This is a genomic window from Janibacter hoylei PVAS-1, from assembly GCF_004025845.1.
Taxonomy (GTDB): Bacteria; Actinomycetota; Actinomycetes; order Actinomycetales; family Dermatophilaceae; genus Janibacter; species Janibacter hoylei.
The window spans coordinates 1-219861 of the sequence record NZ_PIPF01000012.1; the positions used below are offsets into that span (position 1 = coordinate 1).

The 219861-nt window shown below is 71.4% G+C and carries 220 protein-coding genes, 1 tRNA gene, 2 pseudogenes and 1 riboswitch; of the genes and pseudogenes, 78 read left to right on the plus strand and 145 right to left on the minus strand.

What is annotated here, in order from left to right:
• Positions 1-172 precede the first annotated feature (172 nt).
• Positions 173-1087 (plus strand): sulfate adenylyltransferase subunit CysD, encoded by a 915-nt coding sequence (gene cysD / locus CWN80_RS12235; RefSeq protein ID WP_007927989.1) that lies wholly within the window; start codon positions 173-175, stop codon positions 1085-1087.
• Positions 1088-1278: 191 nt separating this feature from the next.
• Positions 1279-2565 carry a sulfate adenylyltransferase subunit 1 gene (locus CWN80_RS12240; RefSeq protein ID WP_007927987.1) on the plus strand — a complete coding sequence of 429 codons (1287 nt, stop codon included), beginning with the start codon at positions 1279-1281 and terminating at the stop codon, positions 2563-2565.
• Here the strand turns inward: CWN80_RS12240 and CWN80_RS12245 are convergent.
• The 3 genes from CWN80_RS12245 to CWN80_RS12255 are packed head-to-tail and all read right to left on the minus strand — an operon-like array spanning position 2562 to position 5046.
• Positions 2562-3950 (minus strand): tyrosine-protein kinase domain-containing protein, encoded by a 1389-nt coding sequence (locus CWN80_RS12245; protein ID WP_007927985.1) that lies wholly within the window; start codon positions 3948-3950, stop codon positions 2562-2564. The two genes, CWN80_RS12240 and CWN80_RS12245, sit on opposite strands and share 4 nt — an antisense overlap.
• A 29-nt stretch (positions 3951-3979) precedes the next feature.
• Positions 3980-4831: a nucleotidyltransferase family protein gene (locus CWN80_RS12250; RefSeq protein ID WP_128277364.1), complete on the minus strand. Its 852-nt coding sequence runs from the start codon at positions 4829-4831 to the stop codon at positions 3980-3982.
• Positions 4828-5046 (minus strand): hypothetical protein, encoded by a 219-nt coding sequence (locus CWN80_RS12255; RefSeq protein ID WP_128277365.1) that lies wholly within the window; start codon positions 5044-5046, stop codon positions 4828-4830. Before CWN80_RS12255 ends, CWN80_RS12250 begins: the two co-directional genes overlap by 4 nt.
• A gap of 249 nt (positions 5047-5295) precedes the next feature.
• Here CWN80_RS12255 and CWN80_RS12260 point away from each other — a divergent pair, with 249 nt between their 5' ends.
• Complete coding sequence (locus tag CWN80_RS12260) at positions 5296-6039, plus strand: hypothetical protein (RefSeq protein ID WP_007927979.1); 744 nt, start codon at positions 5296-5298, stop codon at positions 6037-6039.
• A gap of 51 nt (positions 6040-6090) precedes the next feature.
• Here the strand turns inward: CWN80_RS12260 and CWN80_RS12265 are convergent, their stop codons facing one another.
• The gene (locus tag CWN80_RS12265) at positions 6091-7251 is read right to left on the minus strand and encodes an NAD(P)-dependent malic enzyme (RefSeq protein ID WP_007927973.1); all 1161 of its coding nucleotides are present in this window, start codon (positions 7249-7251) and stop codon (positions 6091-6093) included.
• Positions 7252-7482: 231 nt separating this feature from the next.
• Here CWN80_RS12265 and CWN80_RS12270 point away from each other — a divergent pair, with 231 nt between their 5' ends.
• The 4 genes from CWN80_RS12270 (at position 7483) to CWN80_RS12285 (ending at position 11663) form a co-directional block, all read left to right on the plus strand.
• Positions 7483-8367: a helix-turn-helix domain-containing protein gene (locus CWN80_RS12270; RefSeq protein ID WP_083853729.1), complete on the plus strand. Its 885-nt coding sequence runs from the start codon at positions 7483-7485 to the stop codon at positions 8365-8367.
• A gap of 181 nt (positions 8368-8548) precedes the next feature.
• Complete coding sequence (locus tag CWN80_RS12275) at positions 8549-10543, plus strand: hypothetical protein (RefSeq protein WP_128277366.1); 1995 nt, start codon at positions 8549-8551, stop codon at positions 10541-10543.
• Positions 10544-10701: 158 nt separating this feature from the next.
• Entirely contained in the window at positions 10702-11199 is a 498-nt protein-coding gene (locus CWN80_RS12280) for a hypothetical protein (protein WP_128277367.1), read from the plus strand.
• Positions 11199-11663, plus strand: coding sequence for a hypothetical protein (locus CWN80_RS12285; protein ID WP_007927964.1), 465 nt, complete (start codon positions 11199-11201; stop codon positions 11661-11663). The genes CWN80_RS12280 and CWN80_RS12285 overlap by 1 nt, the downstream gene beginning before the upstream one ends.
• A 3-nt stretch (positions 11664-11666) precedes the next feature.
• On the opposite strand, the gene CWN80_RS12290 is transcribed toward CWN80_RS12285, so the two are convergent.
• The 3 genes from CWN80_RS12290 to CWN80_RS12300 form a co-directional block, all read right to left on the minus strand.
• A complete protein-coding gene (locus CWN80_RS12290) occupies positions 11667-12932 on the minus strand; it encodes an HD-GYP domain-containing protein (RefSeq protein ID WP_128277368.1) in 1266 nt (421 codons plus the stop codon).
• Complete coding sequence (locus CWN80_RS12295; protein WP_007927960.1) at positions 12929-14086, minus strand: HD-GYP domain-containing protein; 1158 nt, start codon at positions 14084-14086, stop codon at positions 12929-12931. Before CWN80_RS12295 ends, CWN80_RS12290 begins: the two co-directional genes overlap by 4 nt.
• Before the next feature lie 71 nt (positions 14087-14157).
• Positions 14158-14379, minus strand: coding sequence for a hypothetical protein (locus CWN80_RS12300; RefSeq protein ID WP_007927958.1), 222 nt, complete (start codon positions 14377-14379; stop codon positions 14158-14160).
• A gap of 124 nt (positions 14380-14503) precedes the next feature.
• Between CWN80_RS12300 and CWN80_RS16115 the strand changes: the two genes are divergently transcribed.
• From CWN80_RS16115 to galE, 4 genes are all read left to right on the plus strand, one after another.
• Positions 14504-14578 carry a 50S ribosomal protein bL37 gene (locus CWN80_RS16115; protein WP_370670776.1) on the plus strand — a complete coding sequence of 25 codons (75 nt, stop codon included), beginning with the start codon at positions 14504-14506 and terminating at the stop codon, positions 14576-14578.
• Positions 14579-14873: 295 nt separating this feature from the next.
• Complete coding sequence (locus CWN80_RS12305) at positions 14874-15524, plus strand: sigma-70 family RNA polymerase sigma factor (protein WP_007927956.1); 651 nt, start codon at positions 14874-14876, stop codon at positions 15522-15524.
• A complete protein-coding gene (rsrA, locus tag CWN80_RS12310) occupies positions 15521-15823 on the plus strand; it encodes a mycothiol system anti-sigma-R factor (RefSeq protein WP_007927954.1) in 303 nt (100 codons plus the stop codon). Before CWN80_RS12305 ends, rsrA begins: the two co-directional genes overlap by 4 nt.
• Before the next feature lie 18 nt (positions 15824-15841).
• Positions 15842-16858 carry a UDP-glucose 4-epimerase GalE gene (galE, locus tag CWN80_RS12315; RefSeq protein ID WP_128277369.1) on the plus strand — a complete coding sequence of 339 codons (1017 nt, stop codon included), beginning with the start codon at positions 15842-15844 and terminating at the stop codon, positions 16856-16858.
• A gap of 132 nt (positions 16859-16990) precedes the next feature.
• On the opposite strand, the gene CWN80_RS12320 is transcribed toward galE, so the two are convergent.
• The 3 genes from CWN80_RS12320 to CWN80_RS12330 all read right to left on the minus strand — a co-directional run bounded on the left by CWN80_RS12320 (position 16991) and on the right by CWN80_RS12330 (position 21134).
• Positions 16991-18574, minus strand: coding sequence for a hypothetical protein (locus CWN80_RS12320; RefSeq protein ID WP_128277370.1), 1584 nt, complete (start codon positions 18572-18574; stop codon positions 16991-16993).
• Between the two features lie 201 nt (positions 18575-18775).
• Complete coding sequence (locus CWN80_RS12325; RefSeq protein ID WP_007927949.1) at positions 18776-20020, minus strand: fatty acid desaturase family protein; 1245 nt, start codon at positions 20018-20020, stop codon at positions 18776-18778.
• 1 nt (position 20021) lies between these two features.
• Positions 20022-21134 (minus strand): ferredoxin reductase, encoded by a 1113-nt coding sequence (locus CWN80_RS12330; protein WP_040881319.1) that lies wholly within the window; start codon positions 21132-21134, stop codon positions 20022-20024.
• A 148-nt stretch (positions 21135-21282) separates the two neighbouring features.
• On the opposite strand from CWN80_RS12330, the gene CWN80_RS12335 reads away from it, so the two are divergent.
• Positions 21283-22494 carry a PucR family transcriptional regulator gene (locus CWN80_RS12335; protein WP_238148226.1) on the plus strand — a complete coding sequence of 404 codons (1212 nt, stop codon included), beginning with the start codon at positions 21283-21285 and terminating at the stop codon, positions 22492-22494.
• A 620-nt stretch (positions 22495-23114) separates the two neighbouring features.
• On the opposite strand, the gene CWN80_RS12340 is transcribed toward CWN80_RS12335, so the two are convergent.
• Both CWN80_RS12340 and CWN80_RS12345 read right to left on the minus strand, forming a co-directional pair.
• Positions 23115-23777: an alpha/beta hydrolase family protein gene (locus tag CWN80_RS12340; RefSeq protein ID WP_128277371.1), complete on the minus strand. Its 663-nt coding sequence runs from the start codon at positions 23775-23777 to the stop codon at positions 23115-23117.
• Positions 23770-24645, minus strand: coding sequence for an SOS response-associated peptidase (locus CWN80_RS12345; RefSeq protein WP_128277372.1), 876 nt, complete (start codon positions 24643-24645; stop codon positions 23770-23772). Before CWN80_RS12345 ends, CWN80_RS12340 begins: the two co-directional genes overlap by 8 nt.
• Before the next feature lie 89 nt (positions 24646-24734).
• Between CWN80_RS12345 and CWN80_RS12350 the strand changes: the two genes are divergently transcribed.
• The 4 genes from CWN80_RS12350 to hisN are packed head-to-tail and all read left to right on the plus strand — an operon-like array spanning position 24735 to position 28521.
• Positions 24735-25250: a DoxX family protein gene (locus CWN80_RS12350; protein ID WP_007927941.1), complete on the plus strand. Its 516-nt coding sequence runs from the start codon at positions 24735-24737 to the stop codon at positions 25248-25250.
• Positions 25251-25256: 6 nt separating this feature from the next.
• Positions 25257-26552 (plus strand): 3-phosphoshikimate 1-carboxyvinyltransferase, encoded by a 1296-nt coding sequence (aroA, locus tag CWN80_RS12355; RefSeq protein ID WP_128277373.1) that lies wholly within the window; start codon positions 25257-25259, stop codon positions 26550-26552.
• The gene (rsgA, locus tag CWN80_RS12360; RefSeq protein ID WP_128277374.1) at positions 26552-27688 is read left to right on the plus strand and encodes a ribosome small subunit-dependent GTPase A; all 1137 of its coding nucleotides are present in this window, start codon (positions 26552-26554) and stop codon (positions 27686-27688) included. The genes aroA and rsgA overlap by 1 nt, the downstream gene beginning before the upstream one ends.
• A 38-nt stretch (positions 27689-27726) precedes the next feature.
• Positions 27727-28521 carry a histidinol-phosphatase gene (hisN, locus tag CWN80_RS12365; RefSeq protein ID WP_007927938.1) on the plus strand — a complete coding sequence of 265 codons (795 nt, stop codon included), beginning with the start codon at positions 27727-27729 and terminating at the stop codon, positions 28519-28521.
• Positions 28522-28631: 110 nt separating this feature from the next.
• Here the strand turns inward: hisN and CWN80_RS12370 are convergent, their stop codons facing one another.
• From CWN80_RS12370 to chrA, 5 genes are all read right to left on the minus strand, one after another.
• Positions 28632-29435 (minus strand): hypothetical protein, encoded by an 804-nt coding sequence (locus tag CWN80_RS12370; RefSeq protein WP_128277375.1) that lies wholly within the window; start codon positions 29433-29435, stop codon positions 28632-28634.
• A 183-nt stretch (positions 29436-29618) separates the two neighbouring features.
• Entirely contained in the window at positions 29619-30992 is a 1374-nt protein-coding gene (locus CWN80_RS12375) for a M16 family metallopeptidase (RefSeq protein ID WP_128277376.1), read from the minus strand.
• On the minus strand, positions 30989-32284 hold the full coding sequence (locus CWN80_RS12380) for a M16 family metallopeptidase (protein ID WP_007929688.1): 1296 nt from the start codon (positions 32282-32284) through the stop codon (positions 30989-30991). Before CWN80_RS12380 ends, CWN80_RS12375 begins: the two co-directional genes overlap by 4 nt.
• 9 nt (positions 32285-32293) lie before the next feature.
• The gene (locus tag CWN80_RS12385) at positions 32294-33673 is read right to left on the minus strand and encodes an NAD(P)/FAD-dependent oxidoreductase (protein WP_040881742.1); all 1380 of its coding nucleotides are present in this window, start codon (positions 33671-33673) and stop codon (positions 32294-32296) included.
• Between the two features lie 66 nt (positions 33674-33739).
• Positions 33740-34936 (minus strand): chromate efflux transporter, encoded by a 1197-nt coding sequence (chrA, locus tag CWN80_RS12390; protein ID WP_337590147.1) that lies wholly within the window; start codon positions 34934-34936, stop codon positions 33740-33742.
• Here chrA and CWN80_RS12395 point away from each other — a divergent pair.
• The gene (locus CWN80_RS12395) at positions 34919-35494 is read left to right on the plus strand and encodes a 4'-phosphopantetheinyl transferase family protein (protein WP_128277377.1); all 576 of its coding nucleotides are present in this window, start codon (positions 34919-34921) and stop codon (positions 35492-35494) included. The genes chrA and CWN80_RS12395 overlap by 18 nt on opposite strands.
• Here the strand turns inward: CWN80_RS12395 and CWN80_RS12400 are convergent.
• The 4 genes from CWN80_RS12400 to CWN80_RS12415 form a co-directional block, all read right to left on the minus strand.
• Complete coding sequence (locus CWN80_RS12400; RefSeq protein WP_192899865.1) at positions 35483-36793, minus strand: M1 family metallopeptidase; 1311 nt, start codon at positions 36791-36793, stop codon at positions 35483-35485. The genes CWN80_RS12395 and CWN80_RS12400 overlap by 12 nt on opposite strands.
• Entirely contained in the window at positions 36790-40665 is a 3876-nt protein-coding gene (locus CWN80_RS12405; RefSeq protein ID WP_128277378.1) for a Pls/PosA family non-ribosomal peptide synthetase, read from the minus strand. Before CWN80_RS12405 ends, CWN80_RS12400 begins: the two co-directional genes overlap by 4 nt.
• A gap of 278 nt (positions 40666-40943) precedes the next feature.
• A tRNA-Met gene (locus tag CWN80_RS12410) sits at positions 40944-41020 on the minus strand.
• A gap of 44 nt (positions 41021-41064) precedes the next feature.
• Positions 41065-44025 (minus strand): UPF0182 family membrane protein, encoded by a 2961-nt coding sequence (locus CWN80_RS12415; RefSeq protein ID WP_128277379.1) that lies wholly within the window; start codon positions 44023-44025, stop codon positions 41065-41067.
• A gap of 45 nt (positions 44026-44070) precedes the next feature.
• On the opposite strand from CWN80_RS12415, the gene CWN80_RS12420 reads away from it, so the two are divergent.
• Positions 44071-44640, plus strand: a complete 570-nt coding sequence (locus CWN80_RS12420; protein ID WP_007929889.1) for a PPA1309 family protein — start codon at positions 44071-44073, stop codon at positions 44638-44640.
• 170 nt (positions 44641-44810) lie between these two features.
• Here CWN80_RS12420 and CWN80_RS12425 read toward each other — a convergent pair whose 3' ends face one another.
• Entirely contained in the window at positions 44811-45914 is a 1104-nt protein-coding gene (locus tag CWN80_RS12425; protein ID WP_007929890.1) for a YlbL family protein, read from the minus strand.
• Positions 45915-46006: 92 nt separating this feature from the next.
• Here CWN80_RS12425 and CWN80_RS12430 point away from each other — a divergent pair, with 92 nt between their 5' ends.
• From CWN80_RS12430 to CWN80_RS12445, 4 genes are all read left to right on the plus strand, one after another.
• Positions 46007-47464, plus strand: coding sequence for a zinc-dependent metalloprotease (locus tag CWN80_RS12430; RefSeq protein ID WP_007929891.1), 1458 nt, complete (start codon positions 46007-46009; stop codon positions 47462-47464).
• Positions 47461-48009, plus strand: coding sequence for an NUDIX hydrolase (locus CWN80_RS12435; RefSeq protein WP_128277380.1), 549 nt, complete (start codon positions 47461-47463; stop codon positions 48007-48009). The genes CWN80_RS12430 and CWN80_RS12435 overlap by 4 nt, the downstream gene beginning before the upstream one ends.
• A 177-nt stretch (positions 48010-48186) precedes the next feature.
• A complete protein-coding gene (locus tag CWN80_RS12440; RefSeq protein WP_128277381.1) occupies positions 48187-49143 on the plus strand; it encodes a TOMM precursor leader peptide-binding protein in 957 nt (318 codons plus the stop codon).
• A complete protein-coding gene (locus CWN80_RS12445; protein ID WP_007929876.1) occupies positions 49140-50450 on the plus strand; it encodes an ABC1 kinase family protein in 1311 nt (436 codons plus the stop codon). The genes CWN80_RS12440 and CWN80_RS12445 overlap by 4 nt, the downstream gene beginning before the upstream one ends.
• Positions 50451-50550: 100 nt before the next feature.
• Here CWN80_RS12445 and CWN80_RS12450 read toward each other — a convergent pair whose 3' ends face one another.
• From CWN80_RS12450 to nudC, 6 genes are all read right to left on the minus strand, one after another.
• Positions 50551-51126: an HhH-GPD-type base excision DNA repair protein gene (locus tag CWN80_RS12450; protein WP_007929878.1), complete on the minus strand. Its 576-nt coding sequence runs from the start codon at positions 51124-51126 to the stop codon at positions 50551-50553.
• 127 nt (positions 51127-51253) lie between these two features.
• Entirely contained in the window at positions 51254-51382 is a 129-nt protein-coding gene (locus CWN80_RS15980) for a hypothetical protein (protein WP_259908690.1), read from the minus strand.
• A 26-nt stretch (positions 51383-51408) separates the two neighbouring features.
• The gene (locus tag CWN80_RS12455) at positions 51409-51687 is read right to left on the minus strand and encodes a WhiB family transcriptional regulator (RefSeq protein ID WP_007929879.1); all 279 of its coding nucleotides are present in this window, start codon (positions 51685-51687) and stop codon (positions 51409-51411) included.
• 113 nt (positions 51688-51800) lie between these two features.
• A complete protein-coding gene (locus CWN80_RS15435; protein ID WP_156811819.1) occupies positions 51801-51968 on the minus strand; it encodes a hypothetical protein in 168 nt (55 codons plus the stop codon).
• 123 nt (positions 51969-52091) lie between these two features.
• The gene (locus CWN80_RS12460) at positions 52092-54242 is read right to left on the minus strand and encodes an ATP-dependent DNA helicase UvrD2 (protein WP_007929880.1); all 2151 of its coding nucleotides are present in this window, start codon (positions 54240-54242) and stop codon (positions 52092-52094) included.
• Complete coding sequence (gene nudC, locus CWN80_RS12465) at positions 54239-55186, minus strand: NAD(+) diphosphatase (RefSeq protein ID WP_007929881.1); 948 nt, start codon at positions 55184-55186, stop codon at positions 54239-54241. The genes CWN80_RS12460 and nudC overlap by 4 nt, the downstream gene beginning before the upstream one ends.
• Before the next feature lie 97 nt (positions 55187-55283).
• On the opposite strand from nudC, the gene CWN80_RS12470 reads away from it, so the two are divergent.
• Entirely contained in the window at positions 55284-56789 is a 1506-nt protein-coding gene (locus CWN80_RS12470; protein ID WP_157986933.1) for a phosphotransferase, read from the plus strand.
• A gap of 57 nt (positions 56790-56846) precedes the next feature.
• On the opposite strand, the gene CWN80_RS12475 is transcribed toward CWN80_RS12470, so the two are convergent.
• Entirely contained in the window at positions 56847-60101 is a 3255-nt protein-coding gene (locus CWN80_RS12475; RefSeq protein ID WP_128277383.1) for an ATP-dependent helicase, read from the minus strand.
• Positions 60098-63253 (minus strand): ATP-dependent helicase, encoded by a 3156-nt coding sequence (locus tag CWN80_RS12480; RefSeq protein WP_238148231.1) that lies wholly within the window; start codon positions 63251-63253, stop codon positions 60098-60100. The genes CWN80_RS12475 and CWN80_RS12480 overlap by 4 nt, the downstream gene beginning before the upstream one ends.
• Positions 63254-63376: 123 nt before the next feature.
• On the opposite strand from CWN80_RS12480, the gene CWN80_RS12485 reads away from it, so the two are divergent.
• From CWN80_RS12485 to CWN80_RS12495, 3 genes are all read left to right on the plus strand, one after another.
• The gene (locus CWN80_RS12485; RefSeq protein WP_007929480.1) at positions 63377-64039 is read left to right on the plus strand and encodes a TetR/AcrR family transcriptional regulator; all 663 of its coding nucleotides are present in this window, start codon (positions 63377-63379) and stop codon (positions 64037-64039) included.
• A gap of 4 nt (positions 64040-64043) precedes the next feature.
• Complete coding sequence (locus CWN80_RS12490; protein ID WP_238148233.1) at positions 64044-64301, plus strand: DUF3107 domain-containing protein; 258 nt, start codon at positions 64044-64046, stop codon at positions 64299-64301.
• A 160-nt stretch (positions 64302-64461) separates the two neighbouring features.
• Positions 64462-64713: a GlsB/YeaQ/YmgE family stress response membrane protein gene (locus CWN80_RS12495; protein ID WP_007929482.1), complete on the plus strand. Its 252-nt coding sequence runs from the start codon at positions 64462-64464 to the stop codon at positions 64711-64713.
• A gap of 64 nt (positions 64714-64777) precedes the next feature.
• Here the strand turns inward: CWN80_RS12495 and CWN80_RS12500 are convergent, their stop codons facing one another.
• On the minus strand, positions 64778-65479 hold the full coding sequence (locus CWN80_RS12500) for a ferritin-like fold-containing protein (RefSeq protein ID WP_007929483.1): 702 nt from the start codon (positions 65477-65479) through the stop codon (positions 64778-64780).
• A 217-nt stretch (positions 65480-65696) separates the two neighbouring features.
• Here CWN80_RS12500 and CWN80_RS12505 point away from each other — a divergent pair, with 217 nt between their 5' ends.
• Positions 65697-67277 (plus strand): DEAD/DEAH box helicase, encoded by a 1581-nt coding sequence (locus tag CWN80_RS12505; protein WP_007929485.1) that lies wholly within the window; start codon positions 65697-65699, stop codon positions 67275-67277.
• Between the two features lie 37 nt (positions 67278-67314).
• Here the strand turns inward: CWN80_RS12505 and CWN80_RS12510 are convergent, their stop codons facing one another.
• The 3 genes from CWN80_RS12510 to CWN80_RS12520 form a co-directional block, all read right to left on the minus strand.
• Positions 67315-68127, minus strand: coding sequence for a ParA family protein (locus CWN80_RS12510; RefSeq protein ID WP_051988090.1), 813 nt, complete (start codon positions 68125-68127; stop codon positions 67315-67317).
• Positions 68128-68161: 34 nt separating this feature from the next.
• Positions 68162-69007, minus strand: coding sequence for a PHP domain-containing protein (locus CWN80_RS12515; RefSeq protein ID WP_128277384.1), 846 nt, complete (start codon positions 69005-69007; stop codon positions 68162-68164).
• Positions 69008-69198: 191 nt separating this feature from the next.
• The gene (locus CWN80_RS12520; protein WP_007929491.1) at positions 69199-69984 is read right to left on the minus strand and encodes an enoyl-CoA hydratase/isomerase family protein; all 786 of its coding nucleotides are present in this window, start codon (positions 69982-69984) and stop codon (positions 69199-69201) included.
• 55 nt (positions 69985-70039) lie between these two features.
• On the opposite strand from CWN80_RS12520, the gene CWN80_RS12525 reads away from it, so the two are divergent.
• Entirely contained in the window at positions 70040-71542 is a 1503-nt protein-coding gene (locus CWN80_RS12525) for an aminopeptidase P family protein (RefSeq protein WP_007929494.1), read from the plus strand.
• Between the two features lie 275 nt (positions 71543-71817).
• Positions 71818-72870 (plus strand): MaoC family dehydratase, encoded by a 1053-nt coding sequence (locus CWN80_RS12530; RefSeq protein WP_007929495.1) that lies wholly within the window; start codon positions 71818-71820, stop codon positions 72868-72870.
• A 118-nt stretch (positions 72871-72988) separates the two neighbouring features.
• Here CWN80_RS12530 and CWN80_RS12535 read toward each other — a convergent pair whose 3' ends face one another.
• From CWN80_RS12535 to CWN80_RS12565, 7 genes are all read right to left on the minus strand, one after another.
• Entirely contained in the window at positions 72989-73912 is a 924-nt protein-coding gene (locus tag CWN80_RS12535) for a type IV toxin-antitoxin system AbiEi family antitoxin domain-containing protein (protein ID WP_007929496.1), read from the minus strand.
• Between the two features lie 163 nt (positions 73913-74075).
• Positions 74076-74816, minus strand: a complete 741-nt coding sequence (locus CWN80_RS12540; protein ID WP_007929497.1) for a PIG-L deacetylase family protein — start codon at positions 74814-74816, stop codon at positions 74076-74078.
• Positions 74817-74834: 18 nt separating this feature from the next.
• A complete protein-coding gene (locus CWN80_RS12545; protein WP_128277385.1) occupies positions 74835-75419 on the minus strand; it encodes a YflT domain-containing protein in 585 nt (194 codons plus the stop codon).
• 109 nt (positions 75420-75528) lie between these two features.
• Positions 75529-76731: an acyl-CoA dehydrogenase family protein gene (locus tag CWN80_RS12550; RefSeq protein ID WP_128277386.1), complete on the minus strand. Its 1203-nt coding sequence runs from the start codon at positions 76729-76731 to the stop codon at positions 75529-75531.
• 155 nt (positions 76732-76886) lie between these two features.
• The gene (locus CWN80_RS12555; RefSeq protein ID WP_202865251.1) at positions 76887-77561 is read right to left on the minus strand and encodes a L,D-transpeptidase family protein; all 675 of its coding nucleotides are present in this window, start codon (positions 77559-77561) and stop codon (positions 76887-76889) included.
• A gap of 179 nt (positions 77562-77740) precedes the next feature.
• Positions 77741-78610, minus strand: coding sequence for an HpcH/HpaI aldolase/citrate lyase family protein (locus CWN80_RS12560; protein WP_007928596.1), 870 nt, complete (start codon positions 78608-78610; stop codon positions 77741-77743).
• A gap of 3 nt (positions 78611-78613) precedes the next feature.
• Positions 78614-79684: an HpcH/HpaI aldolase/citrate lyase family protein gene (locus CWN80_RS12565; protein WP_007928598.1), complete on the minus strand. Its 1071-nt coding sequence runs from the start codon at positions 79682-79684 to the stop codon at positions 78614-78616.
• Between the two features lie 131 nt (positions 79685-79815).
• Between CWN80_RS12565 and CWN80_RS12570 the strand changes: the two genes are divergently transcribed.
• The 4 genes from CWN80_RS12570 to CWN80_RS12585 all read left to right on the plus strand — a co-directional run bounded on the left by CWN80_RS12570 (position 79816) and on the right by CWN80_RS12585 (position 83443).
• Positions 79816-80325, plus strand: coding sequence for a hypothetical protein (locus CWN80_RS12570; RefSeq protein ID WP_007928599.1), 510 nt, complete (start codon positions 79816-79818; stop codon positions 80323-80325).
• Positions 80326-80360: 35 nt separating this feature from the next.
• On the plus strand, positions 80361-81635 hold the full coding sequence (locus CWN80_RS12575) for a magnesium transporter MgtE N-terminal domain-containing protein (protein ID WP_007928600.1): 1275 nt from the start codon (positions 80361-80363) through the stop codon (positions 81633-81635).
• Positions 81628-82191 carry a DUF1003 domain-containing protein gene (locus CWN80_RS12580; RefSeq protein ID WP_128277387.1) on the plus strand — a complete coding sequence of 188 codons (564 nt, stop codon included), beginning with the start codon at positions 81628-81630 and terminating at the stop codon, positions 82189-82191. Before CWN80_RS12575 ends, CWN80_RS12580 begins: the two co-directional genes overlap by 8 nt.
• Positions 82192-82297: 106 nt before the next feature.
• A complete protein-coding gene (locus CWN80_RS12585) occupies positions 82298-83443 on the plus strand; it encodes an Mrp/NBP35 family ATP-binding protein (protein WP_040880410.1) in 1146 nt (381 codons plus the stop codon).
• 96 nt (positions 83444-83539) lie between these two features.
• Here the strand turns inward: CWN80_RS12585 and CWN80_RS12590 are convergent, their stop codons facing one another.
• Genes CWN80_RS12590 through sigE form a run of 3 tightly spaced genes read right to left on the minus strand, consistent with a single transcriptional unit; the run spans position 83540 to position 85919 of the window.
• On the minus strand, positions 83540-83920 hold the full coding sequence (locus tag CWN80_RS12590; RefSeq protein ID WP_007923753.1) for a twin-arginine translocase TatA/TatE family subunit: 381 nt from the start codon (positions 83918-83920) through the stop codon (positions 83540-83542).
• A gap of 3 nt (positions 83921-83923) precedes the next feature.
• On the minus strand, positions 83924-85246 hold the full coding sequence (locus CWN80_RS12595) for a S1C family serine protease (RefSeq protein ID WP_007923754.1): 1323 nt from the start codon (positions 85244-85246) through the stop codon (positions 83924-83926).
• 34 nt (positions 85247-85280) lie between these two features.
• Positions 85281-85919, minus strand: coding sequence for an RNA polymerase sigma factor SigE (sigE, locus tag CWN80_RS12600; protein WP_051987766.1), 639 nt, complete (start codon positions 85917-85919; stop codon positions 85281-85283).
• Positions 85920-85975: 56 nt separating this feature from the next.
• On the opposite strand from sigE, the gene CWN80_RS12605 reads away from it, so the two are divergent.
• Positions 85976-86608, plus strand: a complete 633-nt coding sequence (locus tag CWN80_RS12605; RefSeq protein ID WP_007923756.1) for an O-methyltransferase — start codon at positions 85976-85978, stop codon at positions 86606-86608.
• Position 86609: 1 nt separating this feature from the next.
• Here the strand turns inward: CWN80_RS12605 and CWN80_RS12610 are convergent, their stop codons facing one another.
• From CWN80_RS12610 to dapE, 6 genes are all read right to left on the minus strand, one after another.
• Positions 86610-86966, minus strand: a complete 357-nt coding sequence (locus CWN80_RS12610; RefSeq protein ID WP_128277388.1) for a hypothetical protein — start codon at positions 86964-86966, stop codon at positions 86610-86612.
• Between the two features lie 165 nt (positions 86967-87131).
• Positions 87132-87308 (minus strand): DUF3117 domain-containing protein, encoded by a 177-nt coding sequence (locus CWN80_RS12615; protein WP_007923758.1) that lies wholly within the window; start codon positions 87306-87308, stop codon positions 87132-87134.
• Positions 87309-87446: 138 nt separating this feature from the next.
• Positions 87447-88766, minus strand: coding sequence for a hypothetical protein (locus CWN80_RS12620; RefSeq protein WP_007923759.1), 1320 nt, complete (start codon positions 88764-88766; stop codon positions 87447-87449).
• A complete protein-coding gene (locus CWN80_RS12625) occupies positions 88744-89049 on the minus strand; it encodes a DivIVA domain-containing protein (protein WP_128277389.1) in 306 nt (101 codons plus the stop codon). Before CWN80_RS12625 ends, CWN80_RS12620 begins: the two co-directional genes overlap by 23 nt.
• Before the next feature lie 4 nt (positions 89050-89053).
• Positions 89054-89836: an LOG family protein gene (locus CWN80_RS12630; protein WP_007923761.1), complete on the minus strand. Its 783-nt coding sequence runs from the start codon at positions 89834-89836 to the stop codon at positions 89054-89056.
• Positions 89837-89845: 9 nt separating this feature from the next.
• Positions 89846-90922 (minus strand): succinyl-diaminopimelate desuccinylase, encoded by a 1077-nt coding sequence (gene dapE / locus CWN80_RS12635; RefSeq protein ID WP_007923762.1) that lies wholly within the window; start codon positions 90920-90922, stop codon positions 89846-89848.
• A gap of 206 nt (positions 90923-91128) precedes the next feature.
• On the opposite strand from dapE, the gene dapD reads away from it, so the two are divergent.
• A complete protein-coding gene (gene dapD, locus CWN80_RS12640) occupies positions 91129-92061 on the plus strand; it encodes a 2,3,4,5-tetrahydropyridine-2,6-dicarboxylate N-succinyltransferase (RefSeq protein ID WP_128277390.1) in 933 nt (310 codons plus the stop codon).
• Between the two features lie 2 nt (positions 92062-92063).
• Positions 92064-92936, plus strand: a complete 873-nt coding sequence (locus CWN80_RS15575) for a hypothetical protein (protein WP_192899866.1) — start codon at positions 92064-92066, stop codon at positions 92934-92936.
• 75 nt (positions 92937-93011) lie between these two features.
• On the opposite strand, the gene CWN80_RS12650 is transcribed toward CWN80_RS15575, so the two are convergent.
• The 3 genes from CWN80_RS12650 to fdxA form a co-directional block, all read right to left on the minus strand.
• Positions 93012-94295 carry a citrate synthase gene (locus tag CWN80_RS12650; RefSeq protein ID WP_007923765.1) on the minus strand — a complete coding sequence of 428 codons (1284 nt, stop codon included), beginning with the start codon at positions 94293-94295 and terminating at the stop codon, positions 93012-93014.
• A gap of 141 nt (positions 94296-94436) precedes the next feature.
• Positions 94437-95591: a succinyldiaminopimelate transaminase gene (gene dapC / locus CWN80_RS12655; protein ID WP_128277391.1), complete on the minus strand. Its 1155-nt coding sequence runs from the start codon at positions 95589-95591 to the stop codon at positions 94437-94439.
• A 13-nt stretch (positions 95592-95604) separates the two neighbouring features.
• Entirely contained in the window at positions 95605-95931 is a 327-nt protein-coding gene (gene fdxA, locus CWN80_RS12660; protein WP_007923767.1) for a ferredoxin, read from the minus strand.
• A gap of 22 nt (positions 95932-95953) precedes the next feature.
• Between fdxA and CWN80_RS12665 the strand changes: the two genes are divergently transcribed.
• The gene (locus tag CWN80_RS12665) at positions 95954-96958 is read left to right on the plus strand and encodes a GNAT family N-acetyltransferase (RefSeq protein ID WP_128277392.1); all 1005 of its coding nucleotides are present in this window, start codon (positions 95954-95956) and stop codon (positions 96956-96958) included.
• Between the two features lie 76 nt (positions 96959-97034).
• Here the strand turns inward: CWN80_RS12665 and CWN80_RS12670 are convergent, their stop codons facing one another.
• The 5 genes from CWN80_RS12670 to typA are packed head-to-tail and all read right to left on the minus strand — an operon-like array spanning position 97035 to position 103838.
• Positions 97035-98786, minus strand: coding sequence for a VanW family protein (locus CWN80_RS12670; protein WP_007923769.1), 1752 nt, complete (start codon positions 98784-98786; stop codon positions 97035-97037).
• 4 nt (positions 98787-98790) lie between these two features.
• On the minus strand, positions 98791-99279 hold the full coding sequence (locus CWN80_RS12675; RefSeq protein ID WP_040880411.1) for a flavin reductase family protein: 489 nt from the start codon (positions 99277-99279) through the stop codon (positions 98791-98793).
• Positions 99276-100184 carry an N-acetyl-1-D-myo-inositol-2-amino-2-deoxy-alpha-D-glucopyranoside deacetylase gene (gene mshB / locus CWN80_RS12680; RefSeq protein ID WP_007923771.1) on the minus strand — a complete coding sequence of 303 codons (909 nt, stop codon included), beginning with the start codon at positions 100182-100184 and terminating at the stop codon, positions 99276-99278. Before mshB ends, CWN80_RS12675 begins: the two co-directional genes overlap by 4 nt.
• On the minus strand, positions 100181-101929 hold the full coding sequence (locus CWN80_RS12685; RefSeq protein ID WP_007923772.1) for an ABC transporter substrate-binding protein: 1749 nt from the start codon (positions 101927-101929) through the stop codon (positions 100181-100183). The genes mshB and CWN80_RS12685 overlap by 4 nt, the downstream gene beginning before the upstream one ends.
• Before the next feature lie 13 nt (positions 101930-101942).
• Positions 101943-103838, minus strand: a complete 1896-nt coding sequence (gene typA / locus CWN80_RS12690; RefSeq protein ID WP_007923773.1) for a translational GTPase TypA — start codon at positions 103836-103838, stop codon at positions 101943-101945.
• A 238-nt stretch (positions 103839-104076) separates the two neighbouring features.
• Here typA and CWN80_RS12695 point away from each other — a divergent pair, with 238 nt between their 5' ends.
• The 5 genes from CWN80_RS12695 (at position 104077) to CWN80_RS12715 (ending at position 110030) form a co-directional block, all read left to right on the plus strand.
• Positions 104077-105732, plus strand: a complete 1656-nt coding sequence (locus tag CWN80_RS12695; RefSeq protein ID WP_007923774.1) for an ABC transporter substrate-binding protein — start codon at positions 104077-104079, stop codon at positions 105730-105732.
• A gap of 89 nt (positions 105733-105821) precedes the next feature.
• On the plus strand, positions 105822-106826 hold the full coding sequence (locus tag CWN80_RS12700) for an ABC transporter permease (RefSeq protein ID WP_007923775.1): 1005 nt from the start codon (positions 105822-105824) through the stop codon (positions 106824-106826).
• Entirely contained in the window at positions 106823-107830 is a 1008-nt protein-coding gene (locus tag CWN80_RS12705) for an ABC transporter permease (RefSeq protein ID WP_128277393.1), read from the plus strand. The genes CWN80_RS12700 and CWN80_RS12705 overlap by 4 nt, the downstream gene beginning before the upstream one ends.
• Positions 107831-107835: 5 nt before the next feature.
• Positions 107836-108879 (plus strand): ABC transporter ATP-binding protein, encoded by a 1044-nt coding sequence (locus CWN80_RS12710; protein ID WP_040880420.1) that lies wholly within the window; start codon positions 107836-107838, stop codon positions 108877-108879.
• On the plus strand, positions 108876-110030 hold the full coding sequence (locus CWN80_RS12715; RefSeq protein WP_007923778.1) for an ABC transporter ATP-binding protein: 1155 nt from the start codon (positions 108876-108878) through the stop codon (positions 110028-110030). Before CWN80_RS12710 ends, CWN80_RS12715 begins: the two co-directional genes overlap by 4 nt.
• Before the next feature lie 75 nt (positions 110031-110105).
• On the opposite strand, the gene CWN80_RS12720 is transcribed toward CWN80_RS12715, so the two are convergent.
• The 6 genes from CWN80_RS12720 to malQ all read right to left on the minus strand — a co-directional run bounded on the left by CWN80_RS12720 (position 110106) and on the right by malQ (position 118366).
• Positions 110106-111242 (minus strand): ABC transporter ATP-binding protein, encoded by a 1137-nt coding sequence (locus tag CWN80_RS12720; RefSeq protein ID WP_007923779.1) that lies wholly within the window; start codon positions 111240-111242, stop codon positions 110106-110108.
• Positions 111235-112242: an ABC transporter ATP-binding protein gene (locus CWN80_RS12725; RefSeq protein ID WP_007923780.1), complete on the minus strand. Its 1008-nt coding sequence runs from the start codon at positions 112240-112242 to the stop codon at positions 111235-111237. Before CWN80_RS12725 ends, CWN80_RS12720 begins: the two co-directional genes overlap by 8 nt.
• A gap of 19 nt (positions 112243-112261) precedes the next feature.
• Entirely contained in the window at positions 112262-113251 is a 990-nt protein-coding gene (locus CWN80_RS12730) for an ABC transporter permease (RefSeq protein WP_007923782.1), read from the minus strand.
• A complete protein-coding gene (locus tag CWN80_RS12735) occupies positions 113244-114173 on the minus strand; it encodes an ABC transporter permease (protein ID WP_007923784.1) in 930 nt (309 codons plus the stop codon). Before CWN80_RS12735 ends, CWN80_RS12730 begins: the two co-directional genes overlap by 8 nt.
• A gap of 169 nt (positions 114174-114342) precedes the next feature.
• Entirely contained in the window at positions 114343-115938 is a 1596-nt protein-coding gene (locus tag CWN80_RS12740) for a peptide ABC transporter substrate-binding protein (RefSeq protein WP_238148235.1), read from the minus strand.
• Positions 115939-116242: 304 nt separating this feature from the next.
• Positions 116243-118366: a 4-alpha-glucanotransferase gene (malQ, locus tag CWN80_RS12745; protein ID WP_051987773.1), complete on the minus strand. Its 2124-nt coding sequence runs from the start codon at positions 118364-118366 to the stop codon at positions 116243-116245.
• Positions 118367-118425: 59 nt separating this feature from the next.
• Between malQ and CWN80_RS12750 the strand changes: the two genes are divergently transcribed.
• Complete coding sequence (locus CWN80_RS12750; RefSeq protein ID WP_007923789.1) at positions 118426-119346, plus strand: pirin family protein; 921 nt, start codon at positions 118426-118428, stop codon at positions 119344-119346.
• 1 nt (position 119347) lies between these two features.
• A complete protein-coding gene (locus CWN80_RS12755; protein WP_007923790.1) occupies positions 119348-120046 on the plus strand; it encodes an alpha/beta fold hydrolase in 699 nt (232 codons plus the stop codon).
• Positions 120047-120049: 3 nt separating this feature from the next.
• Here CWN80_RS12755 and CWN80_RS12760 read toward each other — a convergent pair whose 3' ends face one another.
• Positions 120050-120961 carry a universal stress protein gene (locus CWN80_RS12760; RefSeq protein ID WP_007923791.1) on the minus strand — a complete coding sequence of 304 codons (912 nt, stop codon included), beginning with the start codon at positions 120959-120961 and terminating at the stop codon, positions 120050-120052.
• Positions 120962-121002: 41 nt separating this feature from the next.
• Positions 121003-121455, minus strand: a complete 453-nt coding sequence (locus tag CWN80_RS12765) for a deoxycytidylate deaminase (RefSeq protein ID WP_007923792.1) — start codon at positions 121453-121455, stop codon at positions 121003-121005.
• A 44-nt stretch (positions 121456-121499) separates the two neighbouring features.
• On the opposite strand from CWN80_RS12765, the gene CWN80_RS12770 reads away from it, so the two are divergent.
• On the plus strand, positions 121500-122723 hold the full coding sequence (locus CWN80_RS12770) for an MFS transporter (RefSeq protein WP_007923793.1): 1224 nt from the start codon (positions 121500-121502) through the stop codon (positions 122721-122723).
• Here CWN80_RS12770 and CWN80_RS12775 read toward each other — a convergent pair.
• From CWN80_RS12775 to thiC, 4 genes are all read right to left on the minus strand, one after another.
• Positions 122704-123348 carry a thiamine phosphate synthase gene (locus CWN80_RS12775; RefSeq protein ID WP_128277395.1) on the minus strand — a complete coding sequence of 215 codons (645 nt, stop codon included), beginning with the start codon at positions 123346-123348 and terminating at the stop codon, positions 122704-122706. The genes CWN80_RS12770 and CWN80_RS12775 overlap by 20 nt on opposite strands.
• A complete protein-coding gene (thiM, locus tag CWN80_RS12780) occupies positions 123345-124133 on the minus strand; it encodes a hydroxyethylthiazole kinase (protein WP_007923798.1) in 789 nt (262 codons plus the stop codon). The genes CWN80_RS12775 and thiM overlap by 4 nt, the downstream gene beginning before the upstream one ends.
• A complete protein-coding gene (locus CWN80_RS12785) occupies positions 124130-125488 on the minus strand; it encodes an MFS transporter (protein WP_007923799.1) in 1359 nt (452 codons plus the stop codon). Before CWN80_RS12785 ends, thiM begins: the two co-directional genes overlap by 4 nt.
• Positions 125485-127236 (minus strand): phosphomethylpyrimidine synthase ThiC, encoded by a 1752-nt coding sequence (thiC, locus tag CWN80_RS12790; RefSeq protein WP_007923800.1) that lies wholly within the window; start codon positions 127234-127236, stop codon positions 125485-125487. The genes CWN80_RS12785 and thiC overlap by 4 nt, the downstream gene beginning before the upstream one ends.
• Positions 127234-127341, minus strand: a riboswitch (TPP riboswitch). It overlaps the preceding gene by 3 nt.
• A gap of 29 nt (positions 127342-127370) precedes the next feature.
• Between thiC and thiD the strand changes: the two genes are divergently transcribed.
• The 3 genes from thiD (at position 127371) to CWN80_RS12805 (ending at position 128930) form a co-directional block, all read left to right on the plus strand.
• On the plus strand, positions 127371-128207 hold the full coding sequence (gene thiD, locus CWN80_RS12795; RefSeq protein WP_007923801.1) for a bifunctional hydroxymethylpyrimidine kinase/phosphomethylpyrimidine kinase: 837 nt from the start codon (positions 127371-127373) through the stop codon (positions 128205-128207).
• A 61-nt stretch (positions 128208-128268) separates the two neighbouring features.
• Complete coding sequence (locus CWN80_RS12800) at positions 128269-128613, plus strand: DMT family transporter (RefSeq protein ID WP_007923802.1); 345 nt, start codon at positions 128269-128271, stop codon at positions 128611-128613.
• Positions 128610-128930, plus strand: a complete 321-nt coding sequence (locus CWN80_RS12805) for a DMT family transporter (RefSeq protein WP_007923803.1) — start codon at positions 128610-128612, stop codon at positions 128928-128930. Before CWN80_RS12800 ends, CWN80_RS12805 begins: the two co-directional genes overlap by 4 nt.
• A gap of 19 nt (positions 128931-128949) precedes the next feature.
• Here the strand turns inward: CWN80_RS12805 and CWN80_RS12810 are convergent, their stop codons facing one another.
• The 7 genes from CWN80_RS12810 to CWN80_RS12840 are packed head-to-tail and all read right to left on the minus strand — an operon-like array spanning position 128950 to position 133655.
• Complete coding sequence (locus tag CWN80_RS12810) at positions 128950-129390, minus strand: SRPBCC family protein (protein ID WP_007923805.1); 441 nt, start codon at positions 129388-129390, stop codon at positions 128950-128952.
• Positions 129391-129400: 10 nt separating this feature from the next.
• The gene (locus CWN80_RS12815; RefSeq protein WP_007923806.1) at positions 129401-129913 is read right to left on the minus strand and encodes a hypothetical protein; all 513 of its coding nucleotides are present in this window, start codon (positions 129911-129913) and stop codon (positions 129401-129403) included.
• Positions 129906-130280 carry a hypothetical protein gene (locus tag CWN80_RS12820; protein ID WP_007923807.1) on the minus strand — a complete coding sequence of 125 codons (375 nt, stop codon included), beginning with the start codon at positions 130278-130280 and terminating at the stop codon, positions 129906-129908. The genes CWN80_RS12815 and CWN80_RS12820 overlap by 8 nt, the downstream gene beginning before the upstream one ends.
• A 9-nt stretch (positions 130281-130289) precedes the next feature.
• The gene (locus tag CWN80_RS12825; protein ID WP_007923808.1) at positions 130290-131213 is read right to left on the minus strand and encodes an NADP-dependent oxidoreductase; all 924 of its coding nucleotides are present in this window, start codon (positions 131211-131213) and stop codon (positions 130290-130292) included.
• A 49-nt stretch (positions 131214-131262) separates the two neighbouring features.
• Positions 131263-131631, minus strand: coding sequence for a hypothetical protein (locus tag CWN80_RS12830; RefSeq protein WP_007923809.1), 369 nt, complete (start codon positions 131629-131631; stop codon positions 131263-131265).
• A 10-nt stretch (positions 131632-131641) separates the two neighbouring features.
• Complete coding sequence (locus tag CWN80_RS16120) at positions 131642-131854, minus strand: hypothetical protein (protein WP_157986934.1); 213 nt, start codon at positions 131852-131854, stop codon at positions 131642-131644.
• A 34-nt stretch (positions 131855-131888) separates the two neighbouring features.
• Entirely contained in the window at positions 131889-133655 is a 1767-nt protein-coding gene (locus CWN80_RS12840) for a GNAT family N-acetyltransferase (protein ID WP_128277397.1), read from the minus strand.
• A gap of 54 nt (positions 133656-133709) precedes the next feature.
• On the opposite strand from CWN80_RS12840, the gene CWN80_RS12845 reads away from it, so the two are divergent.
• Positions 133710-134492, plus strand: a complete 783-nt coding sequence (locus CWN80_RS12845; RefSeq protein ID WP_128277398.1) for an alpha/beta fold hydrolase — start codon at positions 133710-133712, stop codon at positions 134490-134492.
• Positions 134489-135103, plus strand: a complete 615-nt coding sequence (locus CWN80_RS12850) for a hypothetical protein (protein WP_007923812.1) — start codon at positions 134489-134491, stop codon at positions 135101-135103. The genes CWN80_RS12845 and CWN80_RS12850 overlap by 4 nt, the downstream gene beginning before the upstream one ends.
• A 48-nt stretch (positions 135104-135151) precedes the next feature.
• On the opposite strand, the gene CWN80_RS12855 is transcribed toward CWN80_RS12850, so the two are convergent.
• Entirely contained in the window at positions 135152-136246 is a 1095-nt protein-coding gene (locus CWN80_RS12855; protein ID WP_007923813.1) for a PQQ-dependent sugar dehydrogenase, read from the minus strand.
• Between the two features lie 34 nt (positions 136247-136280).
• Between CWN80_RS12855 and CWN80_RS15990 the strand changes: the two genes are divergently transcribed.
• Together CWN80_RS15990 and CWN80_RS12860 are read left to right on the plus strand one after the other, a co-directional pair.
• On the plus strand, positions 136281-136406 hold the full coding sequence (locus CWN80_RS15990; RefSeq protein WP_272948436.1) for a hypothetical protein: 126 nt from the start codon (positions 136281-136283) through the stop codon (positions 136404-136406).
• Positions 136406-137590 (plus strand): hypothetical protein, encoded by a 1185-nt coding sequence (locus CWN80_RS12860; RefSeq protein ID WP_007923814.1) that lies wholly within the window; start codon positions 136406-136408, stop codon positions 137588-137590. The genes CWN80_RS15990 and CWN80_RS12860 overlap by 1 nt, the downstream gene beginning before the upstream one ends.
• Before the next feature lie 236 nt (positions 137591-137826).
• Here CWN80_RS12860 and CWN80_RS12870 read toward each other — a convergent pair whose 3' ends face one another.
• Both CWN80_RS12870 and CWN80_RS12875 read right to left on the minus strand, forming a co-directional pair.
• Complete coding sequence (locus CWN80_RS12870; protein ID WP_051987769.1) at positions 137827-138579, minus strand: hypothetical protein; 753 nt, start codon at positions 138577-138579, stop codon at positions 137827-137829.
• Positions 138576-139415, minus strand: a complete 840-nt coding sequence (locus tag CWN80_RS12875; RefSeq protein ID WP_007923817.1) for a hypothetical protein — start codon at positions 139413-139415, stop codon at positions 138576-138578. The genes CWN80_RS12870 and CWN80_RS12875 overlap by 4 nt, the downstream gene beginning before the upstream one ends.
• 89 nt (positions 139416-139504) lie before the next feature.
• Between CWN80_RS12875 and CWN80_RS12880 the strand changes: the two genes are divergently transcribed.
• Together CWN80_RS12880 and CWN80_RS12885 are read left to right on the plus strand one after the other, a co-directional pair.
• Positions 139505-140107 (plus strand): hypothetical protein, encoded by a 603-nt coding sequence (locus CWN80_RS12880; RefSeq protein ID WP_007923818.1) that lies wholly within the window; start codon positions 139505-139507, stop codon positions 140105-140107.
• A 228-nt stretch (positions 140108-140335) separates the two neighbouring features.
• A complete protein-coding gene (locus tag CWN80_RS12885; protein WP_007923819.1) occupies positions 140336-140770 on the plus strand; it encodes a hypothetical protein in 435 nt (144 codons plus the stop codon).
• A gap of 23 nt (positions 140771-140793) precedes the next feature.
• On the opposite strand, the gene ychF is transcribed toward CWN80_RS12885, so the two are convergent.
• From ychF to CWN80_RS12900, 3 genes are read right to left on the minus strand one after another with little or no spacing between them, the layout of a single operon-like run.
• Entirely contained in the window at positions 140794-141879 is a 1086-nt protein-coding gene (gene ychF / locus CWN80_RS12890) for a redox-regulated ATPase YchF (RefSeq protein WP_007923820.1), read from the minus strand.
• Positions 141880-141891: 12 nt separating this feature from the next.
• Entirely contained in the window at positions 141892-142203 is a 312-nt protein-coding gene (locus CWN80_RS12895) for a hypothetical protein (RefSeq protein ID WP_007923821.1), read from the minus strand.
• A complete protein-coding gene (locus tag CWN80_RS12900) occupies positions 142200-142754 on the minus strand; it encodes an NUDIX domain-containing protein (RefSeq protein ID WP_051987777.1) in 555 nt (184 codons plus the stop codon). Before CWN80_RS12900 ends, CWN80_RS12895 begins: the two co-directional genes overlap by 4 nt.
• 118 nt (positions 142755-142872) lie before the next feature.
• On the opposite strand from CWN80_RS12900, the pseudogene CWN80_RS16125 reads away from it, so the two are divergent.
• From CWN80_RS16125 to CWN80_RS12910, 4 genes and pseudogenes are all read left to right on the plus strand, one after another.
• Positions 142873-143580, plus strand: a pseudogene (locus CWN80_RS16125) (DUF222 domain-containing protein); the annotation flags it as partial.
• A 463-nt stretch (positions 143581-144043) separates the two neighbouring features.
• On the plus strand, positions 144044-144565 hold the full coding sequence (locus CWN80_RS15880; protein ID WP_238148237.1) for an HNH endonuclease signature motif containing protein: 522 nt from the start codon (positions 144044-144046) through the stop codon (positions 144563-144565).
• A 53-nt stretch (positions 144566-144618) separates the two neighbouring features.
• Complete coding sequence (locus CWN80_RS15885; protein ID WP_007923825.1) at positions 144619-145827, plus strand: DNA recombination protein RmuC; 1209 nt, start codon at positions 144619-144621, stop codon at positions 145825-145827.
• Positions 145787-146020: a hypothetical protein gene (locus CWN80_RS12910; RefSeq protein WP_007923827.1), complete on the plus strand. Its 234-nt coding sequence runs from the start codon at positions 145787-145789 to the stop codon at positions 146018-146020. Before CWN80_RS15885 ends, CWN80_RS12910 begins: the two co-directional genes overlap by 41 nt.
• 77 nt (positions 146021-146097) lie before the next feature.
• Here CWN80_RS12910 and hutI read toward each other — a convergent pair whose 3' ends face one another.
• Genes hutI through hutH form a run of 4 tightly spaced genes read right to left on the minus strand, consistent with a single transcriptional unit; the run spans position 146098 to position 151466 of the window.
• Positions 146098-147258, minus strand: coding sequence for an imidazolonepropionase (gene hutI / locus CWN80_RS12915; RefSeq protein ID WP_128277400.1), 1161 nt, complete (start codon positions 147256-147258; stop codon positions 146098-146100).
• Positions 147255-148202 (minus strand): formimidoylglutamase, encoded by a 948-nt coding sequence (hutG, locus tag CWN80_RS12920; protein ID WP_007923828.1) that lies wholly within the window; start codon positions 148200-148202, stop codon positions 147255-147257. Before hutG ends, hutI begins: the two co-directional genes overlap by 4 nt.
• 2 nt (positions 148203-148204) lie before the next feature.
• Complete coding sequence (gene hutU, locus CWN80_RS12925) at positions 148205-149893, minus strand: urocanate hydratase (protein ID WP_007923829.1); 1689 nt, start codon at positions 149891-149893, stop codon at positions 148205-148207.
• Positions 149894-149909: 16 nt separating this feature from the next.
• The gene (gene hutH / locus CWN80_RS12930) at positions 149910-151466 is read right to left on the minus strand and encodes a histidine ammonia-lyase (protein ID WP_007927997.1); all 1557 of its coding nucleotides are present in this window, start codon (positions 151464-151466) and stop codon (positions 149910-149912) included.
• A 78-nt stretch (positions 151467-151544) separates the two neighbouring features.
• On the opposite strand from hutH, the gene CWN80_RS12935 reads away from it, so the two are divergent.
• The gene (locus CWN80_RS12935) at positions 151545-152285 is read left to right on the plus strand and encodes an IclR family transcriptional regulator (protein ID WP_007927998.1); all 741 of its coding nucleotides are present in this window, start codon (positions 151545-151547) and stop codon (positions 152283-152285) included.
• 138 nt (positions 152286-152423) lie between these two features.
• Here CWN80_RS12935 and CWN80_RS12940 read toward each other — a convergent pair whose 3' ends face one another.
• Positions 152424-153476 carry a 4-hydroxy-3-methylbut-2-enyl diphosphate reductase gene (locus tag CWN80_RS12940; protein WP_007927999.1) on the minus strand — a complete coding sequence of 351 codons (1053 nt, stop codon included), beginning with the start codon at positions 153474-153476 and terminating at the stop codon, positions 152424-152426.
• A gap of 79 nt (positions 153477-153555) precedes the next feature.
• Here CWN80_RS12940 and xseA point away from each other — a divergent pair, with 79 nt between their 5' ends.
• The 3 genes from xseA to CWN80_RS12955 are packed head-to-tail and all read left to right on the plus strand — an operon-like array spanning position 153556 to position 155446.
• Positions 153556-154788 (plus strand): exodeoxyribonuclease VII large subunit, encoded by a 1233-nt coding sequence (gene xseA / locus CWN80_RS12945; RefSeq protein ID WP_007928001.1) that lies wholly within the window; start codon positions 153556-153558, stop codon positions 154786-154788.
• Between the two features lie 26 nt (positions 154789-154814).
• Positions 154815-155045 carry an exodeoxyribonuclease VII small subunit gene (locus CWN80_RS12950; protein WP_007928003.1) on the plus strand — a complete coding sequence of 77 codons (231 nt, stop codon included), beginning with the start codon at positions 154815-154817 and terminating at the stop codon, positions 155043-155045.
• A complete protein-coding gene (locus CWN80_RS12955; RefSeq protein ID WP_238148239.1) occupies positions 155042-155446 on the plus strand; it encodes an NUDIX domain-containing protein in 405 nt (134 codons plus the stop codon). Before CWN80_RS12950 ends, CWN80_RS12955 begins: the two co-directional genes overlap by 4 nt.
• Before the next feature lie 71 nt (positions 155447-155517).
• Here the strand turns inward: CWN80_RS12955 and CWN80_RS12960 are convergent, their stop codons facing one another.
• Positions 155518-156201 carry a DUF4245 domain-containing protein gene (locus CWN80_RS12960; protein WP_007928008.1) on the minus strand — a complete coding sequence of 228 codons (684 nt, stop codon included), beginning with the start codon at positions 156199-156201 and terminating at the stop codon, positions 155518-155520.
• 77 nt (positions 156202-156278) lie between these two features.
• Between CWN80_RS12960 and glpX the strand changes: the two genes are divergently transcribed.
• Positions 156279-157295 (plus strand): class II fructose-bisphosphatase, encoded by a 1017-nt coding sequence (glpX, locus tag CWN80_RS12965; RefSeq protein WP_007928010.1) that lies wholly within the window; start codon positions 156279-156281, stop codon positions 157293-157295.
• Between the two features lie 3 nt (positions 157296-157298).
• Positions 157299-158249, plus strand: a complete 951-nt coding sequence (locus CWN80_RS12970; RefSeq protein ID WP_007928011.1) for a PfkB family carbohydrate kinase — start codon at positions 157299-157301, stop codon at positions 158247-158249.
• Here the strand turns inward: CWN80_RS12970 and CWN80_RS12975 are convergent, their stop codons facing one another.
• Genes CWN80_RS12975 through CWN80_RS12990 form a run of 4 tightly spaced genes read right to left on the minus strand, consistent with a single transcriptional unit; the run spans position 158250 to position 162620 of the window.
• Entirely contained in the window at positions 158250-159503 is a 1254-nt protein-coding gene (locus CWN80_RS12975) for an ABC transporter ATP-binding protein (RefSeq protein ID WP_007928013.1), read from the minus strand.
• 30 nt (positions 159504-159533) lie between these two features.
• Entirely contained in the window at positions 159534-160406 is an 873-nt protein-coding gene (locus CWN80_RS12980) for a carbohydrate ABC transporter permease (RefSeq protein ID WP_007928014.1), read from the minus strand.
• 1 nt (position 160407) lies between these two features.
• Complete coding sequence (locus CWN80_RS12985) at positions 160408-161316, minus strand: carbohydrate ABC transporter permease (protein WP_007928015.1); 909 nt, start codon at positions 161314-161316, stop codon at positions 160408-160410.
• A complete protein-coding gene (locus CWN80_RS12990) occupies positions 161313-162620 on the minus strand; it encodes an extracellular solute-binding protein (protein ID WP_007928016.1) in 1308 nt (435 codons plus the stop codon). The genes CWN80_RS12985 and CWN80_RS12990 overlap by 4 nt, the downstream gene beginning before the upstream one ends.
• A gap of 214 nt (positions 162621-162834) precedes the next feature.
• Here CWN80_RS12990 and CWN80_RS12995 point away from each other — a divergent pair, with 214 nt between their 5' ends.
• The 3 genes from CWN80_RS12995 to CWN80_RS13005 are packed head-to-tail and all read left to right on the plus strand — an operon-like array spanning position 162835 to position 164828.
• Positions 162835-163350, plus strand: coding sequence for a beta-class carbonic anhydrase (locus CWN80_RS12995; protein WP_007928018.1), 516 nt, complete (start codon positions 162835-162837; stop codon positions 163348-163350).
• A gap of 54 nt (positions 163351-163404) precedes the next feature.
• Positions 163405-164478: a Glu/Leu/Phe/Val dehydrogenase dimerization domain-containing protein gene (locus CWN80_RS13000; protein WP_007928020.1), complete on the plus strand. Its 1074-nt coding sequence runs from the start codon at positions 163405-163407 to the stop codon at positions 164476-164478.
• Positions 164475-164828 carry a nuclear transport factor 2 family protein gene (locus CWN80_RS13005; RefSeq protein ID WP_007928021.1) on the plus strand — a complete coding sequence of 118 codons (354 nt, stop codon included), beginning with the start codon at positions 164475-164477 and terminating at the stop codon, positions 164826-164828. Before CWN80_RS13000 ends, CWN80_RS13005 begins: the two co-directional genes overlap by 4 nt.
• A 130-nt stretch (positions 164829-164958) precedes the next feature.
• On the opposite strand, the gene glmM is transcribed toward CWN80_RS13005, so the two are convergent.
• Complete coding sequence (gene glmM, locus CWN80_RS13010; RefSeq protein WP_007928022.1) at positions 164959-166308, minus strand: phosphoglucosamine mutase; 1350 nt, start codon at positions 166306-166308, stop codon at positions 164959-164961.
• 115 nt (positions 166309-166423) lie between these two features.
• Here glmM and CWN80_RS13015 point away from each other — a divergent pair, with 115 nt between their 5' ends.
• Positions 166424-167563 (plus strand): glutamate--cysteine ligase, encoded by a 1140-nt coding sequence (locus tag CWN80_RS13015; protein ID WP_040881330.1) that lies wholly within the window; start codon positions 166424-166426, stop codon positions 167561-167563.
• A gap of 116 nt (positions 167564-167679) precedes the next feature.
• Here CWN80_RS13015 and rpsI read toward each other — a convergent pair whose 3' ends face one another.
• Both rpsI and rplM read right to left on the minus strand, forming a co-directional pair.
• The gene (gene rpsI, locus CWN80_RS13020; protein WP_007928027.1) at positions 167680-168201 is read right to left on the minus strand and encodes a 30S ribosomal protein S9; all 522 of its coding nucleotides are present in this window, start codon (positions 168199-168201) and stop codon (positions 167680-167682) included.
• A 31-nt stretch (positions 168202-168232) separates the two neighbouring features.
• Entirely contained in the window at positions 168233-168676 is a 444-nt protein-coding gene (rplM, locus tag CWN80_RS13025; RefSeq protein ID WP_007928029.1) for a 50S ribosomal protein L13, read from the minus strand.
• Positions 168677-168908: 232 nt separating this feature from the next.
• On the opposite strand from rplM, the gene CWN80_RS13030 reads away from it, so the two are divergent.
• Both CWN80_RS13030 and lepB read left to right on the plus strand, forming a co-directional pair.
• Positions 168909-169478: an ArsR/SmtB family transcription factor gene (locus CWN80_RS13030; RefSeq protein WP_007928032.1), complete on the plus strand. Its 570-nt coding sequence runs from the start codon at positions 168909-168911 to the stop codon at positions 169476-169478.
• Positions 169479-169487: 9 nt separating this feature from the next.
• Positions 169488-170183, plus strand: coding sequence for a signal peptidase I (gene lepB, locus CWN80_RS13035; protein WP_007928033.1), 696 nt, complete (start codon positions 169488-169490; stop codon positions 170181-170183).
• A 25-nt stretch (positions 170184-170208) separates the two neighbouring features.
• Here the strand turns inward: lepB and truA are convergent, their stop codons facing one another.
• From truA to infA, 8 genes are all read right to left on the minus strand, one after another.
• On the minus strand, positions 170209-171036 hold the full coding sequence (gene truA / locus CWN80_RS13040) for a tRNA pseudouridine(38-40) synthase TruA (protein ID WP_007928035.1): 828 nt from the start codon (positions 171034-171036) through the stop codon (positions 170209-170211).
• 91 nt (positions 171037-171127) lie between these two features.
• The gene (gene rplQ, locus CWN80_RS13045; RefSeq protein ID WP_007928036.1) at positions 171128-171664 is read right to left on the minus strand and encodes a 50S ribosomal protein L17; all 537 of its coding nucleotides are present in this window, start codon (positions 171662-171664) and stop codon (positions 171128-171130) included.
• 60 nt (positions 171665-171724) lie between these two features.
• On the minus strand, positions 171725-172759 hold the full coding sequence (locus CWN80_RS13050) for a DNA-directed RNA polymerase subunit alpha (RefSeq protein ID WP_007928037.1): 1035 nt from the start codon (positions 172757-172759) through the stop codon (positions 171725-171727).
• 115 nt (positions 172760-172874) lie between these two features.
• Entirely contained in the window at positions 172875-173483 is a 609-nt protein-coding gene (gene rpsD / locus CWN80_RS13055) for a 30S ribosomal protein S4 (RefSeq protein WP_007928038.1), read from the minus strand.
• 29 nt (positions 173484-173512) lie between these two features.
• Positions 173513-173911 (minus strand): 30S ribosomal protein S11, encoded by a 399-nt coding sequence (rpsK, locus tag CWN80_RS13060; protein ID WP_007928041.1) that lies wholly within the window; start codon positions 173909-173911, stop codon positions 173513-173515.
• A 69-nt stretch (positions 173912-173980) separates the two neighbouring features.
• On the minus strand, positions 173981-174352 hold the full coding sequence (gene rpsM / locus CWN80_RS13065; RefSeq protein ID WP_007928043.1) for a 30S ribosomal protein S13: 372 nt from the start codon (positions 174350-174352) through the stop codon (positions 173981-173983).
• 225 nt (positions 174353-174577) lie between these two features.
• Entirely contained in the window at positions 174578-174691 is a 114-nt protein-coding gene (rpmJ, locus tag CWN80_RS13070; protein ID WP_007928044.1) for a 50S ribosomal protein L36, read from the minus strand.
• Positions 174692-174795: 104 nt separating this feature from the next.
• Positions 174796-175017 carry a translation initiation factor IF-1 gene (gene infA / locus CWN80_RS13075; RefSeq protein WP_007928045.1) on the minus strand — a complete coding sequence of 74 codons (222 nt, stop codon included), beginning with the start codon at positions 175015-175017 and terminating at the stop codon, positions 174796-174798.
• 167 nt (positions 175018-175184) lie between these two features.
• Here infA and CWN80_RS13080 point away from each other — a divergent pair, with 167 nt between their 5' ends.
• Both CWN80_RS13080 and CWN80_RS13085 read left to right on the plus strand, forming a co-directional pair.
• On the plus strand, positions 175185-176642 hold the full coding sequence (locus CWN80_RS13080; protein WP_128277401.1) for a CPBP family intramembrane glutamic endopeptidase: 1458 nt from the start codon (positions 175185-175187) through the stop codon (positions 176640-176642).
• Positions 176643-176756: 114 nt separating this feature from the next.
• Complete coding sequence (locus CWN80_RS13085; RefSeq protein ID WP_128277402.1) at positions 176757-177755, plus strand: hypothetical protein; 999 nt, start codon at positions 176757-176759, stop codon at positions 177753-177755.
• Positions 177756-177785: 30 nt separating this feature from the next.
• On the opposite strand, the gene meaB is transcribed toward CWN80_RS13085, so the two are convergent.
• From meaB to CWN80_RS13225, 28 genes and pseudogenes are all read right to left on the minus strand, one after another.
• Positions 177786-178787 carry a methylmalonyl Co-A mutase-associated GTPase MeaB gene (gene meaB, locus CWN80_RS13090; protein ID WP_007924749.1) on the minus strand — a complete coding sequence of 334 codons (1002 nt, stop codon included), beginning with the start codon at positions 178785-178787 and terminating at the stop codon, positions 177786-177788.
• Positions 178780-180990, minus strand: a complete 2211-nt coding sequence (gene scpA / locus CWN80_RS13095; protein ID WP_007924744.1) for a methylmalonyl-CoA mutase — start codon at positions 180988-180990, stop codon at positions 178780-178782. The genes meaB and scpA overlap by 8 nt, the downstream gene beginning before the upstream one ends.
• Positions 180987-182843, minus strand: a complete 1857-nt coding sequence (locus tag CWN80_RS13100) for a methylmalonyl-CoA mutase subunit beta (RefSeq protein ID WP_040880591.1) — start codon at positions 182841-182843, stop codon at positions 180987-180989. Before CWN80_RS13100 ends, scpA begins: the two co-directional genes overlap by 4 nt.
• Positions 182844-182970: 127 nt before the next feature.
• Positions 182971-183819 carry a type I methionyl aminopeptidase gene (map, locus tag CWN80_RS13105; RefSeq protein WP_007924740.1) on the minus strand — a complete coding sequence of 283 codons (849 nt, stop codon included), beginning with the start codon at positions 183817-183819 and terminating at the stop codon, positions 182971-182973.
• A gap of 4 nt (positions 183820-183823) precedes the next feature.
• A complete protein-coding gene (locus tag CWN80_RS13110) occupies positions 183824-184387 on the minus strand; it encodes an adenylate kinase (protein ID WP_007924738.1) in 564 nt (187 codons plus the stop codon).
• Positions 184387-185709: a preprotein translocase subunit SecY gene (gene secY / locus CWN80_RS13115; RefSeq protein WP_007924727.1), complete on the minus strand. Its 1323-nt coding sequence runs from the start codon at positions 185707-185709 to the stop codon at positions 184387-184389. The genes CWN80_RS13110 and secY overlap by 1 nt, the downstream gene beginning before the upstream one ends.
• 197 nt (positions 185710-185906) lie before the next feature.
• Positions 185907-186392 (minus strand): 50S ribosomal protein L15, encoded by a 486-nt coding sequence (gene rplO / locus CWN80_RS13120; RefSeq protein WP_007924711.1) that lies wholly within the window; start codon positions 186390-186392, stop codon positions 185907-185909.
• A 2-nt stretch (positions 186393-186394) separates the two neighbouring features.
• A complete protein-coding gene (rpmD, locus tag CWN80_RS13125) occupies positions 186395-186577 on the minus strand; it encodes a 50S ribosomal protein L30 (RefSeq protein WP_007924709.1) in 183 nt (60 codons plus the stop codon).
• Positions 186577-187242, minus strand: a complete 666-nt coding sequence (gene rpsE, locus CWN80_RS13130; RefSeq protein WP_007924707.1) for a 30S ribosomal protein S5 — start codon at positions 187240-187242, stop codon at positions 186577-186579. Before rpsE ends, rpmD begins: the two co-directional genes overlap by 1 nt.
• A 34-nt stretch (positions 187243-187276) precedes the next feature.
• Positions 187277-187651 (minus strand): 50S ribosomal protein L18, encoded by a 375-nt coding sequence (rplR, locus tag CWN80_RS13135; RefSeq protein WP_007924705.1) that lies wholly within the window; start codon positions 187649-187651, stop codon positions 187277-187279.
• Between the two features lie 3 nt (positions 187652-187654).
• Positions 187655-188191, minus strand: a complete 537-nt coding sequence (gene rplF / locus CWN80_RS13140; RefSeq protein WP_007924703.1) for a 50S ribosomal protein L6 — start codon at positions 188189-188191, stop codon at positions 187655-187657.
• A 12-nt stretch (positions 188192-188203) separates the two neighbouring features.
• Entirely contained in the window at positions 188204-188602 is a 399-nt protein-coding gene (gene rpsH / locus CWN80_RS13145; protein WP_007924701.1) for a 30S ribosomal protein S8, read from the minus strand.
• 130 nt (positions 188603-188732) lie between these two features.
• Complete coding sequence (locus CWN80_RS13150) at positions 188733-188918, minus strand: type Z 30S ribosomal protein S14 (RefSeq protein ID WP_007924699.1); 186 nt, start codon at positions 188916-188918, stop codon at positions 188733-188735.
• A 1-nt stretch (position 188919) separates the two neighbouring features.
• Entirely contained in the window at positions 188920-189495 is a 576-nt protein-coding gene (gene rplE / locus CWN80_RS13155) for a 50S ribosomal protein L5 (RefSeq protein ID WP_007924697.1), read from the minus strand.
• A gap of 1 nt (position 189496) precedes the next feature.
• On the minus strand, positions 189497-189835 hold the full coding sequence (rplX, locus tag CWN80_RS13160) for a 50S ribosomal protein L24 (RefSeq protein ID WP_007924691.1): 339 nt from the start codon (positions 189833-189835) through the stop codon (positions 189497-189499).
• 3 nt (positions 189836-189838) lie between these two features.
• On the minus strand, positions 189839-190207 hold the full coding sequence (gene rplN / locus CWN80_RS13165; RefSeq protein ID WP_007924689.1) for a 50S ribosomal protein L14: 369 nt from the start codon (positions 190205-190207) through the stop codon (positions 189839-189841).
• A gap of 109 nt (positions 190208-190316) precedes the next feature.
• On the minus strand, positions 190317-190580 hold the full coding sequence (gene rpsQ / locus CWN80_RS13170; RefSeq protein ID WP_040880590.1) for a 30S ribosomal protein S17: 264 nt from the start codon (positions 190578-190580) through the stop codon (positions 190317-190319).
• 38 nt (positions 190581-190618) lie between these two features.
• Positions 190619-190831, minus strand: a pseudogene (gene rpmC, locus CWN80_RS13175) (50S ribosomal protein L29); the annotation flags it as partial.
• A complete protein-coding gene (gene rplP, locus CWN80_RS13180; protein ID WP_007924683.1) occupies positions 190831-191250 on the minus strand; it encodes a 50S ribosomal protein L16 in 420 nt (139 codons plus the stop codon). The gene rplP and the pseudogene rpmC, both read right to left, overlap by 1 nt.
• Position 191251: 1 nt before the next feature.
• Complete coding sequence (gene rpsC / locus CWN80_RS13185) at positions 191252-192067, minus strand: 30S ribosomal protein S3 (protein WP_128277403.1); 816 nt, start codon at positions 192065-192067, stop codon at positions 191252-191254.
• Positions 192067-192444 carry a 50S ribosomal protein L22 gene (gene rplV, locus CWN80_RS13190; RefSeq protein WP_420319494.1) on the minus strand — a complete coding sequence of 126 codons (378 nt, stop codon included), beginning with the start codon at positions 192442-192444 and terminating at the stop codon, positions 192067-192069. Before rplV ends, rpsC begins: the two co-directional genes overlap by 1 nt.
• 32 nt (positions 192445-192476) lie before the next feature.
• On the minus strand, positions 192477-192758 hold the full coding sequence (rpsS, locus tag CWN80_RS13195) for a 30S ribosomal protein S19 (RefSeq protein ID WP_007924678.1): 282 nt from the start codon (positions 192756-192758) through the stop codon (positions 192477-192479).
• Positions 192759-192773: 15 nt separating this feature from the next.
• The gene (rplB, locus tag CWN80_RS13200) at positions 192774-193610 is read right to left on the minus strand and encodes a 50S ribosomal protein L2 (protein ID WP_007924676.1); all 837 of its coding nucleotides are present in this window, start codon (positions 193608-193610) and stop codon (positions 192774-192776) included.
• Between the two features lie 22 nt (positions 193611-193632).
• Entirely contained in the window at positions 193633-193950 is a 318-nt protein-coding gene (gene rplW, locus CWN80_RS13205) for a 50S ribosomal protein L23 (RefSeq protein ID WP_007924667.1), read from the minus strand.
• The gene (gene rplD / locus CWN80_RS13210; RefSeq protein ID WP_007924665.1) at positions 193947-194600 is read right to left on the minus strand and encodes a 50S ribosomal protein L4; all 654 of its coding nucleotides are present in this window, start codon (positions 194598-194600) and stop codon (positions 193947-193949) included. The genes rplW and rplD overlap by 4 nt, the downstream gene beginning before the upstream one ends.
• Before the next feature lies 1 nt (position 194601).
• Positions 194602-195258: a 50S ribosomal protein L3 gene (gene rplC, locus CWN80_RS13215; protein ID WP_007924663.1), complete on the minus strand. Its 657-nt coding sequence runs from the start codon at positions 195256-195258 to the stop codon at positions 194602-194604.
• 17 nt (positions 195259-195275) lie between these two features.
• A complete protein-coding gene (gene rpsJ, locus CWN80_RS13220) occupies positions 195276-195584 on the minus strand; it encodes a 30S ribosomal protein S10 (RefSeq protein ID WP_007924661.1) in 309 nt (102 codons plus the stop codon).
• Positions 195585-195918: 334 nt separating this feature from the next.
• Positions 195919-197013, minus strand: coding sequence for a YihY/virulence factor BrkB family protein (locus CWN80_RS13225; protein WP_128277405.1), 1095 nt, complete (start codon positions 197011-197013; stop codon positions 195919-195921).
• Positions 197014-197178: 165 nt separating this feature from the next.
• Between CWN80_RS13225 and CWN80_RS13230 the strand changes: the two genes are divergently transcribed.
• Genes CWN80_RS13230 through CWN80_RS13245 form a run of 4 tightly spaced genes read left to right on the plus strand, consistent with a single transcriptional unit; the run spans position 197179 to position 200658 of the window.
• The gene (locus CWN80_RS13230; protein WP_007924657.1) at positions 197179-198138 is read left to right on the plus strand and encodes an ABC transporter ATP-binding protein; all 960 of its coding nucleotides are present in this window, start codon (positions 197179-197181) and stop codon (positions 198136-198138) included.
• Positions 198135-199037, plus strand: coding sequence for an ABC transporter permease (locus CWN80_RS13235; protein ID WP_007924655.1), 903 nt, complete (start codon positions 198135-198137; stop codon positions 199035-199037). The genes CWN80_RS13230 and CWN80_RS13235 overlap by 4 nt, the downstream gene beginning before the upstream one ends.
• Positions 199034-199948, plus strand: coding sequence for an ABC transporter ATP-binding protein (locus CWN80_RS13240; RefSeq protein WP_128277406.1), 915 nt, complete (start codon positions 199034-199036; stop codon positions 199946-199948). The genes CWN80_RS13235 and CWN80_RS13240 overlap by 4 nt, the downstream gene beginning before the upstream one ends.
• The gene (locus CWN80_RS13245; protein ID WP_007924651.1) at positions 199945-200658 is read left to right on the plus strand and encodes an ABC transporter permease; all 714 of its coding nucleotides are present in this window, start codon (positions 199945-199947) and stop codon (positions 200656-200658) included. The genes CWN80_RS13240 and CWN80_RS13245 overlap by 4 nt, the downstream gene beginning before the upstream one ends.
• Before the next feature lie 60 nt (positions 200659-200718).
• Here CWN80_RS13245 and CWN80_RS13250 read toward each other — a convergent pair whose 3' ends face one another.
• Together CWN80_RS13250 and CWN80_RS13255 are read right to left on the minus strand one after the other, a co-directional pair.
• Positions 200719-201408 (minus strand): hypothetical protein, encoded by a 690-nt coding sequence (locus CWN80_RS13250; RefSeq protein WP_007924649.1) that lies wholly within the window; start codon positions 201406-201408, stop codon positions 200719-200721.
• Positions 201409-201560: 152 nt separating this feature from the next.
• A complete protein-coding gene (locus tag CWN80_RS13255) occupies positions 201561-202073 on the minus strand; it encodes a LuxR C-terminal-related transcriptional regulator (RefSeq protein WP_157986935.1) in 513 nt (170 codons plus the stop codon).
• A gap of 82 nt (positions 202074-202155) precedes the next feature.
• Here CWN80_RS13255 and CWN80_RS13260 point away from each other — a divergent pair, with 82 nt between their 5' ends.
• The gene (locus CWN80_RS13260; RefSeq protein ID WP_128277408.1) at positions 202156-202818 is read left to right on the plus strand and encodes a helix-turn-helix transcriptional regulator; all 663 of its coding nucleotides are present in this window, start codon (positions 202156-202158) and stop codon (positions 202816-202818) included.
• Positions 202819-203041: 223 nt separating this feature from the next.
• On the opposite strand, the gene tuf is transcribed toward CWN80_RS13260, so the two are convergent.
• From tuf to rpoB, 9 genes are all read right to left on the minus strand, one after another.
• A complete protein-coding gene (gene tuf, locus CWN80_RS13265; RefSeq protein ID WP_007930020.1) occupies positions 203042-204235 on the minus strand; it encodes an elongation factor Tu in 1194 nt (397 codons plus the stop codon).
• Between the two features lie 111 nt (positions 204236-204346).
• Positions 204347-206473, minus strand: coding sequence for an elongation factor G (gene fusA / locus CWN80_RS13270; RefSeq protein WP_007930018.1), 2127 nt, complete (start codon positions 206471-206473; stop codon positions 204347-204349).
• Positions 206474-206561: 88 nt separating this feature from the next.
• Positions 206562-207032, minus strand: a complete 471-nt coding sequence (rpsG, locus tag CWN80_RS13275) for a 30S ribosomal protein S7 (protein WP_007930016.1) — start codon at positions 207030-207032, stop codon at positions 206562-206564.
• Positions 207032-207406, minus strand: coding sequence for a 30S ribosomal protein S12 (gene rpsL / locus CWN80_RS13280; RefSeq protein WP_007930014.1), 375 nt, complete (start codon positions 207404-207406; stop codon positions 207032-207034). Before rpsL ends, rpsG begins: the two co-directional genes overlap by 1 nt.
• A 298-nt stretch (positions 207407-207704) precedes the next feature.
• Positions 207705-208235 (minus strand): GNAT family N-acetyltransferase, encoded by a 531-nt coding sequence (locus CWN80_RS13285; RefSeq protein ID WP_007930013.1) that lies wholly within the window; start codon positions 208233-208235, stop codon positions 207705-207707.
• On the minus strand, positions 208235-208516 hold the full coding sequence (locus CWN80_RS13290; protein WP_128277409.1) for a hypothetical protein: 282 nt from the start codon (positions 208514-208516) through the stop codon (positions 208235-208237). Before CWN80_RS13290 ends, CWN80_RS13285 begins: the two co-directional genes overlap by 1 nt.
• Positions 208517-208598: 82 nt before the next feature.
• Entirely contained in the window at positions 208599-208874 is a 276-nt protein-coding gene (locus CWN80_RS13295; RefSeq protein ID WP_128277410.1) for an HU family DNA-binding protein, read from the minus strand.
• A 225-nt stretch (positions 208875-209099) separates the two neighbouring features.
• Entirely contained in the window at positions 209100-212981 is a 3882-nt protein-coding gene (locus CWN80_RS13300; RefSeq protein WP_128277411.1) for a DNA-directed RNA polymerase subunit beta', read from the minus strand.
• Positions 212982-213111: 130 nt separating this feature from the next.
• Complete coding sequence (gene rpoB, locus CWN80_RS13305; protein WP_007929160.1) at positions 213112-216594, minus strand: DNA-directed RNA polymerase subunit beta; 3483 nt, start codon at positions 216592-216594, stop codon at positions 213112-213114.
• 381 nt (positions 216595-216975) lie between these two features.
• Between rpoB and CWN80_RS13310 the strand changes: the two genes are divergently transcribed.
• On the plus strand, positions 216976-218232 hold the full coding sequence (locus CWN80_RS13310; RefSeq protein WP_007929162.1) for a phospholipase D-like domain-containing protein: 1257 nt from the start codon (positions 216976-216978) through the stop codon (positions 218230-218232).
• 86 nt (positions 218233-218318) lie between these two features.
• Here CWN80_RS13310 and rplL read toward each other — a convergent pair whose 3' ends face one another.
• A complete protein-coding gene (rplL, locus tag CWN80_RS13315; RefSeq protein ID WP_007929164.1) occupies positions 218319-218711 on the minus strand; it encodes a 50S ribosomal protein L7/L12 in 393 nt (130 codons plus the stop codon).
• A gap of 73 nt (positions 218712-218784) precedes the next feature.
• The gene (gene rplJ, locus CWN80_RS13320) at positions 218785-219375 is read right to left on the minus strand and encodes a 50S ribosomal protein L10 (RefSeq protein ID WP_007929166.1); all 591 of its coding nucleotides are present in this window, start codon (positions 219373-219375) and stop codon (positions 218785-218787) included.
• Positions 219376-219861 lie beyond the last annotated feature (486 nt).

Genomic DNA, 219861 nt, shown 5'->3' on the forward strand with positions numbered 1-219861 from the left:
ATCGCCAACCGCCGCACCCCCGACCTCGACGACGTCGCCGACAAGGTCTACACCCGCGACCTCTTCGGCACCGACGCGTAACGGACCGCTGAATCCAACACATGAACACGAGTTTGGTCATCCATAACATACAGTTATGCTCCGAGGATCCCGTTCGAAGAGAGGTTCCCTCGTGCCCACTGCCGCACCATCGGCTGCCCTGACGCACCTCGACGTCCTCGAGAGCGAGTCGATCCACGTCATCCGTGAGGTCGCTGCGGAGTTCGAGCGACCCGTCCTGATGTTCTCCGGCGGCAAGGACTCGATCGTCATGCTCCGGTTGGCGGAGCGAGCCTTCGCCCCGGCAAAGATCCCCTTCGGCCTGCTCCAGGTCGACACCGGCTTCGACTTCCCCGAGGTGCTCGCCACCCGCGACCGCTGGGTCGACCGCCTAGGCATCGAGCTGCACGTCGCCTCCGTCGAGGAGGCCATCGCCAACGGCACCGTCATCGACGACGGCAAGACCTCACGCAACCGCCTGCAGATCGGCACCCTGCTCCACGCCATCGAGGAGCGCGGCTACACCGCTGCCTTCGGCGGGGGCCGGCGCGACGAGGAGAAGGCCCGCGCCAAGGAGCGCATCTACTCCCACCGCGACGACTTCGGCCAGTGGGACCCCAAGAACCAGCGCCCCGAGCTCTGGTCCCTCTACAACGGGCGCATCCATGAGGGCGAACACATGCGGATCTTCCCGCTGTCTAACTGGACCGAGCTCGACATCTGGCAGTACATCGGCCGCGAGCAGCTCGACATCCCCGAGATCTACTACTCGCACCAACGACGCGTCTTCGAGCGGGACGGGATGCTCCTCACCGCGAGCGAGCACAACCCCCTTCGCCCTGGTGAAATGGCCCAAGAACGGACGGTGCGCTTCCGCACCGTCGGCGACCTGACGCTCACCGGGTGCGTGGAGTCCACCGCCGACACCGTCGAGGCGATCATCGACGAGATCTCTGTTGCCCGACTCACCGAGCGAGGCGCCACCCGTGGTGACGACCGCTTCAGCGAGGCCGCCATGGAGGACCGGAAGAAGGAGGGGTACTTCTGATGGGTATCCAGACTGAGACGTCATTTCGAGGCTCCTCGCAGAGCTCGTCGCACCTCAATGACCGGGAGAGGGACGAGAGCTCGTCGCACCTCAATGAACGTGAGAGGGACGAGACGGCCAACCCTTCGAGGCTCGTCGCTGGCGCTCCTCGCACCTCAGGGACCGTGGCTGGGGAGCGTGGGGAGGCCGCCGTGGGGACAGACCTTGATCTGGGGCTGCTGCGGGTCGCGACGGCGGGGTCGGTTGACGACGGCAAGTCGACCCTGATCGGGAGGCTGCTGCTCGACAGCAAGGCGATCTTCGAGGACCAGCTCGAGGCCGTCGAGGCCACGAGCAAGGCCAAGGGCCACGACCACACGGACCTCGCGTTGCTCACCGACGGACTGCGCAGCGAGCGGGAGCAGGGCATCACCATCGATGTCGCCTACCGCTACTTCGCAACGCCGCGGCGCAAGTTCATCCTCGCCGACACTCCCGGTCACGCGCAGTACACGCGCAACATGGTCACCGGCGCCTCGACCGCCGACCTGGGCCTGGTGCTCGTCGACGCCCGCCACGGGCTGACCGAGCAGTCGCGGCGGCACACCGTCCTTCTGTCGCTGCTGCAGGTCCCCCACATCACGCTTGTGGTCAACAAGATGGACCTCGTTGACTACGACGAGTCCGTCTACACGCAGATCCGTGAGGACTTCCTCGACTTCACCGAGCAGCTGCAGGTGCCGGCGGTCGCGACCTTCCCCATCTCCGCGCTCGTCGGCGACAACGTCGTCGAGACCAGCGACGCGATGCCCTGGTACACCGGCACGAGCCTGCTCGAGCACCTCGAGACCGCCGAGAGCGCCGACCTCTTCGAGACGAAGGGCGACCGCTTCCCCGTCCAATACGTCATCCGTCCGCAGCAGGACGAGCACCGCGACTACCGCGGCTACGCCGGCCGGGTCGAGGCCGGCACCTTCACCGTCGGCCAGGACGTCGTCGTCCTGCCGAGCGGGGTGCGCACGACCATCGCCGGCATCGACACCCTCGACGCCACGCACGACCGGGCCGTCAGCGGCCAGTCGGTAACGCTCCGCCTCGGTGACGAGGTCGACGTCTCACGCGGGGACCTCATCGCCGACGCCGAGCACGCCCCCGAGGTGACGCGCGAGATCACCGCGACGGTCTGCTGGATGACGACCGGCACCCTGCACAGCCGGCAGAAGCTGCTGCTCAAGCACACCACCCGCACTGTCAAGGCCATCGTCGACGGGCTTGGTGCCCGGCTCGACGTCAACACGCTCGAGCGCGATGGCGAGGCCAGCGAACTGGGGCTCAACGAGGTCGGGACGGTCTCCCTTCGCCTGTCGCAGCCGCTGGCCGTCGATGCCTACGCCACCCACCGGGCGACGGGGTCCTTCATACTCATCGACCCGGCGACCGGCAACACCGTGGGCGCCGGCATGATCTCCGGCACCCACTGGGTCGAGTACACGATCTAGTCAGACGACGACGCGCCTGCGCGCCGTACGTAGTACGAGGAGCCTCCGCCGTAATAGGCGGAGGTTTCCTTGCGTGAGGCCTGGTTGAGCACCACGCCGAGGACGCGCCCGTTGACCTCTTCGAGGTGCTCGAGGGTCCGCTCCACGTGGGTGTCGAGGGTCTTGCCCGCCGTGACGACGAGGATGGCCCCGTCGGAGAGCGCCGTGAGGATCGCGCCGTCCGTGACGGGCAGCAGCGGCGGGGCATCGACGATGACCCGACCACGCGAGGCGAGCTCGGCCAGCAGACGGACCATCGCCTGCGAGCCGAGGACCTCACTCGGGTTGGGCGGGATGTTGCCCGCGGCGAGCACCTGCAGGTTGCCCTCCCCCGGCGCCGGCTGCAGCACGTCGTCGAGCGATGCCTCCCCCACCAGCACGTCCGTCAGACCCGCACCCTCGGTGGCCCCGACGCCGTCGGCGATCACCGGGCGACGCAGATCCGCGTCGACCAAGGTCGTCGGGTGGCCCGAAGCCGCCATCGCATAGGCCAGGTTGACCGCGATCGTCGACTTGCCATCGCCCTCGCGTGGACTCGAGATGACGACCACTCGAGGCGGGTTGTCGACGTCCATATAGCGCAGGTTGGTCCGCAGCTTGCGCAGGGCCTCGCTCGCTGCCGGATCGCTCGACCGAGTCATCCCACCAGCAAGTGCAGGGATCCGATCATCCGACTTGCGTCCGAGGGCCTTGCTCTGCGGGATCGTTGCCATGACCGACAGGCCAAATGGCTTGATGTCCTCCGGTGTGCGGATGCGTCGGTCGAGCTGGGAGCGGATGACGGCCACGCCCAGACCCAGCAGCAGGCCGAGCACCAACGCCAGCGACAGGTCCCGTCGGGGGTTGGGCGACGTCGGCGACGTCGGCAGGATCGCCGATTCCTGCGGCACGACGCGCAGGCCGTCGTCGCCCCCTTCGATCTTGGCGACCTCCTCGGCCAGGCCAGCGATCCACGCGTTGGCCAGGTCCGAGGCCTCCTGCGGCGTCGCTCCGTGGGCGACGACCCGGATGAGGACGGTGTCCGGCGGCTGGCTGACCTCGATCCGACCGATGAGCTGAGAGGTCGAGGCGTCGCTCTTGGCGATCCGCTTCGCCGCCTCCGCAGTGCCACGACTCTTGGCGACGTCGACGTACGACGTCGCCCGCGACTTGGCGAGGGTGTCGTTGATCGAGTCCTCGGCAGCGGAGGAGGACTTGGACGCCGCGACGAAGCCGGCCGCGTCGGCGGAGTACACCTTCGGCTGGGTCAGGTCGTATGCCGCCGCGATCAGCAGGCACACGACGACACACACGAGGATCGCGCGCCAATGACGACGCACGATGCGCAGGTAGTCCGCCAGCTCCATGTATCCCCTTCCGTCGGACCCGAGTCAATCTACTTGCCGAGCAACCGCCGGACACGCACGGCCAAGATCTGCCGCGGACTCCGATACTCGACGTCTTGGGCACTCGCCCAAAAGCGTGCGATTTCCTCACTGAGCGTCAGCTGTTGCCACACCACCCGGGGCAGGTGCCTCGGTGCTCGGCGGACCAGGTGCTTGATGAGCCGGCGCGTGTTGTCGGCGCCCGCCTCCGCGCGCCAGCGCTCCGCGGACTCGGGGACAGGTCCCTCGGGCGGATCCACGCCCAGCTGATCGAGCACGGCACCGACCGTCCAGACGGCACCGACCGAGCGCGCGGCAGCCAGGATCTCGTCACCGGCAAAGGGGCTGGCATCAGCCAGTATGCGCTCTGCCGTGACCGGCCACGACTCCTGCGGAGTCACCTTGAGGTGGTTGAGCGCCTCGATGACGAGGGCATGTGGAGCACTCGTCGTCAGCACCGGCTGGTGCGCGATCGTCACCGTGGATCGCTCGACCCACAGCGCGTCAAAGGCACCGGGCGCATCCAAGAAGCCCGAAAAAGTGTGGTGCAGATCCATGGTCGTCGGAAAGTGCTGGTGCCGGAAGGTCGTCGAGTAGACGATGTCGTCGAGCTCCGGAGGGAACCAGTAGGAGACGACCCGCCAGCCCACCTCGGCCAACGCCTGGGTGGCCTTCGGCCGGTCATCGGGGTGGATCATCAGGTCGAAGTCGTTCGATGACTTCGCCGAGCGCACTCCGAGCTGCGCGAAGGCTGGCCCCTTGATCGCCAGGACCCTGATCCCTCTGGCAGACAGGTGCCGCTGGAGCATGACGGTCCCGAGCGGACCGGCCTCGGCCAGCGTCAGCCCCGACGCGGTGCTCATGCTGCCGGGACGATCAGCCGCGCGGCGGCGAAGGCCTCAACGAAGGCCTCGACCAGCGCCGGGGCGTCGCCGCCTCCGACGGTCTCCGTCGCCACTGTGAGCAAATCGTCATAGGTGCATGGGCGCGCGGCGAGCGCGCGCCACAGGCTGGCCGCAGGCTCCGGGCAGAGCTGCGGGAGGGCAGAGACGGACCCACTTAGGTCCACGAGAGCCACGCGCCCCTCCCCCTCGACCCACGCGACATCAGCGCTCGTCCGCCATCGTGCGTGGATCTGTGCTATCGCCATGGCGCCATTATGTCTACCATGTGCCCCAACCGGACACCTTGTGGTGTTGTGCTAATTCTTGGGGGAATCTTGTCCAGCCATGACAGTCTTGCGTCCCAGCGGCCGAGTCGACGGCAGGTGGCGAAGGGAGCAGCCTGGGCTGCACCGGTTCTGACGACCGCCGCACTCGCTCCTCGGGTGGCGGCGTCGACGCTGGAGTGCACGCCGGCGAGCGAGCAGGACATCAACAACGCGGTCACCCTCGCTCGGGCGTCGCAAACGCTTCCACTGACGTTGCGGGTCGAGCAGGACACCGGCGACGCGGGCCACTCCTACGACGGCGGCACGTGGACGGCGGTGGACTTTCGACTCGTCAATCGGGGAGGGACCACCATCGTCGCGAGTGCGGCTAACCCCTTGGTGGTCCTAGTGAGATTCGTGCGCACCACAGTCACAGGCAGCTCCACGCGGACATTCAGGAAGACCGCCGTCACCGCAGGCACTGCCGCGGTGGCCCCTTCCGGAGATGCCATCATCACCGGAAACGACTTCACCCTGACCATCAGAGACAACATCGCCCCAAATGGATCTGCCGGATTCGTCACCTGGATCCGCAACGAGTTCCTCACGCCCACTCACCGCGCGGACGTTCAGATGACGTCATTCGGGGTAAATGACGACGTAACCCACGCGATTCCAGCGATCACGGAGATCCTGACCGATCCGACACAACAGACAGCCTGCGCGACGATCTACCAAAGCGCTGTTCAGCAGCAGTCCGGCAACACCCGGACGACGACTTTGCGTGCGGAAGGTCAGACGACGGGCGGTTCGGCACACACATTGAATTGGCTGGTCGGGCAGTTCATGTCCACGGACACTCTGGGGAACTTCGCCCCGTCACCAGGACTCTTCGGCATCAATTATGACGGGAAGTGGTGACAGTCGTTGGCGCTCAACTGCGGTAGGCCCTGAGCAGCTGCACTCGGCGCCTCACCCAGCGTGCGCAGCCACCGCCGCGGCAACAGCCTCGGCAACACCCTCCTGAAACACCGGCGGGACGATCTTGTCCGCCGTCGGCTCCTCGACGAGGTCGGCGATGGCGCGGGCGGCGGCCAGCTTCATCTCCTCGCTGATCTGCACGCCACCGGCGTCCAGAGCCCCGCGGAAGATGCCAGGGAAGGCGAGCACGTTGTTGATCTGGTTTGGGTAGTCGCTGCGGCCCGTGGCGACGATCGACGCGTACTTGTGCGCGATGTCGGGGTGCACCTCGGGCGTCGGGTTGGCCAGGGCAAAGATCATCGGCCCCTCGGCCATCGCCGCGACCTGCTCCTCCGGCACGTTGCCGCCCGAGACGCCGATGTAGACGTCCGCGCCCTTGAGCGCGTCACCGATCGTGCCGGTCTTGCCCGTGACATTGGTCGTCGCGGCGAGCATCTCCTTGTGCGCCACGAGGTCGTGGCGGTGCTTGCCGATGATGCCGCGCGAGTCGCAGACGACGATGTCGGTGACGCCGGCCAGCTGCAGCAGCTGGGTGACGGCCACACCGGCCGCCCCGGCACCGCTGACGACGACGCTCAGCGAGCCGATGGCCCGGTCGACGACCCGGCAGGCGTTGATGAGCCCGGCGAGCACGACGATCGCCGTGCCGTGCTGGTCGTCGTGGAAAACGGGGATGTCGAGCCGCTCGCGCAGCTTGCGCTCCAGGTCGAAGCACCGCGGCGCCGAGATGTCCTCGAGGTTGATGCCGCCAAAGCTCGGCGCCATCCGCGCGATCGCGTCGACGAGCTCGTCGACCGACCCCGACTCCAGGCACACGGGGATCGCGTCGACCCCACCGAAGTGCTTGAAGAGCACCGCCTTGCCCTCCATGACCGGCATCGCGGCGAGCGGGCCGATGTCACCCAGGCCGAGCACGGCCGTGCCGTCGGTGACGACGGCGACGGTGTTGTTGCGGGCGGTGTAGGCCCGCGACAGCGCGGGGTCCTGCTCGATCGCCAGGCACACGTCCGCGACACCGGGGGTGTAGAGCAGCGACAGGTCTTCCTCGTCGCGCAGCGGCTTCGTCGCCCGTACCTCGACCTTGCCACCCTCGTGGGCGACGAACTGCGCAGCAGTCAGGTCGTACGTGGTGGTGGGCTCGGACGCGGACACGGCAGACAGACCTCAGGCAAACTCGGGGATCAGACAAGGGGCGCCCTGCGGCGGCCGGGTGAGGCCACGACGGGCGGCTGGTGAGCCGAGAGCAATCCTCGCACACCGCCGGGGTGGCACCGCAACGGCGTCGAGGTTCGGACGTGGCCGGTGGCAGTGTCCCGATACGATCACTTTCGGACACGAAGTGATCAGGATCGGACGCAGCGCTGTCGATCGGAGGGAGCCCGGATGAGCCTAGACGCACACCACGCGCCACTCCGGGGGGAGACCGCCGCACCGGCGAGCACGTGGCGCCCCGTCACCGACGATCTGCGGGTGCGCCACGTGGCGGGCCCCACCGCCGTCGACGCCACCCGCGAGCGGCACCCGCTGACCATGGCCGTCGTCGTCGAGGGGACCTGCCTCCTGCGCCGAGCCGGGGCAAGCACCCGCCTCCCCCGCGCCACCCTGCTCGTCGACCTCGACACCGGCCTGCTCGAGGTCCCCGACGGGGCACGCCTGTACCTCGCCAGCTTTCGTTCCGTCTCCGCAGGGCGAGGCATCCTCGAGGCCTCGCCGGGGCTGGAGCAGGTCACCTCCGTCGACCCGGCGCTCGTGCGCACGACCGAGAGCGTCCTGACGAGCCTGCTGCAGGAGCCACCGACCGGCCCCTTCTCCCGGCACCTGCTCGACCGGACGGTGCGCGATCTCTTCGGTGCCCTGGTCCTCGACGGCCGGCTGCGGCCGATGAGCGCCCAGCAGCACAGCCTCTACTCCGCAGCGCTGCACCACATCGTCGACCACTACGCCGACACCGACCTCGGCCCCGAGACGATCGCGGCCGCCTTCACCGTCTCGGTGCGCCACCTCTCCCGGGCCTTCCGCGACAACGGCACGACGGTGACCCGGTGCATCACCTCCACGCGGGTCTCGGTGGCCGTCGCCCTGCTCAGTCAGCAGCCCGACCTCGGTCTGACCGAGCTGAGCGAGGAGTGCGGCTTTTCCTCCCTCCAGGCCATGCGACGTGCCTTCAAGGCCGAAGGGAGAGAGTCGCCCTCCACCCTGCGGACCCTCGCCGCCGCGCGGCACCGGGCCGCCAACCAGAGCCGCTCCGTCGCCCGACGACGGGCCTGAGCCACGACCCGACGCGATGTCAGGGTGAGCGTCACGCATGGACCGCTGGGCGCACGGCGGGTGCCATCATGGGCGGTCGGTGTCACCATCATCCCTACGACACTCGCCCCGGCCTTCGCCGGACCACCCGAGCCACCCTGCTGCGGCCCCGTGCCGCCGCCTGCCACCCGGAGCCCACCGCATGCGCGCACGCGCCCTCCTCCCCGCCCTGCTCACCGCTGCCCTCACCGTCACCGCGGCAGCCGGCGCCAGCGCCCAGCCGGGCGGCACCGACGAGGCCACCGTGCGCCTCACCGGCCCCCTGCTCAAGACCGCGGACGAAGGGGGCACCCGCCAGCTCGTCGGCATCTGGGCCGAGGGCCGCCTCGTGCCGCTCGACCCCGCTCCCCTGGCCGACGCCGCCCCAGGCGACACCGTGACCGTCGACGTCACCGCCCCCGACAGCGTCGTCGCCGCCGCGAGCGCCGACCGCACCCTCACCGTCCCCACCGGCGAGCCTACGCCCGCCCGCCACCGGCTGCGACCCGCTCAGCTGCGCGACGCCTCCGACCGGACGCCGGCGGCCGCGTCCTCCCCCTTCGGCCAGGCCACGACCGACGCCGCCCTCGCGCCCGGCGCCCCCGCCCTGCAGGTCGACCAGGTCGTCGCCACGACCACCGCGAGCGCCACCCAGGCACCGAGCACCCGCCGCATCACCTACGTCGAGGTCACCCCCCGCGGTGCCACCCGCGAGCCGGTCACCGCCACCGTCGCCCGCCGGCAGGTGGCCGGCGCCGACGCCTTCTGGAGCGAGCAGTCCGACGGGCAGCTGCGCATCGCGGCGCCGACGACCGCCGCGCACTTCACCTCCGCCTACACGTGCAGCGGCAGCGACCTGCTGCGCCTGTGGAGCCAGGCCGCCGACCGCACCGGCTACGACGGCCGGGCCAACGCGACGCTCGTCATCAAGCTGCCCTTGGCGACCTATCGCACCTGCGGCTACGGCTACGGGCAGATCGGCCTGTCCACGAGCTCCGGTGGCATCCTGCACGTCTCCGACACGGCGACGCCCGTGCTCGCCCACGAGCTCGGGCACAACATGGGGCTCGAGCACGCCAACCTGCTCACCTGCGCCACCCGCTCCGACGGCCGCCTCACCGACACCGGCATGTGGGAGAGCGCGTGCAGCGAGGAGGAGTACGGCGACTCCCTCGACATCATGGGCCCCTCCACCCAGGACGACACCCCGATGCTCTCGGCCCCGCAGGCCCTCATCGCCGGGATCCTGCCCCCCTCCGCCGCGACGGCCGTCGGCCTCGGCACGACGCGGGTGACCCTCCGACCGCTCTCCGGCGGCACCGGGGTGCGCGCCGCCGTCGTCACCGACGCGACGACGCGCGTGCGCTACTGGGTCGAGTACCGCACCCCCACCGGCCGCGACGCGAGCAACCCCTCCGGCCAGGACACCGGCGTGCGGGTGCTGCGCCTCGGCACGACCTCCAGCACCGTCGTGCTCGACGCCACCCCCACCGGCCGACGGGACAACCGGGTCGCGGTCGGCGCCGGCACGACCTTCACCAACCGTGACGGCGGGCTGCGGGTCACCACCGAGTCGGCCACCGCCACGCAGGCGGTCGTGCGTATCGACAACGCGACCAAGCCGCCCGCCCTCACCGCCACCGCCGTACCCAGGATCAGCGGCACCCGCGCCGTCGGCCGCACCCTCACCGCCTCGACCGGCACATGGACCCCCACCCCGACGTCGTACACCTACAAGTGGAAGCGCAACGGCACCGCCATCGCCGGCGCAACCGGCCGCACCTACCGGCTGACGACCGCCGACGCCGGGCGCAACATCTCGGTCACCGTGACCGCCCGCCGCTCCGGCCGCACCGCGACTGCCTCGACCTCCGCCCGCACCGCCGTGCCGCTGCACGCCACGGCCAGCCCCTGGATCCACGCCCCCACACCCAGGGCGGGCCACCAGGTCACCGCCATGGTCGGGTCGTGGACCCCGCGCCCCGACGGCTACGCCTACCAGTGGTACCGCAACGGCGTCGCCAAGCCGGGCAAGACCGCCAAGACCTACACGCTCAACCTCGGCGACCGCGGGCAGCGGATCTCCGTGCGGGTCACCGCGCGGCGCACCGGCTCCGCGGCGGGCGCGAAGACGAGCGCGTCGATCACCCCGCGCTGACGGGCAAAGGGGCCCCTTCGCCCGTCAGGTGGTGTCGCCCCGTCAGGTGGTGTCGCGCCGTCGTGGTGCGCTATCTTCCTGCCGTGCTGGCCCGACCGGGTCAGCCGGGTCGCAGGACGACCACGAACGACTGGGGACATGCCATGGGGATGGGGATCTTGCGCGCGCCTGCGCGCGCCCGCACGAAGTTGACAGCCTGGGCGGCAGCCGCCCTGCTGCTCGGGGCAGTGGCCGCCGCGGGCAGTGCCGCGGCTCGGCCCGAGACGGCCAGCACGGAGGGTGCCGCGCTCGTCGGCCCGGAGACGCAGTTCGTCGGCTGCGTCATCCGGCTCGACCCGAAGCGCGGGCCCTACCTGCACCACAACAGCACGCACACGTGCGTCGGCGTGACGAAGCTGCGGATCACGCCCAACGGGCGCATTCAGCTCTACTACCCCTACAAGGGGCGCACCTCGTCCGTGGCCGCCGTCGCCGACGAGACGATCGCCATGCGCGGGATCATCGTCGGGGCCGACTCGAGCAGCACCTACGCGACGTTTTCGCTCTACGACACCCAGCGCAAGCGGCGACTCAACCTGGCGAAACCGTCCGACTACAAGCTCGCGGCGAGCACCAACTCCAATGTCTGGTTCGCCGCCGTCCGCGAGGCGATGTGATGGGGCGCGCCGGCTGGGTCGCGGGCCTCGCGACCGTCGCGCTCGCCGTCGGCACGGGTGTCGCCGTCGGGCAGTCCGGTGGTTCGCACCCGGCGACGGTGCCGGCCGGGTCCGTGACACTCACCTCGTGCCACATCCTCCTGCCGGCCGACGGCTACCCGCGGGCGGAGCGGTCGAGCCACCGCGCCTGCATCGGCATCGAGCGGGTCTCCGTCGACAGCCGCGGCTGGGTGGTCATCACGGCGACCGACAGCTCTCCGGTCATCACGGTGCAGGTCACGGCGAACGAGTACGCCGCATCCCGCGGGCTGCTCGTCGGCGCCTCGGGCGGCAGCCCGACGATCAGGGTGCCCGTCGTCGACACCAAGACCGGCACGACGCTCAACGTGCGGTGGTCAGGCCACCGGGCGCGCTTCGGCACGTCCTCCGGCTTCTGGGTCCACGTCACGCGCGACGCGTCGTGATGCTCACCCCGCGCTGAGCGTCCGCTCGAGCGCGGCGACGACCTCGGGGTCGTAGTCGTAGCCGAGACCGAGGTGCAGCCGCTCGAGCGCCACTTCCTGGGCACGGGGCGAGCGTGCGCCCTCGGTGATGTCGTCCCAGGCGTTGGCCACCCGCACGATGCGGCTCGGCAGCGGGATGTGCTCGCCGAACTCGCGGGTGCGGCGGAAGGGCGTGCCCACCTGGGTGACGAGCGGCAGGAGCCGCGCCAGTTGGGGCGTCTCGCCGAGGATCCGGGTCACGGCCTGCGCCATCTCGGCCTGCTCGCCGTCACCGGCGTAGAGCGTCGCCCCACCCCGCAACGGCTCGCTCAGTCCGAGCTGCCCGACATCGTGGAGCAACGCCGTGCGCTCGACGTCACGGATGCCGGCCGCGTCGAGACCCAGCTGGTGCCCCACGGCGCACGCGAGGTCCGCCACCCGGCGCACGTGCGCCGACCGGGTCCGCCCCACGACCTCGCTGAGCCGCGACATCGCGAGCAGCGACTCGTCGAGCGACTGCCGGGTGCTCACCAGGCGCCGGACGGAGAGATAGGTCACGAGCACCGGGACGATGAGCAGCGGGATCGCGGCCCAACCGAGCACCGGCGTGGCGAGGGCGATGAGCGGACCGGTCGCCACCGTCGACACCGAGATGCCCGTGATCGGGCCGACCTCCGCGGCGACGATGTGCGCGAGGCGCTGCCCCTGCCCGAGCCACGCGACGACGTTGTCGAGCACCCGCTCGGCGAGGCCACCGATGAGCGCGGCGAGCATGAGACCGAGCGCGCCGAGCGCCGGGTGGACGTGCGCGGCAAAGGCCCAGTCGACGAGCGTCTGACCGTCGACGGACACCCCCCGCGCCAGCGCCGTCGTCACAGCCATGCCGAGGAATCGTGACCCCAGCGAGCCCTCGACGACCGAGCGCCCACGCACCCGGGCGACGAGGCCGCCGACGAGGATGCTCAGCCAGATGACGGCGAGGACGGTCCACGCGCTCGGCACCTCACCGGAGGAGGCACCGAGCGGGGCAAGGATCAGCCCGAGCGCCGGCGCGGTCGTCAACGGCGCGATGACCCGCTGGGAGAACTGCATCGGCACCTGCTCGCCGATGACGATCGCGAAGACCGCCGCGACGGCGAAGGGCGTGACCATCGGCTCCGTGATGTCCGCCTGGACGGCCGCCATCGACCCGAGGAGCACCGCCACCCCGAAGAGGGTCAGCCCCGGCCGCAACCGCTGAGCGAGCCTCACGACGTCACCTGCGGCAGCTGGTCACGCTCGAGGGCCCGCCGCAGCCCCGCGACGCACGACTCGTCGAGGCTCTGCCCGACCACGGCCTCGCAGTGGTCGACGGCGTCACGGGGGGACCACCCTTCGGCCCGCAGGTGGGCCCACGTGTCGGCGACGGCGAGGACCCGCGCACCGAGCGGGATCTCCCCGCCGACGAGCCCGAGGGGGTGACCCTGACCGTCCACCCGCTCGTGGTGGCCGTCGACGAGGTCGAGCGTCGGCCCGAGGAAGGTCACCGACCCCACGACCTCGCGCGCCGCCAGCGAGTGGTCGCGCCGCACGATCGCCGGCGCCGCCCCGTCGAGCGCGAGCATGCCGACGTCACGCAGCCGCGCGGCCGTCGCGATGCGGTCCACGAGCGCCGGCGACAGGCCGAGCCCCGTGGCGACCGCGTGGGCCGCGCCCGAGGCGAGGCGCGCCTCCTCGGCGGCGCCGGGGCGGCGGATGTCGAGGGCTGCGACAAAGGGGGTGAGCATGTCGTGGCGGGTCGCCCACTCGCTCGCGTGCTGGTGCAGCCCCCACTGGATGACGAGCAGCGACGGGAGGAAGAAGAAGATCGACATCCAGCCCAGCCCCGCCGGCGCCCACAGGATCGTCAGCAGATAGCCGGCCACGAGATAGCTCGCGTAGTCGGGGATGACCTGGCGCAGCAGGTCGGCGGTGATGACGCGCAGCGAGCCGGCGCTGCTCAGCTGGAGGACCCCGGCCAGGAGCACCGTGTTGGCCAGTGCCGCGACCAGGGCCGCCACCATCATGTGCAGCCACAGCACCCACGCATTGGTGCTCGGGCTCGAGGTGAGCTGCGCGCCGCCGACGAGGCCGTAGGCAGCGGCACCTGCGAGCACGAGCAGCACGCGCTGCGCGGTGTTGAAGAGGTCCTTGACCGGGCTGCTGCGGCGCACGAGCCCCGGCACGGCCGCGACGAGGGCTGCGCCCACGGGGCCGACGAGCGGGATCGCGGCGATCTGCACGATGCCCGAGACCGAGACGCGGATCGAGCCGATCGCGGGCGGGCGGCTCAGGCCGGCGACGGCTCCGACGACGAGCAGGGCCGTGGTCCACGCCCACTTGTCGGGCGGACCGCTGACGACGAGTGCCAGCACGAAGGCCGCCACGGCGGCAGCCGTGACGACCGTGACGTAGAGGTGGGTGGACCGGCCAAAGCTGGCCGACCCGTCAGTGGCGGTCAGGCCTGGGACGACACCGAGTCAGACCCGGGTGCGGCCCACTCCCAGTTGTCGCCGGCGTCAGCCCACTCCCAATTGCCGGACTGCTTCGCCCACTCCCAGTTGTCCGAGGTCGAGGTCCCCTCCGCCCACTCGTAGTTGGCGCGGAACAGGCCACCCGCGAACAGGGACGCGAGGAGCGCTCCGACGAGCAGCGCAGTGATCTTCTTCACGGATCCCATGATGCCACCCTTCGGGGCGCAGCAGTAGCCCGAAGGACCGGTCTCTGACCCGATCGTGACACAATGCGTCCTTGTCCCAGCTCTCGCCGGTCCGCCGGCGGGACCACGCACGCAAGGAGTCACCATGAGCAAGCGCGCCCGCAAGCGTCGCTCGCGCAAGGGCAAGGCCGCTAACCACGGCAAGAAGCCCAACGCCTGAGCACCCCGTGACGAAGGGGGCCGCCCACCTGGGCGGCCCCCTTCGCCGTGCCCGGCCCACCCCCTTCGCCCGCATCTGCCGAGGGAAATCACCACCCACCGGCGCATCTGCCTAGGGAAATCACCACCCACCGGCGCATCTGCCGAGGGAAATGCGCAGGGCTCGCCCGCGCCGGCGGGAATGGGGGCGGCCGCCGGGCTGTTGGACAGCGGGAGACCAGCCGCGAAGGACAGGAGTCCAGGTGCTCGTACTGCACGCCGGAGAGCGCACCGCCACCCCGCTAGGGTGGAGCGCGATGACTGAACCCACGACCGACGAGACCTCCGCGCAGGCCGCGGCCGACGCCTCCGTCGACGTCGCCCACGAGACCACCGAGGAGCGGCGCGCGCGCTTCGAGCGCGAAGCCATGCCGCTGCTCGACCAGCTCTACTCGGCCGCCCTGCGCACCACGCGCAACCCGACCGACGCCGAAGATCTCGTCCAGGAGACCTACGCCAAGGCCTTCGCGGCCTTCCACCAGTACAAGCCGGGGACCAACCTCAAGGCGTGGATGTACCGCATCCTCACCAACACGTACATCAACACCTACCGCAAGAAGCAGCGCGAGCCGAAGCAGTCCGACTCCCCCGAGGTCGAGGACTACCAGCTGCACAAGGCGGAGCAGCACACGAGCCGCGGCCTGCGCTCGGCCGAGGTCGAGGCGCTCGACCGCATGCCCGATACCCAGGTCAAGCGCGCGCTGCAGGAGTTGCCCGAGGACTTCCGCATGGCGGTCTACCTCGCCGATGTCGAGGGCTTCGCCTACAAGGAGATCGCCGAGATCATGGGCACGCCCATCGGCACCGTCATGTCGCGGCTGCACCGTGGCCGCCGCCAGCTGCGCGAAAAGCTCACCGACTACGCCGCCGACCGCGGCGTCGCCAGCGCGAAGGAGACCACGGCATGAGCCCCGCCGACGCGCACATGGACTGCTCCGCAGCGCTGCACCGGATGATGGAGTACCTCGACGGCGAGATGGCGCCCGACGACACCCGCGCCCTCGCCCAGCACCTCGCCGGCTGCGCCCCCTGTCTCGCCGAGCACGACCTCGACCAGGTGCTGCGCGAGCTCGTCCAGCGATCCTGCGCCTGCGAGCCCGCTCCCCCGCAGCTGCGGGCGACGATCATGCAGCGCATCACGACGATCTGCGACGACGGGTCGTGGACAGAGGTCACACAGGTGCGCCACATCTCCGCCGAAGGGTGACCGCTCTAGTCTGACGTCATGCGCGTCCTCGTCACCGGCGGAGCCGGCTACATCGGCTCCCACACCGTCGTCCAGCTCGTCGCCGCCGGGCACACGCCCGTCGTCGTCGACAGCCACGTCAACTCCCGCCCGAGCGTCCTGCCGCGCCTCGAGGAGCTCACCGGCACGCCGATCGAGAGCCATGCTTTCGACCTGCGCGATGCCGACAAGACCTCCGCGGTCCTGGCCGAAGGGGGCTTTGACGCCGTCATCCACTTCGCCGGGCTCAAGGCGGTCGGCGAGTCGAGCCAGATCCCGCTCGAGTACTACGACAACAACCTCGGCACGACCTTCGCACTGCTGCGGGCGATGGAGCGGCACGGGGTGCGCACCCTCGTCTTCTCGTCGTCGGCGACCGTCTACGGGGCGACGACAACCGTCCCGGTGCCCGAGCACCTGCCGACGGGGGCGACCAACCCGTACGGCTGGACCAAGGTGATGCAGGAGCAGATCCTGCGCGACGTCGCCGCGACCGGCACGACGCAGGTCGCGCTGCTGCGGTACTTCAACCCGGTCGGTGCGCACCCGTCGGGGACGATCGGCGAGGACCCGCAGGGCATCCCCAACAACCTCATGCCCTTCATCGCGCAGGTCGCGGTGGGGCGAAGGGAGCGGCTCCAGGTCTACGGCGACGACTACCCCACGCCGGACGGGACCCCGCTGCGCGACTACATCCACGTCGAGGACCTCGCCGCGGGTCACGTCGCCGCCCTCGAGTACCTCGCTGCCCACCCTGACACGCACGTGCGCGAGTGGAACCTCGGCACCGGCACCGGGACGTCCGTGCTCGAGATGGTCGCGGCCTTCGAGGCCGGCAGCGGCCGCCCGGTGCCCTATGAGGTGGTTGACCGCCGCCCCGGCGACCTCGCCACCGTCTACGCCGACCCGACCCGCGCCGAGGCCGAGCTGGGGTGGCGGGCGACGCGCACCATCGAGGACATGTGCGCCGATACCTGGCGATGGCAGTCTGCCAACCCCCAGGGGTACCCGGCCTGACGGTTGGTCTGCGTCCTCAGCGGACTCCGCGTCCTGGACGTGTCCTCACGGGTTCAGCCGTGCCACAGGGAACGACCGTGGACGCGATGCTGCGCGCCTCGACAATGAGGCGCGGTGCGACCCACGACGAGATCAGGTGCAGGCTCCCGCGGTGATGACGTAGCCACCACCGTAGAAGTTCGTGTCTGCGTGATACGCCCACACGTTCAGATCGACCGCGTTGCGCACACCCTGCAGCGCTGTGGCCTTGGGGTTGGCGCTTCCGAGAGTGTCGTTGTTTTTGTACCAGTAGTAGACGGTGCCATCCGAGGCCAGAGCCATGTAGGTCCCGTCGGCCGCGTAGGTCTGGACGAACGACTTGCCACCCATGTCGCCGACGAGCTTGTCGGTGTAGGCGTTGGCGGTAAAGGCGAAGGTCTGGTGGACAACACCTTGGCTGATGTACGTACCACCGAAGTAGCTACCCACTCCCCACGCCGAGATCTGCGACACGCCGGTCGCACGTCGTGTCCACGCGGTCCGTCCCGGCGTCCCGGCGTTGTTGAAGGCCGGGCCCTGCGTGTACATCTCGCCATTGGTGGTCAAGGCGAGCAGTCCAGCGCTCGTGGCAACGACAGACGCGACGCTGTTGGCCCCGTCACCGGTGACGTTGGCTGCACGACCGGTTGCCGTGCCGGTGATGGTCCAGGACTTGAGCTGGCCCTCGAGGACGACGGCCCCGCCGTGTACTGCTGTGCTGCCTGCGGTCGGCGCGTATGTCGACATGACACTGGCACCGGCGGTGCCCGCAATCGGCCCGGACGCCGTGATGGCGGCGGTGCCACTCGTCGCCGTTGCCCAAAAATAGACTCCTGCAGTCGTCAGGACATAGCAATATCCGTTGTGGGCCTCGACCTGGACGACGGTGCCGGTAACCCCCGTGACTGTGCGAACAGTAGGCGCTGTGGTGGTGCTGGAGCCGTACCACTGGTAGATGCTGGCCCCGTCGGCCCCCGCCGCGATGCCCCCGGTCACGTCGGATGAACCGTCCAGCGTGAAGGTGCCCACCGCAGTGATGCCGGTGAGGGGGCTGCCCGAAACCTGCAGAGTGGTGGGAGCAGCAGCCGTACCGTTGCCGTTGTTGCCCCACAGACGCACACGCCCGTTTTCGACGATGGCACCGTTGCGATGGTTTTTGTTGTCTCCGGAGACGGCACCGACCGTGCCCGCGGTGATCCCGCTCACCGAGGCAACGGAGGTCGTCGGGTTGCCGCTGCCGGTGAAGGTGCCCCGGAACTCGGTCACCGCTCCCGGAGGAGGGGTCACCGTGCCGCTGGATGTCGCGGTGGCGTCACCATAGGTTGCCGAGATCGCATAACTTCCAGCCGCTCCGAGGGCCCGAAACGGCGGCACCCCGACCACACCTCCAGTGGCGACCGTCACGACAGCCGCTTGGCCTCCGCTGGTGAAGACCAACCCGGGAGGCAAGGTCACCGTGACTCGACCACCAACCGCCGCTGGCCCCTGGTCGTCCCTCGCCTCGAAGGTCACACCGGTGATCGTCGAGCAGCGCGCGACATCAAAAGGAGCGCTGAGGGGCACGATCGTCCGAAGGGGTTCCTTGCTCGCCGCCACGGACGGAGCCAGTGCGGCGGCGGTCAGGACGGGCGTGGCCCACGCGGCCCCCTTCGCCAGCGTACGGCGGCTGGGAGTGCTCGCCGCGTGAACCGTGCTCATTGCTGTACTCCTTCCATGTCGGGTGGGCGGATACCTGAGTCCGCTCGTGAGGAGCCTATCCTCGCTCCTGCGGTCGGTGTCACCACACCCACTACTTTCCAGAGCCCCGATCGCGCACGGCCGGCGTCGTACCACCCGTGGGGGTGTCGAAGCACGTCCTACGGGGACCGGCCACCGACCACGGGAGGCGACACGGACGGGTCAGCCGGCCACGCGCGGGCGGGTGGCGCGGGCGCGCGCCTTGAGGCCCTTCATCCCCTTCGTCCGCAGGATGTGGACCGTCTGCCGCAGCGAGGTGTCGTTGGGCAGGGACAGGCGGATGATCTCGCTCCACGCCGAGGCGACCTGGCGGTGCAGCGGGCCGGTGACGTAGTCGAGGCCGTAGTGGTCGAAGAGCGCCTGGATGCGCGGCGCGATCTCCTGGTAGCGGCGGCTCGGCATGTCCGGGAAGAGGTGGTGCTCGATCTGGTAGCTGAGGTTGCCCGTCGCGATGTGCATCGCCTTGGACCCCGAGATGTTGGCCGAGCCGAGCATCTGGCGCAGGTACCACTCACCGCGGGTCTCCCCGTCGATCGAGGTCTTGGTGAAGGTCTTGACCCCCGCCGGGAAGTGGCCGCACATGATGACCGAGTGCGTCCAGTAGTTGCGCACGATGTTGGAGACGAAGTTCGCGGCAAGGGTCGACACGACGTTGGGGCCGGACAGCAGCGGGAAGAGCAGGTAGTCCTTCGCGGCCTGCTTCTTGATCTTGTTGACCACCTGCTTGGCCTCGGCCTGCCACTGCGGGTTGTCCTGGCGCGTCTTCCAGTTGGCGCCGAGCTCGAGGTCGTAGGCGGCGATGCCGTACTCGAAGAAGGTCGCGTTGACGAAGTTGAGCAGGGGCTGCGCGAGGTAGGCGGGGTACCACTTCTGGGCGTCGTCGACCCGCATGATCCCGTAGCCGAGGTCGTTGTCGTGGCCGACGACGTTGGTGTAGGTGTGGTGGACCTTGTTGTGGCTGTTCTTCCAGTGGTCGGCGGGGGTGACGTTGTCCCACTCCCACACCGACGAGTGGATCTTGGGGTCGCGCATCCAGTCCCACTGGCCGTGGATGATGTTGTGCCCGATCTCCATGTTGTCGAGGATCTTGGCGACGCTCAGGCCAGCGGTGCCGGCGACCCAGGCGATCGGGTTGCCGCTGAAGAGCAGCACCGCCCGCGAACCCATCTCGAGGTAGCGCTGGGTGGAGATCATCCGGCGGATGTAGCGGGCGTCGGCCTCGCCGAGGTCGTCCATCACCGAGGCGCGGATCTCGTCGAGCTCGCGCCCGATCTCCTCGATGTCCTCGGGGGTCAGGTGGGCGATCGGGTCGTCGCTCGCATTGACGCGGGTGTGGACGACCTCGGACCGGCCGCCGGTGATGCGGGCGTCGGTGGTGCGGGTGGGGCGCTCGAGGGTGGCAGTCATGTCAGCTCTCCGTCGTCTCGATCGTGCAGGAGCCGGCGACCGCGGAGATGCAGGTCTGCACCTTGACCGCGGGGTCGTCGGGAGTGGTCGTGGTCAGCTCGCCGGTGCGCAGGTCGCGCACGGAGCCGTCGGTCATGGGCAGGACGCAGCCGAAGCAGATGCCCATGCGGCAGCCGCTCGGCATGAGGACGCCGGCGTCCTCGGCGGCGTCGAGGATGGTGGTGCCGCCGTCGAGGGCGAGCGTGGTGGTCTCCTGGCCGACGCGGAGGGAGGCGGTGCCCCCTTCGCCCGCCTCGACGATGCTCGGGCGGAAGCGCTCGACGTGGAGCAGCTCGGTGTGGCCGTGCGCGGCGTAGTGCGCCTCGAAGGCGTCGAGCATCGGGGTCGGCCCGCAGATCCACGTCTCGCGCTCGCGCCAGTCGGGGACGACCTCGTCGAGCTGGTCGGGAGTGAGCATGCCCTCGTCGTCGGTGTGCCGCACGATGGCGCGCACGCCGGTCGGCGCGTCGGCGAGCTCGCGGGCGAAGATCACGTCGTCGGCCGTCGGCGCGGAGTGGGCGTGGACGACGTCGAGACCGTCGAAGTCGTGGTTGCGCAGCATGCCCATGACGGGCGTGATGCCGGAGCCACCGGTGAGGAAGAGGACCTTCGCCGGGACCGACTGCGGCAGCACGAAGTCCCCGCTGGCCTGGTCGATCTGGATGATCGTGCCGGGCGTGGCGCGGTGGACGAGGTGCTGGGAGACGAGGCCGTCGGGCATCGCCTTGACCGTGATCGAGATCAGGCCGTCACGGGCGCTCGTGTCGGAGGTCAGCGAGTAGGCGCGCCAGTGGCGCACGCCGTCGACGTCGACGCCGACGCGGATGTACTGGCCGGGCGCGTGGCCCTGCCAGTCGCGGCCGGGGCGGATGGTGATCGTCGCGGCGTCGCGGGTCTCGGGGGTGATCGCGACGATGCGGCCGCGCAGGTCGGCCCCGGAGCGAAGGGGGGCGAAGAGGTCGAGGTAGTCGTCCGGCACGACTGGCGTGGCCAGGCCCTGGACGATGCGGGCAGCGGTGTCGCGGAGCGAACGGGTGCCCTTCCCGGTCCGAGGACGGGATGCAGTTGCTGTCATGCCTCCATCCTCCCGGGTCAACCGGGACCAAACGCTGTCCTTGATGAGTAAGGTTCGAGCCGGAGATTTGTTCGCTCGGGACAAGGCCTGCGTATTCCCCTAGGGAAATGCGGGCTGGGTGCCCGGGCGGCGGACGAAGGGAGTGACCGTGGCCGTGGACAGCACAGGGCCGACAGGCCGGGCCGCACGCCCGGGCCGCACGGCCCGGCAGGCGGCCGGGCTGGTCCTCGACGAGGCGACGGTCGCCGCCCTTCGCGCCCAGCTGCCGCGCGTGGCCTCGGTCGTCGTCGCCGAGGTCATGCAGCAGGTGCCGGCCTACGACATGCCCTTCCAGGGGCGGATGGGCAAGATCATCGAGCGGGCGGTGCAGGTCTCGCTCGCGAGCTTCGTCGGGCTGGCCTCCGGGACCGCGCCCAAGACGGCCCCGGTCGGGGTCGGCGTCGCCGCTGCCAGCGAGCTCGGGCAGGCCGAGGCCAAGCGGGGGCGGCCGGTCGAGGCGCTGCTGTCGGCCTACCGCGTCGGCGCGAGCGCCGCGTGGCGGGAGCTGTCCGTCGAGGCGGTCGCGGCCGGGGTGGACGCCGCGACGCTGGGGCGCTTCGCCGAGCTGGTCTTCACCTACATCGATGAGTTGTCGGCCGCCTCCGTCGCCGGTCACAACCAGCAGACGAGCAGCGCCGAGCGCGAGCGCCTCGTCCACCTCGACCGCCTGACCCGCGGCCTGCTCACCGGGCTGTCCGAAGCCGCCCTCGACGACGCCGTCACCGCCGCCGACTGGGTCCCCCCGCGCACGTTGACCGCGGTGCTCGTCGACCGCCAGCGCCTCCTGACCACCGCGGGCATGCTCGACCCGCGGACCCTCACCCTCGCCGAGGACCTCCCCGGCGCCGGCCCCGACCAGTCCGTCCTGCTCGTGCCCGACAGCGGCGGTCGCTCACGGGCCCGTCTGCTCGAGATCCTCGACGGCCACGCCGCCACCGTCGGCCCCGCCCGCCCCTGGGCCGGGGTCGCCGGGTCGTACACCCGCGCCCTCGCCGCCGCCGAGCTGCACCTGCCCGGGGTCGTCGACACCGACGCCGTGCTGCCGGAGCTCGTGCTGCACGCCGACCCCGAGGCGCTGGCCGACCTGCGCGAGGCGGCGCTGGCTCCCTTCGCCGGGCTGCCGGAGGAGACCGCCGCGCGGCTCCAGGACACGCTGCGCGCCTGGCTGCTGCTGCAGGGGCGCCGTGAGCTCGTCGCCGAGACGCTGCACGTCCACCCGCAGACCGTGCGCTACCGGATGAACCAGGTGCGCGACCTCTACGGCGAGCGCCTCACCGACCCCGACGAGGTGCTCGCGATCCTGCTCGCCCTCGGCCGCTGACCCCCCACTCCCTGCGGAGGTCGCCCCGCGACTTACCCCCCGCTCCCTGAGGAGGTCGCCCCGCGACTTACCCCCGCTCCCTGAGGAGGTCGCTCTGCGACCGTCTCGAAGGGAGATGGATGGCGTCCCTTCGAGACGCTCGGCCGCAGGCGGCCTCGCTCCTCAGGGACCGGAGGGGAGACCTCGGCCGCAGGCGGCCTCCTCCTCAGGGACCGGGGGGAGACGTCGACCGTGGACGGCCTCGCTCCGGGTCCTGAGGAGGCGCGCCAGCGCCGTCTCGAAGGGCAGGGACCGGAGTGGAGACTTTCGCTCCCTGAGGAGGTCGCCCCGCGACCGTCTCGAAGGGAGGTGGGGTGACGTCCCTTCGAGACGCTCGGCCGCAGGCGGCCTCGCTCCTCAGGGACCGGTGCTGTCTCACTTGCTCCCTGAGGAGGTCGCCCCGCGACCGTCTCGAAGGGATGTGGGTGACGTCCCTTCGAGACGCTCGGCCGTGGACGGCCTCGCTCCTCAGGGACCGGAGGGGAGACGTCGGCCGCAGGCGGCCTCGCTCCGGGTCCTGAGGAGGCGCGCCAGCGCCGTCTCGAAGGGCAGGGACCGGGGGGCCGTGGACGGCCTCCTCCTCAGGGGCCGGGGGCCCAGAAGTCGACGACCGCGGCCGCCACCGCGTCACCATCGGTGAAGGAATGGGTGCCCGGCGCCTCGTCGACCCGCACCTGCTCGGCGAGGACCTCGTCCGCCCGGTCGCCGAGCTCGCGCCGCAGCCGGGAGAGGACCTTCGCCGGCGAGCCGAAGGCATCCCGGGCACCCTGCACGACCTGCACCGGCAGCCCCGCCTCGACCGGCGGGACCAGCTCGTGGATGCGCGAAGCCTCCTCGCCCTTGCCCGGCGGGATGAGCGGGAAGCTCAGCGCCAGCACGCCCGCCGCCCCCATCTCCACCGCGAGCCGGCACGACACCCGAGCCCCCGCGCTGCGCCCACCGAAGACCACCCGCTCGTGCAGCTGCCCGCGCACCGCCGGGACGATCTCGCGCCAGGCCGCGTCCAGCTTCGGGGGCATGGGGGCGACCTTCTTGCCGGCCACCTTCCACGGCATCTCCACGAGCACCACCTGCCACCCGTGCTGCGGCAAGGTCGCCTCGATCGCGACGAGATCGACGCCACCGATGCCGCCGCCCGCCCCGTGGGTGAGCAGCAGGGAGCCGCGCGGCTCCCCCTTCGCCGGCGTGAGGTGGACCCTGGCCGGGCCCTGCTGCGTGGACACCTCCGTGGTCGCGTCAACCACCGTTGATCACCTCTCCTGTCTCCGGGTCGACGACGCCGACCAGCTCCGACGCCGGCAGCGGCTCGAGCAGCCCCGGCCCGTTGTTGCGCGTCGCGCCCACCGCCGGCGAGATCGGGTAGGCCGCGAAGCGACCCGGCTGCGCGAAGGCGAGCATCTCCCCCACCTCGGCCGGGTCGGTCAGCCCCGGGTCCAGCCAGCGCGACCAGTCCTCCCGCTCGAGCACCAGCGGCTGCCGGTCGTGGATGCGGTCCATGCCCGGGTCGGCCGCCGTCGTGACGATCGTGAAGGTCGCCAGCCACGCCTGCGGGTCGTCGTTGTCGACCACTGTCCGGTCCCGCCAGAACTCGTACAACCCCGCAAAGGCGATCGGCTGCCCGTCCTCGCGGTGGATGAAGAAGGGCTGCTTGCGCGGCTTGCCCTTGCTGTCCGTCGCCACCGGCGAGACCTGCCACTCGTACCAGCCCGCCGCCGGCACGAGGCACCGCCGCGCGACCGCCGCCTTGGCAAAGCCCGCCTTGTCGAGCACCGTCTCCGCGCGGGCATCGGTCATCCGCAGGCCGACCTTGGTCTCCTTCGCCCACGACGGCACGAGACCCCAGGTGAGCAGCCGCAGCTGACGCACCCCCACCCCCGGTTCCTGAGGTGCGAGGGCCCCCGGGCCCGAGCCTCGAAGGGCCCCCTTCGGCACGCGGGTGAGGACGACCGGGGCCTGCTTCGTCGGCGCCATGTTGTAGTCAGGGGTCCCCGGCGGCGGGTCCTGCGGGGATTTGAGGATCGAGCGCGACGGGTCACCCGTCCGGTCCGCGTCGATCTCGAACTCCTCGATGAGGTCATCCGGGTTGGCCGTGGCCGCATAACGTCCGCACACGCCTCGAGCCTAGGCCTCGGCGGCGACTACGGTAGGGACGTACCGTCGGGAACCTCCCGACGCACCCACGACGACAAGGAGCATCACCCATGATCGTTCGTCGCATCGCCCGACCCATGCTCGCCGGCATCTTCATCTGGGGCGGGATCAACGCACTGCGCTTCCCCGCCGCCCACGCCCCCGCCGCGGAGCCGGTCACCAAGCCGCTCGCGGCCAAGACCCAGCTGCCCGACGACACCGAGCTGCTCGTGCGCGCCAACGGTGCCGCGATGGTCGCCGGCGGCGCGCTCCTCGCCACCGGCAAGGCTCCGCGCCTGGCCTCCACCCTCCTGCTCGGGACGATGGTCCCAACGACGGCCACGCACAACTTCTGGGCCGAGTCCGACCCGCAGGCCAAGGCCGGCAAGATCACCCAGTTCATCAAGGACGTCAGCCTCATGGGTGGCCTGCTGCTCGCCGCCGTCGACACCGCTGGCAAGCCCGGCGTCGCCTACCGCGCCAAGCTCGCCGGCGAGAGCGTCGAGCGCACCGCCCGCCAGGCCCGCAAGGCAGCGGCCCGCGAGGCCAAGCTGGCCGCCCTCCAGGCGAAAAGTGCGGTGTCCTGACCCGCGATGACCAGTCCTGATTGGCACGCCCCGGCAGCGTCCGGTCGCCTCGACGCGACCGTGACGCTGCCGGGGAGCAAGTCCCTCACCAACCGATACCTCGTCCTCGCCGCCCTGGCGTCGGACACCTCGCGGCTGCGTCGCCCCCTTCGCTCCCGCGACACCGAGCTCATGGCCCAGGCCCTGCGCCAGCTCGGCGCCGGCGTCGACGACGCCACCTCGACCGGCGGCTCCCCCGACTGGATCATCACCCCCGCCACCCTGCGCGGCGGCCGGCCCGTCGACTGCGGCCTCGCCGGCACCGTCATGCGCTTCCTGCCGCCGGTCGCGGCGCTCGCGAGCGCTCCGGTGACCTTCGACGGCGACGAGCACGCGCGGGTGCGGCCCATGGCCGCGATCATCGACGCGCTGCGAGACCTCGGCGTCACCGTCGAGGACGAAGGGAGAGGCACGCTCCCCTTCGTCGTCCACGGCACCGGCTCCGTGCGCGGCGGGCGCGTCGTGCTCGACGCCTCCGCGTCCTCCCAGTTCATCTCGGCCCTGCTGCTCGCCGGCTCACTCTTCGACGAGGGCGTGACGGTCGTGCACGACGGCAAGCCGCTCCCTTCGCTCCCGCACATCGAGATGACGGTCGAGGCGCTGCGCGACGCCGGCGCAGCCGTCGACGACTCCGAGGCCAACACCTGGCGGGTCGAGCCCGGTGAGCTGCTGCCGCTCGACGTCACCGTCGAGCCCGACCTGTCCAATGCCGCGCCCTTCCTCGCCGCCGCGCTCGTCGCCGGCGGCCGGGTGTCGGTCCCCGACTGGCCCGGGCACACCACCCAGGCCGGCGACATGATCCGCGACGTCCTCGACCAGATGGGCGCCGAGGTCAGCCTCGACTCCCGCACGCTCACCGTCGCCGGCGACGGCCGCCCCAGCGGCATCGACGTCGACCTGCACGACGCAGCCGAGCTGACCCCCGTCGTCGCGGCCCTCGCCGCGTGCGCCGACGGGCCCTCGATCATCCGCGGCGTGGCGCACATCCGTGGCCACGAGACCGACCGGATCGCGGCGCTCTCGCGCGAGCTGGGTGGCCTGGGCGTCGGGGTCACCGAGCTCGAGGACGGGCTGCGGATCGACCCGGCACCGTTGCGCCCCAACACCTTCCACACCTATGCCGACCACCGCATGGTCATGGCCGGTGCGCTGCTCGCGCTGCGCGCCCCGGGCACGGTCATCGAGGACCCGGCGACGGTGGGCAAGACGCTGCCGCAGTTCGTCCACCTGTGGGACGGCATGCTCGAGGCCACGGAGGGCTGATGGCCAGGTCCGCGCGCAGCTGGGACGAGTCGGACGTCCGGGTGCGCCCCAACCGCCGCGGCTCCCGCCCCCGCACCAAGGAGCGGCCCAAGCACGAGGACGCGATCGTCGGCCGGGTCACGGCCGTCGACCGGGGGCGCTGGACGACGCTCGTCCCCGCCGGCGAGGGCCTGCCCGAGCGGATCGTCATCGCCATGCGCGCCCGCGAGCTGGGTCGCTCCCCCGTCGTCGTCGGTGACCGAGTCGCCATGGTCGGCGACACCTCCGGGCGGCCCGACACCCTCGCACGGATCGTGCGGATCGAGGAGCGGGCCACGGTCCTGCGGCGCACCGCCGACGACACCGACCCGGTCGAGCGGGTCATCGTCGCCAATGCCGACCAGCTCGTCGTCGTGGCCGCGCTCGCCGACCCCGAGCCGCGCCCCCGGCTCATCGACCGCTGCCTCGTCGCGGCCTACGACGCCGGCATGGACCCGCTGCTCGTGCTCACCAAGGCCGACCTCGCCTCGGCCGAGGACTTCCTCGCGCAGTACGCCCCGCTCGACGTCCCCCACGTCGTCACGTCCGTGCTGACCGAAGGGAGCGAAGGCCTCGCCGAGCTGCGTGGTCGCCTCGCCGGGCGCACGTCGGTGCTTGTCGGGCACTCGGGCGTCGGCAAGTCCACGCTCGTCAACGCGCTGTGCCCCGACGCCGACCGGGCGACCGGCCACGTCAACGACGTCACCGGCCGGGGGCGGCACACCTCGACCAGCGCCCTCGGCCTGCGCCTGCCGCCCCTCCCCGCGCATCTGCCTAGGGAAATGCGCACTCCCGACCCCTCCGACGCGCATTTGCCTAGGGAAATGCGCACCACGGAGGCGGAGATGGACCCGGACGCGGCGGGGTGGATCATCGACACCCCCGGCATCCGGTCCTTCGGCCTGGCCCACGTCGAGCCCGACCGGATCATCGGGCACTTCCCCGAGCTCGCCGAGGGCGCCGACCGGGGCTGCCCGCGCGGCTGCTCCCACGACGAGCCCGACTGCGCGCTCGACGCCTGGGTGGCGGCCGGTCACGCCGGGCCGGGCGGGGAGCTGCGGCTGGACTCCCTTCGTCGGCTGCTGCGAGCACGCTCCGGCGAAGAAGCACAGGGCTGACACCGCCCGACCCCCGCGGTCCGGGTACGTTGACCGGCATGGCTTCCTCCCCCTACGCCGACGACCTGCGCCTGGCCCACGTGCTGGCCGACCAGGTCGAGCGGATCACGATGTCCCGCTTCCAGGCGGACGACCTCGTCGTCGAGTCCAAGCCCGACCTCACCCCCGTCAGCGACGCCGACCGGTCCTGCGAGGAGGCCATCCGCGCGCAGCTGGCCCGCTCCCGCGGACGCGACTCGATCCTCGGCGAGGAGTTCGGCAGCACGGGTGAGTCGCAGCGACGCTGGATCATCGACCCGATCGACGGGACGAAGAACTTCGTGCGCGGCGTGCCCGTCTGGGCCACGCTCATCGGCCTCGTCGACGGAGAGGACTGCGTCGTTGGTCTCGTCGCCGCCCCTGCCCTCGGGCGGCGCTGGTGGGCGGCCAAGGGTGCCGGCGCGTGGAGCGGTCGCTCCCTCGCCCAGGCCAAGCAGATCGGCGTCTCTCGCGTCGGGCGGCTCGGCGACGCCTCGCTGTCCTACAGCTCGCTCGACGGCTGGCGCGAGGGTGGCCGCGGGCGCAGCTTCCTCAACCTGACCTCCGACATGTGGCGCACCCGCGCCTACGGGGACTTCTGGTCCTACATGCTCGTGGCCGAGGGCGCGGTCGACGTCGCCGCCGAGCCCGAGCTCGAGGTCTACGACATGGCCGCCCTCGTCGCGATCGTCGAGGAGGCCGGGGGCCGGTTCACCTCGCTCGAGGGCACGCCCGGCCCCTGGGGCGGCAATGCCGTCGCCACCAACGGGCTGCTCCACGACGAGGTGCTCGCTCGGCTGGCTCCTGACGCCTGAGGGGCCCTGGTCCCCGCTGATGGTGTGTTGAAGTGGTAGCCCAGCCTGCCGGCGAGCCTCCCCCACGGGCCGCCGGCGCCCAGGGCTACCGGTTCAACCCACAACCATGGTCAGAGGGCCCAGCGATCCGGTGGGTCCAGGTGCCGACCTGACCTGATCACCTGCACCAGGGTGGCCGATGTCCTCGACCACCCGGCGAAGACCATCGCGTGGGTGAGCCGGGTCGTGAAGTAGCCCAGCTCGAGGGCTCGCAGATCACGCGCCCGGTCCTTGGCGTACGTCTCCTTGCCGGTGTGGTGCTGTCGGCTGTCGCACTCGACGATCCATCGTCGGCCCGCGAGGTTGTCCACGCGTCCGACTCCCGGGATCTTCACCTGCGGGGTGACGCTGACGTTGTGGAGCTGCAGGAAGAGCCTGACCTTGCTCTCCGTCCCCGACTCCGCCGTGCCGGTCGTCCGCTCGAGGACCCGGTGGACCGCACGAGGAGCAGTCGCAGCCAGCGCGGCCACCGCGTCCTGGTCCAGCAGGCCCTCGTGCAGAGCACTGTCGGCCAGGATGCCGACCTCGAGCGGGTCAAGGCACCTGATGGCGTGCCGGAGCAGGAGCCCCGGCGAGGCGATCGGTCCGGACTCCGGCCACGACGGGTGCCACCCGTGGCCGACCCACCCAGCCCCCGGACTCCCGCGCCGTGCGTACACGTGCCACCCCGCCACCGGCGGCACCCACAGCCCGTGTTCCTCGGCGGCGGTGACACAGGTCGGGCGCAGGCCGGCCGCGAGAGCCGCGCGCACCCCTTCGGCCGTGTCCGGCGTGACGTAGTAGCGGCCTGCCCTGATCAGCCTCCCGCTCGCGATGACCCGGGAGATCTCGCGGGCGGTGACCCGGGCGTGGACCTGACGGCTCGTGTAGATCATCTCGCCAGCACAGCCGAAGGGAGTGCCCGCCGCCCTCGGCTCGCGCGATGTGTGGACAACCTCGAGAGGCTGCATCTGGTTGTGGGTTGAAGTGGTAGCCCAGCCTGCCGGCGAGCCTCCCCCGCGTGCTGCCGGCGCTGAGGGCTACCGGTTCAACCCACAACCACGTGCCGACTCGCTCCCCTAGTTCGGGACGACGGTCACCGGCCCCAGACCGAGGGCCTCGACCTCGGTGCGATAGAGCGCGGCGTCCCCGACGACGACGATCGTGCGCTCGGCGGAGACGTGCTCGCGCCAGGCCCGGTCGAGGTCGGCGGCGGTCAGCCCGCGCATCGCGGCGACGACGTCGCTCGTGAAGGTCAGCGGCAGGTTGTCGCCCGCCAGCCCGCTCGTCTCGTCGGCGATGGCGTCGGCGGTGTCGTACCGCCCCGGGGCCGTGAGGGTCATGAAGTCGACACCCGCGCGGGTCTCCTCCTCGGTCAGCCCACCGGCGACGTCGTCGAGGATCTGCGTGAGCAGTCGCAGCGAGTCGACCGTGGAGTCGGCGCGCACCGACCCGGACACCACGAAGGCCGATCCGACCTGCCGCGGCCGGAAGCCCGCCCGGATGCCGTAGGTGTACCCCTTGTCCTCGCGCAGCACCTGGTCGATGCGGGCATTGGGCGCACCGCCGACGACGTAGCCCAGCACGGGGAAGGGGGCCCACCCCGAGTCGATCCGCCGGTCCGGTCCGGGGCTGCCGAGGAGGATCTCGGACTGCACGGAGCCCGGGCGGTCGACGAGCACGACCCGCGCCGCATCCGCCGCGCGCGGGGCCGGCGCCGGGTCCACCGAGACCGTGCGGCCCCCGGTCGTCCACGCACCGATCGTCCGGGCCAGCAGCCCGTCGACGTCGACACCAGAGAGGTCCCCGGCGACGACGACCGTCGTCCCCTCGGGGTGCACGTGCGCCTCGTGGAAGGCGACGACGTCATCACGCGTGATCGCCGCGACGGACTCCGCCGTCCCCGACGCCGGGCGGCTGGCCCGGGTCGCCGGGTCGTAGTAGGTCGCGGCCCACTGCTTGAGCGCCCGGCGACCGGCCGAGGCCCGCTCCTGCTCGATCTCCGCCAGGCGGGTGCGCCGCAGCCGGGCGACCTCCCCTTCGGCCAGCTCGGGCTCGGTGAGGCACTGCGTCATCAGGTCGAGCGCCTCAGCGAGGTGACGCTGCGGCACGTCCATGTCGATGCCGAGGCTCGCCTCGCTCATGCCCGCGCCGATCGCGATGCCGCGTCGCTCGAGCAGCTCCGACAGCTCGCGCTGACCGTGCGTGCGGGTGCCTTCGTCGAGCAGCCGCGCCATGATCCACGCGACCCCCTCGACCTCGCGCGGCTCGTGCCGCAGGGCCGCCGGCACCGAGGTCCGCACGGAGATGACGTACTGCCCCGGCACGTCGTGCACGAGGGCCCGGATGCCGTTGGGCAGCACCGTCTCCCGCGGCTGAGGGAAGCTCCACTCCTCCGCGGGCCGCACCTCGGGGCGGGGCACGACCGGTGTGCTCTGCTCGACGTCGCTCATGCGACCTCCTCTTGGTCCTGGGCGACGCGGTAGACGACGGCAGCCCTGCTCTGCGGGCGCAGCCACCGGTCGGCAGCCGCCTGCACCTGCTCGGCCGTGACGGCCGCCAGGTGGTCGAGGAAGGTGTTGACGTAGCCCGGGTCGTCGTGGAGGCAGGTGTAGTGCCCGATGATGTCGGCCCGCTCGTCCTTGGCCGCGAGCGCCGACAGCCAGCCCCGCTCGGCCTGCGCGCGCACCGCCTCAATCTGCTCGGGCGTCGGCCCCGCGTCGGCGAAGGCCGTCAGCTCGGCGCAGATCCGCTCCTCCAGGGCGTCGGTGTCGACCCCGTCGGCGACGTCCGCGACGACGAGTCCGAGCGAGACCCCGTCGACGAAGCCCATGGCGCCCACGTCGACGCTGTTGGCCAGCTGCTCGTCACGCACGAGGGTCTGCTCCAGCGGCGAAAAGCTCAGCCCGCCGAGGCAGTCGAGCGCCATCGACGCGGCGAGGAACTCGTCGCGGGTGTCGCCCCCTTCGGCCGGCAGCCGGAAGGCCAGGTGGATGCGGTCGTTGGGCACCTCGTCGGCCACCTCGACCCGCACCGGCTCGCTGAGCGGCGGCAGCGGCGCCACCGGCGCCCGCCGGGGCTGCGCCCGGTGCGTGATGTGCCCGAAGTAGCGCTCGACGAGCTCGATCGCCCGCGGCACCGTCACATCGCCGACGATCGTCAGCACCGTGTTGTCCGGCGCGTAGTGCGCCGTGAAGAAGTCGTGGACGTCCTGCACGGACGCCGCGTCGAGGTCCTCCATCGACCCGATCGTCGGGTGGTGGTAGGGGTGCCCCTCGGGGAAGACCGTGGCGTAGACCGTCGCGAGCGCCTGGCCGTAGGGCTGGTTGTCGTAGCGCTGGCGCTTCTCCTCCTTGACGACGTCCCGCTGGTTGTCGAGGTTGGCCTGGTTGACCGCCGCGAGGAGGTTGGCGTGGCGGTCGGCCTCGAGCCACAGCGCCAGCTCGAGCGCCCCCGAGGGGATCGTCTCGAAGTAGTTGGTGCGGTCGAACCAGGTCGTCGCGTTGAGCCGCCCCCCGACGCCCATGAGCGCCTGGAAGTGCTCGCCGTTGGCCACGTGCGCACTGCCCTGGAACATCAGGTGCTCGAAGAGGTGCGCGAAGCCGGTGCGCCCCGGCTCCTCGTGACGTGACCCGACACCGACCCACAGGTTGACCGTGACGGTCGGTGTCGTGTCGTCGGGCTGCACGACCAGGCGCAGTCCGTTGGCGAGGGTGTGCTCCTCGAGAGCGAAGTCCAGCGTCATGCAGGCACCCTACGACGCGTCGCGCTGCTCCTCGTGGCCGCGCCGCGGCAGCTCGGGGTAGGCATTGGGACCGAGGTCCTCGAAGGCCCGCCGCGCGAAGACCTGCTGGATCGTCGTGGCTCGCTCGTTGCGGTTGTTGCCGACGAAGGTGATGATCCAGTTGAGCAGCGTGGAGATGCGGTTCTTGAAGCCGACCATCGCCATGAGGTGCACGGCGAGCCAGGCCAACCAGGCGATGAAGCCGGTGAGCTTGATCTTGCCGATGCTCGCGACGGCGGAGTACTTCGAGATCGTCGCCATCGAGCCCTTGTCCTTGTAGACGAAGGGGGCCTGCGGCTCCTTGCCCTCGAGTCGGCCGAGGATCTCCTTGGCCGCGTAGCGGCCACCCTGGATCGCCAGCTGGGCGACGCCCGGGTAGCCCTTGAGGTTGATCATGTCGCCGACCAGGAAGATCTCCGGGTGCCCCTTGACGGTCAGGTCCTCCTCGACGTGGACGCGCCCGGCGCGGTCGACCTCGGCGCCGGCCTGGTCGGCGATCATCTTGCCGAGCGGGGAGGCGGCGACGCCGGCGGCCCAGACCTTGGTCATGGCCTCGATGCGACGGACCGTGCCGTCCTTGTCCTTGACCTCGATGCCGGTGCCGTCGACCTCGGTGACCATGGCGCCGAGCTGGACCTCGACGCCGCGCTTCTCGAGGCTGGCGCGGGTCTTGCCGCCGAGGCGGTCACCGAAGGAGGGCAGCACCTGCGGCGCACCGTCGAGCAGGATGACGCGGGCGTCACGCGGGTTGATGTGGCGGAACTCGTGGGCGAGCGTCTTGTGCGACAGCTCGGCGATCTGACCGGCCATCTCGACACCCGTCGGGCCCGCGCCGACGACGACGAAGGTGAGCAGCCGCTCCCGGTCCTCGGGGTCGGTCGACGTCTCGGCGAGCTCGAAGGCACCGAAGATGCGCCCACGCAGCTCGAGCGCGTTGTCGATGTCCTTCATGCCCGGCGCGTAGCGGGCGAAGTGGTCGTTGCCGAAGTACGACTGGCCGGCGCCGGCGGCGACGATGAGGCTGTCGTAGGGCGTGACGGTCGCCTGGTTCAGCGAGTGCGAGGTGACGGTGCGGCCCTCGACGTCGATCTCGGTGACGTCGCCGAGGATGGTGCGCACGTTCTTGTCGCGGGCGAGGATGTCGCGGGTCGCCGGGGCGATGTCGCCCTCGGAGAGGATGCCCGTCGCCACCTGGTACAGCAGCGGCTGGAAGAGGTGGTGGCCGGTCCGCGAGATGAGGGTGACCTCGACGTCCTTGCCGCTCAGGGCCTTCGCGGCGAAGAGGCCACCGAAGCCGGATCCGATGATGACGACGCGGTGCTTGCCAGAGTTAGCGCTCACGTCTCCCATTGTGGCCCAGTGTGTGTCGAAGGGTGAAATCGTGTCAGTCTCGCTCGCTCGGACGTCCCCGATCTGCTACAGGACCACCGCGCCGAGCGCGCTGGCGCCGAGGACGACCGCCCAGGCGGGGACCCGCTGGGAGGCCAGCGCGGCGAGGGCGAGCAGCGCCACGACGACGCTCCACGGTCCGGTGATCCCCTGCGTGATGACCGGGTCGTAGAGCGCCGCGGCGAGCAGCCCGACGACGGCGGCGCCGGCACCGGCGAGCGCCCGTCGGGCGCGGGAGGAGGCGCGCAGCCGGTCCCACAGGGGCAGCCCGCCGAGGACGAGCAGCGCCGACGGCGCAAAGATCGCCAGGGTCGCGAGCAGCGCCCCGACGGCGGGGTGCAGGCCGGGCACGAGGGCCCCGAGGTAGGTCGCGAAGGTGAAGAGCGGCCCCGGCACGGCCTGGGCGGCGCCGTACCCGGCGAGGAAGTCGCCGTGACCGACCCAGCCCGCCGTCTCCGCCTCGAGCAGCGGCAGCACGACGTGGCCGCCGCCGAAGACGAGCGACCCGGCGCGGTAGAAGCCGTCGACGACCCCGAGCGCGGGACCGCTGACGAGGGCCGCGAGCAGCGGGAGCACCGCGAGCAGGGCCACCCAGGCCCCGAGGGCGAGTCCGGCGGTGCGCCGGCGGACGGGAGGGGTGACGGGGTCCCCCTTCGTCGTCCCGGGGCGCAGCCACAGCAGCCCGGCGAGCCCGCCGACGACGATCGCGCCGACCTGCCCGACGGCCGTCGGGAGCAGCAGCGCGATGGCCAGGGCGGCGACGACGACCAGGGCGCGGCGCAGGCCGGTGGCGAGCGTACGGGCCATGCCGACGACCGCGTGGGCGACGACGGCGACGGCGGCCGCCTTGAGCCCGAGGAGCCAGCCCTCGTCACCGGTGAGCCCGGCGGCCTGCGCGCCGAGGGCCGCGCCGAGCATGAGCAGGGCCGAAGGGAGCGTGAAGCCCACCCAGGCCGCCGCCATGCCGAGGTGGCCGGCTCGTCGCAGGCCGATGGCCATGCCGACCTGGCTCGACGCCGGGCCGGGGAGGAACTGGCAGAGGGCGACGAGGTCGGCGTAGGCCTCCTCGGTGAGCCACCGCCGCCGCACGACGAAGGCCTCGCGGAAGTACCCCAGGTGCGCGACCGGTCCCCCGAAACTCGTCAGCCCGAGCATCAGGAAGACCCTCAGGACCTCTGCCGCCCCCCGCACGCCTACGCTCCACCCGTGGACATCGCCTGGCACGACGGTTCCCTGAGGAGCTCGCCCCGCGAGCGTCTCGAAGGGACCGAGCCCGCCAGCCCCCCATGCTCCCTGAGGAGCTCGCCCCGCGAGCGTCTCGAAGGGACCGACGCCGAGCTGCGGGCCCACCTGCACCGCTGGTCGGAGGGAGTCCCCGCCACCACCGGTCGGCACTGCCCCGCCTGCGGCTCGGACGCCCACGGTCGACCGTGGGCCCGCCTGGCCGACGGGCGCACCCCGCACGTCAGCCTGTCGCGGTGCGGGGAGCACCTCGTGACGGTCGTGGCGGAGCACCCCGTGGGCATCGACGTCGAGTCGGTCGCCGCGGTCGACGCCCGGTGGGACCCGACGCTCGTGCTGCACGCCGACGAGCGCGCCGACAGCCCCCGCGAGCGCGCGCTCGCGTGGTGCCGCAAGGAGGCGGTGCTCAAGGCGCTCGGCACCGGTCTGCGGACGCCGATGAGCCGGATCAGGGTTGCCGACTGGGCGCACGTCGACGTGACGGCACCGCAGGGGTGCGTCGCGAGTGTCGTCGTCATCCCAGGGCCCTCAGGCCGGTAGCGGCGGCAGCTCGACGGCGTCGAGCCACTGCTCGAAGAGGTCGCTGTGGTCCTGCCCGGTGACGCTCTCGACATGCTCGACGAACATCGCGGTCGTGACGTTGCGGTGCCGCTGAGCGGCGGTCCACGTCTGCAGCACCTCGAAGAAGGCCCGGTCACCGATCTCGTGCCGCAGCGCGTGCAGCAGCAGCGCCCCCCGCTTGTAGACCCGGTCGTCGAACATCAGCTCGGAGCCCGGGTCCGCGAGGAGCAGGTCGGGGCCCTCGTCGGTGCGCACCCGTTCGTGGTGGACCTCGGCGCGCTCGCCGACGGTCATCAGCCCGATCCGCTCGGACCACAGCCACTCGGAGTAGCAGGCGAAGCCCTCGTGCAGCCAGATGTCGCGCCACGCGGTGAGGGTCACGGAGTTGCCCCACCACTGGTGGCTCAGCTCGTGGGCGACGAGCCGGATGCAGTCCCAGTCGTCGCGCATGAAGTTGCGCCCGAAGGTCGACAGCCCCTGCGACTCCAGCGGGATCTCGAGGTCGTCGTCGGTGATGACGGCCGTGTACGACGCGAAGGGGTAGTCGCCGAAGAGCTCCGCGTAGAAGCCGAGCATCTGCGGCTGCATGCCAAAGGCCGCCTCGAAGCCCTCACGGGGCCGGTCGACGGGGGCGACGACCCGCACGGGCACCGGTGCGCCCTCCTGCTCGATGACCTCGTACCGCCCGATCTGCACGGTGGCGAGGTAGGTCGCCATCGGCGCGTCCTGGCGGTAGGTCCAGGTGACGCTGCTCCCCTTCGCGCTGCGGTCGACGAGCTCGCCGGCGACGGCGACGTGGTACCCCTTCGGCGCGGTGAGGGCGATCTCGTAGGTCGCCTTGTTGTCCGGCCGGTCGTTGCATGGGAACCACGACGGGGAGCCGTGCGGCTGGGCGGCGACGAGCACGCCGTCCTCGAGCTCCTCCCAGCCGGCCTCGCCGAGCTTGCGGCTGCGGATCTGCTGGGGTGCGCCCGCGTACTTGACCGTGATCTCGACGTCCGCTCCGGCGGACAGGGTCTCCTCGAGCGTCACCGTGAGCGTGTCGAAGCGGTGCGTGTACTTGACGTTGCTCCCGTCGACCTGGACGCGCGCGACGCTCAGCCCGTGCAGGTCGAGGTCGACCTTGCTGACCTCCTCGAGCGCGCGACAGCGCAGCGTCGCCACCCCGGAGAGGCGGTTGCCCGCGACCTTGTAGTCGAGCACCAGGTCGTAGTGCTCGACGTCGTAGCGGGCGTCCCCGTGCCCGGGGACGTAGTCGTCCGTGCCCTTGCGCCTCACGCTTCCTCTTCCTCCCAGGGACCGATGGGGTTGCCGATCCACCGCGTGCGTGACGGTACGCCCTCGCCGCGCATGACGAGGGAGACGGGTCCGACCGTCGCGTCCCGGCCGAGGCTGGACGAAGGGAGGATGACGCTGTTGGGGCCGAGGGTCGCGCCCGCGCCCAGCACGACGCGGTCCATCTGGAGGACCCGGTCGTGGAAGAGGTGGGTCTGCACGACGCAGCCGTGGTTGACGGTGGCGCCGTCGCCGAGCTCGACGAGGTCGCTCTCGGGGAGCCAGTAGGTGTCGCACCAGACGCCTTCGCCGATCCGGCTGCCCATGAGGCGCAGCCAGGCGTTGAGCGCGGGCGTGCCGACGGTGATCTGGGCGAACCACGGCGCGGCGAGCACCTCGGTGAAGGTGTCGGCGAGCTCGTTGCGCCACACGAAGGAGGTCCACAGCTCGTGGTCGCCCTCGCGGTGGCGGCCGACGAGGACCCACTTGGCGACGAGGGTGAGGCCTGCCGCGAGGTGCCCGGCGACGAGGAGCACGGGGCCGGCGAGGAGCACCGCGGCCCAGACCGACCGGTCGAGCAAGGCGAGCAGGGTCAGCCCGACGGCGAGGTGCAGGGCCACGCCGCACAGCAGGGGCACGACGCGGCAGAGCTCGACGAGCGAGCGCAGCACCTTGAGCCGGGTCGGCGGGTCGTAGGTGCGGCTGGAGTCCATGTCGTCCGCGGTGCGGCGCAGCTTGCGCGGGGGCGAGCCGATGTAGGAGTCGCCGGCCTTGGCCTTGCCCCGCTGCGGCGCCGCGGAGAGCACGGCGACGAGCGAGCGCTTGGGCACCCGCCGGCCGGGGGCGAGCATGCCCGAGTTGCCGACGAAGGCCCGCTTGCCGACCTTGACCCGCTCGACGCGGATCCAGCCGCCACCGAGCTCGTAGGACCCGACGAGGGTGTCGTCGGCGAGGAAGGCGTGGTCGTTGACGCGCACCAGCTTGGGGATGAGCAGGACCGTGGAGGCCTCGACGCCTTCACCGACGCGGGCGCCGAGCAGCCGCAGCCAGGTCGGGGTGAAGGCGCTGGAGTAGATGGGGAAGAGCCAGTCGCGGGCGTGGTCGAGCAGGCGCACCGTGTAGAGGATCGACAGTCCCTCGGCCGAGCGGACGGGGAAGTGCCCCGGCTCGATCCGGGTCGCGAGCAGTCGGGTCAGTCCGATGACGAGGAGGGCGAGGGTGAGGTAGCCGACGAGGGCGGCCAGCGGCAGCCACGGCAGCGCGGCCCGCACGGCGTCGCCGAGCGAGTCGGCGCCGGAGAGCGCCGGCCACAGGACGGCCGCCCCCGCGAGGGTGGCGATGCCGGGCAGGCTGGCGACGAGCACGGCGACGACCCCCATGCAGACGAGCCACCGACGCGGCGCGGGTGCCTCCTGGCTCGACCACGGGCCCCGGGCGGGCGCCCGGCGCTCGGCGGGCGAGCCGGACCAGGCCTCCCCCGCGGTCACCGTGCCGAGCACGTGCGAGCCCGGTGCGACCTCGGCGCCGCGACCGACGACCGCACCCGGCGAGAGGGTGCTGCGGGCGCCGATGCGGGCCTTGGCGCCGATGCTGATCGGGCCGACGTGCACGAGGTCGCCGTCGATCCAGTAGCCGAGCAGGTCCACCTCGGGCTCGATCGCGGCCCCCGGCCCGACGTCGAGCCATCCGGTGACCGGCGGCAGGGCGTGCAGGTCCACCCCTTCGCCGATCTTGGCGCCGAGCAGCCTTGCGTACCAACGAAACCAGACGGCGCCCGAGAGCGCCGCCGCGGCGAGCTCGTCCTGGGTGCGGGCGGCCAGCCACAGCCGCAGGTGGACCTTGCCGCCGCGCGGGTGCGAGCCGGGCTCGACGCCGCGCAGCAGGACCCGGGCGATGAGCGCGGCGAGCGCCATGCGGCCCGGCGCGGCGATGAAGACCACGGCGAGCAGCGCGACGAGCCACAGCGGGTAGGTCGGCAGCCACGGCAGGGCCGGGTGGGCGATCGTCGCGCCGAGCACGAGCCACGCCAGCCAGCGCATGCCGGCGAGGGCACGAAGGGGGATCATCCCGACGAGCTGCGCCACCTGGGTCTTCGTGCGGATCGGGCGCACCTTGCGATTGGTCCGCACCATCGTCGACGCGGCCGACGACTCGTCGAGCCAGGCGGCGAGGTCCCCGAGGCTCGGGTGGGCGTAGAGGTCACCGACGGTCGTCTCGGGGTTCTTCTCCCGCAGGCGGCTCACCACCTGCGCGGCGGTGAGCGACCCACCGCCGAGGTCGAAGAAGTCGTCGCTCGGGTCGCCCACGTCCGCGCCGATGATCTCGGCCCAGATCGCCGCGATCCACTGCGCGGTCTCGCCGAGCTCTCCCTTCGCCGGGGTGTCGGTCGAGGTGGGCAGGGGCCACGGCAGCGCGTCGCGGTCGACCTTGCCTGACGTGCGCGTCGGCAGCTCGTCGACAACGGCGAGGCGCGGCACGAGGGCCGCGGGCATGCGCTCGCGCAGCAGGTCGCGGGCGTGGGCGGCGTCGTAGCGCTCGTCGGTCGTCAGGTAGCCGACGAGCAGCTTGTTGCCCGCCTGGGTCGAGCGGACCGCCGCCGCGGCGGAGACGACGCCGGGCACCCGCAGCAGCTGCTCGTCGATCTCGCCGAGCTCGATCCGTCGCCCGCCGAGCTTGATCTGGTCGTCGGCACGACCGGCGAAGACGAGACCGTCGGGGTCGTTGCGCACCACGTCGCCGGAGCGGTAGGCGCGCTCCCAGCCGAGGGTGGGCATGGGCGCGTACTTCTCCGCGTCCTTGGCGGGGTCGAGGTAGCGGGCCAGGCCGACGCCGCCGATGATCAGCTCGCCGGACTCGCCCTCCGCGACCGGGTGGCCCTCCTTGTCGACGACCGCGAGGTCCCAGCCGGCGAGCGGCAGCCCGATGCGGACCGGGTCGGTGCCGTCGAGCATGGCGCCGCACGCGACGACGGTGGCCTCGGTGGGGCCGTAGGTGTTCCACACCTCGCGCCCGGGCGACTGGAGGCGGGCGGCCAGCTCGGGCGGGCAGGCCTCGCCGCCCATGATGAGCAGGCGCACCCGCTCGAGCGAGCTCGGCGGCCACAGCGACACGAGAGTCGGCACCGTCGAGACGATGGTGATCTCGTTGGCCACCAGCCACGGCCCGACGTCGACGCCGGAGCGGACGAGCGAGCGCGGGGCCGGCACGAGGCACGCGCCGTAGGCCCACGCGAGCCACATCTCCTCGCAGCTGGCGTCGAAGGCCACGGACAGGCCGGCCATGACCCGGTCCCCCGGGCCGATCGGGTCGTCGACGAGGAACATCTGCGACTCGGCGTCGACGAAGGCGGCCGCATTGCGGTGGGTGACGGCCACGCCCTTCGGCTTGCCGGTGGAGCCGGAGGTGAAGATCACCCAGACGTCGTCCTCGGTCGTGGGCGACGACGGCTCGATCGACGAGCGCCCTTGTCCCACAGGGGTGGTCGAGATGACGAGGTCGTTGCCGACGACGGCCGCGGCGGCCGACTCCTCGAAGACCACCCGGGCCCGCTCGTCGGGGTCGTCCGCGTCGACGGGGACGTACGCGGCGCCGGCCAGGATGATGCCGATGATGGCGACGTAGAGGTCGGTCGAGCCGGAACGGATGCGCACCCCGACCTTGTCCCCCGGCCCGATGCCGAGCTCGGCGAGCTGCTCGGCGAGCGCCGAGGCAGCCTCCGCCAGCTCGCTGTAGGTGAGCATCTCCTGCCCGCTGTCGACGGCCGGCGCGTCCGGGTGGGCGGCCACGACCGCGGTGAAGATGTCGACGAGGGTGCGCGGGGCGGGCGCGCGATCACCCGCGAGGAGCGCGGGCAGCAGGGGCGAAGGGAGCGTCACGGAGGGCAGGATCCCCCACCAAGGTGAACACTCGGCGCAGCCCCGCCACGGGTGACCGACCGTGATCCCCCGCGGCCCCAGCGCTGCCCGGCGTCATTGAGGTCACCTGGCGTCGGTGATGTCACCTGGTTGCCCGGAGAGGGGGACCACGCGCCACCAACGACGCCGGGTTCCCAGCTGGCCACCACCCCGATCCCTGAGGAGGCCACCCGCGGCCATCTCGAAGGGATCCTGACATGCGAGAGGCCCCCGACCAGATGGTCGGGGGCCTCTCGGAGTGGTAGCGGGGGCAGGATTTGAACCTGCGACCTCCGGGTTATGAGCCCGGCGAGCTACCGAACTGCTCCACCCCGCGTCGTTGCGTCATTAACTCTACGTGAACGCACGGGGAGGACCAAATCAGCCCGCGTCGAGGTCGGCCGAGCCCCCTCCCGGCTGCACCTTGGCAGCCTCCTCGAGCTGCTTCTTCAGCTCCTTCTGGGCCTCGTCGTAGGCGGCGAAGTCGCCCTTCTTCAGGGCGTCCTGACCGTCCTTGTAGGCCTTCTGCATCCCGGCGATCGCCTGGCGCAGCTTCTTGTCGTCGGCCGAGAGGTTCTTGGGCTCATCGGGCTCCTCGGGCTTCTTCGTCGGCTCGCCGCTCGGCTTGCCCTCGGCCGTCACACCGGCGTCCCCGCCGAAGAGCTCGTCGAGCGCCGTCTCGAGGTCCTGCGCCCAGGCGACCTTGCCACCGAAGGTGACGATGACGATCCGCAGCTGCGGATAGCTCGTCCCCGACGCCGACGACAGGTAGATCGGCTCGACGTGGAGGAAGCCCTCGCCGACCGGCAGCGCCAGCTGGTTGCCGTAGGAGACCTGCGACCCGCCACGGTTGGCGTTGTTGAGGTAGTCGGTCAGCGTCTGGCTGCCGTCACCCGAGGTCGCGTTGGACGAGACGATGTCGTTTTGCACCTGACCGACACCCGGCACCGTGGTGTTGCGCGGCACCGACAGCAGGCGCAGCTGGCCGTAGTCCGAGGCGGGTGTGCCCTTCACCGACCCCGCGTCGGCGTCCACCGCGAGGTACCCGGCCATGACGTTGCGCGTGCCCCGGGGGATGTACGTCGAGGTGAGCGACCACGCCGGCTGCTCCTGGTCGGGCATCGCGAGCGACAGGAAGTACGGCGGCTGGGCGACCCCGTCGTTGCCCCGCGACGGGTCGTCCGGCACCCGCCAGCGGTCCTGGCCGGCGCGGAAGTCCGCCGCCGACGTCACGTGGTAGTCGGCGAGCACCGCGCGCTGCATCCGGAAGAGGTCCTCCGGGTAGCGCAGGTGCGACATGAGGTCGCCGCTGATCTCCTCCTTCGGCGTGAGCAGACCGGGGAAGGCCTTATCCCAGGCGCTGACGATCGGGTCGCTCTCGTCCCACGTGTAGAGCTTGACCGTGCCGTCGTAGGCGTCGACGGTCGCCTTGACCGAGTTGCGCATGTAGTTGATGCGGTCGCCGACGAGCGAGCTCGCCTGCTGGGTCTGCACCGACGACACCTGACCCGACTGCACGCCCGACATCGAGAAGGCGGTGCTGTAGGGGTAGTTCTGCGACGTCGTGTAGCCGTCGACCACCCACTGGATCCGCCCGTCGACGACCGTCGGGTAGACGTCGTCGTCGAGCGTCAACCACGGCGCGACCCGCTGCACCCGCTCCGACGGGGTGCGGTGCTCGAGCAGCCGCGAGTCCGACCCGACCGCGTCGGAGAGGAGGAACTTCAGGTCCCGGTGGGTCACGGCGTAGGCGGCCTGGCGCATCCGCGAACCGATCGCCACTCCCCCTTCGCCCTGGTAGGTGTAGCGCGACTCCTCGCCGCCGGTCGGCTGGTCGATCTCGCGCGGGGTCGTCGTGTCGCCCTGCCCGACGATCGAGAAGTGGTCCATCTCCTCGCCGAAGTAGATCCGCGGCTCGTACTCGCCGAGCTCGTCCTCCGGGGTGATCCACTGCGGGTTGCCCGCCCGGGCCTGCGTGCCGCGGGCCATGACCAGCCCGTAGCCGTGGGTGTAGACGGTGTGGTCGTTGACCCAGTCGCGGCGGTCCGCCGGCACCTTGTCGAGGTCGAGCTCGCGGGCACCGACGACGACGTCGACGGTCTCGCCATCGATGTCGTAGCGGTCGACGTCCAGCTCGTCCTGGAAGGTGTAGTACGGCTGCTGCGCCTGCAGCTCCTGGTAGGCCGTGCTCACGACGGCCGGGTCGAGCAGCCGGATGCCCGGGATCGACGCGGCGTCCTCGCGCAGCTGCCCCGACTCGACGTCGGAGACCGCGTCATAGCTGTCGGTCTTGACCCCCGTCACCCCGTGCGCCGCACGCGTGGCGTCGATGTTGCGCTGCAGGTAGGGCTCCTCGAGCGAGTTGCGCGAGGGGCTGACCTTGTAGGTCTCCACGAGCGCCGGGTAGATCGAGCCGACGACGACCGACAGCACGACGAGGGTCGCGACGGCGATGAGCGGCAGGCGCCACGAGCGCGAGCGCACCGACGCGAGGAAGAGCCCGGCGCACATCGCGGCGGCGACCGCGAGGATGTACTTCGTCGGCACGAGCGCGTGCGCGCCCGTGTAGCCGACACCGGTGAGGACCTCGTTTTCCTGCGTCGTCAGCGAGTGTGCGCTGAGCACGTAGCTCCACGCCCGCAGCAGGGCGAGGACCGCGGCGATGACCGCGAGGTGGAGGAAGGCCACGCGCGTGGACCGACCCCGACCGGTCGGCACGATGCCGCCGTAGACGTAGTGGGTGAAGACCGCCGCGAAGAGGGCCCCGAGCGCGGCCACGGTGAGGAAGCCGACGACGAAGCTCCACCACGGCAGCGCGAAGAGGTAGTAGCTGATGTCGCGACCGAACTCCGCGTCGGTCGTGCCCGTGCTCGAGCCATTGCGCCACAGCAGCCAGGTCTGCCACTGGCCGGCGGCAGCCAGCCCGCCGAGCACGCCGAACACCGCGGGGAGGGCGATGGCCGCCACCTTGCGGAAGGGCTCGATGGCGCGCCGGTACTGCGCGAGCGCCTGCTCCCCCGGCGTCATCGGCACCGACATCGGGCGCGTGCGGTGGGCCAGCCACAGGCTGAGCCCGATGGGCAGCGCGGTGATCAGCCCGCCGAGGACGAAGAGCAGGACCTGCGTGCGCAGGCGCGTCCACCACATGTCGGAGTAGCCGAGGGAGCTGAACCACAACGACTCGGTCCACAGGCTCGCCGCCAGGCTGAGCAGCAGCAGGACCACGGCGACGACGAAGGCCACCTTGCCGACCCGCCCCCGCGGCACACGTCGGGAGGGCGGACCCTCGTCCCGGGGCGGCGGCGCGCCCCCTTCGTCATCCGGCCAACTCGCGCTGCTCATGGTGGGGCCACGGTACCCAGCGCACCTGAGGCGCCGTAGGGCAGCATGGGCATCGTGCCCGACTCGTCATCCACCAGCACCCCCGACAGCGTCCCCACTGCGGAGCCCCTCGAGGTCGCCGCGCTCGAGACCGAGCGCCACGTCGCCTCGGCCGGGTGGGACCAGAACCCGCGCGTCTTCGCGCTCGTCGACACCGCCGCGCTCATCGCGGCCGAGCCGGCGCTCGCCGCCTCGCTGACCGGCGACGCCGACCGCGCTCCCGGCGCGCTCACCGCCATCGAGCAGGAGGATCTGCCGCGCACCGCCAACCTCGAGTCGCTGCTCGGGCGGATGGCCTGGCCCGACACCGTGCACGGCGTCGCCCTCGCCGTCGAGCGCATCGTCATCCCGCCGGGCGCCGAGCGCGACCTGCCGCAGGACCCGACCGCTGCCGTCGACGCCCTGGCCGAGCACCCGCAGCGCGAGGACGTGCGCCTGCTCGTCGCGGTCCACCGCGACGGCCGCGCCGTGTGCCTGCTGCGTCAGCGGGCCAACGACCGCGACGACCGCGTGGCGAAGGGAGAGGACATCGCCCCCGGCCTCGTGCACGCGCTGCGCGCGACCCTCGAGGACTGACCTGCGCATCCCCCTCGGCACAGGCACGTGGAAGACCGCATTTCCCTAGGGAAATGCGCAAGGGGTCCGCATTTACCTAGGGAAATGCGCAGGGGGTTCGCATTTGCCTAGGGAAATGCGCAGGGGGTTCGCATTTGCCTAGGCAGATAGCACGAAGGGGGCGGGCCGGGTCAGCGCGCGACCACGTCCTCGCACGTGGCGAAGTCCGCGGTCTCCCCCTTCGCGATGTCGTCGACGGCCTCCGTGGCGTCGTCGAAGTCACCCACCGGCACCACCGTCAAGCCCTCCGGCACGTGGCCGACGACGTCACCGCAGTTGCTCTCCGGCGCGAGGAACCACCGCGCGCCGGCGTCGTGGGCGCCGACCATCTTCTGCGCGATGCCGCCGATCGGGCCGACCACCCCGGCATCGTCGATCGTGCCGGTGCCGGCGATGCGCTGGCCACCGGTCATCGCGCCCGGGGTGAGGCGGTCGCGGACGGCGAGCGCAAACATCATGCCGGCGCTCGGCCCGCCGACCCGGCCGGCGTCGATGCGCACCTCGACCGGGTAGTCGTACTGCGGCTCCACGCCGATGCCGACCCCAGCGCGGCCATCCCCGAGGTCGGCCGTCGTGAGCTTCACGGTCCGCAGCCTGCCGTCGCGGCGCACGACGATCTCGACGTCGTCACCGGGTGAACGGGCGGAGATCTTGTCGACGATGTCGGCGACGGTGCGGGTGCGGCTGCCGTCGACGGAGACGATCTCGTCCTCGAGCTCGAGCTTGCCCTTGGCCGGCAGCTTCGTCGCGATCGAGCCGACGACGTTGACCTGGGGCACCGTGGCGCCGGTGCTGCGCAGGCCGACGGCGATCGAGTTCTTCTGCGAGCCCTGCATCTGGGCGGCATTCATCTCCTCGATCTCCTCCTCGGAGGTGTCGGCCGGGAAGAGCTGCTCCTCCGGCACCACCCGCGAGTCGTCGTCGAGGTGGCCCATGACCCACTCCCAGCCGCTGATGTGCCGCTCGGGACCACCGACCACGCGGACGGTCGTGAAGTACAGCGACCCCTCCGTCGGGTAGGTCTTCGCGCCCTTGACCGCGACGAGCGAGGTCCCGTCGTCGAGCGTGCCGAGGGTGTCGGTGACCGGGCCGGGCCGCTCCACCGCGTACGGCACCTTGATGAGCATGCCCGCGAGGACGACGATGAGCAGCAGGAAGGAGACCACGAGGATCCACCGGGCGATGCGTTCGCTGCGCGGGACGGTGTTCTTGACCGGCTGGACCGGGTGGGTCACGGGACCTCCTGGCCCGGGTGGGAACCATCCGGGACCGCTCGTGGTTGGGTTGAAGGACAGCACATCCTCTCAGGAAGAGACGAGACGCCGACGTGAGCAACGACCCCAGCACCCCATCCGGTTCCCCCGGGGACGACGGGCTGCCCCCGGAGATCATGCGGATCTTCCGGGACCTCAACGGCGGCCGTGACCTGCCACCCCAGCTCGTCGAGCAGCTGCGCGCGATGGGGATCGCCGACGCCGACCCCGCACAGGTGGCCGCCATGACCTCGCAGGTCAAGGCGATGTTCACCCCCGGCGCCATGTCGAAGGGAGTGGACGTCACCTCCGCGGTGACCGCCGCCCGCAAGGTCGCCGAGGGTGACGACGGGGCGGGCGACCGCACGATGGGCGAGCGCGAGCACGGTCTGGCCGACCAAGCGGTGCGGGTCGCCTCGCTGTGGCTCGACCAGGTGACGGACCTGGAGGCGCCCGCCCTCACCGGGGCCGCCCTCTCGCGCACCGACTGGATCGAGGCGACGATGCCCGTGTGGGCCTCGCTCGTCGACCCGGTCGCCGACGGGCTGTCCGGCGCGATCCGCACGTCGATGACCTCGCGACTCGACGAGCCCGGCGCCCCCGACCTGCAGGCGCTGGGGCTGCCGGCGGGCATGGACCTGTCCGCACTCCAGCAGCAGCTCGCTCCCTTCGTCGACACGATGGCCTCGCAGCTGATGACGGCGCAGACGGCCGAGGCGGTCGGGGCGCTGTCGGCGGACACCCTGACCGCGACCGAGGCGGGCGTCCCGCTGCTCACGACGCAGGTGGGGCTGCTGCCGGGCAATGTCGCGGCCTTCGCCGAGGGGCTGGAGGTCTCGCTCGACGAGGTGTGGCTGCACCTCGCGGCCCGGGAGGCGGCGCGGATGCGTCTCTTCACCGCGGTGCCGTGGATCGGCCCGCAGATCCTCGCGGCCGTGCAGGCCTACGCGCGGGGCATCGCGATCGACACCGACGCGATCGACGCGGCGGTGCGCGAGGTCGACCCCTCCGACCCGGTGGCGCTGCAGGAGGCGCTGACCGGCGGCTTCCTCAACCCGAGCCCGACGGCCGCGCAGGAGCAGGCGCTCGTCCAGCTCGAGACCTGGCTGGCTCTCGTCGAGGGCTGGGTCGAGCACGTGGCCGCCCGCGCGACCGACGCGCACCTGCCGCACACGGCCGCGATGACGGAGACGATCCGCCGCCGGCGCGCCACGGGCGGACCGGCCGAAAAGACCTTCGCCGGGCTCGTCGGCCTCGAGCTGCGCCCGCGACGGCTGCGCGACGCGGCCAACCTCTTCGCCGCGCTCGAGGAGCGCGTCGGGGCCACCGGCCGCGACGGCGTGTGGGCCCACCCGGACGTCGCGCCGACGGGCGCAGACCTCGACGACGTCCTCGGCTTCGTCGAGCGCACCGCCGCCGGGGGCTCGTCCGCGAGCGACGACCTGGACGCAGCGCTCGAGTCGATCCTGCGCGAGGCTGACGAAGGGGGCTCTGCCGCAGGCGGATCCGGCGCCTCCCCCGACGGCCAGTGACGACGCACGCGCACCTCGACGCGGACCTGCGCGAGCTGCTGTCGGGCTGGGTCGCGCCCACGGCGGAGCAGGAGGCGCTGCGACGCGACTACCTCGCGCACCTCGGCGCGCACGAGCAGGCGAGCGCCAAGGCGGGCCCGCCGGCGCACTTCACCGCCTCCTGCCTCGTCGTCGACGAACCCCGCGAGCGGGTCCTGCTCACGCTGCACCGCAAGGTGGGGCGCTGGCTGCAGTTCGGCGGGCACATCGAGGCCGACGACGCGAGCGTCGCCGAGGCCGCGCTCCGCGAAGCGGTCGAGGAGTCGGGCCTGCCCGCCGGCGCGCTGACCCTGCTCCCCGGGCCGGCGCAGCTCGACCGGCACGCGCTCGGCTCGGGCTTCACCCGCTGCACCGAGCACCTCGACGTGCGTTGGGTGGCGGTGGCCGCCGCCGGCAGCGAGCCGATCGTCTCCGAGGAGTCTTTGGACGTCGCCTGGTGGCCCGTCGACGACCTGCCGCCCGACCTCGACGCCTCGATCCGCGAACTGCTCGCCGCATCTGCCTAGGCACATCACCGCCACCCTGCGCATTTCCCTAGGGAAATGCGCAGGGCCACCTCCGTCCCCGCCGCATTTCCCTAGGGAAATGCGCACGTCGGGAGGGCCTGTGGATGACGCCGCAGCCGTCGCCACGATCTGCGCCAAGGTGGTCCCCACCCCCACCGAGCGAACGAGCGAGCGGCGATGCACCCACCTCCCCACCCACCACGCGGGGCGGCGCTGCGCCCCCTTCGCCGGCCCGACGGGAGTGTCCAGCTGGGCGTCGGTCCGCGGTCTCTGCGTCTGGTCGGCCTCGCCGACGCCGAGGTGCGCTGGCTCAGCACACTCGACCCCGACCGGGCTCTCACCGAAGCCGTCACCGCCGCCGCCCTCGAGAGCATCGAGCCGGCACGAGCCACCCTCGTCCTCGACCAGCTCGTGGCCTCCGGGCTCCTCGCACCGGTCGCCGACACCGGGCTGCCCCGCGTGGCGATCGTCGGGTCCGGCGCCCTGCCCGCCCTGCTCGCCGACGTCCTGCGGCAGGGCGGGCAGGTCGAGGTCACCCGGGTGCGCCTCGGTGGCGAAGGGGGTTCCCGTGACCTTGCCGTCGTCGCCAGCCCCGCACCTGCTGACCCCGCTGCGGTGCACCCCTGGCTCGCCGTCGGCACCCCGGTGCTGCCGCTGTGGTGCCAGCCCGCCCACGCGAGCATCGGTCCGGTGATCAGCCCCGGCGGTCGCCCCTGCCTGCACTGCCTGGACCTCACCCGAGTCGGGGTCGACCCCGACTGGCCCTACCTGCGAGCTCAGCTCACCCGCCCCCGGGTCGCGGGCCCCGAGCCGGCCGACGGCCTGCCCGCCGTCCGCCTGCTCGCTGCCGGCCTGACGACCGCACTCGTGCTCGACCACGTCGCCGGACGGCTCGGGACACCAGAGTGGTCCTTCGAGGTGGCGATGCCCGGGCCCACCCTCGAGCGTCACCGCTGGCCGGCACACCCCCGCTGCCCCGAGTGCGGCGACGAGGTCATGCCGGCCGACGAGGCCGAGCCGACCCTGGGGGTGGTCGGGTCGGGCGAGCGCCCGGAGGCCGGCGACGCGACGACGACGCCCCCGACGTCCGGGTCCAGCACCCGTCCAGCCCGGGACGACACAATGGCCGGGTGAACCAGATCCCCCGTGGAGCCGCCGGTCGTGCCGCGCGGCTCGCCTCGCTGCCGCTCGGCCATGCCGGGCGCAGCGCCCGTGGCGTGGGCCGGCGCCTGACCGGCACCCCGGCCGACGTCGTCAGCGAAGAGATCCAGCGCCGCACCGCGGAGCAGCTCTTCACCGTGCTCGGCTCGCTCAAGGGCGGCGCGATGAAGGTCGGCCAGGCCCTCTCGGTGCTCGAGGCCGCGATGCCCGAGGAGATGGTCGGGCCCTACCGCGAGATGCTCGTCCGCCTGCAGGACGCGGCTCCCCCGATGTCGACGGCCGAGGTCCACGAGATCCTCGCGCGTGACCTCGGCCGGCGCTGGCGAGACGAGGTGACCATCGAGGACCGGCCTGTGGCCGCCGCCTCCATCGGGCAGGTGCACCGCGGGGTGGCCGCCGACGGACGCACCGTGGCGGTGAAGCTGCAGTACCCCGGCGCCGACCGGGCGCTGCGCTCCGACCTGCGTCAGATCGCGCGGCTCGCCCGCGTCGCGACGACGTGGATGCCGGCGATCGACATCAAGCCCGTGACCGACGAGCTGCTCGCCGCTGCCGACGAAGAGCTCGACTACGGGCTCGAGGCGGCCAACCAGCGGGCCTTCGCCGAGGCCTACCGCGACGACCCCTTCGTGGCCGTGCCCGATGTCGTCCTGCAGACCCGGCACGTGCTCGTCGGCGAGTGGGTCGACGGCGCCTCCCTCGGCCAGGTCATCCGCGACGGCGACCAGGACGTGCGCGATCGCGTCGGGCAGCTCTACCTCGAGTTCCTCCTCGAGGGGCCCGGCCGGGTCGGGCTGCTGCACGCCGACCCGCACCCCGGCAACTTCCGGCTGACCCCCGACGGTCGTCTCGGGGTCATCGACTACGGCGCGGTCGCCCGCCTGCCCGACGGCATCCCCGACGTCGTCGGCCGCCTCGTGCGGCGGGCACTCGACGGCGACGCCCAGGGAGTCCTCGACGGGCTGCGCGACGAGGGTTTCGTCCTGCCCGGCATCGAGGTCGACGCCGACGAGGTGCTCGCGTACGTCCTCCCCTTCGTCGATCCGCTGCGCGAGCCCGAGCACGCCTTCACCCGCGAGTGGATGCGGGGTGCGGCCCGTGGCGTCACCGACCTGCGCGCCCCGGAGTTCGCCACCGGCCTACGGCTGAACATGCCGCGCGAGTACGCGATGATCCACCGCGTCTTCATCGGGGCGACCGGCGTCCTCAGCCAGCTCGAGGCCACGATCCCCGCCCGGGCGTCGATGGAGCGTCACCTGCCCGGCTTCGCCGACGCCTGATCCACCCGACCTGCGCATTTCCCTAGGGAAATGCGGTTGGAGGGTGGCATTTCCCTAGGGAAATGCGCAGACCGGGCCGACGAAGGGGGCGCAGCGGCCCCTAGGACTTCGCGGCCTTGGCCTTCGCCTTGGCGGCCTTCTTGTAGTCCCGCACCTCCTGCAGCGAGGTCTCGTCGGTGACGTCGGCGACGGAGCGCCGCGAGCCCTCCTCCGCGTAGGGGCCGATCGCCTCGCGCCAGCCGTCGGGACGCACGCCCAGCTGCTTGCCGAGGAGGGCGGCGAAGATGCGCGCCTTCTGGTCGCCGAAGCCGGGCAGCGCCTTGAGGCGGCGCACGACCTCCGCCGTCTCGACGCCGGTCCAGATGCGCGTCACGTCACCGTCGTAGTCGTCGCGCACCGCGGCCGCGACCGCCTGGATCCGCCCGGCCATCGAGCGGCCGTACCGGTGCACCGCCGGCGGCGTCGCACACAGGTCGGCGAAGGCCTCGGGGTCGGCGTCCGCCAGTCGCGCCGGGTCGAGCGAGCCGAAGCGCTCCTTGACCTTGGCCGGCCCGGCGAAGGCCCGCTCCATCGGGAACTGCTGGTCGAGCAGCATGCCGACGAGCAGGGCGAAGGGGTCCGACGACAGCAGCGCATCCGCGCTCTCGTCCTGGGCGATGCGCAGGGATCTGGCCATGGGGTCCAGCCTGCCACGACCCTCCCTTCGTCCTCCCCACCGACGACAACAGGCCCCACCCGGGGCATCGGGTGGGGCCTGTCGGCCTCTCGGGCGGAGTCGTGGTCGACACCGCCGCCGGTCGTGCTCATCGGAAGCTCAGGTGAGCGGGGCGGGGGTCCTGCCGGCGGGCGAGCAGCTCGCGCCGCTCGACCTCGGGGACGTAGGCCAGGGGCCGGTCCGTCGCCCGCAGGCGGGGCATCTTGGGGAACTTCATGTCGGTGCCTCCTCTCGTCATCTCGCTCAGGCGGGGATGGGGTGCTTGCGGGGGCGGCCGCGGGGCCGCTTGCGGGGGATGACCCGGCCGGCGTCGAAGAGCTCTCCGCCCCAGACGCCCCAGGGCTCGCGCCGCTCCAGCGCGCCGTCGAGGCACATCTGCTGGAAGGGGCAGTCCTGGCACAGGGCCTTGGCGTACTCGACGCCTGCCGGGGTCTCGGCGAACCAGATCTCGGGCTCCTCCGCCTGGCAGGGCGTGAGGGTGCTCGTCCGGTGTATCGGTGGGTGGGTGGTCAGTGCGGTCACGGGGTTCTCCTGACGCGGGGTGCGTGTGTCGAGCTGTCTGGGGGGACGACAAAGGCCGCGGTTCCCGGTGTGGGATGCCGCGGCCTGTGAGGAGACCTGTGGGTCCGTCTGGTCTAGACGGCAGGTCCTGCAGGGCGCGGGTCCACGACGAAGGGGGCCTTCGGGGCGGCGGCGGTGCGGCCGCGATCGGTGAAGACGCCGGTGGCGCCGCAGATGAGATCTGCAGACGGCACGAGGGCAGCACCGGACATCGGGATGAGGTTCATCGTGATGTTGTCCATGGGTCCTGCCCTCCTCTCGTCAACGCGCTCTTCGGATCACACGCGGTGTCCGACTGACAGGAACCAACGTAGACCAGCCCTCGGGGGCGTGCCAACCGAATTAAATTTTCGACCTTCGCGGGCTCAGGCCTCAGGTTCTCCGGCGGACGCCGCGGCGACCTCGTCAGGGTCCGCTCCACCGACGACGGCGAGCACCTGGTCGGCGTAGAGCGAGAGCTTGCGCGGGCCGACCCCGCTGATCGCCGAGAGGTCACGCTGCCCGGTCGGCTCGGCCTCGGCGATGGCCTCGAGCGTGGCATCGGTGAAGACGACGAAGGCCGGCACGGATGCCGCACGGGAGACGGCCAGGCGCCAGGCTCGCAGGCGCTCGAAGGTCGCCTCGTCGTAGGTCGGCGGGCAGTCGGGGCATCGACCGGAGGCCCGCTCGGTGGCGGTCGCGAGCTCGGTACCGCACACCTTGCACACCTTGGGGCGGGAGGGCTTGAGCGGGCCCGACCCGCGGGAGGAGCTGCTGCGCTTGGGGGTCGAGCGAGCGCCCTCCCCGAGGATCGAGGCGGTGTGGTCGAGGAATCGGCTGACCCGTCGGCTCGAGCGGGCGCCGGGGTTGCGGGCGCGCGACCACGACAGGTGGAGCACCTCGCGGGCACGGGTCACCCCGACGTACATGAGGCGCCGCTCCTCCTCGATCTCCTCCACACCCTCGGCCATGGTGATGGGCAGCAGCCCGTCGGAGCACCCGACGAGGAAGACGACGTCCCACTCCAACCCCTTGGCGGCGTGCAGCGACGCGAGGGTCACGCCCTCGACGTCCGGGGCGTGCTGCGCGGCGATCCGCTCGTCGAGGTCGCGCACGAGCTCGGGCAGCCGGGCCTCGGGGCTCGCGGCAGCCAGCCGGGCGGCGAGGTCGACGAGTGCCTTGAGCGACTCCCAGCGCGAGCGCACCGCGCCGGTGCCGGAGGGCGCGTCCTCGTGCCAGCCCATGCCGCCGAGCACGTCACCGACGAAGGCCGGCAGCGGCTTGCTGCCGTCGTCGGTGCGGGCCGCGCCTCGCAGCAGGAGGATCCCCTCGCGGACCTCCGAGCGGGAGAAGAAGCGCTCGCCGCCGCGCACGAGGTAGGGCACGTCGGCGTCGGCCAGCGCCGACTCGAAGGCCTCGGACTGACCGTTGGTGCGGAAGAGGACCGCGATCTCGCGCAGCGGCCGGCCCTGCCCGACCAGTTCCTTGACCTTGGCCGCCACCCACGCGGCCTCCGCCGGGTCGTCGTCGAGCGCGGTCAGCTGGGGCGGGGTCCCCCCTTCGCGCTGCGGCACGAGCTCGACGGACCCTCCCCGCCGCTGCCCGTTGGTGTCGGTGAGCATCCGGTTGGCGAGCGCGAGGACCGGCGGGGTGGAGCGGTAGTTGCGCACGAGGCGCACCGTGCTCGCCCCCGGGTGGTGGCGGGTGAAGCTCAGCAGGTGCTCGGGGGTGGCGCCGGTGAAGGAGTAGATCGTCTGGGCGGGGTCGCCCACGACGCAGATGTCGCCGCGCCCACCGAGCCACAGGTCGAGCAGGCGCTGCTGGAGCGCGTTGACGTCCTGGTACTCGTCGACGACGAAGTGCCGGTACTGGTCGCGCACCGTGCGGGCGATGTCCTCGCGCTCCTCGAGGATGCCGACGGTGAGCAGCAGGACGTCCTCGAAGTCGATGACCCCCCGCTCGCCCTTGACGTCCTCGTAGGTCGAGATGAGCCGGGCCATCGCGGTGTGGTCCATGCCGGGCGGCTCGCGGCGGGCCCGCCGGGCGGACGCGGCATAGGTCTCGGGGGTGAGGAGCGAGACCTTGGACCACTCGATCTCGGAGGCGACGTCACGCAGCTCGGATCGGTCGAGTCGCATGCCCATGCGGGAGGCGGCCTCGGCGACGGCTGGGATCTTCTGCGCCATGACCTCGGGCGCGGCACCGCCGATGGCCTGCGGCCAGAAGTAGTGCAGCTGTCGCAGCGCGGCCGCGTGGAAGGTCCGCGCCTGCACCCCGACGACCCCCAGGTCACGCAGCCGGGTGCGCATCTCGCCGGCCGCGCGGGCAGTGAAGGTCACCGCCAGCACCCGCTGCGGCTGGTAGGCGCCCGAGCGCACCCCGTAGGCGATGCGGTGGGTGATCGCGCGGGTCTTGCCGGTGCCGGCACCGGCGAGCACGACCATCGGTCCGCAGGGGTTGGCGGCGACCTCGCGCTGCTCGGGGTCCAGAGCGTCGAGGATGTCGTCCGCGGACTGCGGGCCGGTCACGTCGATCACCCGGGCAGCCTCTCACCCTCCCCCGACACCTCGTCCAACCGCTGCCCGAGCCAGCCCTCGATGAGGCGGCCCGAGATCGACAGGCGCCCCGCCGCGCGCACGTAGCCGTCGAGCAGCTCGCGGCGGAAGTCCTCGCGGGTGAACCAGCGCGCCTCGGCGATCTCGTCGGGCTGACAGGTCAGCTCGGTCGTCGTGGCGCGAGCGGTGCAGCCGAGCATGAGCGAGGCGGGGAAGGGCCACGGCTGGTCGGCGACGAAGCGCACGTCGGTCACCGACACCCCCACCTCTTCGCCGACCTCGCGGGCGACGGCACCGGCGATCGTCTCGCCGGGCTCGAGGAACCCGGCGAGGACCGAGAAGCGCCCTTCGGGCCAACCGACGTTGCGGGCGAGGAGCAGGCGGTCGCGGTCGTCGGTGACGGCCATGATGACCGCAGGGTCGGTCCGCGGGTACTGCTCAGCGCCGTCGTGCGGGCAGCGTCGCACCCAGCCCGCCTGGGCGACGTCGGTCGGCTCGCCGCAGCGGGGGCAGCGCGGGTGGCGCACGTGCCAGTTGGCCAGGCCGAGCGCGGTGGCGAAGAGGGTGGCCTGCGCCGCGGGCAGGTCGGCGGCGACCTCGCGGAGGCTGGCGAAGGGGGCGGCGTCGAGACGTTCTTCGCGCGGCACGGGTGTCCCGGGCGGGGTGGGGCGGCAGACGGCGAGGTGCGCGGTCCCGTCGAGCCGGCCGAGGTAGAGCAGGAGGCCGTCGGCGTCGCCGGGCCGGGGCGCCCGCAGCGCGAGGGTGCGGTCGGGCTCGAGGGCCGCACGGTCGCCGACCAGGTCGAGCACGCGGGTGGCGGGGTCGGCGAGCAGGGTCTCGAGCAGCCCCGGCTCGCTGCGCGCGGGACCGTCCCGGTCGATGGCGGAGGCGGTCATGGGCAGGTCGTGCATCGGGTCGTGGTCCACGCTCCCCACCCTAGGGAGGTCCGCGGGACCGGGCTGGATCGGTCGGCGAAGGGCGTTGCTCCCCAGTTCGGCGGCCCGCGCCTCGTACGGTGGGCGGGTGACCTCTCGTGGACCGCTGACTCTCGCCGCACTGGCCAGCGCTGCCGTGCCCGGCCTCGACCCGACCTCCGTCGAGGGGGTCATCGGGACCGGACCCGCACGTCCCTACGACGTCGCCTTCGTCCAGGACCACGAGCACCGCCGCTGGGTCATCCGCTGCCCGCGCACGCCCGCGGCCTCCGCCGGCCTCGAGCAGTCGGCCGCGCTGCTGGCCCTGCTGAGCCGTCGCCTGACCATGCCCGTCCCGGCCGTCAAGGGCTGGGTCCCGCTGCCCGAAGGGGGCCGCGCCGCCGTCAGCGCCTACCTCACCGGCCGTCGGGTCGAGCTGGCCTCGATCGCCCCGGGCTCCGCGCTCGCCTCCGGTCTGGGGCGCGCCCTCGCCCAGCTGCACAACCTCGACCGACGCATCTTCGAGGAGGCCGGAGTGCCGGTCTACGAGGCGGAGGCCTACCGGACGCGTCGCCTCGCCGAGCTCGACCGGGCCGCCGCGATGGGGCGCGTGCCCACGGGTCTGCTCACCCGCTGGGAGCGCACCCTCGAGGACCTGTCGCTGTGGCGTTTCACGACGACGCCGACGCACGGGGCGATCGGCGGGGGCACCGTCCTCGCGACCCCGGACGACGGCGAGGAGCCGGAGATCAAGGGCTTCCTCGGTTGGGAGTCGGCCCAGGTCGCCGACCCGGCCGACGACCTCGCCGCGCTCGTCGACGAGCTGCACCCCGAGGCCCTCGACACGGTCATGGAGGCCTACGCCCACGCCCGTGCCGACCGCCCGGACCGTCACCTGCACCGGCGGGCCCGACTCGTGCACGAGATGTCGCTCGTGCGCTCGATGATGACGGCCGTGGCCGCCGGCGACGACGAGGCCGCCGAGGACCTCGCCCGGCAGCTGCGTCGCCTCGACGACCGGCTCGCCGACGAGGAGGACCTGGCTCCCGCACCGGTCGGTGGCGCTGCGGCAGGGTCGGCCGCCGACGAGGAGACCACGGGGGACGACGCCCCCGCCGCGCAGGAGACGACCGAGGGGTCCGAGCAGAGCGGTACGGCCGAGGCGGCACAGACCGAAGCGTCCGAGCAGGACCCGACCGCGCAGGACCCGACCGAGCCGGACGCAAGCCAGCCGGACGCGGCCGAGGCGGACCCGACCGAGCCGGACGCGAGCCAGTCCGAGGACACCCCGCAGGGCGAGCTGGAGCCCGACGCTGCCGAGTCGGACGAGGCCGTGGAGATCGAGCACGTCGGCGAGCCGACCCCAGCCACCCCGACACAGGCCGGCACCAACTCCACGATCGAGCCCACCGCCAGTCAGCCCGGTGCCGACTCCGACGCCGGCCCCGAGGACCGCACCTCCGGCGCGCCGACCGAGGCGCCCGGCGCAGCCACCCCCGAGCGCCCGCGCACGCAGGTCCGGCTCGGTCCCCCGAGCGACCACGAGACCGCGGAGATCACCCCGCTCGTCGGTGACGACGGCGACGACGTCGTCCCGCCCTCGCCGCGCCGCTGACGGGCCCCGCCGACGCGGCCGGTCGGCCCCGCCGGCGCGGCCGGCGCGGCCGGCGCGTCAGGCGACGACCTCCCCGAGCAGCGTCACGAGTTCGTGCTCGTCGAGCAGGCGCGGGCGGATGGTCTCGCCGGTCGCGGCGTGGAAAAAGGCTCCTCGCACCCGCTGCGGGTCGATCCCCCGCCACCGGGCGTAGGCGATGCGGTAGGCGGACAGCTGCACGGTCCGCACGGCGCCCTCTCCCCCGCGGGGCGGACGCCCGGTCTTCCAGTCGACGACCGTCACCCCGCCGTCGTCATCGGCGAAGACCGCGTCGACCCGACCGCGGACCGCGTGGCCGCCGAGCACGATCTCGAGCGAGAGCTCGACCTCGACCGGCACCCGGTCAGCCCACTCGCTCGCGAGGAAGTGCTCCTGCATCGCGGTCAGGTCGGCGTCCCCGAGCGACTCGTCGGCGCTGCCGGGCAGCTCGAGGATGTCGACGAGGCCGGCGCGGGCGTAGTGCTCCTCGACCCACGCGTGGAAGGTCGTGCCCCGGCGTCCGGCGACCTGCGGCGGCTGCGGCATGGGGCGGCGCAGGTCGAGGGCGAAGGCCGACGCGTCACGGGCCAGCGAGACCAGCTGCGAGGTCGACAGGTGCGCCGGCAGCTCGACGCCCACGTCGGCCTCACGTGCCCGGCGCCGGGCCTCTCGCTCGGCGAGCAGCACCCGCATCGTGTCGTCGAGCTCGTCCTGCCCGGGCTCGTCCACCTCGAGGTCACCCGCGCCACTCAGCTCCATCCTCGCCGCTGCGGCCTCGAGCCCCGGCCGCTCGGGTGCAGGGTCACCAGCGGGCCACACGACCTGGCGCTCGACGGCCAGCGCCGGGTTGGTCGCCTCGGCGGTCTCGGGCATGTCGGCCCAGCCGAGCACTTCGACGGGCCCGGCCTCCCGCGCCTCGTCGAGGAAGCGTGAGGGCACACGCGGCTGCTGCCCCGTCGCCCCCCACACCCACGAGCCGAGCAGCAGCTGGCTGCGGGCCCGGGTGAAGGCGACGTAGGCCAGCCGGCGCTCCTCGAGCAGGCCGTGGTCGCCGTTGGCCGCCCGGTACCGCTTGAGCTCGTCCTGCAGCGGCTTGACCTCCCCGAGCGAGAGGTCGAGCTGCGGCAGACCCGCGCGGTCCCCGCGGAGCGGGAAGGGCACCCCGTCGAGCCCGGTGATCCAGCCCGAGTCGTTGACCTGACCGACGCTCCACCGCCCGTCCTTGAAGGTCGAGCGCGACAGGTGCGTGGGGAAGACGCCCTCGGAGAGCCCCGGCACGGCGACGACGTCCCACTCGAGCCCCTTCGCCGCGTGGCAGGTGAGGATCTGGACGGCCGCCTTGGTCGGCTCGACGACCGGCTTCTCCAGCCCGCGCTCCTGCTGCACCGCCGCCTCGATCCAGTCGATGAAGCCACCGAGCGTCGGTCGGTCGGCGCTCGCGGCGAACTGCGCCGCCACGTCCGCGAAGGCGTCGAGGTGCGCCCGCGCCGCCCCCGGTGACCAGTCCGGTCGTGCGAGGACCTCGATGTCGACCCCGAGCTCGCGCTCGGCCTCGCCGACGAGGTCGGGCAGCGGCATCCCCGCCTGCCGACGCAGGCGGGCGACCATGCCCGCGATGTGCTGCAGCCGCCGCAGCGCCGTCTCGGAGATGCTCTGGCCGTCATCACCGCGCCACCCCGGCTCGGGCAGCCGGTCGAGGGCGTCGATGATCGTCACCGCGTCGTCGGGCCCCGGCGGGGCGGCGTCGTCGCCGAGCTCGGCTCGCGCCTGCCGCGCGAGGTGACGCGCCCAGGCCCCGAGCCCGTCGAGGTCCGCCGGCCCGAGCAGACCGGGCGGGCCGGTGAGCAGCCGCATGAGCCGGTCGCCGCGAGCGGGGTCCTGCACGACGGTGAGCAGCGAGATGACATCGGCGACCTCCGGCGTGAGGAGCAGCCCACCCAGACCGACGACCTCGTGCGGGATGTTGCGGGCGGCGAGCGCCTCCGCGACGAGGGTGAACTGGCTGCGCTTGCGACACAGCACCGCCGCCGTGCGCCGCCCGTCGCCACGTCGTGCGGCGATCCAGTCGGCGATGTGCGCCGCCTCGTCGTGCGCGGTCTCGACCCGCAGCGCCTGCACCTGCCCGCGGCCGGCCCCCGGCCGAGCACGAAGGGGGGTCACCGGCACCCCCGTCACCGCCCCGAGGGGCCCGGCGACGGCATTGGCGACGGCGAGGATCGACTCGTCGTTGCGCCAGCTCGTCGACAGGTGCTTGACGGGAGCGGCCTCCCCTTCGGTGGCGAAGGCCTGCGGGAAGGTCGCCAGGGTCGTCGAGCTGGCACCCCGCCAGGCGTAGATCGACTGGTGCGGGTCGCCGACGGCGGTGACGGCAGCGGGGGCCTGCCCCTGCGGGGCGAAGAGCTCGCGCATGAGCACGAGCTGGGCCTCGGAAGTGTCCTGGAACTCGTCGAGGAGCACGACGCGGAAGCGCTCGCGCTCGGCGCTCCCGATGTCGGGGAAGCGGGTGGCCAGCGCTGCCGCCAGGGCCATCTGGTCGGAGAAGTCCATGACCGAGCGCTCCCGCTTGATCTCGCGGTAGCGCTCGACGATCGGCAGGACGAGCCGCTGCTGCTCCATCGGCGTGATGACCTTGCCGGTGAAGTCCTTGGTGAAGCCCTTGCCCGTCGCGCCGACCGTCGCGAGGTGCCCGAGCGTGCGGCCGGCGAAGTCGTCGACGTCCGCCGGGGTCAGCAGGTGCTCCGCGAGCTCACCGGCGAGCGACACCACGGCATTGGTCACCGTCGACTCGGTCTTGTCGATGTCGGCCATCGGACCGTCCCACGCGACGACGACCTCGTGCGCGAGCTGCCAGGTCGCAGCCTCCGAGAGCAACCGGGAGTCCTTTTCGTAGCCCAGCCGCAGCGCGCCCTCGCGGACGAGCCGCCCGGCGTAGGCATGGTAGGTCGAGATCGTCGGGGCACCCCCGAGGCCGTCGGCCTCACTCTCCTGCGGAGGCGACCACAGCCCGGCCGACTCGAGCGTCGCCAGGCGGCGGCCGACGCGCTCGGCGAGCTCGCCCGCCGCCTTGCGGGTGAAGGTCAGGCCGAGCACCTGCTCGGGGGCGACGAGATGGTTGGCGACGAGCCAGACGACCCGCGCGGTCATCGTCTCGGTCTTGCCCGAGCCGGCCCCGGCGACGACGAGCAGCGGCTCCAGCGGAGCTTCGATGATCTCGCGCTGCTCGTCGGTCGGCGGGTGCTCCTGGCCGAGGGCGCGAGAGAGCTCGACGGCACTGATGCGGGGCGGGGTGGTCATCGCAGCCGCCCTCCTTCCTCGTGGGCGGGGCAGGACGAGCGGACCGGGCAGACGCGGCACCGGTTGTCCTCGGGCGAGGCGACGAAGGTCGCCGCGGCCATCCCCTCGGCCGTGTCGGTGATGAGGTCGTGGAAGTGGCGGGGGTCGTCCCCTTCGCCGATCGGGGGCTGCTCCTGCACGGCATTGCGCCCCGTGCGGGCCCGGCCGAGGTGGACGAGTGCCGCGCCGGCGCCGTTGCGGCCGTGCTCGGCGAAGCCGCCCTCCGCGATCGCCACCTGGTACGACCCCAGCTGGGGGTGCTCCAGCAGGTCGGCGGCCGTGGGCGCCGAAGCCCCGGTCTTGTAGTCGATGACCCGCAGCCGACCCTCGGCGTCGGCCTCGAGCCGGTCGACGCTGCCGCTGAGCACCGCCCGCCCGAGCTCGACCCTGAAGCGTGTCTCCGTGGCGACGGGCCGCCAGCCCTCGACGCTCGCCCTCCGGTGGTACTCGTCGAGCCAGTGCACCATCGCGCGCGCCCGCTCGAGCTTCTGGTCCGTCACCCAGCCGGGTGCCATGCCGAGCTCGGGCCAGCGCCGCTGCAGCTCCTCGACGAAAGCCTCCTCGCCGGCGTCGCCGAGCTCGTGGGCGATGTCGTGGACGAGGGAGCCAACCTCCTGCGAGACGCTGCTCGGCCCGTCACCGCCGGCGGACTGCAGCAGCCAGCGCAGCGAGCACTCGCCGAACTGCGCGACCTTGGAGGGGCTGACCCGCACCGGGTCCTCGGGTCCGCGCAGCGCGCGGGTGTCACTGAGGTCGCGCAGCGCCCACCAGGTCGCCGGCGAGGCCCCCGGCACCCCGGCTGCCGCCAGGTGGGACAGCCGCGCGACGGCGCGGGCGACGATCTCGGGCTCCTTGTGGGCCAGTCGCTGCCGCAGCACCGCGACGAGGCCGGTGAGGTCGAGGGGAGCGGGCACGTCGGTCGGCTCACGGCGCACGCCCTCCTCGTCCGGCGGGTCGACGAGGTCCAGGTAGACGGAGGGCTGCTCGTCCTCCGCGGCCACCGCGGTGACGACCACGTGGTGGCTCGCCCGCGTCAGCGCGACGTGGAAGAGGCGGGTCTCGTCGTGCCGGACCGCCGCCGCGGCGCCCGCGCCGGTGCGGTCACGCCCGGTGACGACGTCGACGAGGCGCTCCGAGCCGAGCAGGGACCCGCGCAGCCGCAGGTCGGGCCACACCCCCTCCTGCACCCCGGCGACGACGACCGTGTGCCACTCGTTGCCGGCCGCGGTCTGCGGAGTGACGAGCGCGACGGCGTCGGGGTCGGGGCTGCGGGCCGCGAGCGAGTCGGCTGCGACGGCTTGGCCGGCGACGGCGTCGAGGAAGGCGTCGGGGCCCGACCCGGGGAGCGCGTCCTGGTGCGCCGCCGCAGCATCGAAGAGCGCGACGACGGCGTCGAGCGCCCGGTCGGCGCGGGCACCGGCCGCACCACCGGCGAGCGCGGTGGCTCGCCAGGCATCGGCGACGCCGGCGGCCTGCCAGAGCTCCCACAGGACGAGCTCGGCGCTCACCCCCTTCGCCCATCCGGGTCCGTCGTCCGAGGTGACCGCGGCCGCGCGCCCCGCCGCGAGGACACGGGCGAGGCGGTGCAGAGGCTCCGCGTCGTCGCCGAGGTGGGCGAGGCGGTCGGGGTCGAGGACGAGCTCACCGAGCAGGTCATCGCTCGTCCGCGAGCCACCTGCGGCCAGCTCCTCCTGCCGCAGCGTGCGGCGCAGCCGGCGCACGGCGACCGTGTCGGCCGCGACGAGCGGGCTCGCGAGCAGGTCGACCACGTCGGCCGCGGGCACCGACTCCAGCTGCCCCCGGGCGAGCTCGACGCAGAGCCCGAGCAGGTGGAGCAGCGGGCGCGCGCTCGGCTCGTCGCGCACCGGCACGCGGTGGGCGTCGCCGAGCACCGGCACACCCCGGGCCGCGAGCACCCGGCGCAGCGTGGACTGCCGCGCGGCGCCCCGCACGACGACGGCCATCCGGTGCCACGGGACCCCGCGCAGCAGGTGCGCCTCCCGCAGCCGGTGCGCGATGAAGGCCGCCTCCTGCGCGCTCGAGTGGAGCACGTGGGCCTCGACCTCTCCCCCGGGCGCCGCCGGGCTCGCCCCGCGCTGGCGCCCGCCGCCGAGCGCAGCGATCTTGGGGACCACGCGCGCTGCGGCAGCGTGGACCCGCTCGGGCAGGCGGTGGCCCTGACCGAGCACGTGGGTGGTCGTCGCGCGTCCGGGCCAGTCGTCGACGAGGTGGTGCGGGTCGGCCCCGCGGAAGCCCTGGACCGTCGCGTCGGGGTCACCGACGAGCACGAGGTCGAGCCCCTGACCGGTGAGCGCGCGCAGCAGCCGCGCGCCGGGGGCGGTCAGCTCGTGGGCGTCGTCGACGACGACCGCCCGCAGCCCGGCGCGCACGCGCTCCCGGGCGTCGGGATCGTCCTCGAGCAGCTCGGCGGCCGCGGTGAGCACCCAGGCCGGGTCGAAGGCTCCCGGGCGCGAGAGGGCGGTCACCTCGTCGTACTCGCGGGCGACCTGCGCCGCCGCGACCCACTCGGGTCGGCCGTGCTCGCGACCGAGCGCCTCGAGGTCGTCCGGCGAGACGCCGTGCTCGATGGCGCGCATGAGCAGGTCGCGCAGCTCTTCGCGGAAACCGCGCGTCGTCAGCGCGTCGGCGAGGTCGTCGGGCCACCGCGGACCGGAGCCGCTCTCGCGGTGCCCGGCGAGCAGCTCGCCGAGCACGAGGTCCTGCTCCGCGCCGGAGAGCAGGCGCGGGGCGGGCAGGCCCTGGAGCGCCGCGTGCTGCCGCAGCACCGCGAAGCCGAGCGACTGCATCGTGCGGGCCATCGGCTCGGTCGTCGCGCCGGTCAGCCCCGCGGTGACGGCGTCGCGGGCCGCGGCTGCCGAGAGCCGCGTCGCGGCGACGAGCAGCACCTCCCCCGGCCCGCCCGCGCCCTGCGCGACCCGGTCGAGCACCGCGGCCACGGCCACCGTCGTCTTGCCCGTGCCCGGCCCGCCGAGCACGCGCACGACGTCTGCGCGGGCGGCGACCGCGGCCGCCTGGTCGGCGTCGAGGTCGGGCGCCTGCGACCCCGGCAGGGTCGAGGGGCGCAGGAGCACTCGGGGCAGGTGGTCGGTCACGTCCCCATCCCACCACCCGACCCCGACAGCCGGCCCCACCACCCGGACCGTCGCCCGGCTGTCGCTACCCACAGGTAGGATCGTGTGACCCACCACACGGTGGGACGACTCCCGGAGGACTGCATGAGCTCGACCACGTCCGGTACCCGCGTCCAGCGGATGCCGCGTGCCCAACGACGCGCCCAGCTGCTCGAGGCGGCGCTGACCATCTTCGTCTCCAAGGGCTACCACTCGGCCGCGATGGAGGACATCGCCGAGGAGGCAGGGGTCTCCAAGCCGGTGCTGTACCAGCACTTCCCGGGCAAGCTCGAGCTCTACCTCGCGCTCCTCGACAACCAGTGCGACCACCTCGAGGGGCTCGTGCTCGAGGCGCTCAACTCGAGCGACGACCACGAGGAGCGGGTCTACGCGACCGTGCTCGCCTTCTTCGAGTTCGTCGCGGACGAGGGTGGGGCCTTCCGCCTCATCTACGAGTCGGACCTGACCAACGAGCCGCAGGTGAGGCACCGCATCGACGCGCTCGAGGCCCAGCTCGGCGAGGCGATGGCGCAGCGGATCATCCAGGACACGCCGCTGCCCATGGAGCTGGCCGAGATGCTCGGCCTCGCGATGGCCGGTGCGGCCCAGGTCATGGCCCGCACCTGGCTCGCGCACGGCGCCCACTTCCCCAAGGAGGTCGCGGCGCAGGCCGCCGGCCACCTCGCGTGGCGCGGGCTCGGCTCCTTCCCCGTCAACCGCATGGGCGCGCCCGTCGACCCCGGCACCGACAGCCCGCAGGCTGGCTGACACGATGAGAGCGACTGCACGCACCGACAGCGAAGGAGTGACCGTGGAGGTCAAGATCGGTATCCAGAACGTGGCCCGCGAGGTCGTCATCGAGGCGACCGGCTCCGAGGCCGACATCGAGGCGGCCGTGCGGTCGGCCCTCGACGGCGGGCCGCTGGTGCTCACCGACGACAAGGGTCGTCGCGTCATGGTCCCCGCCGGCGCCCTCGGCTACGTCGAGGTGGGCGAGCCGTCTCGCGGTCGTGTCGGCTTCGGCGCCTGATCCCCGGTCGCCGTCACGACGTGACAATGGCAGTCGTCAGATCGTGACGTCCTGAGAGTCGTCACACGGGCCACATGAGTATATGTTGGGCACGGAGCCCGCACGGGCTAACCAGAGCGCGTCCGCTCACCCCTGTCGGACGCAGAAGGAGTGAACGACTGTGTGGACCATCATCGTCACCGTCATCGTCGGCGCCATCATCGGCGCCCTGGCCCGCTTGGTCCTGCCAGGCAAGCAGAACATCTCGACACTGGTCACCGTCGTCCTGGGTGTCCTGGGTGCACTGGCCGGCTCGATCATCGTCAACGGCACGAAGACCGACTTCAGCTTCGTCGCCGTGATCGTCGGTGTGATCGCCGCGGCCGTCCTCATCGTGCTCTACGGCATGATCATGGGCCGCAAGCAGGTCTGATCTCACACCTCGACGAAGGGGGCCCCGCCAGCCGGCGGGGCCCCCTTCGTCGTGCACGGGTTGGTCAGGCCGCCAGGCCCAGCCTGGCCATCCGCAGCTCGTGGCGGTCGGTCAGCCGCTGCATGAGCTGGCCGACCTCCTCGAGGGTGGCGCCGGGGCGGTCGTGGCTCAGGCCGAGGACGAGCTCGCTGAGCGCCTCGCGCTGCGCCGCGACGACCTGCCCCTGGGTCAGTGCCTCACCCATGAGACGGCGGCCCCACAGGGCCAGCGGGCCGCCGCGACGGGGGTCCTCGCGGATGCCGGCGCGCACCGCCGAGACGATCGTGTCCACCGCCTTGCCGTCGCTGCTCGCTCGCTGGACCACCTCGCGCGAGGCGGGGTCGACGTAGCGGGCGATCTCGACGAAGAAGTCGTTGGCGATCCCGTCCCCGATGTAGGCCTTGACCATGCCCTCGAGCAGGTTCCGTGGCCGGGTGCGGGCGTGGTACGACTCGAAGGCGTCCTCGAAGGGCGCCATCGCGGCCACCGGGTCCTCGCCGAGCTGCACGATCCGCTCGCTGATGAGCTCGTGGTTGGTGAACTCCTTGACGGCCATCCCCGCGAGCGCCCGCTTCAGGCGCAGGTCGCGTGCCATCTCGGAGTCGGCCGCCATCCGGGTGAAGCCGGAGATCGTCCCGTAGGCGATGGCGCCGAGGAGCTCGACCGTGCCCTCTCGCTCACGCTCGCCGAGACCGTCGGGGGACGAAGGGGGTGCCTGCTCGCTCATGCGCGCCAGCCTAGTGCCGACCGTCGTCGTTTCGGCCGGGGCACGGGGTGGCGGGTAGCATGACGACGACCAGCGGTGCCCGGTCGGCATCCACTCCATGACCGGACGAGACGTCCGGCCGCGGTCGCCCCCCTTCGTGGCGGACCGCACTGCAGACCTCCGATCGGCCCGTGCCACCCACGGCGACCACGCCGTCCCACGCTGATCGAGAGACTGCATGTCCGAGACCACCACGCCCACGAGCCCGCTCGACGCCGCCGAGCGCGAGGCCGTCCAGGCCACGCCCGACATCGAGGGCACCGCGCCCGAGGCCGCGGAGCAGACCTTCGGCGACTTCGACGTCCACCCCGAGATCGTCGCCGCCCTGGCCGACGCCGGCATCATCCACCCCTTCCCCATCCAGGCGATGACGCTGCCGGTCGCGCTCGGTGGGCACGACATCATCGGCCAGGCCAAGACGGGCACGGGCAAGACGCTCGGCTTCGGCGTCCCGATGCTCAACCGGATCGACCTCGAGTCCGACGACCCCCGCCCCCAGGCCCTCGCCGTCGCCCCGACCCGCGAGCTCGCGAGCCAGGTCGCCGCCGATCTCGAGCGCGCCGGCAAGCGCCTGGGGATCAAGGTGCTCACCGTCTACGGCGGCCGAGCCTACGAGCCGCAGATCGAGGCGCTCAAGCAGGGCGTCCACGTCGTCGTCGGCACCCCCGGTCGACTCATCGACCTGGCGCAGCAGGGCCACCTCGACCTGTCGGCGACCAAGACCGTCGTCCTCGACGAGGCCGACGAGATGCTCGACCTCGGCTTCCTGCCCGACGTCGAGAAGATCATGGCGATGACCGCCCCGGCCCGCCACACGATGCTCTTCTCCGCGACCATGCCCGGCGCGATCGTCGCCCTGGCCCGCCGCTACATGACGCAGCCGACCCACATCCGCGCGATGAGCGAGGACGGCGAGGGTGACAGCCACACCGTCAAGGCGATCGAGCAGTTCGTCTACCGCGCGCACGCGATGGACAAGGTCGAGATGCTCTCGCGGATCCTCCAGGCCAAGGACCGCGGCCTGACGATCATCTTCTCCCGCACCAAGCGCACCGCGGCCAAGGTCGCCGACGAGCTCACCGAGCGCGGCTTCGCCGCCGCGTCGATCCACGGTGACCTCGGGCAGGGTGCCCGCGAGCAGGCGCTGCGCGCCTTCCGCAACGGCAAGGTCGACGTCCTCGTCGCCACCGACGTCGCCGCCCGCGGCATCGACGTCACCAACGTGACCCACGTCGTCAACTACCAGTGCCCCGACGACGAGAAGACCTACGTCCACCGCATCGGCCGCACCGGCCGCGCGGGCAACACGGGTGTCGCCGTGACCTTCGTCGACTGGGACGACGAGACGAAGTGGGCGGTCATCAACCGTCAGCTCGACCTCGGCATCCCCGAGGCGGTCGAGACCTACTCCTCCAGCCCGCACCTCTACACCGACCTCGACATCCCCGAGGGCACCAAGGGGCGCCTCCCCCGCGCGCAGCGCACCCGCGAGGGCCTGGACGCCGAGCGCATCGAGGACCTCGGCGAGACCGGCAAGTCCGGTGGCCGGCGCTCCGGTGGTGGGCGCGGCGGCAACGGTGGCGGCGGTGGCGCCGGCGGTGGCCGTGGCGGCGGTGGCGCCGGCGGTGGCCGTGGCGGCGAGCGCGCCGGCGGTCAGGGCGAGGCGAAGGGGGACGGTGACCGGCCCCGTCGCCGCAACCGCAACCGTCGTCGCACCCGCGGTGGCCAGTCGCAGACCCAGGGCGGCGGCGAGAGCTGAGGCTCTCCCCCCTTCGGTCCGCGCGAGGGGGGACCCCTCAGATCGCGGCGAGGATCGCCTCGGTGACCTCGCGGTAGGCCTGGGCGCCCTTGCTGGAGCGGGCGGTGTCGAGGATCGAGCGTCCGGCGGCGGGCGCCTCCGCGAAGCGCACCGTCCGCGGGATCGGCGGCGAGAGCACCGGCAGCTTGTAGCGGGTGCCGAGGTCGTCGAGGACCTCGCGCGCGTGGTTGGAGCGGCCGTCGTACATCGTCGGCAGGATGCCGATGGTCTTGAGCTTCTTGTTGAGCAGCTTCTTGACGTCCCGGACCGTGTCGAGCAGCTGACCGACGCCGCGGTGGCTGAGCATCTCGGCCTGCATCGGGATGATCAGGCCGGTCGCGGCCGTGAGGGCACCGAGGGTGAGCACGCCGAGGCTCGGGCTGCAGTCGAGGAGGATGACGTCGTAGTCCTCGCGGATCTCGTCGAGGGCCGACTGGAGGACGAACTCGCGCCCGGGGCGGGTGAGCAGCTGGGCCTCGGCGCCGGCGAGCTCGATCGTCGAGGGCAGCAGGTCGACCCCGTCGCTCGCCTCGAGGATCGCGTCGGCGATCTCCGCCTGGCCGAGGACGACCTCGTGCACCGACAGCTCGACGAGGTCGGGATCGATCCCGAGACTGAAGGTCAGACTCGCCTGCGGGTCGAGGTCGACGAGGAGCACGCGCTTGCCGAGCTCGGCCATCGCGGCACCGATCGAGGCCACCGACGTCGTCTTGGCGACGCCACCCTTCTGGTTTGCGACGGCGATGATCGCCGCCTTCTTCGCTCGTGCCACCGTGCGCCCTCCCGTGCCGCTGCTGGATGCTGCGGTCATCCTCGCACTCCGCGGGCGTCGATGCGGCGTCGGCTCAGCGCAGGACGGGTGTGATGCCCGCGGCGACGGCCTCGATGCGCTCGAGGGACTCCGGTGACGTCGTGTTTTCTCCGAGCCGGTTGGTCTTGCCGTCGCCGTGGAAGTCGCTGCTGCCCGTCGGCACGAGGTCGTGCCGGGCCGCCAGCTTCCGGGCGAAGGCCCGTCCGTCGTCGTCGTGGTCGCGGTGGTCGACCTCGATGCCGACGAGCCCGGCGTCGACGAGCTGGGCGACGTCGTCGGCGTCGAGGGCACGCTGGCGCTGCGTCGCGAAGGGGTGGGCCACGACCGGCACCCCGCCGGCGGCCCGCACGAGGCGCACCGCCTCGGTCGTGTCGACCGCGTAGTGCGGCTCGTAGTAGGCCGACCCGTTGTGCAGCCAGCGGGAAAAGACCTCGTTGCGGTCGACCGCGAGACCGTTGGCGACGAGGGCGTCGGCCAGGTGGGGGCGGCCGAGGGCGGCCCCCTCCTCGACCTGGGCGAGCACGTCCTCCCAGGTCACGGCGAAGCCGTCCTCGGCCATGTGCTCGACGATGCGACGAAGGCGGGGGACCCGGTCCTCGCGCATCCGCCGCATCTCCTCGGCGAGGGTCTGGTCAGCGGGGTCGAAGAGGTAGGCGAGCAGGTGCACCGAACGGCCCCGGTGCCGGGTCGACAGCTCGGCGCCACGCACGAGCGCCACGCCGTAGTGGGCCGCCGCCTCGGCGGCTTCCTCCCAGCCGGCCGTCGTGTCGTGGTCGGTGATCGCCAGCGTCGTCAGGCCCCCTTCGACCGCCTGCCGGAGCAGCTCGGCCGGCGCATCGGTGCCGTCGCTGCGGGAACTGTGGGTGTGCAGGTCGATCACATGACCACCTTAGGCCCGTCCGCCCGCCTGCCGGGTGACCTTCCTCCCGCCACGCCCGGCCTCCGCGTATTTCCCTAGGGAAATGCGGCCTCCGTGCGTATTTCCCTAGGGAAATGCGGCCCCCGTGCGTATTTCCCTAGGGAGATGCGGCCCCCGTGCGAATTTCCCTAGGGAAATGACAGCGAAGGGGGTCAGCCCAGGCCGGGCCAGACGGGCCTGCGCTTCTCGGCGAAGGCGCGCACGCCCTCGGCCCGGTCGGGGCTGAAGGCGGTGTCGTGCCAGCGGGCGTCCTCGATGTCGAGCCCCTCGTCCAGGCCCACCTCGATCCCGCCGCGCATCGCGGCCTTGGCATTGCGCACCCCGACCGGCGAGTGCTCGGCGATCGTGCTCGCCAGGGCGAGGGACTCCCCCTTCGCGTCGTCGACGAAACGGTCGACCAGGCCGAGCCGCAGGGCCTCCTCGCCACCGATCCGACGCGCGGTGAAGATCAGGTCCGCCGCCCGCGACCACCCGATGCGGCGGGTCATCAGCTGGGTGCCGCCACCACCGGGGATGACGCCCACGGAGACCTCGGGCAGTGCGAAGAGCGCCCGCGGGCCGGCGACGATGAGATCGCACGCCAGGGCCAGCTCGCAGCCGCCGCCCATCGCGTAGCCGTCAACCGCGGCGATCGTCGGCACCGGCAGGTCGAGCAGCGCGCGGTAGGCCAGCCGGTTGCCCGGCCGCTGGGCTCGCAGCTGCTCGTCGGTCAGGCCATTGCGCTCCTTGAGGTCCGCCCCGACGCAGAAGGCCTTGTCGTGGCTCGACGTGAGCACCACCGCGCGCACGGAGGTGTCGTCCGCGAGCGCGGCACCGGCCGCGGTGAGCGCCGTCGCCATCTGCGTGGAGACGGCATTCATCGCCTCGGGCCGGTCGAGGACGACCTCGACGACGCCGGAGTCGTGACGGTCGATGCGGATGAGCGGAGTCTCGATCATGGAGCCATTCAAGCGCACGTGAGGACGGTCACCACCGGGATGAGACGATGGCCGGATGAGCGAGGAGCAGCAGCAGGCAGACAACCGCAAGCGACCGACGACCGACGAGTTCCGCGCCTTCGTCGCCGAGGACTGGGCGCCCCGGTCCGACGATCGCCCCGCCCTCACCGAGGCCGCCGAGCGCGCGGCCGAGCGTCGCGCCGCGGTCTCCGCCACCCACGACGGCGAGCGCCTCGTCGTCCCCGCCGGTGGTCTCAAGGTCCGCAGCAACGACTGCGACTACGTCTTCCGCCCGCACTCGGCCTTCGCCCACCTCACCGGGCTGGGCGCCGACCGCGAACCCGACGCCGTCCTCGTCATGGAGCCGCTCGGCGCGCCGGGCGAGCAGGCCGGGCACGAAGCCGTCCTGTACTTCCGCCCGCTCGCCCCGCGCGACTCCGAGGAGTTCTTCGGCGACGCCCGGTACGGCGAGTTCTGGGTCGGTGCGCGCCCCTCGATCGAGGACGTCGAGTCCGAGCTCGGACTGACCGGCCGGCACGTCGACCAGCTCGAAGACGCCGTCGGCAAGGACGCGGGTCAGGTCACCGTGCGCCTGGTGCGCGACGCCGACCGCGACCTCACCGCCCGCCTGGACACGGTGCGCGCCCAGGCCGGCGCCGACACCGACACGCTCGCCGAGGGCGATGCCGCGCTGGCCCACGACCTGTCCCACCTGCGGATGGTCAAGGACGCGTGGGAGGTGCAGCAGATGCAGCAGGCCGTCGACGCCACGCGCGTCGGCTTCGAGGCCGTCATCCGCGAGCTGCCCACGCTGCCCGACCGCGGCCGCGGCGAGCGCTGGGTCGAGGGCACCTTCGGCCTGCACGCCCGCCACCAGGGCAACGGCGTCGGCTACGACTCGATCTGCGCCTCCGGCGACCACGCCAACACGCTGCACTGGATCAAGAACGACGGTGACGTCAAGGACGGGGACCTCATCCTCCTCGATGCCGGGGTGGAGCTCGACTCCCTCTTCACCGCCGACATCACCCGCACGCTGCCGGTGAGCGGCACCTTCTCGCCCACCCAGCGCGAGGTCCACGAGGCCGTCGCCGCCGCGCAGGCCGCCGGCATCGCCGCGGTCAAGCCGGGCAACAAGTTTTCCGACGTGCACGCTGCCGCGATCCGCGTCATCGCCGAGCACCTCCACGGCTGGGGGCTGCTGCCCGAAGGTGTCTCCGTCGAGGACACCCTCGACACCGACCACGGCCAGTACCACCGCCGCTGGATGGTCCACGGCACGAGCCACCACCTCGGTATCGACGTCCACGACTGCGCGCTCGCGACCCGTGAGGAGTACATGGACGCCGAGCTGCAGCCGGGCATGGTCCTCACGGTCGAGCCCGGTCTGTACTTCAAGGCCGACGACCTCAAGGTCCCCGAGCGCTTCCGCGGCATCGGTGTGCGTCTCGAGGACGACGTCGTCGTCACCGAGGACGGCTGCCGCAACCTCTCCGGCGACTGGCCGCACACCGCCGACGAGGTCGAGGCCTGGATCGCGGACGTCCAGAGCCGCTGAGCCAGCTGGCCCCGGTCCTAGTCCTGATGGCCGGGAGATCCTGAGATGGCCGGCCGGTGTCGGGTCTCCCTTCGAGACGGTCGCGGGGCGACCTCCTCAGGGAGCGGGGAGATGCCGCGGGGCGACCTCCGGGTCCCGAGGAGGCGCGCCAGCGCCGTCTCGAGGGGCGGGGAGCGGGAGGTGTGGCGGGGTCAACAGCCGGACGGGCAGACCACCACCGGGGCGAAGGGGGAAGATGGCCCCGACCCCCTTCGCCCACCGAAAGGCCCGCGCACATGTCGACCAAGACGGTCCCCGGCAACTACTTCGAGGACTTCTCGATCGGTCAGGAGATCCGGCACGCGACGCCGCGCACGGTGACCGAGGGCGACATCGCGCTCTACACCGGCCTCTACGGCTCGCGCTTCGCGGCGACGAGCGCAGCGACCTTCGCCGAGGCGATGGGCTTCGAGCGGATGCCGGTCGACAGCCTGCTCGCCTTCCACCTCGTCTTCGGCAAGTCGGTGCCCGACATCAGCCTCAACGCCGTGGCCAACCTCGGCTACGCGGGCGGTCGCTTCGGGGCGCCGCTGCACGTCGGCGACACGGTGACGACGACCTCGACCGTCATCGGCCTGAAGGAGAACTCCAACGGCCGCACCGGCGTCGTCTACGTCAACTCCGTGGGCGTCAACCAGCGCGGCGAGATGGTCGTCGACTACGTCCGCTGGGTCATGGTCAACAAGCAGGACGCGGCCTCCCCCGCCCCCGAGACGGTCATCCCCGACCTGCCGGGTGCCGTTGCGGCAGAGGACCTCCTCGTCCCCTTCGACCTCACCGGCCGCGACTACGACGTCGAGCTCGCGGGCTCCCCCTTCCTCTGGGGTGACTACGAGGTCGGCGAGCGGATCGACCACGTCGACGGCATGACGATCGAGGAGTCGGACCACATGCTGGCCACGCGGCTCTACCAGAACACGGCGAAGGTCCACTTCAACCAGCACGCCCAGTCGCAGGCGAAGATCGGGCGCCGCCTCATCTACGGCGGCCACATCATCAGCCTCGCGCGAGCCCTGTCCTTCAACGGCCTGGCCAACGGCCAGCTCATCGCGGCGATCAACGCCGGCGCGCACGCCAACCCGACCTTCGCCGGCGACACGATCTACGCCTGGTCGGAGGTCCTCGAGCGCATCGAGCTGCCCGGCCGCACCGACGTCGGCGCGCTGCGCCTGCGCACGGTCGCGACGAAGGACACCCCGTGCTCGGACTTCCCCTACAAGGGCGAGGACGGCAAGTACCTGCCCGAGGTCGTCCTCGACCTCGACTACACGGTGCTCATCCCCCGCTGAGCGAAGGGGGGCACCACCTCCCGACGTGCGGGGCCTCCCCTTCGCCCCCTGGCCGCTGTGAGGACGCAGATATCGACTCCGGACGCAGCAATACCCGCGTCCGGAGTCGATTGCTGCGTCAGCGTCGCCGAGCAACGCGCTGTCGGGCCGACTCGACCAACGCGCGGATCCGCTCCGGGTGGTCCAGGTCCGACCACACGAGCCGGATGACGACGCACCCGGCGGCCGTGAGCCGCTCCTCGCGGCGCTTCTCCTGGGCCAACGCCTCGCGCCCGTCCGCGCCCTCGTACTTGACCATCCCGTCGAACTCCACGACCACGGCATCGTCGATGAGGAAGTCCACCCGACCGATGAACCCCTCGGCATCGTGCAGCCGCACCTGGCTGGCCGGTGCGTAGCCGAGATCCTCGAGGATCACCCGCGTACGGGTCTCGCCCACGGACTCACTCGCCCTGTCGGCTCTGGCGAGCACCGCGTCGAACCGGGCCCGACCCAGGCCACCGGGCGCCAGCGCGTCACCCGCGGCACGGACCCCCGGCACCGTGCACATCCGCTCGTGCAGCGCGTGGTCGAGCGGGACGAGTGCTGCCACCGGACCGTGCCGGGCGGCGACCTGGGCCACTGCCTCGCCGATACCCACCGCCCGGCACCCCCCGATGTTCACCGGCTCGAGTCCCTCGGGAGCGGCGTGCACGCGCAGTCCCGACACAGTCCGGGTGCGGGACACGTCCGCCATGACGTCGACGATGTCCCGCGGCACGCCCCAGATCGGCAGGCCGTGCAGGGCCAGGGCGCTCTGGTGGCTGGCGACATCCCCCGGTCGGGCCCGCAGCACGGCCCGAGTGCGCAGGGCGAGCCGCTCGGATGGGCGGGCCCCGTACCACAGGTCGGCCAGGACGTAGGCATCGCGCCGCACCCTGACGACCTGCCCTCGCCGGATCGCCGCCCTGACCGCGGACTCCCCCAGCAGACAGGCCCGCACGTCCTGCCAGGTGAAGACACCGCCCTGCCGCATCGCGCGTTCCCTGAGCTCGTGGTCCACCGTGCGATCGTCGCGCAGACGCCGTCGACGCCCGGCCAGATATCCACAGGCGGGCGGGCTCGCCACGATCAGGACGTACACATCGACTCCGGACGCAGCAATACCCGCGTCCGGAGTCGATACGTGCGTCCGGGCCAGCGCGAAGGGCGCGTGGCTTCGGCCCTCAGCGCTGGAAGACCTCGAGCAGCAGGGCGTGCTCGACGGCCGGGTCCGCGACGGCCTCACCGCCACCCCCGAGGATGTTGCCGAGCAGCTCGGCCGGCTTCGGGAAGTCCTCGGGCAGCGCGGCGTTGTAGAGCCGGTGCTCCTCGAGCGACTCGATCGCGTCGTCGAGGTGGCCGGTCACGTCGACGAAGTGCGTGGGCCGCTGACTGCCGCCGACCGCGAGCAGCCGGACGTGCCAGGGCTCGAGGCCGTCGTCGACGAGCTCGGGGAAGATCCAGCGGTTGCCGGCGTCGGCGCACGCGTCGGCCGTCGCCAGACCCACGGCCCGGTGGTCGGCCTGGTTGAGGACCCCGCCGGGGAAGGTGACGTCGAAGGTCGTGCCGATCACGAGGTCGGGGCGGGCCCGACGGATCGCCGAGGCGATGTCGCGCCGCAGGGTCAGGCCGTACTCGATGGTCCCGTCGGAGTGGTCGCCGAACTCGACCTCCTCGACACCGACGACGGCCGCGCTCGCGCGCTCCTCGTCGGCGCGGGCGGGCGCGGCGTCGACCGGGTCCATCGTGTCGATGCCCGCCTCACCACGGGTCAGCAAGAAGTAGCGCACGCGTTTGCCCGCGGCGGTCCACTTGGCGATGGCGGCTGCGGTGCCGTACTCGATGTCGTCGGGGTGGGCGACGACGCACAGCACGGAGTCGAAGGTGGTCTCGTCGAGGGCGGCCAGGGCGGGCTCGGTGCTCACACCGACGACGCTAGTGGGTCACTGGGCCGAGCTGGGACCGCCACGCTGCTCGCGCTCGTACTGCGCCCGCGCCTGCTCCTGGTTGCGTCGCAGCTGCTCCTGCGCCGCACGCATCGGGTCGAGCTCGGCCATGAGCTCGCGCCCCCGCTGCACGTGCTTGTGCTCGCACAGCACCTCGTAGCGGCTGGCGACGACCTGGCTGATCGACGTGAAGTCACGTCGCCCGCCCGTCGAGCGGTACCCGAGCCAGGCCCACACGGCACCGAAGACGGCACCCATGGCCATCGTCGAGAGCATCCGCGGGAGGAGGCCGTCGCTCCCTTCGAACATCGCGAAGATCAGCCCGACGAAGACACCGATCCAGATGCCCGAGAGCAGGCCGCCGACGACGACCTTGCCGGTCGTGAGCCGTCCCCGGACCCGCTCGACCTGCTTGAGGTCGGTGCCGACGATCATGACGTCCTGCACCGGGAAGTCCTTGTCGGCGAGGAAGTCGACCGCCCGCTGCGCCTCGGCGTAGGAGTCATGGGTGCCCAGCGACATCGGGTAGTCCAGCCCGAGCTGATTTTCGAGGAAGGCGGACATCTGGGGCTGGGTGCTCATGGGTCCAGTCTCCCACCCGGTCGCCGCGGCCCGAAATGCCGGGCGTGATGACGACGGGGGCTGGCCGTCACCCTGACGGCCAGCCCCCGTCGACGGAGCGACCCCGTCGTCACCCCTTGAGCTTGTAGTCCTTGAGGATGCTCTTGCCGATGATCATCTTCTGGATCTCGGCGGTGCCCTCACCGATGAGCAGCATCGGGGCCTCGCGGTAGATCCGCTCGATCTCGTACTCCTTGGAGTACCCGAAGCCACCGTGGATCCGGAAGGACTGGTTCACCACGTCGGCGCAGTACTCGGCCGCCATGTACTTCGCGATGCCGGCCTCGAGGTCGTTGCGCTCGCCCTTGTCCTTCAGGCGCGCGGCCTTGACCATCAGCTGGTGAGAGGCCTCGACCTTGCTCGCCATGTCGGCGATGCGGAAGAGGATCGCCTGGTGGTCGACGATCTTCTTGCCGAAGGTCTCGCGCTGCTGGGCGTAGGAGACACCGAGCTCGAAGGCGCGCATCGCCAGGCCGCAGGCGCGGGCGGCGACGTTGACGCGGCCGACCTCGACGCCGTCCATCATCTGGTAGAAGCCCTTGCCCGGCTCGCCGCCGAGGATCTGGCCGGTCGTCGTCTTGTGGCCCTCGAGGACGAGCTCGGTCGTGTCGACGCCCTTGTAGCCCATCTTCTCGATCTTGCCGGGGACGGTGACGCCCTGGGCGGTCTCGCCGAAGCCCTCGGTCTTGTCGATGAGGAAGGTCGTCATGTTCTTGTGTGGGCTGTCGTGGCCGAGGTCGGTCTTGACGAGCACCGCGACGAGGTTGGCGGAGGCGCCGTTGGTCAGCCACATCTTCTGGCCGTTGATCGTCCAGTCGTCGCTGTCGCCGTCGCGCACGGCCTTGGTCTTGATGCCGGCGACGTCGGAGCCGAGCCCCGGCTCGCTCATCGAGAAGGCGCCGCGGATCTCGCCCGAGGCCATCTTCGGCAGGTAGTGCTGCTTCTGCTCCTCGGTGCCGTGCTTGAGGATCATGTAGGCGACGATGAAGTGGGTGTTGATGATGCCGGAGACCGGCATCCAGCCGCGCGCGATCTCCTCGACGCACAGCGCGTAGGTGAGCAGCGACTCTCCGAGACCACCGAACTCCTCGGGGATCATCAGGCCGAAGATCCCCATCTCCTTCATCTGGTCGACGATCTTCTGCGGGTACTCGTCGGCGTGCTCGAGCTCCTGCGCGACCGGGATGATCTGCTCGTCGACGAACTCCTTGACCAGGCCCAGCAGGTCGACCTGCTCCTCGGTCAGTCCGTCGGTCGTCTGCAGTCGGGACATGCGTCCACCTTTGCTCTCGTGGTTCTGCGGGATCCGGGTCAGTATCCCAGCGGCGCCGCGGCACTGCCATGGAGTCTCAGGGTGTCCTCGACCACGCCCGGGCATGACGAAGGGGGCGAGCCCGGCTCGCCCCCTGCGTCACGTGTGCCTGTGGATCAGTAGACCCAGACCTTGCTGCCGATCGGTGCGAGGTTGGCACTCCACACGTAGTTGATCGCGGCATTCGACAACCGCGCGCAGCCGTGCGAGGCCGCGTACCCGGGGATCGACTTCGCACCGTGGATGGCAATGCCGCCGTTGAAGTACTTCGGCCGCCACAGCTGACCGAGCGGAGCATTGCGCATGCCGTTGATCTGGCGGAAGAAGGTGTAGCGCCCCTTGGGGGTGCGCCAGCCCGCCGCGCCGGTGCTCGTGTTGAAGACCCACTTCACCTTGCCACCGACGACGAACATCATCGTCTGCTTCTCGAGGTTGATCTCGCAGACGTTGCCGCTCTTGGTCTTGGCACCCGGGCGGATCAGCCGGTCGATGACCTTCCAGGTCGCCGGGCCGACGACGCCGTCCCGATCGAGGCGGTAGACCTTCTGCACGGCCATGACGGCCTGCTCGGTCGTCGTGCCGTAGAGGCCGTCGCTGCCCGCGTGCCAGTAGCCGCACGCGCGGAGCTTGACCTGGAGCGCCTTGACGTCGCTGCCCTTGCTGCCGAACTTGAGACTGCGGCGGGTGGCCGCCGATGCGGGCGTTGCCAGACCCGCCGCTCCGACGGTGGCGACGGCAGCCGTGGCGAGGCTGCTGCGCATGATGAGCCGGCGCTGCGGAGAGGTCTCCACGTCCGCGACGGCATGACGTGCTTCGTACGTGCCCATCTGAAGTTTCCTTCCTCCGTGGCGGACCCCCTGAAGTCCGCCTTTCCCCCTCAGACGCACCAGCACGTGCCGTGGTTGCCCGAGATGTGAAACATCTTACGGTCAACCCCAGCACGTGCTGGGACGATCCACAGGGACCGAGGTCACGATCTGGCGCTGATCGCCTCGTGCGTCGCGAGGACCCGACGGGCGATGTCCACGTGGAGGTTTTCGATCATCTTGCCGTTGTGGGTGACCACGCCCTTGCCGGCACCGTCCTGCCAGGCCTGCAGGACCCCCTTCGCCTCCTCCACGGCCGCCTCGCTCGGGGCGAAGGTGGAGTTGCACACCTCGACCTGGCCGGGGTGGATGAGGGTCTTGCCGTCGAAGCCCATGTCGCGGCCCTGCTCGCACTCGGCCGTGAAGCCCTCGAGGTCCTTGACCGCGTTGTACACGCCGTCGAGGACGGCGATGCCGGCCTCGCGCCCGGCGAGCAGTGCGAGCGACAGCGACGTGATGAGCGGCGTGCGGCCGGGCACGTGCGCCGCCTGCAGCTCCTTGACGAGGTCGTTGGTGCCGAGGACGAAGGCGACGAGCCGGTCAGAGGCCCGCGCGATCTCGCGGATGTTGAAGATCGCCGCGGGCGTCTCGATCATCGCCCAGAGCTTCGTGTGCTCGGGGGCGCCCGCGGCCTCCATGGCCGCGACGAGCTGACGGACCTCGTCGGCGGTGTTGACCTTGGGCACCACGATGCCGTGCGGGCCGGCCTGCGACGCCGCCGCGATGTCCTCGTCGTGCCACTGCGTGCCGATGCCGTTGACCCGGATCGTCAGCTCGCGGTCGCCGTACTCGCCGGAGCGCACCGCGGCGCACGCCGCCTCGCGCCCGGCCGGCTTGTCGTCGGGACCGACGGCGTCCTCGAGGTCGAGGATCAGCGCGTCGACGGGCAGGGTCTTCGCCTTATCCAGCGCACGGGCGTTGGAGCTCGGCATGTAGAGGACGGAGCGGCGGGGGGTGTAGGTGCTCTCGGTCATGACTCAGGCCTCCGCGTAGAGCTTGGCGAGCTCGGGGTCGTTGGCGGACAGACGCTCGGCGAGCTCGAGGATCACCATGCACTGCTTGTAGCTGGCGTCGTCCTCCATCTTGCCGTCGATCATCACGGCGCCACCGCCGCTCGGCATCGCGTCGCGCACCTCGCGGGCGTGGGCGACGTCCTCGGCGCTCGGGCTGAAGACCTTCTTGGCGATGTCGATCTGCACCGGGTGCAGACTCCACGCGCCGACGCAGCCGAGGAGGAAGGCATTGCGGAACTGGTCCTCGCAGGCCACGACGTCCTTGATGTCGCCGAAGGGGCCGTAGAAGGGGAAGATCCCGTGCATCGCGCAGGCGTCGACCATGCGGGCGATCGTGTAGTGCCACAGGTCCTGCTGGAAGACCGTGCGCTGGCCCTGGTAGTCCGGGGTGCCGTCGGCTCCCTTCGAGGGGTCCTGACGCACGAGGTAGCCCGGGTGGCCGCCACCGACGCGGGTGGTCTTCATCCGGCGGTCGGCGGCCAGGTCGGCCGGGCCGAGAGAGATGCCCTGCATGCGCGGGCTGGCACCCGCGATGGCCTCGACGTTGGCCATGCCGCGGGCGGTCTCGAGGATGGCGTGGACCATGATCGGGCGCTGCACGCCCCCCTTCGCCTCGAGCTGCGCGAGGAGCCGGTCGACGTAGTGGATGTCCTCGGGGCCCTGGACCTTGGGGACCATGACGACGTCGAGCTTGTCGCCGATCTGCGTGACGAGGGTCGTCAGGTCGTCGAGGACCCACGGGCTGTCGAGCGCGTTGACCCGGGTCCACAGCTGGGTGTGCTCACCGAAGTCGACGTCCTTGGCGATCTGGACGAGGCCCTCGCGCGCGGCCTCCTTCTTGTCCGCGACGACGGCGTCCTCGAGGTTGCCCAGGAGCACGTCGGCGACGCCGACCATGTCCGGCACCTTCGCGGCCATCTTCGGGTTGCTCGGGTCGAAGAAGTGGATCATCCGGCTCGGTCGCGCCGGCACCTCGCGGGCCGGGGCGGGCGCCCCGACGGCGAGTGGGGCGAAGAAGTCCTTGGCACTGCGCATGTGTGGCTCGAGTCCTCTCAGGGTGAGCGAAGGGGGTTCGGCCGCAACCTAGCAAGGGGCCGCTCCCGGTCGGTATGACGACCGACACCCGGGACCACCCGGGCTGCCGCGGCCCGGCCTAGGCTGTCGCCATGAGCCAGGTCAACCTCTCCGCCCTCACCACCGAGGCGCTGAAGACGTCGGGTGTGCTGTGGCTCCAGCTGCCCGGCGGCGAGCGCCTCACGTGGTTTGCCACGGGCCAGGACGAGCTCGCCGGGCAGGTCCTCGTCGTCTCCGGCGGCCCCGAGGCCGACCTCGGCCCGCTGCCCGAGCAGCTGCGGCTCGTGCTGCGCAGCAAGGGCGACGGGGGTCGCCTCCTCACCCTGCACGCCGCCGCCCAGGCCCTATCCCCCGGCAACCCGTGGTGGGAGACCGCCGCGACCACCCTGCTCGGCGAGCGCCTCAACGCACCGGCCGACCTGCTCGACCGGTGGCGGGCTGAGTCGACGATCTGGCTGCTCTCCCCCTTCGGCACACCCGTGCAGGCCCCCGGCCGGCCGGAGCCGGAGGGTGACGCCCGCGTCGCCGGGCCCGTCACCGTCGGCGCCGCTGGCACCCGCGTGCGGCGCCCGTGGCATCTCGGTGGGCGCGGCCGCGGCTGACTCGCCCGGCACGCAGCCGCGGTTAGTCTGTGGGCGTGAGTGCTCCCTCCCGGTTCTTCGTCTCCCGCCTGGCGAGCCTCAACGTCTTCGACCCCCTGGGTGACCAGGTCGGGCGGGTGCGCGACGTCGTCGTCACCTTTTCCCCCTCCCGCCGGCCGCGCGTCATCGGGCTCGTCGTCGAGGTCCCCGGGCGACGCCGCGTCTTCGTCCCCATGACCCGGGTCACCTCGGTCGAGGGTGGCCAGGTCATCACCACCGGTCTGGTCAACATGCGCCGCTTCGAGCAGCGCGCGACCGAGACCCTCGTCCTCGCCGACCTCCTCGAGCGCCCGGTCACCGTCCGCACCGACGACGGCCCGGTCGAGGCGACCGTCGAGGACATCGGTGTCGAGCAGTCCGCCAACCGCAACTGGTCGGTGACCAAGGTCTTCGTCCGCGGTGGTCGCCAGACGCGCCGCGGCCTCCTCGTGCGACGAAGGGGGGAGACCTTCACCGTCCCCGTGGAGGACGTCACCGGCCTGTCCGCGTCGGTGAGCGCCGCCGAGCACTCCGCCGTCAAGCTGCTCGAGTCGGTCGAGGACCTCAAGGCCGCCGACCTCGCCGAAGTCATCGTCGACCTCGCCCCCGAGCGCCGCCAGGCCGTCGTCGCGGCCCTCGACAACGACCGCCTCGCCGACATCCTCCAGGAGCTCGGCGACGACGACCAGGCCGAGATGCTCGGCCTGCTCACCCAGTCCCGCGCCGCCGACGTGCTCGAGGCGATGGACCCCGACGACGCCGCCGACCTGCTGTCGGTCCTCACGCCCGACCGGGCCGAGACCCTCCTGCAGCTCATGACGCCCGACGACGCCGAGCCGCTGCGACGCCTGCTCAGCTACGACGAAAACACCGCCGGTGGTCTCATGACGACCGAGCCGGTGATCCTCGCCCCCGAGGACACCGTCGCCGAGGCCCTCGCCGTCGTGCGCCGCGAGGAGATCACCGCGGCCCTCGCCGCGACCGTCTACGTCTGCCGGCCCCCGCTCGAGACCCCGACCGGCAAGTACCTCGGGATGATCCACATCCAGCGGCTGCTGCGCGAGCCCCCGCACGAGAGCATCGGGCGCTACCTCGACAAGGCGATCGACCCCCTTCGGCCGGACGCACCGCTCGGGCACGTGACCCGCACCCTCGCGACGTACAACCTCATGTCCGCACCGGTCGTGGACGAGGGCGAGCACCTGCTGGGCGCCGTGACGGTCGACGACGTCCTCGACCACATCCTCCCCGAGGACTGGCGCGACGAGAGGCACGAGGTGACCGATGAGTGAGCGTCGACCCACGAGCCGCGTCGACACCCCCCAGGAGGTGCGGCGCCAGCTGATCCGCCGGCCCTCGAACTTTTCGACGGAGACCTTCGGCGTCCTCTCGGAGAAGTTCGCGCGCTTCATGGGCACGCCGCGCTTCCTCATCTGGATGTCGGTCTTCGTCGTCGTGTGGCTGGCGTGGAACACCTTCGCCCCGGAGGCCGCGCAGTTCGACCCGCGGGCGCTCAACTACACCCTGCTCACGCTCATCCTGTCGCTGCAGGCCTCCTACGCCGCCCCGCTGATCCTCCTCGCGCAGAACCGACAGGACGACCGTGACCGCGTGGCCCTGGAGCAGGACCGCGTGCAGGCCGAGCGGGCGCTCGCCGACACCGAGTACCTGACCCGCGAGGTCGCCGCCCTGCGCATCGCCCTGCGCGACGCCGCGACCCGCGACTTCATCCGCAGCGAGCTGCGCGACCTGCTCGAGGAGATGGAGGTCAAGGGGCTCGAGGTGCGCCGGCGCGAGGAGGACGAGGGCGGCGACGACGTCGCCGAGCGCAAGCCCCTCGCCCCCTGAGGAGGTCGTCCCGCGACCATCTCGAAGGGACGCTCCCGGTCCTCCCGGCAGGGTGCGGCGCAGGGTGAGACACAGGCCACTCCGCGCGGCGATCTACGATGGGGCAATGGCTTCTTTGCACCCCACGATCACCGATGAGCAGCTGCGCGAGGCGCTGAGCACGGTCATCGACCCTGAGATCCGGCGCCCCATCACCGAGCTCGGCATGGTCGAGACCGCTGCCGTCGACGCCGCCGGCCTCGCCACCGCGACCATCCTGCTCACGGTCGCCGGGTGCCCGATGAAGGACACCCTGACGACCGACACGACGAAGGCCCTCTCGGCCATCGAGGGCGTCACCGACGTCAAGGTCACCCTCGGCGTCATGAACGACGAGCAGCGCGCCGAGCTCAAGACGCACCTGCGCGGCGGCCAGGCGGAGAAGGAGATCCCCTTCGCCAAGCCCGGCTCGCTGACCCGCGTCTACGCCATCGCGTCCGGCAAGGGCGGCGTCGGCAAGTCGTCGATCACCGCCAACCTCGCCGCGGCCCTCGCCGCCGAGGGCCTCAAGGTCGGCGTCGTCGATGCCGACATCTACGGCTTCTCGATCCCCCGGATGCTCGGCGTGACGCACCCGCCGACCCAGGTCGACGACATGATCCTGCCGCCGATCGCCTCGGACGTGAAGGTCATCTCGATCGGCATGTTCGTCCCCGGCAACCAGCCCGTCGTCTGGCGTGGCCCGATGCTGCACCGTGCGCTGCAGCAGTTCCTCGGTGACGTCTTCTGGGGCGACCTCGACGTCCTGCTCCTCGACCTGCCGCCCGGCACCGGCGACATCGCGATCTCCATCGCCCAGCTCATCCCCAACAGCGAGATCCTCGTCGTGACGACCCCGCAGCAGGCCGCTGCGGAGGTCGCCGAGCGGGCTGGCTCGATCGCCATGCAGACCCACCAGCGTCTCGTCGGAGTCATCGAGAACATGTCCTGGCTCGAGCTGCCCGACGGCTCCCGCCAGGAGCTCTTCGGCGCCGGAGGCGGACAGTCGGTCGCCGACTCCCTCACCCGCACCGTCGGCGCCGACGTGCCGCTGCTCGGGCAGATCCCGCTCGACGTCAGCCTGCGCGAGGGCTCCGACCAGGGCGCCCCGGCCGTGCTGTCCAACCCCGACGGCCCCGCCGCCGTCGCCCTGCGTGGCATCGCCCGCGGACTCGCGACCCGGTCGCGCGGGCTCGCTGGCCGCAGTCTCGGCCTGACGCCCACCGGTCGCTGACGGCGCACCACCCCGCACGCCCGCGAAGGGGGCGAGGAGAGCTCGCTTCGCTCTCCTCGCCCCCTTCGTCGTGGGTCTGGCCCGAGGTGGACGGGCTCAGGTCGCCTCGCGGTCCCAGGGCGTGCCCTCGGGGACGCTCGCCAGGGCGAGCGGCTCGACGTGCTCGTCGTCGGCCTCGCCGGCCGTGCGCGCCGCCGGCTTGTCGTCGAGGCTGAAGGCGTCGTCGAGCGGCTCGAGCAGGGCCTGCTTGACGATGCGCCGCGGGTCGTACTGCCGCGGGTCGTACTGACGCCAGTCGAGGTCCTCGTACTCCGGGCCCATCTGCTCCTTGAGCTGGACCTTGGCGTCGTTGGCCATCCGTCGCGCCTTGACGACGACGCGGGCGAGCTTGGCCGCGTACTCCGGCAGCTGCTTGGGGCCGAGGATGATGAATGCCAGCAGGATGAGGACGAGGAACTCGGTCCCGTGCACCGGCATGGGTCAGCTCTCCTTAGCCGCTTCGAGCGTCATCGTCAGCTCCTGCTCCTTGCCGTCCCGTCGGACCGTCAGGGTGACCTTATCCCCCACGGCCTTGGCCCGGATGCGGGTGATCAGCTGGTCGACGTCGGTGACCCGGCGACCGTCGAGCTGGGTGATGACGTCACCGGGCTCGACGCCCGCGTCGTCGGCGGGGCCACCCGGCACGACCGCGTCACCGGAGTCGGCCTCGGAGTCCTCGAGGACCTTGGCGCCCTCGTTGGTCCAGCGACGGTCGAGGCTGACACCGATCATCGGGTGCTCGGCCTTGCCCGTTGCGATGAGCTGGTCGACGGTGCGGACGACGACGTCCGAGGGGATCGCGAAGCCGACGCCGATCGACCCCGCGGCCTGCTGCTGACCCGGCACCTGGGCGATCGCCGAGTTGACCCCGATGACGTGGCCCTCGCCGTTGAGCAGCGGCCCACCCGAGTTGCCCGGGTTGATCGCCGCATCGGTCTGGATGGCGGAGATGAAGGACTCGTCGCCCGCCTCGCCCGCGGTCACCGGGCGCTCGAGCGCCGAGACGATGCCGGCGGTGACGGTCGAGCCGAGGCCGAGCGGGGAACCCACGGCGACGACCTCGTCGCCGACGACGACGTCGTCGGACGAGCCGATCGTCAGCGGCTCGAGGTCGTCGGAGTCGACCTTGAGCACCGCCAGGTCGTAGGAGGAGTCCTGGCCCACGACCTCGGCGTCGTGCCGGGTGCCGTCGGGCAGCTCGATGCTCACGCTGCCCCCGTCGTCCGCGGCGTCGACGACGTGGTCGTTGGTGACGACGTGCCCCTTGTCGTCGTAGACCCAGCCGGACCCGGTGCCGGCGCCCGAGGCGCCGCGCACGCGCACCGTGACGACGCTCGGCACGGCGTCGGCCGCGATCGACGCGATCGAGCCGTCGGGCCGCTGGGTGGTGTCACCGTCGCGCTGGACGATCGTCGGGCCGTCGTCACCACCGTCGTCGGAGAGCGCCGCCCCACCGACGCCACCGATGCCGCCGGCCAGGAGGGCAGCGGTCAGGGTCATCGCGCCCGCTCCGAGCCAGCCGGGCCCGCGGCGCCGGGTCGCCGCCGGGGTGGGCGGCTGCGTCGGCGGGGCACCGACCGCGGTCGGCTGCTGGGCGAAGGGGGCGGCAGCGTGCTGCTGCTCGTAGTGCTCGAAGGGGATGTACGGCGAGCCGCCGGCGGGCGCAGCGCCACCTGCCGAGTCACCGGTCTGCGGCAGCGGCTGCGTGGGCGCGGGGGGGCCCTGCTCAGGCCCCTGCTGGTCGCCCGGGTGCGGAGAGCTCATGGGCCGATTGTGCCTTGTCGGGTGGCTGCCGGCGTCACAGGGTGCCGGTGACCGGGCGGGCCAGCGGGAAGCCGGACCCGCCCCGGCGGCGGCTCTCGGTGCGCGTCGACGGGGCCGGCTCCCGGTGGCTCAGGCTCTCGCGCAGCTGGGCGCGGCCGCGGTGGATCCGGGAGCGGACGGTGCCTAACTTGATGTCGAGCGCCTCGGCGACCTCTTCGTAGGTCAGGCCCTCGATGTCGCACAGGACGACGGCGGCGCGAAACTGCGGGGGCAGTGCGTCGAGAGCCCGCTGGATGTCGCCGTCGAGGTGGTGCTCGAGGTAGATCTGCTCCGGGCTGGCCGTCCCGGTGTGCAGCAGGGCGGCGAACTCGTCGGTCAGCGCGTCGAAGCGCAGCCGCTGCTTGCGGCGGGCCCGGTCGAGGAAGAGGTTGGTCGTGATGCGGTGGAGCCACCCCTCGAAGGTCCCGGGGGTGTAGCCGTCGAGGGAGCGGAAGACCCGCACGAAGACGTCGTGCGTGAGGTCCTCCGCGTCGTGGACGTCGCCGGTCAGGCGGTAGGCCAGTCGGTAGACGCGCTCACCGTGCTGCTCGACGACCTCGGCCCAGGTCGGCGGGACCCATGGCTCCTCGTCGGAGGTGCGAACGGTGGCTTCAATGGTCACGCACGGCAGCATCCTCGGCCAACCTGAAGGAAGTCTGGGACGGGCCCGCCGGACTAGGGTGGACTCCCATGACCGCCGCCCAGCTCACCAGCCACGCCTACGCCGAGCAGTTCATCGCCGAGGAGGAGTCCGTCGACGCCGCCCGTCGCACGGGGACCGAGCTCGGTGCGGTGCCGATCGGGACCGGCGGGGGCGCCGCCCTTCGCCTCCTGGCCGCCGCGGTCGGGGCCCGGCACGTCATCGAGATCGGCACCGGCGCGGGCACCTCCGGCCTGTGGCTGCTCGCCGGCATGCCCGCCGACGGCGTGCTCACCTCGATCGAGATCGAGCCGGAGCACGCGCTGCGGGCCAAGCGATCCTTCGCCTCCGCCGGCATCGCGGCGCAGCGTACCCGGGTCATCACCGGCCGGGCCCTCGACGTCCTGCCGCGGATGAACGACGCGAGCTACGACCTCGTGCACATCGACGCCGACAAGCAGGGTTACCCCGACTACGTCGAGCACGCGATCCGGCTGCTGCGCCCCGGCGGGGTGCTGGCCATGGACAACATGCTCTGGCACGACAAGGTGGCGGACCCGGCGGTGCGCGACGCGACGACCGTGCTGCTGCGCGACCTGGGCAAGCAGCTGCGGGACGACGAGCGGCTCATCCCGAGCCTGCTGCCCGTCGGCGACGGGCTCCTCGCCGCGGTGAAGCGCTAGCTCAGACGCTGCCCGGCCCGGGGCCGCGGCGGAACTGCGCCGGCCCCTCGGCGATCGCCACGACCTCGAAGGGGGTGATCTCCGTCGGGGCGGACCCGATGATCCGGCTGCCGACGGACTCGGCCGCGGTCGCCGTGAACTCGGTGCAGAAGTCGTCGCGGTCCTTGGCGGCGTCGAAGACGTAGGTGCCCTCGAACCACTCCCCCTCGACCATGCGCCAGGTCTTGAAGGCCAGACCGTCGAGGAACATGAAGTTGGCCATCGAGGTCCCGACGACGTACTCGCGCAGCTGCTCCGCGACGTCGTCGGGGGCGTCGCTCAGCGACCATCGGACGGCGAGCCCGTATCCAGCGTTCATCCAGCGTCCCTCGGTCCCGTCCTGATCTGCATGGTCCCGGCACCGTAACGAGTGCCCGCACGGGCGGGGAACCCCGTGTCATCATCCGAACGGCCACGCCGGCCGGTCGCCGCCCGGGCACGCGAGAGCCCCCGGACGCAGCGTGTCCGGGGGCTCTCGAGCGGGTTACTTCTGCAGGCCCTCGCAGTTGTCGATGGCCTCGCCGAGGGCGAGCACCTCGTCGGGCTTCATCTCGACGACGAGACGGCCACCGCCCTCGAGCGGCATGCGCAGGACGATGCCCCGGCCCTCCTTGACGACCTCGAGCGGACCATCCCCCGTGCGTGGCTTCATTGCCGCCATGTGCGATTCCCTTCGTTACAGACCGACCGGTCCGTCACCGGTCGGTGGCGCCAGAGGCGCCGACGCGTTGCCCCCATTATCCACCTCTTCGTCGTCACGGTCCTAATCCCTGCCGAGCGCGACCTGCTCGGCGACCGGTCACGGAGGCGTGACGTGCCACGGCACGTACGGCAGGAGACCGCACGACCACGCGAAGACACCGAACACCAGCACGAGCACGACGACCGCCGCGCGCCGCCGCCAGTGCCGCACGACGCGACCTCCGGTCGAGGTGCGCATGACGACGGACGCCACGAGAGCCGCGAGCGGGAAGTCGAGGAGCAGGAAGCGCCACATGCTCGTGATCGGGCGGACGACGGCGAAGAGGTAGAGCGGGTACATGAGGGCCCACATGCGCACCTCGAGCGGGATCCACGAGCCGTGTCGGCCGATGACGAGCGCGAGGTAGGTCGCGACGAGCGCCACCATGACGACGACCGCGAGCAGTCCGCGCTGCTCCCACGCCCAGCTGAACCACAGGACGAAGGGGCCCTGGTCGGGGCGCTGGCCCCACGCCGCCTGCACCTGGAAGAAGGCATCGGGCAGCCCGGAGAGGTAGCCCACGGTCATCGGCCAGGCGATGCCGGAGATGCCGGTGGCCAAGCACATGAGGACGATGCGGGTGCGGTCGTGGGCAAAGGGAGCGGTGCCGCTCTCCCTGTCGTCGCGCCAGCGCAGCCACAGGTGCGCCAGGACCGCGAGGCCGAGGGGGGCCGCGACGCCGCGGGTGAAGCCGAGGAGGAGCGCGATGAGGGCGACGGTCAGGTAGCGCCCCCGCATGAGCATGAGGAGGGCGGCGGCGATGAGCACCGCGGCGAGCGCCTCGGTGTAGGGCAGGAGCATGACGCCGGTGGCCGGGTAGAAGCACCACAACGCGGCCGCGACGAAGGCGAGCCGCTCGCGGGCCGGCTGGCTCGCGGCGTGGCCGGGGAAGCTCAGGACCTTCCAGACGAGGACGACCGCGGCCGCGCCGAGCGCGAGGTTGAGCAGGACCGCGGCGGCGGTGAAGGGCAGACCGGTGACCATGAGGAGGCGCACGAGTCCCGGGAAGAGCGGGAAGAAGGCCCAGGCGCTGTAGGTGATCTGCCCGGTCTCGGGGTCGGCGGGGAGCGGGATCGGGTAGCCCTCGGTGACGATCCGCCGGTACCACTCCGTGTCCCACAGGCGAAACATGTCGGGCAGACCCGGGTCGAGGTGCCCGACGCCGGCCGGTGACTGGTAGTAGTGCGCGGCCACCCAGATGCCGAGCAGCGCGACGAGTCGGCTGATCGCGTAGATGACGAGCAGCGCGCGGACCGGCCGGGCGAGGACGGCCCGGCCGGCTGCGGAGCGGCCCGCGGAGGTGCGCCACCACGAGGACGAAGGGAGCCTCCCCCCGGCCTCGCCGGTGGTCGGGTCAGTCGAGGCCCGGGTCGTCATCACGACGCTCGCCGCGACCGGGACGATCCATCTCGAGCTCGGCGATGCGTTGCTGCAGCCGGTCGAGGACCTCGTCGACCTGGTCCATGCGGTACCCCCGCAGCGCGGTGTCGAAGCGCACCAGGTCGATGTCGTCAGCAGCCCACGCCCCTTCCGGCAGACCGTGGTGGGGGGTGGACCCGACGGGCTCGGCCATGGGGTCGGGCGTCAGGCGACCGGTGACGACGGCGACGAGGACGACGACGACGAAGACCGCGACGAGGGCGAAGAGGATCCACACCATGGCGTCACTCCGGCTGCTCGGGGGTCACGGGGCGCACCCGCGCCGACTCACGCTTGACGTACTCGACGGCCTCGGTGAGGTCGTCGGTGACGTACAGCCGGTCGATGTCGTCGGGGCTGATCATGCCGCCCCCGAGGACCGAACCCCGCAGCCAGTCGATGAGACCGGCCCAGTAGTCGACGCCGATGAGCACGATGGGGAAGCTCGTCACCTTGCCCGTCTGGGCGAGGGTCACGGCCTCGAAGACCTCGTCGAGGGTGCCGAAGCCACCGGGCAGGACGACGAAGCCCTCGCTGTACTTGACGAACATCGTCTTGCGGGCGAAGAAGTAGCGGAAGTTGATGCCGAGGTCGCAGTAGGGGTTGAGCCCGGCCTCGAAGGGCAGCTCGATGCCCAGGCCCACGCTCGTGCCACCGGCCTCGCGGGCACCGCGGTTGGCGGCCTCCATCGCGCCGGGGCCGCCACCGGTGATGACGGCGTAGCCGGCCTCGGCGACGAGACGACCGAGCTCGACGCCCTGGGCGTAGCCGGGCGAGTCGGCGGGGGTGCGGGCGCTGCCGAAGATGCTCACGGCGGGCCCGAGCTCGGCGAGCGCGCCGAAGCCCTCGACGAACTCGGCCTGGATGCGCAGGACGCGCCACGGGTCGGTGTGCAACCAGTCGGCGTGCCCCTTGTCGTCGAGCAGGCGCTGGTCGGTCGTCGACTTGGGCACCTGACGGCCGCGCATGAGCACGGGTCCCTTGTGGTACCACCGGTCGCTGGCGGGCTGGTTCCCCTGATCGGTCACGTCGCGACCCTACGCGAGCCAGCGCAGCACGGCGGCCTCCGCCGCGGTGATCTGCTCGACCGGGCAGCGCTCCTCGTCGTGGTGGGCGAGGTTGGGGTCGCCCGGGCCGAAGTTGACGGCCGGGATGCCGAGCGCGCTGAAGCGGGCGACGTCGGTCCAGCCCTCCTTGGGCCCGACGGGCACGTCGAGGGCGGCGACGAAGGCCTGCGCCGCCGGCAGGTCGAGCCCCGGCCGGGCCCCTTCGGCGACGTCGCGCAGGTGCAGCTCGCGGCCGGGCAGCACGGTCTGGACATAGGCGAGGGCGGCTTCGGTGTCCTTGTCCGGGCTGAAGCGGTAGTTGATGAGCACGCTGCAGCTGTCGGGGATGACGTTGCCGGCGATGCCGCCGCTGATGCCGACCGCCTGGAGGGCCTCGTGGTACTCGAGGCCGTCGACGGTGACGGTCTGCTCCTCGTGGGCCGCGAGGGCGGCGAGCACCTCGTGGGCGTCGTGGATGGCGTTGTGGCCGTTCCACGGGCGGGCCGAGTGGGCGGCGATGCCCTTGGTGACCACCTCGACGCGCATCGTGCCCTTGCAGCCCCCTTCGACCGTGGCGTTGGTCGGCTCGAGGAGCACGGCGAAGTCCGCGGCGAGCAGCTCGGGGTCGGACTCCGCGAGCAGCTGCAGACCGTTGTAGACGGCGTCGACCTCCTCGGCCTCGTAGAAGAGGAAGGTGACGTCGCGGCTCGGCTCCTCGACGAGGGCGGCCTTGAGCTGGACGGCGACCCCGCCCTTCATGTCGACGGTGCCGCGCCCCCACAGCACGTCGACCCCGCCGACCTGCTCACGTCGGGTCGGCAGGTTGGCCGGCTCGCTCGTCAGCGGCACGGTGTCGATGTGGCCGGCGAGCACGACCCGCTCGTCGCGGGCGAGGTCGGTGCGGGCGATGACCGTGTTGCCCCGCCGGATCACCTCGAGATGACGAAGGGGGCGCAGCGCGGCCTCGATCGCGTCGGCGATCGGCCCCTCCTCGTGGCTGACCGACTCGATGTCGCACAGCTGCTGGGTGAGGGTGACGACGTCGGCGGTGAGATCCAGGCTCGGCATGGAGCCAACCCTAGGCGCTGCGCCCACCCGCCTCTCCCCCCTCGCACGTACCCCCGGCTCCCCACCGCATTTCCCCAGGGAAATCACCACCCCCCACCGCATTTCCCTAGGGAAATCACCACCCCAGATGACATTTCCCTAGGGAAATGCGGGGCGGGGGATCACGGGTTGGTCGGCGCAGGCGGCCGTTTCGTAGGATCTGGGCCATGACGACGACGCGCGCAGCCTGGGGCCACGGCGTGGCCACCGTGACGACAGAGGGCACCGTCCTCGACACTTGGTACCCCGAGCCGGCGCTCGGCGAGGCCCCCGAGGCCACACAGGTCCCCGAGGAGCTCGTGGCGCTCGCCGGCGAGGACGCCGCCCGCGGCGTGCGCACCGAGGTCGTCACCGTCGCCATCGACCTCGACGCGGCCCCCGAGGGCGCCTCCGACGCCTACCTGCGCCTCCACCTGCTCTCCCACCGCCTCGTCCAGCCCAACACGATCAACCTCGACGGCCTCTTCGGCCAGCTGAGCAATGTCGTGTGGACCAACCACGGCCCGTGCGCGGTCGATGGCTTCGAGACCACTCGCGCCCGGCTGCGCGCCCGCGGCCCGGTCCAGGTGACGAGCATCGACAAGTTCCCCCGGCTCACCGATTACGTCACCCCCTCCGGCGTGCGCATCGGCGACGCCGACCGCGTCCGCCTCGGCGCCCACCTCGCCTCCGGCACGACCGTCATGCACGAGGGCTTCGTCAACTTCAACGCCGGCACCCTCGGCACCTCGATGGTCGAGGGTCGCATCAGCCAGGGCGTCGTCGTCGGCGACGGCTCCGACATCGGCGGGGGCGCCTCGACGATGGGCACCCTCTCCGGCGGCGGCACCGAGCGCGTCGCCATCGGCGAGCGCTGCCTCGTCGGCGCCGAGGCCGGTGTGGGCATCGCCCTGGGCGACGACTGCGTCGTCGAGGCCGGCCTCTACGTCACCGCCGGCACCAAGGTCACGCTGCCCGATGGCGCCGTCGTCAAGGCCGCCGAGCTCTCCGGCCGCAGCGGCCTGCTCTTCGTCCGCAACTCCGTCACGGGCACGGTCGAGGCCCGCGACCGCACGGGCCACGGCATCGCGCTCAACGACGCCTTGCACGCCAACGACTGACCGTGCCCAGAGCCGAGCACCCGCCGCTGGACGACGAGGGCGGGCCCCGGTGGCTGACCGCCATCGCCGCCCTGTGCGCGCTCGCCCTCGTCGGGGGCATCGGCCTCTGGTACGCCCGCGACCGCGTCGGTCTCTTCCTCGGTGAGGAGTGCCGGGCGACCGCGCTCGAGCAGAGCGTCAGCTTCCGACCCGACCAGATGAACCACGCGAGCACCATCGTGCTCCTCGGGGTCAAGCGTGGTCTGCCCGCCCGCGCCGGCACGATCGCCATCGCCACGGCGATCCAGGAGTCGAAGCTGCGCAACCTCTCCTACGGCGACCGCGACTCCGTCGGCCTCTTCCAGCAGCGCCCCAGCCAGGGCTGGGGCAACGAGACGCAGCTCCAGGACCCCGTCTACGCCACCAACGCCTTCTACGACGCCCTCGTCAAGGTCGACGGCTGGCAGGACATGGTCATCACGGAGATCGCCCAGGAGGTCCAGCGCAGCGGCTACCCCGAGGCCTACGCCGACCACGAGCAGGAGGGGCGGACCATCGCCTCGGCGCTGAGCGGCCACTCCCCGGGCGGTCTCGTCTGCCGCCTCGACGGCCCCGAGGCCGCTGGCCGCCCCGACCGGCTCGTCGCCGCCATCACGGAGCAGACCGGGCAGACGGCCACCGCCGACGGGCAGAGCGTCACCGTCGAGGCCACCGACGAGCGGCACGGCTGGGCCGTCGGCGCCTGGGCCGTCGCCCAGGCCAAGGCCCGCAACATCACCAGCGTGCAGGTCGGCGACCGGGTGTGGACCCGCGACTCCGGCGACTCCGCGATGGAGTGGGGCTCCGCCGACGCGGCGCCTGCCACCCACGTGGTCATCACGCTCCACGAGGGCTGAGCCCACCCCCTTCGCCGGACACGCGTCGGCCCCCTCCGCCCGAGAGCGAAGGGGGCCGACGTCACGTCGTCGACATCAGCGACCGTCGATGGCGACGTAGTCGCGCTCGGTGGGGCCGGTGTAGATCTGGCGCGGGCGGCCGATCTTGGTGGCCGGGTCCTCGATCATCTCGCGCCACTGGGCGATCCAGCCGGGGAGACGGCCGATCGCGAAGAGCACGGTGAACATCTTCGGCTGGAAGCCCATGGCCGTGTAGATCAGACCGGTGTAGAAGTCGACGTTGGGGTAGAGCTTTCGCTCGACGAAGTAGTCGTCCGCGAGGGCGATCTCCTCGAGCTTCATGGCGATCTCGAGCTGCTCGTCGCCGCCCATCTTCTCGAGCACGGAGTGCGCAGTCTCCTTGACGATCGCCGCGCGCGGGTCGTAGCTCTTGTAGACGCGGTGCCCGAAGCCCATGAGGCGGACACCGTCCTCCTTGTTCTTCACCTTCTTCATGAAGGTCTCGGCGCCGTGGTCGGCGGCCTGGATCTGCTGGAGCATCTCGAGCACGGCCTGGTTGGCGCCACCGTGCAGCGGGCCGGAGAGGGCGTGGATGCCGGCGGAGACGGAGTTGAAGAGGTTGGCGTGGGCCGAGCCGACGAGGCGCACCGTCGAGGTCGAGCAGTTCTGCTCGTGGTCGGCGTGCAGGATGAAGAGCTGGTCGAGCGCCGCGACGATCTCCGGGTCGAGCTCGTAGGGCTCGGCCGGGAAACCGAAGGTCATCCGGAGGAAGTTTTCGGTCAGGCTCAGCGAGTTGTCCGGGTACAGGAAGGGCTGGCCGACGCTCTTCTTGTGCGCGTAGGCGGCGATCGTCGGCAGCTTCGCCAGGAGACGGATCGTCGAGATCTCGACGTGCTCCGGGTCGAAGGGGTCGAGGCTGTCCTGGTAGAAGGTGCCCAGCGCCGAGACGGCCGAGGACAGCACGGGCATCGGGTGCGCGTCCCGCGGGAAGCCGTTGAAGAAGGCCTTGAGGTCCTCGTGGAGCATCGTGTGGCGCGAGATGCGCTCCTCGAAGTCACCCAGCTGGTCGGCCGTCGGCAGCTCCCCGTAGATGAGCAGGTAGGCGACCTCGACGAAGGAGGACTTGCTCGCCAGCTGCTCGATCGGGTAGCCGCGGTAGCGCAGGATCCCCGCGTCACCGTCGATGTACGTGATGTCGCTCTTGCACGACGCGGTGTTGACGAAGCCCACGTCGAGCGTCGTGTTGCCGGTCTCCTTCATGAGCGAGGAGATGTCGTAGCCGTGGTTGCCCTCGCTGGCCTCGACGAGCGGGAAGGTCAGGTCCTTGCCTGCGGCGGAGAAGGTGGCGTCAGCGGTCATGAAGTATCTACCCTTCGATCGTGCCGTGCCGCGGAGGCGGTGGCCCCGGGCATGCGTTTCACTGACGAAACTACCTCAGCGGTGGTGTGGGTCACCACGCGGGGTGCCCCGTGCGGCCGGACCTGCGCGCCGCGCGACGGCTCAGCCGTCGAGGCGAGCGACGGCGGCGGCGATGCGCTCGTCGGTCGCCGAGAGCGCGACCCGCACGTGCTGCTCGCCGGCCACGCCGTAGAAGTCCCCGGGCGCGACGAGGATGCCCAGGTCGGCGAGCCGGTCGACGGTCACGCGCGAGGGCTCCCCCGCGGTCGCCCACAGGTAGAGGCCGGCCTCGGAGTCGTCGATCCGCAGCCCCCACCGCTCGAGCGCAGGGCGCAGCGCGGCCCGTCGCGCCCGGTATCGCTCGCGCTGCACGGCGACGTGCTCGTCATCGCTCACGGCGGTGAGCAGAGCCCGCTGGACCGGCCAGGGCACGATCATGCCCGCGTGCTTGCGCACCTCGAGCAGGGAGCGCACGAGTGTCGGGTCGCCTGCGGCGAAGGCCGCGCGGTAGCCGGCGAGGTTGGACTGCTTCGACGTCGAGTAGACGACGAGCAGGCCCTCGTGGGAGCCGCCCGTCACCCGCGGGTCGAGGAGCGAAGGGGTCGTCGGCAGGGCCGCGTCCCCGCCGCGGTCGCTCTGGTCGCGCCAGTCGAGCTCGGCGTAGCACTCGTCGGAGGCGACGACGACGCCGCGCTCGCGGGCCCACGCGACGACCTTGGCCAGGTGCTCGACACCGAGCACCTTGCCCGTCGGGTTGCTCGGGGTGTTGAGCCACAGCAGCTTCGGAGCGGTGGCCGCGGTCGTCGGGCCGAAGGCCGTCGTGGCATCGGCGGCGAAGGGGGTGGCCCCGGCGATCCGTGTCCCCACGTCGTAGGTCGGGTAGGCGATGCGGGGGAAGGCGACGACGTCGCCGGCCCCCAGGCCGAGCAGGGCCGGCAGCCACGCGACGAGCTCCTTGGACCCCACCGTCGGCAGGACGCCGTCGGGGTCGACGCCCGGGGCGCCGCGCCGTCGCTCGAACCACTGTCCGATCGCCTCGCGCAGGTCCGCGGTGCCCCAGGTCTGCGGGTAGCCGGGGGCGTCCGCGGCGTCGCGCAGCGCCTGCTGGACCACCTCGGGCGTGGGGTCGACCGGGGTGCCGACCGACAGGTCGACGATGCCCTCGCCCTGCGCCGGGTCGTCGGACGAAAAGGCTCTCGCCCGCTCCTTGGCCGGAGCGAGCGAGTCCCAGGGGAAGTCGGGCAGGGAGGAGATCACGGGTGGCCCGTCGTCACTCGTCGTGCTCCTGCGGCGGCAGGGCCGCGACGATCGGGTGGTCCTTGTCGATCATGCCCATCTTGGCGGCACCGCCGGGGCTGCCGAGGTCGTCGAAGAACTCGACATTGGCCTTGTAGAAGTCGGCCCACTCCTCGGGGGTGTCGTCCTCGTAGTAGATGGCCTCGACGGGGCACACGGGCTCGCAGGCGCCGCAGTCGACGCACTCGTCGGGGTGGATGTAGAGACTGCGCTTGCCCTCGTAGATGCAGTCGACAGGGCACTCCTCGATGCAGGCCTTGTCCTTGAGGTCCACACACGGCTGCGCGATCACGTACGTCATGCGGCCCATACTATGACGCCTCATGAGCGACGTGACGGTGGGCCTCACCACAGGCGGGCGCGTCGCCGTCCGCTCCCGCATCGACCCTCCGCCGGCCTGCGGCCCCACCCTCACCGACACCGTCGGCGAGCTGCTCCGGCTCGACGAGGAGACGCTCACCGTCCGCACCCGCCACGGTGACGTCACCCTCCGTCGGGAGCACGTCGTCGCCAGCCGCGCGATCCCGCCACGCCCCGCCCGGCGCGGCGCACCGCACCGGGCCATCGGCATCGAGGACCTCCACCTCGTCATGACCCGTGGCCAGCCCGGCCTGGCGGAGGCTCGGCTCGGGGCGAAGGGAGCCGGCTGGCTCCTGCGGGCCGGCGCCGGGTGGACGGGTCGCTCCAACTCCGCTCTGCCCGTGGGCGACCCGGGCATGCCGCTCGACGCGGCCGTCGACGCCGTCGAGGCCTGGTACGACGAGCGCGGACTCCCCCCGCTGCTCATGCTCCCCCGCCCCCCGCGCGCGAGGACCGCGGACGACCCGCTCGGCGCACTGCTCCTCGTCCGCGGCTGGCGCGAGCTGCCTCCCGCGGACGTGCTCACCGGCCGCACCGCCGACCTCGTGGCACACGTGGACCCGCCGGCCGGGGTCAGCCTGACGAGCTCGGGGGCCCCCGACGAGGCGTGGTTCACGGGCAGCTCCCCCCGCCTGCGCGACCACCTCGACGCGGCCCGGCAGGTCCTCGCCCTGCCGCCGCGGCAGGTCTTCCTCACCGCCCACGACGAAGGGGGCGTCGCCGGCGTCGCGCGGGTGGCGATGAACGACGGCTGGGCCGGCGTCTTCGGCGTGCATGTCTCCCCCGCGCACCGCGGCCGGGGTCTCGGTCGCTGGCTCACCGTCGAGGCGCTGCGGGCGGCCGAGCGCGCCGGCGCCACCCTCACCTACCTGCAGGTCGAGCAGGACAACGCCCCCGCCCAGCACCTCTACCGCAGCCTCGGCCTCACGCCCCACCACGACTACGTCTACCTCGCCCGCCGCGGCTGAGCGACTCCCTTCGAGACGGCGCTGGCGCGCCGCCCACGCGGGACGTGGGACCCACTCAGGGAGCGTGGGAGGCGGATCAGGGGTTGGTGCAGGTGACGTCGTCCTGGGGGATGTAGCGGGTGGTGAAGCTCGAGCTCTTCACCGTCTTGCCGTCCTTGATGAACTGGCGCCCGATGTCGACCGAAAAGCCGGGGGCCGGCGACTGGGGCACGCAGCCCTTCGTGTTGTCGGTGATCGTCTTGGGCGGCGTGATGTTCTTGCGGGCGCTCTTGGTCGCCTTGATCTCGTCGTACTTCTTGCGGCCGTGGAAGGTCACGGTGACCTCGTTGCCGCTCACCGAGGCCGAGATGAGGATGCCGGCGCCGGTGTCGTTGGTGAAGCGGTTGTCGACGTCGGGCCACGAGATCGTCGCCTCGCGCCCCTCCGGGTAGCGGGAGATGTAGAAGGAGTGCGGGTGGAACTCCTCGATCTTGGCCCCGGAGAAGAAGACAGCGTTGAAGAGCGTCGTCGACAGCTGCGAGATGCCGCCGCCGTAGTCGTTGGTCAGCCGACCACCGCTGATGACGCCGGCCTTCTGGTAGCCCTTGGCCGCGGTGCGCTGCCCGAGCTGCTGGTTGAGCGAAAAGGTCTCGCCCGGCGCGACGTAGGCACCGTCGAGCTGGCGGGCCGCGATCTTGATGTTGTTGGTCCGCACGCCACCCGCGTCCGGCAGGTAGGTCGTGAAGGTCGACAGCTCCTCCTGCGGGAGGGTCTTCTTCGCCTCGGCGGTCGTCAGCTCCGGCTGTGACTCCTGCGAGTCGGCGGCGACCTTGCGCTCGTCGCCCTTCTTCTTCATCGCCTCGACGACCTTGGCGCCCAGGCCGTCCTCCTTGAGCGCCAGTCCGGTGCTCGAGGGGGTGACGTCGAAGTCGGAGCCGCCGCGGTGGACCACCCCGGCGTCCTTGGCCTCGCGGAAGAGACCCGACGACGAGCCGGCCGACAGGGTCGCCTTGGCGACCTTGGCCTCGTCGACGCTCGCCGAGAGCCTGCCCTTGTCGTCCTTGATCGAGACGGCACCGGCGAGCTGGTCGGCCGGCACGGTGAAGGAGATGGTCTTGTCCTCCCCTTCGCCCTGCGGGTCGGTCGTCGTCACGGTCACCGGACCGGCGACGAGGGGCTCGAGGTCGTCCTTGGCGAAGCGGTCGATCTCGGCCTGGGTGAGCTGGGGCGCCGGCTCCGTGGTGGGTGCGTCGAAGGAGCGCTCGGCGGGCCACTCATCCGCGATGGACTCGACCACCGCGTCACGGTCAACGCTCAGCCCGGGCTTGGAGGCGGTCTTCTTCACCGTCGCGCCCTCGAGGGTCACCTTGCCCTCGACCGGCTCCTTGTCGAGCATCGACGTCTTGGCGTCGACTGCGTCGGCGAGCGCCTGCTCGTCGACGGCCACCTCGACGTCACGCTCGACACCACCGCGCACGTGGTGCCACAGGTCGACGGGGTTGAGGCTGAAGCCGGTCAGCCCGTCGACGGAGCCCGCGTAGTCGTAGGACAGCCCGGCGTCCGCGGGCTCCAGCTCGACCTCCTTGCCGTCCACCGTCACGGTGACCGGCCGCGCCTCCTCGTCGGAGAGCTCGTCCTCGAGAGCCTGCTGCGCCTCCGACGGGGTCTTGCCGCCGATGGCCACCCCGCCGATGCGGGTGTCTGCAGGCACCTTGTCGCCGAAGTACAGCGCCGCCGCGGCGTACAGGCCGGCGAGCACCATGAGCACGAAGGCCACGGCCAGGAGGGTGCGCCCGCGGCGTGGACGATCGAGGACCTCGTCCTCGGTCCAGCTGTCGTGGTCGGTCATCTCGTCACCTCGTGGTCGTGTAGCGGCTGCGGTAGTAGATCAGTGGATCATCTCTGCGGGCATCGGCGCTGCTCGACACGACCTCGCCGACGACGATCGTGTGGTCGCCGGCCTCGTGCAGGGCGTGCGTGCGGCACTCGAGCGTGGCCAGCGCGTCGTCGACGAGCGCGACCCCGAGCTCACCGCGGTGGTGCGGGACGCGCGAGAGCTGCCCCTGCAGGGGACGCCCCCCGGTGCTCAGCCAAGTGGCGGCCGGCCGGCCCGCCGTCGGCATGATCGAGACCCCCCAGACCCCGGACGAGAGCACGGCGTCGTGCCACCCGCTGTCGTTGCGGACGCACACGAGCACGAGCGGCGGCTCGAGCGAGACGGAGGTGACCGAGTTGGCGGTCATCGCGTGGTCGTGCCCGTCCTCGAGCGTCGTCACGACCGTCACCCCGGTGGCGAAGTGGGCCATCGCGTGCCGCAGGCTCGTCGGGGTCACCCCGCTCATCGGCGGGCCACCAGCGGCGGGCGCGCCCCCGCGACCGTGGCGGGCACCGGCTCGCCGGTCGCCGGGTCGAGGCGGGCATAGCCCTCCCGCCCGGACAGCCGGGCGGCGATGTCGTTGGACAGGGCGTAGGTGTCGCGGGGTCCGAGCGTGACCTGGGTGCGGTGGTGCCGCAGCGCCGCGGTCTGCCGCTCCACGGCGCTCGCGTCGACGACGGCGTGGGTGACGACCGCGTCGTCCACGACCGAAGGGGGGAAGTCGCCCGTGGGCAGGGCCCACCCGAGCCCGCGCACCTCGTCGGTCACGGCCAGGACCTCGCGGTCCTCCCGGGCCCACGAGCGTGGGGTGAAGGTGCCGAAGAGGGCCGGTCGACCGTCCTCGGGCAGGCCGGCCACGGCACGGCGGGTCACCTCGTGGGTGCGGATGTGGTCGGGGTGGGCGTAGCCGCCCTGCGCGTCGTAGGTGATGACGAGGTCAGGGTCGACGGCGGTGACGACGGCGGTGACGGCGGCGATCGCCTCGGCGTCGTCGGAGCGCACCCAGCAGCGCGGGTCCGCCGCGCTCGGCGTGCCCGCCATGCCCGAGTCGCGCCACCGCGACAGGCGGTCGGGGCCCTCGCCGAGCACGGTGCTGCTGCGCACGCCAGCCGTGGCCATCGCGCCCCGCAGCTCGTCGCGACGGAAGGCCCCGAGGGTGTCCTCGCGATCGGCCGCCAGGTGGGCCAGCTCGGCCGGGATGACCTCGCCCTGCTCCCCGAGGGTGCAGGTGAGCACGTGGACCTCGTCGCCGGCGGCGACGTGGTGGGCGATGGCCACGCCCGTGGCCAGCAGCTCGTCGTCGGGGTGGGCGTGGACGAAGAGGAGGCGAGCGGGCCTCCCTTCGACGACCACGGGTGCGGCCGCCGTCATCGCGAGACCCCGATGACGCCCATCTCGGGCACCCCGCCGTAGACGGGGTTGCCGACGAGCGAGCTCACCTCGGAGCCGGCCACGTACGTCAGGCGACTCTGACGAAGGGGGACGTACACCGCGTCCTCGAGCAGGCCGGTGTCGATGGCGGCCCACCGCTTGGCGCGGGACTCGCGGTCGCGCACGCGGGCCGCGCTGTCCATCGCCTCGTTGACGTCGTCGTCGGCAAACATGCCGTAGTCACGGCCGACCGAGTCGCCGCTGAGGTTGACGCGGTCATCGAAGAGGGCGGGCAGGACCGTCACGGCCGCCGGGTAGTCGGGGCCCCAGTTGGCCCACACGACGTCGTACTTCGCGGCGACCGAGCGCTGCTCGACCCGGGTGAAGTAGTCGTCGCCGAGGGCGGTGAGGGTGACCTCGAAGCCGGCCTCCTCCCAGCCCTTCTCGAGGCCCTGCATCGCCGCGTCCATCGTGCCCCCGCCGCGGTAGGCCACGGTGATCTTCACCGGCTCGTCGACCTTCGCCGCCTCGAGCTGGCGGCGTGCCTTGGCCGTGTCGCCGGACGGCCCGTGGTCGCTGACACTCGGGTGCGCCGACGGCAGACCGGCACCGAGCAGCGACCACGTCGGCGTGCCCGCGCCGGCGCCGCGGGCCTCGTTGTAGGCCTGCCGGTCGGTGGCGGTGGCGAGGGCGCGGCGCACCGCCGTGCTCTTCATCGGCGCACTGCGCGTGTTGACGGCGAGGTAGTCGACGAGCTGCCCGTCGACCTCGACGCTCTGGGCCGTGTCGCCGGCCTCGTCCAGCACCGGACCGAGCACGGTGGGCATCGGGTCGAGGGTCAGCGTGCGGGCGCCGTCCTCCCCCGAGACGATCGTCTCGAGGGCGTCCTTGGGCTCGACGCCCTCGCGGTGCAGGATGCTCCTGGGCCCGGCCGAGCGCAGGGGGTCGGAGTCCTCGTCCCACTCCGCATTGCGCACCCAGGTGCCGCCCTTGCTCGGGGTCCACGCGTCGGAGAGCTTGTAGGGGCCCGACGAGAAGGCCTCGTACGCGGCGTCGTCACCCTCGCGCGACTGCTTGTACGGCGCGAACTCGGGCAGCGAGACGACCTCGTCGAAGTTGCCGACCGGCTGGTCGAGGTGGAAGACGACGGTCTCCTTGTCGGTGCACTCCACGGCGTCCTCGAGGAGGGCCCGGGAGGCCTTGGAGGTCCCTCCCTTCGCCAGCGGGCCGGGGTAGGCGGAGGTGCCGTCCTTCTTCTTCGGGATGTCGAGGTAGGTGAGGGCGTACCCGCTCGACGGGACCCGCGGGTCGAAGGATCGGGCCACGCCGTAGCGCACGTCCGCGCAGGTGATGGCCGATCCGTCCTGCCAGCGGATGCCCTCACGCAGCGTGAAGGTCCACGTGCGGCCCCCGTCGCTCGCGACGCCGGGGGTCGTGGCCAGGTCGCCCCGCAGCTTGCGCTGCGCCGCGAGGTTGACCTCGGGCTGGTATGCGGTGAGGGTGCGCATCCACGTGCGCGACGCGAAGCCGGCGACCTGGCGCTGGGTGATCCGCTGCGGGTCCCAGGCCTGGACGGGGCCCGTCGAGAGCACCGTCAGCCGGCTCTCCGGGCCGCTGACCCGACCCGAGCCGGACGACCCGGAGCCGGACGCGCCGCCCTCGGAGTCGTCGGTGCAGGCCGACGCACCCGCCACCAGGGCGAGTGCGCCGACACCGCAGATGAGACCTCGACTGATGCGCCGCATCGGCGCTCCCCTCTCAGGAGTTGCGAGCCTTGGAGGCCGCACGAGCGCGCAGGTTGGCGTCGAGCTCGACCTTGCGGATGCGGATCGCGTCCGGGGTGACCTCGACGCACTCGTCCTCGCGGCAGAACTCGAGCGACTGCTCGAGGCTCAGCTTGCGCGGCGGCACGACCTTTTCGAAGTTGTCGGCCGACGACGCGCGCACGTTCGTCAGCTTCTTCTCCTTCGTGATGTTGACGTCCATGTCGTCGGCGCGCGAGTTCTCGCCGACGATCATGCCCTCGTAGACCTCGGTGCCCGGCTCGGTGAAGAGCGAGCCGCGCTCCTGCAGGTTGACCATCGCGTAGGAGGTCACCGGGCCGGAGCGGTCCGCGACGAGCGAGCCGGAGACGCGGGTGGTGATCGCGCCGAACCACGGCTCGTAGCCCTCGAAGATGTGGTGCGCGATGCCGGCGCCGCGGGTCTCGGTGAGGAACTCGGTCCGGAAGCCGATGAGGCCGCGCGAGGGCACGAGGAACTCCATGCGGATCCACCCGGTGCCGTGGTTGGTCATCTGCTCCATGCGGCCCTTGCGCGCCGCGAGGACCTGGGTGATCGCGCCGAGGTACTCCTCGGGGGTGTCGATCGTCAGGCGCTCGACGGGCTCGTGGACCTTGCCGTCGATCTCCTTGGTGACGACCTGCGGCTTGCCGACGGTCAGCTCGAAGCCCTCACGACGCATCTGCTCGACGAGGATCGCGAGCGCCAGCTCGCCACGGCCCTGGACCTCCCAGGCGTCGGGACGCTCGGTCGGGAGCACCCGCAGCGACACGTTGCCGATGAGTTCCTTGTCGAGACGATCCTTGACCATGCGGGCGGTGACCTTGGTCCCCTTCGTCGGGCCACGGCCCACGAGCGGGGAGGTGTTGGTGCCGAGCGTCAGCGAGATCGCCGGCTCGTCGACGGTGATGACCGGCAGCGGGATCGGGTTGTCCGCGTCGGCGATCGTGTCGCCGATCATGATCTCCGGGATGCCGGCGATGGCGATGATGTCGCCGGGGCGCGCGGCGCCCTGGTCGAGCGGCTTGCGCTCGAGGCCCTCGGTGATGAGCAGCTCGGTGATCTTGACCTTCTCGGTCGACCCGTCGTGGCGGCACCACGTGACCTGCTGCCCCTTGCGCAGCTCGCCGTTGAAGACCCGCAGGAGGGCGAGGCGGCCGAGGAAGTTGCTCGAGTCGAGGTTGGTGACGTGCGCCTGGAGCGGGGCGTCGTCCTCGTAGGACGGGGCCGGGATCGTCTCCATGATCGTCTTGAAGAGCGGCTCGAGGTCGTCGTTGTCCGGCAGGGTGCCGTCCTCGGGGCGGGTCAGGCTCGCCGCACCGGCCTTGCCGGAGGTGTAGACGATGGGGAACTCGATCTGGTCCTCGTCCGCGTCGAGGTCCATGAAGAGCTCGTAGGCCTCGTCGACGACCTCCGCGATGCGGCTGTCGGGACGGTCGACCTTGTTGATCGCGAGGATGACCGGCATCTTCGCCGCGAGCGCCTTGCGCAGGACGAAGCGGGTCTGCGGCAGCGGTCCCTCGGAGGCGTCGACGAGGAGGACGACACCGTCGACCATCGACAGGCCGCGCTCGACCTCACCACCGAAGTCGGCGTGGCCGGGGGTGTCGATGATGTTGATCGTCACGCCGTCGGGGGCACCGTGCGCCGCGGCCGACGGGCCGTTGTAGTGGATCGCCGTGTTCTTGGCGAGGATGGTGATGCCCTTCTCGCGCTCGAGGTCACCGGAGTCCATCGCCCGCTCGTCGACGTGGTCGTGCTCGCCGAAGGCACCCCCCTGCCAGAGCATCTGGTCTACGAGCGTGGTCTTGCCGTGGTCGACGTGGGCGACGATGGCGACATTGCGGATGTCGCTGCGGGAGATCAAGGGCATGGTCGCGATCATCTCAGCCCGCGGGGCCAAGCCCCAAATGCTGCGGGAGCCGCGTCGGCCCGGAGGACCTGCGGCCACACCGGTCTCACTCCGATAAAGGTCCTCGTCCAAGCGGCCCCTGACCGCACGTTGCGACTAGATTGCCCGCCAACCCCTGTGTGCGGTGGATCACCATCGCGCCGGTGGGCGACCCACCCCGGCAGCCTCGCCGGGGCCGGCCCGACCAAGCGAGGAACACATGTCGATGAGGAAAGCAGCCCCGCTGGCCGCTCTCGCCGCGACCGCACTGACCCTGAGTGCCTGCGCGCAGAGCGACCGGGACGACTCGGGCTCCGGGGGTGACACCGGGGGGACCTTCACCTTCGGCGCCGCGGGCGCTCCCGAGGTCTTCGACCCCTTCTACGCCACCGACGGCGAGACCTTCCGCATCACCCGCCAGATCTTCGAGGGCCTCGTCGAGGTCAAGCCCGGCAGCGCCGAGCTCGGCCCCGGCCTGGCCGAGTCCTGGGAGCCCTCCGAGGACGGCAAGACCTGGACCTTCACCCTCCGCGAGGGCGTGAAGTTCTCCGACGGCGAGGCCCTCGACGCCGACGCCGTCTGCGCCAACTTCGAGCGGATGGCCGACCAGAACGAAGCGGCCCAGTCCGGCCCGGCCGAGTACTGGAGCACCGCGATGGGCGGCTTCGGAGACGACGCCCTCTACGACGGCTGCGAGGCCTCCGACGCCAAGACGGTGGTCCTGAAGGTCAAGTCGGCGACCTCGAAGTTCCCCGCGATGCTCTCCCTCTCCTCCTTCGCCATCCAGTCGCCGAAGGCGCTCGAGGAGGGCAAGGCCAACGACGTCAAGACCCAGGGTGAGGGCTTCGTCTACCCGGAGAACTCGGAGAAGCCCGTCGGCACCGGCCCGTACGTCTTCGACAACTACGACAAGGCCAACAAGACGGTCACGATCAAGCGCAACGACGACTACTGGGGTGAGAAGGCGAAGAACGCCCAGATCACCTTCAAGATCATCCCCGACGAGTCGACCCGCCGGCAGGAGCTCGAGGCCAACAGCATCGACGGCTACGACCTGCCCAACCCGGTGGACTGGAAGGGGCTGGAGGACTCGGGCAACAAGGTCGAGATCCGCGACCCCTTCAACATCTTCTACATCGGGCTCAACCCCGAGGCCAACCCCAAGCTCAAGGACGTCAAGGTCCGTCAGGCGATCAACTACGCCATCGACCGTGAGGGCCTGGTCAAGTCGCAGCTGCCCGAGGGCGCGACCGCCGCGTCGCAGTTCATGCCCGAGACGGTCAGCGGCTACAACAAGGACCTCAAGCCCTACGCGCACGACGTCGCCAAGGCCAAGAGCCTGCTCAAGGAGGCCGGCGCGGAGGGCATGACCCTCCAGTTCGCCTACCCGAGCGAGGTCTCCCGCCCCTACATGCCCAACCCGCAGAAGCTCCACGAGGCGATCAAGAACGACCTCGAGGAGGCCGGCATCAAGGTCGAGGTCACGACGAAGCCGTGGAACGGTGGCTACCTCGACAACGTCGACGCCGGCAAGTACGACGCCTGGCTGCTCGGCTGGACCGGTGACTACGACTCCGCCGACAACTTCATCGGCACCTTCTTCGGCAACGCGAAGCAGAACGACTTCCACTCCGTCGCCGGCGGCTACGGCAACGAGCTCGCCAAGGAGCTCAAGGAGGCCGACGCCACGGTCGACGAGGAGGAGCGCGCCACGAAGTACGAGGAGATCAACAAGAAGATCGCCGAGGAGTACGTGCCCGGCGTGCCGGTGTCGCACTCCCCGCCGGCCCTCGTGGTCAGTGAGGACGTCGACGGACTCGTCACCTCCCCGCTGACGGCGGAGAAGTTCTCCACCGTCTCCGTGGGCGGCAAGTGAGTCCCGCCCGCAGGTGACCTCGTGACGGGGCCGCCTCGACCACTCGGTCGGGGCGGCCCCGGTCCGCGATCCACGTCAGGAGCGCATACGTGCTGAAGTTCATCATCCGCCGACTGCTGCAGCTGGTCGTCGTCCTCTTCATCCTCTCCGTCCTGCTCTTCGCCTGGCTGCGCGCGCTGCCCGGCGGTGTCGTGTCGGCGATGCTCGGCGAGCGGGCCACCCCCGAGTCGCGGGCGGCCCTCACCGAGGCCTTCGGCCTCGACCAGCCCCTGTGGGTGCAGTACGGCAAGTTCCTCTCCCGCGCCGTCCAGGGGGACTTCGGCGTCTCGACCGCCGTGCAGCCGGGCACGCAGTCCACCGAGATCCTCATGACGCGCCTGCCGGCGACCATCGAGCTGAGCATCGTCGCCCTGACGATCGCCCTCGTGCTGGCCATCCCGCTCGGCTACCTCGCCGCCCGCAAGCGCGCGAGCCTGCTCGACAACCTCTCCATCGTCGGCTCGCTCATCGGCGTTGCGGTCCCCGTCTTCTTCCTCGCCTTCCTGCTCAAGTACGTCTTCGCGATCGAGCTCGGCTGGCTGCCGGTCTCGGGTCGGCAGGAGGTCGACGCCACGCGGGTCACCGGCTTCTTCGTCCTCGACGGGCTGCTGACCCGCGAGTGGGACGCCTCCTGGGATGCACTCAAGCACCTGATCCTTCCCGGCATTGCCCTGGCCTCGATCCCCTTCGCCATGATCTTCCGCATCACCCGCGCCTCGGTGCTCGAGGTCCTCGACGAGGACTTCGTCCGCACGGCCCAGGCCAAGGGCCTGAGCCACCGCGTCGTCCGGGGCCGGCACGTCATGCGCAATGCCCTGCTGCCCGTCATCACCGCGGTGGGCCTGCAGGTCGGCGCGCTCCTGGCCGGCGCCGTGCTCACCGAGACCGTCTTCAACTTCGGTGGCATCGGGGAGGCCCTGAAGATCGCCTTCTCCGAGCGGGACTACCCGGTCCTGCAGCTGCTCGTCTTCGTGGCCGCCCTGACCTACGTGCTGGTCAACCTCCTCGTGGACATCCTCTACGCCGTCGTCGACCCCCGAGTGAGGACCCGATGAGCCCCTCCGACCCCGACAAGACCCCCCGCCGCGGGCTGGGCGCGCGCCGCAAGGAGCGCATCGACGAGCTCGCGGCCACGAGCGGCACCGCGACGGCGACCGTCGACGAGGCCGGCACCATCGAGGACACCGGTGGCGTCGGGCTCGTGGCCTCCGCGTGGGCCCGTCTGCGCCGCAACCCGATCTTCCTCATCGGCCTCGGCATCACGACGCTCTTCGTGCTGCTCGCGATCCTCGCCCCCGTGCTGGCGCCCCACGACCCGGCCTCGTGGATCCTCAAGGACCAGATCTCCCAGCAGACCAACCCGATCCCCGACCCGCAGCCCGGTCACCCCCTCGGCGGCGACGACAAGGGGCGCGACCTGCTCTCACGCCTGCTCGTGGGCAGCCAGCAGACCCTCTTCGTCGGCGTCTGCGCCACCCTCATCGGCCTCGCCGGTGGCCTGGTGCTCGGCACCATCGCCGGCGCCTTCGGCGGATGGGTCGACTCGGTGATCATGCGCCTCGTCGACGTCATGCTCTCCATCCCCTCGCTGCTGCTCGCCGTCTCGATCTCGGCGCTCGCGACCAACCCCAGCCAGTGGACGGTCATCATCGCCGTCGCGATCGTGCAGATCCCGATCTTCGCCCGACTCCTGCGCGGCTCGATGCTCGCCCAGCGAAGCAAGGACCACGTCCTCGCCGCGCGCGCCCTCGGCGTCAAGCGGTCGGCCATCGTGCTGCGGCACATGCTGCCCAACTCGCTCGGCCCGGTCATCGTGCAGGCCACACTGGTGCTCGCGACGTCGATCATCGACGCGGCCGCGCTGTCCTTCCTCGGCCTCGGCAACCCGGACGACAGCTCGCCCGAGTGGGGCCAGATGCTCGGCCAGGCGCAGCGCTACATCTACGACGACCCCCACCTGGCCTTCTACCCGGCGGCGTGCATCATCGTCGTCGCGCTCGGCTTCACCCTCATGGGTGAGTCGCTGCGAGAGGCCCTCGACCCCAAGAGCCGCAGGTGACCCGCATGACCACGTCCCCCACCTCCCGCCGGCCCGAGCCGCTGCTGTCCGTACGCGACCTGTCGGTGACCTTCGGGATCAAGCACGGCACCCCCTTCCGCGCCGTCGACGGTCTGAGCTTCGACGTGCGGCCCGGCCAGACCGTCGGCCTCGTCGGCGAGTCCGGCTGCGGCAAGTCGGTGACCTCGCTGGCGATCATGGGGCTGCTCCCGGCCCGCGGCAACCAGGTGTCCGGCACCGTCACCTACGGCGGCGAGGACCTGCTCTCGCTCTCCGACAAGGAGATGCGCGGCAAGCGGGGCAAGGACATCAGCATGATCTTCCAGGACCCCCTGTCCTCCCTCAACCCGGTCGTGCCCATCGGGCGGCAGGTCACCGAGGTCCTCGAGCGGCACAAGGGCATGTCCAAGAAGGAGGCGATGCCCCACGCCCGGGAGATGCTGCGCAAGGTCGGCATCCCCGACCCCGACCGCCGCCTCAAGGACTACCCGCACCAGCTCTCCGGCGGCATGCGCCAGCGCGCGCTCATCGCCATGGCCCTGGCCTGCGAGCCGCGTCTGCTCATCGCCGACGAGCCGACGACCGCCCTCGACGTGACGATCCAGGCGCAGATCCTCGCGCTGCTGCGCGAGCTCGTCGAGGAAACCGGGACGGCGCTCATCATGATCACCCACGACCTCGGCGTCGTCGCCGGGCTGTGCGACGAGATCAACGTCCTCTACGGCGGGCGCCTCGTCGAGCGCGCCGACCGTCACGACCTCTTCGCCGAGCCGCGCCACCCCTACACCTCGGGCTTGCTCGCGAGCGTCCCCAGCCTCGACGGCGAGCGGGGCGGCCGGCTCAACCCCGTGCCCGGCTCCGTCTCCGACAACCTGCCGTGGACGAGCGCGTGCGCCTTCGCGCCCAGGTGCGCCAACGCGACCTCCGAGTGCCGCGAGTCCACCCCTGACCTGTCCGTGGCGGGAGGTGGCCGCGCGCTGCGGTGCTTCCACCCGACGTCCGGCACGCCGTCACCCGCCGAGGACGCCACGACCCAGGAGGCCCGATGACCACCGACACCACCCCTGCCGAGGCGCCGCTCACCACCGACGACGTGCTCGTCGACGTCCGGGGCATCAAGGTCCACTTCCCCATCACCAAGGGGATCATCTTCGACAAGGTCGTCGGCCACGTCCACGCGGTCGACGGCGTCGACCTGCAGATCCGCCGCGGCGAGACCTACGGCCTCGTCGGGGAGTCAGGCTGCGGCAAGTCGACGCTCGGCCGGGCGATCCTCCACCTCGAGCCGCCGACCGACGGCACGGTGACCTTCGACGGCGAGCCGATCTCCACGCTCTCGGGCGAGGCGCTGCGTCGTCGGCGCAAGGACCTGCAGATGGTCTTCCAGGACCCGATGGGCAGCCTCGACCCGAGGCAGAGCGTCGAGGCGCTGCTCGTCGAGGGCATGCGCGCCCACGGCATCGTCAAGGACGCCAAGGAGGCCCAGCCCCGGCTGCGCCAGCTGCTCAGCGACGTCGGTCTGCCGCCCGCGGCCCTGAAGAAGTACCCCCACGAGTTCTCCGGCGGCCAGCGCCAGCGCATCGGCATCGCCCGGGCGCTCAGCGTCAACCCCGAGCTGATCGTCGCCGACGAGCCGGTCTCCGCGCTCGACGTCTCCGTGCAGGCCCAGGTCATCAACCTCATGTCCGACCTGCAGGAGGAGTACGAGCTGACCTACCTGGTCATCGCCCACGACCTGTCGGTCGTGCGGCACATCTCCGACCGGGTCGGCGTCATGTACCTCGGCGGCATCGTCGAGGAGGCCCCGGCCGACGACCTCTACGCCACTCCCCTGCACCCCTACACGCGTGCGCTGCTGTCCGCGGTCCCGGTCCCCGACCCCGTCGTCGAGGACTCGCGCGAGCAGATCCTGCTCAGCGGGGACCTGCCCTCGCCCGCCAACCCGCCGAGCGGGTGCCGATTCCACACCCGCTGCCCGTGGCGTCAGGAGACGCGCTGCGACACCGAGCGACCGGAGCTGCGGGTCGTGCAGATCGGCGGCGCCGGTGACGGGCACAAGGTCGCCTGCCACTGGGCCGAGCAGATCGAGTTGGGCGAGCTCCAGCCGCACGCCGTCACGGCACAGATCGACGAGACCGGGGCCGAGCTCGCCGCGGACGCCGAGGCCGAGCGTCTGACGGGGGACCTCCCCTTCGCCTGACGTCCGTCGCAGCCCGCGCATGACGAAGGGGGGGCGCCCACCAGCTGGTGGGCACCCCCCTTCGTCGTACGTCGGTCAGGCTCCGGCCGTCGAGGTGTCCGCCGAGGCGCCACCCTCGACCGCGCCGGCCTGTCCGGCGGCCACGGCGTCGGTGCGGTCGACGAGACCCTGCCCGGCGAAGAGACCGTGCTCCTCGGTGACGACCTGGGTGTCGACGATGACGCGCGGCTCGGCGAAGTGGCAGCGCGAGGGGTGCTCCCCCGAGCCGTCGGTGCGCAGCTCGAGCAGCGGCGTCTCGGTGCGGCAGATGTCCTGCGCCTTCCAGCAGCGGGTGTGGAAGTGGCAGCCCGCCGGCGGGTTGGCCGGCGAGGGCACATCGCCCTGGAGGACGATCTGCTCCCGCTTGCCCCGCAGCGTCGGGTCCGGCACGGGCACCGCCGACAGGAGGGCCTGCGTGTACGGGTGCGTCGGGCGCGAGTAGATGTCGTCCTCGTCGCCGATCTCGACCATGCGGCCGAGGTACATGACCCCGACCCGGTCGGAGATGTGGCGCACGACCGACAGGTCGTGGGCGATGAAGATGTAGGACAGACCGAGCTCGTCCTGCAGCTTTTCCATGAGGTTGATGACCTGCGCCTGCACGGAGACGTCGAGCGCGGAGACCGGCTCGTCGCAGATGAGCACCTTGGGGTTGAGCGCGATGCCCCGGGCGATGCCGATGCGCTGACGCTGACCACCGGAGAACTGGTGCGGGTACCGGTTGATGTGCTCGGGGTTGAGCCCGACGAGCTCGAGCAGCTCCTGCACCCGCGCCCGACGACCGCCCTTGGGCACGACGTCGGAGTGGATCTCCAGCGGCTCACCGACGATCTCGCCGACGGTGCGCCGCGGGTTGAGCGAGGTGTAGGGGTCCTGGAAGACGATCTGGATGTCACGCCGCAGGCGGCGCATGTCGGCGCCGGACTGCGCGTACATGTCGACGCCGTCGAAGTCGACGGTGCCCTCGGTCGGCTCCTCGAGCCGCATGAGCAGCCGACCCAGGGTCGACTTGCCGCACCCGGACTCACCGACGATGCCGAGCGTCTCGCCCTTGTACAGCTCGAAGTCGACACCGTCGACGGCCTTGACGTGGCCGACGGTCGTACGGAGCACGCCACCCTTGATCGGGTAGTGCTTCTTCAGGCCCTGTGCCTTGAGGATCACCTCAGACATCGAGCACCTCCTCGCTGAAGTGGCAGGCCGACTGGCGCTGCGGGCCGACGTCGAGCAGCTCGGGCCGCTGCGTCGAGCAGATGTCCTGCGCCATGACGCACCGGGGGTGGAAGGCGCAGCCGGAGGGGATCCGGGTGAGGTTCGGCGGCAGACCGCCGATGGCCGAGAGGGTCTGCCCCTTCTGGTCCAGACGCGGGATCGACTCGAGCAGACCCCGGGTGTACGGGTGGGCGGGCCGAGCGTAGATGTCGCCCACCTCGGCCCGCTCGACGATCCGCCCGGCGTACATGACCGCGATCCGGTCGGCGACGTCGGCGACGACACCCAGGTCGTGGGTGATGAGGATCAGACCCATGTTGAACTCCTCCTGCAGCTCCTGCAGGAGGGCCATGATCTGGGCCTGCACCGTCACGTCGAGAGCCGTGGTCGGCTCGTCCGCGATGAGGACCTTGGGGTTGAGCGCGATGGCCATCGCGATCATGATCCGCTGGCGCATGCCCCCGGAGAACTGGTGGGGGTAGGCCTTGACCCGCTCCTTGGCCGCGGGGATGTTGACCCGCTCCATGAGGCGGACCGCCTGCGCGTAGGCATCGGACCTGTTCATGCCCTGGTGCACGCGGAACATCTCACCGATCTGCCACCCGACCGGGAAGACCGGGTTCAGCGAGCTCAGCGCGTCCTGGAAGACCATCGAGATCTCCGGGCCACGCAGGTGGCGCCGGTGGTCCTCCGGCATCGTCAGCAGGTCGTTGCCCTTGTAGAGGATGCGACCGCCCGGGATGACCGCCGGGGGCATGTCGAGGATGCCCATGATCGCCTGCGCGGTCACCGACTTGCCCGACCCCGACTCGCCGAGGATGGCAAGCGTCTCGCCCTCGTCGAGGCTGAAGTTGACGCCGTTGATCGCCTTGGCCACGCCCTCCCGGGTGTGGAACTCGACGTACAGGTCGTCGACCTCGAGCAGGTGCTCGCCCGTCGACTGTGTCGTCTCAGTGCTCATGTGACTACTCACCTTGCTCTCAGCGGCTCTTCGGGTCGAAGGCATCACGCACGGCGTCGCCGAGCATGATGAAGGCCAGGACCGTGATGCTGAGGAAGAGGGCCGGGAAGAAGAGGATGTGCGGCGACGCCCGAAGGGGAGTCAGCCCGTCGTTGATCATGACGCCCCACGACACGGTCGGCGGCCGCAGGCCGATGCCGAGGAAGGACAGCGTCGCCTCCGCCGCGATGTACGAGCCGAGGTTGATCGTCGTGACGACGATGGCCGGGGCCATGGCATTGGGCAGCACGTGCCGGCGGATGATCCGCATCGGCGAGGCGCCGAGCGCCCGGGCGGCCTGCACGTAGTCGTTGGGCTTGACCTGGATGACCGAGCTGCGCATGAGGCGCATGAGGCTCGGCCAGCCGAAGAGGACGAAGACGAGCACGACCTGGATGACCACGCCGAAGTAGCCCTGGATCGGGATCCCCCAGATCTCCTCGGTGTCGCGCAGCGAGGACAGGAAGATGATGCCCGAGAGCAGCAGGGGGATGGCGAAGAAGATGTCGCCGAGGCGGCTGATCAGGGTGTCGACCAGGCCGCCCACGTACCCGGCGAGCAGGCCGAGGAAGGAGCCGAGGACGAGCACACCGAAGGTCGCGAGCACGCCGACGAGGATCGAGGCGCGGGCGCCGTAGACGACGCGGGTGTAGATGTCCTGGCCCTGCACGTCGGTGCCGAACCAGTGCTCCCCGCTCGGCGACTGGCGGGCCTTGCTCAGGTCGTTGAACCTCAGGTCGTAGGTCGTGAAGAGCGACGGCCAGATGGCCATCAGCAGGAACATGAGGATGAGCAGGCTCGAGATCCAAAAGAGCGGGTTGCGACGCAGCGAGACGAAGGCGTCCGCGGTCAGCGAGCGTGAGGGGCCCTCGGCCGCCTCGGCGATCACGGCCGTCCGGGTGGTCGTGGCGCCGGCCTCGTCCTGGCCCGGCTCCGGGGCGGCGTCCTGCGCCGTGGTCTTGTCAGTCATTGCTGATCCTCGGGTCGAGTGCGCCGTAGAGGAGGTCGACGAGCAGGTTCATCAGGAGGTAGACGATGACGAGCGTTGTCACCGCCCCGACGACCGCGATCCCGTCACGGTTGCGGATCCCGGTGAAGATGTACCCGCCGACGCCGCTGACGTTGAAGATGCCCTCGGTGACGATCGCGCCGCCGAGGAGGGCGCCGAAGTCGTAGCCCATGAAGGTGACGACGGGGATCATCGAGTTGCGCAGGGTGTGCACGCCGACGATGCGCCCCCGACTCAGCCCCTTGGCCTTGGCGGTGCGCACGTAGTCGGAGCGGATGTTTTCGGAGATGTTGGTCCGCATGAGGCGGGCGATGTACGCCAACGAGGTCGACCCGAGCACCATCGCCGGCATGATCAGGGCGACGAAGTCCGGATCCTTGCCCGAGGCGAGCGCGGGGAAGATCTCCCACTTGAGGCCGAGGAAGTAGCGGGCGGCGAAGCCGATGACGAAGATCGGGACCGAGATGACGAAGAGGGTGCTGACGAGCACGAGGTTGTCGATGAAGCCCCCCTTGCGCAGTCCCGCGAGGACACCCGCGATGATGCCGATGACGCCCTCGAAGACCAGCGCCATGACGGCCAGCTTGGCGGTCACCTGGAAGCGCTCACCGAGCTCCTTGGCCACGGGGATGCCGTACTGGTTCTCACCCAGGTCGCCCTGGACGACGTTCTTGGCGTAGTAGCCGTACTGGACGATCAACGGGTCGTTCAGGTGGTACTTCTCGTTGAACTTCTCGACATAGGCAGCCGGGCAGGGCCGCTCGCCACACTTGCCGGCCGTGGGGTCACCCGGCATGGCGAAGACCATGGCGTAGATCAGGAACGTGGAAAGGATGATCACCGGGATCATCTGGAGCAATCGTCGAACGATGTACTTGCCCACGTGCACCTCCTCATGGAACTGGTACGCACCTCAGGCCCGGGGTGCCGGGAGAGGGTAACTCACTGTGTGCGACCCCGCCGCAGACCATTGGCGGGAGTGCACGCCACCGGCCGGCCATCGCGAAGGTGATGGCCGGCCGGGGTCGTGCTGAGTCAGCCGTGGGGCTGGGTCACTCCTTGACGGTGATGGCCGCCAGGTCCGGGTTGCCGAAGGGGGTCGCCTGGACGTTGTCGACCTTCTCCGACCAACCGATGATCGTCTTGCCGTACCACGTGGGGATGGTGGTGAACTCCTTGGCGATCATCCCCTCGGCCTCCTGGTACAGCTTGTTGGCCTCCTCGGGGGTCTCCGCCGCACCGGCCTCGCGCATCTTCTTCTGGAAGTCCGCGTTGTCGTAGGCGTAGTAGTTCGAGCCAGCGCCCTTGCCGTAGATCGGGGCGAGGTAGTTCTCGATGGACGGGTAGTCCATGACCCAGCCCATGCGGAACATGCCCTTGAGCTCGTCGTTGCCGAGCTGCGTCAGCATGGTCTTGAAGTCGACCGCCGGGGTGGCGACGCAGTCGATGCCGATGGCCTTGTTGACCGAGTTGCAGACCGCCTCGGTCCACTCCTTGTGGCCGCCGTCACCGTTGTAGGTGAGGGTCAGCTTGCCGTCGTAGCCGCCGCCCTCCTCGAGGAGCTGCTTGGCCTTGGTCGGGTTGTACTCGCAGTACTCACCGCAGGCGCCCTCCTTGTAGCCGTCGACGATCGGGGAGACCCAGCCGGTGGCCGGGGTCATCGCGCCGTTGAAGATCTGCTTGACGATCGTCGGCCGGTCGATGGCCATCGAGATGGCCTGGCGGACCTTGACGTTCTTCAGCTTGGTGTCGACGTGGTAGTTCATGCCGATGAACTGGAGGGTGGAGTTCTCCTTCTCCAGGTACCGGCCCTCACCGAGGTCGTCCTTGAACTTGTCGTCGACGAGCGCGCTCGCCGGGATCTGACGGACGACGTCGACCTCGCCGGCCTGCAGCGCGGTGTACTCGGCGTCGGCGTCCTGGAAGATCTTGAAGGTGATCTTGTCGGCCTGGCCGCCGAACTCACCGGCGTAGTCGTCGAACTTGCTGACGACGATCGACGAGTTCTCGTCCCAGGAGTCGAACTTGTACGGGCCGGCGGCGACGGGCTTCTTGCCGAAGGCCTCCGGGTCGTCGAAGAAGGAGTCGGGCTGGGGAGCGAAGGCCGTGTAGCCCAGACGCAGCGGCAGGTTGGAGACCGGCTCGGTGGTCTTGATGGTGAAGGTGTGGTCGTCGACGACCTCGAGGCCGGAGAGCTCCTTGACCTTGGACTTCGGGTCGGAGACCTCGTCGTAGCCCTCGACCGGCTCGAAGAAGTAGCCACCCTGCTGGCCGTTGGGGCCGAAGGCGGTGTAGTTCCAGGCGTCGACGAAGTTCTTCGCCTTGACCTCGGTGCCGTCGTGGAACTTGTAGCCCTTCTTGATCTTGACCGTGAACGTCTTGTTGTCCTCGGTCTCGATCGACTCCGCGATGTCGTTCTCGGGCTCGGCCGTCTCGGGGTTGTAGTGGACCAGCTTGGCGGTCAGGACGTCGAGGACGTCACCACCACAGGTCTCAGCGGTGTTGCCCGCGACGAGCGGGTTCTCCGGGTTGCAGCCACCGGAGACGATCTCGCCACCCGGGCCGCCGCCCGAGCCGCTGTCGTCGTCGCTGCTGCCACCGCACGCGGTCGCGAGAAGCGCGGCCGCGGAGATGCTGGCGATTGCCATCGCGCGAGACTTCACTCGCATGGAGGTCCTCCTACGTCAAGCCGCCGGGAAAGGCGGGTCTAACGGCTTTCCCGATCGTCCGGGTCCACCCCTGGGTGCAGCGCGGTCCGCGACTGCACGAGCCATCAAAAACCACCCTGCGGCGGTTGACCACGACCCCGTGTGCTGTGAGACACAACTGTGACTCTTCGGTGACCACCCCGGCACCCCTCGCAGGAGATGCAGGGTTAACCCTCACGGCCGGGAAACCTTGCGGCTGGAGCCACGGATCCCGACAATCCGGGGTGGTCCTGTGCCTGCCCGGTCACCCGCGCGCAGGACCTGCCACGACGTCCTCGAGGCTCAGCGGCCGACGGTCCGGTCCGGCGAGCGGCAGCCGCCAGTTGGGGTACTCCTCGTCGGTGCCCGGCTGGTTGATCGCTCGGACGTCGCCGACGAGGTCGGTCAGGGCGATGCCGCGCAACCGGGCCGGGGTCAGCTCGAGCCAGCGGTGCAGTGCCGCGACGACGTCGGCCACCTCGGCATCGGCGGTCTCGAGCAGCCCCCGCTCGGCGAGGGCCTCGCGCACGGCCTGCACGCTCGCCGCCTCCGCAGCCCGCTCCTCGTCGACGGGTCGGGTCAGCAGCCCGAGCCGCTCGCGCAGGTCGACGTGCTCGAGGGCGAGGTAGCCCGCGCTCGGCGGCAGGTCGTGGGTGGTCACCGTCGCCAGGCACAGCTCTCGGTAGTCCTCCGGCGGCAGCGGGCGCCCGTCGGCACCCCACTCGAACCACACGACGCTCGTGCCGAGGATCCCCCGCTCGACGAGGTGGTCCCGCACCCACGGCTCGACGACACCGAGGTCCTCGCCGATGACGACGGCGCCGGCGCGCTGCGCCTCCAGGGCAAGTATGCCGACGAGGGCCTCGTGGTCGTAGCGCACGTAGGCCCCGTCCCCGGGGGTGTGCCCCTCCGGCACCCACCACAGCCGGAAGAGCCCGATGACGTGGTCGATCCGCAGGCCGCCGGCACCGGCGAGCACCCCACGGAGCATGTCGCGGAAGGGGGCATAGCCCAGCTCGGCGAGACGGTCCGGCCGCCACGGCGGCTGGGACCAGTTCTGCCCGAGCTGGTTGAACTGGTCGGGCGGGGCGCCGACGTCGACCCCGCGGGCGAGGGCATCACCGAGAGACCAGGCGTCGGCCCCCTCGGGGTGAATGCCGACGGCGAGGTCGGCCACCAGCCCGATGCCCATGCCCGCGTCACGCAGCCGCTGCTGGGCCTCGGTCAGCTGGCTGCGCACGACCCACTGGACCCACACGACGAAGGAGATCTCCCCGCGGTGGGCAAAGCGGTGCGCCTCGACGGCGGGCGAGGTCGGGGTGTGCAGCTCCTCGGGCCACTCGCTCTCCCACAGCGAGCCGTGCTCGGCAGCCAGGCTGCACCACGTGGCGAAGTCGACGAGCGCCTGCCCCTCACGCGCATGGAGGCGGGCCACCTCGTCGGCCTGGCGTGGCCCGAGGTGACGGTAGGCGAGGCGCAGCGCCGCCCCCTTGAGCGCCCACGCCGCGTCCCGGTCGATGGTGTCGGCCGCGTTGAGCCGGGCCGCCCGGTCGGCGAGCGTCTCGACCTCCTCGCGCACGGGCGCCGGCAACAGGTCGAGGCCGGGCAGCCGGCGCAGGTCGATGTAGATCGGGTCGACGAAGCGGCGTGACGTCGGGAGGTACGGCGAGGGCTCCATCGGTGGCACCGGCTCGGCCGCGTGCATCGGGTTGACCAAGACGAAGTGCGCGTCGTGCTCCCGTGCCGTCCACTCACCGAGCGCCACGAGGTCGCCGAGGTCGCCGATGCCCTGGCTGCCGGCACTGCGCACCTGGTACAGCTGCGTCATCAGGCCGGCGCGCGGCGCCTCGCGCAGGACCGCGGGCAGCTCCAGTCGCTGCGGGACGGTGACGAGGGTCGCCTGCTCCGTCCCCTCGACGAGCGGCACCTCCGGCCGGGCGAGGAGCTCGTGCCACCCGAGCGGGAGGTCGGCCGGCAGCTCGAAGGCCGCCTCGCCCACGAGGACCCCGTCGACCTCCCGGGGGTCGACGACGTGCTCGACCTGCACGAGGTCGCGACGTCCACCCCCTTCGAGCTGGACGTGGACCGTGACGGCGCTGCCGTGCGGGACGTGGACGAGGAGGCGAAGGGGGTCCCCCTCGCGCTGGACGACGGTCGGGGGCAGCGTGCGTCGCCACGGGGCGGTGCGGACCCGCTCGAGCGCGGTCGCCGTCGCCGCGTCGTCCGTGACGTCCTCGCCCATCGCCTCCAGCACCGCCCGCAGCGCGCTGCCCGGGACCCGACGGTGCTCACCGCGCCAGTCCCACCAGTGGGCGTCGACCCCCTTCGCGGCGGCCAACTCCTCCAGCAGCCCGCGGGGCTCCTCCGGGGCGTGCGTCTCGTCGCTCACGTGGCCAGCCTTCAGCAGCGGGGCCACCCGTGTCCACCGGGGCGGGTAGCGTGAGCGCGATGGACGACGTACAGCTCCTGGCGCCGCGTGAGGTGCCGCTCGGCGGGCCGCGCGCGATGACCGTGCGGCGCACCCTCCCCTCCCGGCAGCGCAGCCTCGTCGGCGCCTGGTGCTTCCTCGACCACTACGGCCCGGACGACGTCGCCGCCACCGGCGGCATGGCCGTGCCCCGCCACCCCCACACCGCGCTCGCGACGGTGTCGTGGCTCTTCACCGGGGAGATCGAGCACCGTGACTCCACGGGTGCGCACGCGATGGTCCGACCCGGTGAGCTCAACCTCATGACCGCGGGCCGCGGCGTGAGCCACTCGGAGTTCTCCACCCCGGCGACGAGCGTGCTCCACGGCGTGCAGCTGTGGTTCGCGCTGCCGTCGAGCGCGCGCGACGAGGAGCCCTCCTTCGTCCACCACGTGCCCGAGCCCATGTACGTCCCCGGCGGCGTCGCCCGCGTCTTCCTCGGCGAGCTGCTCGGTGTCCGCTCCCCCGTGCGGACCCACACCCCGATCACCGGCGCGGAGATCCTCCTCGACGCCGACGCCGAGACCCTCGTCGAGGTCCCGGCGGGCCACGAGCACGCCCTCCTGCTCGACGAAGGCGACGTCACCGTCGACGGCACCGCGCTCGAGGCGGGAGAGCTCGGCTACCTCCCGACCGGACGCCGCAGCTTCACGCTGCGCTCGGCACGTGGAGCCCGCCTCGTCCTCATCGGCGGTGAGCCCCTCGGCGAGCAGATCGTCATGTGGTGGAACTTCATCGGCCGCAGCCACGACGACGTCGTCGCCGCCCGCGACCGCTGGATGGCCGAGATCGGCCGGGAGCCGGTCGAGGGCGAGGAGCGCTTCGGACCCTTCCCCGACGGGCAGCCGGCCGCCCTGCCCGCCCCGGCCCTGCCGGGGGGTCGGCTGCGGGCGCGGGGCTGACATGGGTCTGATCAACGCACCGTCCGCCCGCGTCGTCTTCATCCACGGGCGGGGCCGCAGCGGGCCGAGCGCCTGGCCGCTGCTCGCGGAGGCAGGCGCTCCCGAGCACGTCTTCCTCGAGCGCACCTGCCCGGCCGACCAGCCCGAGCGCGACGCCGACCGGGCCATCGACGCCCTCGAGGGGCGCGGCCACCTCGTCGGCCACTCCTACGGCGCGGTCACCGCGATGCTCGCCGCGCAGCGCCGACCGGACCGGCTGCGCAGCCTGGTCCTCATCGAGCCCGCCTGTTACGACGTCGCCCGCGGTGGTCGTGGGGTCGAGCGGCACATCAGCGCCATGGCCCAGGTCTTCGCCGTCGCCGACGACCCGAGCGTCGACGGGCGAGAGTTCTTCCGACGCTTCGCCGCCGGCATGGGCGCCCCTGACCCGGAGGTCGACGACGGCACGTGCGACGCGGTGGCCGCCCGAATCCGGGCGACGCCGGCGCCGTGGGAGATCTCGCTGCGGGCCGATACCCCGCGCCTCGTCCCGACCCTCGTCATCACCGGGGACGGCTCACCGATGTACGCGGAGGTCGCCGCGGCCCTCGAGGCCCAGGGCGCGACCCACCTCCCGCTGCCCGGCGCCGGTCACCGACCCCAGGACACGCCCGAGGGCGCGGCGGCGATCACCGACTGGGTGGCGCGGCACGGCCGCTGAGCCTCACTGCCGGTGGAGCACCGCCACGGGGCAGGTCGCGAGCGCCAGCACCCGCTGCGTGACGGACCCGAGGAGCATCCCGCGGAACCCGCCCCGGCCGCGCGAGCCGACGAGGAGCAGGTCGGCCCCCTCGGCGACCTCGACGAGCGAGTCCGCGGCGCGACCGTGGCGCACCTCGACCGTCACCTCGATCTCGGGGTGGGCCCTGCGGGCCGCCTCGATCGTCGACTCGGCCATCCGGCGGTAGCGGCTGTCGACGGCCTCCCACTCGGGGGTCCCCGGCTCGGTGACGACGACGCCACCCTCCACCTCGACGTTCCACGATGTCACCGTCGTCACGGTGCGCCCCCGCAGGGCGGCCGCGTCGAGGGCGTGGTCGAAGGCCAGGCGGCTGTGCTCGCTGCCGTCGATGCCGACGACGACGCGCCCGTCGCCCTTCGTGCTGGCATTGTCGGGCACGAGCACGACGGGGCAGGGGGCGTGGGCGACGACGCTCATCGACGTCGTGCCGAGCACGATCCGCTCGGCACGATTTTTGCGGGCGGACCCGACGACGAGGACCCGCGCGCCCTGGGCGCTCGCCATGAGGGCCCCCGACGGCGAGCCCGTCGGCAGCGCCGTCGACACGGGGAGGCCGGGGTGGGTCGACTCGACGTGCGCCCTGGCGTCGACGACGACGCGCGTCGACTCCTGCTCGACCCGGTCCACGATCTCGGGGCTGGTCAGCAGCTCACCGTAGGCGGACAGCGGGGTGCCGAGGTCGACGGCGTGGACGAGGTGGAGCGGCGCGGAGAGCGCCGCGGCCTCGGCCGCGGCCCAGTCGATGACTGCGGCGTCCCGGTGGCTGCCGTCGAGGGCAGCCACCACGGCGCCGGAGGGTGTCGGGGTGTCGTGGGTGCTGGCGTCGGTGCTCATGCCCCATTGTCCCCACGAACCCCCACCGCGTGAAGGGGGGGTCAGCGCCAGTCCGTCAGACCGGGCCGGTCGTGGCTCCCGCCGGGCCAGACCGCCCGCACGATGCCGGCCGCGGCGAGGGCCTTGCGGCACCCCGGGCAGGGCGGGTCGGTGATGTAGGCCGTCGCGCCCTTGGTGTCCCGGGTGGAAAACAGGAGCGCGTTGACCTCCGCGTGGATCGCGATGCAGAAGCCGGGCGTCCCCGGGCGGTCGTAGTCGCCGAGGCCCGGCACGGCGTCGTAGTCGAGCTGCCCCCTGGGGCAGGCTCCCTCGAGGCAGTCGGCCTCGCCCGGGGCGGCGCCGTTGTAGCCGGTCGCGATGATCCGGTGGTCGATCGTCAGCACGGCACCGACGCGGCGGCGGGTGCACTTGGCGCGGGCGGCGACAGCCGTGGCGATGCCGAGGAAGTAGTCGTCCCAGCTCGGCACGCTCGTGGTCGGGGTCTCGTCGGGCACGGACCGATCCTAGGCAGACCGGGCCCGCGTGATAGACCGCTGGGGTGACGAGCCACGAGACGACGCGACGGACTCCCCCCTTCGGACCCGGGCTCGCTCTCCTCGGCGTGGCCCTCATCTCGATCAACCTGCGCCCCGGGGCGACCTCCATCGGTCCGCTCCTGGCGGAGGTGCGTGCGGCCCTCGAGATCGGCCCGACCCTCGCCGGTGTGGTGACCGCGCTGCCGGGCTTCGCCTTCGCCGTCGCCGGTGGCGGTGCCGTCGCGCTGGCCCGACGCGTCGGGGTCTCCGCGGGGATCGCGCTCGGTGTCGCCGCGGTCGTCGTCACACTGCTGGCCCGCGTGTTCACCGACTCCTCCGGCGTCTTCCTCGTGCTCACCGCGATCGGGCTCGCCGGCATGGGGCTGGGCAACGTCCTCGTCCCCGCGTGGATCAAGGCGCACTCCACCGACGGTGGGGTGCGGCTCATGACGATCTACTCGATGGGGCTGACGGTCGGCGGCACCCTCGGCCCGCTGCTCGCCGCCCCCGTCGCCGACGTCGCCCCCGGCCAGTGGCGCGGCGCCCTCGGCATGTGGGGGCTCGTCGCCCTGCTCGCCCTCGTCCCGTGGGTCGTTATCGCCCTGCGCGACCGGGTCCACCGCCGCGCCGCGGGCGAGACCCCGACGTCGCGGATCTGGCACTCCCCCACCGCGATCGCGCTCACCGTGCTCTTCGGCGTGCAGTCGACCAATGCCTACGTGCAGTTCGGCTGGCTGCCGCAGATCTACCGCGACGCGGGGCTGTCGGGCGCCACCGCCGGCCTGCTCACCTCGGTGCTCGCCGCGCTCGGCATCTTCGGCGGGCTGCTCATGCCGACCGTCATCGACCGCAGCCGTGACCTGTCCGCGTGGATGATCGGCTTCGGGACGCTCGCCGTCGCCGGCTACCTCGGCCTGCTCCTCGCCCCGGCGACCGTGCCGTGGCTGTGGGCGGTCCTGCTCGGCCTGTCGGGCTTCGCCTTCCCCACCGCCATCGCCCTCATCGCGGCCCGCACCCACAACCCCCACGTGACGGCCCAGCTGTCTGGATTCGTCCAGCCGGTCGGCTACCTGCTCGCAGGGATCGGCCCCTTCGCCGTCGGCCTCCTGCACGAGCTGACCGGCGGCTGGACCGTCGTGCTCCTGCTGCTCATGACGACGGGTGTCGGCATCACCCTCGCCGGCCTGCGGGTCGCCCGCCCGGTGCTCGTGGACGACGAGATCGGCGTCAGCTCGCCCACGCGCTGAGGCAGGCGGCCGCCGCGGCGCCCGGGTCGTGGGCGCCCATGATCTCGCGGACGACGGCGACGCCGGCGATGCCGGTGAGGGACAGGGCCGGCACGTCCGCGACCGTCACGTCACCGATAGCGACGACCGGCAGGTCAGTGGCAGCAGCGCGAAGGGGGTACCCCGCAAGACCCACCGGGGGGCGACCCGCGCTCTTCGTCGGGGTGGGGCGGTAGGGGCCGCACCCGAGGTAGTCGGGCCGATCCGCACCGACGCGCGCCTCGGCGGCCCGGACGTGCTCGAGGGTGCCGGCGGTCAGGCCGACGAGGGCATCGGGCCCGAGCAGGGCCCGAGCGTCCGCAGTCGGCAGGTCGGCCTGCCCGAGGTGGACCCCGTGCACGGGGGCACCGCGTCGACGCGCCGCATGGGCGACGTCGGCGCGGTCGTTGACGATGACCCGGGTGGTGGGGGCGACCTCGGCGACCGCGCCGGCCACGGAGAGGACGAGGTCGAGCAGCTCGCCCGCGAGCAGGTGCTTGGCCCTGACCTGGACGATGCCTGCGCCGGCTGCTGCCGCAGCGGCCGCCGCCCGGACGGTGGCCGGCCCGTGGCCCGAGGTGACGAGGTGGAGGCGCCAGTCGATCACGTGAGCCGCACTCCGCTCCCGACCTCGGTGGGGGTCACCGCGTCGAGGGCGTCGAGCAGACCGACCCGGAAGCTGCCCGGCCCGAGACCGCCCACCCGCTCCGAGGCGACGGTGAGCAAGGCGGTCGCCGCCACCGCCGCGACGAAGGGGGCCGCCACGGCGGCGTGCGCCGCGCTGAGGGCGCCGAGCAGGCACCCGGTGCCGGTCACCCGCGTGAGCACCGGTGCGCCCGAGGCGATCCGGACGCTCTGGCGCCCGTCGGTGACGAGGTCGACCGCCCCGGAGACGGCGACGACGCACCCGTGCGCAGCCGCGAGGGAGTGGGCCGCCTCGGCGGCCGCGTCCGGGGCGACGGTGCTGTCGGCCCCGCGACCGGGCTGCCCTCCCCCGGCGAGCACGAGGACCTCCGAGGCGTTACCGCGCACGATGCTCGGCCCGAGGGCGAGCAGCTCGAGGGCGAGCGGGGTGCGCACGGGCGCCAGACCGATGGCGGTCGGGTCGAGCACCCAGGGGGTGCCGCGCTCGGCCGCCACCTCGGCCGTCGGGAGCAGCCCGGCCCGCCCGTCGGAGCTCAGCGAGCCGAGGTTGGCGAGGAAGGCGTCGGCCACGGTCACGAGGGTCGGCGCCTCGTCGACGGTCTCGGTGAGCATCGGCCGGGCGCCGACGGCGAGCAGCCCGTCGGCGACGATCGCCCGGGTCACCGACCCGGTCGCCCCGTGGACGAGCGGGCTGGCGGCCCGCATCGCGGCGACGGCGGCGGTCACCTCGGCGCGCAGGTCGCTCATGTCGTCGCCCCCGACGGCACGCCCGGCCGGAGGAGCGTGCCAGATCGGACGGCGACCGCCTCGACGTCGTCGTCGAGCTCGCACCGGGCCAGGCGTGGCCCGAGGGCGCCGCACCCGGCGACGAGCAGACCGCCGACGACGAGCACCGCGACGACCGCCCCGTCGTGCCCGAGGAGCGGCTCGAGCCGGGGCAGCCACCACGGCCACAGGGCCGGGACGACGATGGAGAGGGAGTAGGCGGTGCCGTACCCCGTCGAGCGGACGTGCGCGGGGAAGCGCTCGCACAGGTAGGCCCCGACGGGCCCGTAGCCGCACACGGTGACGACCTGGAGCAGGGCCACCCCCACGACGAAGGGGAGGACGGCTGCGGTCATCGTCGCCAGCCAGAGCAGTGGCGCGAGCACGGCGGCCGCGAGGCCCCAGCCGACGAAGTAGCGCCGCCGGCCGAGCACCGTCGACCAGTGCCCGGTCGTCGACATGACGAGGGCCTGGGCGACGGAGGCGACGCCCATGACCGTCGCGACCTCGCCGCCGTCGAGGCCGTGGTCAGCGGCCAGGCGGCCGGTCGCGGCGATGACGACCATGTTGGTCATGAGCCACAGCCCCGACATCAGGCCGAACATCTGCCAGAAGGCACCCGCGTAGGCGCCACCGAGGACGGCCCGGAGACCGAGCGCGGCGGGCGCCCTGGTGTCGGCCTGCTCGCGCTGACGCACGACGTGGGGCGCGTCGGCGACCCGCGCGGAGTAGAAGGCGAGCAGGGCGAGGCTGGCGAGCCCTCCGGCGACGAAGGAGAGGCGCCAGCCCCACTCCGCGTAGGTGGCCGGGCCGAGGAGCGCGAGGAGCGCCGCGGTGGCGAAGGCGATCGTCGACTGGGCCCAGGGGGCCATCGACATGATGAGCCCGGAGACGAGACCACGGCGCCGCGGTGGTGACCACTCCATCGCGAGCGGGATCGCCGAGGTGTACTCCCCGGCGAGGAAGACGCCACCGACGAAGCGCAGCAGCACGACGGCGCCGATGGCGAGCACGCCGACGCTCGCGTGGGTCGGGACCGCCGCGATGAGCAGGGAGCAGGCAGCCGTGCCGGCGATGGCCACCTGGGTCGTGCGGGTGCGGCCGACGCGATCGGCGATCCGCCCGAAGACCATCGCCCCGACGGGGCGGCCGAGCAGGGTGGCGACGACGACGAGGGCGCCGGAGGTGACGCCGGCGTGCGGCCCGGCGAGCGTCACGAGCGCCGGGGCGAGCGCGACGACGGGCAGGAAGATGTTGACCTGGTCGACGTAGTTGCCCACGACCCCGGCGCGCACGGCGGCGCGTCCCGCCGGTGGCAGGTCGGGCACGAGGCTCATCGGGTCGACTCGTCACGGACGTAGACGCTCGAGCCGAGCTCGACGAACTGGCGCGCCTTGGCCGCCATGCCCGCCTCGGCGATCGCCCGCTGGTCGGCGGCCGACCCGTAGGCGTCGCGGATGTCCTGGCTGATCCGCATGGAGCAGAACTTCGGCCCGCACATCGAGCAGAAGTGGGCGGTCTTCGCCGGCTCGGCGGGGAGGGTCTCGTCGTGGAAGGCCATCGCCGTCTCGGGGTCGAGGGCGAGGGCGAACTGGTCGTGCCAGCGGAACTCGAATCGGGCCCGGCTCAGGGCATCGTCGCGCTCCCGGGCCCTCGGGTGCCCCTTGGCCAGGTCGGCCGCGTGCGCGGCGATCTTGTACGTGATGACGCCGGTGCGCACGTCGTCGCGGTCGGGCAGGCCGAGGTGCTCCTTGGGCGTGACGTAGCAGAGCATCGCCGTGCCATGGCGGGCGATCTCCGTGGCGCCGATGGCGGAGGTGATGTGGTCGTAGCCGGGCGCGATGTCGGTGACGAGTGGCCCGAGCGTGTAGAAGGGCGCGCCGTGGCACCAGTCCTGCTCGAGGTCGACGTTGTCCTTGACGAGGTGCAGGGGCACGTGGCCCGGGCCCTCGACCATGACCTGGACGTCGTGCTCCCACGCGCGCAGGGTCAGCTCACCGAGCACCCGCAGCTCGGCGAGCTGAGCGGCGTCGTTGGCGTCCGCGACCGACCCCGGCCGCAGCCCGTCGCCGAGCGAGAAGGCGACGTCGTAGCGGGCGAAGATCTCGCACAGCTCGTCGAAGTGGGTGTACAGGAAGGACTCCTCGTGGTGGGCCAGACACCAGCCGGCCATGATCGAGCCGCCGCGGGAGACGATGCCGGTGACACGGTCAGCGGTGAGCGGGACGAAGGCGAGCCGCACCCCGGCGTGGATCGTCATGTAGTCGACGCCCTGCTCGCACTGCTCGACGACGGTGTCCCTGAAGACCTCCCAGGTGAGGTCCTCGGCCCGACCGTCGACCTTTTCGAGCGCCTGGTAGATCGGGACGGTGCCGATGGGCACGGGGCTGTTGCGGATGATCCACTCACGGGTCGTGTGGATGTCGTCGCCGGTCGACAGGTCCATGACGGTGTCGGCCCCCCAGCGAGTGGCCCAGGTGAGCTTGTCGACCTCCTCGGCGATGGAGGAGGTGACGGCGGAGTTGCCGATGTTGGCGTTGATCTTCGTGAGGAAGGCCCGCCCGATGACCATCGGCTCGGACTCGGGGTGGTTGACGTTGGCCGGGATGATCGCGCGGCCGGCGGCCACCTCGTCGCGGACGAGCTCGGGCGAGCATCCTTCTCGCAGAGCGACGTAGCGCATCTCCGGCGTGATCTCGCCGCGGCGTGCGTAGTGCAGCTGGGTGACGGTGCGGCCCTCCACGGCACGAAGGGGGTCCCTCCCTTCGCCCCGCCAGGCCCGGGAGGCCTCGCCGCGGCGCACGGCGGACCGTCCGTCGTCGAGCAGGTCGCGTGGTCGCCCCGCGTAGGGCTCGACGTCGCCGCGCGCGGTGATCCACGCCGCCCGCGCCGGGGGCAGCCCGACCTCGGGGTCGCTGCCGGGGCCGGCCGTGCGGTAGACGTGCACGTCGTCGTTGGTGCTGCCGTCGGGGCTGTCGGCCAGGGAGATCGCCGTCACCGGCACCTCGATCGACGGGTCGTGGGGGTCGGTCAGCACCTCACGACGGTGCTGGGGGTGGAGCTCGGTCTGCTCGTCGGTGCGCACCAGTGCGCCTCCTCTTCCTTCGCCGGCATGATCCGGACAGGTTCAGACGGTCCGGACGGCGTCAGTCCGATCTCAGCTCGTGCCCGAGCTCCCGTGGGGGTGCTCCGATACAACCACATGGCTACGGTGGCGGCATGACCGCCCCGCTCCCCCGACCGCCGGTGGCCCTGACGATCGCCGGGTCGGACCCGTCGGGCGGGGCAGGGATCCAGGCCGACCTCAAGACCTTCAGCGCGCTCGGTGCCTTCGGCACGAGCGTCATCACCGCCCTCACCGCCCAGTCGACGACCGGCGTCACCGACGTGCACGAGGTGCCGGTCGCACACGTGCGGGCCCAGCTCGAGACCCTCGTCGCCGACGTGCGCATCGACGTGGTCAAGGTGGGGATGCTCGCGTCGGCACCGCTCGTCGAGGTGGTCCACGAGCTGCTCACGACCGGTCCGCTCGCTGCGACACCGGTCGTCCTGGACCCGGTCATGGTGTCGACGTCGGGCTCGCGGCTGCTCGCGCCAGACGCGGTCGACGCGGTGCGCGCGCTGCTGCCCCGCGCCGACGTCGTGACGCCCAACGTGCCCGAGGCCGGGGTCCTGCTCGACGAGCCACCGGCCGCCGCCGCGGCTGACCTGCCCGAGCAGGCCCGGCGGCTGCGCGAGCTCGGTGCGCGTCGGGTGCTGCTCAAGGGCGGCCACCTCGACGGTCCCGAGTCGGTCGACCTCTGGCTCGACGACGACGGACCGGTCGCGCTGCGCGGGCCGCGGGTCGCGACCACGGCGACGCACGGTACCGGCTGCACGCTGAGCTCGGCGATCGCCGCCCTTCGCCCGCGCCACGACGGGTGGCGGCCAGCGGTTCGTGAGGCCCGTGGCTGGCTCACCGAAGCACTGCGTCACGGGGAGTCGCTCGAGATCGGGGCCGGCGCCGGGCCGGTACACCATTTCCACGAGCTCGTCAGGTGGCGCGCGACCACCTGAGGTCGAGCCGACCCGGCGGTCAGCCGGCGACGTCCCCGCGGAGCGCACCTAGAGTCCTCCCATGACGACCTGGCTGCTGCTCGCCGCCGCGATCCTGTGCGAGGTGGCGGCAACCCTGAGCCTCAAGGGCGCGCTGGACCGACCCGCGCTCTACGTCGTCGTCGTGGCGGGGTACATGGCCTCCTTCACCCTGCTGGCCGCCGTCCTGCGCCGCGGGATGGGCCTGGGCGTCGCCTACGGCATCTGGTCGGCGTGCGGGGTGACCCTCACGACGGTCCTGTCGACGGTCGTCTTCGGCGAGCGCTTCACCCCCGTCATGGGCCTGGGCGTCGGCTGCGTCATCGCCGGGGTGCTGCTCGTCGAGACGGGGACCCGCCACGCCCCGGTCGAGGACGTGAGCGCGTGACCGGGTGGCTCTGGCTCACGGTGGCCGTCTGCGCCGAGGTGACCGGCACCCTCGCGTTGAGGTCGGCCGTCGAGGACCGACGGTGGTACGGGCTCGTCGGCGTCGGCTACCTCACCGCCTTTGCCGCCCTCTCGGCGAGTCTCTCGCACGGGATGCCGCTCGGCGTCGCCTACGGCACGTGGGCGGCCGCCGGGGTGGCGCTCACCGCGCTCGGCTCACGGGTGCTCTTCGCCGAGCCGCTCACCCGCCCGATGCTCGCGGGCATCGGACTGATCATGGTCGGCGTCCTGCTGCTCGAGCTCGGGGCGGGCCACTGACCGACGCGCCCCGCAGGGCTCAGCCGAAGAGCGCGGCGAGCCGGTCGAGGGAGGCGCGCAGGTTGCGCTCGGTCGTGCTGCGGGCCCGCTCGTACCGCGACGCGTCGGTCAGCTCGCGCCAGTCGTAGGTGTGGGTCACCAGGGTCCGACCGTCGTCGGTCGGGGCGAGCTGCCACCGCCACTCGTGGCCAAAGGGAGCCTGCCCCTGCGCGGCCGGGCGCCACGCGATGCGGCGCCCCTCCTCGAAGTCGACGACGTGGTTGTAGCGGTCGTTGCCCCGCGTCGTCGTGGTGACGAAGACGTCGCCGACGGCCCGGGCCCGCTGACCGGAGGCGGACGACGCGAGGTTGTCGTTGCCGTCCCAGGCGAGCTGCCGCGCCGGGTCGGCGATCTCCTCGAAGATCGCCTCGGGCGGTGCGGTGATGGTGGTGGATGCGGTGACGACCTTGGTCTCGTCCATGGCACCCACCCTAGGACCGCGCGACCAGGGCCGCCCGCACGTCGGCGGCCAGCTGAGGCACGCGTCCCTGCGCCACCCCGGCCACCCACCGGTGCGCGGGGAAGGCCAGGCGGCGGAGCGCGTAGTTGACGACCTCGACCACGCCGAAGGCCCAGACGAGGAGGAGCAGCACGAGCCACGCCAGGGAGGGAGCGCCCGCGACGACCGCCGCGAGCCCGGCCGCGAGGAGGATGACCGCGAGCACCCCGAGGGCGAGGTACGCGCGGGCGAGCCCGAGGGGCATCACGCCGACGCCGACCCACCGTCGGGCCAGCAGCCAGTAGGTGCCGGCGGCGACGAGGACGACGGCGAGCGGCCCGACGGCACCGAGGACGGCCAGCCGGCCGCCGGTGTCGAGGGGCGCGCCGTGCCAGAGCGCCACCCCCACGAAGACCGCAGCCGCGGCGAGCTCGCCGAGACCGAGGGACAGGTACTGGCGGCGACGCCGGTCGCGGCGGGCCCGGGAGGAGACCTCGTCAGCCACGCGGCACGACGGGGACGACCTGCCGCAGCGAGTCGACGTCGGGCTGGTGCACGCCGAGGCCGAGTGCCGCGACCCGCTTGCCGGTCGGCACGTGGAGCAGGTTCCTGCCGTCGAGGACGAGGTCGCGCGGCTCGGTGACGGGGAACCGGCGCAGGGTGATGCCGAGCGGGTTGCACATGCGCACCTCGTCCACCCCGATCCGCAGCATCGGGTTGACGAGCTGGAGGATGCCGAGGGCGGTGAGCACGACGCCCGCCGCGACGGTGACCCACGCCGAGGTGAGCAGGGACACGAGCGCGATGAGCACGCCCAGGGCGACGAAGGTGATGGCCATGGGACGGCTGTGGCGGATGGTCATCGGCGGCATGGCCGCACCCTAGTCGGCGACCTCGATGACGAGCTTGCCACGCACGTCGCCCGACTGGCTGGCGGCGAAGGCCTGCGCCACGTCCTCGAGCGGGAAGCTCCGGTCGACGTCGACGATCAACCGGCCGGCGGCGACCTCGTCGAGCAGGTCGGCCAGGCGGGCCCCGTCGGGCCGCACCCACACCCAGCGGCCGCCGTGCTCCTCGACGGCCGGGTCGGTGATCGAGGCGAGGCGACCGCCCTCGCGCAGCACCGCGAGGCTGACGTCGAGGACCCCGCCGACGAAGTCGGCGACCGCGTCGAAGCCCTCTGGCGCCACGTCGCGCAGCCGCTCGTCGAGCCCGTCGCCGTACTCCACCGGCGTCACGCCGATGTCGCGCAGCTTGTCGTGGTTGGCCGTCGACGCCGTGCCGACGACCGTGGCCCCGGCGGCGATTGCCAGCTGGGCGGCGGCGAAGCCGACGCCACCGGAGGCGGCGTGGACCAGGAGGGTGTCCCCCTTCGTCACGGCCAGCGTCTCGAGGACACGAAGGGCGGTGAGCCCGGCGAGCGGGAGGGCCGCAGCGACGTCGTCGGTGACCTCGTCGGGGACGGCTGCCACGTCGTCGACGCGGACCGTGACGTACTCGGCGAAGGTGCCGGCCGACAGGACCTGCTTGCGGGCGTAGGCGGCAACCCGGTCGCCGGGACTGAACTCGGGGCTGTCCGGGCCGACGGCGTCGATGACGCCGGCGACGTCCCAGCCGGGGATGACCGGGAAGTCGGCGGAGAGCATCGGGTCGAGACCGCCGGACATGGCCTTCCAGTCGACGGGGTTGACCCCGGCCCGGGTGACCCGGATGCGGACCTCGCTCGGGCCCACCTTGGGGACCGGCAGGTCGCTCAGGTGCAGCTCGTCGGTGGTGCCGTACTGGTCGTAGGTGATGGCGCGCATGGTGGGTACAACGGGGAGCGCGCCGGATGGCATTCCCGCGACCCTCGCCTCAGCGCTGAGCGGTCGGGATGACGTGGCGCAGAGCCTCGACGTCGGGCTGGTGCACGCCGAAGCCCAGGGTCGTCACGCGCTTGCCCGTCGGCACGTGCACGAGGTTCTTGCCGTCGATGACGAGGTCGAGGGGGCCGCGCAGCGGGAAGCGGCGCATCGTGATCCCGATCGGGCTGATGACCCTCGCCTCGTGGGGCTCCAGCCGCACCATCGGGTTGATCATCTGCAGGACGCCGAGCACCGCGAGGATCACCCCGACGGCGGCAGACGCCGACTGCGCCAGGATCCCGACGGCGAGCATGAGGACGCCGAGGCAGACGAGGAGGATGGCGATGGCCTGGTTGGCCCGGATGCGCATGGGGTGCATGACCGCGAGCCTATCGAGCGGGCCGTCCCGAGGGGCCGGCGCTGCCGGCCGGTCGACGCGGACTGCGGTGGCGGCCGTGTCCCTCCGCCAGCACGACCTCGCGCATCGAGGGCGTCGGGCGCCAGCGGGTCGAGACGAGCTTCATCGCCGCGGACATCGACCGGATGGTGCGGGTCCCCGACGCCGCCGCGGTCGCCGCGGTGCGGCTGCTCGAGCAGCTCATGCGCAGCGGTCGCCTGCCCTGACGAGGGGGCGTGTCACAGCGGACGCTTGAGACCGAGGTGGCTCGCCTCGTAGCCCAGGTGCTCGTAGAAGGCGTGTGCCCGGGTCCGTACCCGGTCGGTCGTCACTTGGGACAGGGCCGCGCCGTGCGCGCGCCCGTGCTCGTGGGCCCACTCGAGCATCGCCGTCCCCAGCCCGGCCGACCTCTCACCAGAGGCCACCCGCACGCCCTCGACCTGCAGTCGGGTGGCGCCGCGGCGCGACAGGCCGAGGATGATCGACAGCTGCATGGTGGCGACCACCCGGTCGCGCTCGTCCCGGACGACCGCGAGGTACTGCGCGCTGTCGCGGTCGACCGCATCGAAGACCCGCTCGTAGTGGGCGATGTCGTCGCCCTCGCGCGCCGCGCCGAGCTCGTCGTCGGCGAGCAGCGCGACGATGGCCGCGACGTCGCCGCGCACGGCCCGGCGGACCCGGAAGCGACGCTCCCCCAGCTCGAGGACACCACCGACGGACTCGGTGGCCCGGGTCCTCAGATCGTGCACCAGGGCATCGAGCCACCCGCCGACGTGTCTCCGGGCCTCGTCGGTGTCGGGGTAGCGGCAGCGCAGGTGCAGCCCGGTCTCGTCGATGATGAACCACAGCATGACGCCGTCGGAGCGGATGCTCGCGCCGACGTACTGCGCGTCGAGGCCCGCGGCGTCGACCCTCACCGGCAGGCGCCGCAGGTCGAGCCACGAGACCGCAAACATGCCTGGCGCCTCGGGCATGCCGCCCCACGGGGCGAAGACCTCGGCGAGCGGCCACGAGCCGAGCTGCACCGCCTCCTTCACAGCGTCGGCACAGGCGCTCGGGTCGGGGTCCGCGGACTCGAGGACGGAGTTGGCGATGAACCAGCCCACCGAGTCGTGCCACGTCGCGTCGTAGCGCGAGTGTACCGGGAAGACCGCGCGGAGAGGCACGTCCGCGAGGTTGCGGGTCACCGCCGTCATCGAGGCGACGACCGTGGCCAGGGTCGAGACGCCGTCGCCACGTGCCTGGGCGGCGAGCGCCGCCGAGCCGTCGACGTCGAGCACGTCACGGACTTCGACCCGCTCGGCCTGCGGCACCGGCTCGCCGAGGGGCAGCGGGAAGCGAGGCATGACGTCGCCGCTCGCGGCCAGGACCTCCGCCCAGCGCCGCTGGACGTGCTCGGGCGCCGGGTCGCGGTGGCGCAGGGCGGTCGTGTGCTCGGCGAAGGGGGGAACGAGCGTGAGCTCGGGCACCTCGTCGCCGTCGGTCAGCTCGAGGGCCGCGAGCAGGTCGCGGATGACGACGAGCATCGACCACATGTCGACGTGCGCGTGGTCGGCGCCGATGATCATCGTCGGAGCGGTCGCGGTCTCCAGGACGCACAGCCGGTGGGAGGGCGTGGCGAAGGGGGTGCAGGAGGCGTCGAGGACGTCGCGCACCGCGTCGTTGACCGCCTGCCCGGTGGCGATCGGGTGCTCCACCCACTGCCCCGGCGTCACCTCGATCTCCTCGAGCAGCGGCTGCCCGTCGGGGCCGACGGAGAAGCTCGACCGCAGGGTGCCGTGGCGGGCGACGACCGCGAGCCAGGCCGCCGAGAGTCGTTGCCGCGCAACCGGGGCAGGCAGGGTGAAGCAGATCGCCATCCAGGAGCCGGGCCTGTCGCCAGCGCTCACGTGACGCTGCTGGTCGAAGGAGACGGGCAGGGGGCGACCGGTGCGCCGGGCGGTGACGTCGTAACCGAGGAGCCGCCCGAAGGGCAGTCGCAGGTGGGCGACGTTGGACAGCCTCATGGCGGATACCGTAGCCGCACGGCGCCGACCGCGCGCCGGGCGAGGAGGTGGTCCGTGACGGACTTCGACGTCCCCGGCGCCCGGCTGCAGACGGAGTACAGCAACGAAGGGGGACACCCCGTCGTCCAGCTCCACGGCCTGACCTCCAGCCGGGAGCGCGACCGGGTCCTCGACCTCGATCTCGGCCGCGGTCTGAGCGGTACCCGGCTGCTGCGCTACGACGCCCGCGGGCACGGCCGGTCGACAGGGCGCCCGGTGGCCGAGGACTACCGCTGGCCGACCCTGGCGCAGGACCTGCTCGCCCTGCTCGACGCGTGGTTCCCCGGTGAGCGCGTGCACGGCGTCGGACCGTCGATGGGCTGCGCGACCCTGCTGCACGCCGCGCTGCTGGAGCCCGAGCGCTTCAGCGGGCTGACGCTCATGGTGCCGCCGACGGCGTGGGAGACCCGCGCGGCCAGGGCGCACGACTACGAGCGGTCCGCGGAGGCGGTCGAGACCCACGGCGTCGAGCTGCTGCTGAGGGCCCAGGCGGCCGCACCCGCGCCGCCTGCGACGGCCGGGGCGCCGGACACCGTGCCCGACGTGCGGACCGACCTGCTGCCGTGGGTCTTCCGCGGAGCAGCCCGCAGCGACCTGCCACCGCGCGCGTCGCTGCGCTCGATCGACCTGCCGACGACGATCCTCGCCTGGACCGACGACCTCGCGCACCCGCTGTCGACGGCCGAGGCGCTGCTCGACCTGCTGCCCCGTGCGACCCTGCAGGTGGCGAGCACCCGCGCCGAGGTCGACCGCTGGCCCGCCGTGCTCATGGCCGACGTCGAGCGCACCGGACGATGAGCGGCCCGCCACCCCTGCCCCAGGCGATCGCCGTGCTCGACGCGGGCGGGCAGGTCCGCATCGCCCGCTCACGCGCCTACGCGCTCGGCCTCCTCGTGCTGGTTCTGCTCGTCGGGGCGGGCCTGCTCGCCTGGCTCGTCTTCGCCGTGGGCGACGGGCTGCGCCGCGACCGGATGGGCGTGGTGCTCGCGCACCCCGTCACCTGGGCCTCGGTCATCGCCGTCGTGGGCTGCGCCCTCCTGCCGGTGGTCATCGCGGTGCGGCTGCACCGCCGCGAGGCGCTCGTCGTCACGCGCGAGGGGCTGGCCTCGGAGTCCGGCGGTGTCATCCGCTCGTTCGTGCCGTGGACCGGCATCGAGCGCGTCGGCTACGAGCGGGTGACCGGCCCCTACTACCGCTTCGCCCCGCGGTCGGTGACCTACGTGCTGACCCCGGCAGCGATCGAGGCCCGGGACCGCGCCATGCTGGCCGCCGGCCGGCGCCCACCCCGCTACGGGCTCCTCGGGCCCGGCGGCTACGTCGTCGAGGCCGGGTACGTCGGTGGGCGGCGGCGCCTCTACGAGCTGCTCGCCACGGCACACCATCGCTACGGCGGCGTCAGGCCTTCGTGACGACGCTCGACGTGAGCAGCACCTCGCCGAAGGGAGCGACCTTGGGCGTCATCGGACCACGACGCGCAGGATGCGGTCGTCGCCGTCGCCGGGATCGCCACGGCCGTCGGTGGCGTTGGTGAGCACCCACATCGAGCCGTCGGGTGCCACCGCCACGTCCCGCAGCCGACCGTGCTCGCCGACGAGGTGCTCGGTGGAGGTGCTCGGGTCGTCGAGCGGCACCTCGCGCAGCCGCTCGCCACGCAGGTTGGCGATCCAGATGCTGTCGTCGGTGATCGCGATGCCACTCGGGCTCGCCTCGTCGGTCGCCCACTGCTGCACCGGGTCGGTGAAGCGCCCGTCGTCGGCGGCGCCCTCGACGGTCGGCCAGCCGTAGTCGGCGCCGGCCTCGATGACGTTGAGCTCGTCCCACGTGTCCTGGCCGAACTCGCTGGCATACATCGTCCCGTCGTCGTCCCAGGCTATGCCCTGCGGGTTGCGGTGGCCGAGGGTCCAGACGAGCGAGTCGTCGAAGGGATTGTCCTCGGGCACCTCGCCCTCGGGCGTCAGCCGCAGGATCTTGCCGGCGAGGCTCTCGGGGTCCTGGGCGCGGTCGGTCTCGCCGGCGTCACCGGTCGTCACGTAGAGCATGTCGTCGGGCCCGAAGGCGATCCGACCGCCGTTGTGGAAGCTCGCCGACGGGATGCCGTCGAGGATCGTCTCGGCGTCGCCGAGAGCGAGCGAGCCCGGCTCGCCGGTCAGCTCGTGGCGCACGACGCGGTTGTCGTCGGCGCTCGTGAAGTAGGTGTAGAGGTGGTCGTCGTGCACGGCGAGGCCGAGCAGGCCCCCTTCGCCTCCCGCGGAGACGCCCTCGACGGTGCCGACCTCGCGGGTGCCGCCGTCATCATCGGTGACCTCGAGGACGCGGCCGGAGTCGCGCTCGCTGACGAGCGTCATGTCGTCGTCGACCACGATGGACCACGGGGCGTCGAGGCCGGTGACGACGTCAGGCGGCGCGCTGCCGGACGAGGACGAAGGGGGTGCACCCGACGTCGTCGTGCCGGACCCGGAGGTACCACGGTCCGTCGCCTCCCCCGAGCAGCCGACCAGCAGGGCTGTCGCCGCGGCGAGCGCGGCGGCACGGGGAACTGTCCGGTGGTCCATGACCTGACGCTACCGGCGGGCCTAGCCTGAGGCCATGGACGAGACGACCCCCCTTCGCGTCGTGCCGGTGGTCGACGACTGGACCCGCCTGACGCCGGCGGCGAGGCAGGCCTGGCGCGCGCGGCTCGGGACGCTCCGGCAGACCGAGATCCTCAACTGATGACCCGCCTCCAGCTGCTCCTCGACACCCTCGGCGCGAGCGAGGACCACCCGACCGTGCGGGAGCTCGTCGACCTGTTCGGCGGCACCCCCGTCGCCACGGACGAGCGGCTCGTCGACGAGCCCGCTCACCGCTCGCGTCGGCTGACCTTCGCCTCGGGCGGGGAGATCGTGCTGCACGACGGCGCGGTCGTGGCCGTGCTGCTCCACGTGCGGCCGACTCCCTTCGCCCGCACGGGGATCGACCTGCGCGACTGGCTCGGCCGAGCCGGTCGACGAACGACGCTGGACGGCCTCGCGAAGGCCGTGGACGCCAGGCCGAGGTTCGGCGGGAGGTACGCGTACTTCGAGCGCGACGGCGGCTTCGTGCGCTGCCGGTTCGACGGTCGGTGGACGGAACCCGGGCACCTCGTCGAGTTAGCCGTCACCCTCGACCAGCCGGGACGCGCCTGCCAGCCGGACGACGACACCTGCCCCGTCTGCGGTGACCTGCCGGTGCGGGCACCCGCCGGTGACGGGCTCGACGTCGACGCGACCGTCGTTGCCCTGCACCGCAGGCGGGACGACGGCCTGCTCTCCGACACGTACTCTCCCGCGCCGCTCGCGGACCTCCAGCTGCTGCACCGCTCCGGGCTCATGGAGCGCGTCGAGAGCCAGCTCGACTGCTCCGACTGCGGTCGGATCAGCGCGCTCACCCTCCATCGGGACGGGCCGGCCACCTTCGGCCACGTCATGTACGACGAGGCCAGGCGGCGACCGATGGAGGCGATCCCGCCCGTGGAGCAGTGGGGCGATGCGGCCCGCATCGCCGCCGCCGCGGATGCGCTGCGCTACGTCGACCACCGACCGGGGTCGTGGTTCCTCGCGCGGCGCGGGGACGACCTCTACCTCGAGTCGCGGTACGTCCACAGCAGCATGGTCGACGGGTCGTGCCTCGTCCGGCTGGAGCCCGCGGAGGTCGAGGGGTACGAGTGCAGCGGAGCCGAGTACCTCGACGACCTGGCGCGGCGGATCGACGTGAGCCGCCCGTGGTCGCAGGACTCACCTGTCGGCCGGCGCAACCTGCACCTCGACAGCACGGCTGCCGACCTGGTGGCGGAGTTTGCGGTCGCCGTCCGGGACCACCGGTGGGTCGCCGAGCGGCGGCAGGCGGCGCACCGCCGGATGCTCTCCGACGGGGACTGAGCGCCGACCCACGCGGCCCCACGCTGGGGTGATGGGCCTGAGGATGGACAACGTCGGCATCGTCGTGGAGGACCGGTCGTCGCCGACCACCGCACTGCGCCGGTCAGCGCGCTCGGCTACCTCTGGGTGATGTGTGCCGTCGACGAGCTCGACGCCACGCCGGATCGCTTGCAGGACAAGGGCGTCGAGATGGTGAGCACCGAGATCTTGCGCTTCGAGGACGCCTATCGACTCTGCTACGTGCGAGGGCCCGACGGGATCCTGCTCGGGCTGGCGGAGGAGCTGGCCGGGTCCGACCAGGGCACGAGATCCGACCGCCCCAGCCACGAACCGTGCTCGGACAGCGGTCGGAAGCGGTAGGTCGCGAACTCGTGGTGGAAGTCGCGCCGCTCCCGCTCGCGCATCGCCGCGGAGTGCCGGTCCGGCTCAGGCACTTCGGAGCGGCCGTGGACCATCTCGCCCATCTCGCGCACGCTGCGCCAGATCGAGAAGGTCGAGATCGTCCGCGGCGGGCGCAGCGCGGCCGCGGCGAGCGTCACCCCCGGGTGGTCGCGGACGAGGCGCTCGACCGGGCGGCCATGGTGGAGGAAGCGCGGGATCTCCGGGATCTTCATGCGGGCGAGGGTGACGGCCACGACGGGCTCGTCCTGCTCGAGGGTGCCGGTGCGGGCGGGCAGCCCGTCGAAGGCCGCGATCGTCGACCAGCGCCGGACGAACTCCAGCCGCACGTGCCAGCCTTCGTGGAGCCGCTGACCCAGCGGGTCACGCTCGAGGAAGCGGACGAGGGCATCCTCGTCGCGCCACTGGGCGAAGACCGCCAGTCGTCGCAGCTGGAGTCGCTCGGGCGAGACGACGGGCGCCCCGAGTTGCATGAGGGAGAGGCACTCGAGGTGGTGGAGGCCGGGGACGGTCGCCTGGGTGGGCGGCCGCATGAGCGCTGCCGCGCCGACGCGGGCGGGCACCTGCGCCAGGTGGAAGCTGTGGATCATGCCGCGGGCTCCAGCTTGTAGTGCAGGCGAAGGGCGGGACGGTCCCACATGCGCAGCACGTGGTCGGTGCGCAGCGTCCCCTGCGGGTCGCGGTACATGTGGAAGGTCTCCCGCAGCGGCACCTTGGCCGCGTGGCTGCGTCGTCCCCGGACGACGACGTAGGCGCCGTCCTCGCCGAAGCGCCCTCCAGGGGACTCGAGGAGGAAGCCACCGCCGTCGAGGACCGAGGGCCGCAGGAAGACCTGGAGGTTGCCCGACTCGAGCGGGAAGGTCACGTGCACGCTCGGGCGGTCGGCCCCCGGGAGCGTCCGCGTCGAGTAGGCCCCGCTGAAGACCGTGCGACCGGTGGCGCGCAGGGCGCGGGTCCACGCGGCCGCGACCTGGTCGCCCCTCCCGTCGAGGATCGGGGTGACGACGCTGTCCATGCCGTGGGCGACGTCGAGCGGGCGCATCGGCAGAGCCAGCTGCTCCACCCGCCTCCCCCACAGCCGGGCGACGAGCTCGCCACCGGGCCAGAAGAGCGGGGACCAGGCCGACCAGACCTCCATCTGCCACGAGGCCGTGTGCTCGTAGAAGTCGCGCACCGCCGGGTGCAGCCGGGTCGCGTCGAAGCCTGGCCCGTCGAGCAGCGACATCGACGGCAGCAGACCCGCGTGCGGGTCCTCATCGACGACCGAGCCGCCGTGGCGCGCGGCCTCGGCCGCCAGCCAGTCCTTGGCCACCCGTGGCGAGCCGCTCACGGGGCCGTCCAGCCAGCTCTCGTCGCCATCGAGGTCGACGGATCGCCCGGTGATCGTCCAGAACTTCCGGGATCCGATGTCGAGCAGGTGCGGCACGCGCTCGATTGTGCCGCAGACGGCTCGGCGGACCGGCCCAAGCGGGGGCTGTGTGGCCGTCCGGAGGTGCGCGGACGACAATGGGAGGGATGCTCCCTTCGCACCTGTGGTACGTCAGCTATGGCTCCAACATGTCCCGCCGCCGTCTCGGCTGCTACCTCGCCGGTGGCACGCCGCCCGGATCGATGAGGACCTATGCCGGGGCGCGCGACCGGACCATGCCGACGGCCGACCACGCGGTGACCCTGCCGGGGAGCCTGTACTTCGCCGGCGAGTCGCGGACCTGGGGTGGCGGGGTCGCCTTCTACGACCACGACTCCCCCGGCGAGACCGCCGGCCGCGCCTACCTGCTGACGATCGGGCAGTTCGTCGACGTCGCCAACCAGGAGATGCACCGGCCAGCCGACCCGGACGACCCGCTCGAGGAGGTGCTGCTCACCGGACTGCCCGGCGAGCGCCACCAGGCAGGGCCCGGCCACTACGAGACGCTCGTGCGGGTCGGCGAGCACGAAGGGCTGCCGATGCTCACCTTCACCGCGCCCCACGGCATGCACGCGGTCCCGCACACCGCTCCCCGACCGGCCTACCTCGCGATGCTCGCCGAGGGACTGCGCGAGGCGCACCGGTGGGACGAGGAGCGGATCGAGAGGTACTTCGCGGCACGTGCGCGGCGCGATCAGCCGATCGTGTAGCCCATGCCACGGCCGCTCCGCGCGAGGGCGGCCATGAAGGACCTGGCGCGCTGCAGGTAGTGCAGCGCGTACTCGGGCCCGCGCTCCCCGCGAAGAGCGAGCGAAAGCCATCTTCGATCGTGCCGGTGTCGACGTCGGCGGACTCACTCTCGTCGAAACGAAACTCGACCGGGTGGCGTCACGGATAGGCCTCGCCGTCGCATATCGAGAGCAAGTAAATTCGGGAGGATGTGCGCCACCAATCTGTGGGCGATCAACGCCGCAGCCTTCACTTCGAAGTTCCAGCGATTCACTGAGGACAGGCTGGGCATGCCGCCCGTGCAGACCACCATGCGCATAGCCTCCGGTCGTGTCCGAGGCTCGTCCGTGGTGTTCACTCTGACCAGCCGGATGTGTGACTGCGACACTCTCATCGGGCGTCGCAACGAGGCGCCGGTCCACGGTGAGATCGAAACCGACGCGTGGCTCGGGTGGTTGCGTGACATGCCGGACCACGTCGCGAACGTCTCGCGTGTCGCTGTGCTCCGAGCCTGGAGCCCCGGGGACGACGATGTGGTGCCCTCCCGAGCTCGAGGCATCGGCATCGGAGAACTCAGCGAGAGCGTGCTGCGCGACGTCCGCGACGACACTCTGCTGACGATCGACTACCCGCGGGTGGTCTGAACGCCAACTGTCCGGAGCTTCCGCTACACGTTGAAGCGGAACTCCACCACGTCGCCATCAGCCATGACGTAGTCCTTGCCCTCCATGCGCACCTTGCCGGCGGCCTTCGCCTCGGCCATCGAGCCGAGCCTGTCGAGGTCCTCGAAGGAGACGACCTCGGCCTTGATGAAGCCGCGCTCGAAGTCGGTGTGGATGACGCCGGCGGCCTTGGGCGCGGTGTCGCCCTTGTGGATCGTCCACGCGCGCGACTCCTTGGGGCCGGCGGTGAGGTAGGTCTGCAGGCCGAGGGTGTTGAATCCCTTGCGCGCCAGCTGGTCCAGGCCCGGCTCGTCGATGCCGACGCCCTCGAGCAGCTCGCGGGCGTCCTCGTCGTCGAGCTCGGCGACCTCGGACTCGAGCTTGGCGTTCAAGAAGATCGCCTCGGCCGGCTCGACGAGTGCCTGCCACTGCGCCTGCAGGTCGGTGTCGGTCAGCTGGTCCTCGTCGACGTTGAAGACGTAGAGGAAGGGCTTGGTCGTGAGCAGCCCGAGCTGGGCGGCGATGGTCATGTCGACCCCGGCGGCGGCCCCCTTCGCGAAGAGGGTGTCGCCGGCCTCGAGGACCCCGCGTGCGGCGAGCGCCGTGTCGAGGACGTCCTTGTCGGTCTTCTTGCCCTTGACCTCCTTCTCGATCCGCGGGATCGCGGTCTCGAGGGTCTGCAGGTCGGCGAGGACGAGCTCGGTGTTGATCGTCTCCATGTCGGAGGCGGGGTCGATCTTGCCGTCGACGTGGGTCACGTCGTCGTCGACGAAGGCGCGCACCACCTGGCAGATCGCGTCGGACTCGCGGATGTTGGCGAGGAACTTGTTGCCCAGCCCCTCCCCTTCGCTCGCGCCACGGACGATGCCGGCGATGTCGACGAAGGAGACGGTCGCGGGCAGGATCTTCTCGCTGCCGAAGATCTCGGCGAGCCGCGTCAGGCGGGAGTCCGGCAGCGGGACGACGCCGACATTGGGCTCGATGGTCGCGAAGGGGTAGTTCGCGGCGAGGACGTTGTTCTTCGTCAGTGCGTTGAACATCGTCGACTTGCCGACGTTGGGGAGACCGACGATTCCGATGGAGAGTGCCACGGGGACAGGAGTCTAACCGCGCGAAGGGGGATCCCCGCCCTCGTCCGTCCCGTCACGGGCGTCGCCGGCGGCGACCCAGCGCCGTAGCACGGTCCGCAGGGCCCACCAGATCGCGACGAAGAGTGCGAGCAGTCCGAGCAATCGCGGCCACGACCCACCGGACGTCGCGATGACCGGCACGTAGACCAGGGTGCACACGACGGGCAGCGCCGCAAGCAGCAGGATGAAGTCCTTGGCCGTCTCGCGGCCCCACATCTGCCACAGGAGGGGCCGGTTCGTCGGCTGGCGGCGGGGCAGTTCCAGGTCGTGGAGGGGGTCACTCACGGGTCGCCCCGTTCCGTGGAGTTCTCGAGGTAGAGCGTCGTGTCGGTCGCGACCGCCTCGGCGATCATCGCCGCGGTGTACGGCGCGACCCGCTCGGCGACCGTCGCCTGGTCGACCCAGTGGACAGCCTTGATCTCGCGGGCCTGCAGGGTCGCGTCGTCGAGGAAGGTGCTGGGCACGGTCCCGAGGTCGAAGAGGCACAGCAGCGCGTCATCCCACCCTCGGTAGGGCGGCAGCCAGTTGACCGCGAGCATGCCGCGGACGGTGACCTCGAGACCGAGCTCCTCCTTGACCTCGCGCACCACGCAGTGCGCCGGGGACTCCCCCGGGTCGACGATGCCGCCGGGCAGATCCTGGTCGCGCTTGTAGACCAGCTCGCACAGGGCAACCCGGCCGGCCTCGTCGCGCAGGAGGCCCTGGGCGATGAGCCGCTTCTTGGGCAGGCGGGTGTTGAGGACCTTGATGAAGGCGAGCCGACCGGCCTCCGTCGCGAGGTCGGGCCGCGTCGCGGCGGCCTTCACCTCTTCCTCGGTGGGCTCGTCGCTCGTCATGACCACGAGGCTACCCGGGGGCGACCTCCCTTCGCCCGCAGCGTTGTCGGTGGTCGGCGAGAGGATGGGGCATGGCTCGTCGACGATGACGAAGGGGGACGACGTGACGGTCGTGCAGATGGAGACGGTGGGGACCGGGACGCTCGGGGAGGTGCGGTCGCGGACGGGTCCAGGTAATCCGGGTCCGGACCCGGATCGGTGGCTCGACGGGGTGCTGGGGGCGGTGTCGGCGGCCCGCGACCGGGTGCTGCGTGACGCTCCCAACCTCGACGACGGGCAGCTCGAGCGGGGTCTCGTGGCGACCGAGGCGGTCCGCCGGGCGGTCGACGGTCTGGAGCTCGCCCTCGTCGCGGAGGTCGGGCGCCGGGGCGAGGAGCGCGGCCCGGACGGCCGCTACCGGGACGTGCGCCTGCCCGCGGGCACGGTCGCCGACATGGCGCCCGACGCGGTGGCCGTGGCGACCGGTATCGGGCCCACCGAGGCGAGCCGACGGTGCGCGGTGGCGTCGCGTGCGGCGACCGACCTCGCAGCCCTGGCGGCGCTCGTCGCCGAGGGTCGGATCGGGCGCCGCGCCCTCGAGATGGTGCACCGGCACACGCGTGACACCACGCCCGAGACGACGGCGGCGATCGTCGCTCACCTGCTCGCCGCCCGTCGCGGGTCGCCCGGCTCGGTCCGGGTCGTCGGGATGGAGCCGCACGAGATCGCCAAGACCTGCCGACGCCTCGTCTCGCGGCTCGAGCCGGACCTCGTGCAGGCCCGGGCCGACGCCAACCGCGCCACCAGGCTCGACGTGCGCACGGAGCCCGGAGCGGTCGGCACGAGCTGGCTCACGGCGGTCCTGCCGAGCGAGATCGCCGCGGCGATCAAGGTCGCCGTCGACGCCGCGGGCCAGCGGTGGCGCGCCGAGCAGCCGGACCTCCCGATCGGCACCGCACGAGCCCTGGGCCTGGCCGACCTCGTGCTGTGCGGCAGCGAGGTCACTGCAGAGGTGTGGCTCGGGGTGCCGATCATCGCGTCGGCAGTCTCGCGGCTGACGTTCGCGCCGGTGGACGACCCGACGTGCCCCGTCTGCCGTGGCGAGGAGGACCCCGTGGCCGGCCTCTTCGAGGAGGGCGTCACCCACGAGGCGGTGGTGCACGAGCACCTGCGGATCGTCGCTGGCGAGGGCGCCGACACGGTCGGTGTGCTCGCGCAGGAGTGGATGGACGTCGCCGCCACCGACCCAGGTGCGGGTCGGTGGCGGCGACCGGTGGGTGTCGGGGGCGACGATCCCGGGCGTCGGCTTCGTGCCGCCGGACGTCGTCGCGGCGGTCGTCGGGCGTCTCGACACGCGGGTCGGACGCGCGCTGCTCGACGCGCGGACCGGCACCCTGCTCGAGACGTCGACGTCGAGCTATGCGATCCCGCGGGCGCAGCGCGACTTCGTCGCGACCCGCGACGGCACCTGCCGGATGTGGGGCTGCGACCGACCGGTCGAGTCGCGACGGCTCGGCTGGTCCGCCGACGTCGACCACGCGACGCCGTGGCCGCGCGGCGAGACCAGCCCGGCCAACCTGTCGGACCTGTGCCGGCACCACCACCAGGTCAAGCACTCCCCCCGCTGGGGCCACCGCCTGCGCGAGGACGGCTCGACCGAATGGGTGACGCCGGGCGGTGTCGTCGCCTTCACCTACCCCGTGCATGCGGTCGACGCGGAGGGTTCGTCCCCGCTGGCGGGGACCAACGAGCCCGACGAAGGGAGCCCCGCCTCCCCTTCGTCCCCACCCGTGGGGACCACCGAGGCCGAGGAGGACGCGCCGCCCTTCTGATCGGCTGCAGCCGACGTCCCACGGCTGTCGGGGGTCGCTGGTTGGCTGGGGCCATGGACATCACGACCCTCATCACGGGACTGCTCCTCGGCCTCGTCGTCGGCGGTCTGCTCGTGTGGCTGACCGGACGAGCAGAGGTGGCCGGCCTGCGAGCAGAGCGCGACGGGCTGCGCGAGCGGATCGACGAGATCGCAGCGGTCCACGATGACGACTCCCGCACGGCCGCGGCCCTCGCCCCCATGGGCGAGGTGCTGCAGCGGGTCTCGCGCAAGGTCGACGAGCTCGAGCGCGACCGGGTCGACCAGTTCGCGTCGGTGCGCGAAGCGCTGGGCCGCGTCGAGCAGACGACGACCCGGGTCGGCTACGAGGCCTCGTCGCTCGCCTCCTCCCTGCGCATCTCGTCGGTGCGCGGGGCGTGGGGCGAGGTCCAGCTGCGACGGGTGCTCGAGGTGTCGGGGATGCTCGCGCGCACGGACTTCGAGGAGCAGGCCCAGGGCGTGGCGCGCGACGACCGTGCGGTGCGCCCCGACGTCGTGGTGCGCCTGCCGGGGGGCAAGCACCTCGTCATCGACGCCAAGGCCCCGATGTCGCACTGGCTGCAGGCGCAGGCCGACGACATCGACCCCGGCGAGCGGGACCGCCTGCTCGAGGGGCACGCGGCCGCGCTGCGAGCGCACGTCGACACCCTGGCGGGCAAGGCCTACTGGACGGCCTTCGACCCCTCGCCCGAGATGGTCGTGTGCTTCGTCCCCTCCGACGCGACGCTGGCCACGGCCCTCGCGCGGGTGCCCGGCCTGCACGAGGAGGCCATGGCGGCGCGGGTCGTGCTCGTCTCCCCGAGCACCCTGCTCGCGCTGCTGCGCACCGTCGCCTTCGCGTGGCAGCAGGACACGGTGACGAGCGAAGCCCGCGAGCTGCTGTCGGTCGGCCGCGAGCTGTACGCCCGACTGGCGACGCTCGGGGAGCACGCGACCCGGATGGGCCGCTCGCTGCAGCGATCCGTCGACGACTACAACCGGCTCGTCGGGTCGCTCGAGAGCCGGGTGCTCGTCAGTGCCCGCCGCATGCACGAGCTGGGTCTCGCGACCGACGGCCTGGCCGAGGTCGAGCCGGTCTCGGTGGCCCCGCGCCCACTCACCGCCCCTGAGCTGCTGGACGCCGTCGCGTCGCCCGACGCCCGCCCCGAGCTGGACGTCGACATGCCGCCGCGCCGGTGGGAGCGTGGTCGCAGGACCAGCACGGATCAGGAGGAGGCGTCATGACGTCACCCATGACCCCGACCGGGACCCGTCGTGGGAGCCGCCGCTCGCCGGCAGCGACGCGGAGCAGATCGTCGCGGCTCTCGACCGCCAGCGAGCCACCCTGCGGTGGAAGGCCGATGGGCTCGAGTCGGTCGACGGGCGGACCGGTGAGGACCCGGCCCCGGACTGGGTGACGCTCTGGGACCGGGGCTGAGCCCCTCCCCTTCGTCCGCATTTCCCCAGGGAAATGACAGCCGCCCTCCGTATCTCCCTAGTGAAATGCGCAAGCCCTCAGACCTCCAGCGCCCGGGCGATCGGTACCCCGGCGCGGTAGCTCAGGTGCAGGTGGTTGGGCGCCTCCAGCAGGGCGAGGTCGGCGCGGGCGCCCACCTCGATCCGGCCGATGTCGTCGCGGTGCAGCGCGCGGGCTCCGCCGCGGGTCGCGGCGACGACGGCCTCGCTGGGGGTCAGTCCCATCTCCCGCACCGCGAGCGCGATGACGAAGGGCATCGAGCTCGAGTAGCAGGTCCCCGGGTTGCAGTCGCTCGCGAGCGCGATCGACACCCCCGCGTCGAGCAGCGCCCGCGCGTCCGGCCACGGCGAGCGAGTGGAAAACTCCACGCCCGGCAGCAGCGTCGCCGTCGTCGTGCCTGCACAGCCGACCAACGCGTCGACATCCGCCGACGAAAGGTACGTGCAGTGGTCGACGCTCGCGGCGCCGAGCTCGCAGGCAAGCTGCACACCGGGCCCGTGACCGAGCTGGTTGCCGTGGACCCGCAGCCCGAGCCCCGCCGCACGGCCGGCCTCGAGCACCTCGCGCGACTCCTCCCCGGTGAAGGCGTGCGGCGAGTGCGGCTCGCAAAACACGTCGACCCACCGGGCGTGCGGCGCACACGCCGCGAGCATCTCGCCGGTGACGAGCTCGACGTAGCCCGCCCGGTCATCACGCATCTCCGCGGGCACGACGTGCGCCCCGAGATAGGTCACCTCGTCGGTGACCTCAGCGGCCAGGCGCAGCGCCCTCTCCTCGTCGGCGACAGTGAGGCCGTAGCCGGACTTCACCTCGACCGTCGTCGTGCCCTGGGCGCGCATCTCCGCGAGGCGAGCCGCCAGCGCGGCCCGCAGGTGGTCATCACCGGCCTCGCGGGTCGCAGCGACCGACACCCCGATGCCGCCCCCGTCGTAGACCTGGCCCGCCATCCGAGCGGCGAACTCCGTCGACCGGTCCCCCGCGAAGACGAGGTGAGCGTGACTGTCCACGAAACCCGGTGTGACACAACGCCCTTCGATGTCGATGACCGCGTCCGCGGCGGGTGCCGACGAAGCGGGCCCGACCCAGGCGATGCGCCCGGCGTCGACGACGAGTGCGTGGTCGGCGCGGGCGCCGACGCCCCCTTCGCCCGTGCCGTCGCAGGTGACGAGCTCACCGATGTTGGTGACGAGCGTGCTCATGCCGACCTCCTGCGCGCGGCCTCGCGGGTGATGACGCGGTGGATCAACCGGGCCGCCACGCGGGCGGTCCGCTGGTCGACGTCCAGCCGCGGGTTGAGCTCGGTGACGTCGAGGTGGACGAGCTTGCCGCTGGCGACGACCGCGTCGCACACCGACTGGATGACGAAGGGGGGAACCCCCAGTGCCGCAGGCGCGCTCACCCCGGGCGCCACCGCAGCGGGCAGCACGTCGAGGTCGATCGTCAGGTACACCTCGTCGACCCCCGCGAGGACGTCGCCGACGAAGGCCACGGCCGGCTCGACCTGCTGGCTGTCGTCGTCGAGCAACCACCGCGCGCCGAGCGCTTCGGCGGTGTCGAAGAGTGCCGACGTGTTGCCGGTGCGCGCGATGCCGAGCACCGCGTAGTCGAAGCCCAGCCCCGCCGCCTGCCGCTCGCGCGCGATCTGCCGGAAGGGCGTGCCCGACGTCGGCCGGTCCGCCTCCCGCAGGTCGAAGTGCGCGTCGAGGTTGAGCACCCCGAGCCCCGGCCGCAGGCCGAGCCCGAGGTGGCTGCCGTAGGCCGTCTCGTGACCGCCGCCGAGGACGACGGTGAGGGGCGCGTCGTCGCGGGCAGCCGCTGGCGCGCCCTCGCGCGCTGCAGCGACCACCTCGCCGAGCCGAGCATGGCCCCCTTCGAGGTCCTCGCCGTCGACGACGACGTCACCGTGGTCGACGACCGTGAGGTCCTCGTGGACGGCGAGGGAGGCGAGTGCGGCCCGGATCGCCCCCGGCCCCTCGGCCGCGCCGACGCGACCGCGGTTGCGGCGCACCCCTTCGTCACTGGCGAAGCCGACGAGCGCGGCGTCGGCCGGTCGGCCGGACCCGGGCTCGGCCACGACGCCCCAGAAGCGCCGGTGCGCCAGCCCGTCGCCGTCGCTGCGCCCGCTCCACGCGAAGGGAGCCATGCTCACCCCTCCTGCCCGTCCCGGATGAGCGGCTCCATCGGCACCCGCACCCCGCGCTCGGCGGCGACCTCCGCCGCCCGCGAGTAGCCCGCGTCGACGTGCCGCAGCACGCCCATGCCGGGGTCGTTGGTGAGCAGCCGGTCGAGCTTCTGCGCGGCGAGGTCGGTGCCGTCGGCTACGCCGACCTGGCCGGCGTGGATCGAGCGGCCGATGCCCACGCCGCCGCCGTGGTGGATCGACACCCAGGTCGCACCGGAGCTCGTCGCGGTGAGGGCATTGAGCAGCGGCCAGTCGGCGATGGCGTCGGAGCCGTCGAGCATCGACTCGGTCTCGCGGTAGGGCGAGGCGACGGAGCCGGAGTCGAGGTGGTCGCGGCCGATGACGATCGGCGCCTTGACTTTGCCCTCGCGCACGAGCTCGTTGAAGAGCAGGCCCGCCTGGTGCCGCTCGCCGTAGCCGAGCCAGCAGATGCGCGCGGGCAGGCCCTCGAACTCGACGAGCTCGCCGGCGGCGTCGAGCCAGCGGTGCAGGTGCTCGTTGTCCGGGAAGAGCTCCTTGAGCGCGGCGTCGGTGACGGCGATGTCCTCCGGGTCACCCGACAGCGCCACCCAGCGGAAGGGCCCGAGCCCCTCGCAGAAGAGCGGCCGGATGTACGCCGGGACGAAGCCGGGGAACTCGAAGGCCCGCGTGTAGCCGGCGTGCCGGGCCTCGTCGCGGATGCTGTTGCCGTAGTCGAAGACCTCGGCGCCCTCGTCCTGGAACTCGACCATCGCCTGGACCTGCGCGGCCATCGACTCGCGGGACTTCTTGGTGAAGCCCTCCGGGTCGGCCTCGGACTCGCGCTGCCACTCGTCGAGCGCCACCTCCGCCGGCAGGTAGCTCAGCGGGTCGTGCGCGCTCGTCTGGTCGGTGACGACGTCGATCTCGACCTCGCCGGCCCGGTGGCGGCGCAGGATCTCGGGGAAGATCTCCGCGGCGTTGCCGACGAGACCGACGGACAGGGCGCGGCGCTCCCCCTTCGCCGCCATGACCTTGGCGAGGGCGACCTCGACGTCGGTCTCCACCTCGTCGAGGTAGCGCTTGGACTGGCGCCGGCGCAGCCGTGTCTCGTCGACGTCGACGATGAGGCAGGCGCCGCCGTTGAGCGTCACGGCGAGGGGCTGCGCGCCGCCCATGCCGCCGCAGCCGCCGGTGAGGGTCAGGGTGCCGGCGAGCGTCCCACCGAACCGCTTGCGACCCACCGCGGCGAAGGTCTCGTAGGTGCCCTGGAGGATCCCCTGGGTCGCGATGTAGATCCACGACCCGGCGGTCATCTGGCCGTACATCATCAGGCCCTCGGCCTCGAGCTTGCGAAACTCCGGCCACGTGGCCCAGTCGCCGACGAGGTTGGAGTTGGCGAGGAGCACGCGCGGCGCCCACGGGTTGGTCCGCAGCACGCCGACCGGCTTGCCCGACTGCACGAGCAGCGTCTCGTCGTCGGCGAGGTCGGTGAGGGTCTCGACGATCGCGTCGAAGGCCTCCCACGATCGCGCGGCACGGCCGGTGCCGCCGTAGACGACGAGGTCGTCAGGGCGCTCGGCGACCTCGGGGTCGAGGTTGTTCATGAGCATGCGCAGCGGCGCCTCGGTCTGCCAGCTGCGGGCGGTCAGCTCGGTGCCTCGGGGGGCACGCACGGGACGGGCTCCGTCCATGGTGATCAGGCTCCTTCTACTTCAGCGGGCCGGTGACGGACTGTGCGGCCGCGAGGACCGACCCGTCGACGACGGCGAGGTGGGCGGCGGTGAGGTCGGGCGAGGTGAAGCGGTCCGGGCCGGGCCCGCTCTCCCCGTGCTCGGCGAGGGCGTCGATGACTGCGGCGGTGGCCGGTGCCGGACGAAGGGGGGCCCGCAGCGCGATCCCCCGCGCGGCGGTGTGCAGCTCGATGGCGACGACCCGGGCGAGCGCGTCGACGCTGCGGCGCAGCTTGCGCGCAGCGCCCCAGCCCATCGACACGTGGTCCTCCTGCATGGCGCTGCTCGGGATCGAGTCGACGCTGGCAGGGGTGGCCAGGCGCTTCATCTCCGAGACCATCCCGGCGGCCGTGTACTGCGCGATCATCAGGCCGGAGTCGGTGCCGGGGTCATCAGCGAGGAAGGGCGGCAGCCCGTTGGACCGCTTGACGTCGAGGAAGCGGTCGGTGCGCCGCTCGCTCATGCTCGCGACGTCAGCGGCGACGATCGCGAGGAAGTCGAGGACGTAGGCCACGGGCGCCCCGTGGAAGTTGCCGTTGGACTCCACGCGCCCGTCGAGGGTGACGACGGGGTTGTCGATGGCCGAGGCGAGCTCGTGGCCGGCGATCGTCGCGGCGTGCTCGACGGTGTCGCGCGCCCCGCCGTGCACCTGCGGCGCGCAGCGCAGGGAGTAGGCGTCTTGGACGCGCGTGCAGGCCGCCGGGTCGCGGTGGCTGTCGCGGATCGGGCTGTCGGCGAGGACGGCGCGCATGTTGGCGGCCGAGAGGGCCTGGCCGGGCTGGGGGCGCAGGGCCTGCAGGTCTGCGGCGAAGACGTCGTCGGTCCCGAGCAGCCCCTCGACGCTCATCGCGGTGGCGATGTCGGCGGTGGTGAGCAGGCGCCGCAGGTCGTGGACGGCGAGACAGAGCATGCCGAGCATGCCGTCGGTGCCGTTGATGAGCGCCAAGCCCTCCTTCTCGTGGAGCTCGACGGGGGCCAGACCGGCGCCGTCGAGCGCCTCGGCCGCGTCGACCTCGTCGCCGCCGTCGATCCGCACACGGCCCTCACCCATGAGGGTGAGTGCGCAGTGGCTGAGCGGGGAGAGGTCGCCGGAGCAGCCGAGCGACCCGTACTCGTGGACGACCGGGGTGATGTGGTGCTGCAGCAGCGCGAGGTAGAGACGGAGGGTCTCCTCGCGGATGCCGGTGCGACCGGTCGCGAGGGTCTGGACGCGCAGCAGCATGAGCGCGCGCACGACCTCCTCCTCGACCTCTGGGCCCGCGCCGGCGGCGTGGCTGCGCACGAGCGAGCGCTGCAGCTGGGCGCGCTTGTCGTGCGGGATGTGCGTCGTCGCCAGGGCGCCGAAGCCGGTCGAGACGCCGTAGTGGGCGACGGTGTCCTCCGCGAGGCCCTCGATGACGGTGCGCGCAGCGCGGACCCGCTCCCAGGCGGAGTCGCTGATCTCGACGGCGGCGTGGTGGCGGGCGACGACGACGACCTCGTCGATGGTGAGAGGCCGGTCGCCGAGGACGACGGTGGTGGTGTCGGTGCTCATGGGTCCATGCAACTCCCTTCGGCGTCACCGGGAGCGCCGATGGAGGGGATAGTGTCTCGGATACGAGACAGGAGCCCCATGTCCAATGCCACCTCCGCGGGCCACGCGCTGCGCGCACTGACCCACCTGGCCAGCCGCGCCGAACCCATCCCCGCGGCTCACCTCGCCCGCGCGCTCGACCTGCCGCGCAGCAGTACCTACCACCTGCTCACGGTCCTCGTGGAGCACGGCTACGTCGTGCACTACGCCGAGGAGCGCACCTACGGCATCGGAGCCGCGGTCCACGAGCTCGGCGCGGGGTACCAGCGCCAGGACCCGCTCCAGCGGCTGGCCCGGCCGCTGGTCGAGCGGCTCGTCGACGCGACGACGCACAACGCGCACCTGGCGGTGCTCTCGGGTCGAGACGTCCTCTACGTCATCGAGGAGCGGGCGCCGCGTCGCCCTTCGCTCGTCACCGACGTCGGGGTGCGCCTGCCGGCGACGCTCACGGCGAGCGGGCTGGCGATGCTCGCCGCCCTCCCCCGCCGGCAGGTCACGGCCCTCTACCCGTCGGCCGCGGTCATGGTCGGCGGTGGGCCGGCGACACCATCGGCCCTGCGACGACTGCTCGTCGACGTGCGTGCTCGTGGGTACGCCGTCGAGGCGGGCAGCGTCTCGCCCGACCTGTCATCGGTGGCGAGTGCCGTCCTCGACCGCGACGGGCACCCCGTGGCGGCGGTGGCCCTCACCTATCGCACCGACGACGTCGACGAAGGGGGCGCCGCCTACCTCGCGCAGGCGGCCGCCGAGACGGCGACGAGGATCAGCCAGCGGCTGTGACCCCCGTCCGCTCGGAGATCCCCGTACCGCTCCCTGAGGAGGTCGCGAGACCCCCGTCCGCTCCCTGACGAGGTCGCGAGACCCCCGTCCGCTCCCTGAGGAGGTCGCGAAGCGACCGTCTCGAAGGGCGGGGACGGGCTAGTGCAGCTGGCCGGCGTCGCCGAGGGCGCCGGCGTCGTGCTTCATCTGGTCGCTCATGCCGGCGGCCTTGAGGTCGCGGCGCAGCTCCTTGGGCAGGGCGAAGAGCAGCGACTCCTCCGCGGCGGTGACCGGCTGCGGCTCGCCGTAGCCCCGCTCGGCGAGGAAGTCGAGGACCCCGCGCACGAGGATCTCGGGGACCGAGGCACCGGAGGTGACACCGACGGTGCGCACACCGTCGAGCCAGGCCTCGTCGATCTCGTCGGCGTAGTCGACGAGGTGACCATCGCGCGAGCCGTGCTCGATGGCGACCTCGACGAGGCGCACCGAGTTGGAGGAGTTGCGCGAGCCGACGACGATCATCAGGTCGCAGTCCTTGGCCATCTGCTTGACGGCGAGCTGACGGTTCTGCGTCGCGTAGCAGATGTCGTCGGAGGGCGGATCCTGCAGCTTGGGGAACTTCTCGCGCAGCCGGCGCACCGTCTCCATCGTCTCGTCGACCGAGAGGGTGGTCTGCGAGAGCCACACGACCTTGTCGGGGTCGCGGACCTCGACGTTGGCGACGTCATCGGGGCCCTCGACGAGGGTGATGTGGTTCGGCGCCTCGCCAGAGGTGCCGACGACCTCCTCGTGCCCCTCGTGACCGATGAGCAGGATGTCGAAGTCGTCGTCGGCGAAGCGGACCGCCTCGCGGTGGACCTTGGTGACCAGCGGGCAGGTCGCGTCGATCGTCTTGAGGCTGAGGGCCTTGGCCTCCTCGTGGACGATCGGGGCGACGCCGTGGGCGGAAAACACGACGGTCGCACCCTCGGGCACCTCGTCGGTCTCCTCGACGAAGATCGCGCCCCTCTTCTCGAGGGTCGTCACGACGTGCTTGTTGTGGACGATCTCCTTGCGCACGTAGACCGGCGGGCCGTAGAGCTCGAGGGCCTTCTCGACCGTGACGACGGCACGGTCGACACCGGCGCAGTAGCCGCGGGGCGCGGCGAGCAGGACGCGCTTGGCATCCTGCGGGGCGGCGGTGTCGGCGGTCGGGGTCGCACTGGTGGTCATGCCCTCCATCGTAGGTGAGGGGGCTGAACACGCCCTGACCGCCGCCGGACCGTCCGACGTGCCTGCTTGACTGTGGGCCGTGAGCATCCCCCTTCCCGACAAGGCAGCCGACACCACGGCCGAGCAGCCGTGGCCGGTGCGGCTGCTGAGCATGAAGATCGCCGAGTACGTCGACCGCATGTCCGTCACCTGGGTCGAAGGGCAGGTCGTCCAGCTGACCCGACGACCCGGCGCACGCACCGCGTGGCTGACGCTGCGCGACCCCGACGTCGACATGTCGCTGTCGTGCATGGTGCGGGTCACCGCGCTCGACGCCATGCCGGCGCCGCTCGGCGAAGGTGCGCGGGTCGTCGTCCAGGCCAAGCCGAGCTACTGGACCCAGCGCGGCTCGCTGTCGATGGACGTGCGCCAGATCCGGCCGGTCGGCGTCGGCGAGCTGCTTGCCCGCATCGAGTACCTCAAGCAGCACCTGCGCGCCGAGGGACTCTTCGAGGCCTCTAGCAAGCGGCCGCTGCCCTTCCTCCCCCGCCGGGTCGGCCTCGTCTGCGGACGGGCGAGCGCCGCCGAGCGCGATGTCGTCGAAAACGCCCACCGCAGGTGGCCGGGCCTGCCCTTCGAGATCCGGCAGGTCGCCGTGCAGGGGCCGACGGCCGTGACCGAGGTCAGCGCGGCCGTCGCCGAGCTCGACGCCATCGACGACGTCGACGTCATCATCGTCACGCGCGGCGGTGGGTCGGTCGAGGACCTGCTGCCCTTCAGCAACGAGACGATGGTCCGCGCCGTCGCCGAGGCACGCACCCCGGTCGTCAGCGCCATCGGGCACGACGTCGACACCCCGATCCTTGACCTCGTCGCGGACGTGCGGGCCTCCACGCCGACCGATGCCGCCAAGCTCGTCTGCCCCGACGCTGCCCAGGAGGGGGCCGGTGTCGTCGAGGCCCGAGGGCGCGCCCGGGCTGCCCTGGCCGGCATGGTCGACCGCGAGCGCCGCGGCCTCGTGCAGCTGACGAGCCGGCCCGTGCTCACCGACCGCACGGCCTTCGTCCGGGCGCAGCGCGAGGTCGTCGCCTCCCTGCGTCGCCGGGCACACAGCCGGGTCGAGGCGCGGCTGCACCGCGAGCGCGACCGCATCGGTCACCTGCGGACCCAGGCGCGGGTGCTCTCCCCCGCCTCGACGCTCGAGCGCGGCTACGCGATCGTCCAGCGGCCCGAAGGGGAGGTCGTCGCCTCCCGCGAGGCGCTCGCCGTCGACGACCTGCTGCGGGTGACGGTCGCCGACGGCGACTTCGCCGTGCGGGTCACCGACTCGTGACACCGCCCGCACCTAGAGTGGTCGCCATGGCCACCGACCCGCAGCCCGACCAGGAGCAGACCGACGTCGCCGACCTCTCCTACGAGGAGGCCCGCCAGGAGCTCATCGAGCTCGTCGCCCGGCTCGAAGGGGGCCAGGCCGGCCTCGAGGAGTCGATGCGGCTGTGGCAGCGCGGCGAGGCCCTCGCCGCCCACTGCGAGGCCTGGCTGGACAAGGCCGAGGCGAGCCTGGGGTCCGAGGGCACGTCCGAGGAGTGAGCGAGCCGCTCCACCGGGTCGCCATGGGGCTGCTCGTCACCGGCGAGCGGGTCCTGCTGGCGCACCGGCACCCCCTTCGTCGGCACTACCCCGACTGCTGGGACGGCGTGGGCGGCCACATCGAGGCCGGCGAGTCGCCGGAGCAGGCCCTGGTGCGGGAGTGCCAGGAAGAGCTCGGCGTGACGGTGACCCGGTGGCGGCGACTCGCCCCACCCGTGACCGCCTGGGCCGACGACCTCGAGCTGCACCCCTTCGTCGTCGACGCCTGGCGGGGCACCCCGACCAACCTTGCTCCCGACGAGCACGACGACCTCGCCTGGGTCGACCCCGGCACGCTCGGCTCCCTTCGCCTGGCGCACCCGGGCCTGGCCCCCCTCGTCACGACCGCCATGAGCCGCTGAGCATGAGAAACCCCGGCTTCGCAAGAGTTGGGGACTCTTGCGAAGCCGGGGTTTATCGGGTCACCCGAGAATCACGAGGAGGGTGAGGCGCTGCTGCTGCCGGCCTTCGTCACCTTGACCGGGGCCAGCCGGTCGGCGAAGTCCTCGAGCTGCTCCCACGAGCCGGTGCCCGTGACGAGCGTGGTGAGCTCGGTCGTGTCCTGCGGGACGTGGACCAGACTGCGCTGGACCTTGCCCTCGCGGTCCCGCTTGGTCCAGGTGCGACCGTCGCGGGTCTCGAAGGTCCCCACGCGCGCGCCGTTGTTGGTCTGGGTGTCGACCCAGCCTTCGCCGGGATCGAGCGCCTGCTGGACCGAGACGTACTCGCCGTCCGGGGTGGTGTAGCCGGCGTTCCAGACCATGACGTCCCCCTTCGAGCGGACGTAGCGCACGCTGGTGGCGACCCAGCCGTCCGGCAGGTCGCGCGGGTAGGCGAAGGGCTGGCCGGCCTGCTGGGCGCGGTACTGGGCCGATCCGGGCACGTCCACCGACTGCGGCGTCGTGCTGTTGGGCCGCCCCGTCATGAAGAACAGGGCGAGGGTGATCGCCACGATGACGGCCATCGAGCGGGCCATGTTGGCCGCCGACCCCTTGGCGTAGTGGCTCGCCCCGCGCGCGGGGACGCCCTGCTGGGCCGCGAGCTCGGCCGGGGTCGGCTCGCGGTCCGGGGTGGCGCGTGGGGCGGTCTCGGCGGGGTCGCCGGGGGCAGAACTCATGAGTGACATGGTCGCACGCGTGGGAGCGTGCTCCGGATAGGCTCTGGCGCGACGAGCACCACCCGCAGAGGAGACACATGAGCCAGTCCCAGACGTCCACATCGAGCGCCGGGGTCATGCACCCCGACCGCAACCTGGCGATGGAGCTGGTCCGGGTCACCGAGGCTGCCGCCCTCGCCGGTGGCCGGTGGGTCGGGCGTGGTGACAAGAACACCGCCGACGGCGCGGCCGTCGACGCGATGCGCTCGATGATCTCCAGCGTGCAGATGCAAGGCACCGTCATCATCGGCGAGGGTGAGAAGGACGAGGCGCCGATGCTCTACAACGGCGAGGAGGTGGGCGACGGCACCGGCCCCTCCTGCGACGTCGCGGTCGACCCCATCGACGGCACCACCCTCACGGCGAAGGGGATGACCAACGCGGTCTCCGTCCTCGCCGTCGCCGACCGAGGGTCGATGTACGACCCCAGCGCCGTCTTCTACATGGACAAGCTCGTCACCGGCCCCGAGGCTGCGGACGTCGTCGACATCCGGCTGCCCGTCGCCGAAAACATCAAGCGCATCGCCAAGGCGAAGGGCGAGCAGCCCGAGGACGTCACCGTCATCATGCTCGACCGGCCGCGGCACAACGACCTCGCCGAGCAGGTGCGTGCCGCCGGCGCCCGCATCCGCTTCATCTCCGACGGTGACGTCGCCGGCGCCATCATGGCCGCCCGCCCCGGCACCGGCATCGACCTGCTCCTCGGGGTCGGCGGCACGCCGGAGGGCATCATCACCGCCTGCGCCATCAAGTGCCTCGGCGGTGTCATCCAGGGCCGCCTGTGGCCGCGCGACGACGAGGAGCGCCAGCAGGCCATCGACGCCGGTCACGACCTCGACCGGGTCCTCACCACCGACGACCTCGTGGCGACGGACAACTGCTTCTTCGTCGCCACCGGCATCACCGACGGCGAGCTGCTGCGCGGTGTCCGCTACCGCGCGGGCGGCGCGACGACCGAGTCGCTCGTCATGCGCAGCAAGTCCGGCACGATCCGCGTCGTCGAGGCCCACCACAACCTCACCAAGGTCGAGCGGCTCTCCCCCGGCCTCGGCTGACCCGTGCCCAGCCTGCGGCGTGCGCCCGCGCCCTGCTCCACCCTCGTCATCGGCGAGTCGCTCGTCGACGTCGTCGTCGGGTCGGACGGGCACACGCAGGAGCACGTCGGAGGCAGCCCGCTCAACGTCGCCGTGGGGCTGGCCCGCCTGGGCCACCCCGTGAGCCTCGCGACCTACTTCGGCCGTGATGCCCGCGGCGCCATGATCGGTGAGCACCTCGCCGAGGCAGGGGTGCGGCTGACCCAGGGCAGCGACAGCGCCGCCGACACCTCGACCGCGACCGCCACCCTCGACGCCGCGGGCACGGCCACCTACGACTTCGACATCACCTGGCGGGTGACCGAGCCACCTGACGTACCGGGCCACCTGCACACCGGGTCCATCGGCGCCCTGCTCCGGCCCGGCGGCGTCGACGTCCTGTCGGCGATGAGCACCGCCACCCGCGGGCACACGATCTCCTACGACCCCAACATCCGCCCGGCCCTCATGCCCGACCGCGAGCGCGTCCTCGAGGAGGTCGAGCGTCGCGTGGCCGTCAGCGACGTCGTCAAGGCGAGCGACGCCGACCTCGAGTGGCTCCTCGACCGCCCGCTCGACCCGACCGGCATCGCCGACCTCCTGCGCTCGTGGTGCGACCTCGGGCCGGCCCTCGCCGTCTGCACGCTGGGCCCGGCCGGGGCGCTGGCGATCCTCCCTTCGGGCCGCCGCATCACCGCGCGCGGACGCCGGGTCGACGTCGTCGACACCGTCGGGGCCGGCGACTCCTTCATGGCCGGGCTGCTCTCGGGGCTCGCCGACGCCGGCCTGCTCGGCGGCGCCGACGCCAAGGCCCGGCTGCACAAGGCGCGCGGTCGGGTCATCACCGGCGCGATCGAGCGCGGCATCGCCGCCTCCGCGCTCACGGTGACGCGGCCCGGCGCCTGGGCACCGAGCCGCGTCGACCTCGAGGGCTGATCAGCCGGCGGTCGCGGCCTCGCGGGCACGCGCCCGCTCCAGGGCCCGCTGCCGGTCCTCCTCGGACTGGCGGGCGATCTCCGCCGCCTTCGCGTCGTCACGGGTCAGGCAGTCGCCCGACTCCGGGTCGAAGACGTGCATGAGGGTCGGGTCGAAGACGAAGTTGCCGTCGTCGCCCTCACGCACCCGCGAGCGCGGGTCGAGGTTGATGACCATCTGCGTGCGCATGCCCTCGCCGTCGAGCTCCTTGTCGAGCTCGTCGAGCTTGTGCTTGACGTCGCCCTCCACCGTGAAGGGCACGTAGGCGTACTGCTCGTTGCCCAGCCACTCCGTCTGGTCGACGGGTGCGGCGAAGCGCACCCCGCCGCTCGGGACGTCGCCGAGGTCGGCGTCCTTGATGTGCTCCGGGCGGATGCCGACGATGAGCAGCTCCTTGCCGCCGGCCCGCTCGCGCACCGCCTGCGGCAGCGGCACGGTGCAGAAGGGCAGCTCGAGCTCGTCCCCCTTCACCTCCGCCGGCAGGAAGTTCATCGGCGGCGTCCCGATGAAGCCGGCGACGAAGAGGTTGACCGGCTGGTCGTAGAGCTCGCGGGGGCTGGCGCACTGCTGCAGCACCCCCTTCTTGAGCACGGACACGCGGTCGCCGAGGGTGAGGGCCTCGGTCTGGTCGTGGGTGACGTAGATCGTCGTCGTGCCCATGCGCCGCTGCATGCGGGCGATCTCCGTGCGCATCTGGCCACGCAGCTTGGCGTCGAGGTTGGACAGCGGCTCGTCGAAGAGGAAGGCGTCGGCGTCGCGCACGATCGCCCGGCCCATCGCCACCCGCTGCCGCTGCCCACCGGAGAGATTGGCCGGCTTGCGCTCGAGGTGCTCGTCGAGCTCGAGCATGGAGCTCGCGGCGCGCACCTTGGCATCGATCTCCTCCTCGCTGTGCTTGCCCTTGGCCAGGCGAAGGGGGAAGGCGATGTTCTCGAAGACCGTCAGGTGCGGGTAGAGGGCGTAGTTCTGGAAGACCATCGACAGGTTGCGGTCCTTCGGCGACAGGTCGTTGACCCGCGTGCCGTCGATGAGCAGCTCGCCGCTCGTGATGTCCTCGAGCCCGACGACCATGCGCAGCAGCGTCGACTTCCCGCAGCCGGAGGGACCGACGAAGATCATGAACTCGCCGTCCTTGATGTCCAGGCTCACGTCGTTGACCGCGGGGAAGCCGTCGCCGTACTGCTTGACGATGTTGTTGAGGGTGATCTCAGCCATGGGGGTTCTCCAGTGTTGTGAAGGCGGGGGTCAGCCCTTGACGGCGCCCGAGGTCAGGCCGGCGACGATCCGGCGCTGGAAGATCAGCACCAGGATGACGACGGGGATGGTCACGACGACCGAGGCCGCCATGATGGCGCCCGTCGGCTGCTCGAACTGGCTGGCTCCGGTGAAGAAGGCGAGCGCCGCCGGGACGGTGCGGGCCTGGTCGGAGGTCAGCGAGATCGCGAAGACGAAGTCGTTCCACGCGGTGAAGAAGGTGATGATCGCCGTCGTGAAGACGCCCGGGGCGGCGAGCGGGATGATCACCTTGCGGAAGGCCTGCCAGCTGCTCGCCCCGTCGACCTGCGCGGCCTGCTCCATCTCCCAGGGGATCTGCTGGAAGAAGGCCGACATCGTCCAGATCGACAGCGGCAGGGTGAGCGCGAGGTACGGGATGATCAGGCCGGGGATCGTGTCGAAGAGACCGACGCGGCTCCACACGTCGAAGAGCGGCGTGACCATGGCGACGACCGGGAAGAAGCTCACCGCGAGCGCCGTCGTGAGGATCATCTTCTTGCCCTTGAACTCCAGTCGGGAGATCGCGTACGCGCAGAACATCGCGAGGACGACGGAGATGACCGTCGCGAGCAGGCAGACGATGAGCGAGTTGCGCAGGGCCGGCATGAAGAGGTCGCTCGCGCCGCCGGTGAAGATCAGCCGGTAGTTGTCGAGCGTCGGGTCCTTCGGCCAGAAGTTGCCGAGGTGGGCCGCGTCCGGGTCGGCGAGGGTGTCGGCGCTCTTGAGCGAGAGCGAGAGCATCCACAGCAGCGGCAGGACGGTCCAGATCATGATGGGCACCGCGAGCGCGGTCCACAGGCCGGTGCCCTTGACGGGCTCCTTGACCTTCGCTTCCTTCGCCATCTCAGCTCCTCCCCTGGGTGAGGTCGACCTTGAATCCTCGGACGAAGACCGCCGCGATGAGCAGCACGCAGAGGAAGAGGATCACCGACAGCGCCGACCCGAGACCGATCTCGGTGCGGTCGATCGTCTGGCGGTAGATGAGACCGGAGAGGGAGTTGGTCCCGTTGGCGCCCCCGGTCATGATGAAGATGTTGTCGAAGATGCGGAAGGCGTCGAGGGTGCGGAAGAGCACCGCGACCATGATCGCCGGCTTCATGTTGGGCAGGATGACCTTGGTGAGCACCTGCATCCACGAGGCCCCGTCGACCTTGGCCGCCTCCTCCATCGAGGTGTCCACCTGGGCGAGGCCGGCGAGCAGGAGCAGCGACATGAAGGGCGTCGTCTTCCAGATCTCCGAGAGGCAGATGACGAAGATCGAGGGCCAGAAGCTGCCGAACCAGTCGTAGTTGTCGCTGACCCCCGGCACCCAGCTCGTCCAGCGGTTCACGAAGCCGGTGTCGGTCTGGTACATGAAGAGCCAGGTGAAGCCGGAGACGACCGTGATGATCGAGTACGGGATGAGCACCACGGTGCGCAGCGTCCGCCGGGGCAGGACGATCCGGTGCATGACCAGGGCGATGACGAAGCCGAGGACCAGCTCGATGACGACGGTGATGACGGTGATGATCACCGTCGCGAGCATCGCGCTCCAGAAGACCGAGTCGCTGAAGGAGACGACGTAGTTGTTGAGCCCGACGAACTCCCGGTTGTCGGGGTCGGTGAGCCGGTAGGCGAAGAAGCTGTTCCAGATCGCCTGGAGGATCGGGTAGGCGGTGACGAGCAGCATGACGACGAAGGCGGGCAACGCCAGCTTCCAGCCGAGGCGTTGCTCGGCCTTCGCACGGTCGGAGAGACGGGGAGCGGCACTCACAGCAGTGCATCTCCCTTCAGCACGTCCTGGAGCAGGCTCGTCGTCTGCTGGGGCGTCGACGACGGGTCGACCGCGCCGGGCGGGCTGTACTCACGCTGGATGCCGCTGGAGACGTCGCCGTAGTACTGGGTGAGCGGGCGCGGCCCGCTCGAGTCGAGCGAGGCGCGGATCAGGCCGGCCATCGGGAAGGTCTCCTTGACCTCGGCGTCGTCGTAGACCGCCTTGCGGGCGGCCGGGTTGCCGGTGCCGAGCATGTACGACTTCTGGCTCTCCTGCGAGGTGAGGCACTCGACGGCCTCCCAGGCCTGGTCCTGCTTCGTCGACGAGGAGGCGACGCCCATCTCGATGCCCCCGAGCGGCGGCTTGGACTCGCTGCCCTCGACGGTCTGCGGGTAGCGCGCCCACGCGAGGTCGTCCATCCAGTCGACCTCCGCGCCCTCGAGCGCGGCGTAGACGTAGGGCCAGTTGACCATGAAGCCGGCGTTCTCGTTCTGGAACATGTCGAGCGTGGTCGTCTCGTCCGTCGAGCCCATCGCCGGGCCGCCGACGCCCTCCGAGCTGACCTTCTGGATGATCTCGGCGGCCTTCTTGCCGCCCTCGGACTCCAGGCCGAAGGCGAGCTGGTCGCCGTCGGCGCCGGGATTTTCGACGATGTGGTCGCCGCCCCCTTCGACGAGGGCGTTGATCCAGACCATGTAGCCCTCGTAGCGGGAGGCCTGCACGCCGATGTCGGTGTCGGTCTTCTTGGCGGCGGCGATGACCTGGTCCCACGAGACCGGCTTGCTCATGTCGAGGCCGGCCTTCTCCGCGACGGACTTGCGGTACCAGAGCAGCTGGGTGTTGGCCCAGAAGGGAGCGGCGTACAGCTCGTCCTTCCACGTCGCGTTGGTGACGGCCGGGTCGACGACGTCCCCGGTGAAGGTGGCCTTGCGGTCCTGCGGCACCGGGGCGAGGAAGCCGGCCTCGGCGAACTCGGCGACGAAGACCGGGTCGATCGACATGATGTCGACGCCCTTGTCCTGCGAGGCCAAGCGCCGCAGCAGCTGCTGGCGCTGGTCGCTCGCGCTGTTGGGCAGCAGCTGGATGCCGATCGTGTAGGCGCCACCGGAGGCGTCGGAGCACTCCTTGGCCAGCTGGGCCTGCCCGCCACCGGCCGGGTCGGAGCCACCACCGTCGGGGTTGATGTACCAGGTCAGGTGGGTCGCCCCGCCTGACGAACCGTCGTCACCGCAGGCCGCCAGACCGAGGCTGGCCGTCATCGTCACGGCCGCCACCCAGGCGATCCGACGTCGTCGTCCGTCCACGTCGTTCCTTTCGTCGCGAGGAGACGACGAGGCGCAGGGGGTCGTCGACGTCGTCTCCCATGGACTGTCTACACCGGTTGTGTGGTCCGCACCACGCTCTCGCCCCCACGAGTTGTCATCGGGATGCTTCCGTGACGCACGGCTCGTGGACCGCCCGCATCCGGCGGGCCGCCACGGGGCTACTGTGCGAAGACCCCTTCGAAAGGATTCGCTCATGAGTGCACCGACCCCCTCGACCGACGACTTCGCGGACCTCGTGGCCGCCAACCGCGCCTTCGCCGACGACTTCTCCCTCGGCGGCTTCGACGGCATCGCGAAGGCGGGCGTCGCCATCGTCACGTGCATGGACAGCCGCATCGACCCGCTGGGCATGCTCGGGCTGCAGCCGGGTGACGCCAAGATCTTCCGCAACCCGGGGGGCCGGGTCACCGCCGCCGCGCTCGAGGCGCTCGTGCTCGGGGTGCACCTGCTCAACGTCAACCGCGTCCTCGTCATCCCGCACACCCGCTGCGCCATGGCCTCCGCGACCGAGGTCGAGCTGCGCGAGCGCATCGGCGCCTCGGCCGGGCAGGACGCCTCGTGGCAGGGCTTCCACGTCGTTCGCGACCAGCTCGACGCGCTCCGTCAGGACGTCGCCGCGGTCCGCTCGCACCCGCTGATCTCGGACACCGTCAAGGTGGGCGGATTCATCTACGACGTCGACACCGGGCTCATCGACCAGCGCCTCTGAGCCGGCGCCGACCCCGGGTGACAGGGGTCACACGGCCCCTGTCACCATGGGCGGATGACCACCGTCACGCCCCCTACCCCGACCGCTGACGCCATCGCCGAACCCTGGGCGAGCGAGCAGACGATCACCTGCCGCGACGACCGCGTCGGCCGGCGTGCCGTCATCGCGATCGACGACACGACCCTCGGCCCGGGCTTCGGCGGGGTGCGCTACCGCGCCTACCCGTCGACCGAGGCCGCCGCGCGCGAGGCCCAGCGTCTCGCCGCCGCGATGACCCTCAAGCACGCCCTGGCCGAGCTGCCCTACGGCGGCGCCAAGTCCGTCGTCGTGCTCGACGGCCCGGTGCCGGCACCCAGCTCCCCCGAGCGGCGCGCCCTCTTCGCCCGCTTCGGCGAGATGGTCGCCCGCACCGCGGGGACGTACATCCCCGGCGTCGACATGGGCACGCTCCTCGAGGACATGCAGACCATCCGCGACGACGGCGGCGCCCGGGCCTTCTGCGACGAGGTGAGCCCCTCCCCCTTCACCGCCCGTGGCGTGTACGCCGCCATGCGCGCCGCCGCGGTCCACGAGCACGGCGAAGGGGGCCTCGACGGCCTGCACGTCGTCGTCCAGGGCGTCGGCAGCGTGGGCGAGGAGGTCGCCCGCCTCGCCCACCGTGACGGCGCCCGCGTGACCGTCGCCGACATCGACACCGCCCGGGCGCAGGCACTCGCGACCGAGCTGGGTGGGCAGACCGTGGCGACGCAGGCGGCTCCCTTCGCCGAGGCCGACGTCTTCGCGCCGTGCGCGGTCGCGCGGGTCGTGACCCGCGAGGCGATCCCGCGCATCCGGGCGCGGATCATCGCCGGCGCCGCCAACGACACGCTCGACACCCCCGACTGCGCGGAGGCGTTGCGCGCGGCTGGCATCACCTACGTACCCGACTTCGTCGCCAATGCCGGCGGCGTCATCCAGGTGCACGGCGGTGTCGCCGGCTGGAGCGATGCCGAGACGCTCGCGGCCGTCGACCGCATCGGCACGCGCGTCGGCGAGCTGCTCGAGACCGCCGACACCGAGGGCATCACGCCGCTCGAGGCCGCGCTGCGTCGCGCCGACGCGGCGCTGGGGCGGACGGTGGCCCGATGAGCGCCGAGGCCGCGGTCCGCCGCTACTACGAGCTCGTCGACGCCGGTGACGTCGAGGGCGTCGTCGGGTGCTTCGCCGACGACGCCGTCTACCACCGCCCCGGCTACGCGCCCATGGTCGGGGCGGAGGCGCTGCGTGCCTTCTACTCCGGCGAGCGGGTCATCGCCGACGGGCGGCACGTGCTCGACGAGTTCGTCGTCGACGGCGAGCGCGTCGCGGTGCACGGGCGATTCACCGGCACCCTCAGGGACGGCAGCGCCGCGCAGGTCGGCTTCGCCGACTTCTGGGTGCTCCGTGACGACCGTCGGGCGACCACGCGCCGCAGCTTCTTCGACACCCCCGCCGTCTGACCTGCCACCCCTCTCCTGCGCATTTCCCTAGGGAAATACCACCCAGCCTGCGCATTTCCCTAGGGAAATACGGACCCCCGTGCGTATTTCCCTAGGGAAATACGCACGGGGGTCGGTGGAGTGGTCGGAGTCAGAGGGAGAGGCGCTCCCGGACGACGACGGAGAGGCGCTCGGCGGACTCCTGGGCCCGCTCGTGCGTGTCGGCCTCGACCATGACGCGCACGACCGGCTCGGTGCCGGACTTGCGCAGCAGCACGCGGCCGTCGTCACCGAGCGCGGTGGAGACCTCGGAGACGGCGCCCTGGACACCCTCGTCGTCGTCGACGCGGTCCTTGTCGACACCCTTGACGTTGATGAGCACCTGGGGCATGCGGGCCATGACCGACCCGAGCTCGGCGATGCTCTTGCCGGTCTCCGCGACGCGGGCGGCGAGCATGAGGCCGGTGAGCACCCCGTCACCGGTCGTCGCGTGCTCCTGGAGGATGACGTGGCCCGACTGCTCGCCGCCGAGGGAGTAGCCGCCCTTGCGCATCTCCTCGAGGACGTAGCGGTCGCCGACGCCGGCCTGGACGACCGAGATGCCGTGCTCCTGCATCGCGCGGATGAGGCCGAGGTTGCTCATGACCGTCGCGACAAGGGTGTCGTCGGCGAGGCGGCCGTGCTCCTTGAGCGCCACCGCGAGGATCGCCATGATCTGGTCGCCATCGATCTCGCGGCCCTCGGCGTCGACCGCCAGGCAGCGGTCGGCATCGCCGTCGTGGGCGATGCCGAGGTCGGCACCGTGCTGACGGACCGCCTCCTGGAGGGGGCCGAGGTGCGTCGAGCCCACCCCGTCGTTGATGTTGAGCCCGTCGGGCCGGGCACCGATGACGTGCACCGTCGCGCCGGAGAGGCGGAAGACCTCCGGCGAGACCTCGCTCGCCGCGCCGTGCGCCGCGTCGATGACGACGGTCAGACCCTCGAGCTGGGGCTCCACGGCGTCGAGCAGGTGGCGCACGTATCGGGTGCCACCGTCGTCCATGAGCGTCACGCGGCCGACGTCGACACCGGTCGGGCGGGCCGGCGACTCCTCCATGGCGGCCTCGATCGCGTCCTCGACGGCATCGGGCAGCTTGTGCCCGCCGGAGGCGAAGAACTTGATGCCGTTGTCCGGCATGGCGTTGTGCGAGGCGGAGAGCATCACGCCGAAGTCCGCATGGACCTCGGCGGTGAGGAAGGCGACGGCCGGGGTCGGCACGACGCCCGCGTCGAGCACGTCGATGCCGCTGCTCGCGAGGCCGGCCACGACGGCTGCGGACAGGAACTCACCCGACGCGCGGGGGTCGCGCCCCACGACCGCCACGGGCCGCCGCCCTTCGGTGCCCTCGGGGTCCCGCAGGACGCGGGCTGCCGCCTGGGCCAGGCGCAGGGCCAGGTCGGCCGTGATGACCTCGCCGTTGGCGAGACCGCGGACACCGTCGGTGCCGAAGAGTCGGGACATGGATCATGCAACCTTCCGTGAGGACCCCCGTCCGCATGTCGCACGCGGGACGGGCCTCAGTGACGATACCGGCTGGTTAGGCTGGGACACCGCAGGTCCGGGCGTCCGAGAGGCCATCATGATCGACTTCACCCCCTCAGAGGGCCCCACGCTGGGGGTCGAGTGGGAGATCGCACTCGTCGACCGCGAGACGCTCGACCTCGTCCCCCTCGCGGAGAGCGTCGTCGGCCCCCTCACCTCAGACGACGTGCTCGCGCCCAAGATCCACCGCGAGCTGCTGACCAACACCGTCGAGATCGTCACGGACAAGTGCCATGACGTCCCGGAGGTCATCGCCGACCTCTCCTCGAGCCTCGACCGGCTGCGGACCCTGACCGATGACCTCGGTCTCGAGCTCATGAGCGCCGGCACCCACCCCTTCGCCCGCTGGGAGTCCCAGCAGGTGACCGAGGGCGACCGCTACGCCACCCTCATCGACCGCACCCGGTGGTGGGGGCGGCAGATGGTCATCTACGGCGTGCACACCCACGTGGGCGTCACCCACCGCGACAAGGTGCTGCCGCTGCTCGGCGGGATGCTCACCTATGCACCCCACCTGCAGGCGCTCTCGGCGTCGTCGCCGTGGTGGGGCGGCGTGCCGACGGACTACGCGAGCAACCGCGCCCAGATGTTCCAGCAGCTGCCGACGGCCGGCCTGCCCTTCCAGTTCGACACGTGGGCCGAGTACGAGCGGTACGTCGACGACCTGCTCGTCACCGGCGTCATCGACGAGCTCAAGGAGGTGCGCTGGGACCTGCGCCCCGCGCCGCACCTCGGCACGCTCGAGGTGCGGGTCTGCGACGGGGTCCCGACCCTGCACGAGATCGGGGCACTCACCGCGCTCACCCAGAGCCTGCTCGTCCACCTCGACGACCGCCTGACCGACGGCGGCACGATCCCGACCCTGCCGCCCTGGCACGTCCAGGAAAACAAGTGGCGCACCGCCCGCTACGGCATGGACGCGATCATCATCCTCGACGCCCGCAACCGCGAGCGCCTCGTCACCGACGAGCTCCACGACCTCCTCGAGCGGCTGGCACCGATCGCCCGCCGGCTCGGCTGCAGCGACGAGCTCGCCGCCGTCGAGGACATCATCCGCGTCGGCGCCAGCTACCAGCGCCAGCAGGCGGTCGCCGCCGCCCACGACGGCGACCTCGTCGAGGTGACCCGGTCGCTCGTCTCGGAGATGCGGGCCGGCCGACCCGCCGGCACCTGACGACGACCCCGCACCACGACGACGAAGGGCGCCGCCCACCGTGAGGTGAGCGGCGCCCTTCGTGCAGCCCTTCGAGACGGTCGCGGAGCGACCTCCTCAGGGACCGGGGCGCTGGATCAGCGCTTGCTGTACTGCGGAGCCTTGCGGGCCTTCTTGAGACCGGCCTTCTTGCGCTCCGGGACGCGCGCGTCCCGGGTCAGGTAGCCGGCCTTCTTCAGGGTCGGGCGGTTCAGCTCGGGGTCGACCCCGTTGAGCGAGCGCGCGACGCCGAGGCGGACGGCACCGGCCTGGCCGGAGGGGCCACCGCCGTGGACGCGCACGAGCACGTCGTAGGCGCCGTCGAGCTCGAGCGCGACGAGCGGCTCGTTGACGATCTGCTGGTGGACCTTGTTGGGGAAGTAGTCCTCGAGCGCACGCCCGTTGACCTTCCACTCGCCGGTGCCCGGGACGATCCGGACGCGGGCGATGGCCTGCTTGCGGCGGCCGGTGGCCGAGCCGGGAGCGGAGGCGGAGGGGCGACGCACGGGCTCGTCGGAGCCCGCGACGGGGCCCTCGGACTCGGAGGTGTAGGAGCTCAGCTCGGGCTCGTCGCCCTCGAGCACCTCGGTGTTCACAGCGTTGTCGGTGGTGTCAGCCACGGTATTCCTCTAGTTCCTGATCGGGGCGCGCTTACTGCGCGACCTGCGAGATCGTGTAGGGGGTGGGCTGCTGCGCGGCGTGCGGGTGCTCGGCACCGGCGTAGACCTTGAGCTTGCCCAGCTGCTGGCGACCGAGGGTGTTGCGGGGAAGCATGCCCTGGATGGCCTTCTCGACCGCGCGGGTCGGGTGCTTCTCGAGCATCTCGGTGTAGTTCATCGACGACAGACCGCCCGGGTGACCCGAGTGACGGTAGGCGCGCTTCTGCTCCGCCTTGGCGCCGGTCAGCGCGATCTTGTCGGCGTTGATGATGATGACGAAGTCGCCCGTGTCGACGTGGGGGGCGAAGGTCGTCTTGTGCTTGCCGCGCAGCAGGACGGCGGCCTGGCTCGCGAGACGGCCGAGCACGACGTCCGTGGCGTCGATGATGTGCCACTGACGGGTGATGTCACCGCCCTTGGGGGTGTACGTACGCATGTTCATGCCTTCTGCTCGTTCGTCCCCGTCGCGGTGGAGCGAAGGGGAGGCGCCTGCCGTCCTCGAGGGGGACGCGGCGCCGCTGCACACCATTTTACGGGCGTCAGGACCCCCGCCGAAATCGGTGCAAACCCGCCAAAACCCTTGTCGTAGAGCGGATCTCGCGCCCTTGGCCGGCTGGACACCGACCCGCGCCATGGCGATTGCACAATTATTGTGCAATCGTGGATCGGTGACCGATGCACCCCCGCCGCCGACCTGGCGGCTCCTGGCCCACCCCCTTCGCTCCCGGATCCTCGCCCACCTGCGCCTCCACGGCGGCACGACCTCCGCCGACCTGGCCCGCTCCCTCGGCACCAACACCGGCGCGACGAGCTACCACACGCGGGTGCTCGCCGACGCCGGTCTCGTCGTCGACACCGGCCTGGGTGACGGACGCTCGCGGGTGTGGGCGGCGGCCGAGGAGGAGGCCGACGAGGGCCCCGACCAGACCGTCGCGGTGAGCGCGATCGACGACGCCGACGACCTCGCCGACGCGCTGTGGCTCGCCCACGACCTCGTCGACCACCACGCCCAGCGGCAGCACGCGTGGATCGACGCCCAGGTCTCCTGGCCCCTCGTCTGGCAGGAGGAGTGCGGCCTCCTCGACCGCGAGGTGCTCGTCGACGAGACCCAGCTCGCCGCGCTGCGCACCGAGCTCGGGGCCGTGCTCGACCGCTACCGGCGCCGCGGCGCCGGGACGCCCGGCGCCCGACGCGTCACCGCGGTGGTGGCCCTCACCCCGCTCCCCCGCCGCACCTAGGGTGGTGCCGTGAGCTCCTCCAACGCGCGCCGCGAGCGCCACTGGCTGCCCGGCATCGTCCTGCGGGTGCTCGTCGCCTTCGCCGTCCTGGCCCTGATCACCCACACGCTGGTGCGTCCCTTCGTCATCCCGTCGGCCTCGATGGAGCCGACCCTCATGACCGGCGACCGGGTGCTCGCCCAGGTCGTCGGGGTCGACGAGGCACAGCTCCAGCGGGGCGACGTCGTCGTCTTCAGCCACGGGCGCACGTGGGGCGAGGAGCGCATCGACGACCCCAATCCGGTGAGCGACGCCGCCCGACACCTCGGTGACCTGCTCGGCACCGGGCCGAGCCACCACGCCCACACCGTCAAGCGGGTCATCGGTCTGCCCGGGCAGACCGTCGAGTGCTGCGACGAGCAGGGGCGCGTCCTCGTCGACGGCGAGCCGATCGACGAGCCCTGGGTCCGCCACGACCTGCCCATGCCGGCCGACGGTGACTGCTCGACGGAGTCGACGGCCCGCTGCTTCGACCCGATCACCGTCCCCGAGGGCTCCTACCTCGTCCTCGGCGACAACCGGGCCAACAGCTCCGACTCCGTCGCCGGCTGCCGCGGCCCGGCCGGCGCGACCTGCGAGCCGCGCTTCGTGCGCTTCGACCAGGTCGTCGGCACCCTCGGCTGGCGCTGGTGGCCGCTGCCTCCGGGCGGGGCCGAGCGCCGCTGACCAGCGCCGCGACGCTCCGCTCGCGCTAGTCCCGCCGGGCCCGCGCCTCCTGCGCCCGCGTCGCGAGCGCGTCGTCGGCCGGGTAGGCCACCTCGACGAGGCACAGCCCGTGGGCCGGCATGACCTTGACCCGCGGGTCACGGGCACCTGCCGTGAGGACCTGCGCCGGGAAGTCCGCGTCACGCGCCCCCACCCCGACCGGCACGAGCGCCCCGATGAGCGCACGGACCATCGAGTGGCAGAAGGCATCGGCGACGACCGTCGCCTCGAGCAGCCCGTCATCGCGACGGGTCCAGTCGTAGCGCAGCAGGGTCCGCGTGGTCGTCGCCCCCTCCCGCCGCTTGCAGAAGGCCGCGAAGTCGCGCAGGCCAAGCAGCCGTTGGGCCGCCGCGTGCATGGCCGCGACGTCGAGCGGCGTGCGCAGCGAGACCACCTCACGACGACGCAGGGGGTCCACCCGGGTCGGGTCGTCGCCGACGAGGTAGCGGTAGCGCCGGCTCGTCGCTGAGAAGCGGGCGTCGAAGCCCTCCGGCGCCCGCGTCACCCGGTGCACCACGACGTCCGGCGGCAGCACCCCGCGCAGCCGCGTCGCGAGCGCCTCCTCCGCCGGGCGGTCCGAGTGCCCCCTGGCGCGCTCCAGCTCCTGCGGCGTGACGTCGACGTGCACGACCTGCCCGGTCGCGTGGACCCCGGCGTCGGTGCGGCCCGCGACGGTGAGGCGCGCCGGCTCCGCCAGCCGCAGCACCGTCGTCACCCCCTGAGCCAGCTCGCCCTCGACGGTCCGCAGCCCGGGCTGCGCGGCCCAGCCGTGGAAGTCGGTGCCGTCGTAGGCGAGGTCGAGACGCAGCCGCATGCGGGCCAGCGTAGGCGAGGGACGACGAAGGGAGCGCCGCCCACCCCGTGGGGTGAGCGGCGCTCCCTTCGCATGAAGTCAGCCGTCAGGCTCAGGCCTCGTCGGACTCCTGCTGCTTGGCCTCGCCACCGGCGGGCTCGAAGCCCGCGGCCTTGGTCTCGTCGGTGGTGGTCTCCTCGACCGGGGCCTCGGCGGCAGCCTCGTCCTTGGCGGAGCGCTGGGTGGCGGCCTCGGCCTCGGCGACGACGGCGCGCTTCGGCTTGGCGTTGACCGGCTCACGCACGAGCTCGATGACGCACATCGGGGCGTTGTCACCCTTGCGCGGCGCGATCTTCGTGATGCGCGTGTAGCCGCCCTGGCGCTCGGCCATGTCGGGGGCGATCTCGACGAAGAGACGGTGGACGACGCTCTTGTCGGTGACGGTGGTCATGACCTTGCGGCGGGCGTGCAGGTCACCGCGCTTGGCAAAGGTGATCAGACGCTCGGCCAGGGGGCGCAGGCGCTTGGCCTTGGCCTGGGTGGTCGTGATCTGGTCGTGCTCGAAGAGCGCGGTGGCCAGGTTCGCGAGGATGAGCCGCTCGTGAGCCGGGCCGCCACCGATACGGGGGCCCTTGGTGGGGGTGGGCATGGTGTTCTCCTTGGAAGTTCTGACCTCACCGCGTCAGCGGTCAGGTCGTGAGGCGGTGGGTCAGAGCTGCTCGTCCTCGGCGAACGAGGCGTCCTCGTCGCCGGACTCGTCGTAGTCGTCCTCGCCGTAGCCGGGGATGGACGTCGGGTCGAACCCGGGCGGGCTGTCCTTGAGCGCCAGGTCCATCTCGTGCAGCTTCGCCTTGACCTCGTCGATCGACTTCGCACCGAAGTTGCGGATGTCGAGCAGGTCGGCCTCGCTGCGACCGACGAGCTCACCCACGGTGTGGATGCCCTCGCGCTTGAGGCAGTTGTAGCTGCGGACCGTCAGGTCGAGGTCCTCGATGGGCAGCGCCAGGTCGGCCGCGATGGCGGCGTCGGTCGGCGACGGGCCCATGTCGATGCCCTCGGCCTCGACGTTGAGCTCACGGGCCAGGCCGAAGAGCTCGACGAGCGTCTTGCCGGCGGAGGCGAGCGCGTCGCGCGGGGTGATCGAGTTCTTGGTCTCGACGTCGACGACGAGGCGGTCGAAGTCGGTGCGCTGCTCGACACGGGTCGCCTCGACCTTGTAGGTCACGGCGAGGACCGGCGAGTAGATGGAGTCGACCGGGATCCGGCCGATCTCCTGGTCGCCCGACTTGTTCTGCTGGGCGGAGACGTAGCCACGGCCACGCTCGACCGTCAGCTCCATCTCGATGGAGCCCTTGTCGTTGAGCGTCGCGATGTGCAGGTCCGGGTTGTGGACCTCGACACCGGCCGGGGGGTTGATGTCCGCCGCGGTGACCGCGCCGGCGCCCGACTTGCGCAGGTACATCACGACCGGCTCGTCGTTCTCGCTGGAGACGACGAGGGACTTGATGTTGAGGATGATCTCGGTGACGTCCTCCTTGACCCCGGGGATCGTGGAGAACTCGTGGAGCACGCCGTCGATCCGGATCGAGGTGAGCGAGGCACCCGGGATGCTCGAGAGCAGGGTGCGACGCAGGGAGTTGCCGATGGTGTAGCCGAAGCCAGGCTCGAGGGGCTCGATGACGAACCGCGAGCGGTTGTCGGCGATGACCTCTTCGCTGAGGGTGGGGCGCTGTGCGATGAGCACGGTGATGTTCCTTCCCACGGGCGACCGCTATATGACGCCTCGTGAAGGTGTCCGGTCGTGATCCGGACGGTGGCTCCCGCATCGGTCCGCGGGAGCCACCCTCAGGTGAACTGGATCAGTTCTTGGAGTAGAGCTCGACGATGAGCTGCTCGGTGAGCGGCGTGTCGATCTGCTCGCGGGTCGGCAGCTGGTGCACGAGGATCTTCAGGCTGCCCGGGACGACGTGGAGCCACGCCGGGACGGGGCGCTCACCGAAGGTCTCGCGAGCGAGCTGGATCGGGAAGGCCTCGACGGACTGCTTGCGCACGGTGATGATGTCGTACTGCGAGACGCGGGCGCTGGGCACGTCGGTGCGCACGCCGTTGAGCTCGAAGTGACCGTGCGTGACGAGCTGACGAGCCTGACGACGCGTGCGGGCCAGGCCCGCGCGGTAGATGACGTTGTCGAGGCGCGACTCGAGGATGATCAGCAGGTTGTGACCGGTCTGACCGGGGCGGTTGGCCGCCTCCTTGTAGTACCGGACGAACTGCTTCTCCATGACGCCGTAGGTGAAGCGAGCCTTCTGCTTCTCCTGCAGCTGGGTGAGGTACTCCTTCTCCTGGATCCGGCGACGGCCGTGCTGGCCGGGCGGGAAGGGACGGAGCTCGAAGTTCTTGTCGCCGCCGACGAGGTCGAGCTTGAGGCGGCGGGACTTCTTGGTGATGGGGCCGGTGTAACGAGCCATGTCTTATCTGTCTCCCGTATCTCTGCTGCTCAGACGCGACGGCGCTTGGGCGGGCGGACACCGTTGTGCGGGCTGGGCGTGACGTCCTGGATCGCGCCGACCTCGAGGCCGGCGGCGGTCAGGGAGCGGATCGCGGTCTCGCGACCGGAGCCCGGGCCCTTGACGAAGACGTCGACCTTCTTCATGCCGTGCTCCATGGCACGACGGGCGGCGGCCTCGGCAGCCATCTGGGCGGCGTACGGGGTGGACTTGCGCGAACCCTTGAAGCCGACCTGGCCGGCGGAGGCCCAGGAGATCACGGCACCAGTGGGGTCGGTGATCGAGATGATCGTGTTGTTGAACGTGCTCTTGATGTGGGCCTGGCCCACGGCAACGTTCTTCTTGACCTTGCGGCGCACCTTGGCGCCGGAGCGGGTCTTGGGGGGCATGTTTCTCCTACGAAGTTCTTCGGTGGGTCACCGTCGACAGCCCGGAGGGCGCAACGGTGGGGTGGTGTCTTAGGCCTTCTTCTTGCCTGCGACGGTGCGCTTCGGGCCCTTGCGGGTCCGGGCGTTGGTCTTGGTGCGCTGACCGCGGACCGGGAGACCGCGGCGGTGCCGCAGACCCTCGTAGGTGCCGATCTCGACCTTGCGGCGGATGTCGGCGGCGACCTCGCGGCGGAGGTCACCCTCGAGCTGGACGTTGGCCTCGAGGTAGTCGCGGAGGGCGACGAGCTGGGCGTCGTCGAGGTCCTTCACGCGGGTGCTCGGGTCGACGCCGGTGGCGGCGAGGGCCTTCTGTGCGGTCGTGCGTCCCACACCGAAGATGTAGGTCAGGGCGACCTCAGCGCGCTTCTCGCGCGGCAGGTCGACTCCAACAAGTCGTGCCATGTGCTGGCTTCCTTTGCAGTACTCGGAGGTCTGGTGCACCACCGGTCCGGCGGTGGGTCCCACGGATGTCCGTGGGCCGCTCGGTCCCCGGCCTCCGAGCCGGGGGTGACGTCCTGCTCCGCGAAGGGGGCAGGGGCCGGGTGGTGCGTGCATTTCAGTTGGCGTTGCTCGAGGATCCGGCGACAAGCCGAGGTCCCCGCCGTACGGAGGTCCTGGTGGACGCGATCAGCCCTGGCGCTGCTTGTGGCGCAGGTTGTCGCAGATCACCATGACCCGACCGTTGCGGCGGATCACCTTGCACTTGTCGCAGATCTTCTTGACGCTCGGCTGAACCTTCATTGCCGTCTCGCATCTTTCTCGATCTGTCCCGCCCCAGGATGTGGTGACGGGTCGTGCTCGTGGTGCTTCACTCGTCGGTCGCCGGGGGCCGGCGACCGCCTCGATCAGCGGTAACGGAAGACGATCCGGCCGCGGGTCAGGTCGTACGGGCTGAGCTCCACGACAACCTTGTCCTCGGGGAGGATCCGGATGTAGTGCTGCCGCATCTTGCCCGAGATGTGGGCGAGAACCTTGTGACCGTTGGTCAGCTCGACCCGAAACATCGCGTTCGGGAGAGCTTCGACGATCGTGCCCTCGACCTCGATGACACCGTCCTTCTTGGCCATACCCTCTCAATCCGTTGGTGGCCGCTCCCTGGGTGGAAGTGACCGTGGGTGGCACGGCGACCTGACCTCCTCGGAGACCGAGCAGGCATGACACACGTGACCGACAGTCAAGATTACGGCATCGGCCCACCTCGAGGGAAATCGCGGGCCCCACGTAGGGTCGAGCCATGACCGGCCCCAGGATCGCACTCGTCGGCCCCCCGGACCTGCCAGCGGCCGGGCACGCCCGGCGGGCGCTCGCCGCGCTCGCCCCCGACGCCCTCGTCGTGTCGTTGCCCACCGGTGCCGCGCTCACCCCCGACCTCGACGGGGTGTGGGTCCTCCCGTCGCCCGGCGCGGCCCCGACCGTGCACGACACGACGCTCTCGTGGGCCCTCCACCTGGGCCTGCCCGTGGCCGGCCCCCTCGGCAGGGACGACGGCGGCGCCCGCCCCGCCACCGACTACCTCGACGCCCCCGGCACGACCTGGGCGAGCGACGCACCGACCGGTGCCGACGGGCCGGCGACGATCCGGGCGACGGGCTCCCCCTTCGCCGTGCTGTCGCTGCTCCCCCTCGCGACGGACGCCGGCGTCCACCCCGTCGCCGTCGGCCTCGTCGACGCGGCACGTCGCCGGGCCGCCTCCCGCATGCCCGTGGCGACGTCGACCTCGCTCGCGCCCTTCCCCGACGACGAGCCGCGCAGCTACCTGCACCAGATGCGCACGGCCCGATACCGCTGGTGGCGCCCGCTGCTCGCCCTCTTCGCCGGCATCGCGACGTGGGTCGTCTGCGCGATGACCCTCACCATCGCCTGGGCCGTCCTCGACCCCGCGATGCTCTCCCCGGACGGGGCGGAGGAGATCGACATGACCTCCCCCGTGGCGACGCTCTTCGGCAACCTCGTCCTCGCCTCGCTCATCCCGGCGACGCTCGTCGCCACCCGGGTCGGCCACTGGCGGCCGATGGGCAAGGTCTGGTCGATCACCGGACGGATGCGCTGGGGCTGGACCCTGCGCTGCACCCTCGTGACGACGCTCGTGTGGGGCGGCTACCTCGCCGCCGCGTGGCTGCTCTCCGGCGAGGCCTCGACGGCCCGCCCCGAGCACTGGGGCTGGTTGGTGCTCATCGCGATCTTCACGACGCCGCTGCAGGCGGCCGGCGAGGAGGTCGCCTTCCGCGGCGGCCTGCTCCAAGGGGTCGGTGCGTGGATCCGCCACCCCGCCGTCGCCCTCGTCGTCGGCACGCTGCTGTCCACCGCCCTCTTCGCGCTGGCCCACGGCTCCATGGACCCGTGGGTGCTGCTCGACCTCGGCGGCATGGCCGCGGCCTGCTGCTACCTCACCTGGCGCACCGGTGGCCTCGAGGCCGCCATCGTCCTGCACGTCGTCAACAACATGGTCATCATCATCGGGCTCACGGTGCTCGGTGGCATCCAGGACGCCTACGTCACCGAGGAGACGACGAGCACCGCGGGCACCGCCGGCCTGAGCGTCTTCGCGACCGCGATCATGACGGCGATCCTCCTGTGGCTGGCCCGCCGCTCGGGCATCGCGCCGAAGGGGGTGGGTCGCCCCGCCCTGCACCCCCGGCCGGAGCCTCGGCCGGCTGCCGACGAGACGGCTCTGGTCACCGCGGCGCGGTGACCCTATGATCCGAGCGTCCGGCACCGAGGTCTGACCCCCAGACGCTCCCTCTCGCGCCGGCACCACCTTCAGCCGGCGCGCGAGAGCCCGCCACGTCACCCCTCGGAGCCCCTCGTGCGTCGTCCCCTCATGGCCCTGTGCCTCACCGCCGTCGTCGGTCTGGCCACCGCCCCCGCCGCCCTGGCCGCACCCACCCCGGTCACCCCGCTGGCCCCGACCGTCGTCGACGAGTGCGGCGTCGGCGGCGACCGGGTCGTCATCCCGCAGGTCGACGGGGTGCGCTACCTCGCCGAGGTCGCCGGCGCGACCTTCGAGCTGACTCCCGGCAGCTATGCCGGCGTCGCCTTCTGGCCCGAGGACGCGATCACCGAGGCCGAGGTCGAGGACCTGCTCCTCGGCGAGTCCGACTGGACCGCCCCCGACACCACGGCGACGATCACCGCCGAGGCCGTCGACGACGCCGTGCTCGCCGACGGCGCCACCACGAGCTTCGACGTCCGCCTGTCGTCGGCGCCCTGCACCGACGGCCCGGCGGCCGTGACGGCGAGCGCGACCTGTGGCTCGGTGACCTTCGCCAACCCCGCGGGCAACCCCGAGGCCGTCGTGCTGTGGGCCGATGCCGACACCGAGGACGACTACACCGAGCTGCCGCTGCCCCCCGGGGCCTCCGCCACGATCACGACCGACGCCGCCGAGCTCGACTGGTTCGCCGTCGACGCGGCCGATTGGGTGGACGAGCCGTGGGACGAGGAGGACTGGATGGGCGAGGGCGACTGGGCCGCACCGCTCGCGGCGGCCGACCCGGACTACGTCGCGACCGAGGAGGACCGCGAGCTCCTCGTGGAGGTCGCGGAGTTCATCGACGACCTGCTCGACGAGGGCCTCGGGGGCGGCTACCTGGAGCTGCCGAGCGACTGCCCGGCCGCGCCCGACACCGACGGCGACACCGACGGGGTCGCCCCCGAGGCACCGACCACCGCTCCCGAGGTCCCTGCCGTCGTCCAGACCGACGGCGCCGCGCTCGAGACCCCCGCACCGCTGGCGCCCGTCGGCCTCGGCCTCCTGGCCGTTGGGGGCCTCGTCGGCGTACTGCGCCGGCTGGCCCGCGCCTGACGGCAGCGGCGCCGGCCGGCGCCGCCCAGGCTACTCGCCCGGGCGCTGCGCCAGGTCGGCGCCGAAGGCCGCGATGATCCGGGCGGCCCCGTCGACGGCGCTCACCGACCCGGTGCGCACGCCCGGGGTGATCTCGGCGAGCAGCTCGCGCACGCGCGGCGAGCGACGCACGGCGTCGCGCAGCTCGGAGTCGACCATCGCCCACATCCACTCACGCTGCTGCTCGGCCCGGCGCGCGTGCAGCGAGCCCTGCGACTCGAGCCAGCGGCGGTGCTCGAGGACGGCCTCCCACACCTCGTCGAGGCCGTCGCCGGTCTGGGCGCTGCAGGTGAGGACCGGGGGGCGGCGGGCGTCGGGGTCGGAGTTCATCAGGCGCATGGCGCCGGAGAGCTCGCGGGCCGCGACCCGCGCGTCGCCGGCGTGCTCGCCGTCGGCCTTGTTGACCGCGATGACGTCAGCCATCTCGAGGATGCCGCGCTTGATGCCCTGCAGCTGGTCGCCGCCCCGGGCCAGTGCCAGGAGCAGGAAGGTGTCGACCATCTCGGCGACGGCGACCTCGGACTGACCGACGCCGACGGTCTCGACGAGCACGACGTCGAAGCCCGCGGCCTCGAGCACGAGCATCCCCTCGCGGGTCGCCCGCGCGACGCCACCGAGGTGGGCGCCCGAGGGCGAGGGTCGCACGAAGGCATCCTCGCTCGCCGTCAGCTGCGCCATCCGCGTGCGGTCACCGAGGACCGAGCCTCCGGTACGGGCGCTGCTCGGGTCGACGGCCACGACCGCGACCCGGTGGCCCCGCTCGATGAGCCGGGTCCCGAGCGCGTCGATGAAGGTCGACTTCCCGGCCCCCGGGATGCCCGAGATGCCCACGCGCATGCCCTGACCGGTGTCGGGGGCGAGCAGCGCGAGCAGCTCGCGTGCCCGCTCCCGGTGGTCCGGGCGGGAGGACTCGACGAGCGTGATCGCCCGCGCGATGTGTGCCCGGGAGCGCTCACGCACGCCCCGGGCCAGGTCGGCGACCGACTCAGGCATCGGTGCCGGCGGCCTGCTCCCGCAGGCGGTCGACGAGTCGGCCGGCTGCCTCGGCGATGACGGTGCCGGGCGGGTAGATGTCGTCGGCACCCGCCGCACGGAGCTCCTCGAAGTCCTGGTCGGGGATGACCCCGCCCACGACGATCATCAGGTCCTCGCGCCCGAGGGCGTCGAGCTCCTGACGCAGCGCCGGCACCAGGGTCAGGTGACCCGCGGCCAGCGACGACACCCCCACGACGTGCACGTCGCCCTCGACGGCCTGACGGGCCACCTCGCCGGGGGTCTGGAAGAGCGGGCCCACGTCGACGTCGAAGCCGAGGTCGGCGAAGGCTGTCGCGATGACCTTCTGGCCACGGTCGTGACCGTCCTGGCCCATCTTGGCGACGAGGATGCGGGGGCGGCGCCCTTCGGCCTGCTCGAAGTCCTCGACCTTGGCCAGGACCTCGTCCACGGCTCCGCCCTTGCCTGCCTCGTCCCGGTACACACCGGAGATCGTACGGATCTGCGCGGTGTAGCGGCCGTAGACCTCCTCCAGCGCGGAGGAGATCTCGCCGACCGTCGCCTTGGCCCGGGCCGCGTCGATCGCGAGCGCGAGCAGGTTGGTCTCCATCGAGCCGCCCTCGGCACGGGCCGCCTCGGTGAGGGCCGCGAGCGCGGCCCGGGTGGTGTCCTCGTCGCGCTCGGCGCGCAGGCGCTCGAGCTTGGCGATCTGGGAGGCGCGGACCGCCGCGTTGTCGACCTTGAGGATCTCGATGGCCTCGTCGGCGGTGCTCTCGGTGACCGGGTAGGTGTTGACGCCGATGACCGGCTGCTGGCCGGAGTCGATGCGGGCTTGGGTGCGGGCGGCCGCCTCCTCGATGCGCATCTTGGGGATGCCGGCCTCGATGGCCTTGGCCATGCCGCCGGCGGCCTCGACCTCCTCGATGTGCGCCCAGGCCCGCTGCGCCAGGTCGTGGGTCAGGCGCTCGACGTAGGCGCTGCCGCCCCACGGGTCGATGACCCGCGTCGTGCCGGACTCCTGCTGGAGCACGAGCTGGGTGTTGCGGGCGATGCGCGCGGAGAAGTCCGTCGGCAGCGCGATCGCCTCGTCGAGGGCATTGGTGTGCAGGCTCTGCGTGTGGCCCTGCGTCGAGGCCATCGCCTCGATGCACGTGCGCACGACGTTGTTGTAGACGTCCTGCGCGGTGAGGCTCCAGCCGGAGGTCTGCGAGTGGGTGCGCAGGGAGAGCGACTTGGCATTGTCCGGCGCGAAGTTCTCCTTGACCAGGCGCGCCCACAGCAGGCGCGCGGCGCGCAGCTTGGCGACCTCCATGTAGAAGTTCATGCCGATGGCCCAGAAGAAGGACAGCCGCGGCGCGAAGGAGTCGACGTCCATGCCCGCCGCCTTGCCGGCGCGGATGTACTCGATGCCGTCGGCGAGGGTGTAGCCGAGCTCGAGGTCCTGCGTCGCCCCGGCCTCCTGCATGTGGTAGCCGGAGATCGAGATCGAGTTGAAGCGCGGCATCCGCTGGCTGGTGTACGCGAAGATGTCGGAGATGATCCGCATCGAGGGCGCCGGCGGGTAGATGTAGGTGTTGCGGACCATGAACTCCTTGAGGATGTCGTTCTGGATGGTGCCGCTCAGCTGCTCCGGGCTCACCCCCTGCTCCTCGGCCGCGACGACGTAGAGCGCAAGCACCGGCAGGACCGCGCCGTTCATCGTCATCGAGACGCTCATCCGGTCGAGCGGGATGCCGTCGAAGAGCGTGCGCATGTCGTAGATCGAGTCGATGGCGACACCAGCCATGCCGACGTCACCGGAGACGCGCGGGTGGTCGCTGTCGTAGCCGCGGTGGGTCGCCAGGTCGAAGGCGACGGACAGGCCCTTCTGCCCGGCCGCGAGGTTGCGACGGTAGAAGGCGTTGGACTCCTCGGCCGTCGAGAAGCCGGCGTACTGGCGGATCGTCCACGGCTGGTTGACGTACATCGTCGGGTAGGGCCCGCGGAGGAAGGGCGCCGCGCCGGGCGCCGTCTCGAGGAAGTCGAGGTCGGCGGTGTCGGCCTCGGTGTAGACGGGGGCGACGGAGATCTTCTCCGGCGTCTCCCAGCCGTCGCGGGCGCCGGGGGTCGCGTCGAGCGCCTCCTGCCAGCGCGCGGCCGCGTCGTCGGAGGGTCGCCCGTCGCCGAGGTCGACGGTGTCGAAGGTGGGGATCTGCGCGCTCATGCCTGTGCTCCTGCCTGCGGTGCGCCGAGGGTGTCGAGGAGGTCGGTGAGGAAGGCGACGACGTCCATGCCGTCGCGGACCTCGCCGTCGACGGTGGTGTCGCCGACCTCCGTGGCCCTGCCGGCGACGAGGACGCGCCCCACCCCGGCCGAGCGAAGGGAGGCCACGCTCGCCTCGGCGTGGGCGGCGTAGCCCTTCGCCGAGCTGGCGACGACGGCGACGGGCGCCCCCTGCGCCGCGTCGAGTGCGGTGGACTCGTCGGCGACCTCGATGATGTGGGGCCGGATGCCGGCGACGCCGAGGAGGTTGGTGACGAAGGTCAGGCGGGCGGTGTGCTCCTTGGCCGGGCCGAGGGCGATCACCGGCACGCTGACGTCGCCGGCGGCGGTGCGCTCGCGCAGGTCCTCGAAGACCTCGCTGTCGCGGCGACGCGGCAGGCCGCCGGTCGGCTCGGTGCGCGGCGTGCGGGTCAGCAGGGTCTCCCCCGCGAGGGGGAAGGTCGAGGTGCCGGTGAGGGGCAGGGCGCGGGTCGCCAGGGCGGCATCGCGCTCGGTGCGGGTGGCAGCCAGACGCTCGGCGACCACACCCGACGCGAGTGCCGCGGCGGCGCCACCGGCGGCGTCGAGCTCGCCGAACCAGGCCCACGCCGCGCGGGCGAGCGAGTCGGTGAGCGACTCGACGTAGGCGGAGCCGCCCGCCGGGTCGGCGACCCGCGCGACATTGGACTCGGAGGCCAGCAGCGACTGCGTGTTGCGGGCGACCCGCCGCGAGAAGGCGGTCGGCAGGCCGAGCGCGTGGTCGTAGGGCAGGACGGTGACGGCGTCCGCGCCACCGGCAGCGGCCGCGAAGCAGGCGATGGTGTCGCGCAGCAGGTTGACCCACGGGTCGGTGCGGGTCTGCATCCGCCACGAGGTCACGGCGTGGACCCACGCGCCGCGGTCGGCCTCGGGGACCTCGAGCACCTCACCGACGCGGGCCCAGGTGCGGCGCAGCGCGCGCAGCTTGGCGATCGTCGTGAACTGGTCGGCGGTCGCGGCGACACGGAAGTCGATGCGGCGGAAGGCCTCGGCCGGCTCGACGCCCGCCTCGGACAGGTGGCGCACGTAGTCGAGGGCGGTCGCCAGGGCGAGGGCGATCTCGTCCTGGTCGCTCGCGCCCGCGTCGTGGTGCACGCGGGAGTCGACGGTGATGGCCCGCGCGCTCGTGAAGCGGTCGCGGCAGGTCGCGACGGCATCGGCCAGCGGCGCGAGGTCGGGGGTGCCACCGCGCACGGCGACCTGGCCGATGGGGTCGTGGCCGAGGCTGCCACGCACGGTGGCGGCGTCGACTCCCTTCGCCTCCCAGACGGAGACGAGGGCGGCGGCCGCGGTGGCCTGGTCGTCGGCCGAGCTGACGACGACGGGAGCCAGGTCGACCTGGACGTCCGCGAGCACCTCGGCCAGGTCGTCGGCCGCGACGCCGTCGGCACCGACGTGCACCCACACGGAGGTGACCCCCCGCTCGAGGTCGTCGAGGACGGCCCGCCGGCTGGTCGCGGCATCGGGGTCGTCGTGCAGCTGGCGCACGTCCCAGGGGACGTCGGGGTCACGCGGCGCACGGCCACGGGTGAAGGGCATCGCGCCCGGCAGGCCGAGGGTCTCCCCCGGCTGCGGCCAGTAGATCGGGTCGATGTCGATGCCACCGGGCAGGTGGCTCGACAGGGCCTCGCGGGCGCCGGCCGCGTCCACCTTGCGGTCGTCGGGGCGGGACTTGTTGACGACGCCGGCGGCGAGCTCGGCCCACGCGTCAGGACTCGTCGCCGGGAAGCCTGCGGCGAGCCCCATCACGTCGTCGTGTGCTGGGGGAAGGGACATCCGTGCAACTCTCCTCGTCGACCCGGTCACCGGCCCACGGGCCGATGGCATGACTGACTTCGCACCCTACCGACGCGCGGCCGGTGTCGACCGGCATGTCCAGCGTCGCGTGGACCACACCGCCGGCTCAGTCCAGCGGGCCGAAGGGGGCGCCCCGCGCCGTCAGCTCGGCCTCGCCGCCGTCGAGGGCGGTGAGCACCCAGATGCCGCGCTCGGTGAGCGCGACCGAGTGCTCCCAGTGGGCCGCCGGCTGGCCGTCGTCGGTGACGACGGTCCACTCGTCGTCGAGGACGTGGTTGGCCTGGTCGCCGAGGGTGACCATCGGCTCGATGGCCAGGGTGGACCCGACGGGGGTCTGCGGCGTGCGGCCGCGCACGCGGTAGTTGGGGACATTGGGTGGCAGGTGCATGTGCTCACCGATGCCGTGGCCGGTGTAGTCCTCGACGATGCCGTAGTCGACACCGTCGGCTCGGGCGTCGGCGCGGATCGAGTCCTCGACGCCACCGCCGATGTCGTTGAGGTCGCCACCGGGGCGGAAGGCCGCGATGCCGGCCCACAGCGAGCGGCGGGTCACCTCGGACAGCCGAGCCGCCGCGGGGTCACTGGCGCCGTCACCGCCGACGACGAGGGTGATGGCGCTGTCGCCGTTCCACCCCTCGACCTCGGCGCCGCAGTCGATGCTCAGCAGGTCACCCTCTCGCAGGACGCGCTCCCCCGGGATGCCGTGGACGATCTCGTCCCCGACGGAGGTGCACAGCGTGTGCGAGTAGCCCGGCACGAGCTGGAAGTTGGGGACCCCGCCGCCGCTGCGGATGAAGTCCTCCGCGAGGGCGTCCAGGTGCGCGGTCGTCACACCGGCGCGCGCCTCGGCGCGCAGCATCTCGAGGGTCCGAGCGACGAGAAGGCCCGCCACGCGCATCGCCCGGAGCTGGTCCGGGGTGCGCGGGCGGACCCGCTCGCGGCCGAAGAGGGCCAAGTGCTCAGGCCCCGAGCGTGGCGACGATCCGCTCGGCGACCTCGTCGACCTCGCCCTCGCCGTCGACGGTCACGAGGAGACCGCGCTCCGCGTAGGCGTCGGACAGCGGCTTGGTCTCGCGGTGGTAGATGGCCATGCGCTCACGGATGACCTCCTCGGTGTCGTCGGCGCGACCCTCGAGCTCGGCCCGCTTGAGCAGGCGCTGGACGACGACCTCGTCGTCGACGACGAGCTCGAGCACCTTGTCGACCGAGTGGTCGCCCTTGGCGAGCATCGCGTCGAGGGCGGTGACCTGCGCGGTCGTGCGCGGGTAGCCGTCGAGGAGGAAGCCCGATGCGGCGTCGTCCTCGGCCAGGCGCGCCTCGACGATCGCATTGGTGATGTCGTCGGAGACGTAGCCGCCGGACGCGAGGATCTCCTTGACCTGGAGACCGAGCTCGGTCTCGTTCTTGATGTTGGCCCGGAAGATGTCACCCGTGGAGATGGCAGGGATGCCGTAGTGCTCGGCGATCTGGGTGGCCTGGGTGCCCTTGCCGGCCCCGGGGGGGCCCAAGATGATGAGACGCATCAGCGGAGGAATCCTTCGTAGTGGCGTTGCTGGAGCTGGGACTCGATCTGCTTCACCGTCTCCAGACCGACGCCCACCATGATGAGGATAGACGCACCGCCGAAGGGGAAGTCCTGGTTGGCCCCGATCCACACGAAGGCGACGAGCGGGATCAACGAGATCAGAGCGAGGTAGATGGCTCCCGGCACGGTGATGCGGGTGAGCACGTACTGGAGGTACTCGGCCGTGGGTCGCCCGGCGCGGATACCGGGGATGAATCCCCCGTACTTCTTCATGTTGTCGGCCACCTCGGTCGGGTTGAAGGTGATCGAGACGTAGAAGAAGGTGAAGAAGAGGATCATCGCCGTGAAGACCGCCATGTAGATGGGGTGGTCTCCACGCACGAGGTAGGTGTTGATCCAGTCGACCCACCCGGGGTTGTTGCCCGCCGGGTCGGACTGGAACTGGGCGATCATCTGCGGCAGCGCGAGCATCGAGCTGGCGAAGATGATCGGGATGACGTTGGCCATGTTGACCTTGATCGGGATGTACGTCGACGTGCCGCCGTACATCTGGCGCCCGACCATCTTCTTGGCGTACTGCACCGGGATCCGGCGCTGGCTCTGCTCGACGAAGACGACGGCGGCGATGATGACGAAGCCGATCGCGATGACGAGGAAGAAGAGGTCCCAGCGGCCGTCGCGCTGCTGGATCGCCCAGAGCGAGCTGGGGAAGGTCGCGGTGATCGAGGTGAAGATCAGCAGGGACATGCCGTTGCCGACGCCCTTGTCCGTGACGAGCTCACCGAGCCACATGATCAGGCCGGTGCCGGCCGTCATCGTCAGGACCATGAGGACGATGGAGAACATCGAGTCGCGGTAGAGGATCGGCCCGCACTCGGCGTTGTTGAAGAGGGCCGCGGGGTTGCGGGCGAAGGTGATGAAGGTGGCCGACTGGAGCACGGCGAGGGCGATGGTCAGGTACCGGGTGTACTGCGTCATCTTCGCCTGGCCCTGCTGCCCCTCCTTCTTCAGCGCCTCGAAGCGGGGGATGACGACGGTGAGCAGCTGCACGATGATGCTCGCCGTGATGTACGGCATGATCCCCAGCGCGAAGATCGACAGCTGCAGGAGCGCGCCACCGCTGAAGAGGTTGGCCATCCCGAGGAAGTTGTTGCCCGCGTCCTGGCGTGCACCGGCGATGCAGTCCTGGACCGCCGTGTAGTTGACGTTCGGGGTCGGCACGTGGGACCCGAGGCGGAAGAGCACGATGATGCCCAGCGTGAAGAGCAGCTTGCGCCGCAGGTCGGGCGTCTTGAATGCCCGGGTGAAGACGGAGAGCACGTGGGTTCCTCCAGGACGGTGCCGTGGGTGCAGATGTGAGCTGCGGGCGGTGACCGCCGGCGGCGGCACAACCTGTCAGACGATACCTGCCGTGTGCAGGTGGTCGCGAGGCGACCACCTGCGGGCGGGTCCGGCCCCGCAGACGCGTCGAGGCCGCCCCGGTGACGGGACGGCCTCGACTGCAGGACCGAAGGGGGTCAGCGCGCGGTGATGCTGCCGCCGGCCGCCTCGATCTTCTCCTTGGCGCTCGCGGAGAAGGCGTCGACCGTGAGGTCGACCTTCACCGTGATCTCGCCGGAGCCGAGCACCTTGACGGGGTGGCCGTCGCGGACGGCTCCCTTCGCCACGAGCTCGTCGACCCCGATGCTGCCACCCTCCGGGAAGAGGGAGGCGATGCGGTCGAGGTTGACGACCTGGTAGTCGACCTTGAAGGGGTTCTTGAAGCCGCGGAGCTTGGGCAGACGCATGTGCAGCGGCGTCTGACCGCCCTCGAAGCGCTCCGGCACCTGGTACCGGGCCTTCGTGCCCTTGGTACCGCGACCGGCGGTCTTGCCCTTGGAGCCCTCACCGCGACCCACACGGGTCTTCGCGGTCTTGGCTCCGGGGGCCGGACGCAGGTGGTGCACCTTGAGGGCGTGGGTCGAGCCCTGCTCCTCGTTGGGGGTGGCCTTGGAGTCAGCCATGATCAGTCAACCTCCTCGACGGTCACCAGGTGGCGAACCGTCTGGACCATGCCACGGATCTCCGGGCGGTCCTCCTTGACGACGACGTCGCCGATGCGCTTCAGACCGAGGCTGCGCAGCGTGTCCCGCTGGTTCTGCTTGCCACCGATCTCGGAACGGGTCTGGGTCACCTTGAGTCGAGCCATCACGCACCCGCCTTTGCCTTCTCGGCGGCCTCGGCGCGACCAGCGGCCTGAGCGCGCAGCATGGCTGCCGGGGCGACCTCGTCCAGAGGCAGACCGCGGCGAGCCGCGACGGCCTCCGGACGCTCGAGGCCCTTGAGGGCCGCGACTGCCGCGTGGACGATGTTGATCGCGTTGTCCGAGCCGAGGCTCTTGGACAGCACGTCGTGGATGCCGGCGCACTCGAGGACGGCGCGCACCGGACCACCGGCGATGACACCGGTACCCGGGGAGGCCGGACGGAGCATGACGACGCCGGCCGCGGCCTCACCCTGGATGGGGTGCGGGATCGTGCCCTGGATGCGCGGGACGGTGAAGAAGTTCTTCTTCGCCTCCTCGACACCCTTGGCGATCGCGGCCGGGACCTCCTTGGCCTTGCCGTAGCCGACACCGACGGTGCCGTCACCGTCACCGACGACGACCAGGGCGGTGAAGCTGAAGCGACGACCACCCTTGACGACCTTGGCGACACGGTTGATGGTCACGACACGCTCGAGGAACTGGCTCTCGTTGCGGTCGCGGCCACCGTCACGACGGTCACGGCCACCACCGCGGTTGTCGCGACGGTCGTTGTTGGAGCGCTCGTTGGTGCCTGCGGCACCGGCGCCTCGACGCTGGGGTCCGGGCATCAGATGTTCCTCTTCTCGACGTTCAGGGTCTGCATCACAGCGTCAGACCCCCTTCGCGCGCGCCGTCCGCGATGGCGGCGACGCGGCCGTGGTACCGGTTGCCGCCACGGTCGAAGACGACCGCGTCGACGCCGGTGGCCTTGGCACGCTCGGCGACGAGCTGACCGACCTTCTTGGCCCGGTCGGTCTTGTCACCCTCGAGGGCACGCACGTCGGCCTCCATGGTCGACGCGGACGCGACGGTCTTGCCGACCGTGTCGTCGACGACCTGGACGAAGACGTGGCGGCTGCTGCGGCTGACGACCAGACGGGGCCGCAGCGCGGTCCCGTTGACCTTCTTGCGCAGGCGCAGGTGGCGACGGCCGCGCGCGGCGCTCTTGCCCTTGGCACGCTTGATGATCTTGGCCATGGCTTACTTACCAGCCTTTCCGACCTTGCGACGGATGTGCTCGCCCTCGTACCGGACACCCTTGCCCTTGTACGGGTCGGGACGGCGGAGCTTGCGGATGTTGGCAGCCGTCTCGCCGACGAGCTGCTTGTCGATGCCCTGGACGCTGAAGCGCGTGGGGTTCTCGACGTTGAAGCTGATCCCCTCGGGGGCCTCGACGGTGATCGGGTGGCTGTAGCCGAGCGCGAACTCGAGCGAACCGCCCTTGTTCTGCACGCGGTAACCCGTGCCGTGGATCTCGAGCTTCTTCTCGTAGCCCTCGGTGACACCGACGACCATGTTGTTGATGAGGCTGCGGGTCAGGCCGTGCAGCGAGCGCGACTCGCGCTCGTCGTCCGGGCGCGCGACCTCGATGCCGTTGTCGGTCTGGGAGACCGTGATCGGCTCGGTCACGTTGATCTGCAGCTCGCCCTTGGGGCCCTTGACCTTGACGGTCTGGCCCTCGATGGCGATGTCGACACCGCTGGGGATGGCGACCGGGAGTCGTCCGATTCGCGACATGTCTGCTTCCCCTTACCAGACGTAGGCGAGGACTTCCCCGCCCACACCCTTGGTTGCGGCCTGCTTGTCGGTGAGGAGGCCGGAGGACGTGGAGATGATCGCCACGCCCAGGCCGCCGAGCACCTTCGGCAGGTTGGTGGACTTCGCGTAGACGCGCAGACCGGGCTTGGACACCCGGCGCACGCCCGCGATGGAACGCTCACGGTTGGGGCCGTACTTGAGGTTGATCGTCAGCGTCTTGCCGACGGTCGCCTCCTCGACGGTCCAGCCCGCGATGAAACCCTCCGCCTGGAGGATCTCCGCGATGTGCGACTTGAGCTTGGAGTACGGCATGGAGACCTCGTCGTGGTGCGCCGAGTTGGCGTTCCGGACGCGGGTCAGCATGTCCGCAATCGGGTCGGTCATGGTCATGGGCTCTGCCTGCCCTCTCTCATCGCGGTTTCCCTCCTGGAGCGGAGCGACCTTCGATGTAGAACGGTTCGTGGGGTTGGTGCGACGGGTGTCGCAGCGGGGTCCTGCCGGCGGCCGGACCCCCGGTGGGTCACCAGCTGGACTTCGTCACGCCGGGGAGCTCGCCGCGGTGCGCCATCTCGCGCAGGCACACACGGCACAGACCGAACTTGCGGTAGACCGAGTGGGGCCGGCCGCAGCGCTGGCACCGCGTGTAGCCGCGGACCTTGAACTTCGGCTTCTTGTTCGCCTTGTTGATCAGGGCGGTCTTCGCCATGTCAGTTCTCCTTGAAGGGGAAGCCCAGCTGCTTGAGCAGCGCGCGGCCCTCGTCGTCGTTCGTCGCAGTGGTGACCACGGTGATGTCCATACCGCGGACGCGATCGATCTTGTCCTGGTCGATCTCGTGGAACATCGACTGCTCGGTCAGACCGAAGGTGTAGTTGCCGTTGCCGTCGAACTGCTTCGGGCTCAGGCCACGGAAGTCACGGATGCGGGGCAGCGCGACCGCGGTGAGGCGGTCGAGGAACTCCCACATGCGCGCACCGCGCAGGGTGACGTGGCAACCGATCGGCATGCCCTCGCGCAGCTTGAACTGCGCGATGGACTTGCGGGCCTTGGTGACCTGCGGCTTCTGACCGGTGATGGCGGTCAGGTCGCGGATCGCGCCCTCGATCAGCTTGCTGTCCTTCGCAGCGTCGCCGACGCCCATGTTGACGACGACCTTGACGACGCGGGGAACCTGCATCGCGTTGCCGTACCCGAACTGCTCCTGCAGCGCGGGGACGACCTTGTCGGCGTAGGTGGCCTTCAGACGCGGGGCCTGGACGGCCGGGGTCTCGATGGTGTCAGTCATCTCAGAGGTCCTTGCCCGAGCGACCCGCGACGCGGGTGCGGCTCGCCTTGGTGCGACCGTCGCGCTCGACGGTCTCGACGCGGGTCTTGATGCGGGTCGGCTTGTTGTCCTCGGGGTCGACGATCGCCACGTTGCTCACGTGGATCGGCGCCTCGGAGACGACCAGGCCACCGGCCTGACCGCCGAAGCCGGCCTTGGTGTGGCGGGTGACCCGCTGGACACCCTCGACCACGACGCGCTGCGTCTCGGTGTTGACCGAGATGACCTTGCCCTGCAGGCCCTTGTCCTTGCCGGACAGGACCTGGACGAGGTCGCCCTTCTTGATCTTGAGCTTTGCCATGGATCAGATCACCTCCGGTGCGAGCGAGACGATCTTCATGAACTTCTTGTCGCGCAGCTCGCGACCGACCGGGCCGAAGATGCGCGTCCCGCGCGGCTCGCCGTCGGCCTTGAGGATGACGGCGGCGTTTTCGTCGAACTTGATGTAGGAACCGTCGTTACGACGACGCTCCTTGGTGGTGCGGACGATGACGGCCTTGACGACATCGCCCTTCTTGACGTTGCCACCCGGGATGGCGTCCTTGACGGTGGCGACGATGGTGTCGCCGATGCCGGCATACCGGCGGCCGGAGCCACCGAGCACACGGATGCACAGGATCTCCTTGGCACCGGTGTTGTCGGCGACGCGCAGTCGCGACTCCTGCTGGATCACTTCTCACTCCTGTCGTCGTGCTGGTTCTCGCCGTGGCGAGCCTGGCCGAACTGATGTGGTCTTCGTCCGGGCGAAGGGGGCTGGTGCCCCCTTCGCGACCGGGGTGGCCTTACTTGGCCTTCTCGAGGATCTCGACGATGCGCCAGCGCTTGCTGGACGACAGCGGACGGGTCTCCATGATGAGGACCAGGTCGCCGACACCGGCGGTGTTGCCCTCGTCGTGCGCCTTGACCTTGGAGGTCTTGCGCATGACCTTGCCGTAGAGGGCGTGCTTGACGCGGTCCTCGACCTCGACGACGACGGTCTTGTCCATCTTGTCGCTGACGACGTAGCCGCGGCGCGTCTTGCGGTCGTTGCGCTCGGAGGTGGTCACAGTCTCTTCCTTCACGTTCTCGCTCACTTGGACTCACCGATCCCGAGCTCGCGCTCGCGCATCTCGGTGTAGATCCGGGCGATGTCCTTGCGGACCGCACGCAGGCGGCCGTGGCTCTCGAGCTGGCCGGTGGCCGACTGGAAGCGGAGGTTGAACAGCTCCTCCTTGGCCTTGCGCAGCTCGTCGACCAGACGGTCGTCGGTCAGCTCACGCAGCTCGACCGGGGTCAGGTCCTTGGATCCGACTGCCATCAGTTGCCACCACCCTCACGCACGACGAAGCGGCACTTCATCGGCAGCTTGTGCATCGCCAGGCGCATGGCCTCGCGAGCGGTCTCCTCGTCCACGCCGGAGATCTCGAACATGATCCGGCCGGGCTTGACGTTGGCGACCCACCACTCGGGCGAGCCCTTACCGGAACCCATGCGGGTCTCAGCCGGCTTCTTGGTGAGCGGACGGTCCGGGTAGATGTTGATCCAGACCTTGCCGCCACGCTTCATGTAGCGCGTCATGGCGATACGCGCGGCCTCGATCTGACGGTTGGTCACGTAGGCCGGCGCGAGCGCCTGGAGGCCGTAGTCACCGAAGGCGACGGTGGTGCCGCCCTTCGCCATGCCGGAGCGCTTGGGGTGGTGCTGCTTGCGGTGCTTGACCCGTCGGGGGATCAACATCTCAGGACTCTCCCTCGGTCTTGGCCGGCGCCTCGGCGGCGGGAGCCTCAGCGGGGGCGGCCTGGGCCTGGCCCTCGTTGCGGTCGCCGCGACGGGCGCGGGCGGGACGGTCGTCGCGGTCGCGACGCGGGCCACGACCACGCGGAGCGGCGGTCGCCTGCTGGGCCGCGAACTCCTTCTCGGTCATGTCGCCCTTGTAGATCCAGACCTTGACGCCGATGCGACCGAAGGTCGTGCGGGCCTCGTAGAAGCCGTAGTCGATGTTCGCGCGGAGGGTGTGCAGCGGCACGCGACCTTCGCGGTAGAACTCGGAGCGGGACATCTCGGCACCACCGAGGCGGCCGGAGCACTGGATCCGGATGCCCTTGGCGCCGGCGCGAAGGGAGGACTGCATGCCCTTGCGCATGGCGCGACGGAAGGTGACGCGAGCAGCGAGCTGCTCGGCGATGCCCTGGGCGACGAGCTGGGCCTCCACCTCGGGGTTCTTGACCTCGAGGATGTTCAGCTGGACCTGCTTGCCCGTGAGCTTCTCGAGCTCACCGCGGATGCGGTCGGCCTCGGCGCCACGGCGACCGATGACGATGCCCGGACGCGCGGTGTGGATGTCCACACGGACGCGGTCGCGAGTGCGCTCGATCTCGACGCGGGCGATGCCGGCGCGCTCCATGCCCGTGGACATGAGCTTGCGGATCGCGACGTCTTCCTTGACGTAGTCGCGGTAGCGCTGACCCTCCTTGTTGGAGTCGGCGAACCAGCGGCTCTTGTGGTCGGTGGTGATGCCCAGACGGAAGCCGTGCGGGTTGATCTTCTGACCCATCAGCGGGTCCCTCCCTTCGCGGCCTTCTCAGGCTTGCTCGTCACGAGGACGGTGATGTGGCTGGTGCGCTTGTTGATCCGGCCGGCGCGGCCCTGGGCCCGCGGACGGAAACGCTTCATCGTCGGGCCCTCGTCGACGAAGGCGGAGGAGATGACGAGGTTGCGCTCGTCGAAGGGCTCCCCGGCCTCGTCGGCCTTGACGCGCAGGTTGGCGATGGCGCTGTTGAGGACCTTGAGGGTCGGCTCGGCAGCACCCTGGGGCGCGAACTGCAGGGTCGCGATCGCGGTCTGCGTGTCCTTGCCGCGGATCATGTCGACGACACGACGCGCCTTCTGCGGGGTGACGCGGACGTGACGCGCGGAGGCGCGGGCGAACAGCGCCTCCTGCTCGGTGGTCTCGGTGGCAGGCATCAGCGACGACGTCCCTTCTTGTCGTCCTTCACGTGACCGCGGAAGGTGCGGGTCGGTGCGAACTCGCCGAGCTTGTGGCCGACCATCGCCTCGGTGACGAACACCGGGACGTGCTTGCGGCCGTCGTGTACGGCGAAGGTGTGGCCGAGCATGTCCGGCGAGATCACCGAACGGCGCGACCAGGTCTTGATGACGTTCTTGGTGCCCGCTTCGTTCTGGACGTCGACCTTCTTCTGAAGGTGGTCGTCGATGAAGGGGCCCTTCTTCAAACTACGAGGCATGTCCAAAGGCTCCTATCAGCGCTTCTTGCCGGTGCGGCGGCGACGGACGATGAGCTTGTCGCTCGCCTTGCCGGGACGCCGGGTACGGCCCTCGGGCTTGCCCCAGGGCGAGACGGGGTGACGGCCACCGGAGGTCCGGCCCTCGCCACCACCGTGCGGGTGGTCGACCGGGTTCATGACGACACCACGGACGGTCGGGCGCTTGCCCTTCCACCGCATGCGGCCGGCCTTGCCCCAGTTGATGTTCGACTGCTCGGCGTTGCCGACCTCGCCGACGGTGGCGCGGCAGCGCACGTCGACGCGACGGACCTCACCGGAGGGCATGCGCAGCGTGGCGTACGGCCCCTCCTTGGCGAGCAGCTGGATGCTGGCACCCGCGGAGCGGGCCAGCTTGGCGCCGCCGCCGGGACGAAGCTCCACCGCGTGGATCGTCGTACCGTTCGGGATGTTGCGCAGCGGCAGGTTGTTGCCCACCTTGATGTCGGCGGACGGGCCGTTTTCGATGACGGTGCCCTGCGCGAGCTTGTTCGGCGCCAGGATGTAGCGCTTCTCGCCGTCTGCGTAGTGCAGCAGCGCGATGCGGGCGGTGCGGTTGGGGTCGTACTCGATGTGAGCGACCTTCGCCGGGATGCCGTCCTTGTCGTGGCGACGGAAGTCGATGACGCGGTAGGCGCGCTTGTGGCCACCACCGATGTGACGGGTGGTGATGCGACCGGTGGAGTTGCGGCCACCGGACTTGGTCAGCGGGCGGACCAGCGACTTCTCGGGCGTGGAGCGCGTGACCTCGACGAAGTCGGCGACGGAGCTGCCGCGTCGACCCGGGGTGGTCGGCTTGTACTTACGGATTCCCATGGATTCTTCCTTGTCCTCTCCGTCAGCCCTGGCCGCCGAAGATGTCGATCGTGCCCTCGCGGAGGGTGACGATCGCGCGCTTCGTGTCCTTGCGCTTACCGGTGCCGAACCGCGTGCGTCGGGCCTTGCCGACACGGTTCATCGTGTGCACGGAGTCGACCTTGACGTCGAAGATCTGCTCGACGGCGATCTTGATCTCGGTCTTGTTGGCCCGCGGGTCGACGATGAAGGTGTACTTCCCCTCGTCGAGCAGGCCGTACGACTTCTCCGACACGACGGGACGGATCAGGATGTCGCGCGGGTCCTTGAGCTGGGACGCATTCGAGATGGACTCAGTCACTTGGACGCCTCCTCTGCAGTCTTGGGCGCGGGGCCGGCGAGGAAGGCCTCGAGAGCCGCCTGGGTGAAGACGATGTCGTCGGCGCACAGCACGTCGTACGTGTTGAGCTGGTCGGCCGCGAGGACGTGGACGTCGGCGAGGTTGCGCACGGACTTCCACGCGGACTCGTTGCCGCGCTCGATGACGACGAGCAGGTTCTTGCGCTCGCTCAGGCCACCGAGGACGGAGGCGACGGACTTCGTCGAGGGGGTGTCGCCCTCGACGAGCGCGCTGAGCACGTGGATGCGGCCGTGACGCGCCCGGTCGGAGAGGGCACCGCGCAGGGCGGCGGCCTTCATCTTCTTGGGGGTGCGCTGACCGTAGTCACGCGGCTGCGGGCCGTGGACGGTGCCACCGCCGGCGAACTGCGGCGCACGGGTCGAGCCCTGACGGGCGCGGCCGGTGCCCTTCTGCCGGTACGGCTTGCGACCACCACCGCGCACGTCCGCGCGGGTCTTGGTCGCGTGCGTGCCCTGGCGCGCGGCAGCGAGCTGGGCGACGACGACCTGGTGGATCAGCGGGACGTTGACCGCCACGTCGAAGATCTCGGCGGGCAGCTCGACGGTGCCGGTGGCGGCACCCTGCGGGCTGATGATGTCGATGGTCGGCACGTCAGGCTCCCTTCACCGCGGTGCGGACGAGGACGACGCCGCCGCGGGGGCCGGGGACGGCGCCCTTGACGAGCAGCAGGCCCTTCTCGGCGTCCACGGCGTGGATCGTGAGGTTCTGGGTGGTCTGGCGCACGCCGCCCATGCGGCCGGCCATGCGCATGCCCTTGAAGACACGACCCGGGGTGGCGCAGCCACCGATCGAGCCGGGCTTGCGGTGGTTGCGGTGGGCACCGTGGGAGGCGCTGACACCGGCGAAGCCGTGACGCTTCATGACACCGGCGAAGCCCTTGCCCTTGGTGGTGCCGGTGACGTCGATGGACTGGCCGTTCTCGAACAGCTCGACGGTCACCTCCTGGCCGAGGGTGTACTCGGAGGCGTCCGCGGTGCGGAGCTCGACGAGGTGGCGACGCGGGGTGGCACCGGCCTTGGCGAAGTGGCCGCTCTTGGGCTGGTTGACCTTGCGGGGGTCGATGGCGCCGTAGGCGATCTGGACGGCGTCGTAGCCGTCGGTCTCGACGTTGCGGACCTGGGTCACGACGCACGGGCCGGCCTGGATGACGGTGACCGGGACGAGACGGTTCTCGTCGTCCCAGACCTGCGTCATGCCGAGCTTCTCGCCGAGCACGCCCTTGACGGTCTTGGTGGCAGTGGTGGTCATTTCTCGTCTCTCCCGGATCAGAGCTTGATCTCGATGTTGACGTCAGCCGGGAGGTCGAGGCGCATCAGCGAGTCGACGGCCTTGGGCGTCGGGTCGATGATGTCGATGAGGCGCTTGTGGGTGCGCATCTCGAAGTGCTCGCGGCTGTCCTTGTACTTGTGCGGCGAACGGATGACGCAGAACACGTTCTTCTCCGTCGGCAGCGGGACGGGGCCCACCACCGTTGCGCCGGCACGGGTCACGGTGTCGACGATCTTTCGCGCCGAGTTGTCGATGACCTCGTGGTCATACGACTTCAACCGGATGCGGATCTTCTGTCCCGCCATCTGTGTGTCCGTCTCTCTCTCGCCGTCTTGCCTGGTCTCTGGTCGGCTGCCCGGCCTCCGACCCACGCGGTCGGGTGTGTCGCACCCGCTCCGCGGCCCGACGACGCGCCAAAGGGCAGGTCGTCGGTCTGGTCGTCGACCCGGATCACCCGGATCGTGCTGTGGCTGCCGATGTGTCGCCCCGCCCGAAGCGGTTCGATGCGTTGTCATCAGCGTGTCGGAAACACACCCGATCGTGGCAAAGGCCGATCGAGGCGTCACCGCTCAACAAGCAACCTGACTAGTGTGCCAGAGGCTGCAGGCCCAGTCCAAATCGGGGCCGGGCGGTCCTTGACTAGTCCTGGTCGGCGAGGTCAGCCGTGGATCGACCCTGGTCCTTCAGGCCCTGGATGCGCAACGAGCGGGCCTCCTCGACGACCTCGACCTGCGCCTCCTCCGCCGCATCGGACTTCGTCGTGTCCCGCAGGGGCAGCAGCAGGTCCTCCTCGGCCGCCATGCCGGCCTGCAGCTGGCGGGATCGCTCGATCTCGGAGTCCAGCTCGGCGCCGAGGAGCAGCACGTTGTTGAGGATCCACAGCCAGAGCAGGAAGACGATGACGCCGGCGAGGGAGCCGTAGGTCTTGTTGTAGGAGCCGAAGTTGGAGACGTAGAAGCCGAAGGCCACCGAGGCGAGGATCGCCACGACGATGGCGACGGCGGCGCCGGGGGTGAGCCAGCGGAACTTCGGCTGCTGCACGTTGGGCGTCGCCCAGTAGAGCAGGCCGACCATGAAGATCACGACGAGCAGGATGACCGGCCACTTGGCGATGTTCCACGTCATGACGGCGGCGTCGCCGAGGCCGATGGTGTTGCCGATGGCGCGGGCCAGCTCACCGCTCACGGCGACGGACAGGATGATCGCTGCGGCCATGACGAGCAGGACCGCAGTGACGACGAGCTGCATCGGGCGCAGCTTGATGAAGCCGCGCCCCTCCGGCACCTCGTAGATCTTGTTGAGGGCCCGGCCGAAGGCGCCGACGTACCCCGAGGCTGACCACAGCGCGCCGGCGATACCGATGACGAGGCCGAAGCCGGCACCCGAGCTGTTGACCATCTGGTCGATGGGCCCCTCGAGGGTGTCGACGACGCTGCCCTGGCCGAGCTGGCCGATGACGTCGAGCAGGGTCTGCTTGGTCTCCTGCGGGTCGCCGACGAGGCCGATGATCGAGACGAGCGCCAGCAGCGCCGGGAAGATCGACAGGACGGAGAAGTAGGTGAGGGCGGCGGCGAGGTCGGTGCACCCGTCGGCGCTGAACTCCTTGATCGCGCGCTTGACGGCCATGGTCCAGCCGCGCTTCTTCATCTCTCGGATGGAGGGCTTGACCTCCTCGTCGAGGCCCTCCTCCTCGGGGGCGAGGTCCTCGGTCGCGGTGCTCTCGTCGTTGGCCATGTGGCGTGGCGTCTCCGTGGTCGGGTGGGGCGGGCTCCCCCAGCCTATGGCGAAGGGGGTCCCCCGCGCCGTGATCGTCAGGTCACGGCGCGTCCGCGCCGGCTGGTTAGGGTGTGACTGCGTCCGGCACACGGGGAGCCGGGACCACCGACGAGGAGGGGCAGCGTGACCGAGCACCGGCCGGTCGTCGTCACCGACCACCTGAGCAAGCGCTACGGCCCGGTGAGCGCGCTCGACGCGCTCACCCTGCGGGTCGACCCCGGCATCACCGGCGTCGTGGGCGTCAACGGCGCCGGCAAGTCGACGCTCATCAAGATCCTCCTCGGCCTGCTGCCGGCCACCGCCGGCACCGTCGAGGTCCTCGGTCGCGATCCCGGGGCCGACGGGAGGGACGTCCGCGCCCTCGTCGGGTACATGCCCGAGCACGACTGCCTGCCCGCGGACGTCAGCGCCGCGGACTTCGTCCTCCACATGGCCCTGATGTCCGGGCTGCCCCGTCAGGCCAGCCGCGAGCGAGCCTCCGACGTGCTGCGGCACGTCGGCCTCGACGAGGAGCGCCATCGGGCGATGGGCGGCTACTCGACCGGCATGAAGCAACGGGCCAAGCTCGCCCAGGCCCTCGTCCACGACCCGGCGCTCGTCTTCCTCGACGAACCGACGAGCGGGCTCGACCCCCGGGCCCGCGACGACATGCTCGACCTCATCGCCCGGCTCCACGCCGACTTCGGCATCTCCGTCGTCGTGACGAGCCACCTGCTCGGCGAGCTCGAGCGCACCGCCGACAGCATCGTCGTGCTCGACAGCGGCCGGCTGCTGCGCGCGTCGCGCACCTCGGACCTCACCCAGAGCACCGGCACGGTCGTCGTCGAGGTACTCGGCCCGCCCGGCAGCGACCGGGCCCTCGGGCAGGCCCTGCTCGACCGGGGGATCACCGCCTGGCCCGCCGGCCCCGACGTCGAGGTGCGCATCGAGCGCCCCGAGGACCTCGACGCCATCCGCGACGCGGCCGTCGACCTCGCCCTGGGGCTCGTGCGCGTGCAGGAGCGGCGCCACACCCTCGACGAGGTCTTCCACACTCCCCCTTCGCCGGCCGCCGCCGCCCACCCCGGAGGACCGCACGCATGACCTCTCCCCCGCGCAGCGTCATCCACGACCTCGGCTACCGCGGATTTCGCGGCGGCCGCCTCGGCGACGGCGCCATCACCCTCGAGCTCTACCGCAACTCCCTGGCGCAGGCCTTCGGCATCGGCCGCTCGGGCAGGGCCAAGATCATGCCGTGGCTGACGATGGCCCTCATGGCCCTGCCCGCCGTCGTGCTCGGCGCGCTGAGCATCCAGGCGGCGCAGGCCCCGGCGGGCATGGGCGCGGCCCCGTCCAACTACTTCGGCTACCCCTACTGGACCCAGCTGCTCATCACGATCTTCGTCGCGACCCAGGCGCCGGTGCTCTTCGCCCGCGACCTGCGATACCGCACGATCGTCCTGTACTTCGCCCGGCCGGTCTCCCGCACGCGCTTCGTGCTCACCCGGCTCGCGGCGCTGACGACGGCGACCTTCCTCGTCATCATCACCCCGATGCTCGTGTGGTTCGCCTGCGCGCTCTCGACGGGTGTGGACACCGGTCTGCACGCGCAGCGCTTCGGCGCCGCCCTCGTCGGCGTCGCCGTGCTCTCCCTCGTGCTCGCCGCGATCTCGGCGCTCGTCTCGACCCTCGCGACGAAGTCCGGTCTCGCGCTCGCCGCGATCATCGTCGTGCTCATGGTCCCCTCCGCGATGATCACGATGGCGCTGGCCATCACCTTCGAGCTGCAGCGGGACGGCATCGGCCAGCTCGTCGCCTCGGCCCACCCCTTCACCGCGGTCGCCGAGCTGGTCTCGGGCCTCTTCGGCGATCCGCCGGCCAATGCGACCCTCCCCCAGCCCGAAGGGTGGTACGTCCCGCTCGCGGTCCTCGTGTGCGTCGCGTGGGTGGCCGTGCCCACCGCCGCGCTTGTCGCCCGGATGCGATCGGTGGCCTCGCTGTGAGCACGCTGCACCTGGAGTCCGTGAGCCGATGGTTCGGCAACGTCGTCGCCGTCAACGACGTGACGATGGACGTCGGCCCCGGCATCACCGGTCTGCTCGGACCCAACGGCGCCGGCAAGTCGACGATCCTGTCGATCATGGCCGGGCTGCTCGCGCCCTCTGCGGGCACCGCGACACTGGACGGTCACCCCCTTCGTCAGGACACGGGGACGTACCGGCAGATCGGGCTGGTGCCCGTGCAGGAGTCGGTCTACGACTTCCTCACCGCCCGCCAGTTCGTCCGGCTCAACGCCGACCTGCACCAGCTGCCGTCGGCGCGGGCCGCGACCGACCACGCGATCCGGCTCGTCGACCTCGAGGGGGCGGCCGACCGGCCGGTCGGGACCTTCAGCAAGGGCATGCGGCAGCGGGTCAAGATGGCCTCGGCGCTCGTCCACGACCCGCCGGTGCTGCTGCTCGACGAGCCCTTCAACGGCATGGACCCGATCCAGCGCCACGCGATGGCCACGCTGCTGTCGGACTACGCGGCTCAGGGCCGCACGATCGTCTTCAGCTCGCACATCCTCGAGGAGGTCGAGTCGCTCGCCGGGCAGATCGAGGTCATCGTCTCCGGGCGGCACGCGGCCTCGGGCGACCGCACCGAGATCCGCCGGCTCATGACCGACCGCCCCAACCAGTACCGCATCCGCAGCAGCGACAACCGCGCGCTCGCCGCCGCCCTGCTCGCCGGCTCGAGCGTGCGCGGGGTACGGCTGCACGGCGACCGGTACCTCGAGCTCGAGGCCGACGACTTCGGCGGCTTCGCCCGCACCGCTCCCCGGGTGGCCCGGGAGCACGACATCCGCATCTTCGAGCTGACGCCGACCGACGAGTCGCTCGAGAGCATCTTCGGATACCTGGTGAGCCGATGAGTCCCGCGATCATCCGTCTGGCCCTGCGCTCCCTGCTCGGGCGCGTGCGGGTCCTCGTCCTCGTCGCGATGGCGGGCGCCCTGCTCGGGCTCGCGCTCCTCATCCGCCTCGCTCCGACGGGCCCGCTCGACCCGACCGGCGGGCCGCTCGACCTCGTGCGCACCTTCGGCATCGGGGTCGTCGTCCCGGTCGTCACGCTCATCGGCACGACGACGCTCATCACCTCGGAGATCGACGACGGGTCGATCATCTACCTGCTGAGCAAGCCGATCCCGCGGTGGGTGATCGTCGCGAGCAAGATGCTCGTCATCCTCGCCAGCTCTGTGCTCTTCGCCGTGGTGCCGATGGCGCTCGCCGCGCTCATCATGGTCGGCGTCGACGGCAGCCTGTGGTGGAGCGCCCTCCTCGGCGGCACGGTCTCGGCCATCGCCTACACGGGTGCCTTCGCCCTGCTCGCGCTGCTCGTCAAGCGCAGCGTCACCGGGTGCCTGCTCTACTGGCTCGTCTGGGAGGCCCTGCTCACGTCGGCGCTCGACCCGGCCGAGTACCTGTCCGCGCGGGCCTTCGGCGGGAGCATCCTCCACGCGGGGCTCGGGCTCGAGGCCCACCCGTCGCCGTGGTTCGCCGCCCCCGCCGCGCTCGTCGTGCTCGTCGCGGGCGCCGCCCTGGCCGGGCGGCGGCTGGCGCGGACGACGATCTCGGAGATCTGAGGGCACGCGCGAGGGCCCCCGGCAGGCGTGCCGGGGGCCCTCAGCAATGGCGGGTCGAAGTCAGCGAGCGCCGCCGATGTCGGCGACGGTGAAGGTGGCGACACCTCCACCGATGTTGGAGATCACGCCCACCGCGACGAGGACTGCCGTGTCGATGCACACCCTGGCCTGGCACTCCTGCGGAGGCAGGCCGCCGCCGATGATGCGGGTGTAGTCGATGTCGAAGCACAGCCGCGTCGGGCGGGACGGGAGCGAGCCCACCACGACGTCGGCGTACACACCGCTCTGGATGTTGCGGACATTGGGGACGCTGATGCTCAGCGTGGGGATGATGAGCGCGCCCGCAGCGTTGACGCCCAGCGCGAGGTTGTAGTTGGAGGAGGTCGTCGTCGTGGTGGCAGAGATGCCAGAGCCGGTGTAGGGGGGCCGCGCCGCGCGGCTCTGCCACGTCACCTCGACGCGGCGCAGGGTGGCCACGCCGAGCGACAGCAGACCGGTGCACGGCGTGATGGCCGCCGTGATGGCGCCCGTGAAGCTGATACTCGAGCTCGTGTTGTTGGCATTACGGGTGGCGATGACCTGCAGCGCGGAGACGAGCGGGTAGGCGCAGGTCTGCGGGGCGCACGGCGGCTCGGTCGACGCGGCGAGTGACGGCGCAGCGGCCGCGACGGCCACGCTGGGGACGGCCCAGGCGGCGCCCTTCGCGATGGAGCGGCGGGACGGGCCGGTGGTCGTGATGTCCTGAGTCATGACAGTCTCTCTGCGGACAGGCGCGTGCAGGGCGCACCGGGCACGTCGCACGGCACGTGAGTGGGTTCCTCCCCATGACAGCCCCCTGTCGAGCTGCCACGCACGACCCTAGGGAGACCTGACTCACCCGCGACCAAATGCCCTCAAAAGGACTAGTCCAGCCACGCGCGAACGGTCAGCGCGCGCCGCAGCCCCTCCCGGGTATGGGTCCCCCGGTGCCCGGCCTTGGTCCTGATGTTGGCGATGTGCACCTTGAGTGTGCGGTCACTGATGCCCAGGATCTGCGCCACCTGGGCACGGGTGCGGTCGGCGTGGTCGACGAGATAGGCACGGGCCACGCCCTGCTCGCGCTCCGTCAACGTCGGGAGCGGCCCGACCGCGTCGGTCCACGGCACGTCCTCACCGGACAGCACGTCCGAGACGACGGCGACGAGCTCGCTGGGTGCGTGCAGCATCGAAACGTAGGCCAGCGCCCCGGCATCACGCAGCTCAGCGATCCGCGGCGGCGGGAGAGTCCCTCCCCAGACGATCGTCGACCGGCCCGCGCTCGCCCGTTCGCGCAGCAGCTGCCCCTGATCGGCTGTCATCGCGCTCGCGACGAGCAGCCCGTCCACCTCCACCGGGTCATCGACGACTTGCGTGCGGAACCCGTGCTCACCCAGCACGACGGTGACGGAGTCCGCGTGCAACCGCCACGGAGACCACACGGAGACCACGGGAGGCACGGACATGCCACCATCGTGCCCGATGCCCACCTCGATCCGGCTGGACCTGGTCCACACCTCCCCCGTCGTCACGACGGCCCTGCGTCACGAGCTGCGCCGCGGAGAGCGGCCCCTGCGCGTGACGACCGCTGTCCACTCGTGGGTGCACTTCCAGGAGGAGTGGGACTTCACGGGCCCCTTCGTCGTCCTGGACGCCCTGCTCGACGACCACGTGCCCCTGCCGCTCAAGGTGCGTGCCCTGCGCCGCCTCGGCTCGCAGACCATCATCATCGGCCCGGAGCGCGAGACCCCCTTCGCCCGACGGGCGGCGGCCGAGGGCGCCGTCGCCTGGATCGAGCCGACCGTGGGACTCGCCGAGGTCGCCGAGACCATCCGCGACGTCTGCGGCGGGCACGTCCCCCACCACGCGCGGGTCGACCCCGCCGCGGCCCCGGTCACGACCCTGACCGACCGCGAGCTGCAGGTGCTCACCCTCTACGTCGCCTCGCGCGGGCACTCCCCCGCGCACATCGGCCGCATCCTCGCCCTGCGCACCTCCACCATCCGCAGCCACCTCGAGCGGGGACGCGCCCGCTACCGCGCCGCCGGCCTCCCCACGAACAACCGCACCGCCCTGAGGGCTGCGCTCGAGGCCGACGGGTGGACCCTGCCCGCGCACGCGTGGATCGAGGCCGGCCGACCGTGACCCTTCGAGACGGCGCTGGCGCGCCTCCTCAGGGAACAGTCGGATTCGAGACGGCGCTGGCGCGCCTCCTCAGGGAACAGTCGGATTCGAGACGGCGCTGGCGCCGCCCACGCGGAACGTGGGACCCACTCAGGGAACAACCACGCCCGGCACGACGCAGGGCCCGCCTCCCCTGACGGGGAGACGGGCCCTGCGTGGCTGCTGACTCGAGGTCAGCCCAAGATCACTTGATGATCTTGGTGACGCGACCGGCGCCGACGGTGCGGCCACCCTCGCGGATGTTGAACTTCAGGCCCTCCTCCATGGCGATCGGCTGGATGAGCTCGACCTTCATGTCGGTGTTGTCGCCGGGCATGACCATCTCGGTGCCCTCGGGCAGCGAGACGACGCCGGTGACGTCGGTGGTCCGGAAGTAGAACTGCGGACGGTAGGAGTCGTAGAACGGCGTGTGACGGCCACCCTCCTCCTTGGACAGGATGTAGACCTGCGCCTCGAACTCGGTGTGCGGGGTGATCGAGCCCGGCTTGCAGATGACCTGCCCGCGCTCGACGTCCTCGCGCTTGGTGCCACGCAGGAGCAGACCGACGTTCTCGCCCGCACGACCCTCGTCCAGGAGCTTGCGGAACATCTCGATGCCGGTGACGGTGGTCGTGGTCTTCTCCTCGCGGATACCGACGATCTCGACCTCCTCGTTGACGTTGAGGATGCCGCGCTCGATACGACCGGTGACGACGGTGCCACGACCGGTGATCGTGAAGACGTCCTCGACGGGCATCATGAACGGCTTGTCGAGGTCACGCTCCGGCTCGGGGATGTAGGAGTCGACGGCGCCCATGAGCTCCATGATCGACTCGCCCCACTTGGCGTCGCCCTCGAGCGCCTTGAGCGCCGAGACCTTGACGACCGGGACGTCGTCGCCCGGGAACTCGTAGGAGGACAGCAGCTCGCGGACCTCCATCTCGACGAGCTCCATGATCTCCTCGTCGTCGACCATGTCGGCCTTGTTGAGCGCGACGACGATGTAGGGGACGCCGACCTGGCGGGCCAGGAGGACGTGCTCCTTCGTCTGCGGCATCGGGCCGTCGGTGGCGGCGACCACGAGGATCGCGCCGTCCATCTGAGCCGCACCGGTGATCATGTTCTTCACGTAGTCAGCGTGACCCGGGCAGTCGACGTGCGCGTAGTGACGCGACTCCGTCTGGTACTCGATGTGCGCGATCGAGATGGTGATACCGCGCTGCTTCTCCTCGGGAGCCTTGTCGATCGTGTCGAACGCCGAGGCCTCGTTGAGGTCGGGGAGCTGGTCGTGCAGCACGCGGGAGATCGCGGCCGTCAGCGTCGTCTTGCCATGGTCGATGTGACCGATGGTGCCGATGTTGACGTGCGGCTTGCTCCGCTCGAACTTTGCCTTCGCCACTGTGTTGTCCTCCTCAGGACGTCTTCTCGGTTACGCCTTTGCCCGGCAGGGTGGCGTCGTTTGTGGGTGTGTTGTGGATGGTCCGTGTCGGGATCCCGGTAATGCTACCGGTCACTCGCCTCGGGTCTTCTTGATGATCTCCTCGGCGACCGCCTTGGGGACCTCCGCGTAGGAGTCGAACTCCATGGAGTAGTTGGCCCGGCCCTGGGTCTTGGACCGCAGGTCACCGACGTAGCCGAACATCTCCGACAGCGGCACGAGGCCGGTGACGACCTTGGCCCCGCTGACGTCCTCCATGGACTGGATCTGGCCACGACGCGAGTTGATGTCGCCGATGACGTCGCCCATGTAGTCCTCGGGGGTACGCACCTCGACCTTCATCATCGGCTCCATGAGCACCGGGTCGGCCTTGCGAGCGGCCTCCTTGAAGGCCATCGAGCCGGCGATCTTGAAGGCCATCTCCGAGGAGTCGACGTCGTGGTAGGCACCGTCGATGAGGGTGGCCTTGACACCGACGACCGGGTAGCCGGCGAGCACGCCGTACTGCATCGCGTCCTGGATACCGGCGTCGACGCTCGGGATGTACTCACGCGGGATGCGACCACCGGTGACGGCGTTCTTGAACTCGTAGAGCTCGCCGTCCCCGTCCTCGGTCGTGGAGTCGAGGGGCTCGAAGGTGATCTGCACCTTCGCGAACTGACCCGAACCACCGGTCTGCTTCTTGTGCGTGTAGTCGTACTTCTCGACCGCACGGCGGATCGTCTCGCGGTAGGCCACCTGCGGCTTGCCGATGTTGGCCTCGACCTTGAACTCACGCTTCATGCGGTCGACGAAGACGTCGAGGTGGAGCTCGCCCATGCCCGCGATGATCGTCTGACCGGTCTCCTCGTCGAGCGAGACCTGGAAGGTCGGGTCCTCTGCGACGAGACGCTGGATCGCGCTGCCGAGCTTTTCCTGGTCGCCCTTCGTCTTCGGCTCGATGGCCACCTGGATGACCGGGGCCGGGAAGGACATCGACTCGAGGATGACCTGGTTGTTGATGTCGCTCAGGGTGTCACCCGTGGTCGTCTCCTTGAGACCGATGACGGCGTAGATGTGCCCCGCCATCGCCTCCTCGACCGGGTTCTCCTTGTTGGCGTGCATCTGGAAGAGCTTGCCGATGCGCTCCTTCTTGCCCTTGGTCGAGTTGATGACCTGGGTGCCCGGCGTGAGCTTGCCCGAGTACACACGGATGAAGGTCAGCGTGCCGAAGAAGGGGTGCGCGGCGATCTTGAAGGCGAGCGCCGAGAAGGGCTCGTCGATGCTCGGCTTGCGGAGCACGACCTCCTCCTCGTTACCGGGGGCGTGGCCCTCCATGGCAGCCACGTCGAGGGGGCTCGGCAGGTAGTCCTTGACGGCGTCGAGCACCGGCTGGACACCACGGTTCTTGAAGGCCGAGCCGCAGAAGATCGGGTAGAGCTCCGAGTTGACGGTGAGCTTGCGGACGCCCGCCTTGATCTCCTCGTCGGTGAGCTCCTCGCCACCGAGGTACTTCTCCATGAGCTCGTCGTCGGACTCGGCGACGCGCTCGATGAGGTGGTTGCGGTACTCCTCGGCCTTCTCCTGGAGGTCCGCGGGGATCTCCTGGGTCTCGTACGAGGCACCGAGGGTGACGTCACCCTTGGCGTCGCCGGGCCAGACGAGGGCCTTCATCTTGATGAGGTCGACGACGCCGACGAAGTCGTTCTCGGCACCGATCGGCAGCTGCATGACGAGCGGCTCCGCACCGAGGCGGTCCTTGATCGTCTGGACGGTGAAGTAGAAGTCCGCGCCCAGCTTGTCCATCTTGTTGACGAAGGCGATGCGGGGGACGTCGTACTTGTCCGCCTGGCGCCACACGGTCTCGGACTGGGGCTCGACGCCCTCCTTGCCGTCGAAGACCGCGACCGCACCGTCGAGGACGCGCAGCGAGCGCTCGACCTCGACCGTGAAGTCGACGTGACCCGGGGTGTCGATGATGTTGATCTGGGTGTCGTCCCAGAAGGAGGTGACCGCGGCGGACGTGATCGTGATGCCGCGCTCCTTCTCCTGCTCCATCCAGTCGGTGGTGGAGGCACCGTCGTGCGTCTCGCCCAGCTTGTGGTTGACGCCGGTGTAGAAAAGGATGCGCTCAGTCGTCGTCGTCTTGCCGGCGTCGATGTGCGCCATGATGCCGATGTTTCGGACCTTGGTCAGGTCCGTCAGGACGTCCTGTGCCACTCGTTATCTCATCTCGCTCGTTGCGGTCGTGTCTGCCCGGGCGGGCGGGTGTGGTCGGGGTCGGCGCGGGGCCGACCCCGACCTGCTGTCACCAGCGGTAGTGCGCGAAGGCCTTGTTGGACTCGGCCATCTTGTGCGTGTCCTCGCGACGCTTGACCGCGGCACCCAGGCCGTTGCTCGCGTCGAGGATCTCGTTCATGAGGCGCTCGGTCATCGTCTTTTCACGACGCTGACGCGAGTAGCCGACCAGCCAGCGCAGCGACAGGGTGGTCGCACGGCCGGGCTTGACCTCGATCGGGACCTGGTAGGTCGCGCCACCGACGCGGCGGGACTTGACCTCCAGGGAGGGGCGGACGTTGTCCAGGGCGCGCTTGAGCGTCTGGACCGGGTCCGTGCCGGTCTTCTCGCGGACACCCTCGAGGGCGTCGTAGACGATGGACTCGGCGATGGACTTCTTGCCGTCGAGCAGGATCTTGTTGACCAGCTGGGTCACCAGCGGGGACTGGTAGACCGGGTCGACGACGAGCGGGCGCTTCGGGGCGGGACCCTTGCGAGGCATTACTTCTTCTCCTTCTTGGCGCCGTAACGGCTGCGGGCCTGCTGACGACCCTTGACACCCTGGGTGTCGAGGGACCCGCGGACGATCTTGTAACGGACACCGGGGAGGTCCTTCACTCGGCCACCACGCACGAGCACGATGGAGTGCTCCTGCAGGTTGTGACCGACACCCGGGATGTAGGCCGTGACCTCGATGCCACTCGTGAGGCGCACGCGGGCGACCTTACGCAGGGCAGAGTTCGGCTTCTTGGGGGTGGTCGTGTACACGCGCGTGCACACGCCACGGCGCTGCGGCGAGCCCTTGAGGGCGGGCGTGGCGGCCTTGGACGGCTTGTCCTGCCGGCCCTTGCGCACCAGCTGGTTGATGGTAGGCAACCTGTGTCTCCGTACGTCGGTGATGTTGTCTGCACCGCTCGGGCGAACCCGACCGGCACTCCTTGGATGCCACCCGCGACCCCCGCACTCGGGTGTGTCGCTGGTGGTGCTCTCCCCTGCACTCCCCGTCACGACCCCGGAAGGTCATCTCGAGATGCCCGGCGAGAGGGGCGAGGGAGGTCGTCTCCGACCTTCCTCCACGCGCGTCACGGCACAGCCGTGCCACGCACGCTGATCAACGATACCGGCGAGCCCATACCGTCACAAATCCGATACGTGCGGGACCTTGCGCGGGGTGTCACGCGAGTCGGTCAAAAGCGGGGGCGTAGGCAAAAGGCCCAGCCATCTCAGGCCGCCACGCCCGCAGGGTCAAGGCCTGGAAGTACTCGTCCGGCCACGGTCCAGGGGAGCCGATCCCGAGGCCCGCCGCCGGCCGGAAGCCGAAGAAGCCGTAGTACTCCGGGTCGCCGAGGAGCACGATCGCCGGCTCGGCGGCCTGCTCGGCGCTCGCAACGACGGCCATGACGAGCGCGGCACCGATCCCCTGCCGCTGCAGCTGCGGTCGCACCGCGATCGGCCCGAGGCCGACCGACGGCGCCCCGTCGAGCGTCCCCCGACTGCACACGACGTGCCCCACGACCTCGCCGTCGAGCTCGGCGACGAAGGTCAGGCCGTCGATGACGGAGCCGTCCGACCGCAGGCCCCGGAGGAGCTCGCGCTCGAGCGACTCCCTTCGCCCCTCGGGCACGCCGAAGGCCGCGTCGTGCAGCGCCTCGGTCGGCGCCGTGTCGGCCGGCGTCTCCCGCCGGATGATGAGGTCGTCGCGCATCAGTACCTGTCCGTGATCCAGTGGCTGTTGCCGGTGAGGAAGGCGAGCAGGTAGGCACCCGCCACGACGAGCAGCAGCACCGTCACGATCGTCGCGTCGGAGCGCGAACGCCGCGTGAAGGTCGTGACCGCCGCCACCGCCAGCACGAGGCCGAGGAGCTTGGTGACCCCGCCCGGCTTGAGCAGGAGCACGAGGGCACCGACGGCCAGCAACGAGCCGAGCGCCCACCGCGCCGCGGTGGCCCGCACCGACATGGGCTGGTCGCGCTGCGCTCCGGTCATGGCTGCATCCTCCCCCATCACGGCACGACGAAGGGGGTCGGTCGCCGTCGCGGCGACCGACCCCCTTCGTGTGGTGCGGCGATCAGCCCTTGGCCGCGGCCTTGAGGGCGCTGCCGGCGGAGAGCTTGGCGGCGTAGCCACCGGGGATGACCATCTCCTCGCCCGACTGCGGGTTGCGGCCCTTGCGCTCCTTGCGCTCGACGCGCTCGAGGCTGAAGAAGCCGGGGACGGTGACCTTCTCGCCCTTGGCGACGGACTCGGACAGGACCGCCTGGAGGGCGGTGATGACCTCGGACGCCTGAGCGTTGGTGACGCCGGCCTTCTCGGCGACGGCGCTGGCGAGCTCGGACTTGTTCATGTGGGATCTCCATCCTTGAAGTTCGTGAATCGAACAGGGACCAATCAACCACGAAATCCCGGGTGACGTCGACCTGGCCTTCGGCGTGTTTCCCTTGATTTTCCGGCGATCTTCACCGGCCGATCGTCACATCCGCCTCATCCGTCACACCTGTCACACGGGGCAACGACGACGGGGGTGGCACCGCGATCGCGGCACCACCCCCGTCGGGAGGAACGAGTCTGCTCAGACGTCCAGATCGAGGTCGTCGAGGCGGATCGCCTCGCCCGAGCCGGGACCGAAGACCGGGTAGGCGTACTCGTCGTAGTTGGGCAGCGAGTACATCGCGGCCTTGGCCTCCTCGGTGGGCTCGACGTCCACGTTGCGGTAGCGGGGCAGACCCGTACCGGCGGGGATGAGCTTGCCGAGGATGACGTTTTCCTTCAGACCCAGCAGCGGGTCCGAGCGGCCCTCCATCGCGGCCTCGGTGAGGACGCGGGTCGTCTCCTGGAAGGAGGCGGCGGAGAGCCAGGAGTCGGTCGCGAGCGAGGCCTTGGTGATACCCATGAGCTCCGGACGACCCGAGGCCGGGCGACCACCCTCGGCGACGACGCGACGGTTTTCGGTCTCGAAGCGGGCGCGCTCGGCGAGCATGCCCGGCAGAAGGTTGGCGTCACCCGACTCGAGGATCGTGATCCGGCGCAGCATCTGCCGGACGATGACCTCGATGTGCTTGTCGTGGATCGACACACCCTGCTGGCGGTAGACCTTCTGCACCTCGTCGACGAGGTGCTTCTGGGCGTGACGCGGACCGAGGATGCGCAGGACCTGCTTGGGGTCGATGGCGCCCTGGACGAGCTGGGTACCGACGGCCACGCGCTCGCCGTCCTCGACGAGCAGGCGCGAGCGCTTGCTCACCGGGTAGGCGTGCTCCTCGCCGTCGCGATCCGCGACGAGCAGGATGCGCCGGCCCTTGTCGGTCTCCTCGATCGTGATCTTGCCGTCGGCCTCAGCGATCGGGGCGACACCCTTGGGGGTGCGCGCCTCGAAGAGCTCGACGACTCGCGGCAGACCCTGCGTGATGTCGTCACCGGCCACACCACCGGTGTGGAAGGTCCGCATCGTCAGCTGGGTACCGGGCTCACCGATCGACTGGGCCGCGATGATGCCGACGGCCTCGCCGATGTCGACGAGCTGACCCGTGGCCAGGCTGCGGCCGTAGCACTTGGCGCACGTACCGACCTTGGACTCGCAGGTGAGCACCGAGCGGATCTTCACCTCGTCGACACCAGCCTTGTACAGCTGGTCGATGACGACGTCACCGAGGTCGGAGCCGGCCTCGGCGAGGACGGAGCCCTCGTGCTCGACCGCCGCCGCGAGGCAGCGACCGTAGACGGTGAACTCGACCTCGTCGTGGATCCGGCGGGTGCCGGTGAGCTCGTCGAACTGCGCGATCGGCATCGTCAGGCCGCGCTCGGTCCCGCAGTCGTCCTCGCGGACGATGACGTCCTGGGAGACGTCGACGAGACGACGCGTCAGGTAGCCGGAGTCGGCGGTACGAAGGGCGGTGTCGGCCAGACCCTTGCGCGCACCGTGGGTCGAGATGAAGAACTCGACGACCGAGAGGCCCTCACGGAAGTTCGTGCGGATCGGGCGCGGGATGATCTCGCCCTTCGGGTTGGCCATGAGGCCACGCATACCGGCGATCTGTCGCAGCTGGAACCAGTTACCACGAGCACCCGAGTTGACCATCCGGAAGATGGGGTTGTCCTTCGGGAAGTTCTCCTGCATCTCTGCGGAGACCTCGTTGGTCGCCTGGGTCCAGATCTCGATCTGCTCCTGACGACGCTCGTCGTCGGTGATCAGACCGCGCTCGTACTGCTTCTGGACCTTCGTCGCCTTCTCCTCGTAGGTCGCGAGGATCTCCGCCTTGCGGGGCGGGGTGACGACGTCGGAGAGCGCGACGGTCGTGCCCGAGCGGGAGGCCCAGTGGTAGCCGGCCTCCTTGAGGGCGTCGAGCGAGGCCGCGACCTGGACCTTGGTGTAGCGCTCGGCGAGGTCGTTGACGATCGTCGACAGGCGCTTGCGGTCCACGGGTTCGTTGACGAAGGGGTAGTCCTCCGGCAGCGTCTCGTTGAAGAGGGCCCGACCCAGGGTGGTCTCGGCGATCCACGTGGCCACACGACCCTGCTCGTCGACCTCGGCACCCTCGGGCAGCTCGTGCCCGACGGGCACGGCGACATCGGTCAGGCGGATGCGGACCGGCGTGCCGATCTTGATCTCGCCGGCGTCGAAGGCCATGCGCGCCTCGGCGGGCGAGGCGAAGGCACGACGGTGCTCGGTCTCGAGAGCCACCTCGGAGGTGAGGTGGAAGAGGCCGATGACCATGTCCTGCGTCGGCATCGTGACGGGGCGGCCGTCAGCCGGCTTGAGGATGTTGTTGCTCGAGAGCATGAGGATCCGGGCCTCGGCCTGGGCCTCCGCGCTCAGCGGCAGGTGGACGGCCATCTGGTCACCGTCGAAGTCCGCGTTGAAGGCAGTGCAGACGAGCGGGTGGATCTGGATGGCCTTGCCCTCGACCAGCTGCGGCTCGAAGGCCTGGATGCCGAGGCGGTGCAGCGTGGGCGCACGGTTGAGCAGCACCGGGTGCTCGGTGATGACCTCTTCGAGGACGTCCCACACGACCGACCGCTGGCGCTCGACCATCCGCTTGGCGGACTTGATGTTCTGCGCGTGGTCGAGGTCGACGAGCCGCTTCATGACGAAGGGCTTGAAGAGCTCGAGCGCCATCGCCTTGGGCAGACCGCACTGGTGCAGCTTCAGCTGCGGGCCGACGACGATGACCGAACGGCCGGAGTAGTCGACGCGCTTGCCGAGGAGGTTCTGACGGAAACGACCCTGCTTGCCCTTGAGCATGTCGGACAGGGACTTCAGCGGCCGGTTGCCCGGGCCGGTGACCGCACGACCGCGACGACCGTTGTCGAAGAGGTTGTCGACGGCCTCCTGCAGCATCCGCTTCTCGTTGTTGACGATGATCTCGGGCGCGCCGAGGTCGAGCAGTCGCTTGAGGCGGTTGTTGCGGTTGATGACGCGGCGGTACAGGTCGTTGAGGTCGGAGGTCGCGAAGCGACCACCGTCGAGCTGGACCATCGGGCGCAGGTCCGGCGGGATGACCGGGACGGCGTCCAGGACCATGCCCGCGGGCTTGTTGTCGGTGGTGAGGAAGGCGGTGACGACCTTGAGGCGCTTGAGGGCGCGGGTCTTCTTCTGCCCCTTGCCGGTCGCGATGATCTCGCGCAGCTTGTCGGCCTCGGCCTCGAGGTCGAAGGTCTCCAGGCGCTTCTGGATGGCCGCGGCGCCCATGCCGCCCTCGAAGTACAGACCGAAGCGGTCACGCATCTCGCGGTAGAGGACCTCGTCGCCCTCGAGGTCCTGGACCTTGAGGTTCTTGAAGCGGTCCCAGACCTGGGCGAGGCGCTCGACCTGCTGGTCGGCCCGCTTGCGGATCTGGTTCATCTCGCGCTCGGCGGAGTCGCGGACCTTGCGCTTGGCGTCGGACTTTGCGCCCTCGGCCTCGAGCTCGGCGATGTCCTTCTCGAGCTTCTGCGCGCGGGTCTCGACGTCCGCGTCGCGGCGGTTCTCGAGCTCCTTCTTCTCGGCCTCGATCTGCGCCTCGAGCGAGGGCAGGTCGGTGTGCCGCTGGTCCTCGTCGACGCTCGTGATCATGTAGGCGGCGAAGTAGATGACCTTCTCGAGGTCCTTCGGCGCCAGGTCGAGCAGGTACCCGAGGCGCGAGGGGACGCCCTTGAAGTACCAGATGTGGGTGACGGGTGCGGCCAGCTCGATGTGGCCCATGCGCTCACGACGCACGCCGGCGCGGGTCACCTCGACGCCGCAGCGCTCGCAGATGATGCCCTTGAAGCGCACGCGCTTGTACTTGCCGCAGGAGCACTCCCAGTCCCGGGTGGGGCCGAAGATGCGCTCGCAGAAGAGGCCCTCCTTCTCGGGCTTGAGGGTGCGGTAGTTGATGGTCTCGGGCTTCTTGACCTCGCCGTGGCTCCAGTTGCGGATGTCCTCCGCGGTGGCCAGGCCGATGCGCAGCTCGTCGAAGAAGTTGACGTCCAGCACTTCGTGCTTCCTTCTCTCGTTGTCGAGGATGACTCGATAAGTTCTGTGGCCCGTGCGACGCGGACGCCGCGTGGGCTGATGGAGGGGCCGCTGCCGGGGCGCGGTCCGTCAGGACCGCGCCCCCGAGCGGTTAGACCTCCTCGACGCTGCTCGGCTCGCGCCGGGACAGATCGATGCCGAGCTCTTCCGCGGCGCGGAAGACATCGTCCTCGTTGTCGCGCATCTCGATGGTGCCGCCCTCGGAGTTGAGGACCTCCACGTTGAGGCAGAGGGACTGCATCTCCTTGATGAGCACCTTGAAGGACTCCGGGATCCCGGGCTCCGGGATGTTGTCGCCCTTGACGATGGCCTCGTACACCTTGACGCGACCGGTCACGTCGTCGGACTTGATCGTCAGCAGCTCCTGCAGCGCGTAGGAGGCGCCGTAGGCCTCGAGGGCCCACACCTCCATCTCGCCGAAGCGCTGGCCACCGAACTGGGCCTTACCACCGAGCGGCTGCTGGGTGATCATCGAGTACGGCCCCGTGCTGCGGGCGTGGATCTTGTCGTCCACGAGGTGGTGCAGCTTGAGGATGTACATGTAGCCGACGGACACCGGGGCCGGGTACGGGTCACCGGTGCGGCCGTCGAAGAGGTTGGCCTTGCCGCTCTGGTCGATGAGACGCACACCGTCGCGGGTGGGCGTCGTCGAGTCGAGCAGACCGGCGATCTCGTGCTCGTCGGCACCGTCGAAGACGGGGCTGGCGACACGGGTGTCGGCCGGGGCCTCGCGCGCGTCCTCGGGGATCATCGCGGCCCAGTCGGGGTTGCCCTCGATCTTCCAGCCGCGGCTGGCGGCCCAGCCCAGGTGCAGCTCCATGATCTGGCCGATGTTCATTCGACCGGGGACACCGAGCGGGTTGAGCACGACGTCGACCGGCGTGCCGTCCTCGAGGAAGGGCATGTCCTCCACGGGGAGGATCTTGGAGATGACGCCCTTGTTGCCGTGGCGGCCGGCGAGCTTGTCACCATCGGTGATCTTGCGCTTGTTGGCCACGTAGACGCGCACCAGCTGGTTGACGCCCGGGGGCAGCTCGTCGCCCTCGTCCTTGTCGAAGACCTTGACGCCGATGACCGTGCCGGTCTCGCCGTGGGGGACCTTCATGGAGGTGTCGCGGACCTCGCGGGCCTTCTCGCCGAAGATGGCGCGCAGCAGGCGCTCCTCCGGGGTCAGCTCGGTCTCGCCCTTCGGCGTGACCTTGCCGACGAGCAGGTCGCCGTCGCGGACCTCGGCACCGATGCGGATGATCCCGCGCTCGTCGAGGTCGGCGAGGACCTCCTCGGAGACGTTGGGGATGTCGCGGGTGATCTCCTCCGGGCCGAGCTTGGTGTCGCGGGCGTCGACCTCGTGCTCCTCGATGTGGATCGAGGAGAGGACGTCGTCCTGCACCAGACGCTGGCTGAGGATGATGGCGTCCTCGTAGTTGTAGCCCTCCCACGGCATGAAGGCCACGAGCAGGTTGCGCCCGAGGGCCATCTCGCCACCGTCGGTCGCGGGACCGTCGGCGATCAGCTGGCCGGCCTCGACGCGGTCACCCTCGGAGACCATGACGCGCTGGTTGTAGCTGTTGCCCTGGTTGGACCGGGAGAACTTCATCATCTTGTAGGTCTTGCTGCCGCCCTCGTCCTGCAGGACGGTGACGAGGTCAGCGGAGACCTCGGTGACGACGCCGGCCTTGTCGGCGCGGACCACGTCACCCGAGTCGAGGGCGGCGCGGTGCTCCATGCCGGTGCCGACGTAGGGGGCCTCGGCCTGGACGAGCGGCACGGCCTGGCGCTGCATGTTGGCGCCCATGAGCGCACGGTTGGCGTCGTCGTGCTCGAGGAAGGGGATCATCGCGGTCGCGGCGGAGACCATCTGGCGCGGCGAGACGTCCATGTAGTCGACGTCCTCGGCCGGGATCTGGTCGACCTCGCCACCCTTGGTGCGGGCGAGGACCCGCTCCTCGGCGAAGGTACCGTCGTCGGCGAGGACGGCGTTCGCCTGGGCGACGATGACCTTGTCCTCCTCGTCCGCGGAGATGTAGACGATCTCGTCGGTGACCCGACCGTCGACGACCTTGCGGTACGGCGTCTCGATGAAGCCGAAGGGGTTGATCCGCCCGTAGCTCGCGAGCGAGCCGATGAGACCGATGTTGGGACCCTCAGGGGTCTCGATCGGGCACATGCGGCCGTAGTGCGACGGGTGGACGTCACGGACCTCCATCTGCGCGCGGTCACGGGAGATACCGCCCGGGCCCAGCGCGTTGAGGCGACGCTTGTGCGTCAGCCCCGACAGCGGGTTGTTCTGGTCCATGAACTGCGACAGCTGGCTGGTGCCGAAGAACTCCTTGATGGAGGCGACGACCGGCCGGATGTTGATCAGGGTCTGCGGCGTGATGGCCTCGACGTCCTGGGTCGTCATCCGCTCGCGGACGACGCGCTCCATGCGGGAGAGACCGGTGCGCACCTGGTTCTGGATGAGCTCACCGACGCTGCGGACACGACGGTTGCCGAAGTGGTCGATGTCGTCGGTCTCGACCGGCACCTCGAAGGGCTCGCCGTCGCGCGTCCCCGGGAGGGTCGGCTGGTCGGCGTGCAGCGCGACGAGGTACTTGAGGGTCGCGACGATGTCCTCGAGCGTGAGCACCGAGGAGTCGAGGTCGGCCTCGAGGCCCAGCTTGCGGTTGATCTTGTAGCGACCGACCTTGGCCAGGTCGTAGCGCTTGGAGTTGAAGTAGAGGTTGTCGAGCAGGTTCTGCGCGGCCTCACGGGTCGGCGGCTCGCCGGGGCGCAGCTTGCGGTAGATGTCGAGCAGCGCGGCGTCCTGGTCCTCGACCGTGTCCTTCTCGAGGGTGGCGCGCATCGACTCGTACTCGCCGAACTCCTCGAGGATCTCGGCGGAGGTCATGCCGAGGGCCTTGAGCAGGACCGTGACGGACTGCTTGCGCTTGCGGTCGACACGCACACCGACGAGGTCGCGCTTGTCGATCTCGAACTCGAGCCAGGCACCGCGGCTCGGGATGACCTTGGTCGAGTAGATGTCCTTGTCGGACGTCTTGTCCGGGGTGCGCTCGAAGTAGACGCCCGGGCTGCGCACGAGCTGCGAGACGACGACGCGCTCGGTGCCGTTGATGATGAAGGTGCCGCGCTCGGTCATGAGCGGGAAGTCGCCCATGAAGACCGTCTGGCTCTTGATCTCGCCGGTCTCGGCGTTCATGAACTCGGCGGTGACGAAGAGGGGCGCGGAGTAGGTCTGGTCGCGCTCCTTGCACTCGTCGACGGAGTACTTCGGCTCCTCGAAGCGGCTCTCGCGGAAGGAGAGGCTCATCGAGCCGGAGAAGTCCTCGATCGGGGAGATCTCCTCGAAGATCTCCTCCAGACCGGGGTGCTCGGGGACGTCACGTCGACCGGCGTCCAGAGCGGCAGCGACGCGCTCCTGCCACTTCTCGTTGCCGAGGAGCCAGTCGAAGCTCTCGGTCTGCAGGGCCAGGAGGTCCGGGACCTCCAGCGGCTCGCGGATCTTCGCGAAGGACAGACGGCCACTAGCCGTCCGTGCGGTGGACATCGGGGAAGCGGTGCGCGAGGCAGCCAAGGATGGATCCTTCCACGGGCCTTGAGGGTCGGGCGGCGCCACAGGGCTCCCGATCGGACCCAGACGACCCGCTCACGACACCTCCGCGAGGAGGGAATTCGAGCGTTCCGACGGAGCCACGACAGGACTAAGGCAGCGCAAAGCGACAGCATAATGCAGGGACACACGGCTGTCCAACCCGGTCGAGCCGACGGCTCGACGGTGGTCAGGGCGTCACACCCACCAGATCGGTGGCGGCGCCGGATCATTCGACGCCATGAGGATGGATCACCGAAGAGGTCACGTCAAGGCGCGTCCCCGGCGGGTCGCCAGACGGACACCGCCCCGCGGGCCCGGACGGCCCCCGGCCGACCCCCTTCGCCCTCCCCCTAGGCTGGGGTCATGGACCTGCGCTCCGCCCGCCGTCGCCGCCGGCGCAGCGAGGTGCGCCGACTCGTGCGGCGTTCCGTCGCAGCGGCGCTCGCGACCCAGCTGGCCACGGTCGGCGGCCTGCTCGTCTTCGACTCGCTGCGTCGCAAGGACCGCCCGGACCAGGAGTTCCCGCACCGCCCCGGCGCCCCGGTGCCGGTCGACGGCGGCGACGTACGGATCTACACCTTCGGCGAGCACCTCTTCGAGGACATGCTCGCCGACATCGAGGCCGCGACCTCGCGGATCTACTTCGAGACCTACATCTGGAAGTCCGATGCCGTCGGTCGGCGCTTCCGCCAAGCCCTCGTCGACGCCCACGAGCGCGGCGTCGAGGTCTACGTCGTCTTCGACACCTTCGCCAACCTCGTCGTGCCGCAGGAGTTCTACCGCGGCCTGCCTGAGGGCATCCACGTCAAGCGCCACCCGCTCGTGACCGGAGGCGCGAAGTTCTTCTTCCCCAGCCACTGGGGGCGCAACCACCGCAAGCTGCTCGTCGTCGACAGCACCGCCGCCTACGTCGGCGGCTACAACATCGGCCAGGACTACGCCAACCGCTGGCGCGACACCCACGCACGCTTCGCCGGGGACATGGTCGTCGAGCTCGAAAACGCCTTCGTCGACTACTGGAACCACTACGGCGGCACGCCACCGCTCCCCCAGCCGGCGCGGCGCACGTGGAGCCGCGAGATGCGGGTCCACCGCAACCTGCCGGCCGACATGGTCTACCCGATCCGCAACATGTACCTCGAGGCGATCGACCGCGCCAACACCCGGGTCTGGCTGACGACCGCCTACCTCATCCCCGACGACGCCTTCGTCCGCAGCCTCGTCCAGGCCGCCGAGCGAGGCGTCGACGTGCGCCTCATCGTCCCCCACTTCAGCAACCACATCGTCGCCGACTGGCTCAGCCGGGTGACCTACGAGCGCCTCCTGAGCGGTGGGGTGCGGCTGCTCCGCTTCGAAAACGCCATGGTCCACGCCAAGACCGCGACCATCGACGGCATCTGGTCGACCATCGGCACCGCCAACATCGACCGGCTGAGCCTGGCCGGCAACTACGAGGTCAACATGGAGATCCTCGACTCCGACGTCGCCCGCCGGATGGAGGAGATCTTCGACCTCGACTCCGGCAACTGCACCGAGCTGACGCTCGACGAGTGGACCCGACGGCCCCTCATCGCCCGCGTCACCGAGGGTATCCTCTCCCCCTGGCGACCGCTGCTCTGACCCTTCGAGACAGACGAAGGGCGGGCCGCACCAGCTGGTGCGACCCGCCCGTCGGCAGATCAGTGCTCGTCAGTGACGAGCCGAGATCACTTGAGCTCGACGGTGGCGCCGGCGCCCTCGAGGGCCTCCTTGGCCTTCTCCGCGGCGTCCTTGTCGACCTTCTCGAGGACGGGCTTGGGGGCGCCGTCGACGAGGTCCTTGGCCTCCTTGAGGCCGAGGCTCGTGAGCGCGCGGACCTCCTTGATGACCTGGATCTTCTTGTCGCCGGCCGCGGCGAGGATGACGTCGAACTCGTCCTGCTCGGCGGCGGCGTCGCCACCGGCGTCGCCACCGGCGGCCGGGGCGGCACCCGCGACGGCAACCGGGGCCGCGGCGGTGACCTCGAAGGTCTCCTCGAACTGCTTCACGAACTCGGAGAGCTCGATGAGGGTCATCTCCTTGAAGGCCTCAAGGAGCTCGTCGGTGCTGAGCTTCGCCATGATGGGCGTCCTTTCTGATCAAACGTGTGTGCCGTGAGTGGCGGGGATGTACTGCTGGCTCGAGGCAGGTGCCTCAGGCCTCGTCGCCACCCTCGGGGGTGGTCTCGGTGGTGTCCGCAGCAGGAGCGTCGGTCGTGACCGGGCCCTGCTCCTCGACCTTCGCCCGCAGCGCGTCGACGACGCGAGCCGTCTGCGCGAGCGGCGCGTTGAAGAGGTACGCGGCCTGGGTGAGCTGGGCCTTCATGGCGCCAGCAAGCTTGCCCAGGAGAACCTCGCGCGACTCCAGCTTCGCGAGCTTCTCGATGTCCTCCGCGGTGAGGGGGTTCCCGTCGAGGAGCCCACCCTTGATCACCAGGAGGGGGTTGTCCTTGGCGAAGTCACGCAGACCCTTCGCGGCCTCGACGGGGTCGCCCTCGACGAAGGCGATCGCGTTCGGCCCGACGAGCTGGCCCTCGAAGGCGGCCTCGACGCCCGCCTCCTTGGCAGCGCGCTCGGTCAGCGTGTTCTTCACCACGGAGTAGGTGGCGTTGCCACGGAGCTTGCCGCGCAGCTCACCGAGCTGCGCCACGGTCAGACCGCGGTACTCCGTGATGACGGCCGCGGTCGACGTGCGGAACTTCTCCGCCATGTCGGCAATGACGGCGTCCTTCTCGGCGTTCGCCATGCGGGCCTCCCTTCTCGTGTGGTGCCACCGGGGCCCGGGACGAGAAAAGGAGCCCCGGCGCAGGCACGGGACTCCTCAGGGCACCCACGAGTGGATGCTGCGGTGTCGGCCTGCGCGGGTCGCCCGCTCTCGCGGAACCTTCAGCCATCCCAGAGGGACGGCAACCGGCGGTCAATGGTCGTGGACCAGCGTACGGCAGGCCGGCCGGTGGTCCAAATCGCATGACGAAGGGGGCGTCCCCCTCGCCTTCGGTTCACATGGTCCTCGCAACACCTCGATCTGAGGAGTTGCGAGGACCATGGTCGTTTCGAGGGGAAGACGCTCGCCTGTTGTGGTCACGCCGGCGGTTGTCGCGCGGGTCGTGGCGGTGTTCGACGAGTCAGGCTCTGTGGGCGCGGCTGCCAGGGCCGTGGGGTGCTCGCATTCGACCGCGCGGCGGGTGCTGGTCGCGGCCGGGCGCTTCCCGGCACGGCCGCAGCCGTTGGG

Coding starts and splice junctions, on each gene's coding strand:
- CWN80_RS12285 (WP_007927964.1), top strand. CDS start 11,199: ATGGGGCGCGCCGGCTGGGTCGCGGGCCTCGCGACCGTCGCGCTCGCC.
- CWN80_RS12885 (WP_007923819.1), top strand. CDS start 140,336: ATGTGCGCCACCAATCTGTGGGCGATCAACGCCGCAGCCTTCACTTCG.
- CWN80_RS12880 (WP_007923818.1), top strand. CDS start 139,505: ATGCTCCCTTCGCACCTGTGGTACGTCAGCTATGGCTCCAACATGTCC.
- CWN80_RS12960 (WP_007928008.1), bottom strand. CDS start 156,201: ATGAGTTCTGCCCCCGGCGACCCCGCCGAGACCGCCCCACGCGCCACC.
- CWN80_RS12450 (WP_007929878.1), bottom strand. CDS start 51,126: ATGGCCAGATCCCTGCGCATCGCCCAGGACGAGAGCGCGGATGCGCTG.
- CWN80_RS12330 (WP_040881319.1), bottom strand. CDS start 21,134: ATGACAGCAACTGCATCCCGTCCTCGGACCGGGAAGGGCACCCGTTCG.
- CWN80_RS12665 (WP_128277392.1), top strand. CDS start 95,954: ATGAGCGACGTGACGGTGGGCCTCACCACAGGCGGGCGCGTCGCCGTC.
- CWN80_RS15980 (WP_259908690.1), bottom strand. CDS start 51,382: ATGAAGTTCCCCAAGATGCCCCGCCTGCGGGCGACGGACCGGCCCCTG.
- rplB (WP_007924676.1), bottom strand. CDS start 193,610: ATGGGAATCCGTAAGTACAAGCCGACCACCCCGGGTCGACGCGGCAGC.
- CWN80_RS12530 (WP_007929495.1), top strand. CDS start 71,818: ATGTCGACCAAGACGGTCCCCGGCAACTACTTCGAGGACTTCTCGATC.
- CWN80_RS12685 (WP_007923772.1), bottom strand. CDS start 101,929: ATGCGGCGCATCAGTCGAGGTCTCATCTGCGGTGTCGGCGCACTCGCC.
- CWN80_RS12975 (WP_007928013.1), bottom strand. CDS start 159,503: ATGGCTGAGATCACCCTCAACAACATCGTCAAGCAGTACGGCGACGGC.
- CWN80_RS12785 (WP_007923799.1), bottom strand. CDS start 125,488: ATGAGCCTCGTGCCCGACCTGCCACCGGCGGGACGCGCCGCCGTGCGC.
- CWN80_RS12730 (WP_007923782.1), bottom strand. CDS start 113,251: ATGACTGACAAGACCACGGCGCAGGACGCCGCCCCGGAGCCGGGCCAG.
- CWN80_RS13235 (WP_007924655.1), top strand. CDS start 198,135: ATGACCTCTCCCCCGCGCAGCGTCATCCACGACCTCGGCTACCGCGGA.
- CWN80_RS12615 (WP_007923758.1), bottom strand. CDS start 87,308: ATGGCGGCAATGAAGCCACGCACGGGGGATGGTCCGCTCGAGGTCGTC.
- CWN80_RS13285 (WP_007930013.1), bottom strand. CDS start 208,235: ATGCGCGACGACCTCATCATCCGGCGGGAGACGCCGGCCGACACGGCG.
- CWN80_RS12595 (WP_007923754.1), bottom strand. CDS start 85,246: ATGAGCTCTCCGCACCCGGGCGACCAGCAGGGGCCTGAGCAGGGCCCC.
- scpA (WP_007924744.1), bottom strand. CDS start 180,990: ATGAGCGCGCAGATCCCCACCTTCGACACCGTCGACCTCGGCGACGGG.
- CWN80_RS15435 (WP_156811819.1), bottom strand. CDS start 51,968: ATGGACAACATCACGATGAACCTCATCCCGATGTCCGGTGCTGCCCTC.
- CWN80_RS12860 (WP_007923814.1), top strand. CDS start 136,406: ATGACCCGCCTCCAGCTGCTCCTCGACACCCTCGGCGCGAGCGAGGAC.
- CWN80_RS12520 (WP_007929491.1), bottom strand. CDS start 69,984: ATGATCGAGACTCCGCTCATCCGCATCGACCGTCACGACTCCGGCGTC.
- CWN80_RS13310 (WP_007929162.1), top strand. CDS start 216,976: ATGGACCTGCGCTCCGCCCGCCGTCGCCGCCGGCGCAGCGAGGTGCGC.
- CWN80_RS12695 (WP_007923774.1), top strand. CDS start 104,077: ATGTCGATGAGGAAAGCAGCCCCGCTGGCCGCTCTCGCCGCGACCGCA.
- CWN80_RS12870 (WP_051987769.1), bottom strand. CDS start 138,579: ATGATCCACAGCTTCCACCTGGCGCAGGTGCCCGCCCGCGTCGGCGCG.
- CWN80_RS12800 (WP_007923802.1), top strand. CDS start 128,269: ATGACGACCTGGCTGCTGCTCGCCGCCGCGATCCTGTGCGAGGTGGCG.
- rplQ (WP_007928036.1), bottom strand. CDS start 171,664: ATGCCCACCCCCACCAAGGGCCCCCGTATCGGTGGCGGCCCGGCTCAC.
- rpsH (WP_007924701.1), bottom strand. CDS start 188,602: ATGACCATGACCGACCCGATTGCGGACATGCTGACCCGCGTCCGGAAC.
- CWN80_RS12900 (WP_051987777.1), bottom strand. CDS start 142,754: ATGACGAGCGACGAGCCCACCGAGGAAGAGGTGAAGGCCGCCGCGACG.
- CWN80_RS12710 (WP_040880420.1), top strand. CDS start 107,836: ATGACCACGTCCCCCACCTCCCGCCGGCCCGAGCCGCTGCTGTCCGTA.
- CWN80_RS12305 (WP_007927956.1), top strand. CDS start 14,874: ATGACTGAACCCACGACCGACGAGACCTCCGCGCAGGCCGCGGCCGAC.
- CWN80_RS13000 (WP_007928020.1), top strand. CDS start 163,405: ATGACCACCGTCACGCCCCCTACCCCGACCGCTGACGCCATCGCCGAA.
- CWN80_RS13260 (WP_128277408.1), top strand. CDS start 202,156: ATGCCCACCTCGATCCGGCTGGACCTGGTCCACACCTCCCCCGTCGTC.
- CWN80_RS13110 (WP_007924738.1), bottom strand. CDS start 184,387: ATGCGTCTCATCATCTTGGGCCCCCCCGGGGCCGGCAAGGGCACCCAG.
- rpsE (WP_007924707.1), bottom strand. CDS start 187,242: ATGCCCGGACCCCAGCGTCGAGGCGCCGGTGCCGCAGGCACCAACGAG.
- CWN80_RS12300 (WP_007927958.1), bottom strand. CDS start 14,379: ATGGGATCCGTGAAGAAGATCACTGCGCTGCTCGTCGGAGCGCTCCTC.
- CWN80_RS12580 (WP_128277387.1), top strand. CDS start 81,628: ATGAGTGAGCGTCGACCCACGAGCCGCGTCGACACCCCCCAGGAGGTG.
- meaB (WP_007924749.1), bottom strand. CDS start 178,787: ATGCCTGAGTCGGTCGCCGACCTGGCCCGGGGCGTGCGTGAGCGCTCC.
- CWN80_RS12270 (WP_083853729.1), top strand. CDS start 7,483: ATGAGCCTAGACGCACACCACGCGCCACTCCGGGGGGAGACCGCCGCA.
- CWN80_RS12850 (WP_007923812.1), top strand. CDS start 134,489: ATGAGCGGCCCGCCACCCCTGCCCCAGGCGATCGCCGTGCTCGACGCG.
- CWN80_RS12760 (WP_007923791.1), bottom strand. CDS start 120,961: ATGAGCACCGACGCCAGCACCCACGACACCCCGACACCCTCCGGCGCC.
- rpsC (WP_128277403.1), bottom strand. CDS start 192,067: ATGGGTCAGAAGATCAACCCGCACGGCTTCCGTCTGGGCATCACCACC.
- CWN80_RS12505 (WP_007929485.1), top strand. CDS start 65,697: ATGTCCGAGACCACCACGCCCACGAGCCCGCTCGACGCCGCCGAGCGC.
- CWN80_RS12840 (WP_128277397.1), bottom strand. CDS start 133,655: ATGAGGCTGTCCAACGTCGCCCACCTGCGACTGCCCTTCGGGCGGCTC.
- CWN80_RS12625 (WP_128277389.1), bottom strand. CDS start 89,049: ATGGTGTGGATCCTCTTCGCCCTCGTCGCGGTCTTCGTCGTCGTCGTC.
- glpX (WP_007928010.1), top strand. CDS start 156,279: ATGAGCCAGTCCCAGACGTCCACATCGAGCGCCGGGGTCATGCACCCC.
- CWN80_RS15990 (WP_272948436.1), top strand. CDS start 136,281: ATGGACGAGACGACCCCCCTTCGCGTCGTGCCGGTGGTCGACGACTGG.
- mshB (WP_007923771.1), bottom strand. CDS start 100,184: ATGACGGCGGCCGCACCCGTGGTCGTCGAAGGGAGGCCCGCTCGCCTC.
- CWN80_RS12420 (WP_007929889.1), top strand. CDS start 44,071: ATGGGCATCGTGCCCGACTCGTCATCCACCAGCACCCCCGACAGCGTC.
- CWN80_RS13080 (WP_128277401.1), top strand. CDS start 175,185: ATGACCGGCCCCAGGATCGCACTCGTCGGCCCCCCGGACCTGCCAGCG.
- rpsG (WP_007930016.1), bottom strand. CDS start 207,032: ATGCCTCGCAAGGGTCCCGCCCCGAAGCGCCCGCTCGTCGTCGACCCG.
- rpsM (WP_007928043.1), bottom strand. CDS start 174,352: ATGGCACGACTTGTTGGAGTCGACCTGCCGCGCGAGAAGCGCGCTGAG.
- thiM (WP_007923798.1), bottom strand. CDS start 124,133: ATGAGCGACCTGCGCGCCGAGGTGACCGCCGCCGTCGCCGCGATGCGG.
- rplO (WP_007924711.1), bottom strand. CDS start 186,392: ATGGCTGACTCCAAGGCCACCCCCAACGAGGAGCAGGGCTCGACCCAC.
- CWN80_RS12565 (WP_007928598.1), bottom strand. CDS start 79,684: ATGCGCAGTGCCAAGGACTTCTTCGCCCCACTCGCCGTCGGGGCGCCC.
- CWN80_RS12650 (WP_007923765.1), bottom strand. CDS start 94,295: ATGACCGCTGACGCCACCTTCTCCGCCGCAGGCAAGGACCTGACCTTC.
- CWN80_RS12725 (WP_007923780.1), bottom strand. CDS start 112,242: ATGAGCACTGAGACGACACAGTCGACGGGCGAGCACCTGCTCGAGGTC.
- CWN80_RS13250 (WP_007924649.1), bottom strand. CDS start 201,408: ATGACTCAGGACATCACGACCACCGGCCCGTCCCGCCGCTCCATCGCG.
- rplR (WP_007924705.1), bottom strand. CDS start 187,651: ATGGCCAAGATCATCAAGCGTGCCAAGGGCAAGAGCGCCGCGCGCGGC.
- aroA (WP_128277373.1), top strand. CDS start 25,257: ATGACCAGTCCTGATTGGCACGCCCCGGCAGCGTCCGGTCGCCTCGAC.
- rplE (WP_007924697.1), bottom strand. CDS start 189,495: ATGACTGACACCATCGAGACCCCGGCCGTCCAGGCCCCGCGTCTGAAG.
- CWN80_RS13290 (WP_128277409.1), bottom strand. CDS start 208,516: ATGACCGGAGCGCAGCGCGACCAGCCCATGTCGGTGCGGGCCACCGCG.
- CWN80_RS12370 (WP_128277375.1), bottom strand. CDS start 29,435: ATGATCTACACGAGCCGTCAGGTCCACGCCCGGGTCACCGCCCGCGAG.
- CWN80_RS12585 (WP_040880410.1), top strand. CDS start 82,298: ATGGCTTCTTTGCACCCCACGATCACCGATGAGCAGCTGCGCGAGGCG.
- CWN80_RS12350 (WP_007927941.1), top strand. CDS start 24,735: ATGATCGTTCGTCGCATCGCCCGACCCATGCTCGCCGGCATCTTCATC.
- glmM (WP_007928022.1), bottom strand. CDS start 166,308: ATGTCCCGACTCTTCGGCACCGACGGTGTCCGCGGTCTCGCCAACGGC.
- CWN80_RS13245 (WP_007924651.1), top strand. CDS start 199,945: ATGAGTCCCGCGATCATCCGTCTGGCCCTGCGCTCCCTGCTCGGGCGC.
- CWN80_RS12715 (WP_007923778.1), top strand. CDS start 108,876: ATGACCACCGACACCACCCCTGCCGAGGCGCCGCTCACCACCGACGAC.
- sigE (WP_051987766.1), bottom strand. CDS start 85,919: ATGCTGCCGTGCGTGACCATTGAAGCCACCGTTCGCACCTCCGACGAG.
- rsgA (WP_128277374.1), top strand. CDS start 26,552: ATGGCCAGGTCCGCGCGCAGCTGGGACGAGTCGGACGTCCGGGTGCGC.
- CWN80_RS12375 (WP_128277376.1), bottom strand. CDS start 30,992: ATGAGCGACGTCGAGCAGAGCACACCGGTCGTGCCCCGCCCCGAGGTG.
- CWN80_RS15885 (WP_007923825.1), top strand. CDS start 144,619: ATGGACATCACGACCCTCATCACGGGACTGCTCCTCGGCCTCGTCGTC.
- CWN80_RS12415 (WP_128277379.1), bottom strand. CDS start 44,025: ATGAGCAGCGCGAGTTGGCCGGATGACGAAGGGGGCGCGCCGCCGCCC.
- hutI (WP_128277400.1), bottom strand. CDS start 147,258: ATGAGCACGCTCGTCACCAACATCGGTGAGCTCGTCACCTGCGACGGC.
- CWN80_RS12475 (WP_128277383.1), bottom strand. CDS start 60,101: ATGACCACCCCGCCCCGCATCAGTGCCGTCGAGCTCTCTCGCGCCCTC.
- CWN80_RS12325 (WP_007927949.1), bottom strand. CDS start 20,020: ATGACTGCCACCCTCGAGCGCCCCACCCGCACCACCGACGCCCGCATC.
- hisN (WP_007927938.1), top strand. CDS start 27,727: ATGGCTTCCTCCCCCTACGCCGACGACCTGCGCCTGGCCCACGTGCTG.
- CWN80_RS12385 (WP_040881742.1), bottom strand. CDS start 33,673: ATGGGAGACGTGAGCGCTAACTCTGGCAAGCACCGCGTCGTCATCATC.
- CWN80_RS16120 (WP_157986934.1), bottom strand. CDS start 131,854: ATGAGCTGCTCGAGCAGCCGCACCGCGGCGACCGCGGCGGCGTCGGGG.
- typA (WP_007923773.1), bottom strand. CDS start 103,838: ATGCCCTTGATCTCCCGCAGCGACATCCGCAATGTCGCCATCGTCGCC.
- CWN80_RS13295 (WP_128277410.1), bottom strand. CDS start 208,874: ATGAACAAGTCCGAGCTCGCCAGCGCCGTCGCCGAGAAGGCCGGCGTC.
- rpsD (WP_007928038.1), bottom strand. CDS start 173,483: ATGGCTCGTTACACCGGCCCCATCACCAAGAAGTCCCGCCGCCTCAAG.
- CWN80_RS12490 (WP_238148233.1), top strand. CDS start 64,044: ATGAGAGCGACTGCACGCACCGACAGCGAAGGAGTGACCGTGGAGGTC.
- CWN80_RS12560 (WP_007928596.1), bottom strand. CDS start 78,610: ATGACCGAGAGCACCTACACCCCCCGCCGCTCCGTCCTCTACATGCCG.
- CWN80_RS12380 (WP_007929688.1), bottom strand. CDS start 32,284: ATGACGCTGGACTTCGCTCTCGAGGAGCACACCCTCGCCAACGGACTG.
- CWN80_RS12570 (WP_007928599.1), top strand. CDS start 79,816: ATGAGCCAGGTCAACCTCTCCGCCCTCACCACCGAGGCGCTGAAGACG.
- CWN80_RS12755 (WP_007923790.1), top strand. CDS start 119,348: ATGGGTCTGATCAACGCACCGTCCGCCCGCGTCGTCTTCATCCACGGG.
- rplX (WP_007924691.1), bottom strand. CDS start 189,835: ATGGCAAAGCTCAAGATCAAGAAGGGCGACCTCGTCCAGGTCCTGTCC.
- CWN80_RS12740 (WP_238148235.1), bottom strand. CDS start 115,938: ATGGCAATCGCCAGCATCTCCGCGGCCGCGCTTCTCGCGACCGCGTGC.
- hutG (WP_007923828.1), bottom strand. CDS start 148,202: ATGGCTCCCTTCGCGTGGAGCGGGCGCAGCGACGGCGACGGGCTGGCG.
- CWN80_RS12670 (WP_007923769.1), bottom strand. CDS start 98,786: ATGACCGACCACGACAGCTGGACCGAGGACGAGGTCCTCGATCGTCCA.
- CWN80_RS12950 (WP_007928003.1), top strand. CDS start 154,815: ATGGCCACCGACCCGCAGCCCGACCAGGAGCAGACCGACGTCGCCGAC.
- rpmD (WP_007924709.1), bottom strand. CDS start 186,577: ATGGCTCGACTCAAGGTGACCCAGACCCGTTCCGAGATCGGTGGCAAG.
- CWN80_RS12720 (WP_007923779.1), bottom strand. CDS start 111,242: ATGTCTGAGGTGATCCTCAAGGCACAGGGCCTGAAGAAGCACTACCCG.
- rplP (WP_007924683.1), bottom strand. CDS start 191,250: ATGTTGATCCCCCGACGGGTCAAGCACCGCAAGCAGCACCACCCCAAG.
- CWN80_RS12545 (WP_128277385.1), bottom strand. CDS start 75,419: ATGAGCACCCAGCCCCAGATGTCCGCCTTCCTCGAAAATCAGCTCGGG.
- thiD (WP_007923801.1), top strand. CDS start 127,371: ATGACCGCCCCGCTCCCCCGACCGCCGGTGGCCCTGACGATCGCCGGG.
- dapD (WP_128277390.1), top strand. CDS start 91,129: ATGACGACGACGCGCGCAGCCTGGGGCCACGGCGTGGCCACCGTGACG.
- rplL (WP_007929164.1), bottom strand. CDS start 218,711: ATGGCGAAGCTCAGCACCGACGAGCTCCTTGAGGCCTTCAAGGAGATG.
- CWN80_RS12245 (WP_007927985.1), bottom strand. CDS start 3,950: ATGGAGCTGGCGGACTACCTGCGCATCGTGCGTCGTCATTGGCGCGCG.
- infA (WP_007928045.1), bottom strand. CDS start 175,017: ATGGCCAAGAAGGACGGTGTCATCGAGGTCGAGGGCACGATCGTCGAA.
- CWN80_RS12620 (WP_007923759.1), bottom strand. CDS start 88,766: ATGACGACCCGGGCCTCGACTGACCCGACCACCGGCGAGGCCGGGGGG.
- rplM (WP_007928029.1), bottom strand. CDS start 168,676: ATGCGTACGTACACCCCCAAGGGCGGTGACATCACCCGTCAGTGGCAC.
- CWN80_RS12485 (WP_007929480.1), top strand. CDS start 63,377: ATGAGCTCGACCACGTCCGGTACCCGCGTCCAGCGGATGCCGCGTGCC.
- CWN80_RS12675 (WP_040880411.1), bottom strand. CDS start 99,279: ATGAGCGGGGTGACCCCGACGAGCCTGCGGCACGCGATGGCCCACTTC.
- truA (WP_007928035.1), bottom strand. CDS start 171,036: ATGCGGCTGCGTCTCGACCTCGCCTACGACGGCACCGACTTCCACGGC.
- CWN80_RS12510 (WP_051988090.1), bottom strand. CDS start 68,127: ATGACCGCAGCATCCAGCAGCGGCACGGGAGGGCGCACGGTGGCACGA.
- CWN80_RS12610 (WP_128277388.1), bottom strand. CDS start 86,966: ATGAACGCTGGATACGGGCTCGCCGTCCGATGGTCGCTGAGCGACGCC.
- rsrA (WP_007927954.1), top strand. CDS start 15,521: ATGAGCCCCGCCGACGCGCACATGGACTGCTCCGCAGCGCTGCACCGG.
- CWN80_RS12525 (WP_007929494.1), top strand. CDS start 70,040: ATGAGCGAGGAGCAGCAGCAGGCAGACAACCGCAAGCGACCGACGACC.
- CWN80_RS13100 (WP_040880591.1), bottom strand. CDS start 182,843: ATGTCCCTTCCCCCAGCACACGACGACGTGATGGGGCTCGCCGCAGGC.
- rplF (WP_007924703.1), bottom strand. CDS start 188,191: ATGTCGCGAATCGGACGACTCCCGGTCGCCATCCCCAGCGGTGTCGAC.
- rpsK (WP_007928041.1), bottom strand. CDS start 173,911: ATGCCCCCCAAGACCCGCTCCGGCGCCAAGGTGCGCCGCAAGGTCAAG.
- CWN80_RS13150 (WP_007924699.1), bottom strand. CDS start 188,918: ATGGCGAAGACCGCCCTGATCAACAAGGCGAACAAGAAGCCGAAGTTC.
- hutU (WP_007923829.1), bottom strand. CDS start 149,893: ATGGACGGAGCCCGTCCCGTGCGTGCCCCCCGAGGCACCGAGCTGACC.
- CWN80_RS12750 (WP_007923789.1), top strand. CDS start 118,426: ATGGACGACGTACAGCTCCTGGCGCCGCGTGAGGTGCCGCTCGGCGGG.
- CWN80_RS13005 (WP_007928021.1), top strand. CDS start 164,475: ATGAGCGCCGAGGCCGCGGTCCGCCGCTACTACGAGCTCGTCGACGCC.
- rplJ (WP_007929166.1), bottom strand. CDS start 219,375: ATGGCGAACGCCGAGAAGGACGCCGTCATTGCCGACATGGCGGAGAAG.
- CWN80_RS12605 (WP_007923756.1), top strand. CDS start 85,976: ATGACCGCCGCCCAGCTCACCAGCCACGCCTACGCCGAGCAGTTCATC.
- dapE (WP_007923762.1), bottom strand. CDS start 90,922: ATGCCGAGCCTGGATCTCACCGCCGACGTCGTCACCCTCACCCAGCAG.
- CWN80_RS12275 (WP_128277366.1), top strand. CDS start 8,549: ATGCGCGCACGCGCCCTCCTCCCCGCCCTGCTCACCGCTGCCCTCACC.
- rplC (WP_007924663.1), bottom strand. CDS start 195,258: ATGACCACCACTGCCACCAAGACCGTCAAGGGCGTGCTCGGCGAGAAG.
- CWN80_RS12590 (WP_007923753.1), bottom strand. CDS start 83,920: ATGCCGGTGCACGGGACCGAGTTCCTCGTCCTCATCCTGCTGGCATTC.
- CWN80_RS12830 (WP_007923809.1), bottom strand. CDS start 131,631: ATGCACCCCATGCGCATCCGGGCCAACCAGGCCATCGCCATCCTCCTC.
- CWN80_RS12825 (WP_007923808.1), bottom strand. CDS start 131,213: ATGCGCGCCATCACCTACGACCAGTACGGCACCACCGACGAGCTGCAC.
- CWN80_RS12440 (WP_128277381.1), top strand. CDS start 48,187: ATGCACCCACCTCCCCACCCACCACGCGGGGCGGCGCTGCGCCCCCTT.
- CWN80_RS12980 (WP_007928014.1), bottom strand. CDS start 160,406: ATGGCGAAGGAAGCGAAGGTCAAGGAGCCCGTCAAGGGCACCGGCCTG.
- rpsJ (WP_007924661.1), bottom strand. CDS start 195,584: ATGGCGGGACAGAAGATCCGCATCCGGTTGAAGTCGTATGACCACGAG.
- CWN80_RS12820 (WP_007923807.1), bottom strand. CDS start 130,280: ATGCCGCCGATGACCATCCGCCACAGCCGTCCCATGGCCATCACCTTC.
- CWN80_RS13225 (WP_128277405.1), bottom strand. CDS start 197,013: ATGGCCAACGACGAGAGCACCGCGACCGAGGACCTCGCCCCCGAGGAG.
- CWN80_RS12500 (WP_007929483.1), bottom strand. CDS start 65,479: ATGAGCGAGCAGGCACCCCCTTCGTCCCCCGACGGTCTCGGCGAGCGT.
- CWN80_RS12855 (WP_007923813.1), bottom strand. CDS start 136,246: ATGGACCACCGGACAGTTCCCCGTGCCGCCGCGCTCGCCGCGGCGACA.
- CWN80_RS12810 (WP_007923805.1), bottom strand. CDS start 129,390: ATGGACGAGACCAAGGTCGTCACCGCATCCACCACCATCACCGCACCG.
- CWN80_RS12940 (WP_007927999.1), bottom strand. CDS start 153,476: ATGACCACCAGTGCGACCCCGACCGCCGACACCGCCGCCCCGCAGGAT.
- fdxA (WP_007923767.1), bottom strand. CDS start 95,931: ATGACGTACGTGATCGCGCAGCCGTGTGTGGACCTCAAGGACAAGGCC.
- hutH (WP_007927997.1), bottom strand. CDS start 151,466: ATGAGCACCGACACCACCACCGTCGTCCTCGGCGACCGGCCTCTCACC.
- CWN80_RS12550 (WP_128277386.1), bottom strand. CDS start 76,731: ATGTCCCGACTGCAGACGACCGACGGACTGACCGAGGAGCAGGTCGAC.
- CWN80_RS12320 (WP_128277370.1), bottom strand. CDS start 18,574: ATGAGCACGGTTCACGCGGCGAGCACTCCCAGCCGCCGTACGCTGGCG.
- CWN80_RS12995 (WP_007928018.1), top strand. CDS start 162,835: ATGAGTGCACCGACCCCCTCGACCGACGACTTCGCGGACCTCGTGGCC.
- CWN80_RS12250 (WP_128277364.1), bottom strand. CDS start 4,831: ATGAGCACCGCGTCGGGGCTGACGCTGGCCGAGGCCGGTCCGCTCGGG.
- galE (WP_128277369.1), top strand. CDS start 15,842: ATGCGCGTCCTCGTCACCGGCGGAGCCGGCTACATCGGCTCCCACACC.
- rpmJ (WP_007928044.1), bottom strand. CDS start 174,691: ATGAAGGTTCAGCCGAGCGTCAAGAAGATCTGCGACAAGTGCAAGGTG.
- rpsS (WP_007924678.1), bottom strand. CDS start 192,758: ATGCCTCGTAGTTTGAAGAAGGGCCCCTTCATCGACGACCACCTTCAG.
- CWN80_RS12935 (WP_007927998.1), top strand. CDS start 151,545: ATGTCCAATGCCACCTCCGCGGGCCACGCGCTGCGCGCACTGACCCAC.
- CWN80_RS12705 (WP_128277393.1), top strand. CDS start 106,823: ATGAGCCCCTCCGACCCCGACAAGACCCCCCGCCGCGGGCTGGGCGCG.